This is a genomic window from Pontibacter coccineus (assembly GCF_030546575.1).
GTDB lineage: Bacteria > Bacteroidota > Bacteroidia > Cytophagales > Hymenobacteraceae > Pontibacter > Pontibacter coccineus.
Genome location: NZ_JAUOTN010000009.1, coordinates 1 through 230,686, shown reverse-complemented (window position 1 = coordinate 230,686; position 230,686 = coordinate 1). Strand labels below are relative to the sequence as shown.

Below are 230,686 nucleotides of genomic sequence, written 5' to 3'. Positions count from 1 at the left end.
GAAGAAGATTAAATTTTAATGTCATTTCGACCAGAGGGAGAAATCTGAAGTATTAAAATTCAGAATCCAGATTTCTCACTAGCGTTCGAAATGACATTATTATTTTCTCTTAACTCTCAAACTCCTAAACTCACAAAAGTCCCTCATCAGCAAAGCTATAGTAATCGCTATCAGTGAAGATGATGTGGTCCAAAATCGGCAGGTCCAGGAAAGAACCGGCTTCCTTCATCTTCTTTGTAAGAGTAATGTCGGCGGCGCTGGGCTTGGTGTTGCCGCTCGGGTGGTTGTGCACCAATATGATGGAGCTCGCCAGCTGCTCTATGGCCTTTTTAAAGATCATCTTTGGGTCGGCCACAGTGCCGGCCACTCCCCCGCTGCTGATGCTCTCCTTCTTCATCACCACGTTGGCGCGGTTGAGCAGAATCACCCAGAACTCTTCGTGCGGCAGGTCCAGCAGTTGGGGCTTAATGTAGTTGTAGATGTCGGTGGAGCAGGTAATGCGTGTTTTGGCAGCCGCGGCGGTTTCTTTGCGGCGTCGGCCCAGTTCAAGCGCACTCACAATCGAGATGGCCTTGGCCTCCCCTATACCCGGATGCTTTGTCAGGTCTTTAACAGACAGCCTCGCCAGTTCATTCAAATCGTTTCCTACGGCAGCCAGAATAATTTTGCCCACATCCACAGCAGTTAGCTTCGTCGTACCCGAACCGATCAGGATGGCAATCAGTTCGGCATCGCTCAGGGCGGCTTTGCCTTTGAGTAGGAGCTTTTCGCGCGGACGGTCTTCTTCGGCCCAGGTCTTGATGTTGAGGCTGGTGGTGTCGTATGCCAAAAGTGCAGACGTGGCTTCTTCTTTCACTGCGGTACAGATTTTGTTAGGTATAAGATTGTTAAGTGAATCTGTTTACACTAAAAATAGTTCATGCAACAGGGGCTGTTTGCCTGCCTTTTTTTATAGTAACCTACAATTTTTAAAACCTGAAGCTGCCATCGGCTGTTCTGATGCAGCACCAACCACATACCATGCAACGATACTTTTCGATAGGAATAGTCATTTTCATCCTGTTCCTGGTGGACCTTTATGTCTTCCAGGCCGTTAAAACCGTCACCCAAAGCCTTTCTGCCAGCACCCAGCGCATTATCGATATCTTGTACTGGGCTGTGTTTGCCATCACGGTTGTCACCTTCGCGCTCGCCTCGTTCACGCGCGGCACCCCGCCTGATGCTTACAAAACATACCTGGCCAGCACGCTCTTCATCATTTTCGCCTCCAAACTGGTGGTGGTGCTTTTCCTTTTTGTGGATGACACCCTGCGCCTGGGCAAAATGGTGTTTAACAACGTGAGTAGTGGCGAAACAACCTTTGACCCATCGCGCAACAAGTTCCTGAGCCAGATGGGACTTATGGTGGCGGCAGTGCCATTCTCGGCCTTTATTTACGGCATGGTGAAAGGCGCCTACGACTACCGCGTAAAACGCGTCACACTGCGCTTCCCGAATTTGCCAGCGGCTTTTGAGGGCTTCAAAATGCTGCAGATCTCCGACCTGCACACAGGCAGCTTTACCTCCACAGAGCCCTTGAAAGAGGCTGTCAATCTTATTAACAAGCAGGAAGCCGACCTCGTGTTCTTCACAGGCGATATTGTCAACAACGTGGCCAAAGAACTGATGCCGCATGTGGATACCCTGAAGGAAATCCGGGCGAAGCAGGGCGTGTTTTCGGTGCTCGGCAACCACGATTATGGTGACTACGCGAACTGGGAGAGCCGCGAGGAGAAGACGCAGAACCTACAGACCTTGATAGACACGCAGCGCAGCATGGGCTGGGACGTATTGCTGAACGAGAACCGCCGCATTGAGAAAGACGGTGCGTATATCTCGGTGCTGGGGGTGGAGAACTGGGGCAACCGGGCGGGCTTCCCGAAATACGGTGACCTGAGCAAAGCCTATACCGGAGCAGAAGACAGTCCGTTTAAGGTGCTGCTGTCGCACGACCCTTCGCACTGGGATGGCGAGATCAACCAGAAGTACAACGACATCGACCTCACCCTGTCGGGCCATACCCACGGCATGCAGTTCGGGGTGAACATACCGGGCCTGAAATGGAGTCCGGTGCAGTATGTGTACGAGCAGTGGGCCGGCCTTTACAAACGCGGCAGGCAGCACCTGTACGTCAACACCGGCCTTGGCTTTATCGGCTATCCGGGCCGCGTGGGCTTCCTTCCCGAGATCACCGTGTTCGAGTTAAGAAAAGCTTAAGCGTATTTCCTGATCTTTTAAAAACGAAGAGCCGACCAGATGGTCGGCTCTTCGTTTTTAAGGCCAGCCCTTCATATCTATTTTGTCATATTTAAGGTTCCCCATACCCTAATCTATCGGAATGTATGACACAAAAAGTCAAAAGCCACATCACAACGCACCAGAGGCCTTTCAAGCTCAGTAAAAGCATTGCACACCCACCTGACGGATCACCTCAAGGTATACACCCTATAAACCTATCATACCTTTCGTCGTAAAACATTAGCACAGACTATATTTGTTTTATACTATTTTAAACAGACAGGCTGTGATTTGAATGTTCAATTTAGAGTATTTAAGAGATGAAAAAGGTATTTTATTCAATCGCTATAGTGAGTGCCATGATGTTTACTTCTTGTACCGAAGATAGGGGCAAGACGTACGAAACAGCTGATTCAAATAATGACGAAAATGTAAACCAAAGCAATATCAGAGGTACTGACGCAGCCATGGGCACCACCACGGACATGTCGAACTCTGGTGACATGGCCATGGCCAACTCCGATGCCGCCTGGCGCAGCAACGCAACACGTATTGCCGGCCAGATGGCGACAGACATGCGCCTCGATACCACAACCCAAAACCGCGTGGAGCAGGTGCTGTATGAGCGGGAGCGTCGCCTGAGCGAGCTGGAGTTCAACTACAACGAAACCAACCGAATGGGTGGACAGGTAGCGGAAGACGTGGACAATATGGCTACTACTGAGAAAAAACGCTATGACAGGGATGGCGGATCGATGACCGATACGCGTGGCAACATGAACACAAACACGCAGAACAACACGACTGCCGCATCCAATCTGGATACACAGCGTGAACAGATCATGGAGAAAACTGACAATGAATTACAGTCGATCTTAAGCAAGGAGCAGTACCGTCAGTACCAGGAAAAACGCGCCAACTACTGGGGCATGAGCAATGACGGCACCAACCAGCTCGATAACGCTGGTACCAACCAGAACCAAAATCAGCAGAACAGCAACAATCAAATGAATAACTCCGGGACCAATAAAAACAAGCCCGGCACTACTACAAACTCTGGAAATAACACGAACAAAAACCAGTAATTTTTATCAACGTATAACTAGTTTGAAAGCCTGTAGCGCCCGTAGCTATGGGCTTTCGCTTTTTAAGCCTGTTTTCGCCAATTTTTTGTAATTTAGCATCATGCCGTGCTGCTGTTATTTATTTCGGCGCAGGCATACTTTTAAGCCTTTTCCGGCGTATTGACATTAACCCTTGCCACTGCCGAGGTGGCCTCTGCTGTAACATGCCCTTACACCCGCTGCGACTACTTCTTCTTTCTGCCCTGTTACTGCTGGGCACACTGCCGGCCCTGGCGCAGCGCAATATCCGCGTAAGCGGCACCGTGTTCGAGTCCGACAAAACCACACCCATACCTGGTGCGGGCGTCATACGCTTTGGCACCACCCAGGGGGTCATCTCCGACGAAGAGGGCCAGTTCCTAATCGATATCGACCAGAACGACACGCTCCTGATCCGCGCTGTTGGCTTCAAGCCCATGCTATACCTGCCCCGCAATCTCCCTGTTTCGGAAATTCGCGTGAACATTGTGCTGCAGCCTGATAACGTCATGTTAGGGGAGGTGCAGATCACCAGCCGTCCGTCAGAAGAAATGATACAGCGGGCCTTGCGCAACATGAAAAAAGAGGAGCCGGAGTACGTAAAGCGCAAAGGCTACCGACCTGAGCTGGAGCCCGGCCCTCCGCCGCCGCCTGCTGCCCCTACCCCGCTTAACCCTATTTCGCTGCTGTATGACATGTTTTCCAAGGAGGGCAAGCAGAACCAGAAACTGCAGCAACTGCTCATGATCCAGGATCTGAAGCGCCGCATAGAAGAGAAGAAGAAATACAACAGCCTCTTTAAGGACAATACGGGCTATGAAATAGAGTACTAAAATGTACTTTCTGGCATCCGGTTTTCGGCAAAACAATCTGCTGGTGCGTAGGTTAAGGTATAGCCATACCTCTATACCTTATGAAGATCGGATACCCCTGCATCAACCAGACACTGGACTGTTCCTCCTCCCGCACATTTCGGCTAGCCTCCTACTCCGAGGAGCGCCTGATACAAACTGTAGAGCAAAACCTGAGCTGTTTGCGCCGCATCCTGGAATTTAACGTGGAGAATGGCCTGCACTTTTTCAGGCTTACTTCCGACCTGGTGCCTTTTGCATCGCACCCTGTCAACACCTATAACTGGCAGGAGCATTTTAAGCTGACCCTGCGCCGGCTCGGCGATTACATCAAGCGGCATAACCTACGTATTTCCATGCACCCCGATCAGTTTGTGGTGCTTAACTCCCCCAACCCCCAAACGGTGCAGAACAGCATTGCCGAACTCGTCTACCAGGGCAGTATCCTCGATCTGATGGGCCTTGACTCCACCGCTAAACTGCAGATACACGGTGGCGGAGCCTATGGGGATAAGGAATCAGCGCTTAATCGCTTTGCGGAGGTATACCACACTCAATTATCCGATGCCGTAAAAGCCCGCCTGTGCGTTGAGAACGACGATCGCACCTACAGCCTCACCGACTGCCTGGTGCTGCACGAGCTCACGGGCATGCCCATCATCTTCGACAACCTGCACCACGAGTGCGTGAACAACGGTGAGCCCATGCGCGAGGCGGTGATGCTAGCGGCCCAGACCTGGCAACCCGAACGTGACGGCATCCTGATGGTGGACTACAGCGCCCAATCGCCGGGGGAGCGCAAGGGCAAGCATGTGCAGAGCATCGGAGAACAGGCGTTTCACGATTTCCTGGCAGAGACCGAGGACATCGACATGGATATTATGCTGGAGATAAAAGACAAGGAAGCCAGTGCCCGGAAGGCCGTGGCGGTGGCAAAGGAACTTGGTCGAATATAGCCTGCTTTAGAACCAACCCTGCACCAGTTGATAGCCATAGGTCAGCAACTCCCATAGCGCCCAGATCAGCAGAATGCCTATCACGACGATCCCGATGATGACGCCCACGATGATTTTTTTGCCGCTACCCTGGTACTTGCCTTCTTCGTAATGTGCCCGCAGCATGCGCACGTTGCGCTCGTTAGCTTTAAAGGCAAAGTCGAAGATATTGCCAAGGATGGGAATACTGCCAAACAGGGTGTCCAGTGCTATGTTGAGCAGCATAAGCGTCACCATCTTTCCGCTGGCCCCGTGGCGGGCCATGGTCAGGATCAGCATGGCCGACACACCAAACGAGGCCAGGTCACCTACCACCGGGAAAAGTCCCAGGATAGGGTCCATGCCGAATCGCCAGTTGGTACCCGGCAAACGGAACTGGTTATCCATTAGGTGCGTGACCCGGTCCACCCATTTCAGGTTTTCGGTTCGGGGGGTGCGGGTATAGTGTGTTTTTGCCGTTTCCATAGCTGCCTATACGCAACATGCAAACAAAAGTAGCAGCCCCTCAGCAGGGCGCAGATCTACCAGTCAGCAGTTCTGCGTTTGGCCACTTTGTTGTTCCTGGGGGTATAAGACGATTTTGACTTCCACTTTTTGTTCACCCTATCCGGCTTTCCTTTCACATAGCGCATGCTGCTGTAATCGTCCACCACAATGGCGTGGCTGCTGCGGCTGAAAGAAGAGCATGACGCAAGGGTGCTTACCAGAGCGATGAGGAGGGTAAATCTTAAAAGGGCCATAAGATTCTGAGTGTTTGGTGAGTATCGAGTATTGAATATAATATATATACCTATATACTTCAAATATTGTTCAGTTTATACATCGATTTATACCAAAAACAACAAGGTCATTCTTCGCAGCTTTGGCTTCACGAAGGATGACCTTGTCGTTTACTCAGAATTGGCTATTGAACTGGCTTCAGATTCAGCACTACCTTAATGTAGTGGTTCATCTTCAAGTACCCTTATAATGCTTAAACGGCAGTAAGGTCCAGGGTATGAAGCAATTCGTTCATAGAAGGGTTTTCAGAGTAAGGGCTTCCAAGTTTATAGTTTGTTGTTCATCGCCTGGAAACGGCATACGCAGCTATACCCCACACAGCGCTGTATAGGATATTCCCTAAAAATAGCCCTTTACATTTCATAACACAGGACATTTATACCTAGCAAGGTTTTGTATATACAAATCGGGCTATTATCACGACCAAGCTCCGATCGCGTGCCTGCTGCAACAAAATAGGCGGGTCCTTTCGAGAACCCGCCTATACCTGGTGTTACACTTTCTTGATTAAAGGGGCTACTTACTTCTTGCCGCCCTTTCCGTTACCGTGCTTTCCACTATTCCCCTTGCCCTGGTTGCCTTTTCCTTTGCCTCCGTTGTGGTGATTGCCTTTTCCCGGTTTGCCCTTGGGCGCAGCCTGTTTCACATTCGCATTGTTGTTATTCACAATGATAACGGTGTTGCCACCTTTGCCCTGCTTGTGCTTGGTGTGGCCTGGGTTAGTGGTACGCGGGTGGTGCGGATTGTTTGTGTTCTTGGTCCAGCCCTTTTTGTAGCCTTTGTGCTGCCCGGCTTTGCTGTCTTTAATAATAACTACCTGGCCGGTATTGCTGTTTTTCTTGCGGGAAGTAGTGCATGATGCCATCGTGGCGACAGACAGTACAACCAGGAGTAAGAGTCTAAGGCGTTGCATGTTAAGTTTAATTTATGATTTTGAGAGTTAAAGCCTGTTTGGCAGGCACAAATGTATGTATTCACCTGCATACCTTGTTATGCCGATGCCTGTATTTAGTGCAATTATTTTAAAAACTTAAGTATCCATGGCTTCTGTCCTATAAAAATTATTTAGCGCTTTGGCAGCCTGGCCTCAACTTAGCTGAAGGCGGCTCCGTAATAACTCAAGTGCCAACCTCCTGGCATCATAAACTTGAGAAGCCATGCTGAACAGACTTTATGGGGTGCTGCTGCTGACCCTGCTCATTCTCGCCTTAGTTTCATCCTGCGAAGACAACAAGGCGCAAGCTGTAGCCACACCGGAAGCAACAACGACCGCGGCTGCAGGAACAACAACCTTGCCAGATACTATATAGTAAAGCGCTATACCTGCACTTTGCTTGCGCGCCAGCCTTTCAGAAGGTGGCAACACTACATTCCTATACCTGCTAAAACAGTGACAGGAACCTCCGCAAAGAGGTTCCTGTCACTGTTTTGGTATGGTGCATAATTCTATTTTGTTCTGATCTTATGACCAGCCGTCGCATAGTACAGGATGAACAGGTAGCAAGGCACCATGATCCAGTAAGCTTGCTGCGGGTTGATCGAGTCGGCCAGGGCACCGTAGATAAGTGGAAGGATGGCGCCACCGGCTATACCCATGATAATGAGCGAAGAACCGATCTTGGTAAAACGACCCAGGTCTGCAATCGCCAGCGGGAAAATAGCCGGCCACATGAGCGCATTGGCAAGACCCAGCAACGCAATAAACAGCACCGACACAAAACCGCTCGTCATGATGGCAGCAATAGTAAAGAGGATACCCAATATAGCGGATATCTGCAGGGCTTTGTCCTGACGGATGTATTTCGGGATAGTAGCCACGCCCACAAAGTAGGCCACTACCATCGCTCCCAGCGTGAATGAGGTGAAGAACTTCGCCGTGGTGAAAGGTATACCTTGCGCGGCACCGTAACTCACGATCGTATCACCGGCCATTACTTCTACCCCCACATACACAAACATGGTGAAAGCGCCCAGCAACAGGTGCGGGAACTGCAGGATGCTGGTCTTGTTTACGTTAGCGGCAGCCACCGTTTCACTTTCCTGGTCAGTGTCCACTTCCGGCAGCGATGAAAAATAGATGACAATGGCCAGCGCGATCAATGCACCCATGATAATCAGGTAAGGCATGATCACCTTGGAGGCCATCACATCCAACTCAACGGCTTTCTCGGCCGCACTCATCAACTCCAGCTTGGCCACTACCTCGTCGGCATTCGAAAGCACGATAGCACCCAGGATGATGGAGCCCAGCACGCCGCCGATCTTGTTGCTCACCCCCATGATGCTGATGCGCTTGGCGGCACTCTCCAACGGCCCGAGAATCGTGATGTAAGGGTTAGAAGCCGTTTGCAGTACTGCCAGGCCCGTTCCCTGCACAAAGAGGCCGATCAGGAACAACTCAAGCGTACGGGTAAGAGCGGCAGGCACAAACAAGAGCGCCCCGGCTGCCATCACCAGCAAACCTACCGACATACCTTTCTTAAAGCCCGTCTTTTTGAGCACCCAGGCCGAAGGTATAGCCATCACGAAATAGGAGATGTAGAACGCGAACGCCACCAGGTAAGACTGGAAGTTGTTGAGCTCCAGTGAGATTTTAAAATACGGAATCAGGATGGCGTTGAGCCAGGTGACGAAGCCGAAGATGAAGAACAGGGCACCGATGATGATGATCGGACGCATGTACCCACCAGAAGCATTCTCCTGCCCGGTTTCGCTGTTTGTGGAAGGGGCTACTTTAGTCATGTTAAGTTTAGGTATAGATTAGGTGCAAATCTGTTTCCGGTGGTTTAGCACAGGAATAAGGGTACAATATAAAAATTTATCTCGCTTATAGCAGGTGTTATAACCTTAAAATTTGACAGACACCTTACTCCACGACGATCTCATCCAGCATCAGCCAGGTTTTCTGCCCGGCAGACGGATATTTGTCTGGACTCACGCCTACACTTCGCACCTTCACTTTCACAAAGCGGGCGCGGGTAAGCGGGATCGTGGCAGCCACTTCGTGGGTCGTGATGCCCTCTGCGCCCAATGGGTTCGGGTCGTCGATCGTATCCACGGTCACATAGCGGTTGCCATCCACCGATAGGGCATACTCTACCTGAACCGGCAGGAAAATGCGGTAGCCGATGTTCTGCATAAAATTGGTGCTCAGCCTTTTGATCGGCTGCTCTTTCCCCAGGTCGATGATCGCCTCCACGTCTGTTCCCAGGAAGCCGGTCCAATGGCCATCGTACTGGTCGGTCGAGCCTTTCAGACCGTCTACCAGTTTGGATTTATTGGCAAAGCTCTGGTCAGCCGGAGTTGCAAGCGTAATGCGCTTATTGAAGCCTTTATGCGCCTCAAACGTGCGGGTGCTCACTTTACCAACCAGCTTGCCGTTTACAAAAGAGCCCGCCTTGATCGTGGCTGTTTTGCTAAGCGGAAAAGGTGCCTTGTATACCTGCGAGTTCTTGTTGGGTTCCGATCCGTCCAGGGTATAGTGGATGCTTACATCCGCTGCATCCGTCTCAAAGGTCACGGTGGCACGGTTACTAACTGTATCTATTTGCAGTTGCTGTTTTACGTTGAAAGCGCTCCGGGCATAGTTAACACCCAACGCATCGTAACGCTTATACTGCTCTGTCATCCTGTTCTGGAAGCTCTTCCAGTCTTTCAGTTTGACAGGCGTCCACAACACTTCGCTCAGGGCGGCTATGCGCGGAAACACCATGTACTCCAAGTGCTCTTCAGTAGAAACATACTCGGTCCACATGTTGGCCTGTGCGCCCAGGACGTACTTTTTCTCTTCGGCTGACAATTCGCTTGGCGTTGGATCATAGGCGTATACCTTCGAGAGCGGGTTATACCCATGTATGGTGGTCGGCTCGAGGTCGCGCTCGCCCTGGTAGTAGTCAAAGTACAGGGGTGTGCCCGGAGACATCACCACGTAATGTTTTTCTTTAGCGGCCGTTATACCTCCTTTGGTACCGCGCCACGACATTACGTAAGCGTTCGGTGCCAGGCCGCCCTCCAGAATCTCGTCCCACCCGATGATGATGCGGCCGTTCTTGTTGGCAAACTTCTCCATGCGCTGCACAAAATAACTCTGCAGTTCGTGCTCGTCTTTCAGGCCTTCGTCTTTAATGCGCTTCTGGCATTTGGGGCACACCTTCCAGCGTGTCTTAGGCGCTTCGTCGCCGCCCACGTGAATCACTTTGCTCGGAAACAGCGCCATCACCTCCGTCAGCACGTCTTCCAGAAAGGCAAAGGTCTGCTCGTTGCCGGCACAGAAGATATCCGGGAAAATGCCCCACTTCGACTCCACTTTGTGTGGACCTCCGTTGCACGAAAGCTCCGGATAAGCCGCCAGCGCAGCCAGCGCATGGCCCGGCATTTCGATTTCAGGCACCACATTGATGAAACGGTCCTGTGCATACTTCACCACGTCTTTTATCTGCTCCTGGGTATAGAAGCCACCGTGACGGCGCTTGCGGTAGGTCTGCGGCAGGTCCCAGTAGTGGCCGATCAGGGTGCTGTCGCGCCAGGCGCCTACTTCGGTCAGTTTCGGATATTTCTTGATCTCGATGCGCCAGCCCTGGTCATCGGTCAGATGCCAGTGGAAGCTGTTCATCTTGTGCATGGCCAGGTAGTCGATGTACTGCTTCACGAACTCCACCGAAAAGAAATGGCGGGTCACATCCAGGTGCATGCCGCGCCAGGTATAGCGGGGCTTGTCCACGATCTGAAGCGCAGGTATAAGCGCCGAGCCTGTTGTTTTCTGAGAAGGCAGCAGCTGACGCACGGTCTGTATACCTAGAAAAGCGCCGTGCGCTTCTTTGGCAGCCAGTGTTATGCGGCCTTGTGTTACGCCCAAGGTATAGCCTTCTGCGCCTAGTGTATCATTCTCTGTCTTCAGCGTCAGGTAGATCAGGTTGGTCTCTTTTTTCTTCGGCTTTTTCTGGATCACCTCCGGCCTGTGACCGATTGCCCCTTCGATGTGCTGGGCCAGGAACTCGCCTACGCGCAACAGGTCAGCATTTTTAGGGTCCACGTATACCTTGGTGGAGGGCTGTACCAGGAAGCCTCCTTTCTGGGTAGTCAGCTTCACAGGCTGTGGGATCAGTGACAGCGACTCTGGCTTTACCTGCGCCTGTGCCGGGGAGAATGTAGTTATGCCTGCCGTGCAGACAAGTGAGAGCAAAAGGGTAAGAATATTTTTTCTGAAAGTCATGTCAGAAACGCGTGTTTTAAGGGTGTTGGTTATGCCTAAATGCGTTGCAGTGGCGGCTTGTATTTTTCAGCCTGGAGGATAAAAAAAAACAGCTAAAACAAAGCTAAGCAATTTGCTTCGTTTTAGCTGTCATTGTTTAAACTAGAATTTCCATTTCACGAAGGCTTCCATCGCTTCGTAGTTGGCCAGGCCCAGGTCATCGTAGCTCTTGGCGGTCTCCCGGTTGCGCTCCTCGGCACGTACCCAGAACTCGCGGGCATCGTCGCCCGGGAACACCGGATAGTCTTTCTGCGACTGGTGCTTGAAGATGGCGTTGCGCTTGCGTTCCACTTCCTGAGGAGACAACGGCACGGCCATCTCGATCTCGTGGGTGGCGAACTCGTGCCAGGCGCCGCGGTACATCCACAGCCAGCAATCCTGTGCCCACTCCTCGGTTTCGCGCAGGCGATTGAGGGCGGCCATCACGATGTTGAAGCAAACGATGTGCGTACCGTGCGGATCGGCAAAGTCGCCGGCGGCAAACACCTGATGCGGCTTCACTTTCTGCAGCAACTCGATGGTCAGTTCCACGTCAATGTCAGTCACCGGCTTCTTCACGGTTTTGCCTGTCTCGTAAAACGGCAGCGCCATAAAGTGGATGTGATCATCGTCTAGGCCGGCATAGCGGGCGCCGGCAATGGCCTCGCTCTTGCGGATGAAGCCCTTCACATCGCGAATTTCCTGGGTGTCGAGCTGGTTCGGCTGCTTGTTTTCCAGGAAGCTGCGCATGTCTTCGTAGATGTTCTCCAGGTGATCCGTCTCCTGGCCGATGCTCTGGTTGAAGTCGATGGCAAACTCCATGTAGCGCAGCACGTCATCGTCCCACACGGCCGTGTTGCCGGAGGTCTGGTAAGCCACGTGCACGTCGTGCCCCTGGTCTACCAGTCGGATGAACGTGCCACCCATCGAGATCACGTCGTCATCAGGGTGCGGCGAAAAGATTACTACGCGCTTGCGGGCAGGCTCGGCACGCTCCGGACGACGTCTGTCATCGGCGTTCGGCTTGCCACCCGGCCAGCCGGTGATGGTGCTCTGCAGTTTGTTGAAGATATCAATGTTGATTTCGTAGGCAGTACCTTTCTCCGTGATCAGCTGGGCCATGCCGTGGTTGTTGTAGTCTTCCTCGGTCAGCTTCAGTATCGGCTTCTTCACGGTCTGAGACAGCCAGATAACCGCTTTCTTGATTAGGGTGTCATCCCATACGCAATCCTTCACCTGCCATGGCGTGTTGAAGCGGGTCAGCTCGGAAGCCGCATCCTGGTCCAGCACAAACTCCACGTTATCAGACAGCTGCAGGTAAGTGGCCGGCACGTCACCGGAAATCTCACCTTCCACCGCTTTCTTGATGATGGTTGCTTTTTTGCCACTCCAGGCCATCAATATAATTTCGCGGGCTTTGAAGATGGTACCGATGCCCATCGTGATGGCTTTGCGCGGCACGTTCTCCTTGCCACCAAAGTCACGGGAAGCATCGCGGCGGGTCAGGTCGTCGAGCGTTACCAGACGCGTACCGGAGTTGGGTGCAGAGCCCGGCTCGTTGAAACCGATGTGGCCCGTACGACCGATGCCCAGCAGCTGCAGGTCCAGGCCGCCTACCGACTCAATTTTGCGCTCGTAATCCAGGCAGTAATCGTGTATTCTCTCCAGCGGCAAAGTGCCGTCCGGTATGTGGATATTGTTTTTGTTGATGTCGATGTGATCGAAGAGATTCTCGTTCATGAACGTGACGTAGCTCTGCACGGCCGTCGGCTGCATCGGGTAGTATTCGTCCAGGTTGAACGTGATCACATTGCGGAAGCTCAGCCCTTCTTCGCGGTGCAGGCGTACCAATTCGGAATATACCTTTACGGGTGTGGCACCAGTGGCCAGACCGAGCACAGCCTTTTCGTTACGTCCCTGTTTATACCTTATCAGTTCCGCGATACGCTGCGCCACTTTCACGGAAGCGACATATTCATCGGAGTAAACGGTTACCGGAAGCTTTTCAAAACGGGTTTCTTCCAGAAGATTTAATCGTGCCATTTTATTTGTGCTATAATGTGATGTTGTGTTTCGTTGTTCAGTTATTTCGTTGATTCCATGCGGTGCTCAAAAATGCGCTCCATTACCGTGGCCACCGGCCCCAGTATACCTGCCTGCGCTCCCAGTTTGGACAGGGCAATTTCGGTGCGTTCGCGCAGCTGCGTCATGCAGTACGTGTTGATGGATTGCTGGATCGGGGTAGTGATATACTGCCGGGCCTCGGCCATTTTGCCACCGATAATGATCAGCTCCGGGTTGTACAACTGGATCAGCATGGCGATGCCTTTGCCCAAGTTGCGGCCTGTTTCGGCGAGTATGTTAATGGCGTACTGGTCGCCTTCGTGGGCAGCCTGTATAATGGCCTGCGGCTCAATTTTCTCCGGCTCCTGCCCCGACAGCGCTTTTAGCAGCGTGTCCTGCCCGGCCTGCAGCCCTTCGCGGGCCATACGGGCCAGGGCACTTCCCGAGGCCACTGTCTCCAGACAGCCGCGCTTGCCGCAGTGGCATAGCACGCCGTTTTCTATAAACGGAATGTGGCCAAACTCACCTGCAAACCCGGAGGTGCCCAACCGCAGCTTTCCGTCCATGATGATGCCCAGGCCAATACCCCAGTCCAACGTGAGCACCAGCACATCGCGCTTGCCCTGCGCGGCGCCGAAGCGGTACTCGGCCAGGGTGATGCTTTTGACATCGTTCTGGATATAAACCGGTTTGTTGAACTTAAGCGCCAGCAGATCCTGCAGCCGTGTTTCGTCCTGACCGGTGAGCAGATAGGTATAGCTGTCGCCTTCGCGTGAAGAAACAAGCCCCGGCATGCTCAACCCGATGCCCATCAGTTTATCCGCGTCTATACCTGCCGAAAGCACTAAACTATTGGCATGCTGGTACAGCGCCTCAATAGCGCTAAGATCCCTGGAAAGATGTAAGGGGAAGGTATGGGTACCGGTGATGTTGTTGTTCGTGCCGTCGAAAATGGCCATGCGGGTGCTGAACTTTTCCATTTCGATGCTCAGTACGAAAAGTGAGTTGTTCCGCAGGCCGTACAGCTCTGGCTTACGCCCTCCCACCGATTCGCCTCTACCCTGCTTTTCAACCAATCCATCAGCCATCAGCTCGTTGAGCAACGCCATGGAAGTTGGCGAACTGATGTTAAAGCGGTTGCAAATATCGGCGTTGGAACGTGCGCCCTTGACATACAGGTGCCGCACAATCTTGATTTTCTGAAGATGCTTTTTCCGCTCGACGTGGTTCAACTTCTCCAGATACCCTTCTTCCATCGCCAGGAATGCGCCCATGCTGTCAGTTTTGGTGTGATAATATAAAGTACGAGGATTAACTGTATATAAGCAAGTTACTTTAACTATTTTTTTATGAAAGTGTTTACCAATTATGTAAATTTTAGGTAAATAATGTGGTTTTGATAAAATTCTTAGAGAAACTTGGTTTGTTTTCGGGCAAATCCACTCCCCTATACCTGTAACTAAGGTATACTAATCTGTTAATCGCGCTTCGAGTACGTATCTTTCTACCAACAACCTTATCCAAGGAAGTACAATCTATTACCATCCTGTAGAGAGTTTGCTACATGTATGGTGTCCTCCCACTGCGGCTTCGGGCTAAAAATCGGGAAGCCGGAGACAGCCGGAAACCCCGGCCTCTCCAGTCGAAAGGAATTTGGGTTAACGCGGCATCCACGAAGATTCCGGATTTCCCCCGCTGGCTGAAACGACAATAAAAAAAGGCAGTAGCTTGCGCCACTGCCTTTTCATTTGGCAATGCTATACCTTACTCGTATAAAGGTTTTTCGCGCAAATCCACCAGCGTGGCTTCCGGCGATATGCGCTTGGCACGCAGGAAACGAGCTAGCTCGGAAGCATCATGATTTTCGGCTGATGGGTTCATGCTGTTGATGCGCACGCGGCCGGCGGAGTGAATGAACTCCTGGTTACCACCAATCCACATGCCTACGTGCACCACGCGCTCCGACTTACCGTCTTTGGCAGGTACGCCAAAAAACAACAGGTCGCCCGGACGCATTTCATCCCAGCCTTTATCCGTGTTCACCAACTCGCCGATATGCACCTGCTGCGACGCATCGCGCGGCAGCACCAGGCCGTTCATGAAGAAGATGGTTTTGGTAAAACCGCTGCAGTCCATTCCTTTCACAGAAGTGCCGCCCCACAGGTAGGGCATACCGAGCATCTCCTTGCTGGAGGCTACCAGGTTCTCTTCCGTCGGCTTGCGGGTAGCCACCCATTCCTTGAAATCCATGGCTTCGGCAGCAGGCACAAAGCCCGTGCGGCCGTCGGGGAAGCCAACTTCGTAGTAATCTTTTGCTTTGCTTTTCAGCACCATCACGTCGCCGTACACCATGTCTGACACAGTTGTCGCATTTTTGTCTGCCTTGGCATGCGCGAAGCCATAGGTTTTGGTATAGATCAGCTTTTTGCCCTGCTGCCACTTGTTAAAGGCGGTCTCATCCATCAAGGCGATGCCACCATAATCCACCCAGGCGAGGTATTTGTCCGGGGTCTGCACCAGGTACCAGCCATCATCCTTTTTCCATACCTGCAGCGGCGTGCCCATTGTGGCCTGCGTGGCCAGTTCGGCCGAGTGACGCGGCTGCGAGCGCAGGTTAGCCACCGAGATCGTTACGATGGCGTGGTGTTTCCCGCCAAGCCCGGCTTCCGGCAATACCTGTATGCTGTCTACAAACGACACGTTGGCCGCCTGCAAACGCTTCACCAATTCCGCTTTCGCCTCGGGCATATTGGTTTCGCCACGCAACACATCCCCCTTGGGCTCCACGGTAAACAGCGCTACCCGCTTGTCGGGGGCAAACTGTTGCCGCACAGCATCAATGTGTGTTTTGGCCGGGGAAACGGGCGCTTCGGCATTAGCCGCTGGGGCGGTTTCGGAGGTGGTGCTCTGTGTGCCCGTGCAGGAAGCAAGCACTAGCAGAAGCAGCAGCACAAAAGGATTCTTCTTGATCATAGTATCGGTTTTTAATCGGCTGCCAACGCCAGGGCCTGACAGCGGCATTATTCACTAAACATTAATCTTTCTATAATAATTCGCTACTGGGGCGCCACCATTTGCATAAGCAGGGCCGAGATGTAAGCGCCATAGGTGCCCACCGCATAGCCTAGTATCGCCAGCAGTACCCCCACCGGGGCCAGGGCCGGATGAAAAGCACTGGCCACAATCGGCGCAGAAGCCGCACCGCCCACATTGGCCTGGCTACCCACTGCCAGAAAGAAGAAGGGCGCCTTCACCAACTTGCCCACGATCAGGAGCAACAGCATGTGTATCGAAATCCAGATGATGCCCACCAGGAAAAGCCCCGGCTGGCTGAAGATGGCTGCCACATCCATTTGCATGCCGATGGTAGCCACCATGATGTAGAGGAACAGGCTGCCGATGCGCGACGCACCTATCCCTTCGAGTTTACGGGCCCGTGTCAGCGACAGCAACATGCCGAAGGCGGTGGCCAGCACGACCAGCCAGAAGAATTTGGAGGTCAGGCTGAACTGCTCCAGGTATGGCGCGTTCACTTCAATCCAAGGCGCTATGATATCGGCAAAGAAATGGGCCAACCCCGTCATACCCAGGCCTACACCCACAATCTGGACGATATCGGTCAGCGTGGGAATCTGCATGATGCTCTTGCGGTAGCGCTCCACTTTGTTTTTGAGGTCATTCACCGCTGAGTTATCCGCTTTGAAATAAGCGTCTATCTTTTCTGACCTGCCGGCTCCGAACAGGAGCACCGCCATCCAGATGTTGGCGACAATCACATCCACCGCAATCACAGCGGAGAACAGGTTCGGATTCGGTTTGAACACCTCGTACATGGCCAACTGGTTCGCGCCGCCGCCAATCCAGCTACCCGCAATGGTGGACAGCCCGCGCCAAACAGCGTCAGGTCCCGCCCCTCCTACAATTTCGGGTGCAAAGGTCGACACGATGAGAATGGCCAGTGGGCCGCCAATGATGATGCCGACAGTGCCGGTAATGAACATCAGGCCTGCTTTGTGTCGCAGCTTCCAGATTTCTTTCAGATCCAGGCTGACCGTGAACAGCACCAAACTAGCCGGCAACAGGTAACGGGAGGCCATCTGGTACAGGCCAGACTGCTCACCCGAGATGATGTTGAGGGAGTTGAGCAAACTAGGTATAAGGTAGCATAGCAGAAGCGAAGGCACGACTGTGTAGAATTTCTTGAAGGCAGTGCGCTCGCTGGATGCGGTGGTAAAAATGACGGTCAGGATTAAGACGAGTATACCCAGCACAACGGCATCGTTGGTGATGAGAGGTGCTGTGGCGGTAGTGGTTTCTTCCATGTAATGCAGGCTTCCCTGTTCAAGGGTGTTTGGGTTAGGTTTTAAGCTTTTTAAAATGTAATCTGAATCTTTTGGATGCTGTAATGACGGATAGTCGCGGGCTCTTTTAAAACTGGTCTCCTGTAAACTGATTGATCAACCCCGTTAATCGCTGAATATCCTCTTCCCGGTGCGCACTGCTCAGAATAACCCTTGTTATCGGGTCGTCGGCAGGCGTTGGGTAGCGGAAGCTTGAGATGATCACGCCGTGCTCCTGGAGGTATGCCGCCAACTGGTGTTCGTGCACCCCGAAAACCGGATACCCTTCAAAGTAACTGAATTGCCCGGGTCGCTCCAAATGCCCGAGGAAATAACTGATATTCGCAAACAGCTTCTGCCGGGCTTCCCGGAACACAGGTTCGCATTTCAGAAAGGCATACAAGAAGGCAGGTATAGCCGGCGATGCGCCACCAAAATAATGGCTATGCCGCAGCCTGTCGACCAGGGCTTTATCCCCCAGCACGACGCCGGCAGGTATACCCAGGGCTTTTCCCATCGAGCTGGCTACCACCAGCCGTACGTTCGGCTGCAGACGGGCCTTCAGCTGCGCGAACACACCTGCTCCGTCCTCACCTGTCACCCCGAAACCATGCGAGTCATCCACGATCAGCGTGATTTGCTTGTCAGTGGGCAAAGCGCTGAGCCAGCTGAAACCGTGGTTGCGGGCCTTGAGTGGGTCGAGGGAATTGCAGACCAGGATGAGGTGATCTTCCTCCGCAGCATTTACCTGCTGCAGCATCGGAGCCACCCAGGCGTCGTAATCGCCGGTGACTTCGTCGGCGGTGCTACGCCAGATGGCCGGGTGCGTGTTGGGAGCGTAGATAAATCGTCCGCTCCCTTGCAGGGTCTGCACCAGCGCCTGCCCCGCCAAATAACCTGACGACATGGTAAAAGCCGCCTCGGCGCCCGTATACCTGGCCAGGTACTCCTCGGCTTCCTCAAACACCTGCAGCTGCAGGTTGGAATTGCGGGAGCTGGAGTAGTTGGTGCCGTAGCGGGCCATCCCCTCCAGCACACAGTTCCTGAAAGCCTCGTTAACAGGTATACCCAGGTAGGAGGTCCCGCTAAAGAACAGGAACTCCTCCCCGTCTACCACCAGGGTGCGGCCCGGCAGTTGGTCTGTGTATACCTTGTTGGCCATTATGCGGTCAGGATAACGCCTGTGCCGTTCACGTTTTCGCTGTAGCTCACTTTGCCGTAGTCGATGGTTACGCCCTTGGCGATGTCTTTGCTCAGCAGCAGGGCGCCGTCCATGTCCACGTAGTCGAGCATCGGCAGTAGCTGCGCGATGGCCGAAATACCTACGCTGGACTCAGTCATGCAACCCACCATTACTTTCATGCCCAGGCTCTTGGCTTCGGCGATCATACGACGGGCAGGCGTGAGGCCACCGCATTTGGTTAGCTTAATGTTCACGCCATGGAACAGGCCGTGGCACTTGGCTACGTCAGCTTCGGTGATGCAGCTTTCGTCGGCGATCAGGGGCAGTTCGGAGCGCTTGTATACCTCTTTCATCCCTTCCAGATCGTCGGCTTTCATCGGCTGCTCGATAAACTGCACGCCCAGTTCCTTCAGTTGTTTTGAGTTTTCGATCGTCTCTTCCACACCCCAGGCGCAGTTCGCGTCCACGCGGAAAATGGCATCGGTGTGCTTGCGCAGCTCTTTGATGATGGCCACGTCTTCTTTCGTGCCTAGCTTGATCTTGTAAAGCGGCCAGGGCATTTCCTGCAGCTTGTTTACCATGCTTTCGATGGAGGCGATGCCGATGGTATAGTTGGTGAGCGGCATGTTGTTCGCCTCCAGGCCCCAGATTTTGTAGAGTGGCTGGCCTTTCATTTTTCCGAACAGGTCGTTGGCAGCCAGGTCGAGCGCACAAAGGGCAAAAGGATGATCCGCCAGGTGCGGCTGCATCTGCGCCCAGAACTCCTCCGGCGAAGTCAGCTCTGTCGACTCGATCTTTTCGCGGATGTTCTCCAGCGCTGCGGTCATGCTCTCGATGGTGAAGCCGTAGTACGGATTACTGGTTGCCTCGCCATACCCTTTGTGCTCGCCGTGCTGCAACTCCACAATCATAGTTGGCTGCACATCGCGGGAGTCGTAGGAGATGGTGAAGGTATGCCGCAGCGGCAGGTCAAAAGAGCGTATCGTTAGTTTCAACATGGTGTTGGTTTGTAAGGTATAGGTTAGGTATGATTCTTAATTGTTGATTGTCACTTGTTGTTTAATTGCCCACGCTCGCCTCTGGCGAGTGTGAGCAATTAAGTGGCGTCCCGCTAATAGTATATTGCTCTTCCGGATTTCCGAATCCGGAAGCAGACTGTTGGGGATTTCTTAATCCCCTTGTCTTGTCAAACGCGGATTACATATCCGCAACAGTTGGATCTCGGATTGATAAATCCGAAATAGCCTCCAGCTTAATACTTCTCGTGCACCTCCGTCATGATGCGCTCCATGGCACTTCTTATCTCAGACGAAGATGTTTTAAAGTTGTTATTCATAAAGCTGTACATCAAGAGTTTTCCGCTCTTCGTGATGATATACCCGCTTTGGTTGTGTACGTGCGCCAGCGTTCCCGATTTGCCGAACACGTAGGGCACGTCTGCTTTGTAGATGGTACGGAAAGTGCCCGGTCTGCCGCCCACGGCAAGCATAGGCAGCAGCTTTTCCCTCGGGCGCTCAGCATGCAATTTCTGCAGAAGCGCGATGATGCTGCGCGGCGTGAACATGTTCATCGAAGAGAGGCCCGAGCCGTCGATCCATACCGGCGCGTCCGGCAGGTCAGACAAGTAATTTTGGACAGCGTACTTGATGGCGCGCTCGACTGAAAGCGTATCAGAAAAAGTACCGGAGCTCAGCATCATCAGCTGCTCCGCCATCAGGTTGTCGCTTACCTGCAGCATGCGTTTGAACACGGAATCGGCCGGCAGACCGTACAGAATCTGGCCACCCGCAGGTATAGGACGTTTCACTAGTTTAACGGAGCGTTTCAGGGTGTCGGCCAGGAGCTGCACGGTGAGTTCCGGTGAGGTGATAAAGGGCACTTCCTGCGAGAAGGCGATCGAAGCCCGTTTGGGGTTATAAGCAATGTCGTTCGCGCGCCAGGCTCTGCGGAAGGTATCGCGGTGTGCGTTCTTAGTAGTGTCCGGCTTCACGTGTTTGGTAAAAATGGCCGGTGTCGTAGTATAGGCGGAGGTGCTGTCTTTTTTGAATTTCACGATGTTGCCGTGGATCGGGAAGGCGCTGCGCTCCGGCTGGTAATAATAGTTGTAGTCGTCCCATCCCCAGTTGGTGGCGAAGGGTGTGCTCGTCATGGGGGCCTCGATATAGTAGAGTTTCTCCTTGCGGTTTTTCAGGAAATCGTAGGCGATGTTGTTCTGCAAATCCATGTGCGTGAAGGTCGGGTCGCCGGTGCCCCAGAAAATCAGGGAGTCGCCTTTGGCCACGTACTTGAGCGCAGGTATAGAGTCGCCCAGCATTTTGGAGGCCGCATAGAAGGTAAAGAGCTTCGTGTTGGAAGCCGGCACAAAGTACTTATCGGCATTGTGCTCAACCACCGCCTTACCCAGCTCCGGGTCATACAGCACAAAGCCCACAAAGCTTTTCTGCAAAGCCGCCACTTCCATCACCTGCCGCTGAATCTCCGCCGGTCCGTAAGGTGCAGGCGCCTCCGCCACGGGTTTAGCAGCGCTACAGCCGAGCAGGAAAAGCAGGCTGAGGCAGGGTATAAGTTTTAAGGTATAGCGGGTGAGTAGCGGCTTGGCCATAGTTAAAGAGCTTGAGTTTAGTATCTCAATTTACAAATACTTCTGATACAGGTTATACAGAATCAGCTTTTCATCCTCGGTTAGTGGGCTGTTCACATCGTTCTGGATAAAGTGGATTTTGAAAGCCCGCACGGCAGCCTCCGGATTACGCACATCATACCCAATGATGCGCAGTGCGTCGAGGGGATTGAAGTTATCGGGCAGCGTATATTTTGGCACGGTCTCCATCACCAGCAAAGGCGTTGTGTCATTCTCCCCGCCTACTGAAACTTCGCGCAGCACTTGCTCTTTGTCCAGCACATCCTCGTCGAACCATAGCCCAAAGCCGTTGTCGGCCAGCGTCTTCCACGGGAATAGCGGGCTCGGGTCTACTTTGCGGACCGGCGCGATGTCAGCGTGGCCAATGAAGTTTTCGGCAGGTATACCGTGCTCTTTTTTAAGCTTGCCGAGAACGGCGATCAGGCTGTTCACCATCTCCTCCGGGAAGGGCTCGGAGCCGTTGTTGTCGAGCTCTATACCGATGGAAGAAGAGTTGAGGTCGGTGTTGCTGCCCCACCGGCTGTTGCCGCCGTGCCAGGCGCGCATGTGGTCGTGCAGCATCTGGTATACCTTGCCATCGCGCCCGATCACGTAGTGCGAACTCACACTGGTTTTAGGCATGGTGAAGGTTTTCAGGGTATGCTCGGTGGAGTTCTGCGCCGTGTGGTGGATAACTACAAAATTAGGCTTGCGCAGGTTGAAGTTGGTGGTGCCCACCCAGTAATCGCCTTGCGGATAGGTATGCTCGCCAGTGGGGGCTGCAGGTATAGCCCGCAGTGATTTGGCGTAGGCTTTGGCCTGTTTTTTATACGACTTGTTAGTAGCGGCGTAGGGGTTGGTGGCGCAGCTTGCCAGAAGGCCGCAGCCTAGTAATAGTGTAAGTGCTTGAGTAAAAATTCGTTTCATTCTGTGTTTACTTGTTCAGTAAATATATAAAATCAATTTGGCTATACCTGTTGGTTTATGATGCCGCTGTATATCCCGCAAGTTTAGCGTCAACGCAACTTGTGGTTAGACATGATGGCCAGTTTGCAACTGGCGTAGCGGCGGCCGTTACAGGTATAGCAACCTGTTTTGCTTTGTAGCTTCGCCTGTGCGGCGGGCACTCACTTTTTGTCTTGACACAAAAAGTAAGCAAAAAAGTCAAGGCGCTCCAAACTCGCTGACCGCTCAGACAGTGGAGTGTCGTAAAGTGCACCGGGCACAGCTAACTGTTTTATTGTTCAAGGGGCAAGTTACTCCTGCTATACCTGCCAGTGGTCCTTACAGGGCTTATACCTGTGAATTGCAGTAGCTGAAAGTCCCCCTTCGAAGGGGGTAGGGGGATGTCAATCGTGCACCAAAATCCTCCCAATCTTTTAATACTGTAAACCCTGATTCAGACAAAAAGGGATATACCCAAAAACTCAGTTATCCTTTCAAATCCCAGACCTACCGATTCTGACCGAGAACAGACAGGTATAGGAAGGTATAAACCACATCCTTACATCCCGATTGAACACGCTGTAGGTATACCCGCCATAACATCGTATATTTGGCTACTGATTACTTACTTACTCCACGCCACTAATATTGCTTTTATTTGCAGGAATTGAAAAATTTACCGCAAATAAAAATACTTATACCTGAAAACTGTTAAATTGCAGTGTATCTGATAGTAAATAAACCAATATCACCTTGAAACCATCCTATTGTCTCTCGATGGCCCTTGTTTTGTTGCTGATTTTCGGCACAAACAACCTGCAAGGCCAGTCCAACAAAGCAAAAACAGGTAAGGCTACCGCCAAGAAAGCCACAGCCGCCTCCTACACGCCGGGCCGCGACGCCGATTTCCTGAAGTACACCAACAGCCGTTGGGTCGATTCTGTGATGAAGACCCTAACGCCGGAAGAACGCATCGCTCAACTCATCATGATTCCGGTGTACTCTAACAAGAACCAGGCGCACATCGACTCAGTGAGTAACATCCTGAAAACCTACAAAGTAGGCGGCATGATCTTCTTCCAGGGTGGTCCGGTGCGACAGGCCAAAATGACGAACCGCTACCAGCAGGAAAGCAAGGTGCCTTTGATGATATCCATTGACGGAGAGTGGGGTCTGGCCATGCGCCTCGACAGCACGATCCGCTTCCCTTACCAGATGGCCTTGGGCGGCATCGAGAACGAGCGCCTGATCTACGAGATGGGTGCCGAGATCGCCCGCCAGTGCCAGCGCCTGGGCGTGCACGTAAACTTTGCGCCTACCGTAGACATCAACAACAACGCCAACAACCCGGTGATCGGCTTCCGCTCTTTCGGCGAAGACAAGTATAACGTGGCCAGCAAGTCAATGGCGTACATGAAAGGCATGCAGGACAACCATGTACTGGCCAGCGCCAAGCACTTCCCGGGACACGGCGACACCAATGTGGACTCGCATTACGGGCTGCCGCTGATCAACTTCTCCCGCATCCGCCTCGACTCCACCGAGCTGCACCCTTTCCGCGCCCTCATGGACAAAGGACTGGGCAGCGTGATGGTCGCGCACATGAACATCCCGGTGCTTGACAACACCCCGAACCTGGCCTCTACCCTTTCCAAGCCCATCGTAACGGACCTGCTCAAGAAAGAGCTCAACTACAAAGGACTCGTGTTTACCGATGCCCTTAACATGCAGGGCGTGGCCAAGTTCTACCCTCCGGGCGTAGTGGACGTAAAGGCTTTGGTTGCCGGTAATGATGTGATGTTGAACACAATGGACGTGAAAACAACCATTGAAGAAGTAAAAAAAGCCATCGCCAACAAAGAAATCACACAGGCTGAGATCGATGCCCGCGTTCGCAAAGTGCTGGCCGCCAAACAATGGGTAGGCCTCGACAAGTGGGAGCCGATCGAAACCAAAAACCTGGTGGCAGACCTCAATAACCCGCACGCCCAGTACCTGAACCGTCAGCTGACCGAGGCATCGCTCACCCTGCTGCGCAACAAAAACCACATCCTGCCGATCCAGACGCTTGACACACTGAAAGTAGCGGCACTGGCCATCGGCACTACAAAAGAGACCGCTTTCCAGCGCGATCTGGCCCGCTATACGCAGGTAGACACTTTCTTCCTGCAGCCAACCAACTCCATTGAAGAGCTGTTGGCTATGAAGGAAAAACTGAAGGATTACAACCTGATCATCGCAGGTGTGCACGCGCTACAGCTTAAGGCCGGTAGCAGCAATTTTGGTATCACGGCCGAGATGAACCTGTTCCTAAAGGAGCTTATCCGCAACAAGAAAACCATCGTGAGCGTGTTCGGCAACGTGTACAGTCTCGCCGAGATGGAGAGCCTCGCCAAAGCCGACGCCGTGATCGCCGCCTATCAGGAGAATACCATCACCCAGGACCTGGCCTCTCAAATGATTTTCGGAGGTATAGGTGCTACAGGCAAACTGCCGGTAACGGTGAGCAACGCTTTCAAAATTGGTGACGGCTTGCTGACCCACGGCGGGTTACGTATGGCTTACTCCATGCCGGAGGCCGTAGGCATCAAATCGCAGGATCTGGCAGGTATAGACTCCCTTGTGCAACAGGCCATTCGTGAAGAAGCAGCTCCGGGTGCGCAGGTACTTGTAGCCAAAGACGGCAAAGTGATCTACCACAAAGCCTTCGGCTACCATACCTACGACAAAGAGCAGCCGGTGCATATCGATGACCTGTATGACCTGGCGTCGGTGACCAAGATCAGCACCTCTATGGCTGCACTGATGCGCCTGAAGGGCGAAGGCCGCTTCGACGAGAACAAGACCCTGGGCACTTATCTGCCAATGGCGGCCGGTACGAACAAGGCTGACCTGAGCTACCGCGACATCCTCACGCACCAGGCCCGCCTCAAGTCCTGGATTCCGTTCTGGAAAGAGACGGTGAAGAAGAACGGCAACTTCAAGTGGCGTACCTTCAAGGTAGATTCTTCTGCCCGCTTCCCGATCAAAGTAGCCAACAACCTGTACATCCACCGCAAGTATGCCGACAAGATCTACAAGGAGATCATGGAGTCGCCGCTGAACGAGAAGCCGGGTTACGTATACAGCGACCTGTCGTTCATCCTGGCACCGAAAGTAGTGGAAAACATCACCGGTGTGGGCTTCGAGACATACCTGCAGCACTCCATCTACCAGCCTATCGGCGCGACTACTCTGACGTTCAACCCATACAAACATTATCCGGCTTCCCGCATTGTACCAACTGAGTTTGAGCCGCATTTCCGTAAGCAACTTCTGCACGGTACGGTGCATGACGAAGGTGCTGCGATGTTGGGCGGTGTGAGCGGCCATGCCGGTCTGTTCGGCAACTCCAACGACGTAGCCAAACTGATGCAGCTATACCTGAACGATGGGATGTATGCCAACAAGCGCTACATCGCTGAGAACGTCGTGAAGGAATACAGTAAGTGCCAGTTCTGCGAGCAGGGCAACTACCGTGCCCTCGGCTTCGACCGTCCGGCCAAACCGGGTGCGCCGAACAGCAATGCAGCTCCAAGTGCTCCGGTAGAGAGCTTCGGCCACTCCGGCTTCACAGGCACTTATACCTGGATCGACCCGGTAAATAACCTGGTGTATGTGTTCCTGAGCAACCGCGTGAACCCGACCCGCGAGAACAACAAGCTCAGCAAGCTCAATACCCGCACCGGTGTGTTGCAGGTGGTGTACGACGCCATGGGCAAGAGCAAAGAGAAACAACCGACAGAGGCATCTGCGAAATAAAGATTAAGGTATAGGCGCCTTGCCGCTGGCAGGGCGCCTATACTTTTTACAACTCCCGAATCACGCTACACCTTAACTGCTTTATACCCATGACTAAACTTTCTACAGCTCCTCCCCTGACAGGCGCCGGTTTACTCAGACCTCAAACGTATGAGCGCTACCTTTCACTCGACGTGCTTCGCGGCCTCACCATCGCGCTGATGGTAGTCGTGAACAATCCCGGCAGTTGGGGCAGCATCTACGCTCCTTTCAAGCACGCTGCCTGGCATGGCTTTACGGTGACCGACCTGGTGTTCCCATCCTTCCTGTTCGTGGTAGGCAATGCCATGAGCTTCAGCATGCGCAAGTTCGAAAGGCAGCCTGACAGCGTGTTCCTGCGCAAGGTATTCAAGCGTACGGCCCTTATTTTCCTGATCGGCCTGTTCCTCAACCTCTTCCCGTTTATTACGCGTGATCCGGAAGGGGCCATTGTGCTGAAAGACTTCACGGCGGTTCGGATTATGGGCGTGCTGCAGCGTATCGCGCTGTGCTACCTTATTGCCTCGCTGGCGGTGCATTACCTCAAGTTCAAGGGTGCCGCTATTTTCAGTGTGGTGGTGCTGTTGGGCTACTGGGCCGTGATGTACTTCTTCGGTGACGCTGCTGACCCGTACAGCCTCGCCGGCAACGCCGCCCGCAAGTTCGACGCCCTAATCATACCTGAAACCAACCTCTACAAAGGCTTCGGCATACCGTTCGATCCGGAAGGCTTGCTGAGCACGCTGCCCGCCACGGTGAATGTGATTGCCGGATACTTTGCCGGCCTCTTCATCCAGAAAAGCGGCAACAACCTGAGCACCGTCTTTAAACTTATCCTGGCTGGCGCCGCGCTTGTGGCCATGGCCTTGGTTTGGGATCTCTATTTCCCAATCAACAAGCCGATCTGGACGAGTTCTTACGTGCTGCACTCCGTTGGCCTGAGCGTGATGCTGATCGCCGGACTGATGCTGGTGATCGAGGTGCTGGGATTCGTGAAGTGGTCTTACTTCTTTGAGGCATTCGGCAAGAACCCGCTCTTCATCTTCGCCTTCGCCACACTGGTCATCAAGCTGCTCAACTTTATCCGCATAGACGACATGAGCCTGCAAAAGTGGCTCTATACAAAACTTTACCTGAGTTGGTCCGAAGGAGAAGCTGCCTCCCTCATGTTTGCGCTAAGTTACATGCTGGTGATGTGGGTGATCGGCTTCTGGATGGATAAGAAGAAGATTTATGTGAAGGTGTAGGTAGCCCTTAAACCTGCGTTAAAAGCCTGTCTCTTCACTGGGACAGGCTTTTTTGTTCTCAAGGCTCAAAGATTAGCAGGATTGAGGATCGTAGGGACAGGCTGAGATCTGCCCGAATTGTGTACAGGTATAATTTGTCAGAATCAGGATTAACAGGATTTAAGAGGGCCCCTACCCCCACGGATTTACAGGGTTGATTTTGAAACACCCTCGTTCACGTCTCGTGAGTATGAGCAATCTATCAGGCGGACTCTGGCCGCTCTAATATGTACCTCCGGCACAAGTGGCGGGACGCCACCGAATGGCTCACACTCGCAGGACGCGAGCGAGGGCAGTATTTGAAATTCAACATTAATTTTCCCGCTAGCTTTATTAATCTTGAGAATACTTATGGGCGAGGTCCTCCTGTAGACTCTCCTACAAAATTCAGTGCCTATATCATCCTACATATTTCAGAAAAAAATCTATATTTGGTTTTCGAAGATTAAACACGACCAGAATGCTTAAGGAGGAACGGCAGTCTTTTATCATCAAGCAGATCAATCTGCACAACAAGGTGCTTTCATCGGATCTGAGTTTGAAGCTCAACGTGTCGGAGGATACTGTTAGAAGGGACCTGAACGAGCTGGCTGAAAGCGGTCAGATCCTGAAGGTACACGGTGGCGCGTTGTCAAAGTCCTTCCATTATCCGTTCAGCCAGTCGGAGGTATACGCCAAGGAATCGAAGAAGGAGATTGCCCGCAAGGTAATTGACCTCCTGAAGGATGGCATGAGTGTGCTGGTGGGCGGTGGCACCACAATGATTGAAGTGGCCCGCATGATACCCGACACGCTGCGCTGCACCTTCTTTACCGTAAGTCCGCTGGTGGCGTTGGAACTGGCCGAGCGGCCGAACATCAACGTGATTCTGCTGGGCGGCCAGCTCTCCAAGAACTCCCACATCATGATTGGCGCGCAGGTAGTCAATCAGCTTTCTGAGATCAAGGTAGATTTGTGTATCCTGGGCACCAACTCCCTCTCCGTAGAAGACGGTCTCACCGACTCCGACTGGGAAGTAGTGCAGGTGAAGAAAGCCATGATCCGCTCCGCCAAGAAAACCATCATCATGAGCATTGCCGAAAAACTCGGCTCCGACCAAAACATGAAGATATGCGACCTCAACTCAATTCATTACCTGGTAACGGATCTGAGGCCGGAAGATGCCAGCCTCAGGGAATATGCATCGGTAGTGGAGGCCGTTTAAAAGCTGCACTTGATAAAAAAAGAGAAGCCCGTTACTTGAACGGGCTTCTCTTTTTTTATCAAGTGACACGAGCATGCTACAAGCACTCATCCAGCAGGTAAACAATTGACTCGTAGTTGCGGCCAACAGCCTCCGTCATTGCCATTTCGCAGGTTTTTGCTGAAGAGTAATACCCCTCGTACTCCCGCTGTTTCACTTCAGCAGCCTCCGGCGCCGTGGCGGAAGCTGTCAATTCAGGTACTATGAAGCCCCGGTCGCCGGCCATGCCGCAGCAGCCCGCGTGCATGGGCACCGTCACTTCCTCGGCCAGCTGCCTGGCTATACTTACAAACCGTCCCTCCAGCCCCATTTTCTGCAAAGAGCAAACCGGGTGCAGGACTATATTTGCTTTCTTGCGCAGCACGTTGGCTTTGGGCAGAATGAAGTCGGCGATGTAGTCAATGCTGTCAATGATCTTGATGGCGTCGAACTTTTGCTTGTTCTCGGCGGTAAGCACCGGGCGGCAGTTCTGCAAGGTATGCGTGCAGGAGGTAATGTCGAGCACGAGCGGCAAGCGGCCTTTGTCGGTCCATTGCCATACCTTTTCTATCGTTTCGTTGGCGGTGTAAGCAAAGGCCTGGCTATACCCTTTGGAAGAAAAGATCTGACCGCAGCAGGCTCCTTGCACATTCTCCGGGATCGTGAACTTCAGCCCTACCTTATCCGATACGCTTTTGAAGGTATCGATGATGTTTTTCTTGCCTGACTCCGCGGCGCCCATGGTGCGGGAAATACAGGTCGGGAAGTAGACGACGGTGGCCTCGGTAACAGGTGCCGTCGCATGAGCCATAGACCTGGCTATACCTGGCGCTGGGGCCAGTTGCTTGGTCCAGAGCGGGAAAGACGGAATCATGTCCTTCACTTCTTCTGTCAGTCTGGAGAGGGTATTAGCACCCAATAGCTTGTTAACGCCCGCTCCTGCCTCCAGGCCAAATTTCACAACTGACGAGACAGGTTTGAAATTCTTGGCGACCATCAGGGCCACCTGGTTTGCCAGTTCGCTGTGGTTCTCGCGGCGGAGGCGCTTCACCAGGTCACCGGTGTTGATGTCGACCGGACAGGCGGTGGCACAGAGGCCATCTACGGCGCAGGTGTCCAGCCCGTCGTACTGGTATTGGTTGAGCAACTCTTTGTGCTCTTTCTTCTTTCCTTTGCGCTGCAGGTTGAGCAGCTCACGACGCACCACAATGCGTTGGCGTGGCGTAAGCGTGAGGTTACGGCTCGGGCATTTGTGCTCGCAGAAACCGCACTCCATGCAGCGGTCCACCTCTTCCTCCACCTTCGGCAGGTCCTTCAGGTTCTGGATGTGCGCGTTCTGGTCGTGGTTGATGATGACGCCGGGGTTAAGCAGGTTCTCCGGATCAACGACCTGTTTGAGGGTTTTCATGATGCGGTATACCTCTGGTCCCCATTCTGTTTCCACAAATGGCGCCATGTTGCGACCCGTGCCGTGCTCGGCTTTCAGGGCGCCCTCGTATTTCTTCACCACCAGCTTCACCACTTCCTTCAGGAAGCGGTCGTAGCGGATCACTTCTTCAGGTGTATCAAAGGCCTGGGTCACCACAAAGTGGATGTTGCCGTCCTTGGCGTGCCCGAAGATGATCGCGTTTGGATACCCGTGCTTTCGGAAGAGCTCCTGCAGGTCAAGGATGGCGTCGCCGAGCCGGGCGACCGGTACGGCAATGTCTTCGAGCAACACTGTGCTGCCACTGGCGCGCACTGCGCCCACGGCCGGGAACATCCCTTTGCGCACCTTCCACAGCAAGCCCTGTTCGATCGGGTCAGTGGTGAAGACGGGTTGCTCCAGCAAAGCCAGCTCGGGTGCCAGTGCCATGAATTTCAGGATCTTCTCCTGTACCTCGTCGTGCGTGTTTGCCTGAAACTCGACCAGCAAAGCAGCCGCTGTTTCTGGAAGTGTTTTGATAACCGCCGGGACACCCGCCATGTGTTCGATGGAGCGCAATGAGGCACGGTCCATCAGTTCTACGGCCTCGGCACCCGCCTCTGTCAGTGGCACAATGGCCTGGCAGGCAGCGTAGATGTCGGGGAAATAGAGTAAGGCCGTGGATTTGGCCGGATAATCAGGTACGGTTTGCAGCACGGCCTCGGCGATGAAGCCGAGCGTCCCCTCCGCTCCAATGAGCAGATGCGCCATGATATCGAGCGGGTGCTCGTAATCAATTAAGGCGTTGACGGAGTAGCCAACCGTGTTTTTGGTCTTATACTTGTGCCGGATCAGGTAATGCAGCTCCGGGTTGTTGCGAATCTGCTGCTTGGTGCGCTGCAGCGTCAGGTATAGCTCGGGGCACTCCTCACTGAAGCGCAGGTAATCGATCTGTTTTTCGGTGGTATAGCACTGGCCATTCGGCAGTACAAAGCTGATGTACCGGGTGGTATGGTAAGAGTTCTTGCTCACGCCGCAGCACATACCGCTGGCGTTGTTCGAAAGGATACCGCCCATCATGGCCGAGTTGATACTGGCCGGGTCAGGACCGATCTTGCGCTTATACGGACGCAGGTGCGCGTTCACGATGGCACCGATCACGCCGGGCTGCACCCGTACCTGTGCCCCCTCCTGTTCTACCTGCACCTTGTTCCAGTACTGGCTCAGGTCCACCAGTACACCGTCCGTTATGGACTGCCCCGAAAGGCTGGTGCCGGCGGCGCGGAAGGTAAGCGGCACCTTGTGCTGGTGCGAAAAAGCAAAGAGTTGTTTGATCTCCTCTACTGACACCGGCTGCACCACGGCCAGGGGCCTCAGGTAATAAAAGCCCGCGTCAGAAGCGTAGGACACGACATCGATCAGGCGTGCCCGTATGCGCGCTTTTGGCAAAATGCTCTCCAAAAGCAATGCTATGTCCATAGAAGTAGTATCTTAATAAGTAGTCTGTTTTACTTTGGTGCCTCTTTCGGCCTCTTTCAGGGCATCCATCAACACGCCACCGCCTTGCTTGCTCGTCGCCAGCAACAGGATGAAGGTAATCGCGGCATTCAGAACGATCAGCTCAAAACCCATGGCATAACCGATCCACTCCAGTGAGTTGGAATCCAGCACATAGGTCAGGATTGGCGAAACGATACATATATAAGGCACCAGTTTGTCGGCCACGGCCCGCTTGTTGGCCATACCGAAAGCGAAGAGACCCAACAGCGGACCATAGGTATAGCCGGCCGCCTTGAAGATGGCATTCACCACAGAGTCGTCGTTGATGAGCCTGAACACGAGGATTACCAGCAGCATCACGACTGAGAAAGCGATGTGCACCAGGTGGCGGGTACGGACTAACTTAACATCGTCGTGGTTTTCCTTCTTGGTGAAGTCCAGGAAGTCCACGCAGAAAGAAGTCGTCAGGGCTGTAAGCGCAGAGTCGGTAGTGGCAAAAGTAGCCGCCGTCAGGCCGAGCATAAAGATGACGGCCGGAATCATGGCCATGTGGTTCAGGGCAATTTCCGGGAACAGGTGGTCAGGGGTTGCCAGCGCCGATACGTCAATGCCATTGGCTTCGGCGTACATGTACAGCAGGGCACCCATGCTCAGGAAGAAGATGTTGATGGAGACAAAGATGGCCGTAAAAGAAAGCATGTTCTTCTGGGCCTCCCCGATGTTCTTACAGCTCAGGTTCTTCTGCATCAGGTCCTGGTCCAGGCCCGTCATGGCGATGGTCACGAAAATACCGCCGATGAAGTGCTTCAGGAAGTGACTCTTGGTACCCATGAAATCTTCCCAGAAGAATATCTTGGAGTAAGAGCTGTCTTTTACCGCCTCGAAGGTCTGCACCAGGTTCAGGTCAAGGCTGTTGGCGATGAAGATGATGGAAAAAATAACGGACCCGATGATGAACACGGTCTGTAGCGTATCGGTGATCACAATCGTCTTGAGGCCGCCTTTGTGGGTATAGAGCCAGATGAGCGCAAGACAGATCGCCACCGTCGCCACGAAAGGCACGTTCCAGGCGTCGAAGATGAAGCGCTGCAGCACGATGGCCACCAGGTATAGGCGGAAAGCCGAGCCGATGGTACGCGACACCAGAAAGATCATGGCCCCTGTTTTATAGCTCCAATAGCCGAAACGTTTCTCCAGGTAGGTATAGATGGAGATCAGGTTCATGCGGTAGTAGAGTGGCAGGAGCACAAAAGCGATCAGGACAAAACCGACCGTGTTGCCGAGCACAAACTGGAAATAGCTGAAGCTACTGTTGACGACCGCCCCCGGCACTGAGATGAAGGTCACGCCCGACAAGGCGGTACCGATCATACCAAAGGCCACGAAGTACCACTTCGAGTTGCGGTTGGCGATAAAGAAGCTGGAGTTGTCTGACGCTCCTCTCGAAGTGTAGTAGGATATACCTATCAGCACCGCAAAATAGCCGATCAGGAAAGATAGAAGGATTATTGGCGACATAATACGTTAATTGTTCATTCGCGATAGCGGGTCATCAGCACTCCTGCCTATACCTTACGCTACCGCACATGATTGTAAGTTACTAAGTTTTGCCGAAATGGCGGCAATGTCAGGCCCTACTTCGATACCTGCACACTCGCCACCGCCTTCCGCACACTGCCGTGCTTCTCCAGCAAGGCAGATGCAGTTGCTTCATCAGCACCGGTTTCGGCCATCACCATGCGCACGCCGCGGTGGTAAAGTTTATGATTCGTCAGCTGCATATCCACCATCTTGTTGCCACGCACGCGGCCCAGCTGAATCATGACCGTGGTGCTGAGCATGTTGAGCACCAGCTTCTGGGCGGTACCGGCTTTCATGCGGGTGCTGCCTGTTACGAACTCAGGCCCCACTACCACCTCCACCGGGTACTGCGCTTCTGCTGCCACCGGACCGCCGGAGTTGCAAACGATACAGCCGGTTGCCAGGCCATATTCGTTGGCCATGCGCAGGCCGCCGATCACGTAGGGCGTTGTGCCCGAAGCCGCTATACCTACGATCACGTCGTTTTCGTCAAGAGCGTACTCTTTCAGGTCTTCCCAGGCCTGCTCCATGTCGTCCTCGGCGAATTCCACGGCTTTGCGGATGGCTGTATCGCCGCCGGCGATCAAACCTACCACCATATCGAAAGGCACGCCGAAGGTTGGCGGGCATTCGGACGCATCCACCACGCCCAAGCGGCCACTGGTGCCGGCGCCGATGTAGAACAGGCGGCCTCCTTTTTTCATACGGTCGGCCACGATTTCGGCCAGTTTCTCTATTTGTGGGAGCGCCTTCTCAACGGCCAGGGGTACGCTTTTGTCTTCCCGGTTGATGTTCTCCAGCACTTCCCTCACCGACATCTTCTCCAGGTCGTTATAGTTCGAGTCTTTCTCGGTTGTAATTTCCATTTTTTGTAAGTATAAATCCTTCTAAATCAATCACTATACCTGTGTGTCTATACCTTATTTTGCAGGCACATACTCCAGGCAGGCGATTTTCCCATCCATGGTGCTCACGATCACGCTGTTTTTGCCAAGCGGCATCACCGGGTTCATGAGACTGTTTGAACTTTTGTATTTCCAAAGTACCGCTCCATTCCGACGGTCCAGTGCGCTGACCAATCCTGAGTGCGAGGGCACGAGTACCACATTATTGTGTTCGACGATAGCCGACGGGGCCAGTTCGTAAGGCAGCTGCAACGTCGATTTCCAATCTACCTGCAGGGCGTTGGCCGAAGTGGAGACACCGTATACCTGTCCGTCCATGGTCTTCACATAGACCAGCTTCCCGTCATCCGATATGCCCATTGACTCCCGCACGCGGCCTTCTTTCATTTGCTCGCGCCACACCACTTCGCCGGTATTGGCATCGAGCGCGGTCATAAAACGATCGGGGGCTACAATGAAGATACGGCCATTGGCGGCTACCGGGTAACAGGCGGCCGGCGAGAACATACGGTTGCTGGAGCCGTTGCTCCATTTCCAGGCCAGCTGACCTGTTTTCGCATCAAGCGCATAAAACTCGTTGCCCCAACTGCCAAAGTATACCTTGCCCTGGTACAGCAAAGGTTTGGTCACCACAAAGTTATTTACCTGATCGAAATCCCAACGCAATTTACCGGTTTTCAGATCCAGCGCCCGGAAGTGACCGTCGGAGGCACCGATGTAGACCACGCCTTTTTCTATAAGCGGCGAACCGAGCACCGGTCTGTTGGCGGTAAACTTCCAAACCAGTTTGCCGGTGGTGGCGGAGAGGCCGTAGATGTTGTTATCAGAAGAGCCTACCACCACATAGCCTTTGGCGACGGCTGGCGTGGAGTAGATCTTGCCGCCGGTGCGGTAAGTCCATTGGCGCTTGCCTGTTTTGCTGTCCAGCGCATATACCTGGCCGGTGGTGTTGGTGGCAATCACCAGGTTCTTATATACCGCCGTTCCGGCGCCCACGTCACTGTCATCCTGGTACTCCCAAACCAGTTTCACGTTCGGGTATAGCCCGTTCACGGCAAAAGACGGCCGGTGGTGTTTGGTCGGGTCGTTGGCAAAATCATGCTTCACCAGCGGTACTTCCAACCATTTAGGCAGGGTTTCTATACCTGGCTTTCGGGTCTCAAAACTGGCTTTCCCGTCGGCAAAGGTCACGATGTTGTAGCCGCCGATTGGCTCTTTGGCGCGCAGGTTAGAGCGGCCCATCACGGCAGGAATACCATCGTAACTGAACTTGCGGTTGCCGTGCCCGTGGCCGTGCAGAATGAGTTGGGTGTTGCGGGCGCGCAATTTATCGGTAACGTCGTACCAGTTGTTGAGCGAGGAGTCCTGCGGGTAGTGGTTCAGGAAGATGACCGGCATTTCGGGATCCGGCAGGTGGTTGAGCACCGAGTCCAGCCACACAATGTTCTCGCGCGGAATCTGCCCCGGCCCCATGCGCATGTTCGGCCCGGAACCGGTGCCGGCAAAGAGGTAGCCCTTGTGTGTAAATGCGAAGGTCTCGGCCCCGAAAACGACCCGAAAGCTGTTGCTGCCGCTCTCCGACCAGTTGGTGTCGTGATTGCCGGGCAAAATGTACCAGGGTTTTTTAATTGTATCGAAGATTTGCTTGGCCAGTTTCAGCTCTTCATCAGAACCGAACTCGGTGATGTCACCGGTAATGATGACAAACTCAAGGTTGGGATTGGCGTTGATGTCGGCGATGGTGCGCCCGAGGTCTTCCTGTGCGGTGGGGTTGCCGATATGGGTATCGGATACAAAAGCGAATTGGAAAGATTGTGCCTGGCAAAGGCTGGAAACCAGCAATAGTGCGATGAACGCTACATACCTTTGTATTTTCATTGATTCAAGGCATTGGTAAAATAAAAGGATCCAGTAAGACTAAACTAAAAATGTATCCATCCTGCTCACGCGACTCTTGTTTGGAGAACTAGCGCAGAAAACCGCACAAAAGCGCATGAGCAAAACGAATACTGTCCCTTTATTTAAGTTAAAAATAGTGACCGTATTCGAGTAGTCCAAATATTTAAGCATGTTTTTTTCATAAACCGGCAAAAACACGCAAAAACAACGTTTTTAAATTCTTTCAGTCGCCCGTTATACCTGCACAAACATGCACTGCAGCGACTGCACCTGGTATTTAATTACCATTAATCAGTTGCCTGAAGCGTGGCAGTTCCGAGTACAACCCAGCCCCCGGGCAGGTGGTCTGGGCAAAGTCCTTGTGCGCGCCCAGGCTGTCGGCAGGTATAGCAAAGCGTTTGGCCAGTGCCGGCACCAGTTTTTCGAGCGTCTTCATCTGGGCCTCGGTAATGGCTTCCTTCTCAAAGTTACCCTCTACCACCACCAGCAGGTGACCGGCCGGGTCATAACTCGTGTTCGAGTCGCCGGCGTAGTTCAGGTCCCGCGCCTCCCCTACAACTCCGTTGACATCCACATACAGGTGATAAGGCACATCGGCCCAGGCCGGCTTCATGCGGCCATCCGCCAAAGGGCTATCCTCCTGCGAGAATTTTTGCAGATTGCGCAGCTTGTCAGCCAGGCTGCGGTCAAACAATTGCGGCACACCAGTATGATGGATGGTTAGCCTCGTTAGTTTATGGGCCCGCATGGGCAGCACGGGCGCCTTGGCCCCCCACTCCTCCCGCGACAGAAATGTGATGCCTTCCGGTATAAGTGGCGCATCAGAAGTAGTGGCAGGCTTTTGGCAACTCATCAGCCCGGCAAGGGCGCACACTAGGATCAGTATCTTTTTCATTCGGTTCTAATTTTTCTTAATGCGCAGGTATAACGCCTTGTTTTGTCATTTCTTTTTTTGCTCCAGCAGCTCATCCAGCCTGACAAACCGGTAGCCTTTCTGCTCCAGTAGCGTCATCATCTCATCCAGCCGGTGATAGAACTTGTCTTCCCGCCTGGGGTCGGTGCCGATGTGCAACAGCAGCATAAAGCCATTCAGCCCGTTTCGGTCCTTCGCTTCATAGGTCAGGATGGACTGCAGCACCGTCTCTGAATCGACATACCGGCTGCCCATTTCGGGGTAGGTATAGTCGGCGGCAGAACGGGTGCCCGGCGTAAAGTTCACCAGTTGCAAACCTTCTGCCTCCGTCCAGTTGGCGATGCTGCGGTTGTACCACTCGTATGGCGGCAGAAAGTAGGGCGCGTCCGATTTTTTCACCCCAAAGGCCTCCATGCGCTGGTAATTCTTCCGCAGATCCTCGCTGAACTGCTCCTGCGTTACCAGCAGGCTATCGCGTTTGGCCCAGTCGCAGTACAGCAGGTGCTCGTCGGAGTGTGCGCCCAGGTAATGCCCGTCTTGTTTCAGCCCTCGGATCAAAGGTTTAAAGTCAGGGTTCCGGTAAAAGCGACCCGTGAAAAAGAAGGAGGCGTTGGCCCGGTGCTTCTGTAGCGCCTTGCTGATAACCTCCCCTCCGTCTGCAAACTCATCGCCGGTAAAGATCAGCGCGATTTGCCGGCCAGCCGTATCGCCGCGGATGATCGCACCTTGGCGGTCTATTACTACTTTTTTACCGGCCTCCCCTCCTGTGAGCTAAACTCTTTGGAGGCCAGCAGGTAGATCAGCGAAGCGGTGCCGTCCATCGTCGGCTCATTGGTGCTGTAGTCACCGAAGTCGTCGTGGTATACGGCTAGGTCTGACTGGAATTCTGCGTAGGCGTCCTCGCTGTACAGCTTCAGGTGTTGCAGGTTGTTGAAGATGCTGCCATATACCGGTCCGTCTACCAGCCCCCCGTCAATCGGGTATTTGTTCAGACGGGTGAAGGCGGAGTGCGGGTCAATAGGCGTGTCGCCGTGCGCCGGCAAGCCATACACCATGCTGGTCCCCCACGGATTCACCCCAAACAACCAGTCTATGTTCGCTTGCTCCAGTTCAGCATAAGTCTGGTCGCCCGATAACTGGCGGTAGAGGAAGCTCTGGATGGCAAAAGAGGTGGTCAGGTTGTTTGAGCACCAGATAAACGGCACGCCGCGGTAAAAGGCGTTCTTCTTGGCCTTGGCATTCACCCGCTCTATACCTTCTTTGTAGAAACCGATCAGCTCGGCCTTTGTCTTGTCATCCGATTTCTTGGCCAGCTCAAAATGCCCGAAGTTGTGGAACGGATACCACTGGTAATGGCGGGCCGTATCGGCACCCATCCAAGGCGTTACCTTCTCCTGGAGGCCATAGGTATAGGCCTGCTTGAAGAACTCCTGCTGGCCGGTCAGTTGATAAAGCGCCGCTGCACCCAGCTGCATGTCGTCCACCCAGTTGTCTTCTTCATAGAAATAAGGTGCCCTGTTGGGGGCGGTCTGCGCGACGCCAGGCTTGGCAAGTCCCAGTTTGTAAGCAGACTGTGCTTTCTGACCAAACAGGTTAGATAAGTTTTGATCTTTGGTGCTGTATACCTGTGCTGCCAGTCCGAAGGCACTGGTGAACTTTCCGGCGATGGAGGCAACGCCAGTCGCCCGGTTCTTATACTTGCCCAGGCCCTGCGGTTCCCCGGAAGCGAAGTATACCGGACGCGGACCTCCGCCGCCCATGCCATAGTCAACCGGATCATTGGTGGGCAGGCGCATGCCCTGATGGTCGCGGTCATCGGCCAGCTGGTTAAACAGCCAGTCTTCGCGCGGGTGCAGTTTCAGGAGCCATTCCAGTCCCCATTTCGCTTCGTCGAGCACGTCGGCCACGCCGTTGGTTCCTTCCAGCCCGTTGGCCTGGTGCTTGTCGGTGAACACGCCAGGAAAGTCGCGGTAGGCGGCCAGCAGGTGGTACGTAGCGTTCGCCGAGGTAGTCGCGTACTGCAGGTAGTCAGAGGCATCGTGCCAGCCACCCGACACATCGATGATCGTGCTGTCGGGCATCGGGCCATACATGGTATAGCCGTCGTAGGTATGGCAGGAGTCTTTCAGGTAAGGGTTAAAGCCGCTTCGCTGCTGGCGCATGTAGCGGAGCGCAAAGTCAGCGGTGCCTTTGTACACATCTGCGTCGATGCGAAACTCCGGCGACTTCACCTCTCCAGCCTGCAGAAAGTACGTGCCCGGCTTGTTGAACCCGGTAAAGTTGAGGCGGTAAGATTCCGCAAATGGTCCGTATGCCCCGAAAGCATCACCCGCCTTGCCTTTGTACACCACTTTGCCAGAAGCAGCATCCACCAATTCAAAGCGCTTGAGCTTGCCTTTCGATTTGCTTCCCCATACGGCCACTTTTATACCTTCCGGGGTATAGCCAAGTTGGTTGATGCGGATCCAGGCCGGTCCTTTGGCTGTAGTTGCCTCCTCAAAATCAGGCGTGGCTTTGTTGGAGTATGCGATGGCATTGGCACCTGCCACAAGGGCTGCCAGCACCATAATCAGGATCGATTTGCGTTTCATATCTTACAGTTTTTCCGGATAGTTCACTTATTACAAGACAGGCTATACCTAGCGTACCTTCTTCAGGTATACATTGGAGGGAGCACTCTCATTTTTCAATCGGTCGATGGACGTCACCACATATTTGTAGGTCTTTCCGCGCTCAGCTGTCTCGTCATAGAAGCCCAGCTCGTAGTCGTTGAACTGTATGCGGCGGATGTTACGCGCGTGCTCCAGGTTGATCGGCTCTTTCTCGTCGAAGCGGTATACCACAAAGCCATACACGTCCTCCTCCTGATCCGGATAATCCCACCGGATAGCTGCTTTACGCAGGCGTGGGAAAACGAGCAGGAATTTGTCTTCACGCACATTTTCGGGTTGGGCTGGCTTGGCCATCCCTAGCCAGGGCATAACGGGCTGCAGGGCCGGGTAGCGGTACAGGTCGTGCTGCAGCGTGTCGCGGAAGCCGGCCAGGTTGTTGGTGAGCGAGCGGGAGCTGAAGTACACACTACCCTGTACCCGTGGGTTGTCGCGCAGGTAGCGTACCTGGTTTGGCAACTGCTGCCGGTCGCGCCAGCCTTCGCGGTCTTCCATGGCACGGTAGGCGCCCTGACCTACGTACACATGCTTGCCAAAAGAGTTGGCCGCCCACCAGTCCAGCAGCTTTTCGTAAGGCGCCGGGGTATAGCCAAAGGGAAAGTAGAGCTGCGGGTTGACGTAGTCGATCCAGCCTTCCTGCACCCACTTGCGGGCATCGGCATACAGGGCGCTATACCCTGACAGGCCGTTGCTCTCCGAACCCATCGGGTCCTGGGCCTTGTTGCGCCAGATCCCGAACGGGCTGATGCCGAACTTTACATGCTGCTTTTCTTTCTTTATTTCTACTGACAGGTCCTTGATCAGCTGGTCCACATTGTTGCGGCGCCAGTCTTCTACGTTTGCTATACCTTGCTTGTGCAGCATGTGGGTGATCGAGTCTGGCAGGGCGGTTTTGCCTGGGTATGGGTAAAAATAATCGTCGAAGTGGATGCCGTCGATGTCGTAGTTGCGCACCACGTCCATGATCACGTCCACGAGGTAGTGGCGCACTTCGGGCAGGCCGGGATTGAAGTATTTTTTATCGCCGTAGGTAAAAAACCAGTCCGGCTGAATGCGAGAGATGTGCTCGGTGCTCACCAGCGAGTCGACCAAACTGGTCGAGGCACGGTAAGGGTTGATCCAGGCGTGCAGCTCCATGCCGCGTTTGTGGGCCTCCTGGATGGCAAACTCCAGCGGATCGTAAAAAGGCTCGGGCAGCGTGCCCTGTTTGCCGGTCAAAAACATGCTCCACTGCTCGCGGCCTTTCGCATAAAAGGCGTCGGCCGAAGGGCGCACCTGTAGCATGATGGCGTTTATACCTGTTTTCTGATGGGCGTCGAAAATGTCGATCAGCTCCTGCATCTGCTGCTGGGAGTCTACGCCCTGTTTTGGTTTGGAGGGCCAGTCAATGTTCTGCACGGTGGCAATCCAGACACCCCTGAACTCCCGTTTCGGAGGCTGCTTTGATACCTGGGCAAAAAGGCTGATCGAACTGAGCAGCAGGGTGGCTAAAAGTGTAAAGTTTCTAATCATTGTTCCGGTTGGTAAGAGGGTGGCTAAAAAAAAGCCCTCCGATAGGTTTAGTAAAGGAGGGGCTCTTTCATGGTAATAAAACTATTCGTAAGCTAATCTATCACTATCTATCTATTGCTATACATGCCAGCCTGTAGCCGACCTGCATCTGTTTGAAAGCAAGGCAGAGAGTAACCCGGGGCCAGCGCAGCCCCGGGCTAACCACCTTATCTCTCTCTCCAGTAATCTATTTGAGTAGTTTTTGGCTTTTCAACGTAAGTGCCACGAATCTGGGTAGTGTACACACGGCCCAATGACGCCACTGCAAATGACTGCTGAATGTAAGCAGTGGAAGTAGCAGGATCGTACGCTGTTCCGGAAGCGAATACCTTGTAGGTATAGGTTCCCGGCTTCAGCTCTACGTATGGGCCATGCTGTTTAAAGTTAAGGCCTTTGCCCAGCTCATATACTTCAACTGGCTCAGCCGGCTTTGTCTCAGTTGCTGCTACAGCCGAACGCACTGCGTAGGCATCCACTGCAAAAGGCATGTCGGCCATCGTGTTCATAAAGCGCCACCAGATTTTGGTGTAGTCAGCCGGCGGCAGGTTGTCCTCTACCATGAACACTTCATAACTTGCCGGAGTACCTGCCAGGTAAGCTGAGTAGTGCTTGTTAGCAGCCAGGCTCACAGAAGTGCTTGCCAGTACGTCGGCCGTGCCCTTCCCTGCCACTGTGTCAATCGCACTCATGTTAAAGCTACCAGCTGGCACCATTGCGTAGGCATTGCTTGGGTATACCGAACCATACAGGTTGCCCAACACGATGTTACTTGTAGTAGGTGCTACACCGGTCACTTTCTTGCTGTCCAGGTAGAAGTTAGCGCGTGGTGCTCCTTCCACCTGGAAGAAGAACTTCACATAGGCGCCACCGACCTGCACTGGCTCTGTCACTTCAGGGATGGCGTTCTTTTCGCAGGCTCCTAACATGAGGCCTGCTGCCAAAAACAGGAATGCTCTTTTAAATATCTTCATCATCTCTTTATCTGATTATTCGTGTTTGCTGAACCAAGTTTCATAAGTGTGGTAGTTCTCGTCGTTGCCGCCCAAAGCACGCAGCGCCTCCTGATTCCACATATACTCTGAGTTGTATCTCGGACGTGCTCTGTAAGCAGGCTCTCCTTGGTTAGACACGTTCAGCGGGCTTGGCAATACAAAGCTTGTATACACTTCACCATCCTTGTTGTAGTGGTATCTTCTCATATCTGACCATGTTTCCAGGAAGCCCCAGCCCCAGGTCGCGATATACTTCTGCAGCATGATCTTAGAGAGCGTCAGTCCTTCACTGGTTTTCGGCATGATCTCTTCGCTGGCCAGGTAAGCCGCCTTGCGCTGATCAAACATCGCTGGATCCGGTGCATAGGTGCGTGAGAAGTCGATGTGCGCTGTTACACCTTTTGTATAAGCATCCAGCGCTACGTCTTTCATACCGGCGATCCAGGCAGCCTCCGCTTTGATGAACTGCAGCTGTGAGTAAGTCATCAGCGGGAAAGGAGCCGCGTTACCGAAAATGTAGATCTGGCGCGGCTGTGCCGTAGACGCACCTACAGAACCCCACAGGTTGTTCGGAATCTCGGCGGCAGGTATACCTGTGATGCCTTTTCCAGAACGTAGGCCTCTGTACTGACCGTCCGGCGAAGGAGCCAGCATAGCTGTCAGACGTGGGTCTTTCAAATGCTGTCCGGCAAATACAGGATCTGTTCCTGCCAGTTTCTCGTCGCGCAGCGATGGGTTGGTACCATCCAGCAGGCCTACGATGTAGTCGGTCTGGCGGGTAGTAGCGAGGTTGTTACGGATCGGCCCGAAGAAGTTTGTGTTAGCACTTACTTCTCCCTGGAAACGGATCATAGCGTTGTCAGCATTGCTGGCAAGCGACTGGTTCACATACTCGATCACTTTGTTCGGGTCGTAAGAGCCTTTGTTTGTCAGGCGGTGGGCGTTAATGGCCATCATACCGTATGCAAACTTTTTCCACTTGTCCCTGTTACCTGCGTAGATCAGGTCGCTTTTGCTCAAGCCAGAACTGGCGGCATCCAATCCGTCTGTACGCTCCAGGCTTTTCACACCTTCTACCAGCAAACGCTGAATTTCAGGGTAAACAACCGGCTGATCGTCGTAGCCAAACACGCGTTTGTCAGTATTGAAGGCCTCTGTCATGATGATTGGACCATGATAGTCGGTGAGGGTTTGCCAGCCGTACGCACGCATGATGTGGCCTACGCCTACAAAGTCGTATTTCTTGCTGCGCTCGCCGCTTTCGATCATATCCGAAAGGTTATAGCCCATGCTCCAATACACGGCTCTCCAGAGCTGCGCGTAAGTATCAGAAAGCGGGTTGCCGTGCAGGTCAATGGCGTTGTCAGCGGCTGTAGAAGCCCAGTTCTGCACATACTGACCAGCAAAACGACCGTCCCATTGCACCGCTACTGCCATTTCAGACTGTATTTGCGGGAGGAACAACTCCGGCTGCAGCAAGGCATCCGGACCGTTCGGGTTTGTGTTTACGTCGAGGTAATCTTTACAGCCAGATGCCGAAAACACGCTGGCCGCTATAAGAGAAGCAACTAATATCTTTCTCATTTTCATCTTAATTAAAATCCTGCTCTAATACCAAAGTTAATTCCTCTAGGCAACGGGAAGTTACCGTAATCAAGGCCGGAACCACCGGCACCACCTACTGCAGCAGAGTTACCATTCGCAACCGGATCCAGACCAGAGTAGTTTGTGATCAGGAACAGGTCAGTGCCTGTTACAAACACGTTCAGGTCTTCGATGAACTTAACACGCTCCATAATGCTGGTCGGCATGCGGTAGTTCAGTGTCACGTCACGCAGACGTACCCAGTTCACGTCCTTCTCAATGAAGCTCTGGTGCGGGTAGATAGATGCCCAGTAAGTAGAGTTTCTGTAAAGGTCGATCGGAATGTTGTTCTGTGTTGGGCTGGCAGTGTTTTCCAGACCGTCTTTCAACACACCTGTCACAATGCGTGGCTCTTCTCTGTTCAGCGTGCGCTTGCTCAAACCAGTTGTGGTCAGGAAGTGCTCTGTGGCGTTGTACACGTCACCGCCTTTGCGGATGTCAAGCAGGAAGTTGAGTGACAGGTTTTTGTAAGCGAAGGTGTTCGTCAGGCCGATGTTGAAGTCCGGGTTACGGTCACCTACAATGGCCCACTCGCTGGTGTTCAGGATAGGAAGACCAGTTGAAGGGTTGATCAGCACGTCACCATTATCGTTGCGCTGGTAGTCGTAGCCAGTGAAGGTAGTCAACGGACCGTCTACACGTGAGCCTACACGCACGTTGCCGTACAACCAGGTGTCAGAGTTGTAGAACTCCTGCACATCGCCAGGAAGTTTGGTCAGCTTGCTGTTGTTCTTCGTGTAGTTCAACAACACATCCCATCTGAAATTGCTGTTCTCCACAGGCGTACCGTTCAATTGAAGCTCTATACCTGAGTTCTCCATCTCACCGGCGTTGAAGGTCATCAGTACGAAACCAGTTGCATAGCTCAGACGCAGGTTCTGCACGATCTGGTCAACTGACTTCTTCTTGAAGTAAGTCGCATCGATACCGAAGCGATCGTTGAAGAACTTCAACTCTGTACCGAATTCGTAAGAAGTTGTCATTTCCGGACGCAGGTTCAGGCTTGGACCAGTGAAACCATAGCGGAAACCACCACCCGTTGTCATAGCCGTTTCGTAGAACGGACGGATGCTGTATGGACGGGCATCTTTACCTACCTGGGCAATAGAGCCTCTCAACTTACCATAAGACAGCACATTCTTGATACCCTGGAATGGCTCCAGCTCGGTGAACACAAAGCTCAGACCGGCAGATGGATAGAAGAACGAGTTGTTCTGCACTGGCAGCGTCGAGCTCCAGTCGTTACGGCCTGTCAAGGTCAGGAAGAGGATGTCGTTGTAGCTGGCGTTGAAGCTACCCCATGCACCTACCAAACGACGCTGTGTCAGGTTGTTGTAAGCGCGCTGCGTGGCAAGGGTGGTGTTGTTGATGGAGTACAGGTTAGGGGCCATAAACTGCTCACCTGTAGCGGCTGCACTGAAGGTGTTGTAGTCATATACCGTGCTACCCAGCTTCAGGTCAGTGCGCAGTTTGTCATTGAACAGCGTAGGGGCTGTGAACTGAGCATAGTACTGGAACGTCAGGTTACGGTTCGTGATCACGGCCTGGTCGAAGATACCGCCAAAAGAGCGGCCTGCATTTGACTCTGGGTGACGCACGATCGTGTTTTTCTCTGTGTAGTAGTCAACACCTGCCTGGCCTACGAGTTTCATCCAGTCCGTCACGTCAGCTGTTAAGCTGGCATTCAGTCTGTAGCGGTCGGTCAGGGAGTTGAAGATGTTCTTGTTCACGTTGAAGAACGGGTTCTCAATAGCAGTTGAGTAAGCGCCGAAGTCTCTTCTGTTGCCAGTTGGCGTCAGGTAGTTGCTGGCGTCGTCAGTGGATGGCCAGCGCAGCAGCTGCAGCAAAGGACCACCGGCACCTCTAAAGGCCTGGTCGTTGTCAGAACGGGTATAGTCGAACGTTACGTCTGTTGAAAGGCGCTTGCTCAACTTAGCTGTGATGGCTGAGGAAAGCGTGATACGCTCCAGACCCGTGTTCGGGATGAAACCCTGTGCATCGGTATAAGAACCAGAGATGCGGTATTGCGCGGCTTCGTTGCCACCTGTGAAGGCCAGGTTGTGCTTTTGTGTGAAGGCATCATCAAAGAAGTTCTTCACGTTGTCGTAAAACTGCACTTCAGAAGAGTATGGGGCACCGAAGTAAGAAAGGCTTTCGTCACCTTCGGTGGTATAACCGTTGGCACCTCTGTCGTACTTCTGCTGGATCTCAGGGTAGCGCACGATGCGGTCGATACGGAAGCTGTTGCTGTAGTTAATACGTGGCTTTCCTACCTGACCGCGCTTGGTGGTGATCACGATGGCACCAGAGGCAGCCTCTATACCATAAAGAGCGGCCGCTTCAGGACCTTTCAGTACGGTGATGCTCTCAATGTCCTCCGGGTTGATGTCGGCGGCACGGTTGGTAAAGTCAACGCCTCTGTTCTCGAATGAACGGGAACCGGCACCGATAGAAGAAGCAAACACACCGGTAGAAGTGGTGTTGTTGCTAATCGGAAGACCGTCTACTACGAACAATGGCTGGTTGCTGCCGCTCAGGGAGCTGATACCACGGATCACGATAGAAGAAGACGAACCTGGCAGACCGGAAGAAGCGTTCACTTCCACACCCGCCACACGACCGGCAAGGCCGTTCACGAAGTTCTCGCGCTGTGTCTGGGCGATGGTGGAACCTTTAACCTCTGTTACGGCATAACCCAGGGCTTTCTTTTCCTGCTTGATACCGAGGGCGGTTACTACTACTTCACTCAGGCTCTGCTCGTTTGCCTGCAAGGCCACATTGATTACTGTGTTCGTGCCAACAGGCTTCTCAACAGACTTCATGCCTATGAAACTGAACACCAACACATCGGATGGTGCTACCGAAATAGAAAACTTGCCATCCGTGCTGGTATTCGTACCACGCGGCTGACCTTTAACGGCTACCGTAACTCCAGGCAGCGGGGAATTGTCGGAGGCGGCAGTTACCGTGCCGGTTACAGTCGTGCTCTGAGCATTGGCTGTAAAGTGAAACAGAAGGAAGCATATCCCCCATAGGTAACACTGTAATTTTTTCATCATAACTACGTGGCTATTGGTTAAGATTATTGTGGGTAGATTGGTTATTGGTTATTGGTAAAACATAGAATTAACTCTCCTCAGGACGCTGGCCGGGCGCTCTGGCAAAATAACTTTGTATAATACAATTTAGCCAGCAACATTCGACCTTCTCTATTCGGGTATATATTAAACTCACATTAAAACTAGTAAAAAAGGCTTATAGCGCACAGGTTATTGCAATCATTTTAGCTAAAAAAGAAAAAAGCAGCAATGCTAATCTATACAAAATAACGCAGAATCACGCATATAAAATTAAACTTATTTAATATATTTTTAAATAATTATTTTAATTTAATCCTTTTGCCGACTAACAACCGCTTCTATTGATTTTAAAGCTGCAATTGCCCCAAAATCCAATGTTGTGACAGCAAACAAAACGCGCACAATCCGGCAAAGTCAATCTTTTCAAATATGCAGACACCGGAAGGCATAAACTGTATTGATGCGGCTTTTTCCAGTTACAGCGCGGGACATAACACATTCTGCATGTTCCTGTTTATATTCCTGATCCCCAAAATCAAGTCCTGAAAATCTTCAATCTGACACGCCTCCTTTATCAGGGATAAAGCAGGTAATTCTGGCGCTTCTGCTTGTACTGGCTCAGCCCCGGCTCCCAGCTTTTGCGGATCTCCTCTTCCGAAACACCGGCGATGATCTGCTCCTTAAACTTCTTGGTACCGGCCAGCTTGTCGATGTTACCGATCTGGTTATCGAAGAAGCGTTCCTTATCCGGGTAAGCCTGGTACAGTTCGATCATCCAGCTCAGGTTAATTCGGCCGGTTTTCCGGAAAGTGCTCACATCGTAATTGTGCAGATCCAGCCCGTAACATACCTTGTCCTGGTGCAGCGGCGTTTCGGCCATCCCTTTTATACCTGTAGGCGTGTAGCTGAAGGCGTATTTGGCTTTCATGTCCGGATGACCAAGCACTGTAGACTGAAGAGGTTACCGTGCCGGTGGCCCCTTTAATTCAAGGTCTTTCGTTCTTTTTCTTATTTTTTGCATAAAAGATTCCCCCGGATCCGTTTTTTCTGTCAGATAGTTAGGGTCACTTTCTTTCCACAATTCGTGACCGATGAACAGCTTGTACTCATAATGACCAATCAGGTACTCGATGCCATACCTTTTTGTCAGATACCTGATCAACTCCTCATTTGCCTTTAGTTGTGCTTTCGTCAGAGGAGATTTTGCGCTACCTACATTTTCAACCCCTATGGCACTGTGATTCAAACCAATCACATGGCGGGCAAAGGCGGTATCAGGCAGCTGCTGGAAGATCGTACCATCACGGTCTACCAGAAACTGAGCTGATACATTCAGAGCACTAACAGCCCCCAGGTTGCTGCGGGAGCCGGGCAAGTGCACAGGGTTCATCGCGTCGAAGGACTGCTCTAGAGTAGGTATAGCTGTCCAGTGCAACACGATCATTTTGGGTTTTATATAGGGCGAGTCCTGCACCAAGCCGTGCCTCTTCTCCATATATTCAAGGGATAGCTTCTTTCTTTCGGCATCAAAGACAACAGGTTTGTAATGTGTCCTGAAAGTGGGTGAGGCACAGGCGCTACAAAGTAGCAGACCCAGTACAGCACATCTGAGGGCAATGTTTCTTAGTTGTCCGGAATTAAATCTCATTACTCGTTTATAGTATTTGAAAGGGTGAGGTTTTTATTTGGTTACATGTAGAAGTAGAAGCTGTTATACCTGCGGTCAGTGGGTATTCACTTACCCAACACGACATAAAACTCTTTAGCCCGCCTTCTCTCCTCATTCGCTTCCTTCCGGTTTCCTAATTTTTTGAGTACATGCGCGCGGTTCAGGTGGCATTGTGCAGCAAGGTACGAGTCGGGAAAAGAGCGGACAGAGCGGGTAAGCAGATCGTAGGCCTGTTGCAGCGTTTGCTTATCCTTGCTCTTCATCAGCTCACTACCTTTTACATAATCCTGGTGCCAGAGCAGGGCTGTACCATCTACTCGCTCAGCCTCCTGAAAAACTTTGAACGGAGGAAGGGTCACTATTGAATTTTTAGATGCTATACCTGGGACAGGTTTTGAGAAGAAGATCTCCAGTGCCGCTACGTAAGCCTGCGCTTCCTTCCGGTTATGTGCGTCATCTTTAAGACGGCTTTCCTCAGCAGGGTTTGTAAAAAAGGATGCCTCAGCGATTACACCAGGGATGCCGTAGGTTCCGCGCAGCACTTTCGCTCCAGCAGATGGGAAGATAGCATGGTCAGAAACCAAGGTTGCCGGAGGTGCCTCAGTATACAAATGATTTGAAAGTTCTTTGGCCAGCAGCTTGCCCAGCGCAATACTCCCCTTGTTTTCGGAAGCATTGCCATGATAGTAGATGATGGGGAAATTTACCGCGGTATCAGCCGTGGCATTGTGATGCACAGAGATGAAGACATCGGCTTTGTTCTCAGTAGCTAATTGAATGCGATCATCAAAGGGAACATTCTCGTCAGTCAGACGTGTCATCAGCACAGTAGCTCCACTTTCTTCCAGCATTTTCTGTAACAGCAGCGCCACCCGCAGATTTATCCACTCTTCCCGCTCACCGGTCGGGCCAACCCGATAACTATCAGTGAGCGCGGTACCACCATGACCCGCATCCAGGCAAATGGTCTTACCTGCTAAAGGACTGCTCTTCCGCTGACAAAGCGCATTTGTATGATACAGGCAGAGCAAAACCAGCAGCAGGAAAAGTGGGCGTTTTGATATCGTCATATCATGAAGTGTTTCTTGGAAGTAAAGACATTCATATACAAAAGCATTAACAAAGAGCTCTGATACAGCTATTGATAGAACACTTACTTTATCATTTTCGGGTCTACATAGGTGCCGTACCGGGTAGCATTCCCGACTCGCCAGAAGTATTGGTAGAGTGTTTCTGAGATTTCTTCCATGACCTGTGGCGCTTGTCCATCAATCTTATAGCTTTCCATGATAGCTACCGCATAAGGCCGCTCTGGCAGCAATATAATGGCCCATTCAGTTGATACCCCGTTTAAGGAACCGGGCTTGAAGGCGATGGGAACCTCTGAGGGTATGCCAGGAGCTAATCGGCTGGTCCTGCGATCTGTCTTTTTCAGAATCGAAACAATATCCGCTGAAGTAGCTTTATTCAGGAATTCTCCCTTGTATAACATTTGCATGATACGGGCCGCCTCAGCAGGAGTAGCGATATTCTCTTCCCCACGGCCCGAGGCCGCTGCATTTATCATTTTGCGTTGAAGTCGGGTTTGTTGCAAGCCCAGTGCCTGTAGTGATTTGTTAACCTCAGACATACCGACCAGGTCGATCAGGATATTAGTAGCGGTGTTATCACTTAAGGTAATCATCAGTACCGCCAGGTTCTGTATACTCAGCGAAACAGGCCCCTGTAAATCCTTAATGACGCCTGTACCCCCAACCACAGCGGCTGGGTCTATCGGCTGCATATCTTTTAGGGCAATTTTTTTCTTATATGCCTGACTGTATACCTCCATCAGAATAGGAATCTTGATGGCGCTGGCTTGTGGAAAAATTTCGTTTTGATTGAAAGCGAACGTGTCGCCATTGGAGAGGTCAACTGCGACCATGCCTGTGAGTGCCGGAGAGCTCTCGATAATAGTTCGCAACCGTTCAAATGTCTTTTGTCGTAGCTCTTTTTCAATCGGTGCTTGCGCAACCACATCTTTAGCCATGATAGAAAGAAAAAAGACAAAAGGTAAGAGTAGAAGCTTATGCATATGAAGTAACCCTAATGAAAGAAGATCCCCCTCCTCCACAGGGGGATCTTCAGAAAAAGAAAACTAATTAGGGACGGTTCCACCAAAGCGGTGTGAGCAGGCGATACCGCTCAGAGTTGTCACCTATCTGCTCCCCATTACGGTTCTGCTCATTCGTTTCATATACCATACCCTGAATCCACTGACTCGGATCATTGGCATTGAACACAACGGTATTAATGTTCTCAGGGCGCTTCAGCGAAGGACCGTAGATCTCCTGACTGAAGTCCATGCGGCGCATATCGACCCATGTTTCAGGGTTCAGGCACTGCGTGATATACTTCTGGCGCATGATATGACTCAGGCCCCGCGTCTGGTTAGAGAAATGAGCTGCTACCCCATCTGCCAACAGTGCTGCCCAATAAGCGTTAATCTCGGCAGAAGTTACCCCAAGCTTGCGCATATTAGCTTTAACACCTTCTTCAAAAGCAACTAAGGCACCTGCCGCGTCACCAGACCTTAATTTAGCCTCCGCTTCGATTAGCTTAACTTCAGAGTAGGTAATGAAGGGGAACGGAGAGGTTGCCTTTGTATAATAGCCACTGTTTTTAAACAGTCCGTAGTCTGACACCGAGGTAAATTTACCTGAACCACCCTGACCACCTGCCAGGCCTAATCCGGAGCGAAGACCACGGTACTGACCATCTGAAGGCGCCGGGTTCATGATGCGACTGATGCGTGGATCCTGATAATCTGTCTCCGTTACCGGCAGGTTCTGAAGCAGGTCCACGAAAAACTGAGTCCAGGCGAAGTAGCGATCATTTACCGGATCTACAGATGTAAAACCACCCCAGCTATACCAAGGGTTCTCATCCGTCTGCTGTGCTCCTGCCATGTAAGCAAACTCAGCATCCATACCGTCTGCATTAAATCCATTTTGGGCAGCCTCAATTATTTTCGCTGAGTTATACAAACTACCTTTCTTTGAGAGGTGGTTAGCATACCTTGCCTTAAGCGACCATGCCAGCCTACGCCATTTATCCACATTGCCCTGATACATAATGTCTCCGCCACTAAAGTTCAGCGACACCTTGTTGTTCGGGTTGTTAAACGCTTCAATCGCCTCATCCAACAATTGATCTATCTTCTGATACACCTCTTCCTGTGTATTGAACTTTGGAGTAAGCTTAATTTGCGACGTCCCATCGTAGTAGTCATCCACCACAATAGCTCCATATTGGTCGGTGAGCATGCCGTAGTTAAGGGCTAAGAGCGTTTTGCCGGCTCCTACAAAATGAGGGTTTCCTTCTTTCTCCCCCAGCACGATCAGGTCCACACAGTTAGGCATTGTAAACACATAAGCGTTTTGCCAGAAAAAGTAGCTGGCAGTAAAGCGCCAGGTCTCCGCATTCCTGTTCGAGCCAGTAGTGAGTGCCGTGGAAGCATATTGCGTAATGCCGGCGACTTCGCGCGAACCACGCCACATAGACGCTCCATTGGTAGTAGTAATAGCTCCTACCAAGCGAGTATGTGCCGGTACGATTGTGGGTAAGTTAGGATCTTCGTTGATATCCAGATAGCTCTCGCAGGAGGTGCTGAACAACAGCGTAGCAACAAGAAAGAGCTTTATTTTAGAATATGTAATTTTCATGATGCTGCAAAAAATTAGAGTGTTAATCTTAGTCCGATATCAAAGCCACGAGTGGCAGGGATACCGAGGTTATCGAAGCCGAAAGAGCCAGAGCCTCCTACACCTGCACCACTACCAGAAACTTCAGGGTCAACGCCTGAATAGTTTGTGAACAGTAAAAGGTTACGTCCGGTACCAAAGACCTGCAGGTTGCTGATTGGTGTTTTGCCAAGCATGCGTGTTGGCAAGTTGTAGGTCAATGTAATGTAGCGTAGTCTCAACCAGCTTCCATCTTCTACAAAATCATAACCTTGGAAAGGATAGATTGTCTGGTAATAATTCTGATCCAGAACAACCTCTTTGGTATTTGCCTCGCCGGTAGACTCTATGACACCCTCAAAGACACGGGTCTGGCCGCGGTCAAGCGTTTTGGTGCTCAGACCGGAGCGTACCAGCGTGTTTTCTGTTGCATTGTATATGTCTCCTCCCACGCGAATATCCCACAAGAATGAGAAAGAAAATGTCTTGTAGGTAAGTGTGTTGGTAATACCACCGGTCCAGTCCGGATTACGATCTCCGATATACTGGTTTGTAGAGTTTACTTGCGGATAGCCGTTGTTATCAAGTAGTAACTGGCCTGCATCGTTGCGCTTCCATACGTTTCCATTGATACCAAACAGAGAGCCTCCCAGGAATGCAGCGCCCTGTGCCACTGAACCCGATACTAAGGCATCTGACAGCTCAACGCGATCCAAGGTACCCGGCAATTCTTTCACAGTAGCCTTATTTTTGGCTATGTTAAAGTCTACAGACCAAGTAAAGTTCTCGTTTGTAACCGGCTGCATGTTCAGCATAACCTCCACACCTTCATTGTCAATTCGGCCACCATTCAGGTATGCCAGGAATGAACCGGAAGATGGAGGGGTGCGAGTCCCCAGAATCTGATCGTCTGTGCTCGTCTTATAATAAGTAACATCAAGACCTACTCTGTTTCGGAAGAAGCGGACATCAGCGCCAATCTCAAAGGAATTCGTAAACTCTGGTCTTAGAGCCGGGTTGCCATAGTAATCATTGGCGTTGGAAATAAAACCGCGGGGGGCAATTGTAAATGAGTTTGTAGCAGTTGCCAGTGTTGTTGCCAACACGTGTGGAGGCGCATCTTTACCTACTCTGGCCCACGATGCTCTGATTTTACCGAATGAAAGAATATCACCGCCGGACGTGGCGCCCATCTCTTCCAGCAGATCGGTTACTACAAGAGAGCCGCTCACCGAAGGGTAAAAGAATGAACGATTCTTTACTGGCAAGGTAGATGACCAATCGTTTCTACCGCGGAAATTAACAAACGCGATACCTTTCCAGTCCAGGTTCAAATCAGCAAAAGCTCCGACGATTCTACGCTGAGACACATTCTGTGAAATCGTACGGTCTGTCTGCACAACGTTGTTGATATTGGCAAAGTCAGGGTCAATAAAGTTTCTGCCGTACCAGGAGGTAGTTTGTCTGCGCGAATCTTCCGCGTTGTTACCTAATGTCAGGCTTGTGTTAAAATCATTCGCAAAGGTTTTCTTGGCAGTAACCAACAGGGTAGATGTTGTAATTTGGTTACTGGTAGTAGATTGGGAAAGGGCTCCTTTACCTTCGCCTACTGTAGTTGTCCCCGGCATTCTGACACTCTTGAAATCATCAGTAAAATAGTCCGTACCCAAGCGGTAGGTTACATTCAGAAATTCGAAAGGATCGTAAATCACACTACCGATCGCTATCACACGGTCTACATCACTGGTAATAGGCTTATTCTGTATGCTCCAGTGCGGGTTATCATTAACGGCGATATTTCGCTGTATCCCTTCCGGAGTCAGGTAGTTGCGCATATCATCATTTCTTGGCCAGTATACGGCTCCCATTACGCCACTTGCACTCCCCTGCGGCACATAGCTTCTGCTCGACTTTATGTAATTAGCAGAGCCACCTACTTTAAGTTTGTCAGACACTTTTGTATCAGCAGACAAACGGAATGAATTACGCTCCATGTTTGTGTTGTCTACAATACCACCCTGATCAAATCGTGAGGCAGAGCCATAGAAAGTAGAGCGTTCAGTTCCACCGCTTACAGACACGTCGTGTTTTTGGGTAAAGGCTGTCTTGAAGATACTTTCCAGGTTATCGTAAATGGTTTGCCCAGACTCGAACCGCGGGCCCCAAGAGCCGATTGAAGCAGGGTCAAATGCCCCCTGCTCCCCCTGCATATATTCTGATTGGAGTGTTGGCAGTCTGTTTACTTTGTCAAATGAGAAACTATTAGAGTAGTTTATCTTGGCTTTTCCAGCAGTTCCTTTCTTAGTAGTGATCACAACCACACCTTCAGCTGCACGCAAACCATACAGGGCCGCCGCAGCAGGTCCTTTCAATACAGATATACTTTCAATGTCTTCAGGGTTAATGTCAATTGCCCTGTTAGAAGCAGGTGCTGTTCCGGCAGATAGACCTCCCTGGCTCACAGCTGTCGAGTTGTCTACAGGTATACCGTCCACCACATACAGCGGCTGGTTGTTACCGCTCAGGGAAGTACCACCACGGATCATCATGATGGCTGAGGCACCCGGAGCACCACCAGAGTTTGTAATCTGAACACCAGCAACTTTACCCTGCATGGCATTCACAATATTTGCCTGCTGCGTTTCGGTTATCTCTCTGGACTGTACTTCCTGAACGGAGTAACCAAGTGCTCTTTTTTCTTGTTCAACGCCAAATGCCGTCACCACTACCTCGCTCAGGCTTTTGGTATCATCCTGCAGCATCACATCTATTGTAGTGGCGTTGCCTACTGTTCGCTCAACCCGCTTCATCCCAATAAAGCTGAATACAAGCACATCAGATGGCGCAGCCTCAATCGTGTACTTTCCACTAATATCAGTTACCGTTCCTCTAGTCTTGCCTTTAACAACAACAGAAACTCCAGGTAGCGCCGACTTATCTGCTGCCGAGGTCACTGTCCCACTTACCGCTGTGCCTTGGGCAATACTTTGAAAGTGAAACAGAAGGAAGAACACTCCCCATAATAAACACTGTAATTTTTTCTTCATAAAAGACAAAATAAAGGTTTAGATAAAATAAAAATGATGGTCAAAAATGGCCAGAAACCTGGGTTGCATTTTCTCCCGGTCAATTTTGAAAGCATATTACACAGACAGCTAATGTCTGATTAAAATCAGGGATACAGCAGGTAATTCTGGCGCTTCTGCTTGTACTGGCTCAGCCCCGGCTCCCAGCTTTTGCGGATCTCCTCCTCCGAAACACCGGCGATGATCTGCTCCTTAAACTTTTTGGTGCCGGCCAGCTTGTCGATGTTCCCGATCTGGTTGCTCTGCTTGAAATCGAAGAAGCGTTCCTTATCCGGGTAAGCCTGGTACAGTTCGATCATCCAGCTCAAGTTAATTCTGCCTGTCTTCCGGAAAGTGCTCACATCATAATTGCGCAGGTCCAGGCCGTAACATACCTTGTCCTGGTGCAGCGGCGTTTCGGCCATCCCTTTTATTCCTGTAGGCGTGTAACTGAAAGAATATTTGTCTTTCATGTCCGGATGCCCCATCACAGTGAACGGGAACATGGTGCCGCGACCGTGGTTAAAAATGGTACCTTCAAAAAGGCAGGTAGACGGGTATAGCAGAATCGCTTGTTGCGTGTTCAGGTTAGGGGAAGGCCACACGGGCAGGTCGTAAGGCATGTCGTGGGTATAGTTTTTCACCGGCACGATCTTGAGTTTACACTGTATGCCGTTTGCCAGCCACTTTTCGCCGTTTATCATCTGGGCAAACTCGCCCACTGTCAGGCCATGCGCAATAGGTATAGGATGGATGCCGATCCCTGATTTATTCTCCGGCTCCAGAATAGGGCCGTCTACCATAAAGCCATTGGGGTTGGGTCTGTCCAGTACCATCAGCTCTACTCCATTCTCGGCGCAGGCTTCCATCACGCGGTGCAGTGTGATGGTATAGGTATAGAAACGGGTGCCGACGTCCTGTATGTCAAAGATCATGAGGTCCACATCGGCCAGGTCTTCTTTGGTTGGCTTGTTGCGCTTGCCGTAAAGCGATACCACTTTTATACCTGTTTTAGGGTCTATGCTGTCGTCCACCTTTATACCGGCAGGGGCATCGCCCCGGAAACCGTGCTCCGGACCAAACACTTTCACGATGTTCACCCCGATCGCATGCAGGCTGTCCACGCTCAGCTTATTGCCGATAATAGAGGTCGGATTCACCACCATGCCCACACGCTTGCCCTTCAGGTAAGGCAGGTAGGCCGCGGTTTGGTCAGCGCCCGTGATGATGGGAGCCTGAGCGGTCTCGGGTTTTGCTGCGGTGCTTTGCGCGACCGGCGCCGTCTCTTGCTGCTGCGGTGCTTTGCATGAGGTGGCCGCCAGCAGCAGTGCCAGCGCACCATTCATCAGCATTTTCACTTTGAAGGAAGTATACATAGTAGCTTTATTACTTTGACAGCCTTACCTTACGCAAGGTCGGGCAAGAAGCGAAATACGCAGTTTTATGCAACTCAAATCGGCATTCCTGCTTTTTCCTTCACTAATTAACTCATTTATATTTCTATATACCAAATTTTATGCATATTTTTTTATTAAATCCGCAAAAACATGCAGCCAAACCTGTTCTCTATTATCATTTTGATAAACCCTAAAAGCAGAGGGCAGGTATAGCTTTTGCCCTACCTGTCCTTTAAAAGCGCCACCTCGTTATTGGTTTACCAGAAAGTAACGTCAGATGCCGGTCGGGTACGGGGCAAGGGCAAAACGAGCAACGTGATCGATCATACCGGCGCTGAACAACGGGCGCCTTCGCTGAACCGGATCGGCACCTGAAGTCCGCGAGGTATAGCATACTGCCTTTATTTTACACCGGAGCATGCGGGCGATACCTGAACACTAGCCACAGTGCAATTCTGTGTTGTATTTCTCCCAGCCAGTATTCAGAATAAGGTGGTTTGAAATTTTAGCGGAAAACCTGCTTTGATAAACGCAGAAGTCTTTGCTAACTTAGAGGCTTCTAATAGAGCATGTTCAAACTTTGTGTCTCATATAGCACTCACTTTGCAGCGGAAGCCGCCATTCGCTACCTCAGGACGAACCCTGCTGGCAGGCGACTTTAGTACCATTCCGAAGTACTGCTCCTGTCCGCCCTCAAGGGCTCCTAAAGTTTAAGCATTCTCTAAGCACTGTATTGCACAATTCACCTTATATGAAAAAGAGTCTACTTCTTTTTTCTCTTCTGATACTCCTTATCAACCAAGCAATTGCCCAGGACGCACCCTCCGGCAAATCTTCCAGGCCAGCTGCCATCAAACTGCAATTCCCGACTGAGCCCGGCTGGAACGTGCTGAAAGAAGGGCAGCAACTTGAGTTTGAGGTGCAGGCCAGTGGCGGCACCGGCACGAAGTTCAGGTATAGCATCAAGCAAGGCAAAGTCGATGGCATGGTCTTCGACTCGCTCGGCTATTTCTCCTGGACGCCCAGCTACGACTTTGTAGACCGCCTGAGCGGCGGACGCGTGCTACAGGTGATCTTTGAGGTCCGCAACGAGAAAGACGAAAGTACCAGCCAGGTGGTGGACTTTAAAGTAGAGCACGTGAACCGCCCGCCCGTGGTAGGTGAACTGAAACCGCTCTACGTGCGCTACAACGCCCAGAATACCTATACCATCGAGTCGGCGGCTGTACAGGACGAAGACGAGGATCCGATTGTGTTTGTCGCCATCGCTGATGGCATGCCTGAGGGAGCCAAACTGTCGGCGCAGGGCGAGTTTACCTGGAAGCCTTCGCTCACGCAGTTCAACCGTCTGCGTAACAAACCGATTTTAGTAGAGTTTTATGTAGAGGACCAGCCGGCCAAGGCGCGCACGAAGGGTGCTTTTAAGGTGGAGGTGACGCAGCAGGACCTGCCCCCTACCCTGCAGATGATCCCCTCCCAGAAGCGCTTTGTGTACAAAGAGGACGCCACCGTGAACATCAAGTTCCAGATCTATGACCCGAACGGTGAGCCCGACATCGCCGCGTTCAGTTTTATTTCGACGAACACCACAGTGCCGGCCACCGCCCTGGTTAAAAACACGCCGTCGCAGTACGAATTCATCTGGCGACCTGGCTACGATTTTGTGCGCGACCCACTCGACTCTGTGGCTTTTGAAATGACCTTCTTCGTGCTGGACAAGTCGAATAAGCGCGACGAGCGCACTGTCTCGTTTACCATACTCAACGCCGTGAACGAAGGCGAAAAGGACCAGAAACTCTACAACGAGTACCGCGCCTCGCTGGTGCGCGCCTGGGACCTGATGGAGCAACTCAAGGAAACCGAAAAAGATCTGAAGAAAAAGTATAACCGTGCCCGCAAAGGCAAAAAAGGTCGTTCGCTGGCCAATGCTTCCATGGGTGCGGTGACGGGCATCGCTCCCGTGATCATTGATGAGCCCGCCACCAGCAAAAAGATCACGACCATTGGCGGCACCACCGTTATGACCATCGGCACGCTGGAGGCGACGGAGGTGATTGGCCGCTCCACCAAAGACCTGGTAGAGCGCCTGAATTACATCATCGAGAAGCGAAACGAACTGCAGACCAAAGGCGACGTCTTCGCCCGTAAATATGCGCTCAAGTCGTCGCGCCGCAGACCGGAGTTTATAAAGGATGTGGATGACTTTGTAGCGGTGATGAACCTGAAGGGCCTGGTAGCGCTGGAGCTGGACGCCGGTTGGAAGAACAAGAGTAAGGCAAGCGACGAGAACATCGCCAAGACGTTCAAGGACTTCGGCTACGAGAGCCAGAATTAGGAGAGGGTATAGTAAGTTGCTTTTTGTAAAGTGATTTTTTAAAGGATTTGAAGAGCCCTGTTGGTGTTTTGCCAACAGGGCTTTTTTGTTGCAGGTAAAGCAGAGGGAGGTTTCTGGCGGGAGTGTCCTCACTCGTAACGGGTTTGGTGGGGCCTCTGGCCTGGGTATACCTATCCTATACTTGGCGTAGCTTCAGCCTTTCTATACCTTAAGCTAATTTGTTGTATGGCTTGCCCTGGCCGGGCGGGCCTTACTTTTTTCCTTGATGAAAAAAGTAAGCAAAAAAATCAAGACGCTTTTAAACTCGCTGACCGCTCAGACACAAAATCGTCATTGGTGCACCGGGCTAGAGCTGTCTGTTTCATAGTGCATGGGGCAAGTTAGTCTTGCAATACCTGCCAGCGGCCTGTGACAAGTGCCAGGGAGCTTATACCTGACTAATGGTAGTTACAGATTCCCCACCTTGGACTGCTGAGAACGAGAGTTCGAAAGTAGCGAGCGTAGCTCTGAGGGGTCTGGGGTGGTTGGACCCGGGACAGCAAAACAAAAACAACATCGCCTATGCCTGCAAGTTGGCAGCTACTATATTCCCCTCTCTTGAGAGGGGCAGGAGTTAGCATTATAAATTGCAGAAACTGCAGGGCTTATACCTGACTATTGTAATAGAAGAAAGTCCCCCTTGTGGGTAGGGGCCCTCGACAAAGAAGGGGAAGAAGGATCACAATCGTTCCCACTGCTCTTGAATGAAAAACCAATTCCGAAGTGCTGAGCACCTTTAACTTGAATTGCTCTAACTGATTGCTCGCTCACTGAAAACAAAAAAAGCTGAACGCAGACCATTACGGTGCTTTCAGCTTCTTTGCTTTTAGCCAAACTTATTTTTAGGAAGCCAGTATCTTTTTGGCTAGTTCTATTTCTTCATCCAATATGGTGTGCGGGCGGCCTGGGTATACCTTGCGTGTCACGTTGGCGCCCATGCTTTCGAGTTGCTTCACCGTCTCATCCACCCTGCTGACCGGCACGTGTGGGTCCGGATCGCCGGTCGTGATGAGCACGGGGGTACCTTCGAAGTTGCCTTTGTAGTTGCCTGTGTTCAGTTCCTGCCCGATCAGTCCACCCGTGAAGATCAGCAGACCACCGAAGCGCTGGGCATGCCGGCTCGCATACTCTGCCGTGAGGCAGGCACCCTGCGAGAAGCCAAGCAGGTAGATATCCTTGCTCGCTATACCTTGCGCCAGTATACCTTGCACAGTTTCGTCGATCAGCTCCAGGGCCGAGTCCAGGGCAGGCTGGTTCTGATCTGCCGGCGCCATGAAACTGTAGGGATACCAGGTGTTATTGGTGGCCTGCGGTGCAAAAAGTGTGAAATCTTCGGCTCCCAGTTCCTGCGCCAGGGGCAGTATGCTGGCCGCCGTAGCCCCTCTCCCATGGATCAGGACCAAGGCCTTGCCAGTTTCTGCCAGGGATTTACCCTGCTTGTGTACTTCCTTTTCGTGTGTGTACATGGTATACCTTTCGTTCAGTTTCAAATGATCGCCTTAATCTAGGTTTGGCAGCACAGCTTCTATTTTGGCCCTGTGCTGTTCGTACTGCGGTGGGAGCAAGAGCTTTTTGCCTAAGTCCTCTACCGACTCGTCTATCGCGAAGCCCGGGTTGTCGGTGGCGATCTCGAACAGTACGCCGCCTGGCTCACGGAAGTAGAGGGAGTAGAAGTAATTGCGGTCTATCTTCTCGGTGATGTTGTAGCCTTTGCCCGCTATTTTCTCACGGAATCGCATCAGTACTTCCTCATCCTTCACCCGGAAAGCGATGTGGTGGTTCGTGCCCGCGCCGCCTTCGCCCCGCCCGATGTTCGGATTCTCCACAATATCGATGATGCTGGCGCCTTCCACCGCATCGGTGCTATACCTGTAGCTGCTGCCTGTCTGGTCCTGCAAGGTATAGCCCAGGATATCGGTTAGGATGGCGGCCGTCTTTTCGGCCTTTTGCAAAGTCAGGGTCACGTTGTGAAATCCTTTCGTAGCCACGTTGGCTTTCACTTCGTCTGTTTCCCAAGGAGTGCGGCTGTCAGCATTTTTAGGAATTACCAATTCCAACAGCAGTCCGTCCGGGTCCTGGAAAGGCAGGTATTGCTCCCCGAATTTCTCCGAAGGCCGGCCGTAACTCACTTTGTGCTCTTCGAAGCGCTTCATCCAGAAGTCGAAACTTCCTTCGGGTACAGCGTAGCCGATGTGCGTGGCCATACCTGCACCAGCCTTGCCACGACGCGCGCCCTGGTAGGGGAAGAAAGTCAGGATGGTGCCCGGGCTACCCACCTCGTCGCCATAATAGAGGTGGTAAGTGCCGGGATCATCAAAATTGACTGTCTTTTTGAGCAGCCTCAAGCCCAGCACTTTGGTGTAAAAGTCCAGGTTGCTTTTTGCCGAATCGGCAATGGCTGTGATATGGTGGAGTCCTAAGATTCTGTCTTCCATGGTATTAAATAATTAGCTGGTGTTAAGGTATACGCGGGAGCAGGTGATAGATGTCATCTCGAACGGTAGTAAGGAATCTGAAGGTTATTGTTTATCCGGATTTCCCACTAACCTTCGAGATGACACTTGATGGCCTTAAGACTGCTTCACCAGTTGCACTTCAGCCTGCAGCTTGATCTCGTCGCTTACCACCACGCTACCGGCTTCGGTAACCGCGTTCCAGGTCAGGCCAAACTCTTTGCGGCTGATCTTGCCCGTTACTGTGAAACCTGCTTTATGCTGTCCGTATGGGTCTACTACAGTGCCGCCAAACTCCACATCCACTGTCACGGGCTTGGTTATGTTGCGGATAGTCAGGTCGCCGTGCAGTTTGTAGTCGTTGCCGCCTACGTTCTCGTAGCTTGTGCCCACAAAGCGCACTTCGCCGTGGTTGTCCGCATCAAAGAAGTCAGCTGACTTCAGGTGCGTGTCGCGTTGCTCGTTGTTGGTGCTGATCGAGTTCACATCGGCTGTGAACACAATGTTACGGGCACCGTTGAAATTCTCGTCTTCGCTCTCTGCCTCAGCCGTGAACTTCTGGAAATAACCAGTTACGGTCGTGATCATCAGGTGCTTTACTTTAAACTGTACTTCGCTGTGCGTTGGGTCTACTGACCATTTTACGTTTGCCATAATCTTAATTCTATTGGTTTAGTTTGAATGATTCTCTGTTACAAATCTACAACAAATGTATAGACTTTAAATGTATATACATCAATTATTTTAAAAAGGTTTCTCTTTGGGTGATTTTTCTGGAATACAGATCACTGGTTGCAGTATAAGGTAGTCCCCTCCTGTCGTCAAACACAAAAAAAGGGAGCCTTGTAAGCTCCCTATACCTGTTATGCTTTAGCACCATAGCCACGTTTTATCGCGTGGCGTACTTGGATTTTATCAACTCCACCATTTTCCTGCAGTGCTCCTTGTCACCATTGGTCACGAAAAGTCGCCAGAGCCCTTCCACAAGCAGCATCAGCACTTCTGATTCCATTTCGGGATCTTCATAGCCCAACTCCCTGAATGCCTCCACCAGCTTTTGCATCACCGAATGGGTATAGCGGTTGTGGTGCTTCTGGGCGATCTCCTCATCTACAAGGCGAAACTGCATCCGCCAGAAATTCCGTTCGTCTTCGACCAAACGCTGGGGCATGTCCAGCACACTGTTGATCAGCTTCAACGGGTCATTTTCCATGGCCAGGCCCTTGCTTTTGTCCGTAATGCGCCTGTAACCCGCCTTGATCACCTCCTCCAGTAAGTTTGCCTTGTTGATGTAGTGCTTAAAAATAAGCCCTTCGGACACGTCGGCTTCCCTGGCGATGAGGCTTGTAGGAGTGGCCTCGTACCCCCTATCGGCAAACAGGTCTAAAGCTGTTTCTAAAATATGCTCTTTCTTTGACTTAGACATTCTGGTGAAGGACTAATGGTTTCTAAGGGAATGCAAACAGAAATGCACGGCTGCGCAATCTGAAAGCACCTGAATTGATTTTATGCAAAAATAAGGGCTTACCAGGCAAACTAAAAGCCCGACGCCTGTGAGAAGAATAAATTTAAAGATTATTTAATAATAAAGTACACCAAGACTGTGAGTAAACGTGCCTTATACCTGCTATCCTATACCTGTCCATCCACCTGCCTGTGACTTATACCTTACTTCTTACCCATAAAAATAACCCCACCGGTTTGTCTCCAGCGGGGCTCTTATGGTATTAAAAGTCACTAGCTGCCAGGAGGTTGCACCCTATGGCGGTAGATTTAGCGCATCAAAAACCGGAAGCGTTCAATGTTCCGCGTGGCAATGCCTGTGCCCCTCACCACCGCGCGGAGCGGGTCTTCCACCACATGGGTCGGTAGTTTCGTTCTGGCGGAGATCCTTTTGTCCAGGCCGCGCAGCAAGGCGCCGCCGCCGGTCAGGTAGATGCCTGTCTGGTGTATGTCGGCCGAGAGCTCGGGTGGGGTCATCTCCAGGGTTTTCATCACGGCCTCCTCTATCTTGGCCAGTGAGCGGTCCAGGAAGAAAGCGACATCTGTGTAAGAAACGTGTACCTGTTTCGGCAAGCCGGTCAACAGGTCGCGGCCCTTGATGCCCACGTCCTGCGGCGGATTTTGCAGTTCGGGCAGGGCTGCCCCTACCTCCAGCTTAATCCGGTCGGCGGTGGACTGCCCGATCAGCAGGTTGTGGTGCTTGCGCATGTAGTGCACAATGTCAGCGGTAAAGCTTTCGCCCGCCACCTTCAGGGATTGGTCGCAGACAATGCCGCTCAGGGCAATGACGGCGATCTCGGTGGTGCCGCCGCCAATGTCGACGATCATGTGCCCGTTCGGCTCCTCCACATCCAACCCGATGCCAATGGCAGCGGCGATCGGTTCGTGCACCAGGTATAGCTCCCTTGCCCCGGCAATAACGGCGGAGTCGCGAATGGCGCGTTTCTCTACTTCGGTTATACCGGAGGGCACGCAAATCACCATCCGGAACGAGGACCCAAATTTTCTTTTCCCTCCATTGATCAGCTCGAGCATACCTTTCATCATGTGTTCTGCCGCATGAAAGTCGGCGATCACCCCGTCCTTCATGGGGCGCACAATGCGGATGTCCTCATGCGCTTTCCCCTCCATCTGCATCGCCTTCCGGCCAATCGCCAACACTTTGCCCGATGACCTGCTGTAGGCTACGATGGACGGCTCGTCCACCACTACCTTGTCGCCCTGCATGACCAGAAAGTTGGCCGTACCCAAATCAATGGCAATATCCTCTCTAAAAAAATCTAAAAAACCCATTCTCTATGGTGTAAAAATTCTTCTCCAACAAACCCGGCCGGCAGACTACAGGTTAAGATTGCCTGCGGCTTCAGGTTGATACAACACCTCCATCACCTCGTACTTCATGGTGCCTTTTGGCCCCGGCCGCTCTACCTTATCGCCGACTTTGCAGCCCAGTATGGCCGTGCCTACAGGCGCCAATACCGAAATTTTGAACTTGGAAAGGTCCGCGTCTTTTGGGTATACCACAGTCAGTTCCATCTGGGCTCCGCTCTTCAACTCTGTCAGTTTCACCAGCGAGTTCATGGTCACTACATTTTCCGGAATCTCTTCGGAGGCCACCACCTTGGCGCGCTTCAGTTCCTGGCTGAGCGCCTCTACGGTATGCGCGCCGCTTACCGCACGCTGCGCCTGAACGAGGCTGTGCAGTCGTTGGAAATCCTTTTCGGTTAGATAAATCGGGTTCATATATGTTAAATTTTTAAAGCGTTATAAAATCATGCAGGTATAGCGCCGTGCCTGGCCCCGGAGGCGGACGCTAAGCTTCCGGCGCACGAGGCGCGGAGGCAGATCAAAAACCTAAACACACAAAACGCCCCTGCCTGCGGCCATTGCGCTGCGTAGAGGTGTCTTGTGAAATAACGATTCCTGGAGGTTTGAACAGGTACAGCCTGTAGCAAGGGTTGGTGGCTTGCGCCCGGGGCCGGAGGTTTCCGGCTTAGTTAATGAAGGCCTTAGGGGCTGTATAAAAGAAAAGGCAATAGCCATTCAGCACATCACTTTGAGATACGTGATGCGATGCCGCAACAAAGCCTGTGAGGGGCTTTGAAAAGAGATGAATTGTCCTGAAATATGGCAGCACGGTTCTGATAGTATTCTTTCAAAGTAACGGAAGAAACCCCATAAAAGCAAGAAAACAACCGCTTTACCGCCTATACTGCAGGTATAGCGTGCCGCCCACCCACCAAAACCGGAGCGCCTGCAGCTGCAAACAGAATCTGTTATACTTTTCTTATTCAGCGCCTCCGCCAAAAGCCTCCCTGCCTAGCCCGCAGTTGGTATAGAGATCGTAAGGCTGCTTGACAGAGAAATCGGTTTCAAAAGGTATAAGGCTCCCTCAAAAGCCAGAGCAATTTGATGATGGTATGAGGCAGCCTATCGGCCAGGTACCACCACCATTTTATCGTTTACCTGCACAGTGGTAAAGCGAACATCATACACATGCTCCAGAAAGGCGCCGTTCTGGTAGTCAAAGGTATCGCCGGGCGTCAACACGGTTCTGTCTTTCATGAAGTAGCAATGGTCGGCATACAGGAAGGCCATGTTCGGGTCGTGCATGATGGCGATAACCGTCAGGTTGTTCTCCGTCAGTTTTTTGAGCTTCTCCAGCACATAGGTCTGGTAATAGATGTCGAGGTGGTTGGTGGGCTCGTCGAGGAGAATAATGCGGGGATTCTGCACCAGCACCCGTGCGATCATCACCAGTTGCTGCTCTCCGCCCGAGAGCTCGGTATAGGGTCTTTCCGCCAGGTGGCTGATGCCCAGCTCTTCCAGGGCCTGCCCTACCTTTTCCATGTCGCTCCTTCTGGGGCTGAAGGCGGAGAAAGCGGCTCTTCCGGTCAGCACTACATCCTTTACCTGGAAGGGAAACACCGATTTATGGAACTGCGGCAGAAACCCGAGCACGCGGGCGCAGTCCGAGAAAGACATGTTACTGCGCTCCTTCCCCATCAGTTTCACGGAGCCGTGCCGGTACTTCTGCAGGCCCGCCATGATGTTGAAGAGCGTGGACTTGCCACTCCCGTTACGGCCCAACAGCACCGAAAAGCGATTACTCGGAAAAGCCACCTGCACTTGCTCCAGTATCGGCGTTTTGCCATACCCGAAGCTGAGGTTTTCTACTTCTATCGCTGCCTCTGTCATACCCAGTTGATTTTGTTTTTCTTCATTAAAAAGAGAAAGAAAGGAGCCCCCAGCAGCATCGTGAAAATGCCGATCGGTATTTCGAAGTCCATCAGCGAGCGCGAGAAATTGTCGATGATGACAAGAAAGGACCCGCCGAAGAGAATGTTGGCCGGCATGGCCTTCCGGTTGTCCGGACCCACCATCATGCGGGTGAGGTGCGGTATAAAAAGCCCGTACATGCTGATGACGCCCGCAGCTGCCACCGAGGTGGAGGTGGTGAGGGTGGCCAGAGCGACCAAGGTGGCTTTGTCGGCGGTGGGGTTCACGCCCACCGCCTTTGCCTCCTCTTCTCCCAGGGCCAGCAGGTTAAGGCGCCAGCGCATCAGGTACATGCCCACTATACCTATACCTACCGGCAGCGCGGCCGTGTTGAGCTTGTCCCAGGAGGCGTGGTGCAGGTTGCCCATCGTCCACTGCACAATGGCCTGCAGCTTGTAGGGGTCGCTTATGTACTGCACCACCGTCAGGGAGGCCGTGAAGATTCCCGACACGATCATGCCCGACAGGATGACCGCCACGATAGAGGACTTGTTGTTGCTGAAGGCGAAGGAATAGGTCATGACCACAGAGGCCACCCCCAGCACAAAGGCCATCACGTTGATGTGCAGAAGCGGAAAGGCAATGGCCAGCGCCGCCCCGAATGCCGAACCAGACGAAATGCCCAGCACATAGGGGTCTACGAGCGGGTTCCGGAAAATACCTTGCAAGGCGCCACCCGAAGATGCCAAGCCCGCCCCGATGATGAACGTGAGCAAGACCCTGGGCAGGCGCACATTCCCGATGATGTTGTTGAGCATGTATACCTTGGTCGAGCTCTCGTGGATGTCGCCGTGCAGCGCCGCCCTGCCCCAGTCCCAATAGTCCGCGAACACCAGCCCCTGCGACGGGCCCACCGTCAGGGAATACAGCAGCAGCGGTATGGGCAGGCCGTAAATCAGGAAGCCGGTCAGTACGTTTCTCATTCGAGTAAGACAGTGGCTTTGGCGCCGTACAAGTTTGTCATGATGTCTCTTCGGTTCTCTTCGAGGTCGAAGTTCTTGTTTGTGCCATAAGCGACGTTGTGCAGCTCGATGGCGGCGTACATAATTTTTAAGGTATGCGGGTCGTAGAAAAAGGGCGGCTCGAGCACGTGCACGTTTTTGTTTCTGACCGCCTGGAGCACTGCCAGTTCTTTTTTGTCATACAGCTCCTGCGGGTCGGTGCTCCAAAGCAAAATCAGGTCCGGGTCCCACGAAATCAGCGTTTCCGGGTTGATGTTGGGCTGGTCTATCTCAAAGGTGCAGGCGTTGTTGACCCCCGCCAGCAGAAAGCACTCCGCCATGCGGCTGTTCTGTCCCGAGGTAGAATAGATCCGGCCCCCTGACCAGGCATAGTACACCGATTTTTTCTGCTTGATGTGATCTGTCGCTTCCGCTATCTCGTCGAGCTTGCGGCGGGTATAGGCCAGCAATTCCATTGCCCGCTCCTGCGTACCGGTCAGTTTGCCGATGTTTCCGATCTCTTTGAACAATTGCTCGTTGTTCTGCGGCGACACCGCAAACACCGGAATGCCCAGGCTTTCCAGCAAGCGGATGGCGTCGGTCTGCCCCGAGGCAATGATCACCAGGTCTGGCTTGAGCGACAGCACACTTTCGATGTTGGTGGAGGTTTCCCAGTTACCCGGGGCGGGCATTTCTTTTCTGGCGATGCGGGGGTCCAGTTTGCTGAAATACTTAAAGGTCTCGGGATTGGTGTAGATGTTGTTCTGTATACCTACCACGGTATGCTCCGCGTTCAGCATGTACATGCCATCCAGCGCTCCCTGGTATAGCACGATCACCCGTTTGGCAGGTTCGCCCAGCCGCACCTCTTTGCCCCGTATATCTGTCACGACAATCGCGTCAGCCGCTGTTGCCATACCTTCTCCGTGCTCGCTATTACAGGCGTTCAGCAGCAAACTCGCACACACAGCCACGACAAGTCGAACAGCTATCATTTCATTTAAATACGTCATATACGCTTCACTAAATTGCTGCCCGCTCCCGCCGATTGTTGCCATAGGCCTTGATCATTTGCGAAGGGTGCAGCACCCGCTCTTCTATCTCCATCTTGAAGCCGCCGCTCTGCAACAACTGGTACAGCGGGGCATCGTAGGCTACACATACCTCATTCTCATCCGTGATGAAAATTGGCACGTGCTTGTTGCCGATCTCAAAGCAGATGGTGCCCACTTCCTGCAGACTTCGGGGACGCAGCACCACACAGTCACAGGGCTTTATCTTCAACAGGATAGCCCGGCTTTCGGACAGGTATAGCAAGTCCCCGTCTTCAAAAGCACTTCTGTTCACCTTGTCCACCAGCACTTCTATACCTGCCTGCGTCTTCTTTTTCATGCGGGACTTGGAAGCCTCGTACCACTCTATCTCGAAAAAGTCGATCGTGCGGCCACCCAGTTCCTGATCATTTACAAGCGCCTCCGTTACGACAAGGGGCTCCGCCAGTTTGGAGCGGTCGGTCGCCATGCCGGATTAAGCAGTTGCCAGCCTGGCTTTCTTTTCCGCGACCTTTGAAAGCAGCCAGTCGCACCATTCGTCCATCCCGTCGCCTTTCAGGCTACTGATGGTCATTACCTCAATAGTGGGGTTTACCTCCCGGGCATCCTGCGTAACGGCCTCTACCGAGAAGGGTACGTAAGGGAGCAGGTCCGCCTTGGACACCACCATCAGCTCGCTGGTGAGGAACATGCGCGGGTACTTCTTCGGTTTATCGTCCCCTTCCGTGGCGGCCAGCACCGTAACGCGGATGTCCTCACCCAGATCGAAGGCGGCCGGGCACACCAGGTTGCCTACGTTCTCGATGAAGAGCAGGTCCACGCCCGTTAAATCAATGTGGTCGAGTGCCTGCAGGATCATCTGGGCCTCGATGTGGCACATGCCGCCCGTTACGATCTGAAGCGCGTTGATGCCCACTTCTTTCATGCGCACGGCATCGCGGTCCGTTTCCGGGTCGCCCACCAGCACGGCCAGGTTCAGCTTGTCGCTCAGGCGCTTGCCGGTTTCCTGCATCAGAGTGGTTTTGCCGCTCCCGGGAGAGGAACACACGTTGATCACCAGCACTTCGGGCAGCCGGTCGCGAATGGCCTTGGCTACGAAGTCGTTGGCTTTTAACAAATTCAGGGTAGTGTTGTCGCACTGTACAGCCCCAACGGGCATTCTGTTGCTTTTAGGTGTGGATGGTGTACTCATATCGTTTATAGGTTTGGCCTGGTGGTTACTTTTCTAAAAATTCAATCCGGCTGATCTGCAGTTCTTGCCCCTGCACAATGTTCTTGGTGGGAGTACCGCAGTCGCATACAAACTTGTGCCGCTTCACCTCAAAGTCTCTGTTGCAGGCAGCACAGTGGGCAATAATGGGCAGCAACAGCACCTCCAACTCGATATCTGCCAGTCCCGGCTCTTCCATGATCAGCGCCTCAAAAGCGTTCTGGATCAGGATGGGCTGAATGTTGCTGAGCAGCCCCGCCTCGATCTGCACCTTCGTGATCCGCTCAAACTTGTCGGGGTAGGTTTGCTGCAGTGTTTCAAAGACGTTTCGTACAATCGAGATCTCGTGCATGGCTCCTGCTTACTTCTCAATCACAGCTTCGGCTAGCACTTCTTTCAACCCTTCCTCAGCAGGTGCCTCAGGTATAGCCTTTGCTTTTTTGGCAGCTCCTTTTGCGGTCACTTCTTTTTTCACGCGCTTTGGCCGCTTCTTCTCAACAGGGCTTTCTTCTGCAGCTTGCCGTTTAGGTGTTTGCTCCTCCGGCTCGCTTTCGTCAAGCCACTGCTTGTGCAGCGTAAACTCCCAGCACAGCTGCCCAATGGCATTCAGCCAGTCGTGCATGGCCCCTCCTTCATGCCCCAATGCTCTAATTATGACCGCATTGGGCGCGCACTGCGTAAAGCCGAAGGTGATTTCCTCATACCTGACAGCCAGTATCTCATCCAACTCCACTTTCAACTCAGCGGCAAAAGGCGACACATAGAGCAGGGTGGCCTGGTGGGTATAGTGTTCGTAGAACAGAATGGAGTCGTAAGGCTGGGTGCCGGGCTCCAGCAATTGGTTATCCAGCAGCACGAGCTTTTTGTTGCAGTATACCTTGGTGACGCTGTGCAGGCGCGTAAACTTAAACGACTCCCCCGAGTGCACCCGCCCCGAAGCAATGATGTCCCCCCAGATCAGGGTAGCACTTTCAGCCAGGTGGATCTCGTTGTACAGCTTGAACCTGGAGTTTGCGAAAGGGATAACCGGGAAGGGCGTGTACTTGTAAATGCCATCCTTCTTCACCTGCACGTTCGTTCGCTGGATCGCCCCCTTCTCCATGGGGTGCAGCTTACCAAACGACTGGGTGAAAAATTTCAGATGCGCCCCTTCATGCACATTTACCTCGATGTCAATCGCATCCCCATCCATGATACCCGGAGAGGCACTCATCATGATCAGCTCCAGGTGCTCGTGGAAATGCCGGGAGCCATAATGGAGCACTTTATAGGGGGCATTACAGCTGCTCCCTTTCAGGACCGTTCGCTTCCCTTCCCGCTCCGCGTTTACTTTGATAGTACTATGCATGCGCCTCCGTTTTTTCTAGTAGAGCATACGTCTTGATCCAGTTGATCACCTCATCCAGGCCTTCCAGCTTCATCAGGTTCGTGAAGATGAATGGGCGCTCGCCACGCATCTTCTTCGAGTCACGGTCCATCATGGCCAGGTCAGCGTTCACGTAGGGGGCCAGGTCGGTTTTGTTGATGATCAGCAGATCGGAGCGGGTGATGCCGGGGCCTCCTTTGCGGGGCATCTTGTCGCCTTCAGCCACGTCAATCACGAAAATGGTCACGTCGGCCAGGTCCGGGCTGAAGGTGGCAGACAGGTTATCGCCACCACTCTCCACAAAAACGATTTCGGTGTCAGGGTGGCGCTCCACCAGTTCTTCCACCGCCTCAATGTTCATGGAGGCATCCTCGCGTATAGCGGTATGCGGGCAGCCCCCTGTCTCTACACCCATGATGCGGTCGGCGGGCAGGCAGGAGTTTTTGGTCAAAAACTCAGCGTCCTCGCGGGTGTACACGTCGTTGGTCACGACACAGATGCTGTACTCTCCACTCATCTTCCGGGTCAGCCGCTCGATCAAAGCCGTCTTTCCCGATCCGACGGGACCTGCTACCCCAATTCTTACATGTTTCTTCGACATAAAGTATCTGCTTAGGTGATGGTTTGCTTTATGAAATGTATAGTCTTGAATATTGCTTTTCGTGCTGCATGCAGCGGATCTCCTGCCCGATGCAACAAAGCCCGACCATCTCCTCATCCATGTTTTCCTGCTCATCCACCAATTGCATGATGGTTGGCTGCAGGTCGAAGAGGATCTTCTGCGCATCGCCCTGGCCGATGGGCACCAGTTTGGCGCAATTGGTCACAATGCCGTTGAGCATGTTGTAGTAGAAGGCGAGCAGGGCGTCTTTTAGGGTGATGCCGCTGGCATGCGCATAGAGGGCGAAGGCCACGGCGTAGTGCCCGTGCAGCTCGCCCTCCTGAATTTTGGCCAGGTAGTTACTGCACCTTTTCACCGGGTGCAGTTCCTGTGTCAGCTTCAGAAAACGGATCGCCAGCTTCCTACTGGCATCCCTTATCTCAAAAGGGACCTTGAGCGCCGTGATCAGTTCGTCCAGCTTCTGCAGTTCCCGCACCGACTTTCTGGCCTCCAGCAAGACCCATGTCTTCTGCAAAAAGGCAGCGTCGTTGTAGTATATGCTGTGACGCAGCATGTTTCTGGCATACACGGTAGCCGAAGGCGTGTCTTTCACTATACCTTGGCTCACGTAAGACTCCAGTCCATAGGAATGGGTGAAGCTCCCGATCGGAAACATCGAGTCGTTAATCTGTAAAAGGGTTAACAGTGGTTGCATAGCGGTCCCTTATTTAATGGTTATTTTCCTGGTGTAGTTATTTCCATGCCGGCGCACGATCAGCGCGTGTGTTTTCAGCAGCTTGCGTACCTCCCGCCGTGGCTCGTAACCCGAGCGCTCCAGCAACCTATAGAGCGGATTCTCAAACTCCACCAGTACCTCGGCTTCCTCGTTGATGAAAATGGGAATGTGTTTGTTGCCGATCTCGAAACAAACGGTACCCATGTCTTTGAAGCTGTCGGGTTTAAACACGATGCATTCGCAGGGGATTATGTTGACCACGATTACCTGCTCCGCGTCCATGTACAGGATGTCACCATCTTCCAGCGGGGTCGAGTCTTTTCGTATACCTACTTCATTGCCCGCTCTTGTTCGTTTCCGTAAAATTGTTTTGCCTGTATCAAACCAATCCAGATCCAGCAAATCAATCAAGCGGCCGCCTGTTGCTATACCTGCGAGGTTTCCGATGACCTTTTCTATTAGTAGCATAAGGGGTTATCGAGCTGCCGGCACAGGTATAGCCCGGCGCCGGCAGCACGATTTTAAAAGATCTAGAACAGGAAGTATAGCTGTGCCATTGGCAAAACTTTCATAGGCTCGCAGGTCAGTACCTGGCCATCGGCTGTCACCACAAAGGTTTCCGGGTTCACCTCCAGCTTCGGCGTGGCGCTGTTATGGATCATGTCTTTTTTGGAGATGTTACGGCAGCCTTTCACGGGCAGTGCGCCTTTGGCCAGTCCCAGGCGCTCTATATTGCCATTCTCGAGTGAGATACCTGAAACGAAGTTGAAGCCATTCCTTTGTATCGCCCTGCCATAGTAACCGTACATGGGGCGGTAGATAACAGGTTGCGGCAGGGAGATGGCCCCGTTCGGGTCACCCATACGGGCACCCACCGCCATCCCGTTCTTAAAGATGATCTCCGGCTTCACCCCGAAAAAGCCCGGGTCCCACAGCACCAGGTCCGCGTATTTGCCGACCTCCACCGAGCCAACATACCCACTGATACCGTGCGTTATAGCTGGGTTAATGGTATACTTGGCGATGTAGCGCTTCACCCGGTAGTTGTCATTGTCTTTGCCTTTGTCATCTTGTAGCGGGCCGCGCTGTACTTTCATTTTGTGCGCCGTCTGCCAGGTTCGCAGAATGGTTTCAGAAATGCGGCCCATGGCCTGGCTGTCAGACGACATGATGCTGAGCACGCCCATGTCCTGCAGAATATCTTCTGCCGCAATGGTCTGCGGGCGGATACGGGATTCGGCAAAGGCCACGTCCTCCGGGATGCTCTTGTCCAGGTGGTGTACCGCCATGAGCATGTCCAGGTGCTCATCCACCGTGTTGATCGTATAGGGCTTGGTCGGGTTGGTGGAGGCGGGCAGCACGTTCGGGTACATGGCGATCTTGATGATGTCCGGCGCGTGTCCGCCACCGGCACCCTCGGTATGGTAAGAATGGATGACCCGGCCATTGATGGCTTTTACTGTATTTTCCAGGTAGCCTGCCTCGTTCAGGCTGTCGGCATGAAGTGCCACCTGCACGTCATACTTGTCGGCCACCTGCAAGGCTATATCGATAGCCGAAGGCGTGGCACCCCAGTCTTCGTGAACTTTCAGACCAAGGGCCCCAGCCTCAACGGGCTCGGCAGCCGCTTTGAAGGATGAGGTGTTGCCTTTTCCTGTGAAGCCAAGGTTCATTGGGGTATTCTCAGAGGCCTCCAGCATGCGCTCGATCCACCACTTGCCTGGCGTTACGGTAGTGGCCAGTGTGCCGTCCGAAGGTCCTGTACCCCCACCAATCAGGGTAGTAACGCCACTGTAGAGTGCTACCTCTATCTGCTCGGGCACGATGAAGTGTATGTGCGTGTCGATGGCGCCTGCCGTCACGATTTTACCTGCACAGGCCTGCACCTCTGTGGCGGCCCCAATGATCATCCCCTTGGTTACCCCCTGCTGGGTGTCCGGGTTACCGGCTTTTCCAATCCCCACTATTTTGCCATTCTTAATGCCGATATCGGCCTTCACGATTCCCCAGTGGTCGATGATGATGGCGTTGGTCATCACCAAATCCAGCACTTCGTCCTGTGTGGCCCCGGCCGATTGGCCCATGCCGTCGCGGATGGTTTTGCCACCGCCGAACTTGTTTTCGTCGCCGTATACGTTAAAATCCTTCTCAATCTGGATGAAGAGCTCTGTATCTGCCAGTCGCACCTTATCACCCGTGGTAGGGCCAAAGAGCGCCGCATAGCGGTCTCGTGGTATAAAGAGTTCCCCATCTACGTACATCACCGAAGAGGAGTCACCTCCCAACCCCTCGAAGCCAAGCAGTGAGAGTCCGGCCGTAGAAAGCCCCACTACCTTTATCCATTCGCGTCTGTTCCAGTTTGCCATGGTTTCCTGATTTATTGGTGATGTTATTTTCTATTCCTTTTCTTGGCAGGCGCGGCAGTTCCTCCAGCTCCCTTATACCCTTCTTTCTGGGCCTTCTGAAGTGCAGCGTCCCGTACATTCTTCTTCGACACATCCCCTTCCGTCAGGTTATTGAAGCCCTTGATCACTTTGTTGCCGGCGAACTCCACCAGGATGACCGCTTTCTTCTCTCCTGGCTCAAAGCGCACGGCCGTGCTGGCCGGAATGTTAAGTCGCATGCTGAAGGCAGCCGCCCGGTCAAACTCGAGCGCCTTGTTGGTCTCGAAGAAATGGTAATGTGAGCCTACCTGAATGGGTCGGTCTCCGGTATTAGCTACCGTTATGCGCGCTATCTTTCGCTTATCATTCGCCTTTATCTGCCCCTTTTGCAGGATGTATTCACCTGGTCTCATATAAAAAGTGTTTTAATTGTCCTTTTGGTGTGCTAGCGGATGGGGTTGTCAACGGTGATCAGTTTCATGCCGTCGGGGAATGTCACTTCTATCTGTATAAAGTGTATCATCTCGGACACGCCTTCCATCACCTGGTTCTTTTTCAGGAGCGTAGTGCCATGCTCCATCAGTTGCGCTACGGTTTTCTTCCCATCGCGCGCTTCCTCCATCAGGTTGCCGCAGATATAGGCGATAGACTCAGGGTAGTTTAGCTTTACGCCTCTTTTAAGCCTTTTTGCTGCTAACTCCCCCGCCAGGTGGAGCATCAGCTTTTCGTGTTCTACAGGATTTAAGTGCATATAAATGCTTGTTAATATGAATGATTACAGAAACGTTGGAGACTGAGCGGTGAGCGCCCCCCGCTGCCCATCAATTTTCCAGTACTTGTCGACTGTGGTCTGTGAATTCAGGCTTATCCTGGTATAGGTGAAGAAAGGTTGAAGCAGTGCTTTGTCTATTTTACAGGCGCGGGTCGATAGCTGCGCCTGGTCCAGCATCTGTAGGCGGCGCGGGCTTATGTCAAAAGGGGTGTTTTGTGTATGATCGATGCCCAATGTGCCGGGGGAATTCTTTGTTACGGCTACCCATACCTGGCTCCGGCCCATAGATCGTGGAGAAGTGGCTTCTATGCCATTGGTATTCAGCTTGAGGCAGCAATCGTAGTCGGGTGCTTTCTGTGCATGGAGAGGTATGGCCGAGGGGGGGCTTAGTGCAATTAAAAGAAATATACCTGTTAAACGTATAAACATAAATTTTACTATATTACTATTAACATGCACTTAATTGAGTTTTACTTATCTAATCCATAAAAGGTTCCGGAGCCGAATGACACCTATTCAGGGCATATGCGGGCGTAGCATGACAGGCGGTTTTAAGCAGTAGATCAGAGACCTTGAAGTTGCTCTCTGCCTGCCAGGCCGGAGATGGCACATTGCTTTCCAAACCGATGGGTAGAAGTCAGCGCTTCTTATTTTTGGATCCGCCTGCAGAGATCGAATAAATCATATAACCTGTTTTAGCTATGTAGCCTAAACCACCTTATCTTCGTGTGTTTGAATGCACCTGTATCCTCCAGGAAAGCAGGCAATCCTACCGCACCTAATGGCATAGGCAAGATTATGATAGCGCTCTCGGCACAAGACTTCACAACCATTCTGGACCTTCTGGGGACGTTCGCATTTGCCGTGAGCGGTATCCGCTGGGCCGCTAACAAGCAGTTCGATTGGTTTGGCGCCTATGTGATTGGATTGGTGACAGCCATCGGTGGGGGCACAACCCGGGACCTGCTGCTCAACATTCCGCCTTTCTGGATGCAGAATGCCAGTTACCTGATCGTGACAGGTATAGCGCTGCTCGCCACGGTCGTGTTCCGAAAGCAGCTTTTCCGTTGGGGCAGGGCGCTGTTTCTGTTCGACTCCATCGGGCTGGGGTTGTTTACGGTGGTCGGGGTAGGAAAAAGCCTGGAAGCGGGGCTGCCCTTCTGGGTATGCATCATGATGGGTGCCATCACCGGCTCTGTAGGCGGCGTTATCCGGGATGTTTTGCTCAACGAGGTGCCACTTCTGTTCCGGAAAGACATTTACGCCCTGGCATGCATCATGGGCGGCATCGTTTACATGATCAGCTATCGGTACAACCTGTCCATCTCCATAACTGAACTGCTGGCAGCCCTTACTGTCATCCTGATCCGGGTAGTGGCAGTACGATACCATATCCAGCTTCCTTTTCTAAACCCGGTTGATACGGATCGGAGCGACAGAAATATAAAGTGATCGCTGTTGCTGAGGGTGGCCACAGAAGCTGACCGTTTTTGACTTCCCCAATGGTTATGCTTTGCGGATCTGCCGCCACATACAGGTGCGTATCGCCCTTGGTGATCGCCTGTTAAGGTTTTTCCGAGCTCACGTCGGAGTATTGGAAGGCAGGGACAAACGCAGACTTTGCTCTGGAGTAATTGAGCAAAAAGAGATTTCGCAGGTATGAAGGCGGTAAATTGGGTATAGCCACATTCTTTAAACGCTCCGCACTATACTCCACAACCCCGACCCCTGTTTTTATCAGATAACCAGCCGGACGCCACCCAGTTCCTGCAAGCCGTATGGGAAACGGTCGCTGGGTGAGCCAATGAACATGAAGTTCTTCGGAATCCCCCACTTGAGCGAGAGTTCCTGGATCAGGTCTGGCCCGAAGTGTCCTCTCAGAATAACGAAGTCTACCTCCAGCTCCGGGTAAGCCAGGTCCAGGACTTCCACCTCATGCATCAGTTTTTTAGGCGCCACCTCCCCCTCCTGCAACACGTTTACGATTTTGATCCGGTTGGTATGCTCATTTTCCACAATGTAACGCATCACTTTGTTGATGTTGGCAATGTTGTCGCCCTTGGTGAAAAAGACAAACTGTTGTGCCCGGATGCTATGGATAAGGCGGACGACGTTGCGGGAAGAAATCGGTAGTATTTTCCTCAGCGGCCGCTCTATCTGCCGCAGCAGGTAGCTGACAAAGATGAGCAATTCGATTCGGTAAAGCATGATGAAGACCACGGAAGCCGTCGGGATGAAATACTCCAGGAAAACCCACACATAAGCCGGGTTTAAGACGGCATTGCCAACCAGAGCCGCCACAACCGAAGCAATAGCCACAAACAGGACCAGGGCCGAGGCTCGTACCGGACGAGGGAGTCGGTTCCTGCGGAACTTCAGCAGGATGTTGCCCAGGCCGAACAGGGCCATCACGGACAGGAAAGAGATGGTATACACACCTGCCAAGGCCCCGATATCGCCACGCGTGATGAACAGGATGGAAACGCACAGCAGGAAAAAACTGATGATGATCAGGTAAGCAGAGCCTCTCTTGTTCATTCTCAACAAAAACTGGGGCAGGCAGCGGTCCAGGGTCATGCGTTGCACCAGCCCTGTCACTCCGACATAGGAGGTCAGCACGGCCCCGCTCAGTACCATGGCTGCATTTACGGAGACAACCACGGCGAGCCAGTTGCCGCCGGCAACCTCTCCCAAGTAAGCCAACAAGGCGGTCTGGTTTTCGGCCACGGCCGCCATGGGGATGATGGCGATGGCCAAAAAAGCAGTGAGCGGGTTAAAGATGGTGACCGCCAACCACATGTTGCGCAGGGTCTTGGGAAAAACGCCCGGTGCCTGCTCCTCCACAAAATTGGCCGAACTCTCAAAACCTGAAATCCCCAGCATGGCGGCCGCAAAGCCAAAAAATAGCGCCTTCCAGATACTCCCCTCCAGCGGCTGGCTGTAATTGAGGGCCAGCGTGCCAAACCCATGGCTGAACAGGTAGAAGAGGCCAACCAACACCAAAAGTGTGAGCGTGGAAATGTGCGTGATAAAAATGATGATCGCCACGATAGCCGACTCGCCGATGCCCATGATGGTCAACCCCATGAAGAGGGCTAAAAGGCCGATGGTAGCATATAAAATGGGAAGGGCCGCCCAAAGATGGTGCACGTAATGCATGGCCTCGCTTGCCGAAATAACAGCGGTAGCCATGTAGGAAAGAAGCGTGAGACAAGCCGCCAAAGAGGCCGTGGACTTGCTGGTGGTGTTGAGCAGCGCGTTGTAGGCGCCGCCGTTCAGGGGCAAGGCGCCGACCACTTCCCCGTAAATAGCCCGGAACAGGAACAGCACGCCGCCAACCATCAGCAAAGCGATCCAGGCGTACTGCCCGGCATAAATGATGGCCAGCGCGGATACATACAGACAGGAGGAGGTTATATCGTTCCCGCAGATGGCGGTGGCCGCCAGCTCTTTTAGTTTTGGCGGGTGCGATGGAGCCACGGCGGTGGGGATATCCTGCTGCATAGGACCTTTATAAAAAATACTATAAAGTATACGGCCTTTCAAGCTGAAGATGTTAAAAAATTACAATGTAAATCCCTTCAGGCGCGTATAGCGGCCGGTGGCTTTTACCTCCGTTATATTAAAACTTTTCCTTGTGCGTTTAACCTTCTTATCAGATGACAGGTTGCTCCACCTTCCCACTCACTAAAAGCGGAGCCCAGTGGCGAAAGCGCCCGAACTTATTCTGAAATTCGCCACCGCGGCATCTGGACTTATCACAGTAAGGCTTGTCCTAAAACAAGAAAATAATTCATATGTCTGCAGAAGACGTGCCCCAGACTAGCATGCCTAGGATGAATTTTGTAGTTTTAAACATGCTACAAAGAATCAACCTCACTCCTCTCAGAGACTTTTTAAAATCCGGATCAGCAGGCGGCTTTATCTTAATGGCCTGTGTTGTATTGTCTTTACTTATCGCAAACTCTCCCCTTGGCCCGGGCTTTGAGCAATTTCTTGCTCAGCAAATCGGGTATGAGTCAGAAGCGCTTCAATTGCGATATCCTATCCTGTTATGGATCAATGACGGCCTGATGGCTATATTCTTCCTGCTGGTAGGACTGGAAATAAAACGGGAACTGGTAGAAGGGGAACTGTCTTCTTTTAGGCAGGCCGCACTACCTGTATTTGCCGCCATCGGTGGAATGCTGGTGCCAGCCCTTATTTATGCCCTTTTCAACCAAGGTACAGCTTCTGCGAATGGCTGGGGCATCCCCATGGCAACCGATATTGCCTTCGCTATAGCCGTGATAACGCTTCTGGGCAAGAGAGTACCGCTCTCTTTAAAAGTGTTCTTAACCGCACTGGCCATTGTCGATGACTTAGGCGCCATTGTGGTTATCGCCTTGTTCTACACAACCGAGATGCACCTGAACTACCTTTTGTATGCAGCTGGGGTATTCGCTCTGTTGATCGTCTTTAACCGGATGGGGGTGAAGAATATATGGCTATACCTGCTGCCAGGTGTTGTGATTTGGTACTTTATCCATCATTCAGGTATACACGCCACCATTGCAGGCGTACTGACCGCGCTGACCCTGCCTACCACACCCGACGAAACGGAATCTCCGCTGGAGAAACTGGAGCACGCCTTGGTCAAGCCTGTCAACTTCCTGATCATGCCCATCTTTGCCCTGGCCAACACAAATATCACGTTTGAGTCGAGCATGCTGGATGGCTTAACCAGCACCCTGGGCCTGGGCATTATCTTCGGTCTGTTGGTAGGCAAACCGATTGGCATTGTCTTTTTCTCCTGGCTGTCAGTGAAGTTAGGTATAAGCTCGCTTCCTACAGGCACCAGATGGTTGCAGTTCGTAGGCCTAGGCTTACTGGCAGGTATCGGGTTTACCATGTCCATCTTTATCGCCTTGCTCTCATTCGACGATCCTGCTTTCCAGACTCAGGCTAAATTTGCCATACTTGTAACATCCATTATTGCGGGTGTGTCAGGATATTTGTTCCTGAATAGAATGGGTGCCAAGAACGAACTTACGGAAGTGCCTATAACCCGGGAAGAGGCAGTGTCACAAGAAGGCACGCCTATGGCATAAGCGCTTTCTCAGGATGTCGGTCATCACGACCAGATTACCTAAAACAAAAAAGGCCCTGCAGGTATATACCTGCAGGGCCTTTTTTGTTTTACTAAGTGGAGTAGCAGGGACTCGAACTCTTGTCCCTCCTTAAGTTTCTTTAACTCTCATTGCTTGCTAATCCAGCTTTAACACGCCTTATAGGCCAACAACCGCATATCCAAGAGCAATTAGCAGTAACCAATTACACAAAAGTTGTCCGAGATATGTCCGATATTTTCGGACAACTTTTAGCCTACAATAGTGTAAAAACTGAGTAATAACTACCAGCTAATATGAACATAAGATATTACATAGATAAACCAAACGCTACAAACGAAACCGCCATCTACCTTTTTGTACGCAATGGAAAGAAAAAGCTAAAATTTAATACCGGACGTAAAATTCACCCCAAATACTGGGATATTAGTGAACAGGAGCCAAAAAAGGGATATCCATCACGTACTAAGCTAAATGTATATCTGACTAACCTAAAAACAGATGTTATTAATGCGATAGAAGACCTAGTACAGAAAGGCATCACTACACTTGAAGAGGCCAAAGATAAAATCGCTACTATAGTAGCGGGCAAAGACTTGCAAGAAACGAAAGTAGATTTCCTTCAAGCATATGATCAATTTCTAGATGTATATAAAGCTACACGATCAGAGGCAACAGTCAAGAAGTACAAAACTATTAAAAATCACCTTGAGAGCTTTGCAGCACATAAGCGCACAAAGCTTTCTTTTGAAACAATTGATGCTGCCTTTCAGGAAAACTTTGTCGCATACTTAGTACATCAGGCTAAGCTAACGAACAATACCATTGCAAGAAAATTAAAGTTTCTCAAGACCTTCCTCCATTGGGCTACAGAAAGAGGATACAATGCCAAGTCGGACTATAGAAAATTTAAACAGAAGGAAGAGAAAGTAGATATAGTAACCTTGAGTTATGATGAGTTAATGTCCTTGTACAACCTGGATTTAACCGAAAAACCAAAATTGGAACGAGTAAGAGATGTTTTTTGCTTTGGGTGTTTCACTGGCCAGCGGTTCTCAGATATTGCTGCTTTGCAGCCAGAGCATATCAAAGGTGATAAATGGCACTTACATACTCAAAAGACAAAGGATATTTTGTCTATACCGCTAAATGTATTTGCTCTTGAAATATTAGAGAAGTACACTAGTAAAGGTAAAAAGCTACCAGCTGTTTCCAATCAAAAAACGAATGAGTATCTAAAGGAATTGGGAAAACTTGCTGGCATAAAGGATTTGAAAACTCATGTGAGATACCAAGGAGCGAAGAGAATACAAAAAACAAGACCAAAATACAAATTCCTAGGAACGCACACAGCTAGAAGAACATTTTGCACCATATCTCTTAAAAAGGGAATGTTGCCAGAAATTGTAATGAAAATATCTGGCCACAAGGACTATAGAACCTTCCGAAGGTACATTGATCTAGATAATAATGTTGTTGATATAGCCATGAACTCTGCTTGGAGCAAATAAGCTTTGGTTAGTAAGCAATTACAGCGTAGGTTAAAGGACATGTAAGACTTTTAACCTACGCTCACAAATGAAGATTCTTTTTGTAATCTAACAGATGGGCTTTTAAGTACTAAATCTAGAAGATCATTCTCAATCAACCTCCAATCTTGGTTTAAATTGACTGTAACTGCTCTTATAAGCGGCTTGTCCCATCGTTGAAATTTATAAGCAAGGGAGAGACTCTGTTGCACCTCTGGATAAACTAAAACCCCTTCTATTTCCTTACTATTATCGCGAAGGTTCTGCACATAGGAGAAGATTTGATATAAGTTTGAGGATATCAGCTTCTTTTTATCATATCTAGACTTAAGTGCTTCAGGATAAAATTTAGCATCGAGAATGATATGCCTTTTATTAGAAATAAGGCTTATATCTGTCCCCATACTAGGAATAAAATCAGCATCACTATCCAAATTGAGTGATGACAACAGCCAACATATGCCCTCACGTTTAACCTCCCATTCATTCCTATCCAGATGCTTTTTATAAAAGTTGAGCAGAAAGCTCTCAAAGAGATAAGCCATCTTTCTCTTATCTTGAACGAAGTTCTTAAAGGGCCTCTCTCCCACCTCTTCTATCAACAACAACTCTTCCCAAATTAGCTTACAAATAGAGAGTAACAGCTTATAGTTGCTATTATTTCGATGTAGACGCACCTGCTTAAAGGAAGCTAAGCCTAAACCCTGTGTACTGACAGCAGGGTATCTTGCAAGAATCTGTCTTACCTCATGCTGAAGTTCATTATCCAAGTCAGCAGCATTTCTTATCTTCTCCAGCATCGCTCTTATTAAGCGGTTATGCAGCACATTGTAGCTTAGGTCATCGTAGGCGCAGTACGCAAGAGCCTGTTGAAAGGTATTCTGCTTAATAGAAGGCTGAAACAGTATTTTGCCTCTTAGCCTGTTTGTCAGATCCTCATTTTCCAGATAATCCCTATCAAGGCCACGCTTTAAAAGATGATTAACACCATTTACCAATACCTTGGTTAATAGATTAAAAACGTCATCAAATTTATCTGTGCCAACATTAAGCACTTCTGCCTCTTCCAGTTTATCCCATGCATAAGCTAGCATGTAATAAATATTCTGAATAGGGATACTCATTAGATTAAGTACAACTCATTTATAGCATCAGTCACCTTGCTTTCATTGTCGTACCAATACTCATTAAGTAGTGGTCTTATCTCTTGGTCAACAATTTCCGTGTACCAGTCTGCTGCAGTTGTAACATCCTGAGGGACTTGGCAAAAGTAACTATGGCCTACCATGAACCCCGCACCAAGATCTTTGTCTTGCCTGATTCTGTTATTGAGTTCATGTAGTTTCATTGCTATCTTAACTGCCATATCTGTACTAATAGAAGCATCCTCAAGGTATTTTCTAAACTTCTCCTTGTACTTTGGCTCAACATCGAAGAACGCAAATCGGCGGCGAAGAGCGTAATCTACGATTGCGAGAGACCGATCAGCTGTATTCATTGTTCCAATTATATGCACGTTTTCTGGAACATAAAATTTGCTTTCTCCCTCTCTTCTATAGGTTAGTGGTACTGCATACTCGGGTCCTCGTTTGTCATTTTCAATAAGCATTAACAATTCCCCGAAGATCTTACTAAGATTCCCCCTGTTAATCTCATCAATAACGAAGAAGTATCCATTATCCGGATCTCTTAATGCCTTATTACAGAAGTCAAAGAATATCCCGTTAGCTAAAGTAAACTTGCCTTTGTCATTTGGCCTAAACCCTCTAATAAAATCTTCATAGGCATATGATTGATGGAACTGGACCATCTCAACACGATTATCATCTTTCTTGCCAATTTGTAAAAAGGCTAGACGTTTAGCTAAATATGTTTTACCAACACCTGGCGCGCCTTGTAAAATTATGTTCTTCTTGCGCTTCAGGGATAGCATCATGCGCTCAATTTCCTCCCGCTCCAGGAATAAGTCTTTATCAGCATCATCTATGGTATAGCTTTCAGAATCATCTTCTACAGCTTTACATAGATCATAAATAATGAGATAATCAGCCTCTTCAAGAGAAAATAGACTACCTTGATTATTTTTCAGAACACGGCAGCCCTCAAGGCTATCGGTTTTCTTTAACTGCTCCCATGAAACCTGACTTGGCACAAACTCTTTAATCTTGAAGCTTATTACTTCTCCTTCATCGTCGTCATAGTGCAAGGAATGCGTTATCTCTAATACCGCCTTTACTTTCTTAGTTGGAGTAGCTTCATAAGCAATAACAAGATCACCTGGCTTTACTAGTTTAAAGTTTTCGTAAATATTCCGCTTATTGCCACTTTCATTATGAGAGGTATAAGTTTGCTCATCTCCTACCTGATGATTCTCTATTTTCCAGATACCTGGGTTGCAGTTTAACCACCAGTAGTTCACTTTCTCTTTTGGCTCTTCAGGATCTCTAGATATTTTAGGGCTCTCAAACACTGGGGGATAAGGTTTACCTAGCTTTGAATAGAGCTTTTGAATACTTGTATTAAAGTCTGTCTGATTGATAAAGGACCCACTCCAGTCTTTATATTCGGATTTAATCTTATCGACAGCAGGATCAACAATAGCTCTGACCTCAGCTATAAATTTATCTAGAGTAGATCCAAACTCATTTAATGGCACTTTCTCCTTATAGATGCCTAACCAGAACATCTTGTTGCTTGGTTCGTTTGTATGAACCTCCATGCCACTAGCTTTTGCCTTCTGATAGATAAGTGGCCCGAGCGCAAGTGTTGCTTCATTTTGATTATCAACGGGTTCTCGCTTTGTATTAAACTGGAATCCTAATCGGAAGTGATCTTTCTCAATTCTATTGATAATAAACACAGCTGCATCAATTGAGGCACCCCTATAGTAGCAAGGTAAACTCCATAGGGTAAAAGCAAAATAGTTTGATTTCTCTGTGCCTATGAAATAGTTCTGTTTTGCATTTGCTGTAAAGGCTCTTCTAACAGAAAAAGTAAATGTGTTATCTTCTTGATAACGCTTATATAAGTGTTCAAAAAAGTGACGCTGGAGTTCTAAGTATGTCATATTCAAACTTCCTAAATGCTATTTAAGTTTTCCATAAGTATTCAGTTGCAATGTTATATAAGATATATATAATACTTATAGCACTACTGCTTCTAGATTTAGTTCGCAGATTTTTTCTAGCAAAGTGTCCTCTATTTCAGGAATATTAATAAAGAGATTCTCTTTAGCTCGACTTAATCCCACATAGTACAGCCTGGCATCATCACTGACTCCTGCAATTTTAGTTTTTGCGTTTAGCACATTTTGCTCAAAATCACTTGCCGTTTCAAAGTGTACAAGCACATTATCGAACTCTGTGCCTTTAGCACTATGAATTGTTCTGACCGTATCTTCAGATCTTGTATCTACTTTTATATATGGCAGGAGCTCTTCGACCGTAATACTTTGATAAAAAGTTTTTATACTTCCAGTTGCCAATCTTGCTCCAATTTTAAATCTATACTCCTGATTTAGCAGATCCAATAGATTCATGTAGAAATCATATAAACTTTTCCTCCGCCAATCTTCCAGTTTTAGAATTTCTAATATTCTAATGGCAACCCTGCGCAATAAAAGTGTAGAGCTAATGCTTCCTTCTTTTTTAACAGGCTTAGAAATTTCTTTTAGCCCCTCCTTTGGGTATCCTTTCTTATACAATCTATACCCCATAAGTATTGAGTACAAGGATTTAGCTCTACTCGGATTGGAGTCAGTACTAAAAAGTTCTTTAAGTTTATCACTGCCACCCCCACTATTTTGAGCTTTTATAGATTCGACACTTTCATTTCGGTGGGTTAGAATATAAATTTGGTCAAAACCATTCATGTTCAGCCATTGTAATGCTTCAGTTATAGGCCCAACAAGTACCTTTACAGGGTTACCAACTGAAGCAGCTTCAGACCAACCTTGTTGGATATCTGATCTCAGTTCATTTAGAAATTTTATTATATTTTGTGTAGAACGCCTATTTGTATTTAACTCATAGGTTGTCAAACCATTTAAGGTGAACCTTTCAAAATCAGAACGGTTTGCACCTGCAAACTTATAAATGGATTGAGCTAAGTCTCCAATCACACCAACCTTTGTAACTGGGTTAGCAATTTTTTTAATAATCCACGTCTGAAGCTCTGTAGTATCCTGAAACTCGTCTATAAATATGTAAGGATATTTGTTCCGAATAAAATCGAGCACTCGTGGAGACTTGTTTATTATCTGATATGAAAAGTATAGAACGTCTTCATGATGCATAGTGCCTTTTTGCCAATACTTTTGCTTATAACCCATTAGGCCCGTTGTTGGCAGCCGTATAGCACTTGCATCTCTATTTCTATAGCTATTCTTGAATTTAAGTCCAACGCCATTTGTATCCAATTTCCAATGCAAATCTGATAAGCACTTAATCAAAGTTGCCTTATTAGATGCACGAATAAGGTAACTGTAATCTCTTCCTCTTTCAGCCCCAAGAGTTGATATCCATGAATTTATTTTATCTAGCCTTGGAATGTGCTCTTCATGGCCACTAAGCTCATTAATATCAAATAACTCTGTAGCCTCTCCTTTATTGATTAAGTAAGCAAAAGGCTTAACAATATTGTGGTACAGAAAACCATGAATAGTAGATATTTCAAACCTGCTTTTATCACAATCTAACTTCTTCAGTATTTCTTCAGCAGCTACATTCGTATAAGTAATGCAAGCTATTTTTCGTGTTACTCCAAGTCTTTCTGACTCTGTCAAGACTCTTTTTAGATGTGAGGCAAGCCAAGTTGTTTTACCTGCACCTGGTCCTGCAAACACCTTAAAATGTGATTCTATGTTAGAAAAGGTATCAATATGAGGGATAGTGTCTGGGCTTGGCATATTTACTCAGAAATAAAGGTGATAGAATCCGCAATATAAGTTGGTACTGTAAACTCAACTCTCGCATCACCCTTAGCAAGATTATCTCTTAACTGCCTCTCTAAATAAAACGCGTGCTCACCCTTTGCACTCTCGACTGCACCATGATAAACAGAAGCAATAAACGCTTTCCTTTTAGCAGGTTCATCCCACGCACAAGCAACAACTACCGATTTTAGATACTCATGCTCTGAATCATTTAATAAATTTTCAAGACTTTTTCCTTCAGTAAACTTTTGCATTAACTGTTCAAAAAAAACTTTCTTATTTTTGCCTCTGCCTGGGAAGGCGTCAGTCAGTAATAAGGGATTGCCAGGATTAGATATCGCCAGTTCATACTCCAACGTCTTACCAACTCCACTTACTGGAGTACATATCTTTATATTGTCGTAATCAGAGAAGTTAGCGAATAAGTCTTCGGCATGTGTGGCTAAAGGCTTATATTCATATTCATTACTTTTGAGATGAAGCTCAACTGGATAGCAGCTTTTCCATCGCTTTTTATCATTACCCTCTGGCTCCTTTAGTTTGTGGGATGGATCAGCATCTGTTATACATACTACTTTTCTTTTGATACAGAATGGGCTATTCTCTTCGTGGAAAGCAAATATTTTCAAGAAATGTTTAAATGTGCGACTGTCTACACTCACTATCGCCACATGGCTATCCACTAATACCTGTTCTTTATCTAAATAAGCTGCAAAACATGGTAAGAGTAGTTGTTCCGCCAGCCCTTCTACAAAGACTATTTTATCAGCAAAAAGCATATTAGACTTAGTAGCATCTAAAAACCTTTTAACGTAGGCCTTCGAATCCTGATCCTCTGCAGAATCAGAAAACGTTTTAGCAGGATAAGCCACTCTTTGGTTTTGTTCATGATCCTCATAGAAACAAATAATAGAATCAAGCTCTACAGCTGAGGTTATTTGTGTAGAATGGGAAGTGATAAATACTTGCCTGGCCTGCTTTTTCTCACTTAAGTTCTTATTCAAAAACTTCAGGAATTTGTATTGCATGGAAGGGTGAAGATGCGCTTCAGGTTCCTCTATAGCTAAAATTGGAAATACCTTAGCGTTATCGCCCATAAAGCTAGAGCGTTCCATTTGCATCTTAGCAAGTATCAAGGCAATAAATAAAAGGTTGTTGTAACCAAGACCGTTGTTCTTAATAGGTAACTTAAACCCCTGCTTCTCTACTATAAGTCGTAAGGCAAACAGCAGTTCAAGCTCCGAAACTTTAGCATCAAAATCAGGTCTCCCTCCTTTAGTTGCACCAGTCTCTTCAGAATACTCTAGGATTTGATCTCTTGATATTCTATCTATCAATGTTTGAAGTAGCTCTGTTGATTTTTCGCTGAACTCATTTTCCCTTCTTATAAGTTCTGCCTTATCAGTCTGCTCTAGAGCTTCATATCCTTTACCTTCCGTTATATCATAATCAAGAAAATAGTTTAGCACATCTCTCAACAGCGTGTTATTCCCATAGAACATTTGCCGTTCTGCATCACGGATAGCATCTAAGAATTGAAAGTCAAACTTATCTAGAAGATCAGGATCTGCTTTCTCTTGTCTTGCAGGGTCTCCTCCGTAAATATGTGACACATACTTTTGTAGATACTTCTTTTCTATAAGCTTGAAACATGCAGTTTTGTCAAACCCATCTGCATCATTTTTATGCAGCTCAACCTCTGCAGAATAAGATGCCCAATACTTTGCAGGAAGGGCGAATATATAAGTTAATTGAGCAGAATATGGGCTCCCATCTTGTAATAACCAGTCATAGACAATGTTCTTATCTTCTTCTTCATCATCATGTTCAGTGATAGTGACTGTTATCTCTATTGAAGGCGGGACAGAGAAATCTGTATAAGCTGAGTTAAAGTCCTCGATTGTAGGTTTAGATCTCTGCTTACGTTCAAACACTAGTTGTAAGGCCTTTATTAAGTTTGTTTTCCCAGCGTTATTGTGGCCTATAAGTACATTCAATCCAGGAGTAAATATTACTTTGTTGTCCTGAAAGTTCCTATAGTTTTTTATGGCAACTTCGGATATATACATATATTGAGTTAGATAGTAATCAACGAATATATAAAAAGTATTTTTATAAAGCTTAAAGGTTAAAATTGAATTTTGCTTAATAGAAAGAAGTCTTTTTTTAATGTTAATGGCAAAAAACAAGGTCCTACCTCTATATCCCCGTCATACTTTTGCAGCCTTTTATAAAAGGCCCATACTTAACGATGTTGATAAGAAAGGAGGCGAATTTTATACACCAAGAGGGGTGGTAAAACTAATTGTGCAACACATTAAGCTTGAGCTAAGCAACAAGAGATCCCGCATCCTCAACTTGGGCAAGAGCCATGATGCTGAGGTGGTATACAGTTCCGATCAGCAGTGTGTAAACATTCAGTCTAACCACTTCCAGTTAGGGATTATTATTGACCTTGGTTTGGTCGCACAATCTTCCATTCTGGATGTATTAGAGGCCTTTTACTGAGCTAAATCAAAAGATAAGCAGTTTACCACGTTTAAATAAATTAGAGAAGCTGACAGGGCTTATTTACACTGATATAAAGGTGCCTAAAATGGAGAAGCCCTGGGCCAGTTGTACAGCGAGCAATCAGCTTACCTTCAACTGCGATGTCACCAGCTTATCGATTGCCTGATCGTGCATGAGCTGTGCTATACCAAAGTAAGGGACTACAATAAGGAGTTGTAGGCAGTGCTGGCCAAATACAGACCAAACTGGAAGGAGTTGTATGCACAGGTGGCAGCGGCGAAGCTATAAAGTCCTATTTTAAAACTTTATTAATCAACAAAGGAAAGCCACTTACCATATTGATTACTTGTACTTTATTAAGTATTTTTCATTTTAACATGATTAACAAAACATAAAATAGGTAGCAAACAAAGTGTTTACATTTATTCTATAAGTCAAATTACATCGTCACGCCACATTCAATTAGCCTGTCCTTAAAATATAAAATAACTTAATTTTTTGGAAAATAAACATGAACGCTCTTTTGAGGCGACAATCCTTTTTGTTGTTTGATAAGAATCAGCAGAATATAACTCTTTAGACATAAGGAATCTTATTATTATTCAAATTTGTATAATCATTCAGCAGCAAATCACCAATTTTAAAGTGATTCTGAAAATATCATATACGAAACAGTACAATAAGTAAGAGTATGCAGAAAGCAACGAGAAGGCGTGTAGATAATCAAACATCTAATGCTGAACATACAGAACATCAAATACAGCAAATAGCTGAAAGCACAGTAGGTAAAGCAATAAAGTCATTTCTGAGCTTAATCATTCCGGTTATTAAAGAGGCTGTAAAAGAAGCTATCCCAAATCAGTCGCCATCTCCAATTGAGCCAAATGAACAGTTTCTCAATCTTAAGCAAGCTGCCGTGTTTATGGACTGCAGCAAGTCAACGATTAGAAATAGGATGAAAAGCGGCGAGCTCAAATACTATAGCTCAGGTCGAAAACTATATTTTAAGAAGGATGATTTGATAGCTTCAGCAAAGGCATCCACTGATTTCTAGATCTTGACAAAATGAGTCAGCAACTATCTAAGAAACCTACAGGTTTTTATCCATTAGCTGTGAACATAATACATCTTCAAAAAAACTATAGCGGCTATTTCGATTTGCAAGAAATCGTTGTGTTTGAATGGTTCATGGTCAAGGCAAACTCATTTAAGAAATACAATGAGTTTTACTATTCCATCAGGCGGATTTGTGAAGAAACATTCATCAAGAAGGCAAGGCTAGACACCATTCTTAGTAGGTTTTCCGAACTAGGCATAATCAGTTTCACGACCAAGGGTATGCCCAAACAACACCACTTCCAGGTAAATAAAAACAGGGTACTGGAGCACCTTCCATTGATTTATAAGTTATCCGAAAAAGACAAACTACTTACCTTTTTCAACAAACAACTGCCTGAAAAAAGCAAGCATAAAGAATACTATAAGAATAGTGAAGAAGATATAATAGAAGAAAAGAAGGGACTGCTATCCGAAAAAGAATTTTCGGACAGCGGCCCCTTTTTGGATTTAGATACTGCTGAAAGTAACATAAACTCAGCTGAGGCAAAAGCTATACAGAATGAGAATGACCAGCAGAAATTGAGAAGTATACAAGAGGAAGAAACGCGTCAATTAGAAAAATCAATTGAGCACCAGCAGCTATTAAATGAGCTCTATAGTCAAAGAGTAGCGTTGCATAATCTTAAAGGCAAAAGGGGAAAGCCCTTGACAAAACTTGCATTCACTAATAATGATAAGTTTAGGCTATACAAGTTGTTTGAAAGGTTTGATGAGAGAGAGATTCTAGCCAGCTTTACAGCCTACATCGATGAAGTCATTTCATCAACGACTAAAAGTCCTATCAAAAAAGTAGTTTCTTATTTTCTAGCTGCAGATCACGAAGATGAATTTTCTACATTTTTAACTTATTTGAATAAATATACTGCTACATATGGATATGACCTGCCAAGTAATGATTGGTAGAAAGGAGGTCTTGACCACCCTAGAATCTAATATGTAGCTTAGGAGTAACAATTAGTAGCTGCCACTCAGAAATATCAAATGCTGTCTTAGCTGAGTAATTGACCTATTTAATCCTGTAAATATGATAATGCCTGATGGTTTGTTTATAGGATATTACAGGATATAAGAAAATGATGAAGCTACTGCTAAAAATGCATGCATGGAGAAGTGATTTGATCTGGTACTAGATTAGGTACTGTATCAAAATAAGTCTGCTTTGATAAAGCTGCCTTCATCCATCACCAATCAAATATTTAAAGGGCAGCAACTGTATCAAATAAAGCAGTAGCTTTTTATAACACAATTACTATATTTGCAGCACACTATGTTTCACCCCTACAAAACTAGAAGATGAAAGCTGCCCTTTACACCCGTGTCTCTACCTCTAGGCAGAACACCGACCGACAAGTAACCGAACTTAACGACTACGCCAAGCGTCATAGTTTTGAAGTGGTCTATACTTCTTGTGAGACTGTATCAGGTACCCGTAACAAGTATGAGCGCCCAGGAATGGAGGAGATATTTGAACTGGCCAGAAAGAAGGAGATTTCGGAAGTTATTTGCCTGGAGCTGTCCAGACTAGGCAGGGATAACATGGATGTCCGCCAAATCATTCTGGAACTGGCTGAGCTAGGCGTCTGCACGCATGTAGTAAACCGCAATCTTAAGTCCTTAGATAAACAACGCAGGAAAGATTCTGTGACTATGATGGTACTGGGCATACTGGCAGACCTAGCGCAGATGGAGCGGGAATCGCTGGTGGAGCGCATTATTTCGGGTCAGCAGGAAGCCAAGCGCCAGGGCAAGCATATTGCCAGGCCTAAAGGCACAGTGAAGTCTGCAGCCAAATTACTGGAAGAGAACAGGAAAGTAGCTGAATATCTTAGGGAAGGCCGATGCTCTGTTAGGGAGATCGCCAAGCTGTGTTCTGTGTCACCAAACACCGTGATGAAGGTGAAGCGAATACTAGCAGAGTTGGTCTAAGGGTTGGCTCATAACTCCTTTACTGTAAACATGCCAGAAGGAACATTTCAACAAAGACTTCCGATTCACTTTTCTTTACAATACTGGAAGGTATGAGCCTATAGCATCCGCTAAAAAAAGATTGCGCCTATACAAAACAGACCCACCCAGTCTGACCAAAATCGTTTCCATTTGCCCCTGCTACCCCCACCCTTTATAAACAAGCTCCTGAAACCCAAGTATCTATTTTTAATTTTTTTTCAGGGGACTGCATGAGTGCGTTCATCACCTCGTAGCCTGCTCCTCAAAACAATATGATCCCTTTCCAGAGTAGAAAAACACAGGCTTTACACTCTTGCTCCAATCCCATTAATAAACGTCTCTACAAAGGTCAGCATCTTAGCTGTTATCCGCTCGGCAATGGGCTTACGTTCCAGAAGTTTTGGCTTGGCAGGTAGCATGTCAAGTACCTCTTCGCGGAGCGGTGTGCGCTCAGTGAACAGGTAGTTGCCAAGCACGGCTTGTAACTTAACCGGGTCTAGCTGTTCTTCTTTGCTCATCTTCTCGAAGGCGGCTATCTGCTCGCGCTGCCAGAAGCTTTCGAAGGCTTCAGGCACGTCGTCAGCGTCTTCTATGTGGGGCAGGTTCTCTTCTATGAACTTGCGAATGAGCTCACGTTTGCTGCGAAGTGTGGTCTCGCCAGTCAGGATGTCGATGATCTGCTTTTTCTGCTTCTCCTTGTCTTCCGGTTTAGCGCTGTTGAGCTTGGCCAGCAATTTCAGGATGTAGGAGACGTTAATTTCGTCGCGGTGAATCAGCTCCAGCTCGAAGTCCACGTCATTGAGTATAGATTCTTTCTCTTTGGCGGTGTCTGTCTTTACCTTGTCGTACAGATCGAGGTACTTGCTCTTGTAGTCTTCGAAGCTTTGTTCCGACATGGCCAGGTTAGCAAAGCTGAAGTCGGCGAAGGTGGTGAGCACGTTCTTGATGCGCATCAACTCCCGGAAGGCTTTCACAAACGTCAGCTCTTCTTCCTCGCTGGGCAGGCTGTCTACGCTGCCTACGGTGGGTGCTATCTTCAGCAGTTCGCCAAAAGCAATGTTGAATTTGGTAACATAGTCCTCGTAAGGTTCTACCAGGATAATGTCTTTGGCATCCTTGTTCGAGAAAAGTGCAATGGCATCGTCGGTGGCTTGTTTCAGGTTACGGAAGACCACAATATTGCCCTGCGATTTCTGCTCTGTATAAAGCCTGTTGGTGCGGCTGTAGGCTTGTATCAGGCCGTGGTATTTCAGGTTCTTGTCTACGTAGAGCGTACTGAGTGGCGGCGAGTCAAAGCCGGTCAGGTACATGTTCACGACCAGCAACAGGTCTATTTCCTTATTCTTTACCCGCTTCGAGATGTCGTTGTAGTAGTTGTAGAACGACTGGCTGTCTTTGGTCGAGAACTTGGTATTGAATAGCGTATTATAGTCAACTATAAATGCGTCCAGTTTCTCACGGGTGTGGCTATTGGCAGTATAAGCTATAGTTGGTTCTGCGGCTACGGCAATTTCTTCGTCTTCCAGCATGTAGTCGCCGGTAGCGCCTTTGTCTTCTTCGTTGGCGGTATAGCTGAAGATGGTGGCAATTTTCAGGTTGTGCTTGCCTTCGGCTTTGCGCTTCTGGAACAGTTCGTAATAGCGGATCAGCACATCCACGCTGCTCACGCAGAACATGCCGGTAAACTCTTTGCCGTGCGTTTTGCGCGGGTGGTGCTCAATAATGTAGTCCACGATCTTTTCCAGGCGCTGCGGGGCTTCCAGCAGCTCTTTGGTGTCGATGTCTTCTACTTCTATGTCTATCTCCGTATTGCTGCCTGCCTTCTCCCTGTACCTGCCCACGTACTCTACAGAAAACTTGAGCACGTTTTCGTCTTTGATGGCATCGGTGATCAGGTACTTGTGTAGGCACTCGTCGAACAAATCTCTAGTGGTGCGCTTGCCCAAATCGTTTTTGATCACGTTCTCGGCAAAGATAGGCGTGCCGGTAAAGCCGAATAGTTGGGCTTTGGCAAAGAAGCTCTTGATGCGGTTGTGCGTCTCGCCGAACTGGCTGCGGTGGCACTCGTCAAAAATAAACACCACGCGTTCTTCCCGTAAATGCTCAAGCTTGCCGGAAAAACGGGCGCTGCCGATGGCGTTGTTCAGTTTCTGTATAGTGGTAACGATGAGTTTGGTATCGCCGGAGAGTTGACCAACCAAGGCGCGGGTGTCGTCGGTGCCGTCGATGCTGCCTGCCGAAAAGCTGTTGAACTCTTTGGTGGTCTGGTAATCTAGGTCCTTGCGGTCTACTACAAACACGACTTTGTGCACCTTGGGCAACTGCATGAGCAGTTGGCTAGCCTTAAAGGATGTGAGCGTTTTGCCCGAGCCAGTGGTGTGCCAGATGTAGCCGTTCTTATCCGAGTTCTTTACACGCTCGATGATAGCTTCGGTGGCGTAGTACTGGTAGGGCCTGAGCACCATCAGGATCTTGTGCGTCTCGCTCAGCACAATATACTTGGTTACCATTTTGGCCAGGTGGCAGGGCTCCAGGAACGCTTTGGTAAAGGCTTCGAGCTGGGTGATGAGCTTGTTGTTGGTATCGGCCCAGTAGAAGGTTTGTTTAAAATTCTGCTTTTTATTGTTGGCGTAGTACTTGGTGTTGACGCCGTTGCTGATCACAAACAGCTGCACGTACTGGAACAAGCCATGCGATGCCCCGAAGGAATGGCGGTGGTAGCGGTTCACCTGGTTAAAGGCTTCTTTCAGCTCCAGGCCGCGGCGCTTCAACTCGATCTGCACCAACGGCAGGCCGTTTACCAGCAGCGTTACGTCGTAGCGGTTTTTGTAGGTGCCATCTATCGTTACCTGCTGGGTTACCTGGAACAGGTTCTTGCACCAGTGTTCCTGCTGCAGAAACTCCAGGTACACGCTCGTGCCGTCGTCCTTGGTGAGCTGCATTTTATCGCGGAGCACTTTGGCGCGGTCGAACACATTGCCTTTGTTCAGGTGGTTCAGTATGCGTTCAAATTCCTTTTCGGTCAGGGATACCTGGTTGTGCTTTTCCAGCTGGGTTTTCAGGTTGGCTAGCAGGGCCTGCTCGTCTTTTATAGTTACGTAACTATAGCCCAGCCCCTGCAGCTGCTTTACCAGGTTGTCTTCGAGTACCTGCTCCGGTTGTGTTCCCATTAGCTCAGCTTGTTTAGGTAAAACCGCACCTTATCAGTTTCTTTTGCTAAATATGCTTCTATTTCACTTACAATGTGATCTACAAGATTATTTTTGAAATTACTATTAGAATTGATTTTTTGTAGTAAATCTGAATTGCTAAGCTTCAGCTCATACTGCTCAAAATCGTTTAACTTATGTGCGTTATACCATCTGTGAATATGGTGATCATTATTTCTCATAAACTCACTTTCGTCTTTACTCACATCAACAGTACCAACAAATAAGGCACCACCAAAATGCCCTTTTGGTAATCCACTAAAAGTCTCTACAATAAAGAATATTGGTTTATCCTCCATGCCTTTTAGCTTTATCCAAATAAGTGTATAAGGATTATTAAAAGCATTCTGAGCGGTTATAGTATAATTAACTCCAACGTGTTCCTGTAGCTTTTTAATCACACTTTGCCTTATTTCTTCCCTTAATTCTATAGTAACCCTATTAAAGTTTGCAGCGATATATTCTGCCTCTTTATAATGCGAGAGCATCAGGTTGATTAGTTGCTGTGTTTGTTTTTCAGCCATAGTTGCTGTAAGCTTTTGAATAAGGATCTTGTATTGCTTGATGGTTTCGCGAAGGATTGGTGAATCAGCCGCTTCTTTTAAACACATATCCAGCCACACAAGGATGTGTTTGCGGTATGATATGTTATGAAAATCTGCACCAGACTCTAAAGTTCCTTTACTACCTATAGATGGCTCCGAACCGTGTAAGGTCAGGTATAACACTGTATTTTTACCCTTATTATGGTTGCAATAGCGTTCAATCTGTGCTTCCTGGTCTCCGGCATCTATCTTGTTCTCAATGGAGATGCAATTATTAAAATCATCAGAGATATAAATATCAATCCTACCACCTGACTTTGCATCTATATCACGGCCACCTATATGGTGTTCTGGCTTTGCTTTAGCAGTAACTAAGTCGAGCGTTAGCGTAACCTCGTCGAGTGTTTCCAGGAAAAGCTTTAAAAAGATGTTGCCCTTCAGGTGCGTTCCGTCTGGATTTAAAAGCTCTGTTATGAAAGCGGAATGGGTACTGTTCTCCAGGCGCTCCATCTTCAGGATAGAAAAAACATTGAATGTTTCGCCACGCAACCCCGCCACCTCCTTTTGGTGAGCAATTATCCTTTTGGTGTCAGCCAATAGATAGCCTAGTTTTTCTGCACTTACCATCATTACACAAACAGCTGCTGTAGCATGCCTTTCTTGAATTGCTGCGCCTGCTTCAGTTGTTTAGAAGTGTAGTTTAGTTTGTTATCGATGGATGATAGAAAGTTGACAATTTTGGTTTGTTCCTCAATACTCGGCATCTTTAATAGAAACCCCTTAACAGTTTGTGCATTTAAGTTACCTTGTGTACCAGTTGTGATAAACTTCGCTATACTTTCCTGAATTTTAACTAGTGAATAATATACAAATTCAGTATTGTATTCTTTGTTGATGATAAGATTTAGAACAGCTTGAGACGTAGCTAGCGGTATTTTGCTGATAGAAACAAAACCTACAGATGCATACATTGAATAAATAATTGTATTGACAGGAATTATCCAAGCTGATGAGTTTTTCAAACCCAATTGAGAAATTTGATTAGATGTATATTCAAGATATTTACCTTGAGCAGTCATATCACTTATTGACAAAAATGGTATGTCTCCATCATAATATTCCTTTTTCGTTGATGTAGGAGTACCACCGCTTTTTGCTACATCGCAAAGCTCTACCAACTTCTTCTCTTCCCACTCCGGAAATTCATTGCCGTTATCGTCCTTGAAGCGGATCTGCTGTGAGAAAATTTGTTGCATCACCCCTTTTTTATACTTCTCCAACAATTCCTTCTTCTTTCTCAACTGCTGTACTTTATAGTCAACTATAGTTAAGAAAGAAGCTATCTTTTTCTGTTCGGAAAGAGTAGGTATAGCAAACTTTAGATTTTCAAACTCTTTCTGACCTAATGTTTTGTTTCTTCCTGCTCCACCCGGAGAAGCAAGCTCTAATAAGAATTTTCCCTTTTTTGTAAGGAAGAAGTATAGAAGATAGTTTATATCTGACTGATTATTTACTGGCATATACATAGGGAATCTATGTGAAGCAATCATCCCTATTTCACCTGAAGTTGTTTTAGCTACAGCTTGCTCCCATGCAAAAACTATATTTACAATAAGGGCATCTTCCTTTACCCAAAAGACACGCTTATTTCCTAAAGTTTTACCATCTACAAACTCCTTATGAAACAAACCTTTTCCATGTGACCTGATACCTATCTGTTGATATAATGTATCTGGTTTAACCTTTACAGGTTCAGATACACGCTTTACTATAGTACCAAATCTCTTTAAAGCCCACCTTCCTTCAAACTCCGGAAAGCGAATCGCAGGCACGTTTTTCACGGTTGCTGTTATTTCTACTGTTGCTTCCATAGTTAAAACGGTTTAGCTATACCCAGCTCATCGCAAAACGCAGCTATAGTTTGATCGGTGCTTTGCATCTCGTCTTCCAGCTTACCAAGGGCAACGGCTACTTCATTCAGGTCTATGGCTTCTTCCTCTTCAAAGGTGTCCACGTAGCGTGGTATATTCAGGTTGTAGTCGTTGTCGCGTATTTCCTGCAGGCGGGCCACATGGCTATACTTAGGTTCTGGTTTACGCTCACGGTAGGTAGTGATGATCTTCTCAATATCGGAGTCGCGCAGGAAATATTGGTTTGTTCCCTTCTCGTAATACTGACTGGCATCTATAAACAGGATATTGTCGTTCTGCTCGCGGCATTTCTTAAACACCAGAATACAGGTAGGAATGCTGGTGCCATAGAAGATGTTAGCCGGTAAACCGATCACGGCATCCAGGTAGTTGCGGTCCTCGATCAGGTACTGGCGGATGTGCCCTTCGGCTGCTCCCCTGAACAGCACGCCATGTGGCAACACCACTGCCATCGTTCCGTTATCGGCCAGGTGGTGCACCATGTGCTGCACAAAGGCAAAATCGGCTTTAGAGCTCGGAGCCAGCTTGCCGTACTGGCTGAAGCGGTCGTCGGACAAATGCAGCGGGCTAGCGCTCCAGTTAGCCGAAAACGGCGGGTTGGCCACGATAGCTTCGAAGCGCTGCTCCAGATGCTGCGGGTGCTCTAGCGTGTCTTCCTGCCGTATGTCGAACTTCTGAAAGTGCACATCGTGCAGGATCATGTTCATGCGGGCCAGGTTGTAGGTGGTGCGGTTGAGCTCCTGCCCGTAAAAGTTAGATACTTCGTCTACTTCCTTAGCCACGCGTAACAGCAAAGAGCCCGAGCCGCAGGTTGGGTCGTACACCGATTTCAGCTTGGTCTTACCAGTAGTCACCAGCTTGGCCAGCACTTTAGATACCTCCTGCGGAGTGTAGAACTCACCGGCCTTCTTGCCTGCGCCACTCGCAAACTGCCCGATCAGGTATTCGTAGGCATCACCCAGCACATCGGCTTCGGTGTCTTCCAGCTTAAAGTCGATCTTATCCAGGTGGCCCAGCACTTTGGCTATCAAATCGTTCTTGGCGGCTTCGGTGCGGCCCAGCTTGGTGGAAGTCAGGTCCAGGTCCTCGAAGAGCTTGTTGAAGTCATCTTCGCTCTCGGTGCCCATGGTGCTCTGCTCAATGTGCTTGAGCACCAGCGTCAGCTCATCCAGTATAAAGTTGCTCGCGCCTTCCTCCCTGCTGTTGGAGTTGCCTTTGCGGGCAATCTCGCTAAACAGCTCGGTCGGCTTCAGGAAGTAACCCAGGCTGGAAAGGGCATCCTCCTTTATCGCTTCAAGCATCTCCTGCCCTACTTCGGTGCTTTCGTTTATGTCGTGGTACTTAATGCCGTCTTCTGCCAGAATCTTGTTGGCGTACAGCTCCATCTTCTCCGACAGGTATTTGTAAAAGATAAAGCCCAATATATAGTCCCGGAACTCGTCAGCATCCATCTTGCCGCGCAAGGTGTTGGCAATGTTCCAGAGTTGTTGTTTCAGTTGCTGTTTATGGTCTTCAGACATGGGTAAGCGGGTAGGTATAAAAGGTACTTAGGTATAGGTATAGAAATGCTAAATCTTACAAGATATAACAAGATAGTGAAATTTATATACTGGGTGCAAGTTTAAACTTTTATGGGCCTATAGTTATGAAGTTAAGTTGCTGAGAGCCTGCAAAATCGAAGTAGCTATAATCTGCTCACAACCTTAAATTGATAGCACAGATCATAACCATTACTAACTATGTGTGGAAGATACACTGTCTTACCTAAAACGAAAGGCAGCCCAAAAGCAGCCAAGCTGCTGGAAAAGCACCTGCCTGATATAAAAGCTATGTCTTCTAAAAGTTTCTTAAACAAATACTTCCACTACATCAGAAAGACGGGTGGTGTAGTAGGGCGATAGTTTTTCACGCTTCAGCTTCCATTCTTTACCTGTTCCTTGAGAGCCGCAGAATAGTACATCGCGGCCCAGTTTCTGGTTCAGTTTATCTAGCGCCTGCATCAGATGCTGGTGCTTTTCCCGATCCACCGGATCAAGCAGATCCCCCTGCACTTGATTGGCAGGACAGATCCCACTAACAATGACTCCGCTTTTCTTGTAACGATAGCCTTCACGGTAAATACTTCTTAACGCCAGGCTGGCATATTGCACCATTTCAAGGGTACTATTGGTCGCAACAGGCAGCTGGATGGTTTTGCTGTTGTAGTACTGTTCTCCAGTAGCAAAGGGATTGGTCATCACAAATACCGTTAAAGCTCCTGCGCAGCAGTGCTGTTTGCGCAGCTTTTCAGCGCAGCGGGATGCATATAGTGTAGTGGCTTCCTGTATCTCAGAAAACGTTGTCACAGGATGGCCAAAGGAGCGCGATGTGCAGATGTTCTGCTTGGCAGGTATCGTTTGTTCCAGATCCGCACAAGGCTCCCCACGCAGCTCCTTAACCACACGCAGGCCAACAACGGTCATATGCTTTTTAACAAAGGCATCAGAGGCATGGCGCAAATCCCAGGCAGAATGAATACCATAGTAAGCTAGCTTTTTAGCATACTTGCGACCCACGCCCCATACATCCCCTACTTCGGTTCGCTTCAGTGCTTCTTCCAAATGTTTGGAATCTGTTAGTACCAGTACCCCGTTTGCTTTAGCCGATTTCTTAGCCAGTCGATTGGCTAACTTTGCCAGCGTCTTTGTAGGCGCTACGCCCACCGAAACAGGAATGCCCGTCCAGCGCCATACTGTGTTTCGCATCTGGCGGCAATAGGCAGTCAGATCCACTTGGTAAAAATCCCCTAAATCAAGGAATGCTTCGTCAATGGAGTAAACTTCAATGCTGGGCGTGAATGTGGCCAGTGCATTCATCACGCGCTTGGACATATCCCCGTAGAGCGTGTAGTTGCTGCTGAATACCTGCACGTCGTGTTGCTCGATCATATCACGCATTTTAAAGGCAGGCTCGCCCATCGCTATCCCTAAAGCCTTGGCTTCATTGGAGCGGGCAATCACGCATCCATCGTTGTTGCTAAGCACCACAATGGGCCTGCCATTCAGGGAAGGATCAAACACCCGCTCACACGACGCATAAAAGTTATTGCAGTCAACTAAGGCAAATAGCGAAGTCATCGTTTGGAAGCCTGGTGGATTATATAGGTTACAATTCCAAACACGCGCATCTCCATTTCTTCTGCAACTTCAATGTCAGGATAAGCCGCATTGGCAGCTTCCAGGTACAGCTTTCCTTCGCGCAGGCGAATGGTCTTCACCGTAAAAGCACCGTCCAGGTAACAGGCGGCAATGAGTCCATCTGCAGGCTTCACGGAACGGTCCACCACCAGCACTGCGCCGTCTCGAATGTTAGCGTCGATCATGGAGTTTCCCCGCACCCGCATCACAAAGGTGGCAGAAGGGTTGCGCACAAGGTAATCACTCAGGTTGATACTATCATCTAGGTAATCGTCAGCTGGAGAAGGAAAGCCCGCTGAGATGTAAGAAACATAAAATGGTACGTCTAGGAGATCCAGCCCTTGGATCCTGTATAGCTCCAGTAAGGGGGGGTGGTTTATATATTCCAGTGTTGCTAATCTCATAGTTTTAAAGCTAATAATATTAGCAATACTAAACAAAACTAAAATGGTTAGCAAATAAATATCTTGTTAAGCGAATATTATAGCAAAGCCACTGCTAAAGCTTGGTTGCAAAAGCTGTAAAGAAATGATAAAAAGATAAATGCATTACTATAAAATTTAGTACTAGAAGAGGTTAGCTATAGGTGCATTATCTGGCAGCAATAGTTGCTATTATTTAGCTGGTGGTACGATTTCAGGAAAGAAAACAAGTAGCTGGCTTGGATGGAGTTCCAGCGCCTTAGCTAGAGAAATAAGCGTCATGATCGTGAAGTTATGATTGCCATACTCTATGCGCTGCACCTGCGATTCTGATAAACCTGCTTCAAAAGCAAGGTTCGCCTGGGTAAGACCTCGCTCCTGGCGCAGGCGCTTTAGGTGGTGCCCGAATGCTTTCAGAAATGATGTTTCGCTAGAACTTTCCATTAAGCAAAAACACTATAAAATTTTTTAACGTAGACAGCATGCGTGCTGTGTTTAAGTTTCTACATTTGCTCGGCTGCTCTCTTACAGAGAGCAAATAACATAAGCATGTGAACAGTAGAATCATCACCTAAACCCAATATTCCTATGAAATTTACCGTACCAGATGAGTACAAGAACGCCAGCGGCGTGTACAAGATTTCCAGTTCAATCGATAGCCGTGTATATATCGGTTCAACAGTAGACTTATTTGTGCGCTACACCTACCATAAGAATCACATTTTAAGATGGGATCACATTAACCTGCTATTGAAAGAGTATGCGCAGGAGCATATGGATTTACATTTGGAGTTCAGTGTGCTGGAATACTGTGATAAGTCTCTGCTGACAGAACGTGAAATACACTACATCAGAGAATATAAAGCCGTGTATGCTGGCTTTGGATTTAATGTAAAAACAAACGGCTTAGGCATAGATAGACATACATGTGAAGGCACCTTGAACACCATCATATTGCCACGCATCAAGGAAAAGCTGGATAACCCAAAGTTCGATATTGAAGCGCAGTTCTGCCCTGACTGCCAGGTGTGGCTCAATAGTTTCAGACGCCAGATAAGGGATTTAGAAGAGTTTCGGGATTATTATGAAACCCAAATGAAAGAGGCAAAGAAAAGAGTTGCTGAGTTGGAAGCATTAACTAGTGGCAAGCTATAGCTGTATCCAACAGTTGCTTACAGTGCTTCACTCAAAAGTAATCATAAGAGCAAGCCCTGGCTAGAAAAGCTATTGATTAATAAAGCAAAAGAACTTGCAAGCAAAAGCTATTCATCAATGTTAAACAGACTCTTCAGGCAGTTCAAAATCCAAAAGCTCAGGTAAAGAGACTCTCAATCCCTTTGCAAGTGATACAAGTACATCCAGCGTCACAGAATATTTAGCATTTTCCGTACGCTGGATGGTCAATTTGGACACATCTGCAGCGTAGGCCAGTTCTTGCTGACTCATTCCATGTGCTTCTCTTAACCTGCGTAAATGGATGCCAAATGCTTGTATGCCTGAAGGATTCTTCACCCTTCAAAAATCACATACTATTTTTACGCATCTGGTATCATATGTGTATCCAATGTTATTATATTTGCTGAACCCTAGGTAAGGTGGCAGCTAACTTTCTTCTTCTACCTATTATTACACAAGCAATCTATTTACATGAACAATAACCTACTATGCAGCATTCTCCTTGCGGCTGCCATATGCCTTCCTGTGCTATGTAATGCACAGGATGATAGGATTATTACCTGGAGCAAGAGCCGAAAACTTACTTGGCAGGATTTTAAAGGCAAAGTTGAAAAGGAAACAACTTACACCGTGATAAACTTAAAAAAGCAAGGTGAGGCAGATGCGGCACGTAGCAGGATAGCCATTAGTTTAAGCTACGGCTGCGAAAATGGGAAAGCAGATCATGAAGTCTATACTGAGTTTGAACAATCAAACTCATGGACTATACCAGAGTTACAAAGTCCCGAGGTACTGGCCCACGAGCAACTTCATTTTGATATAGCTGAGTTGCATGCCCGAAAGTTAAGAACTGAGTTAGCCAAACTTCCAAATGCCTGTGATCGCAACAGTGTAGCAACCCTTTACTATAGTCTAGATGCAGCTTTTGTAGAAATGACGAAACAATATGACGTAGAAACTTCCCATGGGACGAACAAACAGCAACAGGCAGAGTGGCACAGGAAGGTACAAATCTTACTTCAAAAGCCTTAAGATCAGATAGCCAATGAATCACAGAATGATTTTTAAAAAGGCCTGGGAATGGCTAATAGCTATAGTAGCAATATACTTTATCATGTTTTGGCTTGGATCTGTCTTAATGACGGTAGGGTTTTTCCTTTATGAGATGTATAAGGGAAATAAGAATGCCTGGATTGTCTTTTCTATGGTAATATTTATCATAATATCAGGTATTGTCTATACATTTATAAAAATATATCGTGAGTATAAAGAGGACGCTAAGGATCCTTTTGCCGATATCTTTTCATGGCCAGATGAAAAAGTTAAGCAAAATGCTAATACAACCCAACATTCGCTTAATGCTGATCACAAGGAGCCCCCTGTACAACTAACAAAAGATGGATTGGCAGATAAGGTAGTGAAACAATTTGAAGCAAAAGGACACGATCCAAAGGAAATACGCGAAATGATTAAAGCCTATGGTTTTTAAAATTGTCCGATATATGTCCGAAGAAAACAAAAAAGCGCTGCAAACAATTAGTTTACAGCGCTTTAATTTAGAAAAATGTGGAGTAGCAGGGATTCGAACCCTGGTCCAGACAAGGAAATCGACGGGCTTTCTACATGCTTAGACTTATTCGGATTGTCGGGAGCTTGCAAGTATAAGTCAAACTTATGCGCACTCCTTAGATGCGTTATTTCGCCTGTGCACCGCACCCTTACACAGACTAGTCAATCGAGTCGAAGCCTCTGATGTGCAAGCAGATTCACGAAACCTGCACGAGACTATGGCTAGTGCTTAATACCTAGATTAAGCAGCCATGGCGTAGTTAGATTCGCCATTTATTGTTTGAACGGATTTTTAACAGGTGGTACGTTCATCACCCGACATGCTTACACGCAATCTGCACAAGCTGTCAATTCCAGTCTACCCCATAAGTTAAAGAACGTTGTATTCTTACGCGTTATACTTCAAGAAGTATGCCACAAAACTACACTTTTTCGGGCATATTCCTATCAGTTAGCTGTCTATAAAACATCTTACCTCCACTGTTTAGTTTCCCTTCTGCGAATCGGAGTTAAGGACCAGCCACTCGTGCGGAACACCTTTTTCATTAACCACTGGCTGTCAAGGCACTATACAACCCCAATTGCTATACCTGCAAGAAAAACCTATGTGAATGGCAGTCGTTAAAATGAAAACATAGAGCTTCCTCTATCTTTTTAGACGCCCACACGACCATGGCAAAAAACAGTCTGGAGCAGCAAGTGTCTGACATGTTGGCAACAGCTGGCATCAATGTCAATGGCACTAACCCCTGGGACCTGCAGGTGCATGACACTCGCTTCTATAAACGGGTGCTCAGCCAGGGCTCACTTGGGCTGGGCGAGTCGTACATGGACGGCTGGTGGGACTGCGACCGGATAGACGAGTTTGTGAATAAAGCCATACGGGCAGACTTGTACAGAAATGCCCGGTTCGGGTGGCGCACTGTGCTGGAGGTGCTGCTGGCCAAAGTAATCAACCTACAACCCAAAGGCAAGGCGGCCCGCAATGCCCAGCGCCACTACGACATCGGCAATGGCCTCTACCAGCGCATGCTCGACGGGCGCCTGGCCTACAGCTGCGCCTACTGGAAAAACGCCGACAACCTGGACCAGGCCCAGGAACACAAGCTCGACCTCGTCTGCCGCAAGCTTCGGCTGCAGCCCGGGCAACGGGTGCTCGACATTGGCTGTGGCTGGGGAAGCTTTGCCAGGTATGCGGCTGAAAGGTATGGCGTGGAGATCGTAGGTATAACCGTTTCCAGGGAGCAGGCAGCGCTGGCCCGTGCGCTTTGCAAAGGACTGCCCATCGAGATCAGATTGCAGGACTACCGCGATGTGCGCGAGCAGTTTGACCACGTCGTGTCGATCGGGATGGCCGAGCATGTGGGCTACCGCAACCACCGCACCTACATGCAAACGGCTGCCCGCTGCCTCAAAGACGAGGGGTTGTTCCTGCTGCATACCATCGGCGTCAACTTTTCTAAAACCTCACCCGACCCCTTCATTGATAAGTACATTTTCCCGAACTGCCTGATTCCCTCGCTGCGACAGCTCACCGCCGCCATGGAGCATGTCTTTGTGGTGGAGGATCTCCACAACTTCGGGCCTGACTACGACCGCACATTGCTAGCCTGGCACCAGAATTTCAACCAGCACTGGCCCGAGCTGCAGGGAGAATACGGGGAGCGTTTCTACCGCATGTGGAATTACTACCTGCTTTCCAGCGCAGGATCTTTCCGGGCCCGCAACAACCAGTTGTGGCAGTTTGTGCTCTCCAAAAAAGGTATACCGGGCGGCTACGAAGCGGTACGCTAGGAGTGAATAATGAAGAATTATTAATGAGTAATGATGAATGGTTGTGCTGGTGCTACAGCGAGGTGGTAGAAGATTAGAAACAGTGCTTGGGTACTGGCCTACATACCCGGCAATAGGTATAGGTATAGGAGCAGAAGCAGGTATAGACATCGGCTATACCTTCACCATAGAGTCTTGCAAAAAGCAAAGGCCGGTGGAGTGAATCACCGGCCTTGCCCTGTTAGGTAAGTTAAGCACGCATTATTTTTGCATCACAATTCGGATAAAGGACACGCCTTCGTCCGTTACCAGTCTGGCAATGTAAAGGCCATTTGCCAGTTTGCCTTTCTCGAACTGATACGTTTTATGCTCTCCCGCTCTGCCTGTGTCTTGTGCCAGCACAGTCACCACAGACCCACGCATGTCCAGTACCTCAAGTGTGTAAGTGCCGTCCTTCGTCAGTGTAAAGCCGATGTCCGTTTTGGCACCGAATGGGTTTGGTACGGCACGAAGCGCCATTCTCTCAGCGCTGATCTCCGCTTTGGCAGTTGCAGTGGTTGTAGCAGCCAGTCCGCAGCTACCCAGCGTTCCCTTGGCAGCTGTCAGCAGGTATGGCACTGCATTCGGAGCCACACACTCTGCCACCCCGTCTACACATACCAGTATTTTGTCTTGTTTCTTGCCATCGCCGCAGCGTACGTCCACTACCGTAATCGTGATCGACTGATGCTTGATGCAGCCATCGCCGTTAACGGCACGCACCGTGAAGGTATAAGTACCGGCCGCCTTTGGTGTGAAGGTTACGCTGGCACCTGTCGTCGCACTCAGGCCTGCTGCCCCGCTCCAGGTATATTCGTTGTCAGCATCGCCGCCTGCCTGCAGACGTGCATTCTGCGGACCGTAACCCAGGTATAGGTTTGATGCAATGCCTCCTGTGTATACATTGGAAGTAGCAACGGCCTCCAGGGTAAGTGGCGTAGTACAAGCATAAGTTTCGGGCAGATCATAGGCCTCTACCTGGTCAAAGCGATTGGTGCTCAGTCCTTGTTTTGCACTGTAGCCGAGGCCCCTTCTGGCAAACACTTTCCAGATCAATTCCTGGTTGGCGCCCTCGTAGTTCTGACGGTCCGCCAGCAGGATGGCATCACGACCGTCCACAAAACCAGGGCGGCAGGCCTGCAGTTTCAAGCCATCGATCACCAGTTGCATGGCCATGTTGTTGCCACCTTTGCCATTGTAGAGGTCCGCATCGAAACCATACTTGTCGATCATGGCCCAGGTCATATCCCACAGCATCGTAGACCATACAAAACCGACACCGTGCGGCTGACTGATAGCTGGGTTGTTGGTAGAGGAATAGGTGTGTGAATTCACTGCGAAGTCTGTAGAATATGGCGCAGGACGAATGCCCATGCCGTCAGTTGGCTGGCCTTTGGCATACGTACCGATGCCTCTTACCTTGGCACCTGTGTCACCCGGCTTCATGGTCATCATCAGGCCGAACCAGTCGCTCCAGCCCTCGCCCATCTGCTCAGCGTTGTTCAGGCAATTCACAATCGTGCGGCCACCTGTCAGGCGGTTGGAGATGCCGTGTCCATACTCGTGGACGATGATGCCATTGTCGAAATCACCGTCAATTTCCGGTCTGCCATCGTCCTTCAGGCGAACGATTACGTCTTCACCTGCATCCAGTCGGGCTCTGAGGAGCGCACCCGCCTCCTGGCTGATCATCACAGCAGGTATAGTAATTGGCATGGTGGGTGTCCCTCCCATTGCAATCGGATCGCCTGGGGCATTGTTGATCACGACTACAGCAATAGCGCCTGCCAGTTGAGCAGCTTCCACTTTCTCTGTAAACGGACAGTTCCCTCTATACGCCACGGCGATGTTACCGGCAATCGCTGCCGTGTTAGACAGCACGCCACAACCTTCCTGCGGTACAGCGGACGTGCCTTGCCCTACTACCAGTTTGCCCACTACAGGGTCAGAGGTGAGTTTTCGGGCCCATGCCGCTTCTGTTGCCGGATAGCTGCCGGCCACTGAGGACGGTGAAGTAACGGATACCATGTCAGGGTCAGGCGGGCTGCTCCACAGGTACATCTGCATGCGGGGCGCGAAGCCGTCGGCTGGCGTGGAGAAGTTAGCGTTATTGCGGGAAGTGCCGTTGCGGTTGTCCTGTGCTTCTGCCAGCACCGGGTCACCCTGCGATCCGCCTTTGCCATAGTTGTTGAGCTGGAAGTTACCGCTGGCCTCGTCGAAACCGTACTGGTACCATACGTCGTGCACCACATTGTTCCAGTAAAAAAGGTTGGTGATGGCCGCGTCGCGATTCGTTACCGGCTGTTTGGTGAAGTCGATCGGGAAGTCGAAGCTAAACTCCGGCCCACCGTCGGGGCTGTAGTTGGTGCTCCAGCTGTTATTATTGTTTGGGTCTTCGTAGGAGTACACGTTGTTGCCACGTGTTCTGGTTTCGGTGTGCCAGCCCTGTGGCGAAGCCAGCTGGTTGGCGGCAGAGGTGCTCACGATGGAACGCGGGCCATGGCCGGGGCTCTCTACCGGCATGGCAAATACGTTGTAGGCGTTGGAAACCCGCACGATGCTTGCCTGTGGTGCCGCTACATAAGGCGATGCCGTGCTGTGGTTGTGTTCTTCGTGCAGGAACCTGCCACCCGGTCCATCATTCTCAAACTGGCAGTGCACCACCATGTTGTCTTTGTCGAGCACAGCGCCTGTCGTGGCATCGAGCCGGATGTTCCACCAGTTCTGGGCGTCCAGTTCATAGATAGACACTTCCCAGGCCAGGCGCAGGCTGCCGTCTTCCATGGGCTGGTAGACCAGCCTGGCAGGTATAGGCTCCAATGAAATGCCTGCTTTGGAGAAGGTAACGGCTCTGTTACGGCCATTGCCGCGCTCCTGCACCGTTAGCGGCTCTTTCATGGCTATACCTAAGTGCTGGGCGGCAGCGGCCACGGCGCCGGCTGCATCCAGTCCCGGCTGGTCTGACTTCGCCCGCTTGCCCACCTGCTTCTGCATGCGGTTGCCCATGGTGAGCACGCGGCCCTCCTTGCTCATGCTGATGTTGGTTATGGCGCCATGCACTTCAATCCCTCTGTAGAGTTGCTTGATGTATAGGTGCTTCATGCCGCTTTTAGGGCTTTCAGATTCACTGGCCAGCTCGAGGTCAGCTACGTCCTCGTCTTCTAATTCGAGCTGCTTCTTGTTTTTCTGAATGTGGTTGAGAGCCGCCTGTGGAATGGCTCTTTGGTCGGACCTCCCCTGCCCGTAGGCGGTAAAAGTGCCGGACAGGAATACGACCAGCAGCAGGAGCTGCCAATGCAGTTGTACACGTGTTTTCATGCGCTATGTTTTTAATAGTTAGACAATCGCGGTTGGAAGGCACGGATTGTTGGAGCGGAGCAAATAACTTCTTAAAAGTAAGCACCTTACAGCACGAAAAACAGGAATAATAATCGGCAAAAGTAACTATAAAATTACCTATAACGCATTAAACTAAACCAATACAACATTGCTTATTTTGTCCACTGCCCAGAAGCCTGCAGGAATCTTCATCTCGCATAGTTTATTTTATATATAGACACTGCTAGATGCAATTAAGCAAATTATTGCTACCTTATCCTCCGCCCATTCTCCTGGCACTGTGGATAAACAATGGGAAAACTACTGTATAAAAAGCTCTCCCATCTGAGCATCAGATTGATTATCTTTGTAGGTAATGGAAAATTTTGTAGTATCAGCGCGTAAATACCGTCCGGCCACGTTCGACAGCGTGGTGGGGCAGCACCATATCACCAACACCCTCAAAAACGCCATCAGCAGCCATCATTTGGCCCAGGCGTTCCTTTTTTGCGGGCCGCGTGGTGTGGGCAAGACAACCTGTGCCCGTATCCTGGCAAAGACCATTAACTGCCAGAACATCACCCCGGAAACAGAGGCCTGCAACGAGTGTGAATCGTGCCGCAGCTTCAACTCCAACAGCTCCTTCAACATCCACGAGCTCGATGCCGCTTCCAACAACTCCGTGGAGGACATCCGCAACCTGGTGGAGCAGGTGCGCTACGCGCCGCAGACCGGCAAGTATAAGATCTACATCATTGACGAGGTGCACATGCTCTCGAACCAGGCCTTCAACGCGTTCCTGAAGACGCTGGAGGAGCCGCCTGCCTATGCTATCTTTATCCTGGCGACCACCGAGCGCCACAAGATTATCCCGACCATCTTGTCGCGCTGCCAGATCTTCGATTTCAACAGAATCCGGATCGAAGACATGGTACGCCACCTGGGCAACATCGCCCAGAAGGAAAACATACAGGCCGAGCCCGACGCGCTGCACCTGATCTCGCAGAAAGCAGATGGTGCCTTGCGCGATGCTTTATCGATTTTCGATCAGATGGTGACTTTCTCGGGCCACAACGTGACTTACAGGGCCACGGTCGAGAACCTGCACATCCTGGATTACGACTACTACTTCCGCCTCACGGACCACCTGCTGGAGCAGAACCTGTCTGGCTCGCTCCTGCTGTTCGATGAGATCCTGAAGAACGGTTTTGATGCGCACAACTTCCTGATAGGTATAGGCGAGCACTTCCGCAGCCTGCTGGTATGCAAAGATGCGCAGACGGTGCAGCTGCTCGAGGTATCGGACAACATCAAGACCCGGTATGCCGAGCAGTCGCAGAAGTCCTCTGTGTCGTTTTTGCTTTCGGGCCTGAACCTGGTGAGCACCTGTGATACCAACTACAAGAGCAGCAAAAACCAACGCCTGCATGTGGAGCTGTGCCTGATGAAGATGGCGCACCTGAACGCGGCCTTTAGTTTTGCGCAGGAGGGAGCAGAGTTAAAAAAAGCTAAGGTAGCAGCCCCGGCACCAGCCGCTACCAAATCAGTTGGTGCCCCCCTTATACCTTCGGCGGCCATGCAGCAGCAGGGCACGACCATCCCTTCGGAGAGCCTGCAGCAGCCACACCAGGCCGGCCATGTACCGTCGCAGGAACTGCAGCAGCTCCCGAAGCAGCAACAGGTAACACCAGATGCGCACCTGACGCCCCCGGTTGCGCAGGCCGCCCCGGCACCTGCCATGCAACGGCCGTCTATACCTGTGCCGCCTCAAAAGAAGCTCGGTAAGCTACCCAGTCTCAAGGACCTGCAGAACCCTCCTGCAGCTGTGGCCGAGGTGGCCGTAGCCGAGGAAGAGGACGAATCCGCTTATGGCGTCGCCGCCCCACTGGACCAAGCCCGTCTGAATACAGTATGGCACGCTATCGTGCGCCGCAAAAAAGGCGAGAACATGATGGAGTATACCTTGCTCAACCGCCAGTTTCACATCGGGGAAGGCAACGAGATTGTGCTGCACCTGGAGAACCACGTGATGATGGACCAGTTCACGAGCATGCGTCCGGAGATTCTGCGGGAACTGAAAAAGGAAACCGGCAACCGCAGCATCAAGCTTCGGGCTGAGGTAATAGAGGTGCAGGAAGGAAACAAATTATATACCTCGCAGGACAAATTCAACTACCTGGCCGAGAAATACCCGGTGCTCGTCGATTTAAAGCAGCGTTTCGGCCTCGACACTGATTTCTAATTCAGAAATAATTTTATATTTGTAAAGTTATAATTAAAACACAAGGTGAGTCATGAAGCTTTCTTTCCGGAAGCTTCGTGTCTCGGCCTTTTTGTTGTGCTATACCTTATCCTATACCTAACGTCACACCCATGAAAAAAGGATTATCGTTGTTACTGGTTGCGTCGGCGCTCACGCTCACACAATGCAAGAACGAAACGTATCAATCGCAGTCTGCCACCCCTGAGACCACGGCAGCGCAGAAGGAGTATAAGTATGAGGCCGCTCCAAACGACCCGCTTAACGCCCGCGTCTATACCTTGGACAATGGCCTGAAGGTATACCTGACGGACTATGAAGACGCGCCACGTGTGCAGACTTTCATTGCGGTACGTGCCGGCAGCAAAAACGACCCGGCGAATGCCACGGGTTTGGCCCACTACCTGGAGCACATGGTGTTCAAAGGCACCAGCCAGCTCGGCACGCAGGATTGGCAGAAAGAAAAGGCCGAGCTTGACAAGATCGAGGCGTTGTACGAGCAGCACCGCAACACCACTGACCCGGCACAGCGCAAGAAAATTTACCACCAGATCGACTCTATCTCGGGTGTAGCCGCGACTTATGCCGTGGCCAATGAGTATGACAAGATTCTGGGCGCGATTGGCGCAAAAGGCACAAATGCCTATACCTCGGTGGAGCAGACGGTTTATACCAATGACGTCCCAAGCAATCAATTGGAGCGCTGGGTGGCTTTGGAGGCGCACCGCTTCGGTGAACTGGTGCCTCGCCTTTTCCACACAGAACTGGAGGCGGTATACGAAGAAAAGAACCGTACCCTTGACAACGACGGTTGGAAAGTAATGGAGACGATGAACGCGGCCATGTTCCCGACGCACCAGTACGGTACGCAAACTACCATCGGTACCATCGAGCACTTGAAGAACCCTTCGATCACAGAGATCAAGAAGTATTTTGATGCTTATTATGTGCCGAACAACATGGCCATCGCGCTGAGCGGTGACATTGACTTTGATGAAACGATCCGCATGATCGACGAACACTTCGGCAAACTGAAGCCTGGCACGGCTCCTACCTTCACGGTAGCACAGGAAAAGCCGATCGCACAGCCCATCGTGAAAGAAGTCTCTGGACCGAGCGCTGAGAACATCTCAATTGCTTACCGCTTCCCGGGTATGAGCGCACGCGATGCGCAGGTGCTGAGCATGATCAGCAACATCCTTTACAACGGACAGGCTGGCCTCATCGACCTGAACCTGAACCAGCAGCAGAAAGTGTTGCAGGCGTATGGCTACGACAACCAAATGAAAGACTACTCGGTGTTCCTTTTGGGTGGTTCGCCACGTCAGGGCCAAAGCCTGGATGAAGTGAAGAACATGCTGCTGGCACAAGTAGAGCTGGTGAAGCAAGGCAAGTTCGACGACGACCTGATCCCGGCCATCGTCAACGACAACAAGATCAGCCTGATGCGTTCCTACGAGCGCAACTCAGACCGTGCCGACGCTTTCGTGACCGCTTTCATCTATGACATTCCGTGGGCGGATTATGTAAAGCGTCCGGAGGACTTTGCCAAGATCAAGAAGCAGGATGTGATGGCCGTTGCCAATAAATACCTCAACAACAACTATGTACAGGTATACAAGCGCAATGATAAGAATGCCGCCAGCCAGAAAGTTGAGAAACCGACGATCACGCCAGTGCCTGTAAACCGTGAGGCGCAGTCAGCCTACTACAGTGCGTTCATGGCCAAAGAGGCTTCTGAGCTTTCGCCTGTGTTTGTTGACTACAAGACAGACATCAAAGAGGCCAAACTGAAGAATAACATCCCGCTGCTGTACACGAAGAACAGCGAAAACGGCCTGTTCCAGATGTATTACATCCTGGACATGGGCAGTGACAATGACCCGAAACTGGGTATGGCCGTGAACTACCTCAAGTTCCTGGGCAATGATAAGTATACGGCGGAAGAGTTGAAGAAGGAGTTTTACAAGCTGGGCACCTCTTTCAACGTGTCTGCCTCTGGCGATCAGGTATACGTTTCACTGTCTGGCCTTGATGAGAACTTTGAAAAGGCGCTGACTTTGTTTGAGAGCGTGCTGCAGAACCCGAAGGCGGATCAGAAGGCGCTGGACGACATGGTACAAGGTATACTGAAGGCCCGCAACGATGCGAAGCTGAACAAAAGCGTGATCCTGAACCAGGCGCTGGTGAACTACGCCAAGTACGGCCCGAAGAACCCGTTTACCTCTGTGCTGTCGGAGAAAGAGCTGAAGGCCGTAAAGCCACAGGAGTTGGTGAACATCATCAAGAGCATCCCTACTTACGAGCACCGTGTACTGTACTATGGCCCACGTGAAACAAATGCTTTGGTAACAACGCTTAACGCAGGTCACATTGTGCCAGCCAAACTGAAGCCGGTTCCGGCTGAGAAGGTATACGCTGAACTCGACATCAAGCAACCGACCGTATACTGGGTAGACTACAACATGGTGCAGGCTGAACTGATGTTCCTGACAAAAGCTGATGCCTTTAACAAAGCCATGGTGCCGACTATCCGTCTGTACAACCAGTACTTCGGCGCGGGTATGAGCTCGATCGTGTTCCAGGAGCTGCGTGAGTCGAAGGCGCTTGCCTACTCGGCTTACTCCAGCTACAGCACAGCGGCCAAGAAGGACCGCTCGAACTACATCATGTCCTACATCGGCACGCAGTCAGACAAGCTGCCGGAGGCAATGGCAGGTATGCAGGAACTCCTGACGAACATGCCGCTAGCCGATGAGAACTTCAACCTGGCGAAGGCTTCGCTGCGAAACAGCATCTCTTCGGAGCGTATCACCAAATCTTCTATCCTGTTCGACTACGAGCGTGCCAAGCGCCTCGGCCTGGACTACGACATCCGCAAGGACGTGTATGAAAGCGCCAACAGCCTGACCTTCGACCAGCTGCAGCAATTCCAGAAGCAGTTTGTGAGCGGCCAGCCACAGGCGATCCTGGTGATCGGCTCGAAAGACCGATTGAACTTCAAAGAGCTGGAGAAATACGGCAAAGTGAAGCAATTGTCATTAGAGGAGGTATTTGGGTACTAAGCCCAGGTGCTATACCTTATAATTAAAAGCGGCAGCCTGTATGGGCTGCCGCTTTTGGTTTACAGTACTTCCTGGTGATGTAAAATTGCTGCTTCAAATGCCGTGCGATGGAGCTTATTGCTTTGTCGCCAGCACCTCCGCCACACTGGTCCATTTGATCTCAGGGTAGCGGTCATTATCCAAGGGCTCCAGTTTGGGCAATCCGCTGAACATATCGCGCATGTACTGCATGCCTTGCCATGCCGGAAAGACTTCATTACTTGAAGGCGTAAGCGCTTTGGTGACTTTGATTATACCATTAAGCAAGCCTAAGCCGCCCACCCGAAACAAGCTGAACTGTTCTCCGGTAGCCTCACTGGCAGCATCTTTCAAACCACGTGCACTCAATACATCACCTGCGATGCGCAGGTAGCGTGGTGTGGAGGGGTCAAGTGCGGCGGCGGCAGTATAGTCGGCTGTATTTTGTATTGTAGTAAAGTCCATGAGTTGGTACGGATTACCATAGTACATCACGCGCTTCAGTGGAAAGAGCACAATGGGCGCCTGCCCGGTGAGCAGGTCGGTAAACATGCCGTTTAGGATAGAAGTGGCCGCTATGGGGGCTTTGTCCAGATGCTCTTTGAATTCTTTCCTAAGGTCCAGGTTGCGGTTGTTGCCGGAAGGCAGCTTTGTGAAATCAATCGCAAAGTCGGAAGGTATAAAGCGGGGCACACCCGCCGCCACGGCTGCTCTCAATAGCAAGGTCTGTATACCTACCATCACATAATGCAAGCCCGACAAGGCAGACACTACGCATGCTGCACCCTCGCAGGCTTTTATTAGAGCTGCAGCATTGTGGTAATCGACTTCACACATAATAGCGCCAGCCTGTCGCAAAGCATCTACTTTAGCGGCCTCACTATCTCGCCGGACGAGTACTCTCACTTGAGCTCCCTTCTCCAGGAGCGATTTGGCGATGCGTCCGCCAAGATCTCCGGTTCCACCTGCCAATACTATAAGTGGAGCATCTGAAGTATTGTTATATGCCATAGTTGCTCGTTTACCTTTGGTGTGTAACAAGCTTTTGCAGGAAAGGTTACATGCTGATGGAGCAGGTATAGCACAGCGGCGGGTGGGTTATACCTAAGGAGGATTCTCTGGCGGTTGGCTCAGTTTCGATTAGCTGCTGCCATTGCTGCTTAAGTTGAGCCAATCATCTTTGGTGAGTGATCGGAGAAAGCTGTTATCGGCCGTTACCAGATCGGTAGCGAGTTTGGATTTGTTCTGCTGCAGGACCTGGATCTTCTCCTCCACCGTGTTGGGACAGATGAGCCGCACGGCAATTACTTTTTTGTCCTGCCCGATTCTGTAGCTTCGGTCAATGGCCTGGTTCTCCACCGCTGGGTTCCACCACGGGTCCACGATAAACACGTAATCGGCTGCAGTCAGATTCAGTCCTGTTCCGCCCGCTTTCAGGCTCACCAGGAATACCCGTATCGCCTCCTCAGTTTGGAACCGGTCCACTACTTCGCCCCTGTTGCGGGTGCTGCCCGTCAGGTATGCGTGCCGGATGTTTTCTTTCACCAACTCCTTCCTGATCAACTCCAGCATACCTACAAACTGCGAGAACACCAGCACCTTGTGATGAGGCACTACATTCCGGATCTGCTGCAGCAGCACCTGTATCTTAGCAGATGTATCCGTAAACAGCTTGGCATCGCCTGTGAGCAGGGGGGAGTTGCAGATCTGGCGCAGCTTGGTGATGCCCCGCAACACGTGCATCGGGTGCTTGGTCAGTTCCTCTTCCCCGTTGGCATTGATGTAGTCTCTGAATTCCTGCTCGCAGGTATCGTATACCTTGCGCTGTTCCTCCCCCATTTCACAGTAAAGAACCATCTCCGTTTTGTCGGGGAGCTCCTTGGCTACTTCGGCCTTTGTTCTTCTGAGCACAAACGGGCCGATCTTCTCCTGCAGGGCCTGCGCACTTCGTCTGTCCTTGAACTTGTCGATGGGCATGGAATAGGTGTTCCGGAAGTAGGTTCTGGTACCTAGTAAGCCAGGATTAACAAAGGAAAGCTGCGCGTAAATATCGAAGGTATTGTTCTCGAAAGGTGTTCCTGTAAGCACTACTCTGTTGCGCGACTGCAGCAGACAGGCAGCCTTGTAACGCTGTGAGTTTGGGTTCTTGATGTTCTGTGACTCGTCCAGGAAAACATACCCAAATCTGTACTTCTTCAGAAAAACGATGTCGGAGAGCAAAGTATTGTAGGTGGTGATCACCACATCGTACTCCTGAAAAGTATCCGTACCCTTTTCTCTACCCGGGCCGTGGTGGATGCATGCTTGCAGTGATGGGGCAAACCGTTGCAGTTCCGCCTGCCAGTTCGGTATAAGCGAGGTAGGCACGACCAGCAGATGCGTCTGTCGCTCCCGCTTCTCCCGTAACAACAACATAAACGCGATGATCTGGACTGTTTTACCCAGGCCCATGTCATCGGCGAGGCAGCCGCCAAACTGCAGGTCGTCTAATAAGTTGAGCCAGCTCAGGCCCTGCCGTTGGTAAGGACGAAGTGTGGTCTGCAGCCCTTCCGGCACAGGTGTGGGGGCCATGTTCTCTACGTTGCTCAGCTGCGCCTGGTACCACCACAATTCCTTGTGCACCTGCTCATCCAGCATGTAGTCCTCGAACAGCTCCGTGAGTACCGCATAGTTGGTTTTAGCAATCTGCAGCTCCTCTTCCACTACCACTCCTGTTTCAAAGTAGCCTTGAAGTCGTTGGAGCCACTCTTCAGGTATAATGCCCATGGTGCCATCGTCGAGGAGCACGTACTTGCTCTTGTTCACGACCGCCTTTTTCAGCTGCTTGATCGAAGCCATTTTGCGGCCAAATTTTACCTGAACCGTTACATTGAACCAGTTCAGGCCGCTGTCTACGTGTATGGCAACGGTGGCTTTGTGCTGGTTGAGCTTGTTCCCCTGCAGGTCGTTGAAGCCCAGAATGGTAACACCATGCGCAGCCAGGTTGTCGAAGGCATCCAGGAACCACGCCTCGTCCAGGAACCTGGTCTTGTGCAGGTAAAAGTAATCGAGCATGTTTTCCAGCTGTTCCCAGAAGTGCGGGTGCTGCTGTATCAGCAGCTTTGTATAGGCTGTCTCTGCCTCGTCATTGCGCGTCACATAGAAAGGCCGTCCCTTATCATCCTGATCATAGATCAGCTTATTCGATAGCAGGGGAATCTCGATTTCGCCGTAGCGCATGAAAGGATGCAATAGCACGTAGTTCTCTGACTCAATCAGGTATAGCACCTTTTCCGGCGGCTCGTTAAAGCCTTTGCTCCTTAATTGAGCCTTGCTCGCAGGTTTCAGGTAGGTATGCTCCACCGGCACATGCGACTCCATTTTGGACAGCACCTGCTGTTGAAACTGCAAAAAGGTATCGTGCGGCAACTGAAGCTCGGTGTCCTGCCTTTTAAAATAGCCCACCACCGAAGGAAGCTGTGGATTGGAACACAGGTACCAGGCATCATCTGCCACCAGAAAATGGCCATACCGAACGTTGATGCGATTCAGGGAAAAGTAGGTACCGTTTATGAACAGATCACTTGTTACGCTGAACACGTCGCTACTCAGGCCAATGCGAACTTTAAAGTCTATTTTCGGCTGGGTAACCTGAACAGGTGTGGTGGAACGTGTCGTTATTTTCTCAGAGACCTCGCTGTCATGGAGGTAGAAGGTATACCGCAGTGGGTTGCGCACAAGTGCCTTTAAACTGGCTGTATCAGCAGCTGACTTTTCGTAGAAACTTTGAAAGCGGGCAATGGCACTGTAAAATTTCAATTCATCCGGCTGTTCGGTTCGCCACACCAGTTCGAGTGGGTTCAGTACCGTGAAGGGTGCTTTTAACTCACCTGTGCTGCTCAGGCTGCAGGAGACGAGTTGGGCACTGAATAAATTATAATAACGGTGCCTTCCGATCACGATGATCGTTCTTGAATCGGAAGTAGCTCCGGCCAGCTGTGGTTGAGAAGCAAGGTGTGCAGCAAAGAGCGACTCTGGGTCATCTGTGCTGTCGAAAGGTTCGAACGGGGGGTATTGCTCTTCCATTATTGCTTCTCAGGTGGCCGCTTTACTTTATGTAGCTGGCTATACCTTCCCTTCAAAGGTAAGCAAATGAGACGTTAGATTTTAGTTGTTTGATTACCCTCCTCCTATACCTTAAAACGCATACCTATACCTGCCAAAAACGAATAATCGGTCTATAAACGCAAAAAAGGCTGCCCAATTTCTCAGGCAGCCTTTCTTATTTTATACTTTCTACTTCTTAGAAGTTAGCCAAAGCCGCATTCAGCGTCTCGCTTGGGCGCATGGCTTTGCTGGTTTTCTCTTCGTTCGGGTGGTAGTAACCGCCAATCTCAACCGGCTTGCCTTGGGCTGCGATCTGCTCGTCTACGATCTTCTGCTCGTTGTCGGTCAGTTCCTGCGCTAGCTTCGTGAAGCGGTCTTTCAGTTCCTGGTTCTTCGTCTGTTCGGCCAGTGCCTGTGCCCAGTACATGGCCAGGTAGAAGTGGCTGCCACGGTTGTCGATACCACCAACTTTACGGGCCGGAGACTTATCTTTCTCCAGGAACTCAGCGTTGGCTTTGTTCAGGGCTTCTGCCAGTACTTCTGCTTTCTCGTTTTTGGTCTTGTAAGCAAGGTCTTCTAAAGATACCGCCAGTGCCAGGAACTCGCCCAGCGAATCCCAACGCAGGTAGTTCTCTTCTACGAACTGCTCCACGTGCTTCGGTGCAGAACCGCCCGCACCGGTTTCGAACAAACCGCCGCCGTCCAGCAACGGAACGATCGAAAGCATTTTGGCGCTTGTGCCCAGCTCGATGATCGGGAACAGGTCCGTTAGGTAGTCACGCAGTACGTTACCGGTTACCGAGATGGTGTCTTTACCCGCTTTGGCACGCTCGCAGGTATAGCGCATGGCTTCTACCGGCGACATGATCTTGATCTCCAATCCGTTGGTGTCGTGGTCCTGCAGGTATTTCTCTACTTTCTGGATCAGGTTGGCGTCGTGCGCGCGCTGCGGGTCCAGCCAAAAAATGGCCGGTGTGTTCGTGATGCGGGCTCTTGTAACCGCCAACTTCACCCAGTCCTGAATCGGAAGGTCTTTTGTCTGGCAGGCTCTGAAAATATCGCCCTGCTCCACTTTCTGCTCCATCAGCGTGTTACCATTTGCGTCAACTATCCGCACGGTACCAGCTTCCGCCATTTCGAACGTCTTGTCGTGCGAGCCGTATTCTTCGGCTTTCTGCGCCATCAGACCAATGTTCGGCACCGTGCCCATGGTCGTCGGGTCGAAAGCGCCGTTCTCTTTGCAGAACTGAATCACTTCCTGATAGATCTGCGCGTAAGAGCGGTCCGGAATGATCGCTTTCGTGTCGTGCAGTTTGCCATCCGGACCCCACATCTGGCCGGAAGAACGGATAGCCGCTGGCATAGAGGCGTCGATGATCACGTCGCTTGGCACGTGCAGGTTGGTGATGCCTTTGTCGGAGTTTACCATCGCCAGTTCAGGACGCTGCGCCATCTCGGCTTTCAGGTCAGCTTCGATCTCGGCACGCTTCTCAGCTGGCAGGTTCTGGATTTTTGCATATACGTCACCCAGTCCGTTGTTTGGATCAACGCCAATTTCCTTGAAGGTAGCGACGTGCTTGGCGAACGTGTCTTTGAAGAACACCGTTACCGCGTGGCCGAACATAATAGGGTCAGACACCTTCATCATGGTGGCTTTCAGGTGCAGCGACAGCAGGATGCTTTGCGCTTTCGCCTCTGCAATTTCCTTCTCCAGGAACGAGCGCAGCGCGTTGCGGCTCATCACCGAAGAGTCCATCACTTCGCCGGCCTTCAGGGCCACTTTGTCTTTTAATACTTTGGTCTCGCCGTTGGCGCCAACAAACTCGATGCGCACATCCGTCGCTTTGTCTACTACCACAGATTGCTCGCTGCCGTAGAAGTCGCCGCCCGTCATGTGGGCTACGTGCGTTTTAGAGTCAGAGGACCACTTGCCCATCGAGTGTGGGTGCTTCTTGGCGTACTGCTTCACGGCGTCTGCCACACGGCGATCTGAGTTTCCTTCGCGCAGCACCGGGTTTACGGCGCTACCCAAAATCTTGGCATAGCGTGCCTTGGCATCTTTCTCAGCATCATTTTTCGGGTCGGCCGGATAATCCGGGATGTTGTAACCCTGCGACTGCAATTCTTTGATCGCCTCTGCCAGCTGCGGAATGGAGGCACTGATATTTGGCAACTTGATGATGTTCGCCTCCGGCGTTTTGGCCAGGTCGCCCAGGTAGGCCAGGTCGTCCGACTGCTTCTGCTCCTCAGAAAGATTCTCCGGGAACGCGGCGATGATACGGCCGGCCAGGGAAATGTCTCTGGTCTCTACTTCGATGTCGGCAGCCTTGGTGAAGGCCTGTACAATCGGCAGGAAAGAGCGCGTTGCCAAAGCTGGCGCTTCATCTGTAATGGTATAGATGATTTTCGATGATTTTGTCGTCATGTAGGTCAGTATTTAAATAGTTAGTTTCAGGGATCTGATTTTACCGCCTTTTCTAAGCCGATAAAATCAATTTCCCCACGCTAGTTGAAGAAGCAAATATAAGAGTCTTTTTGATAAGGCTAAACCTTCCTCCGGTGTTTCGTTTGTACCGTTCGGTACGTGCTCCGTATTCATAAAATTGGACAATAATGAGGAGGCGTACACTAACTAAATGCAACCGAATTTCATTCTTCTCGTTTTTAGCCACTGTGCCTACCTTATTAAGCATTTGCATTACACGTTATGTTTTCGACACCTAAGATCAACTTTAGATACTTATTATTTCTTTCGTTTACCCTATTCTTTACAGCCTGTTCCGACGACGAAACCAAGGAAGAGATAGAGCCGCAGCAGGAAGCGGTATCGCTCAGGATTATGCCTTTAGGTAATTCGATTACGCAGGGCGGGGAGGTTAACCCCAGTTACCGGTACGAACTCTGGAAGATGCTGGTAGATGCCGGGGTTAAATTTGAGTTTGTAGGCTCCATGGACACCAACTGGTACCGCAATGCCCCCAATACGGAGCATGGTGCTGACGTGGCCTCTCCGGTGATGGGACAAACCTACAAAGGGCAGACTTTCACGAACAAACATGAGGGGCATTGGGGCTGGAATACCAGCGATATGCTCAACGGCTACGAAAAACCGACCCAGTACAAGCGCGACAAGGGCAAGCTAAGCGATTGGCTGAAGGGCTATACCCCGGATGCTGTTTTGATGCACCTCGGCACCAACGACATGATCCACAGCAAGCCGACAGACGGCACGATCAAGCGAATTGAGCAGATCATCGGGCAGCTGCGCGCCGACAACGAGAACGTTGCGATCCTGCTGGCCAAGATCACCCCTATACCTGCGCAGTACGCCAACGTTGACTCTACCCAGCACTTTATATCCCTGTTACCAGCGCTGGCAACACGACTTTCAACTCAAAAATCTCCGGTTATCGTAGTTGACGTGAACGCAGGCTTTAACACGGGTGCCTATACCTATGACGCGCTGCACCCGAATACAGAAGGGGAGAAATTCATTGCCAAGCGCTGGTATGATGCCATCCGGGCAAATGAAGAGACATTGTACAATTTAGCGGCACAGCGCCAACGCAGAGAGTCAGGCCAGTAGCATCTGAAGCCTGGAACCAAGCGTAACTCAACAGCGTTGCGCACGTTCTATAAGCTACTTAGTACCAATCACCTAGCTTACAGCTCTATGCGCGCCCTCCTCATCCGATTCCGAAGACAGGCTTATCTCCTTATCCCGTTCCTATTCTTTGGCATGGAGGCCTATTCCCAGGCGCAGCCCATCAAGATCATGCCGTTGGGCAACTCGATTACGCAGGGAAGTCATCTGTTTCCAAGTTACCGCTATGAACTTTGGAAGAAGTTAATAGATGCTGATGTCAATTTTGAGTTTGTAGGCTCCCAATCGCTTAATTATAATTTTGACAGGCAGTCCGAAGCACCTTCACCTAATGTGAACGATACTTATGGAGGTAAGACATTCACGAACAAACATGAAGGGCATTGGGGATGGCGGGCTGATGAAATACTGAATGGCAGAAATGGAAACAGCATTGCAAGTTGGGCTGAAGCGCATAAACCAGATCTTGTGCTGCTGCACTTAGGCACAAACGACCTGTTTCAGAAACAATCGATTGAAACTACCCTTACCGATCTGAGGCAAATCGTTGGGGTGCTGCGAGAGAAGAATCCGGCTGTCTTAATTATTTTGGCTCAGCTCATTCCGGCCGATCCAAAAGACCAGTACCTGAAAGAAGTTAGTGAGCAAATTCCGCTCTTCAATGCGCAGTTACCCGATCTTGTCACATCCCTAAACAATGATAGCCGATATCCAGATTCGCAAGTAGTACTGGTAGACCAGAACACCGGATTTAACCCTGCCAAAAATCCTAACTCGGTAGTAGGGCAGGGCGACACGTACGATGGACTTCACCCTAATAAGCTTGGAGAAGCTAAAATGGCCCAGGTTTGGCTTGAAGCCATCATGAACGAAATTGTTATTCCGCTACCAGTCGAGCTGCACAGCTTTAAAGGTATGGCCACACAGAGCGGGGTGCAACTGGACTGGGAAACGGCTTCGGAGCTGGACAACGCATTTTTTGAAGTGCAACGGGGTCAATCCGCTACAGAATTTGATGCTATCGGTCGTATGGAAGGGGCCGGCACCACCTCGCTTCCCCAAAGCTATACCTACCAGGACAAGGAAGCCGGCAACGGCGTGAACTATTATCGCCTCCGGCAGGTGGACTTTGACGGCACACAGAGCTACTCTCCGGTGGTGGCGGTGAGCCTGGTGCAGGCCACAACAGAAGAAATGCGGGTATACCCGACCCATACCAAAAGCAGCCATCCGGTTACGGTACAAATGCTGGCCTTGCAGCCTCTGGAGAAGTTCAGCATCTCGATCTATACCCTTGAGGGAAAACTGGTAAAGGAATATGAAGCGGAAGCTGACAACCGGGGTAACTTTATTCAGCTGCTCAACACAGCTGGGCTAAGTGATGGCAGCATGTACATGGTGCGGGCTTCGCTGCCAGGCAGGGCCTTTATCCGCCACCTCATGATCGACCGCTAAGTGCCACCTATACCTACTCCTGACTTTCCTGCTGCCTGAGCAGGCGGATTACCTCTTCATCACTCACCTGTTCAAACTCCTGGTAAAACTGCCCAACCGCCTGAAACATAGGAGGCACCAACAGGCATACCACTTCATCTACTATAGCCTCAAACTGCTTAATGGCGGCTCGTGGCGCGACAGGCACTGCTATAATAATCTTGCGGGGTTGCTTGTGCCTGGCCATATGCACAGTAGATAGCAGCGTCTTGCCTGTCGCGATGCCATCATCCACGATGATCACGATGCGATCGCGCAGGTCAACTGGCTGACGGTTGCCCATAAAGAGCTTGTACTTCTGGCGCAGACTTGTCTTTATCCGCTCTACTTCGGCGTGGATGTACTCCGCTGGTACGTCAGTCCGCTTATCCACCTCCACATCTTCCAGACTTACCGCGCCTATCGCAAACTCCGGATTAGCAGGATGCCCGATCTTCTTGGAAACGATCACATCCAAGGGCATACCGAGTCGCCGGGCAATAGGCGCTGCCACCGGCACACCTCCCCGAGGTATAGCCAGCACCACCCCCTGCTGCCCTTTGTAGTGCTCCAACCTATCGGCCAGTAGCTCTGCAGCGATTTGTCTGCTAGGTATCATCTTTTTCAGTTTTTGGTTGAGTTGTCAGATTGTTGATGGTTAAATGGTTAAATGGTTAAATGGTTAAATGGTTAAATGGTTAAATGGTTAAATGGTTTATTAAAAGAATCAATCTCACTAAATCACTCAACCACCAACTCACTCCATCACTCATTCAAAACTCAATCACTAACTCACCAATTCACTCATTCACTAACTCCTAAGCGGATGCTGTTTGCCGGGCTCCAGGTATTTCCGGAACCAGTCTGTTGCCAGCTGGGCTGCCATTTCAAGTGCTCCGGGCTCTTCAAACAGATGCGTGGCATCAGGCACGATCTCGAGGTCTTTTAAGCATTGCAGCCGGTCTTGCGCCCACCTGTTCAGATCGAGCACCTCTTCATCCAGACCGCCTACAATCAACAGCGTCGGGCTTTGCACATCAGGCAGCACCTCACCGGCCAGGTCTGGGCGTCCGCCCCGGCTCACCACTGCGCCGATGATGTCCCCGCCAAGTGCGGCGGCGGCACTCAGCGCCGAGGCAGCTCCCGTACTCGCTCCGAACAGCCCGATGCGTAAGTCTTTCGTGTAGTCGTTCTGCTGTACCCATGTCACGGCATCAATCAGGCGTGTGGTGAGCAGCGCTATATCAAATCGGTTTTCTTGTCGCTGGTCCTCCGCTTCGGTGAGCAGGTCGAACAGCAGGGTCGCAAAACGGGAACGCTGCAGGTGCTCCGCCACATAACGGTTGCGCGAGCTCAGGCGACTGCTGCCACTACCATGCGAGAAGATGACCAGTCCCTTTGCATCCTCCGGCACTACCAGGTCTGCCGTCAGCAGTATATTTCCAGCCTCTAGCTGAAGGCTGTCGTTGAATATGAAATTTGCCATCAAGTTTGTTTTCGTTAGTAAAGCCCCTATTACTTTAATTTACGTCTCGGTATGGCAATAGTTAAAAAGCTGTGCCTGTGATTCCCCTTCAGGTATAAGCCCCGTCAGGTAAAACACCGTATAGGAGCTATACCTGAAATTGAGACCTATGCGCAGCATTATTTTAACTTCACTGACCTGCCTGTTACTACTGGCAGGTATAACCTCCTGCGGATCCGGAGACCCGGAGCAAAACCTGGCGGAGCAGCGTGCTGATGAGCACCAGCGTCTGGAAGAGGTACAGGAAGAGCACATTCGACGAGAAGGCAATCCAAATCAGGATTCAATTTCCTTTGGGCAGGCCTTCTCCCTTTTCATGACTGCCCTGCAGGCTGCTGATACCACCACACTGAACCAGTTCATTCACCCAGACCAGGGACTTTGGATCATAGAGCAGCCCGGCGCCATGCCTAAGATGACACGCGTTACGGACATCCGGGATTTCAAGCGCGAGTTTCAGGGGAGGTCTTTCTTCACTATCCGGGATGAGGTAAAAACCTGTGACCTGCGTGAAGAAGCCTGGCCATCCTTCGATTGCGGGGACCTGAACTACGACGAAGGACAATCGGGTTACAGCAAAGACGGGTGCTTTGTGTCAGATGCTGCCAAGTTCCAGAAGAGTGGGTACTGGGACTACGCCAGCCTGACAGATGCAGAAATCAAGCAGATCAAGGCCACCTTGCCCCTTTTACAAAGATCAGTGCTGCACACAGCTACTTCCTTTGAGTTTCACTTCGGCCCTGTTGACGGCCAGTGGCGATTGCTGTTCGCCAAACTGATCTATCCTTGTAGCGCTTGAGTGAGTTCTGATTGATTGAATGAGTGAACAGTCTTAAAAATTACTGAGCTTGATTAAAATGTGGCTTGGTGAGAAGCGGTAAAAGATCCACCAAGACTTAAACGTCCTGCTATACCTAACGTATTCTCAATCAAACGAGGAAACACTCTCTAACTAACCCATTCACTAAATCATGGCCTACTACCGACGCTTCGATCAGCCTGCTCCAGATCCTGCCTTGCTTGCCCGCCTGACCGAACAGCAGCGCGACATGCAGCAGCGGGTTATCCTCCAAAAGCCAGACTTTGACCTGAAGCTGATTGCCGGCTGCGACTCTTCTTTTGTGGGGGAAGACCATATTCTGTCGGTGTTTGTACTGCTCTCATACCCCGAACTGGAGGTGCTGGAGAAGGTATGGCACTATGGGGAAGTGGAGCTGCCTTATGTTCCGGGATTCCTTTCTTTCAGAGAAGCGCCCAACCTGCTCAAAGCCTACGAAAAATTGCAGCAAAAGCCCGACCTGATCATGGTGGACGGCCACGGCATCTCCCACCCCCGCCGCTTAGGTATAGCTACCCACCTGGGTCTGCAACTGAACAAGCCTACCATGGGCGTCGCCAAAAAAGTGCTGGTGGGCAGGTATAAGGAGCCGGATGTTTTGAAGGGCTCCATCTCGCCGCTGGAACACAAAGGCGAACTGGTGGGAAATGTGCTGCGCACCAAGGATAACGTGAAGCCGGTGTTCATTTCTGCCGGCCATCTCATGGATCTGGCATCCGCTACGGAGATCGCCATGGCCTGTGCAGTGAAACATAAACTACCGGAGCCGACAAGGCTGGCAGACCATTATGCGGCGGTATTTAAGAGTGAAGTAAAGTAACTCAATACACAGCCCCCTTTCTTGCATTTTCCTAACTTAAAGAATCCCCGGCAACACTTTGCCGGGTAGCCTGGAGACGCTCAATCGTTTACAGCAGGAAAAGTAACGCAAACCTCAGCGTTCAAAAAAGCTGTATACCTGTTCCAACAAACAGGCCATTCTTTTTCTTACTCCCAAGCCCTCATTTCATGTGCAGGTACAGCGGCAAACCTTTGCTGACTACCGCCGTGGTGCCCAAAATGTAAAGAATCGGGCTATAAAACGGCTTTTATCCCTTTTTACCCTCATTCGTCATTTTAAAAGCTAACCAAGGTCATCTATTGAAGTGTCCGATGTCATACTTTGGGGAGCCAGGCTGCTATAGTTTTGCATCATAGAAATAACACAAATAGTAACAACTTAACCGCCTGTATCATGAAAATCTTGAACCCCATAAAATTGCTAAGTTTGTTTAGCATCCTTTTAGGATTAAGCCTAGGCAATACACTGCTCGCCCAGGACCAGTACAAACTGGCCGGCAAGCCCGAACTTAAGGTAAAGGGCACTTCAACCATCCACGACTGGGAAATGACATCTGCGCAGGCCCAGGGTACGGCTGACATGATACTGGAAGGCACCACACTTAAAAACGTGAAGTCGGCTTCTGTCACCCTGAAAACCGCATCGGTTAAAAGCGGCACGGCCAAAATGGATGAGATCGCACACGAGTCGCTCAAAGCTAACAAGCACACCGACATTGTGTTTACCCTGACCTCTTTCCGCGCCCTGGACAATAACCGCGCCCAGGCTACCGGCAACCTAACCATCGCGGGCACCACGAAGCCAGTAACTTTCAACGTGGAGACAAGCACAAAATCCGGTTCAGTGCAGCTGGCTGGTGAGGCGAACATCAAATTCACCGACTTCGGCATCAAACCGCCCACAGCGCTTTTGGGCACTGTAAAAACCGGCAACGAGCTTAAACTCAGTTTCAAGGCAAATTTCCAGCCTGTTACCTCTTATTCAAAAAACTAAAGAACTCTTAAATACCGAACATCATGAAAAAGATAACACTTTCATTGGGCCTGTTGCTTGGCTTAAGCATGAGCGCCTTTGGGCAGATCACCCTATCAGACCTGCCATACGCCCGACCATACGACAAAAGGGGCCTCAATACCTTCGAAACACCTAAGCAGGACACCATCGGCTTCGACGGCATTAAAGTGCGACTGGGCGGAGGTTTTGCACAGCAGTTCCAGGGCCTGAAGCACAAGAACTCGGCTACAGCCCTCATGCAGCAGCAAGGCAACAACGAGGTAAACCTCAACCAGCTGATGCCGATCGAGAATGGCTTTAACCTGGCCTCTGCCAACCTGAACCTGGATGTGGCGCTTGCAGATGGTGTCCGACTGAACCTGATCACCTACCTGTCATCAAGACACCACTCTGAAGCCTGGGTAAAAGGTGGCTACATACAAGTGGATAAGGCTGAATTCCTGAACAGTCCGCTGGTGAATAAGCTCATGGAGAACATTACCGTAAAGGTGGGTCACATGGAGATCAACTACGGCGACGCGCACTACCGCAGAACGGATAACGCCCATGCCCTCCAGAACCCGTTTGTTGGCAACTACATCATGGATGCCTTCACAACAGAGATCGGTGCAGAAGTGATCTACCAATACAAAGGCTTCCTGGCAGTAGGTTCTGTTACAGGTGGCGAAGTACAAGGTGGTATCCAGACTCCGGACCAGCGCAAGCCTTCCTTCATTGGTAAATTAGGCTACGACAGCCAGGTAAAAGACGACCTGAGAGTAAGATTAACAGGCTCTGTGTATACAACCGCCGGCTCTGTGCGAAACACGCTCTATGGTGGCGACCGTGCCGGTTCACGTTACTTCCTGGTGATGGACCCTGCTAAAGTGGCAAGCGGCGCAGCAGTAACACCTGCTACACACTTCACGTCAGGACACATTAATCCGGGCCTTACCAACAGCATCACGGCCTTTGTGGTCAACCCCTTTGTGAAGTTCCGCGGCCTGGAGTTCTTCGGCAACTTTGAGCAGGCGAAAGGCAAAGGCAGACTGGGCGCAAACGATGAACCAGCAGACCGCACCTGGAGACAACTGGGCACCGACCTGGTATACCGCTTCGGAGGCAACGAGAACCTGTATGTGGCAGGCCGCTACAACGTAGTGGAAGGACGCCTGGCACCATCTGCTGCCACCCCGAATGTACAGAACAACAGCGTGAACCTGAACAGAATCCAAGTAGGCGGCGGCTGGTTTGTAACCAAAAACATCCTTGCCAAAGCAGAATATGTGAAGCAACAGTACAAAGGTTTCGCTCCAACGGACATCCGCCACGGTGGTGAGTTCAATGGCTTCATGATCGAAGGCGCCATATCTTTCTAACACCCGAATACCATGTTACCTCTAAGTATCTTTCTGGTTGCTGTCTCAATGCTAAGCGCTATGGTGCTGCCTGAGAAAAGAGAGTATGTTGTGATCACGGGCAACAAAGTGTCCGTAGCAGCAGGCACCTCCCTGGGCAACATCAACTGCGCCTACACCAGCAGCCAGAAAGATACACTGGAGTTGAACAGGCAGATTCCCCAGCGGGACAGGCTCAGGCTGGATATACCTGTGAAGGAGTTCAACTGCGGCAACGTCTTCCTGAACAAGGATTTCGCAAAAGCGCTGAATGCCAGCCAGCACCCCTACGCCAAAATTGAGGTGGTTTGCCTGAAAAAGGAGGGCAGAGACTACAAAGGCAACCTGAATCTGATCGTAGCGGGAAAAATCATTCCGCTTCAAAATGTGAGCTTTCACTCCTACCCGGGCAAAGGCGTCACTAACCTGAAGAGCAACATCTGCCTGAATTTCTCTGAAATAGGTCTGGCCACACCCAAAAAAATGGGCGGTCTGTTTAAAGTAGAAGATAAACTACAGGTTATGGTGGAACTGCAGGTAGCAGGGTGAGGCAGGTAACAATTATTCTTTAAAGCAAAAGGCAGCCGGAAGTGCTGCCTTTTGCTGTTTTTCAGACCTTGAAAACCCTTTTCTATGCCATTCTGTCTTTAAAACACATTTTCACCGAATCGCAACCTGTCATTATTTCAGCAAAATCATCTTAAAGTCCCACTGGTGTACCCTTTGCTAGCTAGCTCGTAGAACAAAGACTAGGGAAAAGACGAGTAAAGGATATGAATTTTAATAACTATACCATCAAAGCCCAGGAGGCCATCCAAAAGGCCACCGAGATAGCAGGCGGCTTTCAGCAGCAGGCCATCGAAACCGGGCACATTTTAAAAGCAATACTGGAGACGGACGAGAACGTCACCAGCTTTTTGCTCAAGAAACTCAACATCAACGGCAACATCCTGCACAGCAAGCTGGACGAGACTGTAGCGGCTTACCCGAAAGTGAGCGGCGGCAGCCCATACCTGGCAAACGATGCTGCAGCAGCCCTGCAAAAGGCCACGGCATACCTGAAAGAATTCGGCGACGAGTATGTGGCCATCGAACACATGCTGCTGGGCCTGTTGGCGGGCCGCGATAAGGTAGCCGGCCTGATGAAGGATGTAGGCTTCAATGAAAAAGACCTCAAAAAAGCGATAAAAGAATTGCGCGGCGGCACCAAAGTAACCGACCAGAACGCCGAGGCGAAGTACAACTCGCTCAAGCGCTATGCTCGCGACCTCAACGAAATGGCCCGCAATGGCAAGATCGACCCGGTGATCGGCCGCGACGAAGAGATTCGCCGCGTACTGCAGATCCTGAGCCGCCGTACCAAAAACAACCCGGTGCTGCTGGGTGAGCCCGGTGTGGGTAAAACCGCCATTGTGGAAGGTCTGGCGCAAAGAATTGTGGCCGGTGACGTGCCCGAGAACCTGAAGAACAAAACGCTGATGAGCCTCGACATGGGTCTGCTCGTAGCAGGTGCCAAGTATAAGGGTGAGTTTGAGGAGCGTCTGAAAGCGGTGATCAAGGAAGTGGTGGATGCTGAGGGCGAGATCGTGCTCTTCATCGACGAGATCCATACCTTGATCGGGGCAGGTGCAGGAGGTGAGAGCGCTATGGACGCCGCCAACCTGCTCAAGCCGGCGCTGGCCCGTGGCGAGCTGCATGCCATCGGTGCGACCACACTCAAAGAATACCAGAAGTACATCGAGAAGGACAAGGCACTGGAGCGACGCTTCCAGGCCGTGATGGTGGACGAGCCAAGTGTGCAGGATGCAATCTCGATCCTGCGCGGTATCAAAGATAAGTATGAAGTACACCACGGGGTGCGCATCAAAGACGATGCGATCATCGCAGCCGTGGAGCTTTCAAACCGTTACATCACCGACCGCTTCCTCCCCGACAAGGCCATCGACCTGATGGACGAGGCGGCCGCGAAGCTGCGCATCGAGATCGACTCGCTGCCGGTAGAGCTCGACGAGATCCAGCGCCGCATCATGCAGTTGGAGATTGAGCGGGAAGCGATTCGCCGTGAGAATGACAAGGACAAAGAAACAGTGCTTTCCCGGGAAATCGCGGACCTGAGCGGCAGGCGCGATGACATGAAAGCCAAGTGGCAGAACGAAAAGCAGATCATCGAGGGCATCCAGAAAGAAAAAGAAAACATTGAGAATTATAAGCTCGAAGCCGAGCAGGCCGAGCGCTCCGGCGACTATGGCCGTGTGGCGGAGCTCCGTTACGGCAAGATTCAGGAGGCAGAGGCGAAACTGAAGGAACTGCAGGAGCAGGTACACCAGATGCAGGGCGAAAACCCGATGCTGAAAGAAGAGGTGAACTCGGAGGACATTGCCGAGATCGTGGCCAAATGGACCGGTATACCGGTGAGTAAGATGCTGCAGAGCGACCGTGAGAAATTGCTGCACCTGGAGCAGGAACTGGGCAAACGCGTCGCTGGTCAGGAAGAGGCCATTGAAGCGATCTCGGATGCGGTGCGTAGAAGCCGCGCCGGCATGCAGGACCCGAAACGCCCGATCGGCTCGTTCATCTTCCTGGGTACGACTGGTGTGGGTAAGACTGAGCTGGCCAAGGCGCTGGCCGACTACCTGTTCAACGACGAGAACGCGATGGTGCGCATTGACATGAGTGAGTACCAGGAGCGCCACGCCGTGAGCCGTATGATTGGTGCGCCTCCGGGCTACGTAGGCTACGACGAAGGCGGTCAGCTGACCGAGGCCGTGCGCCGCAAGCCCTACTCCGTGGTGCTGCTCGACGAGATCGAGAAAGCGCACCCGGACGTATTCAACATCCTGCTACAGGTATTGGACGATGGTCGCCTGACCGATAGCAAAGGCCGTGTGGTGAACTTTAAGAACACGATCATCATCATGACCTCCAACATCGGTTCGCACATCATCCAGAGCAACTTTGAGCTGATGGATGAGATTAACCACGACGAAGTGATCGAGCGCACCAAGGACGAAGTGTTCGAGCTACTGAAGAAGTCAGTAAGACCGGAGTTCCTCAACCGCATCGACGAGCTGGTGATGTTCCGTCCGTTGAGCCGACGCGACATCCGCAAGATCGTGACCATTCAGTTTGCGCATATCCAGGATCGTCTGGACGAAGCAGGTATACGCCTGATCGCCACCGACGAGGTACTCGATTACCTGGGCGAGCAGGGTTACGATCCGCAGTTCGGTGCCCGTCCGTTGAAGCGGGTGCTGCAGCGCCAGGTGCTCAACGAGCTGTCAAAAGAGATATTGGGCGGCACGATAAATAAAGATTCTGTGGTGGAGGCTGTACTAAGCGATGGACAGATTCGTTTCAACAATGTAGACATCGAGTTACCGACCGAAAAGTAAATTGATTGTGTATTAAAAGTAAAGTTTAGTTGAGCAAAAGGCCTTCCCGTCTGGGGAGGCCTTTTTGTTTTTGAACCACAGGTATAGCCTGGCCGTACCCAAAGCACAGACTTTTTTCACACCTCATATAAAACCTATACCTATGGACGAGTTCATGCAACTGGCGATTGACGAAGCAAAGAAAGGCCGCAGTGAAGGCGGTATACCCATCGGCTCGGTGCTGGTGAAAGACGGCAAGGTGGTGGCCAGTGGGCACAACAAGCGGGTGCAGGAAAACAACCCCATCCTACATGGCGAGATGGACTGCCTCAACAATGCCGGCCGCATCGGCTCCTACCGCAACACTGTGATCTACTCTACCCTGATGCCCTGCTACATGTGCGCCGGCACCATCGTGCAGTTCAAAATCCCAAAGGTGATCGTGGGCGAATCCAAGACCTTTGACGGCGCCCGTGCGTTCATGGAGTCGCACGGCGTGGAGGTAGTAGACCTGAACCTGCCCGAGTGCATTGAGATGATGGAGGACTTAATAAAAGAGAAGCCGGAGCTCTGGAATGAGGATATTATGGAGTTGGAGTAAGCAAATCAATCTGCCCTCTAGTACCAATCGCTTCTTCTATTAAAACAGCCGGTACATAACGATCTTCTAGCTTCTTCATTTCTGTTGTAGAAGCATCACTAGCTTACCTAATTAGAAGCCCCAGAGTAAAATACTAATACCTCTCGAGAAAGCTTAATATAGTTTTTAACCACGTTCCTGTGCAATCAAATAAGAAGAAACCCTAAAATATAAATAAAATATTATTCGTTTATATTTTTTTAAACAATATATTATAATTGGCGTAAGACCTTTAAAGATATGCCAATCCATTAATATAAGAATAATACCAATGCTTCAACTCTTGAAAAAAGGGGTGCGTTCCACCCTTTATGCTATCAAAGGTGAACCCGTACATGAAATTGGAGAATTCGCCCAACGTATAAAACATAGACACAGCACTTTCTGGAAATCAGCTGATGCAGAACTCGTACGAAACACCTCTATGAGCAGAGGTGATTCTTTAGAGCAATGGTGCGATGCAGCTCACTGGCAACGTAAATTAAGTAATAAGTATAATGCGCGACTTTTTGCAGAAATGCTTAACTGCCGGGTACCTGATCTCTATTGGAAAGGTCGAAACCTAAACGACCTTGATTTCACAGAGCTTCCGAAGCAATATGTAATCAGACCTACTATAGGGCACTCTTGTAATATGGTTTTTTTGATGAACAACACTTTTAATCTGATGGATAAAAGCTTTTACTCTGAAGTAGAACTTAAAGAGCTGCTTAATCAAGCATTGTTAAAGAATCCTCATCAAGAGTTTCTTTTTGAAGAATTTGTTAGAAGTGAAAGCGGGGAGTACAAAATTCAAAACGACTATAAAATTTCTATTTTTAATGGAGAATTAGCAGTTATTGATGTGATTAACCGAACGAGCCCTAAGACAGGACTTTCCAGCTGTTATGATGAAAACTGGAACAGGGTAGATACGATGTCAGCATACTATGAGGAAGCACCTACTCAGGAACCACCTGAGTGTCTTTCAGAAATGATTGGATTTGCAAAAAAGCTAAGCAAAGCCTATCAAATTTTTGTTAGGATCGACTTTTATGCAACTGACAAAGGAGCGGTATTTGGAGAGTTCACCCCTACCCCAGGCAAGGGAGAGGGCTTTACTCCAGACGCTGATAAGAAGCTCTTGCAGTATTGGGATAAATTTTGCCCAGGCACGATTTAGCTGCAGTTCGTAAACTAAAAAAAACTACTACTCCCCCTCCAGCACATATTTCATTGCTTGCTCCTTGTCGGCCAGGTCATAATAGCGGACGCCGTGCTTTTTTACGGTGCTGGCTAGTTTTGCCGCCCACTCCTGCCACTTCTTCTCTCCCACCATGGCCACACGTCCGTAGTCAAGCCCGTGGATGATGTCGAACAGGCCGTTCTCTATCGCTGCCACAGGCTGAATCCAGTCCACATTCACCATTTCGTAATAGATGTGCGTTTCCTCATGCCGGAGCATCAGGTCTCGGACCAAGTTGCGGTATTGGTCGAAGTCAGGTATAGTCAGCTTTTCGCGCACGCGCACGGCCAGTATGTTATCACGGGTTTCAGGTAGTATTTCCAGCATAGTTCTACTTCTTTACGCACTTTCTACTGAAGCTTTACAACCGCTATACCTGGCGAGCGGGAAATTATCGTCTATTTTTGAGCTTTTTGCTACTGAATGCCTATTTTGCAGATTCAAGCTACCTGTTCAAAATGATGAAACCCTTACGCTGTACCCTCACCCTGCTCCTCTGCCTATACCTGTTCACGGCCCAGGCTAAAGTCGACACACTGGTTATCCAGAGCCCTTCGATGCAAAAGACGCTAAAGGCCGGTGTGGTGACGCCGGATGGTTATCAGAAGAAAAAGAGCGGTCCCTACCCGGTGCTATACCTGTTGCACGGCTACAGCGGCAACTTCAGCAACTGGCTCAAAGTGCCGCCTCAGAAAGACCTGCTCCAGACCATGGCCGACAAGTACCAACTTATCATTGTGACACCCGACGGCGGTTTCAGCAGCTGGTATTACGACAGCCCGGTGGACAAACAGAGTCAGTACGAAACGTTCATCACGCAGGAGCTGAGGCAGGAGATCGAGCGCAGGTATAAGGCTATACCTGAACGCAGCGCCCGTTTCATCTCCGGCCTGAGCATGGGCGGACACGGGGCGCTATACCTGTCGGCACGGAACCCGGAGCTATACCTGGCCGCCGGCAGTATGAGTGGTGCCCTGAACGTATCAAGGAGCGAATCGGAGAAATTGCTCAAAAGCATAGAGGCCGTGTTGGGTCCGAAGCCGGAGAACATGGAGCGTTTCCGCCAAAACTCTGTCGTGCACATGGTGCCGGAGCTCAAGCAAAGCGGCGTGCACCTGATCGTTGACTGCGGTGTTGCGGATATGCTTTTAGAGGACAACCGCGAGCTGCACCGCCGACTGGTGTATGAGAAAGTGCCCCACGAGTACATAGAGCGCCCCGGCGCACATACCTGGGCCTACTGGGGCAATGCCCTGGAGTACCACCTGCTGTTTTTCCAGAAGGTGCGGGAAGGTGTTGCTAAATAGAAGTTCAGTTGCCCTCGCTCGCGTCCCGCGAGTGTGCGCTATGTAGTGGCGTCCCGCCACTTGTAATGAGAGGTATATCGCTCTTTTGGATTTCTCAATCCGAAAGTCTTATCGAGGGGCCCTAACACCACTGTCGAGGATTTCCTAATCCCAGTGTCCCGCTTAATGCGGGTCACAAATCCGCAACAGTTAGATTTCGGATTGAGAAATCCGAAATAGCGCACGGTGCCGAAGGCACAAAGACAAGCGGCCAGAGTCCGCCCTATACCTCACACACGCCAGAGGTAAGCGAGGGCGTAAGAGGGTATAGAAACACAAAAGGCATAGAATCCGTTGGTTCTATGCCTTTTGTGTTTCTATATTTATTGGCTTCTCTAGGTATGCCACTCAGAGCCTTTTCATCCTAAACAGCCACAAGCCCGGAAACTTGCAACAGTTCGCGTTCGTGGACCAATTGGTACAACCCAAGAACCAACAAGTTAACCATCATCAATTTAACAATTCAACCACCAGCATCACTCCGTGTTGTACTTGTTAACGAATTGCTGCCTTACCGTGTCCCCTTTCCTGACAAACGGACGAATGATGAGTCGCGTGCCGTTTTCGTAGGTGAAGAACCGGTAGATCCAGTTGCTCAACACCACCAGTTTGTTCCGGAAGCCCACCAGCGCCATCACGTGCACAAACAGCCACGTCATCCAGGCCAGGAAGCCTCCGAGGTGGATGTTGCCAGGCAGATCGGCCACCGCCTGGTTGCGGCCAATGATCGCCAGCGAGCCTTTGTCAACGTACTCAAACTCCTCCATCTTCTCCCCTTTGACCAGGCGCTTCAGGTTCTTGGACAGGAGCTTGCCCTGCTGTATGGCAGGCTGCGCTACGCCAGGGTGCCCTTTCGGCCATTTATCAGTTTTCATAAAGGCAATGTCTCCGATCGCGAATATGTCATCATAACCGAGCACCTGGTTGTAGCGGTTCACCAGGATACGGCCACGCTCCACAGCTTCGGCCGGCAACCCGTCGATCAGGGCGCCCTGCACACCGGCAGCCCACACCAGTGTCTGGGTCTGTATCTGTTCCCCTCCTTTTATGGTGGCCACATAGCCATCATAGGACTCTACCAGCGTATTCAGCTTGACAACAACGCCCATGTCCTGTAGGTACTTCAGCGTCTTCTCGCTCGCTTTCGGCGACATAGGCGGCAGCACGCGGTCCATGCCTTCTACCAGGTAGATGTTCATTCTGCTGAAGTCCACACCCGGGTAGTCGGTGGGCAGGATGTGTTTGCGCATCTCGGCCAGGGCTCCGGCTGTTTCCACACCTGTTGGCCCGCCACCCACGATCACGAAGTTGAGTAGGCTCTGCTGCAGTTCAGGGTCGGCGGTCATGCTGGCCTGTTCAAAGCACTGGAACAGGTGGCTGCGCAGGTTCAGCGCCTGCGGGATCTGCTTCAGCGGAAAGGCATTTTTCTTTACCTCCTCGTTGCCGAAGTAGTTGGTTTTGGTACCGGTGGCGATCACCAGGTAGTCGTAAGGCAGGTCGCCCACCAGCGTATGAACCGTTTTGGAGATGGGGTTCACGCTGTTGACTTTCACCAACCGGAAGTGGAAGTCCTGGAACTCATCGCTCCCGAACATTTTGCGGAGCGGCTCAGCGATGGAGTCAGGTTCCAGGCCGGCCGTGGCGACCTGGTAAAGGAGCGGCCAGAAACCGTGGTAGTTCTGGCGGTCGAGCATCACAACCTGAAAGTCTTTGCATTTCAGTCGTTGGGCCACGTTTATTCCCCCAAATCCGCCGCCAATGATCACGACACGGGGCTTGGTGGTATCAGGTATATTGAGTGATAGTTTATCTACATCCAGCATAAAGAGATCTGATTTAACTGTGAAAAGTCAGTACATGCAACATGCACCCGCAGGTCAGTCCAGTATACGTTTTTTTCTATATGGAGGAATAACGCAACCTGCTGATGTTGGTTGTTTCTGATGCAATTTAACCAAACTGCCAGCCTAAAAAAAGCCCGGCTCAGGTATAGCGATACCTGAGCCGGGCTCCTGTAAAATCCTTAGGCGGTTACTTCTTGCTGTTGAACTCTCCGTTGCGGAGCATGTCGAGCAATTTGATGATTGCAAAGGGACTGACCGTCGGGAACATATTCCGCTGCTCCTGCCGCTGCACGTTCTGCATGTTCCAGGTCCGGAAGTTGGCGGCTCCGTCCATCGGGGTCGTGCTGAAGAGCTCTTCGAGCCGCTTGGGGTCGAGGTTGCGCATGGCAATGGCCATTCCGTCGTCCGGCAGCTTCACAGCCAGCACGGCCTCTTTGAAATCGCGCTCCGTAGGCCATGGGAACACTTGCACCTCAGGCAATTGTGTGGGATCTTCCTGCATCTGCATGATGATGGAGTAGCTCTGGCTCTGGTAGTTCTTCGGTATTTTCAGGTACTGTTTCTTGTAACCGATGGCGCTGAACACCACGCTATCGCCGGTGAGCACGGGCACCGAGAAGAAACCATAGGCGTTGGTCTGCGTGCCGCGGCTGGTCTTGGGCACAAACACGTTCACACCGGCCACGCCGTACAGGCTGTCACCGATGGTCACGAAACCGGTCAGCTGCACCACCCGTTTGTGTCCCTGCGCCGCCGCTTCGTTGGGCGCTCCCAGCATCAGGAAAGCAAACAGGGCCAGGGGCAACAGGAGGCCGAAGGCGCGTTTATTTGTAAGTAGTAGTTTTTGTAATTCGGGCATCATGTAGTACAATAATACTTCATATAATTTTATTATAGCATCTTTTGGCTAATTTTGTTCTGACACGCTTTCAAAAATGAGGCTCAAACACTTCAGTCTTTCCTTCGGCGAACAGATTTTAAAGGCACTGGCAGACGACTCGCGGCTGCGCATGCTGCACCTGATCCTGCGCAACAAGGAGATGTGCACTTCTGACCTGGAGCATGTGCTGGACTTCACCCAGACCAAAACCTCGCGCCACCTGGCCTACCTCCGCAACGCCGGCCTGGTAACGCCTCGCAAGCTCGACCAGTGGGTGTACTACTCTTTAAAGGAAGAAGCCTCTGATTTCGTTCAACAGATTTTCACCTACCTGGAGCGCGACGCCTTTCTGCAAAAGGATCAGGAAACTTACCGCATCCTGTACTCTAACCGCGAACTGGCCGTTAACCGCATGCAGACCCGCCGCTGGACGGAGAGTTAACTCCTATTAAGACAGGTTTTTAGTTCATTGGTTTAAACAGTGATATAGAACTTTTAGTATACTTCAGCCTGTCGCTTTTGCACATATTTTTTAAACATACCGCCCGTCAGGTCGTTTCTATAAAGCTGACACCCGATTATGAAACCTTACAAACATATATTATTTGACCTCGACCACACCCTGTGGGACTTTGAGAAAAACTCCGAGGAGACACTCTATACCTTATACCACGAGTTTGGCTTGGCTAAGTACGAAAAGCTCTTCGACCGCGACTCCTTTTACAAAAAGTACAAGTTCGTGAACCACCTCCTCTGGGACCTCTATAACAAAGGCAAGATCGATCAGAAAGAGCTGCGCGAGGCCCGCTTCGTCAAAACCCTGACCGGGCTCGGGCTGGAGCCGCACCAGGTGCCGGCAGGTATATCCGAAGCCTACACCGACCTTTGCCCCCAGAAGACCGCCGTGTTTCCCTATACCTTCGAGGTGCTCGACTACCTAAAACCCAAGTATGGACTCCACATCATCACCAATGGGTTTAAGGATGTGCAGTACATCAAAATGAACGGCTCCAAACTGACCGATTATTTCGGGGAGATCGTGACCTCGGAGTGCTGCGGGTATAAGAAGCCCGACAAGCGCATTTTTGAGCATGCGCTGGACCGCATTCAGGTGCGCTCCGAAGACTGCCTGATGATCGGAGATAACCTGGAGTGCGACATCGACGGTGCCCGCCTGGCAGGTATAGACCAGGTTTTCTTCAACCCGGAGAAGACCAAAAGCAAGCTTTCGCCTAAACCCACCTACCACATCCACTGCCTGAGCGAACTGCAGGCTATGTTATAGCAAAGCTATACCTCCCACAGGCCGGAAAATAAAATAATTCACCTTATCTTTGTATAGAAGACTGCCCCGGGTGGTCTGTCGAATGTCTTATTCTGAATCTGTAAAATATCAAAGAGAGATGGCAACAGGATTTTTTAGAGTACCAACACCAGTAAACGAACCTGTAAAATCGTACGCACCGGGCTCTCCGGAACGCGAGGAACTGCAGCGCACTTATAAAGAACTTAAGTCGAAAGAGCTCGATGTGCCGATGTACATCGGTGGCGACAAGGTATACACGGACAAAAAGAAGCCGATGCTTCAGCCGCACGACCACCAGCATATTCTGGGTCACTTCAGCGAAGGCGATGCGTCACACGTGGAACAGGCCATCAACGCAGCGCTTGCCGCACGCGAAGAGTGGGCTGCCATGGGCTGGGAGCACCGTCTGAGCATTTTCCTGAAAGCCGCTGAGCTGCTGGCCGGACCATGGAGAGCGCGCTTGAACGCGGCTACCATGCTGGGTCAGTCGAAGAACGCTTACCAGGCTGAGATCGATGCTGCCTGCGAACTGATCGACTTCCTGCGTTTCAATGCGCAGTATGCCACGGAGATCTACCATATGCAGCCGGAGTCATCGCCGGGCGTATGGAACCGCATGGAGCATCGTCCGCTGGAGGGCTTCGTGTTCGCTCTGACGCCATTCAACTTTACGGCCATTGCCGGTAACCTGCCTGCCTCTGTTGCCATGATGGGCAACGTGGTGGTATGGAAGCCTGCCAACACGCAGGTATATGCCGCCCAGATGATCATAGAGCTATTCCGCGAGGCTGGCCTTCCGGATGGCGTGATCAACCTGGTGTATGTTGATGGCCCGACGGCTGGCGAGGTGATCTTCAACCACGCAGATTTTGCGGGTATCCACTTTACAGGCAGCACCGGCGTATTCCAGAACATCTGGAAAACCATTGGACAGAACATCCACAAATACAAAACATATCCACGCATTGTAGGCGAAACAGGTGGTAAGGACTTTATCGTGGCGCACAGCTCGGCCGATGCCAGGCAGGTAGCGACCGGTATCGTGCGCGGTGCTTTCGAGTACCAGGGTCAGAAATGCTCTGCCGCTTCGCGTGCCTACATCCCGAGCAACCTGTGGGAAGATGTGAAGAACTACGTAGTGGAAGACCTGAAGACCTTCAAAATGGGTCCTCCGGAGGATTTCTCTAACTTCATCAACGCCGTGATCGACGAGAAGTCGTTCGACAAGATTGCCAAGTACATCGACAATGCCAAAGAGAGCAACGAGGTGGAAATCATTGCAGGTGGTAACTACGACAAGTCAAAAGGCTTCTTTGTTGAGCCAACCGTGCTGCTGTCGCACAACCCGCAATACATTACCATGTGCGAAGAGATCTTCGGCCCGGTTATCTCGATCTACGTGTACGATGAGAACAACTTTGCTGAGACGCTGGAGTTGGTGAACTCTACTTCTCCTTACGCCCTGACAGGCGCTATCTTCAGCCGCGACCGCTATGCAGCTGAATTTGCTACGAAGAAGCTGGTGAATGCGGCCGGTAACTTCTACATCAACGACAAGCCAACCGGCGCTGTGGTAGGACAGCAGCCTTTCGGTGGCGCGCGCGCTTCCGGCACCAACGACAAGGCCGGTTCTATGCTGAACCTGCTGCGCTGGGTGTCTGCCCGCTCTATCAAAGAGACGTTCGTAACGCCAGTAGACTATCGTTACCCGTTCCTGGGCGAGAATAAATAAGGTATAGCTATACCTGAAACAGGAAGCACCACGCTCGAGAGGGCGTGGTGCTTTTGTTTTTATACCTCTGGCTAAGGCGCCCATCTATACCTGAAATAGTTACGAAGCATGCCCTCGCTCGTGTCCCGCGAGTGTGAGGTATTTGGTGGCGTCCCGCCACTTGTGCACGAATTATATCCCTGTGCCGCTTCAATGGGGGACCTTCATGCATAATTGGACAGGTATGCTGGTGCGGGATTTAGATAGGTATAGAGGGGCAGGATTCGGGCAGGTATACGGATGCAGGCTTGCTATTAAATGAATCAGACAGGTATACCGGTGCACGACTCGGACAGGTCGCGACCTGTCCCTACAAGCGAATATTCTTCCTGTAAGGCTCTTAAAGGCTCTTCGGGATTTATCAATCCCGAAGCAAACGGTAGGGGATTTCCTAATCCCCGTGTGTAGGTTATAGCGTTCTTTCGGACATCCCTGTCCGAAAGAAGTTCTGACGGGGACATCCTTGTCCCCTATACCTGAAAACGAGAGCAGCATACGGGGATGTGGACATCCCCAACAGTGGGGGTTGGGGCCCTCGATAAAGCTTTCGGACAGGAATGTCCGAAAGAGCATTTGGGAGAGCTTCCGAAAAAACGGCCAGAGTCCGCGCAATAACTTACACTCGCTGGACGCGAGCGAGGGCATCAATCTATACCTGCCAAGACCAAACAGCTTATACCTTGGCAATAGCAACGACAGGCTCCCCGCTTGTGGTTAAAGGTCCTCAAAAAAAACGAGGCGTGGTTAAGGCGGTCAAAGTCTACACCAGCGGTTGTCATTCCCTTAACCTTTCCAGAAGAGATTTCCCTTCCTGATAAAACTATCAGAACCCAATCACCAAACCTTCAAACACGGCCTTTTCTCAGTCTAATCTTTCCCAACTATGTTTAAACACCCATTCCGCCATACTTGAAGCCCTCTCACCGAACGATTCAATTTTGAGCAACACAAGCTGTACCTGGTCAAAAAAACGCAGGAATTGCATTCACACCGGCCGATAATACTTTAGAACAATTTCAAACGCTATTTACATTGGATATAGTCTTTTGATTGTTGGCTATTTATACCTAATTTTGCTCCCAAATTTCAATGAAGCATAACAGCAATATGGAAACTACTGGTACTCAGTATCTACCGTCGGACTACCTCCCTATTTTGATACAATTTGCGGCAGCGCTCGGCTTTGTCGTTTTTGCATTAGTAGTGACCCATTTACTGGGTCCTAAGCGAAAGAGTGAGGTAAAGGACAATCCCTGGGAAAGCGGCGTGGAGTCGGTGGGCGATGCGCGTACGCCGATCTCTTACAAGTACTTCCTCACGGCCATCCTGTTCGTGCTGTTCGATATTGAAATTATCTTCATGTACCCTTGGGCAGTGAACTTCCGCGAATTCGGTCTGGAGGGCTTCCTGCCGATGATGCTGTTCCTGGGCGTTATCCTGACTGGCTTCTTCTACGAAATCAAAAAAGGGATTCTCAAGTAGTTCGGCGCCATTAAACTTTAATAGGGCAAACGGTGTTTTTGCAAGGGTAAACGCAGATTAAAACCTAGAATTTAGAAGACATGAGCGATTTAAATAAAGATATAAACATGGCAGAGGCACCAGAAGGCCACAGCGGTGCTGGTTTCTTTGCTACTTCCTTTGAGAAAGTGATTGGTCTGGCCCGTGCGAACTCGCTTTGGCCATTGCCTTTTGCCACTTCCTGCTGCGGTATTGAGTTCATGGCGACCATGGGTGCCACCTACGATATCTCCCGCTTCGGTTCGGAGCGTCCTAGCTTCTCGCCACGCCAGGCAGACATTCTGCTGGTAATGGGTACCATCGCCAAGAAAATGGGGCCTGTTGTAAAGCAGGTATACGAGCAGATGGCAGAGCCACGCTGGGTGGTGGCCGTTGGTGCATGCGCTACCTCAGGCGGTATTTTCGACTCCTACTCGGTGTTGCAAGGTATAGACCGTGTGGTACCGGTTGACGTGTACGTGCCGGGCTGCCCGCCAAGACCGGAGCAGATTCTGGACGGTTTGATGCGTGTGCAGGATCTGGCAAAGAACGAATCGCTACGTCGCCGCAACTCACCAGAATATCAGGCACTTTTGGCCTCTTACAATATTAAATAAGCAGCATGGAGCTTACGAACGAAAACGTACTCGGTAAACTGATAGCCCAGTTCGGGGAAGAAAACATCTTCGATGCCTACGATCCGGACGGAATCATGACGCTCACCACTACGCGTGAGAACATCATTGCGCTTATCCAGTACCTGTATGACGACAAAGACCTGCAGGTGCAGTTCCTGACCACCATGGCAGGTATACACTTCCCTGACCACAAAGGCAGGGAGTTGTGCATGATGTACCAGTTGCATAGCCTGCGTCACAATTACCGCCTGCGCATCAAGGTGTTTGTGCCGGCAGAAGACCCGGTATTGCCGACGCTGACCAACATCTATGCGGCTGCCAACTGGATGGAGCGTGAGGCCTACGACTTTTACGGTTTCATCTTTACCGGTCACCCGAACCTGATCCGCATCCTCAACATCGAGGAGATGGAGTACCATCCGATGCTCAAGCAGTATCCGCTGGAAGACCAGACACGGGAAGACAAAATCGATACTTATTTCGGACGCTAAGCCAGATAAACCACTATGGCTACTGATAATAAAACAGCTGATACTGATCAGTTGCAGGAATTCCGCGACAACCGCGACCTGAAACTGCAGGACAAGAAGAACGAGAACCTGACGACCCTGAACCTGGGTCCGACGCACCCGGCCACCCACGGTATCTTCCAGAACATCCTGCAAATGGATGGGGAAGTGATCATGGATGCCGTGCCGACTATCGGCTACATCCACCGTGCTTTCGAGAAGATTGCCGAGCGCAGGCCGTTCTACCAGATCACACCGCTCACCGACCGCATGAACTATTGTTCGTCCCCTATCAATAACATGGGGTACCACATGACAGTAGAGAAGCTTCTGGGTATAGAAATTCCGAAGCGTGCGCAGTACATCCGCGTGATCATGATGGAGCTGGCCCGTATTTCCGACCACCTGATCTGTAATTCGATTCTAGGTGTGGACTCCGGCGCCTTCACCGGCTTCCTGTACGTGATGCAGGAGCGTGAGCACATTTACGATATTTACGAAGAGGTGTGCGGTGCCCGCCTGACGACCAACATGGGTCGTATCGGTGGCATGGAGCGCGACCTGTCGCCAAAAGCATTGCACCTGATCGGTGAATTCCTGAAGCGCTTCCCGAAGGTATGGGCCGAGTTCGAGAAAATGCTGACCCGTAACCGTATCTTCATCGACCGTACGGTAGGCGTAGGTGCTATCACAGCAGAGCGCGCCCTGAGCTACAGCTTCACAGGACCTAACCTGCGTGCCACCGGTGTGGACTACGACGTGCGTGTGATGAACCCTTACTCTTCTTACGGCGATTTCGAGTTCGAAATTCCGGTTGGTGCCAAAGGCGATACCTATGACCGCTACCTGGTGCGCAACGAAGAGGTATGGCAAAGCTTGAAGATCATCGAGCAGGCTTACAAAAACCTGCCGGAAGGATCTTATCACGCCGACGCCCCGCATTATTACCTGCCTCCAAAGCAGGAGGTATACACCAGCATGGAAGCGCTGATCTATCACTTCAAAATTGTGATGGGAGAGATTGACGCTCCGAAAGGCGAGGTATACCACAGCGTGGAAGGCGGCAACGGCGAGCTTGGTTTCTACCTGGTAAGCGACGGCGGCCGCACACCGTACCGTCTGCACTTCAGAAGACCTTGCTTTATTTACTACCAGGCTTACACCGAAATGATTGTGGGCGGTCAGCTGGCCGACGCGATCCTGACGCTGAGTAGCCTGAACGTGATAGCAGGCGAACTAGACGCATAACACAGTATTTTATATATCATCTAACACCGGTCATTGGCCGGTGACATTTACAAAGATGGCAGAGACTATAAACGCATTTAAGTTTTCTGATAAGGGCCTTGCTGAGATTCAGCGCTACATCAGTCATTACCCGGAAGGACGCCAGAAGTCTGCCTTGTTGCCAGCCCTGCACGTAGCGCAGACGGAAAACAACGGTTGGGTGAGCCCTGAAGCGATGGACGCGATTGCCGAAATCCTGAACATACAGCCGATAGAGGTATACGAGGTAGCCACTTTCTATACCATGTTCAACCTGAAGCCGGTAGGCAAGCACGTGCTGGAAGTATGCCGTACGGGCCCTTGCTGCCTGCGCGGTGCCGACCAGATGATTGAGACACTCAAGCAGAAGCTCAACATTGAGGAAGGCGAAACAACGGCGGACGGTATGTTCACCCTGAAGCCGGTGGAATGCCTTGCTTCATGCGGTACAGGCCCTATGCTGCAGGTGCGCGAAACTTACTACGAGAACATCGACAGCGAAGAAGCAGTGGATCAGTTCCTGGAGATGATGCGCAACAAGGAGGTGGAAACACCGGAGTGGGCCAAGTAATTCATTGATAAACCGGGCAGCTTGCCGTAACACCGCAACTGCCGAGCTATATATCCTACTACAATGGGAATCAAGATATTAACCGAACATATTAACGTACCGGGCATCGAAACCCTGGAGGTGTATCGCAAACATGGCGGCTACCGCTCGGTAGAGAAAGCCCTGAAGACGATGACTCCGGACGAGGTGGTGGAAGAAGTGAAGACATCGGGCCTGCGCGGTCGTGGTGGCGCTGGCTTCCCGGCCGGTATGAAGTGGAGCTTCCTGGCTAAGCCGGAAGGTATTCCGCGCTACCTGGTGTGCAACGCCGACGAATCGGAGCCGGGCACTTTCAAAGACCGTGTGTTCATGGAGAAAAACCCACATGCCCTGGTTGAAGGTATGATAACCTCGAGCTACGCGCTGGGTGCGAACACATCCTATATCTACATTCGTGGGGAAATGATGTTCATTCTCCGCATCCTGGAGAAGGCGATCGCTGAGGCATATGCGGCCGGCTTGCTTGGCAAGAACATTCTGGGTTCTGGCTATGACCTGGACCTGCATGTGGCGCCAGGTGGTGGTGCTTACATCTGCGGTGAGGAAACAGCTCTGCTGGAGTCACTGGAAGGCAAGCGAGGCAATCCGCGCAACAAGCCGCCATTCCCGGCGGTGAAAGGTCTGTTCCAGTCGCCAACGGTGGTGAACAACGTCGAGACCATCGCTTCTGTGCCGTGGATCGTGAACAACACCGGTGCGGAGTACGCCAAAATAGGTGTGGGCCGTAGCACGGGTACTAAACTGATATCAGCGAGTGGTAACATCAACCGTCCGGGCGTTTACGAAATCGACCTGGGTGTGCCGGTTGAAGAATTCATTTACTCAGACGAATACTGCGGTGGTATCTGGAAGGGCAAAGAACTGAAGGCCGTTGTGCCGGGTGGTTCCTCTGTGCCTATTCTGCCAAAAGAACTGATCCTGAAAACAGCTGCCGGCGAAGACCGCCTGATGACGTACGAATCCCTGTCTGACGGTGGTTTTGTGAGCGGCTCTATGCTGGGCTCGGGTGCCTTTATCGTGTTCGACGAAGACCAGTGCATCGTGCGTAACACGTGGAACTACGCCCGTTTCTATCACCACGAGTCATGCGGACAGTGCAGCCCTTGCCGTGAAGGTACAGGCTGGATGGAGCGCGTACTGCACCGTATCGAGCATGGCCACGGCCATCAGCAGGACATTGACCTGCTGGTAAGCGTAGCCAAGCAGATCGAAGGTAACACCATTTGCCCATTGGGTGACGCCGCGGCGTGGCCGGTAGCCAGCGCGATCCGTCACTTCCGCGAGGAGTTCGAGTGGCACATCAAGCACCCACAAGAGGCTATTGCTCCGGGCGCGGTGTACAGAGGCCAATTAGCGGCAGCGACTGTATAATTTAAAATAAATTAACTGCCCGCTATACCTTGGTAAGCGGGCTTTGGATAAAGAATAAGATGGCTAAAATAACATTTGACGGCATCGAGGTAGAGGTTGAAGATGGAACCACCATCCTGCAGGCCGCCCGTAAAATCGGCGGTGATGTAGTGCCTCCTGCCATGTGTTTTTATACCCCGCTCAAAGGCAGTGGCGGTAAGTGCCGTGTGTGCCTGGTGAAGGTAACACAGGGCTCTGCCCGCGACCCACGCCCTATGCCCAAACTGGTTGCCTCGTGCATCACACCAGTGCAGGACGGCATGGTGGTAGAAAACACAACCAACGAAGACGTACTGAACGCCCGCAAGGGAATCGTGGAGATGCTGCTGATCAACCACCCGCTGGATTGCCCTGTATGCGACCAGGCTGGTGAGTGCGACCTGCAGAACCTGTCTTACGAGCACGGCGTGAGCGCCACCCGATACGAAGAGCCACGTCGTACTTTCGACAAAGTAGATTTGGGTCCTTACATCCAGCTGCACATGACGCGCTGCATCCTGTGCTACCGTTGTGTGTATACCGCTGACCAGATCACCGAAAAGCGCGTGCATGGCGTACTGGGTCGCGGCGACGCAGCCGAGATTGGTACGTACATCGAGAACGTGATCGACAACGACTTCTCAGGAAACGTGATCGATGTGTGCCCGGTGGGTGCTCTGACCGACAAGACATGGCGCTTTAAGAACCGTGTGTGGTTCACGAAGCCGTTGAATGCGCACCGCGACTGCCCTACCTGTAGCGGCAAAGTAACGCTGTGGTCACGTGGCGATGCGGTGCTGCGCGTAACTGCCCGCAAGGACGAGTACGCCGAGGTGGAAGAGTTTATCTGCAACACCTGCCGTTTCGACAAGAAAGAGGTGAGCGACTGGACCATTGAAGGCCCGCGCAACATCGACAGGGGTTCTGTTATTTCGGCCAACCACTACGAACTGCCTGTAGTGAACGTGCCGATTGTGCCGAACCTGCCTAAATCTACTGTTAAAAAAATGCCAACGGAATAAAGCATGGATTCTGTACTTCTGATATACAAAGGCATCTACATCCTGGCCATTTTCGGTATTTCACTACTGATCGCGACCTACTCAACTTACTTTGAGCGTAAGATTGCCGCTTTCATTCAGGACCGTGTAGGCCCGAACAGGGCGGGTCCGATGGGTTTGCTGCAGCCGCTGGCTGACGCGGGCAAGCTGTTCTTCAAAGAAGAATTTATACCTGCCAAAGCGAATAAAATGCTTTTCATTCTCGGCCCAGGTATAGCCATGCTGGTGGCAGCCATGTCGAGTGCGGTAATCCCATTTGGCGACACGCTGATCATAGGCGAGACATCCTTTGACCTGATCGCCATTGACGTGAACATCGGCATCCTCTACATTTTTGGTGTGGTGTCGCTGGGCGTATATGGTCTGATGATCGGTGGCTGGGCTTCGAACAACAAGTTCTCGTTGCTGGGCGCTATCCGTGCCGCTTCGCAGAACATTTCGTACGAATTGGCCATGGGCCTGTCGCTGATTGCGGTGCTGATGCTGAGCGGCTCATTGTCGCTGAAGGTGATTGCAGAGCAACAGACGGGCTTTAACTGGAACATCTGGTACCAGCCACTCGGCTTCCTGATTTTCCTGATCTGTGCCTTTGCTGAGACGAACAGAACACCCTTTGACTTACCGGAGTCGGAAGCCGAACTGATTGGTGGTTACCACACCGAGTATAGCTCCATGAAACTGGGTATGTACCTGTTTGCGGAGTATATCAACATCTTTGTAGTGTCGGCTGTGATGTCCACGCTCTACTTCGGTGCTTACAACTTCCCGTTCATGGAGAACCTGCGCAATGCGTTTGACGATCCTGTTTTGGGTAACAACGTGGTGACAATCATAGGTGTCGCGGTGATGTTTGCCAAGATCTTTGCTTTCATCTTCTTCTTCATGTGGGTGCGTTGGACACTGCCGCGTTTCCGCTACGACCAGTTGATGAAGCTGGGCTGGAACATTTTGATTCCGCTGGCGATTTTGAATATCCTGCTCACGGGCGGTGGCATTCTACTCTACGAATATTTTACAAACGGATAACGACATTTGAATGCTGCCCTGCCTGACACTGTTACAGGTATAGGGTATAGGCAGCAGTCATAATCGAGATACAATGGAACCATTATCAAATAGAAGTAAGAACGTAGCACAAAAGGAGATGACGCTCTCTGAGCGCATGTACCTGCCTGCTATCGCGCAAGGTCTGGGCATTACGATAAAGCACTTCTTCAAGAAGAAAGCGACGATCAACTACCCGGAGGAAACACGTCAGCGCAGCGACATCTGGCGCGGTCTGCACGTGCTAAAGCGCGACGAGAACGGTGCCGAGCGTTGTACGGCCTGTGGTCTGTGCGCGGTGGCCTGCCCTGCCGAAGCCATCACGATGACGGCCGGCGAGCGCAAAAAGGGCGAAGAGCACCTGTACCGCGAAGAAAAATACGCCGTGACTTACGAGGTAAACATGCTGCGTTGCATTTTCTGCGGACTGTGCGAAGAGGCTTGCCCGAAAGCAGCCATTTTCCTGCAGGACGACAAACTTGCGCCAGCACGCTACGAGCGCGACGAATTCATTTACGGCAAAGACCGCCTGGTAGAACCGTTAAAAACCACTGAAACCAAATAATCCGATGACAGAAAGCCTGTTTTTCTTCTTCGCATCGCTCACACTGCTTTGCGCCATCATGGTTGTTATTTCCAAGAACCCCGTGTTCAGTGTTATCTTCCTGATCCTGACATTTTTCACCATATCAGCGCACTACATTCTGCTGAACGCCCAGTTCCTGGCGGCAGTGAACATCATTGTGTATGCAGGGGCCATCATGGTACTTTTCCTATTTGTACTGATGTTCATCAACACCGGCAAGAACGTGGAAGGCACCCTTAAACGAAATGTGCTGGTCAAAATAGCGGGTACTGTAGCAGGTGGTTTGCTCTTTACGGTAGTCGTAGCCGCTCTGAAAGATGTGACGCTCGGAAACCCGGACCCTGCCACGTACGATTCGCAGGTAGGTATGGTAGAGAACTTGGGCAAAGTGCTTTTCACAAAATACATGCTGCCGTTCCAGTTAGTTGCCGTGTTATTCCTGGTATCGATGGTAGGCGCCGTGATGATTGGCAAGCGCGAAACAGGCGAACAGAACTTCTAATCGAGGTATAGCTTAAGAGATAGCGAAAGCCAGTGCTGCAAAGCACTGGCTTTTTTGTTTATCAGAATCAGGTTTTACAGGATTATAGGGGGCCCCTATGGATTAGCAGGATTTTCGTGAGCGAATGTTATCCCCTGCCCTCTTCTTTGTCGAGGGCCCCTACCCCCAAGGGGGACTGTTCTGTCGCAGCTGATTTGCAGGTAGAGACTTTTGGTTACTGCAGTTTTGGTTGTTCCCTCGCTTAACCTGCCCCTCCCGAGAGGGGAATTTCTGCTACTGCCATTTTAAAAGTAAAGGTGTTGTAGCTTCAGCAGTTTCTCTGGAGTACTGGGTCCAACCACTCCCGCCACTTCTGATCCTTTAAGAGTGCCCCTACCCCAAGCGGGGAGCCTGCCTTTACCAATTTACAGGTATAGGGCCTGGAGTGGAGTAATGCCTTTTGACTACCGTCATCCCCCTGCCCCCTTCAAAGGGGGACTTTCCGGCTAATACAATTTACAAGTATAAGTGTTGTAGCAAAGACCACTGACAGGTATAGCAAGACTAACTTGCCCCGGAAACGATGAAACAAACAGCTGTGCACGGTGTACCCATGACGATTTTGTGTTTGAGCGGTCAGCGAGTTTAAAAGCGTCTTGATTTTTTTGCTTACTTTTTTCATCAAGGAAAAAAGTGAGTGCCCGCCGCACAGGCGAAGCTATAAAACAGCTCAGGTTGCTATACCTGAAAAGCCGCTGCAATAAGATAACTTAACTCTGATTTGTCAAAGTAAGCAATTACTCCACACTCAACAGCACCTCCAACAACTCCGACCCACCTTTGTCATCATCCGACACCACTACCAGCTTATACTTCCCCTTGCCTTCCCGTTTCTGCACAACAAGCGATTCCGCTTTGCCGGTATAGGGATTCCCATCCGCTTGCAAGATCTGCGTAGTGGGAATTTGCAGCGTATCTTGCTTGCCGACCCATGAAAAGGGAATATAACCAATGTAGCTGCCGAGCACTTCACCGTCCGCGTAGGCGTCGCTGGTATCTTCCAGGGAAGCGGTGAAGAACAGCTTATCGTCGTGCACATAGGCGCCTGAAAAACCGGCTTGCAGGTTTTTCAGGCCAGGCAGACGGAAATAAGCGAGCTCTGGCTGCGGCAGTTGCGCGCTGGTTTCTCCCAAAAGAAAAGGAATGAACTCCGACAGGCGATAAGATATCAGCACATTCTGGCCTGTACCGATGGCCCGCTGCAACAGGTATAGCTTGCCGTGCCCTGCCGCTACGCCTTCGATGTTGAGCAAACTTCCGCCCAGGGTGTCGGCCTCCTGTTCAAGCTGCTGGTAGAGTTTGTCCAGATCGACAGTCTTGGCACCGTGCACCCCGGCTCCCTCCCGGCAGATGTCATCCCCGCAAATGTTGTAGAGGTAAGCTTTGCGGCGGGCGGGCGCTGAGCCGGAGCCCATCATCAGAAGGTAGGGCTTGCCCTGGTGTTGCAGGAGCGTTATACCTTCCAGGTCCACTTTTTCATCTTTGGGAATACGACCATTGCCGAAACCCGTCGTGTCAAAAATTGCCTCCTGCGATTCCATCCGAAAGTTTTTATCCAGGCGGTACAGGTAGGGCGAGTCATCTCCGACAGCATAATAGTGGTCGCCCAGCATCTCGAGGCCCGAAGCGGAGGGTAGGTTATCATAGTGCAGCGTTTGTGTAATGACGGCTTTCATAGTGAGTTCAGGTATAGCGGCGTCGTTTGTCATCAGCACGCCAGATTGCTGACAGGAAGTTGACGACATCGAGAAGAATGCAAGGTATAGGAAACCAAAAAATCGATTCATAGAAATTGAACGCAAAATAAGGTACAGTGACGGCTGGCATCAGGAGAGCGCACCCAACTAGTGTGACCATTCTTAACCATACAAGTTGACAAAAACCAATTTAGCCAGGGAATTTATACCTACGCAAAAGCAGTCGCAAAGTATAAAACAAGCCATAACACCGCGTGTCCGCTGGTTATAAAAATATAAATCTTTCTAGAAGGCCGGATTTGGGGAAATCCACCCAAGAAGATTAGAAATATGTTATGGATTTTACAAAAATGGGGATAACTTTGCGACTTGATTCCAGAATTGTAATTTACCAGTAATACGTTCAGCCACTCAGACGATGAACCAAATGCCTGATGTAATCAGAACCATTCCGCTAGAATTTTACCTCTACTTCAGCACGGCCCTTTTTGCCATTGGCGTGATAGGGGTTCTCACCAGACGAAACGCCATTGTAATTTTCATGTGCGTGGAGCTGATGCTCAATGCCGTGAACCTGCTAATGGTCGCGCTGTCCTCTTACCGCTCTGACCCGAACGGACAGATCTTCGTGTTCTTCATCATGGCAGTGGCAGCAGCGGAAGTCACGGTTGGTCTGGCCATCATCGTGATGATTTACCGCAATATCCGCTCCACGGATGTGCAGCTGATGAACTACCTGAAGTGGTAGCCGCACACCTAATTAATCTGAATAGCTTAACTAAATCATACGCTAAATGCAAGAAGTAGTAATGCCCTTCAACAACCAGGAAATGGGGCTGCTGTGTTTGCTTGTTCCGCTCCTGCCGTTCATCGGCTTTCTGATTAACGGACTTGGCAACCGCAAATTGCCCAAGGCTCTTGTAGGTCTGCTAGGCTCTGGCACGGTGCTGGCCTCGTTCCTGATCTCGGTATACCTGTTCATCGACTTCACCTCCAACGGCAGCCGCCCTTACATCGTGGACCTTTACAACTGGTTTACGGTAGGCAGCCTCGAGATCGGTTTCTCGTTCATGATCGACCAGCTCACGTTGTTGATGCTCCTGATGGTAACGGGCATCGGTTTCCTGATCCACGTGTACTCAGCCGGCTATATGAGCCATGACGAAGGTTACGGCAAGTTCTTCGCCTACCTCAACCTGTTCATGTTCTCGATGCTGGTGCTCGTGATGGGCTCTAACTACGTGATGATGTTCGTAGGCTGGGAAGGCGTGGGCCTCTGCTCATACCTGCTGATCGGCTTCTGGAACAAGAACCACAACTACAACAACGCCGCTAAGAAAGCCTTCATCATGAACCGTATCGGTGACCTGGGCTTCTTGCTGGCTATCTTCCTGATCTTCATTACTTTCGGCAGCGTCAGCTTCCCGGAAGTGTTCCTGTCTGCCTCGCAGATGACCGGTATGACCGACAGCGGCGTGATGATTGCCATTACCATGCTCCTGTTTGTGGGTGCGATGGGTAAGAGTGCGCAGATTCCGCTTTTCACCTGGCTACCTGACGCGATGGCGGGTCCTACGCCGGTTTCAGCCCTGATCCACGCTGCCACCATGGTAACAGCAGGTATCTACATGGTGATTCGCTCGAACGTGCTCTATGTGCTGGCCCCGACCACGATGGAGTTTATCGCCATCATCGGTTTGATCACTGCCCTGGTGGCCGCTACCATTGGCCTGGCGCAAAACGACATTAAGAAAGTACTGGCCTACTCCACTGTTTCGCAGTTGGGCTTTATGTTCCTGGCGCTCGGTGTGATGGCTTTCTCTTCTTCTATCTTCCACGTACTCACGCACGCTTTCTTCAAGGCGCTGCTGTTCCTGGGTGCTGGCTCTGTGATTCACGCCGTGAGCAACGAACAGGATATCCGTAACATGGGTGGTCTGCGCAAGTGGCTGCCGGTTACGTTCATCACCTTCCTGATTGGTACACTCGCTATTTCAGGTATACCGCCATTCGCTGGTTTCTTCTCGAAAGACGAGTTGCTGGCGCACGTGTTTGAGCACAACAAGCTGATGTGGGCGCTTGGCCTGCTGGCTTCGTTCATGACGGCTTTCTACATGTTCCGTCTCCTGTTCCTAACCTTCTTTGGGAAGTTCCGTGGCACAGAGGCGCAGCGTTCGCACCTGCACGAGTCGCCTTCTTCCATGACCATTCCGCTGATCGTACTGGCTATTCTGTCCACCATAGGTGGTTTCATCGGTCTGCCAGCCGTTTTCAGCGACACGCATACTTTGGGTAACTTCCTATCTCCTATTTATGATCTGGCCCGCCGTGCAAACGGTGCCGCCATGGAAGCCCCGCACATCGACCACGCGACAGAATACATCCTGATGGCGGTTTCGGTAGCGGTAGCGGTTATTGCGATCATCATTGCCTATGTGATGTATGTGAAGAAAGAAACAGTGCCTGCTCCGGAAGGAACGCGCCTGTCTCCTGTTCACAACCTTATCTACAACAAATACTACATCGACGAGATCTACAATGCCATTATTGTGAAGCCTGTGATGGCACTCTCTACTGCCCTCCACCGCTTTGTGGATGTGGTCGTGGTGGACGGCATCGTAAACGGCTTTGGCAAACTGGTGATGGCTTTCGGCAGTGTGCTGCGCCAGACACAGAGTGGCGTAACTGGCTTCTATGTGTTTGTGATGGTGGCCAGCATCGTTCTGATTCTATTTTTAAACTTCTTTATCGGTTAAGGTTCTAAGAAGATGATTACAGCTCTATTACTTTTCTGGCCTGCCCTAGCCGCCCTGCTGGTGCTGCTGATAAAAGGCGAAGGTGCCAAGAAAGTGGCTTTTATAGCAACGTTAGTTGAGTTTGCCATTGCCTTGTTTGCAACCGTAAACTTTGTTCCGGACGCCACCACGCAGTTCGCCCTCGACATGCCGTGGGTGGAGCGCGCAGGTATAGGCTTCAGCATCGGCATGGACGGCATCAGCCTCCTGATGGTGCTCCTGACCACCTTCCTGGTGCCATTGATCGTCCTTTCTTCCTTCAAGCACGACTACAAGAACCCACACGTGTTCTACGCGCTGGTGCTGTTCATGCAGACAGGTCTGATTGGTGTGTTTGTGGCGATGGACGCGTTCCTGTTCTACTTCTTCTGGGAAGTGGCCCTGATTCCGATCTACTTCATCGCAGCCATCTGGGGCGGTGCGCACAGAATCCCGGTTACCTTCAAGTTCTTTGTGTATACGATCTTCGGTTCGCTCTTCATGCTGGCCGCTTTCATATACCTGTACTTCCAGACGGCTGGCACGGAGCTGGCAGCGCACTCGTCTAACGTAAACGCCTTCTACCAGCTGACGATGGACAGCGCGACGCAGAGCTGGATATTCTGGTTCCTGTTCCTGGCCTTCGCCATCAAAATGCCGGTATTCCCGTTCCATACCTGGCAGCCGGACACCTATACTGAGTCTCCTACACAGGCAACGATGCTGCTGGCCGGCATCATGCTGAAAATGGGTATCTACGGTGTTATTCGCTGGTTGCTGCCGGTGGTGCCGCTTGGGGTGAGCCAGTGGGCCAACACAGTATTGGTGCTGTCTATCATCGGCATCATCTACGGTTCAATCATCGCTATTCGACAGCACGATCTGAAGCGCCTGATCGCTTACTCTTCCATAGCACACGTTGGTCTGATCTCAGCGGGTATCTTCACCCTAAATGAGCAAGGCCTGCAAGGTGGTATGATCCAGATGCTGAGCCACGGTATCAACGTGGTAGGTCTGTTCTTCATCATCGACATCATCTTCCGCAGAACGAACACAAGAGAGATCTCCAATCTGGGCGGTATCACCCAGACGACGCCAGCGCTCTCGATCATGTTCCTGATCCTGCTGATGGGTTCGGTGGCGCTTCCGCTGACAAACGGTTTCATCGGGGAGTTCCTGCTGCTGTCTGGTGTGTTCCAGTACAACTACTACTTCGGCGCTGTGGCTGGCCTGACCATTATTCTGGCAGCGGTCTACATGCTGCGTATGTTCCAAGGCGTGATGTTCGGTACAAAGTCAGAAGCTACCGAGGGCTTCGCTGACCTGACCTTCCACGAGAAAGCGGTATTGATTCCGCTGGTGATCATGGTCTTCTGGATCGGTCTGTTCCCGAACACTTTCCTGGACATTTCAGAGCCTGCGGTTGGCCAATTGCTGAGCATTATCAACCGATAGTCCGCACACGATAAACGAAACGATATTACAACGACATGATTTCGATTATACTGTTATCTGGATTTGGGATCATCAACCTCTTCGTAGGTTTCCTGAAATCTAAAAGAATCCTGTTGCCGCTGTCGCTGCTGTTTTTAGCGATCGTGTTCGGCATCAACCTACTTGACTGGAACGATACACAGAGCTATATCAATAACATGATCACCATCGACAATTTTGCGGTGGCGTTCACAGGTATCATGGTTCTTTCGACGCTCCTGATTCTTCCTTTCACGCAGCACTACATTACCCGCAACGACGAGAACATCGGCGAGCTATACGCCCTGATTCTGTTCTCGCTGGTAGGCGCCATCATGATGGTGAGCTACAACAACATGCTGATGCTGTTCATAGGGATTGAGATTCTCTCGATAGCCATGTACGTACTGGCGGGTAGCGATAAGAGAAGCATGCGTTCCGCCGAAGCTGCCCTGAAGTATTTCCTGATGGGTTCCTTCTTCACGGGTGTGATGCTGTTCGGTATCGTGATGGTATACGGCGCAACGGGTACTTTCAACATTTCGGAGATTGCCAGTTCAGCTGAAGCCATGGGTACGGGCGGCGTGAACAACGTGATGTTCATGCTGGGTGTGCTGATCATCATCATCGGTATCTCTTTCAAAATCTCCGCTGCTCCTTTCCACTTCTGGACGCCTGACGTGTACGAAGGCACCCCAACGGTATGGACGGCTTACATGTCAACGGTTGTGAAAACGGCTGGCGTTGCTGCCTTCTACAAGCTGATGGATGCCGCTTTTGCCGCTTCCTACCCAGGCTGGATGCCAACGCTGGTAGCCATTATCGTGCTCTCGCTCCTGATCGGTAACGTTGGCGCGGTAGTGCAGCAAAGCATGAAGCGTATGCTGGCTTACTCCAGTATCTCGCATGCGGGCTACCTGCTGATGACGCTTTTAGCCTTCAACGAGTTCTCAACTTCTGCTATTCTGTTCTACTCGTTCGCCTACTCCCTTGCTTCTATTACCGCTTTCGGTGTGCTGCAACTGGTAGCGCGTCAGCGTGGCAGCGAAAACTACGAAGCTTTTAACGGCCTCGGCAAAACGAACCCACTGCTGGCTTTCTCGGTAACAGTAGCGATGATGTCATTGGGAGGTATACCGCTCACGGCTGGTTTCTTCGGTAAGTTCTTCGTGTTCTCTGCCTTAATTGAGAACCCTGATATGATGTGGCTGATTGTAGTAGCGGTGATCCTGGCTGCTGTGGGTATCTACTACTACTTCCGTGTAGTAATTGCCATGTACCTGCACCCTGTTGCAGAAGGTCACACAGCCATCAAAACCACCAGTTTCATAAACGCAATGCTGATCATCATCACTGCCCTGACGATTCTGCTAGGTATAGCGCCTGCGCTTTTGAGCGGGGTGTTGTAAGGTATAACAGCTTATAGATAGGGAAAGCGGCTGCTCTGAGAAGGGCAGTCGCTTTTTTATACCTATACCTTGCCATCGTAATGGCTTTTCAGGCATAGCAACCTTTATTGTTCTATAGCTTGCCCTGGCCGGGCGGGCCTCACTTTTTTCCATGATGAAAAAAGTGAGCAAAAAAATCAAGACGCTTTTAAACTCGCTGAACGCTCTTTATCGAGGGCCCCTTCCCCCAACACAAAATCGTCGTTGGTGCACTTGGCTAATGCTGTTTGTGTCATAGCTTCCGGTATAAGTCACACTTTCTATACCTGCCAGTGTACGTTCTACACAGCTTATAGCTTCGAACTGGTAGTGGCAGAAGCGACCCTTCTTGGACAAGGAGGGGCGGGGGCAATGCCGTCAACTAAAGGATTTTGTCATTCCGACCGGGGGTAGGGGCCCTCTTTTTGGGAGAAATCTGAATTAGTGCTTAAGCTTTGAAAAAATTCAGATCTCTCCTATAGTCGAGATGACAGCCGGCGTTAATCATGGCTTAACTTGATGGCATTGGGGGTGAGGGGTGGTTAGATCCGGTACTGCAAAGGAGCCAGTACTACCACAAAGCCTATACCTGTGAATTTGCAGCTGCATCCCCCCCTCCTGGGAGGCGCCGGGGTGGGTTAAAGCAACTGCCTGACCTCCCTCAACCAAGATCCTTTCAGGATGACAGAATGATACTGGTATAGCTAAGTCCCCTTGGGGTAGGGGGATGACAATCGTTCATGAGCATCCTGTCAATCCTTAAATCCTGTAAATCCTGATTCAGACAAAAAAAGGCTGTCCTGAACGGACAGCCTTTTCCATACTTCTGTATACCTATACCTTACGAAGGCAGGTTCTTCATCTTGATATGCAGTTCGTCCAGCTGCGCATGTGCGATTGGTGATGGAGCGTCGATCATCACGTCGCGGCCCGAGTTGTTTTTCGGAAAGGCGATGTAGTCGCGGATGGAGTCGGAGCCACCAAAGAGTGAGCATAGGCGGTCGAAGCCGAAGGCGATGCCACCGTGTGGCGGTGCGCCGTACTCGAAGGCATCCATTAGGAAGCCGAACTGTGCTTTGGCCTCGTCGTTGGAGAAGCCCAGCAAGCGAAACATCTGCTCCTGCAGACGACGGTCGTGGATACGGATAGAGCCACCCCCTACTTCAACACCGTTGATCACCATGTCATAAGCATTGGCACGGATGTCGCCAGGGCGGTCATCGATCAACTCCAAGTCTTCCGGCTTAGGCGATGTGAATGGGTGGTGCATCGCGTGGTAACGGTTGCTGTCCTCGTCCCACTCCAGCAGCGGGAAGTCCACTACCCACAGCGGTGAGAATATGTTCTTATCACGCAATCCCATACGCTCGCCCATCTCCAAACGAAGCTCGTTCAGGGCTTTGCGCGTTTTGTCTCTACCACCAGCCAGCACCATAATCAGGTCACCCGGCTCAGCGTTGAAGGCTGTTGCCCAATCCTGCAGGTCTTCCGGGGTATAGAACTTGTCAACCGATGACTTCACAGTACCATCTTCCTGCACACGAGCATATACCAAACCGGTCGCGCCGATCTGCGGACGCTTCACGAAATCGGTCAGCTCGTCGAGTTGCTTGCGGGTATAGCTGGCGGCGCCTTTGGCGTTTATGCCTACCACCAATTCAGCGTCATCAAATACTTTAAAGCCTTTGTTCTTCACAATCGGATTGAGCTCTACGAAACGCATGTCGAAACGGGTATCCGGCTTGTCGGAGCCGTAGAACTTCATGGCGTCGGCATACGTCATGCGCGGTAGTTTCGCAATATGCACGCCCTTCACTTTCAGGAACAGGTGACGGATCAGGCCTTCGAATGTGTTGAGGATGTCTTCCTGGGTCACAAAAGAAAGCTCGCAGTCGATCTGGGTGAATTCAGGCTGACGGTCGGCACGCAGGTCTTCGTCGCGGAAACATTTTACAATCTGGTAGTACTTGTCGAAACCAGACACCATCAGCAATTGCTTGAATGTCTGCGGCGACTGCGGCAGGGCGTAGAACTCGCCCGGGTTCATGCGGCTTGGCACCACAAAGTCGCGGGCTCCTTCCGGCGTCGATTTGATCAGTACCGGGGTCTCTACCTCAATAAAATAATGCTCGTCCAGGTAGGCCCGCACGGCACGCATCATCTGGTGGCGCAGCTCGAGGTTGCGACGCACCGGGGTACGGCGCAGGTCCAGGTAGCGGTACTTCATGCGCAGGTCGTCGCCACCGTCGGTCTCATCCTCGATCATAAACGGAGGCAACTTGGCGGCGTTGAGCACCTCTATTTTAGTGGCATGAATCTCAATATCGCCGGTCGGGATCTTGTCGTTTTTGGAGTAGCGCTCGATCACTTTGCCTACTACCCTGATCACGTACTCACGGCCGAGCCCGCGGGCTGCCTCAAAAAGGTGCGCCGACGTTACACCGTCTTCGAAGGTGAGCTGTGTGATGCCGTAGCGGTCGCGCAGGTCGATCCAGAGCATGCCGCCCTTGTCGCGCAGGCGCTGTACCCAGCCTGTCAGTATAACCTCTTCGCCTACATTGTCTATTCTTAGTTCGCCGCAAGTATGTGTCCGGAGCATAAATGTCGTTTTGTTATGATATAGTGCAAAAGTAATAATTGTTTCGCTGCCATACCTCGAAAAACAAGGGCAGAGGAGGTATAATCTTGCAAGGCTAATCTCAGGTATACCTTATTACGTTATTATACCTGTAACTGAAATTGCCTGTAACAGGAATCTTATCATGAAGCGCAATTTGTTCACCTTCCGAAACATCGCCCTGGCATTTATCCTGCTTGCGTTGCTGATGATGTTGGTAGGCTAAATTTAGCCCTATTCGCTGCCCAAAAGCGAGCGCATGCGCCTCACGTTGTTCACCTGTATGGCGTCGGGCTCCATCTCCAGCATTTTGGCAATGCTCCCTTTCGATTTACCCCCAAACAGCACCACCTGCAAACCCTGTGCTCTTGCCCGCAGCAGCTGCTCCCGGCTCACGTGCTTGCCATTGGCAGTCACGCCATGCAGTTGATTGTCCAGCGCCTGCTGTGCCGAAAGGTCAAAGTCCTCGCCGGCGTCCAGCATCAGCATCGCCTCCGGTTCCAGTTCGCGCACCGTATGCAGTATGGCCGGATCATTGAAAATAAAGGCTAGTTTATCAACAGGGTAGTTGTATTTACGGAGCAAATCCAGAACTGATTTAGCGTAGAAAGCATTCCGGTTTGGGTCCTGGTTTCGGATATCGATGTGCAGGTAGGGCGGGTCCGGATAGGTCTGGAAACGCTGCAGAATGGCTTCCATCGTGATGATCTTTTCGTCGTGGAATAAGTCGTATAGCGGGCCGCCCTTATACCTGAGCCCCACTACCTCCGCTGCCGGCAGCTCTGCGATGATGCCTGCCCCTTCGCTCATCGTCTCCAGCGTGTTATCATGGTAAAGAATCGGTACGCCGTCCTGGCTCACATGCACATCCACCTCTACCCCATCGGCTCCGTCCTCCTCCATGGCTTTCACAATGGAAGCCATGCTGTTGGCGGGTAGCGGATTATACGGGTTAATGGGGGAGAAGAAGCCGGAGCCGGCATGGCCTATCACCAGAATATGGCGGGAGTAAATGCCTGATTCGGGTTGTAGCAGGTTGTACACACTCAACGAGAGTGCTGCTATACCTAACACCAACAGGCCTAAGGTGGTACTTTTGCGAGTCAGAAAGGAGGCTTTATGCTTCGGCTCAGTCAAATTCATACACAAACTTAAGTGTATATCCTGTAACTTTGGAACGGATTTTCTTAAATAATCATAGGTCAATCCCTATTCAATAATACTGCCTTATGTCTTTCTCTTCTCAAACCGCTCCCGAAAAGCTCACTACGGCCGATCAGGTCGGCGTCCATAACCGGCTCATGGTACCGCTGTCGCTCATCATGCTGATCGCTTTTATCATCCGCATGGTGGCTGCTTTCTTTTCGAAGGGCTTTGCTTTTCACGACGATCACTTTGACGTGATCACAATTGCGCAGCACTGGCTTTATGGCTTGCCTTCGTGGCTGCACGAGCCCATGCCACCGCGCCACAGCATGTTTTACGCAGGTATACACTACGGCCTGATTTACCTGATGGAGAGTGTGGGCATCACGAACCCGGACACCAAAATGACCATTGTGCGGGTGCTGCACGGGCTGTACTCGCTGCTGATTGTGTACTATGGCTATAAGATCACAGAGCGCCTTTCGAACCAGGCCAATGCCCGCATTGTGGGGCTGATGCTGGCGCTGATGTGGTTTATGCCATTTATGAGTGTGCGCAACCTGGTCGAGATGGTGTGCATTCCGCCATACCTGGCCGCTTTTTATTTTATGCTCAAGCAGGATGACCGGAAAAAGAACCTGCACTTCCTCTGGGCGGGGGCGCTCTTTGCGCTGGCTTTTGTGCTGCGTTACCATACGGCGCTTTTTGCCGTGGGCGCAGGTATGGTGCTGCTTTACCGCCGTCAGTGGAAAGAGGCCGCCTGGCTGGTGCTGGGTTTCCTGCTGATGGCTACCCTGATCCAGGGCACGATCGACCTGATCTTCTTTGACTACCCTTTTCACTCGGTGGTTACTTATTTCTTCTACAACACCGACAATGCCTACAACTACAGCACCGGGCCGGTATACCGTTTCCTGCTGACCATCCTGGGCTTTATGGTGCCGCCCATTAGCGTATACCTGCTGCTGGGCTATAGCCGCACGGCCAAACTGGCGCCCATGCTCTTCTGGGCCGGATTGCTGTTTTTTGTGGTGCACTCCCTTTTCCCGAACAAACAGGAGCGCTTCATTCTGCCGCTCTTCCCACTCATCATGGTGCTGGGCGTGATTGGCTGGCAGGACTTTGTGCGCACTTCTAAATTCTGGCAGGGCCGCAAAAAGCTACTGGCTGCCAGCTGGGCCTTCTTCTGGATCATCAACATTGTGGTGGCCGTGGCCATGTCGTTCACTTACACTAAAAAGAGCCGCATTGCGCCGCTCGTATACCTGTCGGAGAAGCAGGACCTGGATGCCGTGCTGCTCGAGTTTGGCAATTCGTCCATGAAGCAGCCGCCGCTCTATTACCTGAACCGCCTGGCCGCCGAGTTTCACGAGTACCACTTCAACCAAAAGCGCGACTGGGACGCGTACAAAGCCGGTAAGCCGCTCCCGCAAGATTTTGCGATGACCTACAGCCTGAACGGCGAGAAGTCGCTGGACAGCCTGCAAACGGAGCTCAGCCTATACCCTTACCAGCCGGACTATGTGGTGGTGGTAGGCCAGAAGGACATGGAGGAGCGCATGCAGCGCATCAACAGCCTATACCCTGCGCTGGAGCTGGAAACGACCATCACGCCTTCGCTCTACGACCGGGTGCTGCACTTCCTCAACCCACGCGTTCACAAAGACGAGCACGTGCGCATCTACCGCATCAAGGGTGAGTAACTAGCGGGTGAAGGTATAGAGGTAGTTGAGCAGGAAGTTCCAGATAAACACCAGCACGATGGCGATGAATTTGGAAAAGTAGAAGTTGAGCTTCCCTTTTTCGGTGAGCAGGTAAATGATCAGGTTGTTGATGATCAGGCCGGCCACGGCCACCAGCAGGAACTTAGAGAACTGCCAGCCTATTTCGGGGTCGCGGCTGTGGAAGGTCCAGAGGCGGTTGAGGATGTAGTTGTTGATGCTGGCCAGTGCAAAGCCCAGGCTGTTGGCCACGTACTTGTTCCAGCGCAGCCTTTCCTTGGCCAGAAAAGTAACACCAAAATCAATGATGAGCCCTGTAAAGCCTACCAGACCAAACTTCAGGAATTTTAGAAAGAGCGCGCTTATACCTTCGGACATGCCGGCAGTTGGAATATACAACTGATTTAACTTACCTACTAGCAGGTAAAATTAAGCACTTTAGCACATAGTGACAAATCTATTCTGTTGAGACAACTGCTGGGTTGGTCGATCAAAAGCGGCGATTTGTATAGTATATTTTGATATATCCGTCCAAATACCTTATTTAGTAGGGCATGGGTAAATCTCTGCATCACCTCGGTCGGGAAAACCGACCTCCTGATAACGGATCGGGTCTCAAATCGAATTTAATGCTATCTTTGCGCCACAATCAGGATGGCAGACAACTGCTACCTGTCCGGTAGCCGGCTAAAGGCACTACCGCTTTTCTTTAAGCCACTGTAAACTTTTTAGCGATTGGTTTGGTTAAGAAGTCATCCGAACGCGCTATAACTCAGAATATTAATTTAAAGACATTGCCAGGAGCTCCCCGCTCCGGCAATTACAGGCATACTTGTTTAAGGTGAGATGTAAGTAAGTTGCCAACTTGCAACCAAAAAGCACAACAACACAACCAAAGAGAAGCCATACCTGCTAGGTATGGCTTCTCTTATTTACAGGCCACGGGGCAGCTTATTTAAAAAGGCCGCCGAGTTTGTCCCCCAGCCCTTTCGGCAGCTTGTCCGTCAGGCCGCCGCCCAGCATACCCATTAAGTCTGACTGGCTGTTGACGTTGCCGCCGATTTTGTTCATCAGAAACGACACTACAAAGGGCGCTACCTGCTGCGCCACCGACTGCGGTATACCCACTTTTGAGGTCAGGTCGCCCAGATATTTCTGGATCAAACCGTTCATGGCCGGGCTGTCCTGTGGCGACTTCTGACCTTTGAGCATGTTCATGATGCTGCCGGCATCTCCACCCGAGGCCTCTTTTTTGAGGCCTTCCTCCACATGGTTCTGGGCCAGGTCTACCGACTGGTTGGCCTGCTGCGGGTCTAGTTTGAACTTGTCTTGCAGCTCGCCGGTCAGCTGCCCTTTTACACTGTTGATGATGTTTCCTAACATAGCTTTTACGTTTAAGTGTTGTTTAATTTCAGGCGGCTGGAATTATACGGTTGCGTCCAGCTGTTACTTTTCTAACGTCATCCACCAACAGAAGATATAAACCCGACAGGTATACATCAGGCACTGCTTTGGCTTTGGCAAAATAATTGCTCCGCTCCCTCACAGTCCTTAATATTTGATACCTTTGCACCAACAACCCTATGAACATGCGTTACTTAGCCTTCTTAGCTATTATCCTGATTGCCGGCGCCACTCTTGCCGACACTAAACTAAAGAAGACCCAGATCACCAAAGAGGTCAGCATCATGCTGCCCCGCGATTTCACCCCGCTCCATGACGAAGGCATTGCCAGCAAGTACCCGGCTGCCAACCGCCCGGTTGCGGTCTACTCAAGCCCCAATGGCCAGGTGGACTTCAGCATGACCCAGAAGCGCTCCCAGTTTCGCGCACGGGATCTGAAGATGCTCCGCGAAGTGTACAAGGCCAACCTGCTGGAGCGGTTCACGAAAGTGGACTTCATTAGAGACGAGGTCGCCAACATCAATGGCCGCGACTACATATTGTTTGAGTTTGTGTCAGTAATGGCCGACGAGCGCAGCGGCAGCCACCTGGCTCCTGTGCAGAAGTACAGCATCATGCTCTACACGGTGCAAGGCAATCAGCTGATGGTGTTCTCGCTGCACATGCCCTTCATGATGAAGAACGACTGGCAGGACACAGCCCGCGAGGTAATGGGCTCCCTGAAAATAAAGATAAAGTAGACTACTCCGTATACCTGATCATTATGGCCTCTCCTTTGCCGGAGGGGCTTTTTTTTTGTATCTTGTGAAAAAGCGAACTATAATACCTATACCTGTGGACTTACTATCGATACACAGCGACGACCATTTTATGCAGGAGGCCTACCGGCAGGCAACGTACGCCTTTGAGGAGGGGGAAATACCGATCGGGGCTGTGATTGTGAGCAACAACCGCATCATTGCCAAAGCCTATAACCAGACCGAAAAGCTGAACGACGTAACCGCCCATGCCGAAATGCTGGCGCTCACGGCAGCGGCCGAGCACCTGGGCAACAAGTACCTGAACGACTGCACGCTGTTTGTAACAGTGGAACCCTGCGTGATGTGCGCGGGCGCCAGCTACTGGGCCCAGCTTAAACGGGTGGTCTACGGAACATCTGAGCCCAAGCGTGGGTATAGAAGAGTAGGCAACCTGCTACACCCCAAAACCGAAATGGTGAGCGGCGTGATGGCGCAGGAGTGCGCCGAACTGATGGCTGCTTTTTTTGCAGCTAAAAGAAAATAACTAAATTGAAACTCGCATTTCAAACGCATACGTACATCCTTAAACCTGTACGCATGCTATTATTCACATATATAACCACATAAAACTATGGCTTTCGAATTACCGAAACTACCTTACGCCTACGACGCGCTGGAACCACACATTGACGCGCGCACCATGGAAATCCACCATACGAAACACCACCAGGCCTACACCGACAACCTGAACAAGGCGATCGCGGGCACTGAGATGGAGAACATGAGCATCGAGGAGATCATGCAGAATGTGAAGGAGGACAACAAAGCGGTTCGCAACAACGGCGGTGGCTACTACAACCACAACCTGTTCTGGACAGTTCTTTCTCCAAACGGTGGCGGACAGCCATCTGGTGAACTTGCTGATGCGATCAACTCCGCTTTTGGTTCTTTCGACCAGATGAAAGAGAAGTTCAATGCAGCAGCGGCTACCCGTTTCGGCTCTGGCTGGGCCTGGCTGTGCGTTAAAGGCAACACGCTGGAAATTTGCTCCACACCAAACCAGGACAACACACTGATGCCATTTGCGGAAGGTTGCGGCGGACAGCCAATCCTGGGTCTTGACGTATGGGAGCACGCTTACTATCTCAACTACCAGAACCGTCGTCCGGACTACGTGAATGCCTTCTGGAACGTGGTGAACTGGGAAGAAGTAACACGTCGCTACAACGAGGCGAAGTAAGGTATAACACTTACAACCAGAAAAGGCCCTCCTATTGCAGGAGGGCCTTTTTTCGTTTAACCCTGCACAAAATGATTTTAGAATGAAGCGAAAAATATTTAATATAGGGAATAATTAATTTTTGCTTTGGTATGGAAATAGCCCTGCTGCTTCTACTTTTTGCACTGGTTTTCTGGGTTTCGAAGCAGCTTTCAGGCAAGCTGGATGAGAATTGGCATGAGATCAATCACCTGAGGTCAGAAGTACTACATCTGCGAGACAAACTAGAGAAACAAGCCACCAGACCTGCTACAGGTATAGCGGCGGCACCTGAACAGGCACAGGAGTCCAGGCCAAAACCTGTTGCACCGCCGGTGGTTTCCACGCCGCCGCCTGCCGCGCCAACCCCACCTCCGGCTATACCTATTCCACGCCCGGAACCTGTTCGCCAGCCTCAGCCAGAGTTAGAAAGCCGTCCCGTGCCGGGCGCCATACCACTCAGACAGCCTATACCCACTGCTGCCTTCAGTGAGGTGCCTGCGGAGGCAACGGAGCCCTCCATCTTTGATAAATTCCGCGAGAACCTTGACTGGGAGAAGTTCATTGGCGAGAACCTGATCAACAAGCTGGGTATAGCGATACTGGTGCTGGGCATCGGCTTCTTCGTGAAGTACGCCATCGACCAGGACTGGATCAATGAAGTAGGTCGTGTGGCCATTGGCATATTGGCTGGCGGTGCTTTGCTGGCTGTAGCGCATCGTCTTCAAAAGACCTACCAGGCCTTTAGCTCAGTGCTGGTAGGTGGCGGTATGGCCGTCTTATACTTCACCATTGCCATCGCCTTTCACGAGTACCAGATCTTTAGCCAGACCGTAGCCTTCCTGCTAATGGTAGTCATCACCGGCTTTACTATCTTCCTCTCCATTGCCTACAACCGCATGGAACTGGCCGTGCTGGCCCTGATAGGAGGTTTTGCCAGCCCCTTTATGGCGAGTTCAGGCGAGGGTAACTACATTGCGCTCTTCGTCTTCATCCTTGTCCTGAACCTGGGTATACTGGTGCTGGCCTACTTTAAGAAATGGAGTCTGCTCAATACCATCGCCTACGTCTTCACGATCGTCCTGTACGGCGGCTGGCTCACCACCCGGGTTATCGACACGCCTGATGCGCCCTATGCAGGAGCGTTGGTATTTGCCACGCTGTTTTACCTGGTGTTCTTTGCCATGAACATCATCAACAACATCAAAGAGAGAAGGCATTTCACGGCGCCAGAGATCATGATCCTGCTAAGCAACACCTTCCTCTATTATTCTGCCGGCATGTATGTGCTGCAATTTATAGCAGGTGGCAACTACCAGGGCCTCTTTACCATGGTCATTGCTATTTTCAACTTCATTTTCGCCTACCTGCTCTACCAAAACCAGAAAGCGGACCGCAACCTGGTCTACCTCCTTATCGGGCTGGTGCTCACCTTCCTGAGCCTGACCGCACCGGTACAGCTAAAAGGCAACTACATCACCTTGTTCTGGGCGCTTGAGTCGGTGCTCCTCCTGTGGCTTTCGCAGAAGTCAGGTATAAAGCTGATCAAAGTGGCTTCGGTGGTGGTGCTGGGTCTAATGTTCCTCAGCCTGCTGATGGACTGGAACCTATACTACAATCAGCTCCCGTCCCCGCTGAACATCGTCCTGAACAGAGTCTCCGTTACCGGCTTCGTAGCGGTGGCAGCACTGGCTGCTAACCTGTGGCTGCTCCGAAAGGAACATGGATCTATATTGTTTGAGTTACTGGACGCCAACACCTACCGCACCCTCATCAGGTTTGCGCTGGTCTTCAGCTTGTACTTTGTATTACTGTTTGAGCTTATCCACACGCTTGACAGTCTGGCCGTGAGCTATGCGACCAAGTACTTTATACTGGGCTTCTACAACTACCTATACCTCTTCATGCTCCTGTTGCTGAGCAGCCGTCAGCCGAATCAGCAGGTACAGCAAGGTATGGGAGCGCTGGCTGTTCTGGGCATCCTACTATACCTGGTTCTGCAGCACCCGCTCACTATTGATACCCGCAACGCATACCTGCTGGACGGTGGCGAGACGTTGGGCGCCTTTATGCTGCACTACCTGCCGCTTGTGCTGGTGCTGCTGATAGTTGTACAATTGCTGCGCATGGTGGCGCTGGAGTTTGGCTTCAACGCACTGCCGGGCAAGGTAGCCTTGTGGGGCGCATGCTTTGTGGTTGTCTTCCTGGCAAGTGCCGAATTGGAGCACCTAGTTGTGCTGCAGCTTTATGAGCCGGGCACCAATCTGGAAGCGCTGCTGCCACAGGTTCGCAAAGTGGGCTTCCCGATTCTGTGGGGCATCAGTTCTTTTGTTTTGATGACGGTTGGCATGCGGCGCAAAATGAAGACGCTCCGCATTATATCGCTATCGCTTTTTTTCCTTACCCTGCTCAAGCTCTTCCTCTTCGACATAAGAGGCGTATCGGAAGGAGGAAAGATCGCCGCGTTCATTTGCCTGGGTGTGCTACTGCTGGTCATCTCTTTTATGTACCAGAAGCTAAAAGTGTTGATTTTGGATGATGAAGCTACTCCACCGCATGTTGCCGACAACCAGTAAACTCCGCGCCCTGCTGGGGCTCCTGCTGTTGACATGCGCCCAGGTGGCAAGCGCCCAGCAGTATGACTGGCAGGCTCCGGTGGCAACCCCGACACAGGCCGGCTATCAGCGCATACAGCTTAGCCCTGAAATAACAGGCCGTTTGCAACCCGATCTCTCTGACCTGCGCCTTTATAACAGCAATGGTCAGGAGATTCCTTACCTGCTTCAAACGGAGCAGCCAGTGCAATACAAGCGCCTGTTCAGGACTTACGACATCATCAGCTATACCCATCGGCAAGGCTGCTGTTCGGAACTGCTCATCTCCAACCAGGAGAAGCGCAGGCTCAACAACATCAGCCTGCTGATCGGCAACGCGGACGTGCGCAAAGAGGTGAAGCTAAGTGGCAGCGACAACCGACAGGACTGGTACGTACTAAAGGAGCGGGACCTGCTGTATGCCATTAACAACCGGGAGAGCACGGCCGAGGTGAAGCTGCTGGATTTCCCCCTGAGTGACTACCGTTATTTCCGGCTGCAGCTGAACGACTCCACCAGCGCACCGCTCAATATCCTGCAGGCAGGCTATTACGACACTTATACCGAGGCCGGCAAGTACACCGCTATACCTGTGCAGCAAGTTTCCCGCACGGATAGTGTCTCCGCTAAAAGCACCTACATCCGGTTGCAATTCGCACAGCCCGTTTACCCTGAGCAGTTAGAGTTCACGGTTTCGTCACCGCAGTTGTATTACCGGCAGGGCCATGTACAGCTGAAAACAACGGAACCAAGACAGCGGCGCAGAAGCAAACGCCGAAAGCGGCGGGAGCAGCAACAGCGGCTGATTCCGTTTGTACTGAGCTCCAATGCGCCTGCCATAGTGGTGTTGCCAAGAGAGAAAGTAAAGGAGCTTACCATCGTTATTCAGAATGGGGATAACCAGCCTCTGGAAATCGGCGCAATAAAGCCGCTGCAGCTTAACCGCTACCTGGTGGCGGACCTAAATCCCGGGGAGACCTATACCTTGCGGTTCAGCAATCCAAAGGTCGGGGCACCTTCCTACGACCTTAGGCACTTCCAGGATAGCATTCCGGCGAGTTTGCAGGTGCTGCAGACAAGGAAACCTGAAATGCTGCAGGAAAAAGAGCCCCAGCAAAGCAGTGGCTCTACAGTCGCCATCTGGGCCGCTATTGCACTTGTGACGGCCGGACTGGCCTATATGACGGTGCGCATGCTGAACGAAATGGACAAAAAGAAACAGGTATAGCATCCTGCTTTACAGGTAAACAGGATAATGCTTATGGCATAAAAAAGCCCTGAAGCTGAACGCATCAGGGCTTTGACTTTTTTAAGTAGGCTTTATTTACTTCTTGGCAACTTGCTTATTGTTCTTATACGCCTCCACGCCGGCATCCAGGAACTTCACAAAGTTCTCCACACTTAGGTCGTAGGCGATCGGTTTTACCAGTACGTTCTCGTTCTCGTCCATCAGCACATAGTAGGGCTGGGCGTTCACGTTGAATTTTGTGATCTGGTAGTCGGCGTACTTCTTACCGAGGGTCTTTTTCTCTTTGCCGTCGTACTCGCTGGTATACCATTCGCTTTCCGGCAGCTCGCTCTTATCATCCACGTAAAGGGCGGCAATCACGTAATTTTCCTGCAGGCGGCGTAGCACTTCGGGGTGCGACCACACGTTGGCCTCCATCTCGCGGCAGTTCACGCAGCCGTGACCCGTAAAGTCGATGAAGATCGGTTTGCCCTGCTCAGCGGCGCAGCGCTTGGCCTGCTCCAAATCGAAGTAACCCTGCAGACCGTGCGGCAGGTGCAGGAAGTCGGCATACTTAGGCGGCTCACACAGCTGGTTAGCGGAGGTATACTGCGCGGAACTTCCTCCCCCGCTCTGGCGCACCAACGCGTTGATATCGAAGTCGTGAGTGGACTGCGGTGGCAGGTAGCCAGACAAAGCCTTGAGCGGAGCACCGAACATACCCGGTATCAGGTATACCACGAAGGCAAAAGTGGCGATGGCCATGAATACACGGGGAACACTGACGTAAGGCAGATCCGAGTCGTGCGCAAATTTGAGCTTGCCCAGCAAATAGAAGCCCATCAAGGTAAAGATCACAATCCACAGCGCCAGGTATACCTCGCGGTCGAGGATGCCCCAGTGATATACCTGGTCGGCGATGCTTAGGAATTTAAGCGCCAGGGCAAGCTCCAGGAAGCCCAGCACCACTTTCACGGAGTTAAGCCAGCCACCGGACTTTGGCAGGCTGCTCAGCCACGACGGGAAGATGGCAAACAAGGTGAACGGCAAGGCAAAAGCAAGTGAGAAACCGAACATGCCCATAACCGGTCGCAGCGTTTCGCCGCCGGCAGAAGCCACCAGGATACTGCCCACGATCGGTCCCGTGCAGGAAAAGGAAACCAACACGAGCGTGAAGGCCATAAAGAACACACCCAGTATACCGCCCTTATCCGCCTGCGCATCGGCTTTGTTCAGCCACGAGCTTGGCAGCGTAATTTCGAACAAACCCAGGAAGGACATACCGAAGATCACGAACACAGCGAAGAAGAGCACATTGGGCAGCCAATGCGTACTCAGGAAGTTAGCGCCGTCGGCCCCAAATAGCTTGGCAACCACAGTACCGGCTACGGTATAAATGGCAATGATGGAGATGCCGTACAGCAGCGCCTTGCCAATGGCCTGCGCCCGGCTCTGGCTGCTGCCCGTAAAAAAGCTCACCGTCATAGGCACCATCGGGAACACGCAGGGCGTGAGCAGGGCTACCAGACCCGAACCGAAAGCGATCAGCATAAAGGTCCAGATGCTTCCGCCAGACGCATCTTCGTTTGAAAAATCGATCAGAGCAGGCGTTATGGTTTCGGCAGTTCCTTCATCCTCCAGGGCTTCCTCTGCAGCCAGCACCGAGTCCTGAGGCAGATTAGGCGGCACGGCGGTGTCAACGCCATCGGGCGCCGTAGCCTGGGTAGTAGCTAGTTCAGGTGCCTGTTCTATGGCTTTGGCAGGCGATTGCCCGAGCGTAGCGGCTGGTGTTGCCGCACCGCTGGCGGCTGTTACTTTGATCTGTGCGTTGGTGAAGGCAAAGTCATCGTCAAACGGGATACACTTGCCGTCGATGTCGGTGCATACCTGGTACTCGTAGGAGCCTTTCACAACCAGATCAGGCTGCAGCACCTTGACTTTCTGCCTGAACTGGGCGGTGCCTACAAAATAGGTATACTCTCCCTCCCACAGTTCGTCGTATTTCTTTTTGGGATTCACGGGCTTGATCTTGCCCACCAACTGGTAAGACGGGTGTTTCTCGAACTTAAACTCCGTCACCATCGGCCCTAGGTCCGGGTCAAAATCAGAGGAGTAGAGGTACCAGTCCTTGTCTATTTTAACGTTGAAAATCAGCTCGACTTCCTCACCTACTTTGACTTCCTTTTTGGAAACATCGTAGCTCCAGGAGGCAGGCTTCAGCACCTGTGCCTGCGCCATTTGCGCTGCAAAGGTCATCAGGACCACTAACAGCCAGGGCAGGCGAAGCGCTAGCCTCAAATTATTTCTCATAAGGGTATACCTGGTTAATTCTTTAGATCACAGGCGCCTGAGAGCGCCACTACAAAAGTACAAATTTTGGTCGAAAGCCCCATCTGTCCGGCAGCATCGTTCCCTCCTTAAGGACAGATGACCAGCTATTGCCTGCCAATGCCGCTCCCAGTGCCATGAATAACAGAGCGCTACGGCAGGATGTTTCCGGTCGGATCAACAGACTGGCTCTTCGCTGCATACCTATCTCCCAAACCCGTAGCCCGCACACCAAGCTACTGATAATCAACCAACTGCCATTCACCCTGTATTATTTACCATTCACGGATATCAGAGATATGGCAGTCATTTCTACGGAATCTTACCCTTCATCTGAACGTCTATTCTATAGCAGTTTATTTGCAAACCCAACATCTAAAACTATGAATACAAACTTTCAGCCACAGGAATCCACCTCTATCAAAACTGTTTGCGGCCGGGAGCTTGGTTCTACCTTTAGGGCGATCAAGCTGGCGCGCGATGAGAGGCATAATTTTCATATTGTATACCGCACTTTCTCAGATGAATTCATTTACTCCTTCTGCAATCCCTTCCTCGATACTTCTTCAGAGCATGTTTACAGAATAATTTCCGAAGAGGAGGCTAAGGCTATTTTCATGCCGCTGCTTTCTCCGGAAAATGCCCGCGAGTTGTTCAGCACCGCCCAGGCACCCGCCATGCAGGTTCATTACTAGCCAACTGAAGATGTATCAACAAGAAAAGGTGCCCTGCGGCACCTTTTCTTGTTTTGGCCTTTTTAGCAAGCTCACACCGGCCGCGGCTTCGGATTCTTGCTAATAGCATGTACATATATAGTGAAAACACGTATTTTAGATTAATTTTACGCAGCCGGAAGCAAACCGCGCCGTAACACACTATGGTTCTAAACATCTTACTCACTATTTTTCTGGTATTGCTGAACGGCTTTTTTGTGGCGGCGGAGTTTGCAATCGTGAAGGTGCGCGCCTCACAAATCGAGCTGCGGGCGCAGGCGGGCAGCTCAATGGCCAGGCTGGCCCAGCACATGCTCACCCACCTCGATGCCTACCTCTCGGCCACGCAGCTCGGTATTACGCTGGCCTCGCTCGGACTGGGTTGGATAGGCGAAAGTGTGGTGTCCCAGATCGTGATCAACGTCATGAATTTCTTTGGCTATGAGGGAAGCGTAGAACTGGCCCACAGAATAGCGCTGCCGATCTCCTTTGCCATTATTACGGTGCTGCACATTGTGTTTGGCGAACTGGCCCCTAAGTCGCTTGCTATCCAGCGCTCCGAGGCCACTACGCTGGCTATTACGCTGCCGCTCCGCTTTTTCTATTACCTGTTCAGGCCTTTTATCTGGATCCTCAACGGCTTTGCCAACTTGGTGCTGCGTTCGATGGGCATACGCCCCGTGCATGGCTCCGAGGTACACTCGCCAGAGGAACTGCGCCTGCTTTTTGAACAAAGCGCCGAAGGAGGCCTGTTGGTCGACTCACAGCATGAGCTCCTCGAGAACGTGTTTGAGTTTAATGAGCGCATGGTGAAACAGATCATGGTGCCCCGCACCCGCATGGTGGCCATCGATGTGAACATTCCGGAGCCGGAGCTGATGGAGATCATATTTGAGGAAGGCTATTCCAGGCTTCCGGTTTACGACGGCTCGATCGATAATATTGTCGGCGTGCTCTACGTAAAAGACATCCTGAGCATGATGCGGCTGAATGAGCCGATCATTATTGAGAAGCTGATGCGCCCGGCCTATTTCGTGCCGGAGACCAAAAAGATCCCGCGCCTGCTGCAGCAGTTCCAGCGCCGCCACATGCACATGGCCATCGTAACCGATGAGTTCGGCGGCGTGTCAGGCATTGTCACCATAGAGGACATCATCGAAGAGCTGGTAGGCGAGATTCAGGATGAATACGATGAGGAGGTGCCGATTGTGGAGCGTCTGGGCGATTTTGAGTACCGTGTAAACGGTGGCGCCCCGGTTTCGGATGTAAACGACTACCTGCCCTTCCCGATACCCGAAGGCGATGACTATGAAACGATAGGGGGCTTTGTGACCATGATCTACGGCCACATACCAGACGACCTGAACGAGGCAGCCGACTTTAACGAGTACAAGATACGGGTGCTGGATAAATCAGACCGCCGCGTGGAATGGGTGCTCTTTACAGTGAAGGAAGACTATCATTCCCAGATAGAACCGCAAACAGAAGAGCCAAATCATTAAAACAAAGGCTATACCTATCCGGTATAGCCTTTGTTTTTCAGGTATAGGTATAGCTATTCCTCCGGATTTGTAAACCAGCCGCTGTACATCACATAGTTGTTGGCCACCTTGTCCAACCCCTCAATTTGCTCCTGGCTCAGTTGTTTTACCTTTTTGGCAGGTATACCGGCATAAATAAAGCCTGACTCACACACGGTGTTTTCGAGCACGATGGCACCCGCCGCCACGATGCAGTTCTTCTGCACCAGCGCATTGTCCATCACGATAGCTCCCATCCCGATCAGCACGTTGTCTTCCACGGTGCAGCCGTGCACAATGGCATTGTGGCCAACGGAAACATTGCTGCCGATGGTGGTAGCGGCTTTCTGATAGGTACAGTGGATCACGGCGCCGTCCTGAATGTTGGTTTTGTCACCGATCCGGATCGCGTTCACATCGCCCCGGATCACGGCATTGAACCACACCGAGCACGAACGGCCTATCACCACATCGCCTACAATCGTAGCGTTTTCGGCCACAAAGCAATCCTCGCCCAGTTGCGGGCTTATTCCTTTTACAGGTAGTATAACGGGCATAGTTTAAGTTAGAAAGTTTAGAAGTTAAAAAGGTAGAAAGTTTAGAAGTAGGGAAGTTGAAAAGTCAGGAATTTTGTAGAGACAGGTCGCGACCTGTCCGAATCGTGCAGGCAATTTGTATCCGAAACGTGCACGAACAACAATTTAACCATCAACAATTTAACAATTTAACAATCAAATCAACCGCTTCCACGTCCCTTTGCTCAGGTTATACTTCAGCGTGCTGGGCAGGGCTTTCCAGAAGTATTTGTTTATTTCAACGGCGAAGCTGGGTTGCATGTAGCAGTTGATGGTGCAGCCTTCGCAGGCCGGTAACCGTCCCTCCAGTTGCTTCAGTTCCTCCACCTCCTCACTCAGGTATAGCGCGTCCAATTTGCCTTCTATCGGGAAGCTCTTGGTGCCCAGGTGGTAGCAGGGCAGCACCAACTCGTTTTCCGGGGAGATGACCAGTGTGGTGCTGGCGGCTTTGCAAACCGGGTCCGCCACCTTGTTGCCCCCGTCGCGGCGCAGCTGCACAAAGCCCTCGTTCAGGTATACGCCTTTGCGCTTTCCGAAGGCCGTCAGGTAGTTCAGTTCCTCTTCCGTAAGCTGCTCCCCTACCGCGACCTCGTTGTATTCAAAGGCCGGGTTGATAATCAGCATCAGCTTGTTGGGCTGGGTGATGGTGCGGTATACCTCCTCCAGTTGGTCTAGATTGTGACGGAACGCCGTGAACAGGATATCCGGTCGTTCGCCCAGCTGCTTTGCCACCTGTATCGACTCCATCACGAAATCATAGCAGGCCACGCCCCGGCCGGTATCGTGCTCTTCTTTGTGGGCTGAGTCCAGCGAAAAATGCAGCATATCCACTTTACCCTTCAGCCGTTCGGCCAGTTTGGGGTAGAGCATTCCGTTGGTAGTGAGGGTGGTGATGAAACCCATGTCGTGCGCCATGCCCAACATCTGGTCGATCTGGCGGTGTAAGAGGGGCTCCCCTCCCGTGAAATCGATCACCTGCACGCCCAGCTTTTTCAGGTCGCGCAGGTTCTGGGCCACATCCTCCAGGGTAATGTAAGGCGAAGGCTTCTCCCAGATGTCGCAAAACGAGCACTTTGCGTTACAACGGTAGGTAACGTAGTAGTTGCAAAGCACAGGTTTCGATCTTAAGCGCATCCGGGGGTGATTGTTTACTCAAAATTAAGGATTCTGCCCGAGTATCAGGTATAGAAGTAGGCCGGGATTCGAAATACCTGATCCTGCTAATGAGAATCTGTATATTTATTGATTAAATTGTTAAATGGTTGAATTGTTAAATGGTTGGGGGCACGATTAAACCACCACTGGGAAAAGGGGATTTTCCTGCAAGATCCAAACAAGTCGCTATTTTGCCATTCTACCGCGATGTTACACTGTGACGTCATTACATCACAACTTTCTAACTTTTTACTCTTCTAACTTTCTAACTTGTCTAACTCTAAAAACTCCTCCAATTATGAAAAGACAGAACATTTCCTCCGGCGCTGTATGGGAAAGCACCATTGGGTATAGCCGTGCGGTGCGCGTGGGCAATGTGGTAGAAGTGGCGGGCACGACAGCCATGGATGGGGATCAGGTGATAGGTATAGGCAATGCGTACGAGCAGACCCGGTTTATTCTGCATAAGATAGAGAAAGCCCTGCAGGAGGCCGGTGCCACGCTGCAGCAGGTGGTGAGAACGCGCATCTTTGTAACCGATATCAGCCAGTGGGAAGCGGTAGGTCGCGCCCACGGGGAGTCCTTCAGCGAGATAAAACCCGCTGCTACCATGGTGCAGGTCAGTGCCCTCATCAGGCCGGAGCAACTCGTGGAGATAGAGGCTACTGCTATAATCGAAGCAGATGATAGCCTGATCAACTCCGAAGCTATACCTGATGTTGAGGTATAGCTTCGCCACTGCCATGGCAAAAGGTTAGATTCCGGGCACAGCAGTGCTGCCTATTTCTTTGCACCTGTCAACCAGTCGGGAATCATTTTGAGGCAGAGGTATAGCTGATAGATCTACCCTTCTTAAGCCCATGGAGTTGGAACCATTCAGCCAGTTAAATATATAAATAATACCAGAATACAATACCATACACCCTATATTCACACGGTTACGTACTAAAAGGCTATTGACTATTCGTTATACCTGTGCCGCTTTGGCCAAGGTTAACCATGTAGAATTTAATCATATAGCTATGAAAAACTTAGTGCTAACTATATTCGCGCTGTTCGCTCTCAGTACGGCAGCGCAGGCGCAGTTCCTGACGGGTGGACTTAAAGCAGGTGTAGGCTCTTCGAGCGTGAGCGTACGTGATGTGACCAGCAACCCGGCTGAGTATGCCAAAAAGGAATCTGTGACCAGCTATCATGCCGGCGCATTTGCCCGCATCAATATTTTGGGCCTGTTTGTTCAACCCGAAGCGATCTTTACGCAGACAGGCGGCCGCCTGGAATCCAACCCCAATGCCACGCTCGCTAGCCGTGTAGCCGATATTAAGTTTAACCGCCTCGACGTGCCCATTATGGCAGGTATAAGCCTTGGCAATGTGGTGCGTTTGCAGGCAGGACCGGTGGCCTCCACGCTGCTGAGCGCGCGCCAGGATGGGCAGAACATCAAGAGCTTTATGGAGAACTCTGACTGGGGTTACCAGGCAGGTGTAGGCCTCGACATCCAGCGCCTGACCCTGGACGTGCGCTACGAGCACATCAGCCGCAACTACGATGACCCCGCCAATCAGAGCAACTACGATCTAGCCAATAAGCAGATCTTAGTGAGTGTGGGCCTGAAATTGTTCTAGGTATAGGTTGTAGCCTTGAGCTTATAAAAAAAGAGCCGCTGCAGGTATAAAACTGCATCGGCTCTTTTTATGTGGATAGTATACCTATTATGGTTGTGGCATATACAACTCAGAGCCCGGCCCTACCGGCAGGCCCAGCAATATCCAGATGATGAACAGGATGGTCCAGCCGATCAGGAACACAATGGAGTATGGCAACATGGTCGAGATAACGGTGCCTATACCTGCTTTTTTGTCGTAGCGCTGGATAAAGGCCACGATCAGGGCAAAGTACGACATCATCGGCGAGATAATGTTGGTCACGCTGTCGCCAATGCGGTAGGCGGTTTGCGTAAACTCCGGCGTATAGCCCAGCAACATGAACATCGGGATGAACACCGGCGCCATGATCGCCCATTTGGCTGAGGCAGAGCCCATAATCATGTTGATGGAGGCCGACACCAGGATGAACATGATCATCAATGGAATACCGCTCAGGCCCAGGGTCTTCAGCACGTCCGCCCCATTGATGGCCAGAATCAGGCCCAAGTTCGTCCAGTTGAAGTAGGCCACGAACTGTGCTGCAAAGAACACGAGCACGATGTACGAGCCCAGCGTTTCCATGGATTTGGACATGCCACGCATCACGTCGCTATCGTTTTTGATGCTCTTGGCGCCGATGCCGTACGCTATACCTGCAATGGCAGAAAGCAGGAAAATGAAGGCCACGATGCCTGACATGAAAGGCGAGTTGAGCACCTCGCCGGTTTCCGGGTTGCGCAGGTAGCCGTCTTCTGGCAGCAGGCCGCCCAACACAAAAGCGGTGGACAGGAGAATAGCGATGGTCGCGTATAGCAGGCCGCGCTTCTCCTGACTGTTTAGGCGATCGATGCTTTGCGGCTTTTCATCGCCGTTATACTCTCCCAGCCTCGGAATCACGATTTTTTCCGTCACCCAGGTACCCAGGCCTGCCACTATGAAAGTAGACACGAACATGAAATAGTAGTTAGCCGCCGGATTCACGGTATAGTTCGGGTCAATGATGCGGGCAGCCTCTGTTGACAGACCGGCCAGCAGCGGGTCGATGGTACCCAGCAGCAGGTTGGCGCTGTAACCACCCGACACACCGGCAAATGCCGCAGCCAGACCAGCCAGCGGATGACGACCGGCCGCCAAAAAGATTACCGCCGCCAGCGGCACCAGCAGCACATAGCCCACTTCAGAAGCCGTGTTGGACATCACACCGGCAAACACGATCACGAAGGTAAGCAGGCGCTTCGGCGAGGACAGCACCACCAAACGCAGCACCGCACCGATCAGGCCGGTGCCTTCGGCTATACCTATACCTAGCAAAGAAACGAGCACCGTGCCCAGTGGGGCGAAGTCGGTGAAGTTAGTGACCATGCGCGTTAGGATCATGTGCAGGCCTTCGGTGGACAGCAGGTTGACCGGTGTTATGGTCTGCCCTGTGCCCGGGTGCACCACGGCCATGTCGAAGAGGCTGGCCACCCACGATAGGATGATCACGAGTAGAGCGAAGCCGGCAAATAGCGTGGCGGGGTGCGGCAGGGCATTACCAATACGTTCCACCACCGACAGGAATTTGTCAATCCCTGACTTTTTTGTCTTAAGTTGGGTCATAAAAAGTTTTTTAGTTTCCCGCCCGCACACCGCTTAGTTAGGTATAGGTGCCGGACGTGCAGCCGAAGTCAGCTAAAACGGGCTTCCGAAATTGCTCAAAATTTTGCAGCCTCGCAAATTTTAGCAAAAAGCCATACCTTCGTTTATCATCAAAAAAGCTTTCCCCATGATCACACCCCTGCAGCCCGGCGACAAAATCGCCATCATCGCCACCGCCCGCCTTATCAGTTACGAAGACATTGCCGCCGCCATTGACATACTGCAGGGCTGGGGACTGGAAGTGGAAGTTGGCCCGACGGTGGGGGCGCAGTACGGTGTGTTTGCCGGCGACGATGCGCTGCGCCTACAGGACCTGCAGCAGGCCCTCGACCGCCCCGACATCAAAGCCATCATCTGCGCTCGCGGCGGCTACGGCACCACCCGCATCCTCGACCAGGTGGACTTCAGCCATTTTCAAAAGCATCCGAAATGGGTAGTGGGCTTCAGCGATATCACCTCCCTCCTTTGCCACATCCACAGTTTAGGTATAGAGAGCGTGCACGGCATCATGCCTTTGCTTTTCCCGAAAGGCACGGAAGAAGCGCTGGACAGTCTGCGCCGCGTGCTCTTCGGGGAGGAGCTCAGCTACAGCGCCGCGCCGCACGCCTTTAACCGCACAGGTATAGCCGAAGGCCAGCTGATCGGCGGAAACCTGGCGCTTCTGCACAACGTCTCCGGCACTAGCTCCGACTTCAGCACAAAAGGCAAGATCCTGTTTCTGGAAGACGTGGATGAGTACCTCTACAGCATCGACCGCATGATGGTGCACCTCGACCGCGCTGGCAAGTTACAAGACCTGGCAGGCCTAATCGTCGGCCACTTCAGCGACATGAAAGACAACGCCATCCCATTCGGCAAAGACGCCTACGAGATCATCGCCGAGCACAGCGGCAAGTATCACTACCCCGTTTGCTACGGCTTCCCGACCGGCCACGAGCCGGACAACCTGGCGCTGGTATGCGGCCGGAAGGCGAGGCTGGAGGTTAAGGAGAACGAGGTGCGGCTGGAATATGCACAAATCAGTTGATCAAGACTTTCAGAAGCGGATGGGCAGGTACCAGGGTATGGCAGAACGTATAGCTTACTGAGTAAAAAGCTTATACCTGTTGTAAGAAAAGAGCATAACATCAAAGCACATGAACTACACCGCCTACCTGGAGCGCATCGGATACACCGGGAAACTGCAGCCGATCCTTGCCGTGCTACAGCAACTGCAGAAGCGCCATTTGTTAGCTGTTCCTTTCGAAAATCTGGACATCCACCACGGTATTGCGATCGAACTGGATGCTGAAAAGATCTTTGACAAGGTGGTGCTGCAGAAGCGAGGCGGTTTCTGCTACGAACTGAACGGTTTGTACTTTGAATTACTCAGGGCTCTCGGTTTTGAGGTCAGGCGGATTTCTGCAAAAGTCTATTCCAGCAGCGATGGCACCTACTCCCCGGAGTATGATCATCTGGCCTTGCTGGTAACCATAGCGGGAGAAGAGTATCTGACCGATGTCGGGTTCGGGGAATTTAGTTTTGCGCCACTGAAGATGGAGTTGAACAAGGTACAAGCTGATGCGCGGGGCAATTACGTCTTCGACATGTATGATGAAAGCTATTACCGGGTAAGTCGCGTTGAGAAGGGCGAGATCCTGCCCGAATACATCTTCCAAAAAACTGAAAGGGCGTTTGATGAATTTGCCGGCATGTGTCACTTTCACCAGACCGATCCCGGTTCCCACTTCAGGCAGCGCAGCATGATCACGCGCCCCACCGAACAAGGCCGCATCACACTCACAGAGAACAAACTCAAGCTAAAAGAAGGTGACCTTACCAGGGAAATTACGTTGAAAGACGCAACTGAATACGAGGTATACCTGTGGAAATACTTTGGGGTAAAACCAGCTTCCCGCAATAGCTAGCCTGACACTGAGATGCGATTGGAAGGCTTAACTGTATGTAAAAGACCAGGTTGCAACAGGAGTATGAGAAGGGCAAGGTCCCTTCTGGGGAATAGACTCAACCAGGCAGACAGGATTGACGGCTACTTCTGTAGAGCAGGTATAGGCAGCCTAAAAAGACAAGAAGAACAACCAGTAATTTGTAAGCATAACCCAACTTGAGATGACTTTTCTAAAATCAATTCCGATTTTTATACTGGCAGGGCTCTGCGAGATAGGCGGTGGCTACCTGATCTGGCTCTGGCTGAAAGAAGGAAAGCCGGCCTGGTATGGCCTGGCAGGCGGAATAATTCTGGCGCTCTACGGAGTGGTAGCAACCTTTCAAACCCAGAACTTCGCCAGAGTTTATGCTACCTATGGAGGGGTCTTCATTGTCATGTCCTTGCTGTGGTCAATGAAATTCGACGACTATTCGCCTGACAAGTACGACATCATCGGAGCCTTGATAGCCCTGTTAGGCGTCTGCATTATTTACTATGCCCCGAGAAGCTGAGGAGAATGCGGCTTACCTGTAGGGATAAATTTTACAGTACCGCCCCGTTCGCTATACCTACAGCTATTTACTTCTCTTAGCATTACGTCTTTGCATCTTCCAGCTTTCCATGGAGCAAAAAAGAATTGATGAATTGTGAAATAAAAAGAGTCACGCAAGACGACCTTGACCAACTGCAACAAATCAGCAGACAGACCTTTTCTGAAACGTTCTCAGCTAAGAATTCGGCAGAGGATATGAAAAAGTATCTGGAAGAAGAATTAGCAGTTGAAAAACTGACGGCTGAACTCAGTGACCAAAACTCAGAGTTCTATTTCGCGACAGTTGACAATAGAGTAGTCGGTTACTTAAAAGTGAACTCCGGCCTTGCGCAGACGGAACTGAAAGACGATAACGGTCTTGAAATAGAGCGGATCTATGTGCTGAAGGAATATCACGGGAAACGTGTGGGGCAACTGCTTTATGATCATGCCATCCATATGGCACGGCAAATGAAGGCCGGGTATGTTTGGCTGGGCGTTTGGGAAGAAAACCCAAGAGCGATCCATTTTTATAAGAAGAATGGCTTTGTTGAGTTTGACAAGCATGTTTTCAAACTAGGTGATGACGAGCAAACCGATATCATGATGAAACTTCACTTGTAGCGGTATGAGATCTCTCAAAAGGCGTGCTGAATGCTATACCTGGCTGTTGAAAAACTTTGGCTTGAAACCAGCTGATAGTTAGTTTAGCGCTGTTCTTTAAACCAGTAAAACATGCCCCCTGTTCGGGCAGGGCCTTTTCATTCTACTTTTTTTGTCATCCTGGAAGGATCTTGGTAGCAAATAGTATGGGCTTAACCTCCCGGGGGAAGGGGCCCTCTATTTTAACCAAGTTTCTTAACAGAATGACAGTAAATTTGAGCGTGTTTTCTTAGAATGAAACGACCTTACCTGTTCGGGAGAGCATCTGTTACAAATTCTGAACAAATCTCAGGCATCATATGACCAAACGTTTACTTCTTTTAGCTTTGATGCTCTGCATCTATCAATCTTCTATGGCTCAAAAAAGAACTGATGATTTTCTGAGGGAGCTTTTGACAAAAGCAGCCAACGACAGTGTAAACGTGCTGCTCCGCGACCCGGAAAAATACCGCGTGCAGATCATCTATACCGAGATCAACCGCGATAAGCACAACAAGCCTTCTTTCAAAAACCACTATTTCAACCACGACCCCAATCTTTACTTCAACCCGGCCTCTACGGTTAAGCTGCCACTGGCTTTCATGGCGCTGGAGAAGCTCAACACGCTCCGAAAGAAAGGTATAGACAAGCACACGCCTGTTGTGTTTGACAGCAGCCAGGTGGGGCAGACATCGCTTTACACAGACGCTTCTTCGGCCACTGGCCTGCCCTCCATCGCGCATTTTATCAAACGGGCCCTGCTGATCAGCGAAAACGACCCTTACAACCGTTTGTACCAGTTTGTAGGCCAGCAGGAAGTTAACCGGAACCTCCACCGGAAAGGCTACAAAGACTCCCGCATTGTACGCCAGTTCATGGGCTTCACGACAGAGCAAAACCGCCACTCAAACCCCGTTCGCTTTTTAAATGAAGATGGCAGCACCCGGTATTCTCAGCCGGCGCTCTACAACACTGATTCCATTGACTTCAGCGAGGTTATCAAACTCGGCAAAGCGCATTACGACAGCCGCGACACCCTGGTACATGCACCGTTTGACTTTACATTGCACAACAAGCTCCCGCTGGAGGATCTGCAGCAACTCCTGCAGTCGGTGATGTTTCCGGCCTCCGTACCCAAAAAGCAACGCTTCAACCTCACTGAAGACGATTACGATTTCCTGTACCGCTACCTGTCGCAGTACCCTTCCGAAACGCCTTACCCCAAGTACGATACCACCCTATTTTATGACAGCTATGTGAAGTTCTTCTTCCGGGATAACACACACCGCATGCCCGAGCATGTGCGGGTGTTCAACAAAGTGGGTTGGTCTTATGGTTTCCTGACAGATGTCTCGTATGTGGCGGATTTTGAAAACCAGGTGGAGTACATGCTCACGGCCACGGTATATGTGAACAGCGACGACGTGCTGAACGATGGCAAATATGATTACGACACGCTCGGCTACCCTTTCCTCTACCACTTGGGGCAGATCATTTACCAACACGAGTTGAAGAGAGAACGCAAGTTCAAACCCAACCTGTCAGCGTTTCAGGTACAGTATGAAAAACGCGACAAACAGGATACCCGGCCTGTGCTGAGCGAGGTAGATAACTGAAGCGTCTGATCAGGTATAGGTATAGCCGCTATACCTATACCTATACCTATACCTATACCTATACCTATACCTATACCTATACCTATACCTATACCTATACCTGTCTTCCGGTTAAAGGCTGCTACAAGGTACAGTCTTCCTCAGGCAGCCTTGTCAATTCCCTTCGCCCGTACCTGGTTGTAGTAATTGCAAATTCCGTTCAGCACACACTTCTCGCACCTGGGGTAGGACCAGGTGCAGATCTGCTGTCCGTGCTTGAGCAGGTGCTTGTGGAAGTTGAAGAGCACCACCGCATCTTTGGGCAGCATGTCGAGCAGGATGTCGTGGGCTTTGTTGGCCGTGACCTTGGCTCCGATCAGCCCCACCCGCTGGCTCACCCGGAACACGTGTGTATCCACAGGCAGCACCGGCTTTTTGAAGTTAAAGAGCAGCACGAGCGTTGCCGTCTTCAGCCCCACGCCCGGCAGGCGCGTCAGCCCGGCAATGGCTTCCTCCACCGGCATCTGCTCCAGAAAATCGATGCTGAACTCGCCCCGCTCCTCTTTGATGATGCGCAGCGTCTCCTGTATTTGCGGCACCTTCTGCCCCGGGTAGCGCGTCGTGCTGATGGCATCGGCCAGATCATCAAAAGGGGCGTTCATTACGCCTTCCCAGTCCCCGAATCGCTCCATCATGGTATAAAAAGCTTGCTCTTCGTCTTTGTGGTTGGTACGATGCGAGAGCATGGTCGAAATCAGCTCGTGCATGTGGCTGCGGCGCGGATCAAGCCTGAGGGGCTTGTACTCCTGATTCAGCAACTCGTGGGTAATCATTATTTTCTCCTCAGCAGGTAGTTCGTATCCTTCCATAGCGCATGTGGGTTAACCAGTTCTTAATTAACGGCTTTATGCAAATGGCGTTTCCGTCAAAATTGGCTGAGAAAGGCTAAGGTTGCATGTTCAAACATTTGCCCAGAAAAATTGTATTATACTACAACAATTTATTTCAATTCCCGCTATACCCTTAGTCCCAGCCCAAAACGGCATTAGCTTTCACTCTATGCAAATTAAATTCTTAGGAACAGGAGGTGCCTTTGACATCGATTATCTGAACTCTGCCGCCCTGGTAACTGTACGGGGAAAGTGTGTCCTGCTCGATTGCGGTTTCACGGTATACCAGACGCTGGTGCACAAAAACCTGGTGCATCGGGTAGATCATATCCTGCTCACACACTTGCACAACGACCATTGCGGGAGCCTGGCCAACCTGCTGTTGCACAAACATGTGGTAGATAAGGCACCGAAACCAATCATCCTGTACCCAACCGATCAGTTTAAGGCGCAGGTATACGAGTTCCTCAAAATACAGGTGAAGAACCCGGATAAGTATGCTGAGTTTGTGCCACTTGAGCATTTTGAAGGTATAAAGGCGGTCGATACCTACGGCATGCACTCAGAAGGGCTGCAGTCGTTTGCCTACATTTTCGAAGAAGAAAACAGCCGCATCGTATACTCCGGCGACCTGGGCAAGCCCGACGTGCTGTTCGACAGACTGAGCCGCATGCCTTCGCTGCCGACCTGCGTGTACCACGACATCACCTTCAACCCCGAAAACACGGGCCATACCTATTACAAAAAGCTGCTCCCTTACATGAATGGCGTCGAGATGTTCGGCTACCACTGTGACCCGACCCAGAACCCGGAGGACAACCCGATCAGACTCGTGTTCTATCAGAAAGACCTGCTGGCCTGAAGCTTTTCGAAAAGCCTGTATCCAATTAGGCAAAACATGTGTATCAAATTAAGGTTAATGCTGTAGTCCCGCATAAACCCGTTGGCACATGACGTTTACAATGACTTTCCGCACCGAGAACAAACTGCCTTTTCTGCGCAGGCCGTTGCACATAGCCTATACCTCCATATTCGTGATTTTCCTGGCCTACACCGGCCTCACAACGCCTGATCTGCTCAACTGGCTCATTGAAAACTCGCTCTCCCTCTCCGTGCTGATCCTGCTGGCGGCTTTTTACAACATCTTCCGCTTCACCGACACCAGCTATACCCTGATCTTTCTGTTTATGATGCTGCACGTGTACGGCAGCCACTACCAGTATGCCGACAACCCCTTTGGCGAGTGGATGAAAGAGCCCTTCAATTTCCAGCGCAACCACTACGATCGCTTGGTGCACTTCGGTTTTGGGCTCATGCTCACCTACCCGCTCTATGAAGTGGCGAGGCGGGGCTTCAGTTTGAGCGTATTTATAAGCTGCGTGCTCACGCTGTCGCTTGTTCTGGCACTCAGCGCGGTCTACGAAATCGTGGAATGGCTGGTGGCCGACCTGGTGTATAAGGGGGATGAACAGGGCATGGCCTACCTGGGGATGCAGGGCGATATCTGGGACGCGCAAAAAGACATGATGCTCGCCTTCCTGGGAGCCATCATAGCCATCGGGTCAGCCTTGGTCCTCCGCAAACGCCGGCAACCTGCTGGCACTAAAAGCTAACAAAAAAAGCCAGCTATACCTGAATCGGCATAGCTGGCTTTTTTTTAGGCGATCGAATGCTTACAATTCCCCGCGCTCAGCGGCTTTCTTCATTTTCTCGTTTGCAAAGATGGCGATCTCTACACGACGGTTAGCCTGACGGCCGGCTGCTGTAGAGTTGTCTCCTACCGGATGGTCGAAAGCCCAGCCCTGCGTTGTGATGCGGTTACGCGAAACACCCTGCTGGGTAGTATAGCTCGCCACCGACTCGGCACGACGCTCCGACAGACGCTGGTTCAGCTCACGGCTACCGGTGTTGTCGGTGTGGCCTTCGATGATGATGTTCGTGTCTTCGTACTTTTTCAGCGTAGTGGCCAGTTGCTGGATGTCCGTCTGTGCGTTCGCACGCAGCTGAGCAGAGTTCACATCGAAGAGGATGCCGGAGTCGAAAGTAATTTTGATACCCTCCCCTACACGCTCTACTTTAGCGTTCTCTAGGTCACGCTGCAGCTCTGCCGCCTGCTTGTCCATGTGGCGACCGATCAGGGCACCGGCTGTACCACCCACTGCTGCACCTATAATGGCACCTGCCGCCGTGTTACCAGCCACTTTACCGATCACACCACCCACTACGGCACCACTACCGGCACCGATGGCGCCGCCTTTGGCCGTGCGGCTGGCATTACAGGAAGTAAATAACAAACCGAAAACGGCAAGTACCGCCAAATAAATTCTGATATGTTTCATTGTCTTTGTTTTTTAATTTTCAATTATAGTTGTCAGATTAAGCACTTAATACTCCAAACGTGTTAAAATGTTGTATTTACATATAGCAGTTATACCAATCATAATACATAACATACTGTAAAGCAACACAATACAACAACCCTACCAATAGTCTACATTAGGCAAAGTATATACGTAAACTACCTGGGGAATATTCAAAAGCAGTTACCAAGACGGCTTTTGCAGCCCGCCAGAGGGGTTCCCTGCTAAAATCTGGTGCACAAAAAAGCGCCTGTCAGGTATACCCAACAGGCGCTTCCGTTCAGATGTTATACCTGATACCTTATTTTATCTCACCGTTTTCAGCAGCCTTCTTCAGCTCGTCGCTTGCGATGATGATGATCTCCACGCGGCGGTTCTGTGAACGGCCTGCAGCTGTTGTGTTGTCGGCAATTGGCTGGTCAAACGCGTAGCCTTTCGCCTGCATGCGCGATGCATCTACACCTTTGGTGCGGGCATAGTTGGCAACAGCCTGTGCACGGCGCTCTGACAGCCCCTGGTTCAGCTCACGGCTACCGGTGTTGTCGGTGTGGCCTTCGATGATGATGTTGGTGCCTTCGTATTTCTGCAGTGTTGTTACCAGGCCGTCAATGTCTTTCTTGGCATTGGCGCTCAGTTCAGCAGAGTTCACGGCAAACAGGATACCTGAGTCGAAGTTGATGCGGATGGCCTCACCTACACGCTCGATCTTGGCATTTTCCATGCTCTTCTCCAGCTCTTCAGCCTGCTTGTCCATACGGCGTCCGATAACGGCACCTGTGGCACCACCCACGGCGGCACCTATAATGGCTCCCGCAGCGGTATTGCCCATGCGGTTACCGATGATACCACCTACTACAGCGCCGGAGCCAGCTCCGATGATACCGCCTTTGGTGGTTTTGTTCATACCTGTTTTTTCCTGGCCGGTGGTGTTTGTGCCGGTAGTGCTGGTGTCAGTTCTGTTGCCTGTTGTGGTGGACGTGTCGCCGGTACCGGAAGTGGTAGGAGCCGTAGTCTGGCACGAAGTGAACAGCATGGTTACAGCCAGCATCGATGTCAACGATAGTTTTACTAATTTCATAGTCTTGAAATAAATTTAAATAAATGGTTTTTGGTTGATGGTAGTATTGGTTAATACAAGTTTCGTGTTGCCTTGCTTTTGTGCTTTCGCAATACTAATGCCAAAATTAGGCACAATATTGTGCTTTACCCAAACTATTACTTTCACAAGCTTAAAAGGTTCGAATGTACCTGTTCCGCTTATATTCTTTCATGTTTGAGTACTAGCAGAAAGAGCCTGTCAGCGACACTGACAGGCTCTTTCTGGCCAAATTTTATGCAATCTGCCTACGATGACTTGGCTGCCTTCTGAGTTTTGGCGGTGCCGTTACTTTCTTCTGCGGCCGGCATGATCATACCCAGCAGGTCAACGAGGCGCTGCTTCAGTTCTTTGCGGTCCACTATAAAGTCCAGGAAGCCGTGCTCCAGCACGAACTCTGCACTCTGGAAGCCCTTTGGCAGGTCTTTCCCGATCGTTTCCTTAATAACACGTGGTCCGGCAAAACCGATCAGGGAACCCGGCTCGGCAATGTTGAAGTCGCCCAGCATGGCGTATGATGCGGTTACACCACCTGTAGTCGGGTCTGTGAGCAAAGAAATATAAGGTAGTTTCTCTTCTGAGAGGAGCGCCAGTTTGGCAGAGGTTTTGGCCATCTGCATCAGTGAGAAGCCAGCCTCCATCATTCGGGCACCACCGGATTTTGAGATCATCATAAAAGGAGTGCGCGTTTTGCGGGCATGGTCAATGGCGCGGGCAATCTTTTCGCCCACCACAGATCCCATTGAGCCGCCGATGTAGGCGAAGTCCATACAGGCGATGGTGATGTCCCTGCCTCCGGACTTGCCATAGGCAGTCCGCACGGCGTCCTTCAGCCCGGTCTTTCGTTGGGTCTCAACAGTACGCTGCGGGTATGGCTTAGAGTCTGTAAAATTCAGAGGGTCACCCGAGCTCATATCCTCATCCATCTCTGTGAACTTGTTATCATCGAACAGGATGGCGAAATACTCCTTCGAACCAATCCGGTCGTGGTAGTTGCACTTCACGCAGGTCTTCAGGTTTTTGCGGTGCTCGGTCATGCTCGTCACCGTTTTGCATTCCGGGCACTTATACCACAAACCATCCGGAGTTTCCTTTTTCTCCTCTGTCGGCGTGCTAATTCCTTTTTCTACTCGTTTAAACCAAGGCATCATAATCGTATCGGTCGTGCATGCTGCACATTAAATGGTTGTTCCGCCACACTCCTCTTCTCCAACTTCGGGCAGATTCGGGCACAAATATAGCCTGCTCCGGAATACTCACAAAAGAGCTTTTCCAAAGCAGGCTGTAAAATTAGTTAATAATCAGCAGTTCTGCTATAGTAGATTACGCAAGTGTAATGTCGTTGGCCAGGTATACGTCCTGAATCGCGTTCAGGAGCTCCACGCCAACTTTCATGTCTTTCTGGAACGCCTTGCGGCCTGAGATCAAGCCCATACCGCCTGCACGCTTGTTAATAACGGCTGTACGCACCGCATCCGCCAGATCCGACTCGCCCTTCGACTCACCACCGGAGTTGATCAGGCCGGCACGGCCCATGTAGCAGTTAGCCACCTGGTAGCGGGTCAGATCGATCGGGTTATCGGTTGTCAGATCAGTGTACATCTTTTCGTTGGTCTTGCCAAAACCGATTGCCTTGAAGCCGCCGTAGTTCTCCGGCAGCTTCTGCTTGATGATGTCGGCCTGGATGGTGACACCCAGGTGGTTGGCCTGCGCCGTTAGGTCAGCGGCTGCGTGGTAGTCCACACCGTCTTTCTTAAAGGCGTTGTTGCGGGTATAGCACCACAGGATCGTGGCCATACCGAGCTGGTGCGCTCTCTCAAACGCCTCAGCCACCTCAATGATCTGGCGGGAAGATTCCTCAGAACCGAAGTAGATGGTAGCACCCACGGCCGTAGCACCCAGGTTCCAGGCTTCGTCCACGGAGCCGAACATGATCTGGTCGTACTTGTTGGGGTAGGTCATCAGCTCGTTGTGGTTGATCTTCACCACAAACGGGATCTTGTGCGCATACTTTCTCGACATCATGGCCAGGTTACCGAAGGTAGTCGCCACGGCGTTGCAGCCACCTTCCATTGCCAGTCTGATGATGTTCTCCGGGTCGAAATAAATCGGGTTCGGGGCAAAAGAGGCACCCGCTGTGTGCTCAATGCCCTGGTCTACCGGTAGGATGGACAGGTAACCAGTACCTCCCAGACGGCCGTGATTGAACAGTTGCTGCAGGCTGCGCAATACCTGCGGACTACGGTTCGACTGCACAAAGATTCTGTCCACAAAATCCGGGCCCGGTGCGTGGAGCAGGTCCTTGGAAATTGTTTTGCTTTCATACTGAAGCAGGCTCTCCGCTTCAGAGCCCAGTAAGGAAACGATGTTATCGTACGACATTTTTTAAAGTTTTATAAAGGGATGTATTGAATTGTAGGACAAATATATAATGCTTTTTGAATACTCCAGAAATTATCACGCCTTCTGTTGCCAGCACGGGTATACTGCCCCAACATACCGCATACTTCGCTAAAATGTTACCCTATGCCTGACACTAAATAACACGCTATCCACATCTGCCTGTGCAGGGCCAGGCTATAACTGGTTCTCTCTTAAATCTAAATCAATCTCACACTCGTTATACAAAGCATTAATTACAAGCACGTTAGCGATATGGACATGAAACACAAACTTCCTTCAAATGCCTGGCTGCCTCTGCTACTCCTGTTGGTAGGTATAGCCGCCTGCTCTTCTTCCACACAGATTCTGGGCTCCTGGAAAAGCCCGGAGATCGAAGCCCAGAATTACCGGCATGTTGTTGTGGCAGCCCTCACCGATAATGTGCTGGCCCGGCAGGAAGTAGAGAATGACCTGGTGAATCAGTTGCAAATGCGCGGCATTCAGGCTACCCGCAGCATGGAACTGTTCCCGCCCACCGCTGCCGCTAAAGCCCAGCCCGATGTCAACCTGCTCATGGAGCGCATTAAAGAAAACGGCCATGACGCCATCCTCACCGCCGCCCTGGTAGACGAGCAAACCGAAACCCGTTACGTGCCTGGCAGCATGGGGTATCGCCCTATGACACGTTTTATGTGGTATGGCAGTTTCAGAGGATACTATACCTTTTGGTATCCCACCCTCTACGACCCCGGCTACTACACCGAAGACAAGGTATACTACCTCGAAACCAACCTCTACGATGTCAGTTCTGACCGGCTGGTTTGGTCAGCCCAATCCAAGTCACACAGCCCTGGCAGCCTCCGCAAGGCAGCTAGCAAGTTTGCTGAACTCACGGTGCAGAAAATGACGGAAGACAACGTGCTGCCCTCCGTCGTGAAAAAATAAAAAAGGCGCTCCAAGGAGCGCCTTTTTTTGTTGGTCAGGTATAGCCTTACTCGTTGTAGAGCACGTGCAGCACGGTCTGGCCCACTGCCTTCAGAGTGTTTTTGCTGATGATGTCCATCGTGTCGGTATGGCGGTGATGGTAGTGGCCGAAGTAGTCGTCCTGGTTCGCCATGTTATACTCAATGATGTCGATCATGCGGATGCCGCCCACTGTGTTCACGTAGTAATGGTCGTCGGTAATGGCCGGGGCGTTCACATACTTAAAATAGTCGGAGTAGCCAATGCGGTTGCCGGCACGCCATACCTTGTCTACGATGTTGCGGGCATACTGCATGGAGGTGCCTTCGCGGGCAAACTTGGCATTCTCGGCGCCCACCATGTCGAGCAGGATGCCGTAGTTCGCTTTGTAATTCGGGGTATGCTTGTTCTTGCTCCAGTGCTGCGACCCCAGGCACCAGTCGTCCTGCATGTAGGGGTGATCGCTGTTGTCCGGCCGTCCGTAATCTTCTCCATCAAAGAAGATGATGTCGATGCCTATACCTGGTTTCTGCTCTGCGGCCTGTATGGTCCGGGCAATCTCAAGCAGCACGCCTACGCCACTGCCGCCGTCGTTGGCACCGTCAATGGGTTTGTTCTGGTCTTTCGTGTCTTTGTCGGCAAAGGGGCGTGTGTCCCAGTGCGCGGCCAGCAGTACCCGCTTCGTCGCGTTCGGGTTAATGGTACCGATGATGTTGCGCAGGTTGAGCATGGTGCCGTCAAAAGCACGCGCCTGGAAGGCCTGTACCTGTACTTCAGCCCCGTAGCTGCGCAGCGTCTCGATCAGCCATTCTCCTGCTTTGTAGTGCTCCGCTGTGTTCGGCACACGCGGCCCGAAAGCCACCTGCCGGTCCACGAAGTGGTAAGCAGAATCGGCGTTAAACTCAGGCGCCTGCACCACAGCTTCCTCTACTTCGGTGGTCGCCACACGTTCGGTATTGCCTCCGTTTCCAGAAGAGTCGCAGCCGTTAAGGCCCATCGCACCAAACAGCAGCATGGCCAGTAGCTTCATATTATTCTTCATAAGCCCAGTCAATTCCGGTTTTCAAGTCTTTGATCACAATTCCCTGCTTCTTCAGTTCGGCACGGATAGCATCTACCTTGTCATACGCCTTGTTCTCTTTTGCTTCTTTGTAAAAGCCAAGCACCAGTTCCAGCATCTGCTCCATATCGGCAGTCGGTTCATCTTTCAGACCCAGCACATCGGTTACCAGTTCGGTATAGGTCGTGCGGATGGTATCGAAAGTGCCGCGCGTCAGTGCCCCGATCGGCAGCTGCCCCAGGTATAGGCTGTTGATCTTTTTGAGCAGGTTGAAAAGCGAAGCGATCGCGCGTGCCGTGTTCAGGTCGTCGTTCAGGCCACGGAAGCACTCCTCTGTCAGTTTCAGCAGCTCTTCGTTCAGCTTCTCATCCGGGGTACCTATACCTTCTTCCGGGTAGTTCAACTTCTCGAGTACGCGCATACCGTTCATCAGCTTTCTGTACCCTTTCTGGGCGGCCTGCAGCGCCTCGTTGCTAAAGTCGAGGGTGCTGCGGTAGTGCGCCTGCAGAATAAAGAAGCGGATGGTCATCGGGCTGTAAGCCTGCTCCAGCATCTGGTGATTGCCGCTAAAGAGTTCGCTCAGGTTGATGAAGTTGCCCAGCGACTTGCCCATCTTTTGGCCGTTCACCGTGATCATGTTGTTATGCACCCAGTAGCGGGCGGCATCGGAGTGACTGTTGCTCGCCTGGCTCTGCGCGATCTCGCATTCGTGGTGCGGGAACATCAGGTCGAGTCCGCCGCCGTGTATGTCGAAGGTCTCGCCCAGGTACTTACGGCTCATGGCCGAGCACTCGAGATGCCAGCCCGGAAAGCCGTCGCTCCAGGGCGAAGGCCAGCGCATGATGTGCTGCGGCGATGCTTTTTTCCAGAGAGCAAAGTCCACCGGCGAACGCTTCTCGCCCTGGCCCTCGGTATCACGGGTGTTGCTCAGCAAATCCTCGATGATGCGACCGGAAAGCTTGCCGTAGTTGTGGTCCTTATTGTAGGCGGGCACGTCGAAGTATACCGAACCGTTCACTTCATAGGCCATCCCGTTCGCGAGTATCTCCTCTATCATCTGGATCTGCTCGATGATGTGACCGGAGGCACGCGGCTCTATGTCAGGCGACTTGGCATTCAGCGTGGCCATGTCTTTTTGGTACACATTGGTATAGTGCTGCACGACCTCCATTGGCTCGAGGTGCTCCAGCTTGGCTCTTTTCTGTATTTTGTCTTCGCCCTCATCGGCGTCATTCTCCAAGTGACCGACGTCGGTGATGTTGCGCACGTAGCGCACTTTGTAGCCCAAGTATTTGAGGTAACGGTACAGCACGTCGAAGGTAACGGCACTGCGGGCATGGCCCAGGTGCGGCTCGCCGTATACCGTCGGCCCGCAGACATACATCCCCACAAAGGGTGCGTGCAGCGGTTCGAACAGTTCTTTTTTGCGCGTGAGCGTGTTGTACAGGTTGAGTTTGTGTTGCATGGTATCGGTATGAAGCGCATGCGCAAAGAGCATGCCTTCTGTTTATACTTGATTTCCCCGGTTAACCTTAAGGCTAACCAAAGTTCAAAATTAAGAAATTATACCGTCAGTGCCTTACTCCTCCTTCGGTTTGATGACGTAGGTCGCCGAGATCGGGAAGTGGTCGGAAAGCGGCATTTCGTAATGCGTTTTAAAATCGTACGCCTCCAGGCCTTCGCTATAGAATTGGTTATCAATACGTAGAAATGGCAAAGGACCGTTATAAGTGGCCCCCACTCCATTGCCGGCCTTCTCAAACGAGTTGTTCAGCTCGCTCACCAACTGACTGTAGGTATAGCTAAACGGAATATCGTTGAAGTCGCCCGCCACGATAACCGGATAGGGTGAGGTTTTCACGTGGTCGAGTAATTCTTGTACCTGCATGGCCCTTGCCCGGAAACCCATGCGCAAACGACGGGCCAGGTTGCGGCTCTCTTTTTTAAAGCTCGCCTCATCGCCTATCGCGGAGTAGGTGTTCTCGATATCTTCTGCCCTGATACTCATCGACTGCAGGTGCACCGCGTATACCCGCACAGTATCTCCTTTCACATTGATGTCTACCCAGGCGGCCCGGTTGGCGCTGCGCTTCGATGTGTTTTCAAAGTGGATCGTATTGCCTCTTATGATCGGGTACTTTGAAAAAATCACGACGCCCACATCGGCTTTCACGCGGTCGCCCTGGTAAGTAGAGGCAAACATATACCGGTTATATCGCTTCCCGATCCGGTTGAAATTGTTGAACTCAGTCGAATTGACCCTACTGTAAAACTCCTGCAGACAGAACACATCGGCAGGGTGTGTGGCCACCCAGTCCACCATTTCCTCCGACACACGCGGCACGCCTTCCACTATTTTGTCGTAGGCGTTGAAAATATGCACGTTGAAGCTGAGCACTTCCAGCGTTTTAGCGTCAGCAGGCAGTTCCTCGTCCCATGAAATGGACACCAAACGACCATACTGGTTCCAGCCAAGACCGATAACGGCGAGCGGCAAGAAAACGTACCAGGAGCGCTTCAGCAGCCAGTAAAGGAAGAACAGGAAGTTGAGGACCAGGGCACCGGGCAGCGAGAAAGCCATGAAGCCGGCAGGCCAGAATTCGTAGGGAGGCACGCGCATGCTCAACACCCCCAGCAGGAGCCAGAGCACCACCAGAATATTGAGGATCAGCCAGATTTTCCGGCGTATTTGTTTGAATGTACCTGACACGGTGGCAAACTTACAAATTATGCCTGTAGGAATATCAAGCCTCGCTTCAGAATATATTCAGATGCGGCGGCGGCACTGTTTTGTAAGAGCAGAACTTTTCGCCCACCGGTTCATGTTAGGGAACAGAAGCCCTTCCGGCAACCTGCCATAGTTGCTCAAATACCGCCCGAAATCTCCAGAAACCAGATAATTTACAGCGCACTTCAACACATATTGTTGTTTATATAATGTTTTTATAGTAAATTTGTGACATTATTTCCAAGGAGATGAGGGGACGCGAGGTCCCCTTCTTTATTTTCTTTAATTTAATATGGCAATAACGGCACAAAGTATTCGCGCTATGGTGGAAGCCAGTCTACCGGATAATGACCTGTTCATCGTAGATGTGGCAGTGTCTGATTCGGCGGTGCGCCCCAAGATAACCGTGCTGGCTGACGGCGAGCAGGGCATCACGATCGACCAGTGCGCCAGCATCAGCCGCCGCGTCAATGCGAAGATCGCGGAGCAGTATGGCGAGGAGGTGTCTTATGTGCTGGAGGTGAGCTCACCGGGCGTGGATTTTCCGCTCACGCAGCCGCAGCAGTACAAGCGAAACATCGGCCGCAACCTGAAACTGAAAATGCAGGATGGCACCGAAAAAACCGGCAAGCTGGAGGAAGTAACAGAAACAGGCTTAAACCTGACACAAGAAATCAAACAAAAAGGCAAAAAGGCAACGTATGAGCCTGTGCAAATACCTTTCGGGGACATTGTAAAAGCAAATGTTGTAATCTCATTTAAATGATAAGATAATGAACAGTTCAGTCCTGATCGAGTCGTTCGCTGAATTCGCGAAATTCAAGAACATAGACCGCCCGACGATGATGCGCATCCTGGAGGATGTATTCCGTACCATGATCCGCAAGAAGTGGGGCACCGACGAGAACTTTGACATCATCCTGAACGTGGAGAAGGGTGACCTGGAGATCTGGCGTAACCGCGAAATCGTGGACGACAACTCGGAGGACATCTGGGATCATGATAAGATCGCCTTATCGGAGGCGCAGAAAATAGAGCCTGACTTTGAAGTGGGTGAAGAGGTATCGGAAGAGATACAGCTGGAGGACTTCGGTCGCCGCGCTGTGCTCACTGCCCGCCAGACCCTGATCCAGCGCATCAAGGACATGGAGAAAGAGCTCCTGTTCCAGAAATACAAGGACCTTGTGGGCGAGATTATCTCCGGCGAGGTGTACCAGGTATGGAACCGCGAAGTACTGCTGCTTGACCAGGAAGAGAACGAACTGCTGATCCCGAAAGGCGAGCAGATCCCGAAGGACCGTTACCGTAAAGGTGATGTGGTGCGTGCTGTGGTACAGCGTGTTGAGATCGTGAACGGTAATCCCAAGATCATTCTTTCCCGTACATCCCCAGCATTCCTGGAGCGTTTGTTCGAGAACGAAGTACCGGAGATTTACGACGGACTGATCGCCATCAAAAAAATTGTGCGTGAGCCCGGCGAGCGTGCCAAAGTAGCCGTAGAATCGTTTGACGACCGTATTGACCCGGTAGGTGCCTGTGTCGGCATGAAGGGTTCCCGTATCCACAGCATCGTGCGCGAGCTGGAGAACGAGAACATCGACGTGATCAACTACACCGACAACGTGGAGCTATACATACAGCGTGCCCTTAGCCCGGCTAAGATCACCAGCATGAAGATCGACAACGAGAACGGCCGCGTATCGGTGTTTTTGAAGCCAGACCAGGTATCGCTTGCGATCGGTAAAGGCGGTCAGAACATTAAGCTGGCCAGCAAACTGGTAGACATGGAGATCGACGTGTTCCGTGAGTCTGAAGTGTATGAAGAAGACATCAGCCTGGAGGAATTCACGGACGAGATCGAGGACTGGGTGATTGCAGAATTGCGTCGCATCGGTCTGGACACCGCCAAGAGCGTACTGGCCATTTCGAAAGAAGACCTGCTTCGCAGAACAGAACTGGAAGAAGAGACGATCGACAGCGTGCTCTCCATCCTGCGCGAAGAGTTGGAAGAAGAAGACAATCAATAGTTGTGAGTTGCGCTCCGTTACTGTAATTTTGAAAAATATCAGAACGGGGCGCGGTTCTATACCTTGCAAGGCAACTATAGTATATTAACAGAATAATAAAGACAGCATATCAGAACATGGCAGAAGACAAAATCAGGAGGCTCAAACAGGTTGCAACTACTTTAAACATTGGTACAGCTACCATTGTGGATTACCTCTCTGCTAAAGGCTTTGACGTGGAAAACAAACCCACCACCAAAATCACGGCAGAGCAGTTCGGTATGCTGGCTAAAGAGTTCGCCTCTTCCATGCAAGACAAGATTGAAGCGGAAGAACTGAACATCGGCAAGAAACCACAAAGCAACCAGATAGTGGAATCGGAGCCTCATCACGAGCCAAAGAAAACATCGGAGCCTGAGCAGGAGATCCTGATCAAGAACGCGCACCAGCCGAAAAGCGAAGCCGCAGAGGCGAAGCCAAAAGCGGAGCCGGCACCGGCGCCTGTTGAAGCAAAGCTTCCGGGTATAAAGGTACTCGGCAAAATAGAGCTTGACGCCAAAGGACGTCCGGTACCGAAGGCTGCCCCTAAGCCTGAAGAGCCAGAGGCACCTGCAGTGGAACAGCCAAAAGCACCGGAAGCGAAAGCACCAGAGCAGCCAGCCCCTGCCCCTCAGGTAGAGAAGCCTGTGGAGAAGCCGGCAGCGCCAGTGCAGGAAACACCTGCCGCTCCTGTTGCGGAAGCGCCTAAAGCTGAAGCACCAAAGGTGGAAGCCCCGAAAGTTGAAACGCCTCAGCAGCCGGCAACGCCTCCTGCCCCTGCTGCGGAACAGAAACCAGCTGAAAAACCAGTAGAAAAAGAACAGGCTCCTGCGCAAGCAGCGGCACCACAGTCACCGGAAAAGCCGGCACCTGCTACTCCTGAAGAAAAAGGACCAGAACAAATAGAAACAATTACAGCAAAAGCCGACCAGCTGAAAGGCCTTACGGTGCTAGGCAAGATTGAACTGCCAGACAGCTCCCGTAGAAAAGGTACCAAGCCGGTAGCGTCTTCTGATGACAAGAAGGCCGGTAAGAAGAAAAAGCGCAAGCGCATTATTGTGGCTGGCCCGGAACAGGGTGGCAGCCAGAACCAGGGACAAAGTGTTTCCAATCCACAGGCTCGCCCGATCCAGCATACGGGTGGCAGCGGCGGAGGCTATCAGGGCAATCGTCCGGGACAGCGTCCTGGTGGCGGACCTGGAGGCCCAGGCGGCCGTGGACCACGCAATGCCCCAGGACCACGTGTAGAAAAAGCGGAAGTAACGGATAAGGAAATCCAGGAGCAGATCAAAGCTACGCTCGCTAAGCTAAGCGGCGGCAAAGGAGGCGGTGGCAACCGCGCCAAATACCGTCGTGAGAAGCGCTCTGCTATTGCAGATGCAACGGAAGAGCGTCGCCTGATGGAGCAGGCAGAGTCGAAGACCCTGCGTGTAACAGAGTTCGTGTCAGCTAATGACCTGGCCGCGCTGATGAACGTGAGCGTGAACGATGTCATCAAGGTATGTATGCAGTTGGGTATGTTCGTATCCATCAACCAGCGCCTTGATGCCGAAGCCATCACCATCATTGCAGACGAATTTGGCTATGCAGTGGAGTTCATCACATCAGAAGATGAGCAGGCGCTGGAAGAAGCCTTGGAAGAAAACGAAGAGGATCTGTTGGATCGTGCCCCAATTGTAACAATCATGGGCCACGTTGACCACGGTAAGACTTCCCTCCTTGACTATATCCGAAATGCCAACGTAACAGCTGGCGAGGCCGGCGGTATCACGCAGCACATCGGCGCCTACAAGGTGCAGACAGAGAGCGGCCGTACCGTTACCTTCCTGGATACGCCGGGTCACGAAGCCTTTACGGCCATGCGTGCCCGTGGTGCCAAGATAACGGACGTTGTTATCATTGTGGTGGCGGCCGATGACTCGGTGATGCCACAGACAAAGGAGGCCATCAACCATGCTCAGGCAGCCGGATCTCCGATCATCATTGCACTGAACAAGATAGATAAACCAGCCGCTAACCCCGATAAGGTTCGTGAAGAGCTCGCTCAGATGAACATCCTGGTAGAGGAATGGGGCGGTAAATACCAGTCGCAGGAAATATCGGCAAAAACGGGCCAGGGCATTCCTGACCTGCTGGAGAAAGTATTGCTGGAGGCCGAGCTCCTGGAGCTTAAGGCGAACCCGGACCGAAATGCAGTAGGTACGGTTATCGAAGCATCGCTGGACAAAGGCCGTGGTTACGTAGCGACTGTACTGGTGCAGACCGGTACGCTGAAGGTAGGTGATGTGGTACTGGCAGGCTCCCACTACGGTAGGGTGAAAGCCATGACCGACCACCGTGGCCGCAAGATGAAAGAGGCAGCCCCATCCACTCCGGTACAGCTACTAGGTCTGGACGGCGCACCACAGGCCGGCGACAAGTTCCAGGTAATGGAATCGGAGCGCGAGGCACGTGAAATCGCCACGAACCGGGCACAGGTACAGCGTGAGCAAAGCCTGCGCACCCGCAAGCACATTACCCTGGATGAAATCGGTCGCCGTCTGGCCATCGGTACATTCAAGGAGCTTAACGTGATTGTGAAAGGTGACGTGGACGGTTCCGTAGAGGCACTTGCCGACTCCCTGTTGAAACTGTCAACTGCCGAGGTGCAGGTGAACATCATCAACAAAGGCGTAGGCGCAATCTCGGAATCTGACGTGTTGCTGGCTTCGGCTTCTGATGCGATCATAATCGGTTTCCAGGTACGTCCTTCCCAGAACGCACGCAGACTGGCAGAGCAGGAGCAGATCGACGTTCGTCTGTACTCTATCATCTACGATGCGATCAACGAAGTGAAAGATGCGATGGAAGGCATGCTTGCTCCTACCATGAAAGAGGAGATCACCGGTAACGCCGAAGTTCGCGATGTGTTCCGTATCACGAAGGTGGGTACGATTGCAGGTTGTATGATCACCGACGGCTCTATTCAGCGTAACTCCAGAGTACGACTGGTACGTGACGGCATTGTGGTTCATGACGGCGAGATTCTGGCACTCAAGCGTTTCAAGGACGATGTGTCTGAAGTACGCCAGGGTTACGAATGCGGTATCAGCCTGAGAGGATACAACGAGATCGAGATCGGAGACGTGATCGAGGCTTACGTAGAGAAAGAAGTGAAGCGTACGCTGTAGTACAGCTAATTTCATGAATCATAAAGAAGGCTCCTGCGAAAGCGGGAGCCTTTTGTTTTTAACCAGGTCGCAAAGGCATCCTGAAACAGCGGGTACTCGCTATACCTAAAAATGATTAGCTATACCTGAGCATTTGCTTTACTTGAGAGGGGTTATACCTGAATTAAGCAGAGCTAGCCCTGCTTAATTAAAAGCGCGTTTGGGGTAATGAAACCATCCTATCTGTCAATTTGAGGAGATACTCTTCGGGATGTGCACATCCTCATGGATTACGCGGATCTGGAGACCTGCTACAGTTGGGATTCGGATTGATAAATCCGAATCAGCTATTCTCCGCTCTAGGAAAATAAAACGCACCGGCCAATCGCAAGCTATACCTGCTGAGATAGTGTAGCTATACTTTGAAAGAGCTTTGACCACCTGCCAGCTAATGCCTATACCTTTGCAGTAGGCTCTACTCGCGCCCAATCAGGTTTCGACTTCAGAAAGCGCTATACCTGTTAGGGAATGCAATCACCTATACCTAAGCACAAAAAAAGCCCCGCCTGAAAAATCAGGCGGGGCTTTTTAATGCTTTCGGGTTAAGTTATTACAAGGAATGTCGGGCCAAACGACGCTTGTCGCGCTTGTGCTTGCGGTGCATTTCCTTCTCTTTCTTCAGAATGGCTTCCATTCGCTTGCTCCCTTTGATGCGGTCTTTGGTAAAGCGGGTACGGTTCGAGTTTTCATAGGCGTTCCAACGTGCATCCATACCGGCAGCGCGAGCGCCAACGGCATCAGTGGTAGTACCCTTTTCCTGCACCCTGGCAGTACCCCAGTATTCATCTTTCCCTGAGTTCAGCGAAGTGCTCGAAGAACTGGAAGTTTGTGCCATCGCATCGGACACAAACAGGAGGAAAGCTAGAGAGAATAGTAACGATATGATTTTTTTCATAAATCCACTTTTGATAATGTATCTATACAACGTACATTATACGCTAAAGTATACATTTTTAGTGAATAACAAGAAGTACTCAACAAAAGTTTACTATTCGAATTTATAGGATAATCCTATTCCCATGGTTTCTTTCAGCTGCAAACGAGGCCCTTTCCCATCCATTGTACCATCACCGCCGCGGTCTATATCGATCAAAATATCATCATCGTAGATCATATGCACAAACAGACTGGCTGACAAAAACTTATTCACTTTGAAGTTTACCAGGTTCTCCCAACTCACATCGATGTTCTTGGCATTATGCAGGTAGTTGGAGAACAGGTCGGCTTTGGATTGCAGGATCACATTCTTAAAGATTTCGTTGCGAAAGCGCACATTCACAAAGCCCCCGAACTCTTCGCGAAAGCGCTCCCCGGTACCAGGTATAAGATTCCCCTCCAGGTCGCGCTGAGCGGCCTCCACCCCAAAAGCCCCGTAGTCGGCCATGCGCTGGTTAAGCACAGCGGTGAACTTGCCGGTAAACGGAGAAATGAAAACCGAAAGCTTGGGGTTCGGTTTGTAGTCCATCCCGATGGAGGCCAGTATAAAGGCGGGCGCCATAAAGTTGGAAATCACTGAGTCACGCTCAGGGGTATAGGTCGGGCTGAGCTGCGTGCGGGTGTTGAGCTGGGCCGTATAAAACCATTTGCTCGAAGCCTGTCGCCCATACTTCAAATTCAGCTCCAGCCGATCGTCGCTTTTGCGGAGACGCTGCTCCTGCAGTTTCACAGTGCCGTAGGTCAGGTCCAGGGTATTGTTCCAGGTGTTTTTGCCTTTCTTATAGTTGCTGTAGATGTTCAGTATCCCCAGCGCTGAGAGCGAACTCTGCCCCCCGGCGGCCCAATTGCTCAGGCTCACCTGACTGAAGTTAACGGTGCCGGTACCGCCAAAGTCCCAGCTATTCGGTACCGCCGCCGTATCGGCCGGAATAATCTGAACGGGAGCCGGGATATCTTGAGCAGAGGCAGTGGACAAGCTAAGGTGCGAGAGGAAAAGAATTAGAAAGGGAAAGCGCAATAAAGCCTTAAGCATGAAAATAAGGTATAAAGTGAGCGTAATGCATTTTAAAATTGCACAAAGATAGCAAATCATGACCAGAGGCACGAAACCAGCGTGAAAATTAGGGAAGGGCCATTAGAACTGAGCCATTGCAAGATTGCACTTTAGGGATTTACCTAAATCACTACTATATTTGCTACCGTTATCTAAATACTCATACAGTATTAAACTATGTCTTTATACGAAAACCTGCTGCTCAACCTCGAGAACGGCATTCTGGTCATCACTATCAACCGTGCAGATAAGCTCAATGCCCTCAACATCGACACCATCAGGGAGATCAAGGCGGCCATACAGCAAGTCTACGACGACCCTGCTGTGAAAGGCGCTATCTTTACCGGTGCCGGCGAGAAGGCCTTTGTGGCGGGTGCCGACATTTCGGAGATTTCAGAGCTGAGCGATGTGAACGCCCGTAGTTTTGCGGAGCGTGGCCAGGAGGTTTTCAGCATGATCGAGCGTTGCACCAAGCCCGTGATTGCGGCCGTGAATGGCTTTGCACTCGGAGGAGGTTGCGAACTGGCTATGGCCTGCCACATGCGCATTGCCAGCGAGGGCGCCCGTTTTGGCCAGCCGGAAGTAAATCTGGGCCTGATACCAGGCTACGGCGGCACGCAACGCCTGACGCAGCTGATCGGCAAAGGCAAAGCGATGGAACTGATGATGACCGCCGACATGGTTGGTGCGAACGAAGCCAAGGAGCTTGGTTTGGTGAACCATGTGGTGCCTGCCATAGAGCTGCTGCCAAAGTGTATGGAGATCCTTACCAAGATTGTGTCGAAGGCGCCATTGGCCATCGGCCTGGTGATCGACTGCGTGAACGCCGTGTACGACAAAGACGAGGACGGCTACCAGACAGAGGCCAACTCGTTTGCCCGCTGCTGCTCTTCCGAAGATTTTGTGGAAGGCACCAACGCATTCCTGGAGAAACGCAAGCCTGTCTTCAAAGGCGCTTAATCCTATACCTGCAGAACGCGCTATACCTATCATAAAAGACAGGTATAGCGCGTTCTTTCTTTTTCAGCTGATACCTATACCTACCTGCCCTAAAACAAACGCATGAGCATCGCCAAAAAACTGGTCGGGCAAACGGCTGCCTACGGACTGAGCAGCATTGTGGGCCGCGCCCTCAACTACCTGCTCGTACCGGTCTATACCCGGGTGTTCCTACCCGAGGAATATGGGGTGGTCTCCTATCTGTATGCTTTCGTGGCTTTCTTCAACGTGGTGTATACCTACGGCATGGAGACGGCTTTTTTCCGCTTCGCCAACAAACCAGAGCAGGATCCAAAAACGGTCTATAACCGGGTGCTGAGCGCCATTCTGGTCAGCAGCACGATCTTCACAGGTATACTGCTGCTCTTTTCGCAGCAAATTGCTGATTACATCGGCTACCCCGAACACCGGGAGTACATCGTTTGGCTGGCGCTGGTGCTGGCAATCGATGCGCTGGTGGCTATACCTTTCGCCTGGCTCCGCCACCAGAACAAAGCCATCAAGTTTGCCTCCATTAAGCTAGCGAACATCCTGCTGACAGTGGGCGCCAATCTATTTTTCCTGGTCCTGCTGCGACACATTTACGAAGGACAGTACCTCACGAGTCTTCAGCCGCTGGCTACTGCGCTCTACAACCCTGATTTTGGAGTAGGCTATATATTTTTGATCAACCTGGTGGCCAATGCGCTGCTCCTGCCCATGCTTTGGAAAGAGCTGCGCATTTTCCGCTTCAGGCTGGATGTGGAGCAACTCAAGCCGATGTTGCAATACGCCTGGCCGCTCCTGTTCATGGGCCTGGCCGGCATGGTCAACGAAGTGATCGACCGTATTCTGCTGGAGCGCTACCTGCCCGAAGGTTTCTACCCGGGCACCAGCAACATGGCGGCCGTGGGTATATACAGCGCCTGCTACAAGCTCGCCATTTTCATGACGCTCACCATCCAGGCTTTCCGTTATGCCGCCGAGCCGTTCTTTTTCTCGCAAGCCAAAGAGAAGGAATCGCCGCAAGCCTTCGCCTTGGTCATGAAGTGGTTTGTGATCGCCTGCGCCTTCATCTACCTGTTTATCTCGACTAACCTCGAAGACTTCGCCTTGCTGATCGGCCCCGAATACCATGACGGTTTGATGGTGGTGCCGGTGCTGTTGCTGGCTAACCTGTTCCTGGGCATCTACTACAACCTCACCGTGTGGTTCAAGCTGACAGACAAAACGCATTTCGGCACCTACATCAGCTTTGGCGGTGCGGCCATTACCATTGTCTTCAACCTGCTGCTTATACCTGTGCTGGGTTATATGGGCTCGGCCATTGCCACGCTTATTTGCTATGTAGGTATGGCACTGGCGACTTACGTACTGGGCAATGTGCACTACCCGATCCCTTACCCAGTTAAAACTATTTTGGGCTACATTGCACTGGCTACGGGACTAGTGGCGGCAGCTTATTTTATACCTGTCGAGAACTTCTGGCTGCGCCACGCATACCACCTGTCGCTTTCGGGCGTTTTCCTGGCGGTGGTTTGGCTGCGAGAGCGGTCCTACTTTCTAACTAAAAAATAATCTTTATCTTTATATAGATGAACACAACGAACATACCGGTTAAAGTCATTAACCAATCCAAGCATGCGCTTCCGGCTTACCAGACGGAGCACTCGGCAGGTATGGACCTGCGCGCAAACTTAGAAGCACCCGTTACACTTAAGCCGCTGCAGCGCGCCCTTATACCTACCGGCCTTTTCATTGAGCTGCCGGAAGGGCACGAGGCGCAGATCAGACCCCGCTCAGGCCTGGCCTACAAGCACGGCATCTCCATCGTGAACAGCCCCGGCACGATCGACGCCGACTACCGTGGCGAAATCAAGGTATTGCTGGTGAATTTGTCGGACCAGGAGTTTGTAGTAGAGGACGGCGAGCGTGTGGCCCAGATGGTGGTGGCGCGCTACGAGCGTGTAGCATGGGCGGAAGCCGAAGTGCTGACAGACACCGAGCGCGGCGCTGGCGGCTACGGCAGCACAGGCACCAAGTAGTTCAGTGGCGTCGCCATCAACACAAGGTATAGCCAGCCCTTTTCCTGCTTTTTAGTGAGGGCTAAAACCAAACATTCAAAATACAGTATTAATCAAAACCAATAGTGGCCGGGCAGCACGTCCGGCTACATTTTTCCATCCATAAACTAATCGCTATGAGGATTATTGTACCTATGGCAGGTATGGGCAAGCGTATGCGCCCGCACACTCTTACAGTTCCTAAACCACTTATACCTATTGCAGGCAAGCCGATCGTGCAGCGCCTGGTAGAAGACATTGCAAAAGTATGCCACGAGCCCATAGAGGAAGTGGCTTTCATCATCGGTCACTTCGGTGAGGCCGTGGAGCGCGACCTGAAAGCAATCGCGGAATCAGTAGGTGCCAAAGGCAGCATTTTTTACCAGGAAGAAGCCCTGGGCACGGCACACGCCATCATGTGCGCCCAGGATTCGCTGGAAGGCAAGGTAGTAGTAGCCTTTGCCGACACGCTGTTCAAAGCCGACTTTCAACTCGACACCAACGCCGACGGCACCATCTGGGTGCAGCGCGTAGAGGACCCGCGTCCGTTTGGCGTGGTGAAGCTGAACGACAATGGCGAGATCACCGACTTCGTGGAGAAGCCGCAGGAGTTCGTGTCGGACATGGCCATCATCGGTATCTACTACTTCAAAGACGGCGCCTACCTGCGCAGCGAACTGCAGTATTTGCTTGACAACGACATCAAAGACAAGGGCGAGTACCAGCTGACCAACGCGCTGGAAAACATGAAGAACAAAGGCACGAAATTTATTCCTGCCGTTATCTCCGAATGGCTCGATTGTGGCAATAAAAACGCAACCGTTTTCACCAATCAACGCTATTTAGAGTATATCAAGGATGAGAAGAACCTGGTAGCCGCGTCGGCTGATATCCAGAACTCGGTCATCATCCCGCCCGTGTATATCGGAGAGAATGCCGTGATCCACAATTCCGTGGTAGGCCCGCACGTTTCTATTGGAGACAACACCAGCGTACTGGCGTCTATTCTGAGCAATTCCATCGTTCAGAAGGAGTCGACCATCAAAAACGGGAACATAGCAAACTCAATGGTAGGTAATTTTGTTTCCTTTGAAGGACGCCAGTCAGATCTGAGCCTTGGCGACTACAACACGCTCAAAGATTAGCATACCCATTTTATGACCCGATTCAGAAACATTGTGCTCGCCACTTGCTGCCTTGCACTGGTCGCGACCGGCGAAAGCCAGGCCCAGTCTAAGAAGAAAAAGAGAAAGGGCAAGGAGAAGGCCGAAACCGAGCAGGTAGCTATACCTGTGCCGCAGCCCGAACCTAGCGAGCAGGAAAAGCTGCTGAGCGAGGCATTGTTTCTGGAGGGCATGAAATACTTTATGCTGGAGGACTACAAGCAGGCGCTTAGCCAGTTCCAGAAAGCATACGCCGTTACCCCAACCAATGCGGCGCTCAACTACAAGCTGGCCGAGACCTACATGCTGATGGAAAACCCGAAAGCGGGTGTAACATTTGCGCAGGCCGCCGTCGCCAATGACTCAAAAAACCCCTACTATTACCTGCTGCTTGCGCAGCTGCACGCCGAACAGAAGCAGTATACCGAGGCGGCTCAGGCTTACAACGACCTGCTGCGCAACGTGCCTGAACAGGAGCAGTACCTGTTCAACCTGGCGGAGCTATACCTGGCGCAGTCCAAGTACGATGATGCGCTGAAGACCTACGACCGCATTGAGAAAAAATACGGTGCGCTGGAGCAGCTCTCCATGAACCGCCAGCAGATCTACCTGCGTCAGAAGAACATAGGGAAAGCCCTTGCCGAAGGCGAAAAGCTGATCGCCTCCAACCCTACTGAGATTCGCTACCTGCTGGCCCAGGCCGAGCTGTATAATGCCAGCCAAAAGCCGGACATTGCCATCGAAACGATCAACCGCGCCCTGCGCATTGAGCCGAATAACCCCTTTGCTCACTTGATGCTCTCAGACCTGTACCGCCAGAAAGGCAACCTGAAGGAGTCTGAAAACCAGGTGAAGATCGCGTTCGCCAGCACGGACCTCGACATCGACACCAAAGTGCGCATCCTGGTCGATTTCATCCGCCAGCTGCCAAACCCTGCCATAGAAGGTATAGCCCTTGAACTGGCCGACCTCACGATCACGTCTCACCCCGAGGAGGCGAAAGCCTACGCGGTAGCCGGCGACCTGCAAACCATCACCGGCAAAAAAGAGGCGGCACGGGGCAACTACATCAAGGCGGTCAAGCTGGACGACTCCCACTTTAAGATCTGGCAGCAGATCGTGCTGCTCGACGCTGAACTGGGCGAGTCGGGCGATTTGGTGAAGCACTCGGAGCAGGCGCTGGAGTTGTTCCCGAACCAGGCTGTGTTTTGGTTCTACAACGGCACCGGCCATCTCATTGAGAAGAACTTTGACCGGGCGGCCAAGTCGCTGGAGCATGGCAAGCGCCTTTCGGCAAGCGAGCCCGAGCTGGTGACACAGTTCAACGCCCAATTAGGAGATGCCTATAACTCTATAAAAGAGTATAAAAAATCAGACGAGGCGTATGATGCCGTGCTTTCGCAGGACCCCAACAACGAGCACGTACTCAACAATTACAGTTACTTCTTATCGCTGCGAGGTGAGCAACTGCCCAAAGCCAAGGCCATGGCCGGCCGTCTGGTAGAGCAACACCCAGCCAACCCCACTTACCTGGATACCTATGCCTGGGTGCTGTACAAAATGGAAGATTACGAGGGTGCGCTGAAATACCTGGAGCAGGCCATTGCTGTTTCGGAGGATGCCACCATTGTGGAGCATTACGGCGACGTGCTGTTCAAGCTGGGCAAAAAAGACGAGGCGGTGAGGCAGTGGGAAAAGGCCAAACTCAAAGGGGAGGCCTCTGCTTTCCTTAACAGAAAGATAAAAGAAAAGAAACTCTATGAATAAACAGCTCCTGCTATACCTGCTGGGTATACTCCTGTTTTCCGCCTGCAAAAAAGAAACGATCCCTTCTGCCGCTACCGCCGCCACCGAAACTGTTGGCAACGTTACTGTCCAAAATCTGGAATTCACCTACCTGAATGCCCGCGGTCAGCTTAAGTTTGATGACAAAGGCCAGAGCACTTCGTCGGGCTACGCCCTGCGCATGCAAAAGGACAGTGTGATCTGGATCTCGGTACTGCCGGGTTTAGGTATAGAGGCCGCCCGCATTAAGCTCACGCCCGATTCGGTGTACATGATGAACCGCATCCAACGGGAGTACTCCGCCACAGACTACGCTTTTCTGAGCAAGCGCTTTAACGTAGCACTCGACTTTCAGGTGGTGCAGGCCATTCTGCTGGGCAACTACCAGGCCAACGGCTCTGAAAAGGCGACTAACCAAGGGCAGATGCAACATGTGCAGCAGTTGCGCGAAAACCTGCTTTTCGACTATTTCATCAGCTCTGAAAACCTGAAACTGCAGCAGCTCAACGTCAAAGACCAGCAATCGGGCAATAGCATTGTGGTGCAGTACGAGAGTTTCCAACCTTTGGGCGAGGTGCCCTTTGCCTACAACATGCTGGCCCAAATCCTACAGGCGGGCCAGGTTTCCGACTTTAACTTAAGCCACACCAAAGTCACCGTTTCCGAGGACGTACTAGAGTTTCCTTTCAGTGTTCCTTCTGGTTACAAGCGCCTTTAGTCTAATAAAATAGGCGGGCTTCTGGCACGGGCAATATAGTTTTGCCATATTTGTAGGCTAAGTGTAGTATACCCCTATTTCTGATGAAGGCCCTTTACAAATCAGCCTTTTTCCTGATTATCCTGCTGTTGCCGTTGGTTACCCAAGCCCAGAAACAAAAATCGAAGGCGCAGCTCGAGAAAGAGAAAAAGGAGAACCTAAACCGTATTAAAGAAGCGAACCGCATTCTGCAGCAGACCAAGGTGCAGAAGGAGGCTTCTATTGGCCAGCTCAACGCCATTCAGGAAAAGATTGCGGTACAGAAAGGCGTTATCAGCACCATCTCACGCGAAATAAAATTGCTGGAAACAGGCTTGAAGGAAACAGAAGGTATAGTGGGTGAACTGCAGTCCGACCTGGAAAGCCTGAAAGCCGAGTATGCCACCATGGTATACGCTGCCTCCAAAACCGCCAACAGCTACAACAAGCTCATGTTCGTATTCGCTGCTGATTCTTTTAACCAGATGGTACGCCGCCTGCGCTACCTGCAGCAGTATTCCGAAGCCCGCAAGAAACAAGTAGAACAAATTAATAAAGTACAGCTGGCCCTCACGGGCCAGCTGCGCACGCTGGAGTCACAGCGGGAAGAGAAACGCGGGCTGCTCAATAAGCAGGTCGTAGAGAACAAGAACCTGTTGTCGCTGCGCACCCAGCAGGATGGCATGATCCAAAAGCTCAGCAAGCAGGAAGAACAGCTCAAAAAAGAAGTGGCGCAACGCCAGCAGGCAGTCAGAAAGCTGGATAACCTCATTGCCGATATTGTGAAAGAGGAGATAGCCCGCGCCGCCCGTGCCGCCCGCGAAGAAGGACGCGCCACCAGCGGAAGCTCCAGCAAGATCACCCTCACACCGGAAGCGGCACTTATCTCCTCCTCATTTGCAGGTAACCGCGGACGCCTGGCCTGGCCCGTGGACCGTGGCTTCATCTCGCAGAAGTTTGGCCGCCACAACCACCCGGTACTGAAAGGTGTGGTGGTAGAAAACAGAGGAATCGACATTCAAACCGGTCAGGGAGAGCCTGCGCGCGCCATATTCGAAGGCAAAGTGCTCACCGTGGCTAGTGTGCCTGGCATGAACAACATTGTGATGGTGCAGCACGGTGAATACTTCGCTGTGTACGCGAAGCTACGCACTGTTAACGTGAAGGAGGGGCAAGACGTGAAACATAAAGATGTGATCGGGACTGTGTACACCGACGCTAACGGCACGACCGAACTGCAGTTTCAGCTCTGGAAAAACAACACCAACCTCAACCCGGAAAGCTGGATCAGGCCAAAGTAGACCTCCTGTTATACCTGGTTTTAAAAAAGCACGGCCGGGCATCTTGCAAGATGCCCGGCCGTGCTTTTTTGTGCCCATTCCATCGGGAGTTTGGTTTCTATACCCCTATAAAAGAAAAAACACCCTACAAAGCAGGGTGCCTTTCCAAGCTATGAAAACAAACTTAAAATTATATTTAGACACTTTCTCCCGTTCAGGAGGGCTGTGTTAAATTTCTATGGATTAAATTACAACCTTTAGATTACACTTGCAAACAGAAGATTAAAAAAACCTAATATTTATTTTTCTTCTTAGCCTGACCGCTCTGCCGGGCCATTAAGCGTAAATCTGTTGTACACGGCATATTACAAGTAGCTTGCCAAAAACGCCAACAGCACCAACTAACTGATTATCAGCATTAAGGTTTATACCTGGGGTATAAGTTTTTCCCTCTAGCGGAAACATTTTTTCCATTTTGGGAAAAGACAGGCGCGCATCTGCTCCAGGATACCCCGCAAGTAGCAAGATATTAAATTTATTTGCCCCTCTATACGCCTTCTGGCACACCAGGTTGCAACTCACTTGCATCACGGCTCAAAAAGCCGTTCCCGCACCCTGCCTTACTCTTCACCATGGGGTGATTCATCAAGATAATGACGTGGGTCTAAACTAATGTTTCCAAATGTGGGTTAAATTAAAATATAAGCTTTATTTTTGCAGCAATTCATTCTTAAAACTTTAAGACCATGGTAATTACCAACATTTTTGCATTTATCGGAGGTTTAGGAGGCACAGAGGTAGTCCTGATCTTGTTCGCTATTCTGTTACTTTTCGGCGCCAAGCGTATACCTGAACTTGCGAAAGGACTGGGACGCGGCATCCGTGAGTTCAAAGACGCCACCAAAGAAATCAAGTCTGATATCGAAAGCTCTGTTAAAGACGACAGCAACACAACGAAGTAATCTTTTCAGAATAATATTTTATGATTCTTAGTACAATCCTCCTCTTCCTGGGAGACATAGGGGGAGGAGAATTACTTGTTGTACTAACCGCAGTACTTCTCCTGTTTGGCACAGACAAGCTCCCAAGCCTGGCACGCTCTGCCGGCCGTGGTCTGCGTAGCTTTAACGATGCCAAAAAAGAAATCCAGGACGAGCTCGAACGCTCCATCAAGGACATAAAAAAGCTTGACTAGTTTGAAATCATACCATTCACTTCGTGACATTCGCAGCGATATTGCCAACGGGCAACTGTCGTGCAGACAACTGGTAGAGCACTACCTTCACAATATTAAGCAGAAGCCTGAGCTAAACGCTTTCCTGGAGCTATTCGAGGAAGAAGCATTTGCCCAGGCTGATGCCGTAGATAAGAAACTCGCTGCAGGCCATGCCGGCAAACTGGCGGGTATGGTGATCGGCCTCAAGGACGTGCTGGCTTATGAAGGCCACTCGCTGCAGGCATCGAGTCAGATCCTGAACGGTTTTAAATCGCTCTACACCGCTACGGCTGTGCAGCGCCTGCTTGCTGAAGATGCTATTATCATCGGCCGCCAGAACTGTGACGAATTTGCGATGGGGGCTTCCAACGAAAACTCTTCCTTCGGTCCTGTGCTAAACGCCGATGACACCACCCGCGTACCGGGTGGTTCGTCCGGAGGTTCAGCCGTGGCCGTGCAGGCCGACCTGTGCCTGGCCTCGATCGGTTCCGATACAGGAGGCTCTGTTCGCCAGCCCGCTTCTTTCTGTGGCGTGGTGGGCCTGAAGCCAACTTATTCACGTATCTCCCGCTATGGCCTGATCGCCTACGCCTCTTCTTTCGACCAGATCGGTATCATTTCGAAAAGCGTGGAAGACGCGGCCCTGCTGTTGGAAGTAATGGCAGGCAGCGACGAGTATGACAGCACAGTAAGCCACCGCCCGGTGCCCGCTTACAGCCAACTGCTGCAGACAGACAAAAAGTACAAGATCGGCTATATCCGCGATTGCTTCGAGAGCGAGGGGCTGGATGCTGAGGTGAAGGAAACCCTTCTCGGTGTGAAAGACATGCTGCAGGAAGCAGGTCATCAGCTGGAGGCTGTGGAGTTCCCATACCTGGACTTCATGGTGCCCACCTACTATATCCTCACCACAGCAGAGGCCAGCTCTAACCTGGGTCGTTTTGACGGGGTGAAGTACGGCTACCGCAGCGAGAATGCCACCGACCTGACCTCCCTTTACAAGAAAACGCGTGCCGAGGGCTTCGGTCCGGAGGTGCAGCGCCGCATCATGCTGGGCACTTTTGTGCTGAGCGCCGACTACTACGACGCCTACTATACCAAGGCGCAGCGCGTGCGCCGTCTCATAAAAGATAAGACGGACGAGTTGCTGCAACATTATGATTTTCTTATATTGCCTACCGCTCCGACTACGGCCTTCAAGCTAGAGGAGAATACGGCGAATCCGTTGGCCATGTACCTGGCTGACATCTTTACGGTTCAGGCCTCGCTTGCTGGTGTTCCTGCCATTTCTATTCCGGCAGGACGCGATGCGAACGGCCTTTCCATCGGGTTGCAACTAATGACCCGCTCATTTGAGGAGCCGCAACTGCTCGCTTTCTCAAATTACATACTGGACAAGCTAACCGTTGAAGCATAAATTATAAATGATGCAGTTTAGACTCTTTACAGTACTTGCAGCACTGGCTGGAAGTATATGGGCTTTCCATGCCCAGGCTTCTGGCTATACGATCAGGTTCGAAAGACTCGCAGAAGAGGATTCCTTAAAAAAGCCCCATGCAGATACTACTTTCCTCTCACAAGAGGACCTGGCACTGCTCGTGGAGTACATCCCCTATGAGCCCGACGAGGTGATTCAGGACAGGCTGAGCTGTATTGAGGCGGACATTCCCCTGGTATTCAACAAATTCGTGCGCAACCACATCGATTACTTCACTGTCCGTAACAGAAAGTACACGCGCACGATGATCTCCCGCGAAAATATGTATTTTCCGATCTATGAGAAGTACCTGAAGAAGTACAACATGCCGCAGGACATCAAATACCTTTCCATCGTCGAGTCTGGCCTGAACCCGAAGGCGGCCTCGTGGGCAGGCGCGGTTGGTCCCTGGCAGTTCATCAAATCGACCGGCAAAGAGTATGGTCTGAACCAGGACCAGTACATCGACGAGCGCATGGACATCGAGAAATCTACGGATGCTGCCATGCGTTTCCTGAGCAGGCTATACCGCACGTATGGCGACTGGGAACTGGCCATGGCTGCCTACAACTGCGGTCAGGGAAATGTGAACAAAGCGATCAGAAGAGCAGGCGGTGGCAAAAAGACGTTCTGGGAGATCTTCCCATACCTGCCAAAGGAAACACGCAGCTACGTGCCTTCCATGACGGCGGTGATCTACGCGATGAAGTATGCGCCGGAGCACAACATCTTCTCTGACTCTATCCTGTACGCACCCGACTATACCCACCTGACGGTAAACCAGGCACTGGATCTGGAGAAGCTGGCAACCGAGTTACACGTCGACACGCTGGCGCTACTGGCCCTGAACCCGGAGATTAAAAAACCGAAGCTTCCCGCGACCACCCGCAATTACAAATTGCGCATCCCGGCACAGGCTGCCAAGCTGCTGGCTGCTGAGCAGAGCTGCATCCTGCTCGCCGCTGTCCCCACACCTCCGCCGGCCAAACACACTGCACCAGCCGAAGCGCCCGTTATGCTGGCCTCTGCCACCACTAAGGAAGCACCTAACGACAGCCTGGTGCAAAAAACCTACATTGTGCAGCGCGGCGACAACCTGTTTGCCATTGCCCGCAAATTCGGGGTGAGCATTGACGAAATAAAGGAATGGAATAAGCTGGACGGTTCTTCCATCAGAGTGCAGGACAAACTACTGGTATGGCAGCCCGCCCCGGAAGCGGCTCCGGTTTTGCTGGCATCTGCAGGAAACAGCACTCACAAGGCAGCTAGCGCGCCGGCCAAAGCTAAGCCAACACCAGGCAAAGCCCCGCAAGAGCGCGTCTACCATGTACAGCCAGGCGACACGCTCTGGACTATCTCCCAGCGTCACGAAGGGGTGACAGTAGAGAAAATAAAAAAGCTGAACAAACTCAAAAACAGCGCCATCAAACCCGGACAACAGCTCATTCTCAGCTAAGCTTACAGGTATAGATCAAACGAAACACTCTTCTTACGGAAGGGTGTTTCGTCGTTTACGCCCCTCCTGTTTTATCAGCTTATTGCCATGCGGGTCATTAACGAATCGCAGAATATCAGCAGCCTGATAAAAAACATCCTATTCTGCTAGATGGAGATTGTTCAGGGCGTATCTTTGTTGATTACGGCTTTGATAAACCATAAAATCTTATCAACTTGGCTTTAAGCTTCTGCCCGGCGCAGGAGCCGCACAACGCAAGGGAACAACTAACACGAGACAACACCAATAACGCATACCATGATCAAAGTAAACAAAGAGGACGCACTCAACTACCACATGCAGGGACAACCCGGCAAAATAGAAGTAGTGCCGACTAAAATGCTGAGTACACAGCATGACCTGGCCCTAGCATACTCTCCTGGAGTAGCCGAGCCCTGCAAAGAAATAGCCGCTGACAAAGAAAACGTTTATAAATATACCGCCAAGGGAAACCTGGTAGGCGTCATCTCCAACGGAACTGCCGTACTCGGACTTGGCAACATTGGCCCGGATGCATCAAAACCAGTAATGGAGGGCAAAGGCGTCCTTTTCAAGAAGTTCGCAGGTATAGACGTGTTCGATATTGAGATCGACTGCACCGACCCGGAAGAGTTCATTCGCATCGTGAAGTCGCTGGAGCCAACTTTCGGCGGCATTAACCTGGAGGACATCAAAGCCCCTGAGAGCTTCAAGATAGAGAACGCCCTGAAGGAGCAGATGAACATCCCGCTCATGCACGACGACCAGCACGGTACGGCCATCATCTCGTCGGCGGCCCTGCTCAACGCACTGGAACTGGCGGGCAAAAAAATCGAGGAGATCCAGATTGTGATAAACGGCGCGGGCGCTGCTGCCATCGCCTGCACCAAGCTGTACGTGGCCCTGGGTGCCCAGCTGGACAACATTGTGATGTTCGACAAGGATGGCATCATCCGTCCGGAGCGCAACGACCTGGACATTTACAGAGCGCAGTTCGTGACCCTCCGCAAGATCAACACGCTGCGCGAGGCCATGGAAGGTGCTGACGTGTTCATCGGACTCTCGGCTGGCAACGTGCTGGCGCCGGAGCTGGTGAAACTGATGGCAAAAGACCCGATCATTTTCGCACTGGCTAACCCGGACCCGGAGATTGATTATGATTTAGCCATGGATACCCGGGATGACCTGATCATGGCGACCGGCCGCTCTGACCATCCGAACCAGGTAAACAACGTACTCGGTTTCCCTTACATATTTAGAGGCGCTTTGGATGTGCGCGCCACGGAGATCAACGAGGCCATGAAACTGGCCGCGGTGCGCGCCCTGGCTGACCTCGCCAAAGAGCCTGTTCCGGAACTGGTGCACAAAGCCTACGGAGACAACACTATCTCGTTTGGCCGTACCTATCTGATCCCGAAGCCGCTCGATCCGCGCCTGATCACCACGGTATCGCCAGCAGTGGCAAGAGCTGCTATGGAGAGCGGTGTGGCCAAGCACCCGATCACCAATTGGGAGGCATATGAGGTTGAACTGCAGGAGCGCATCGGCATCGACCAGAAGCTGATGACCCGTATCACCAACCAGGCGAAGAAAGATCCGAAGACAGTGGTGTTTGCAGAAGCGGACCACTACAAGATCCTGAAAGCGGCGCAGATCGTAAAAGAGCAGCTGATCGCGAATCCGATTCTGTTGGGCAACAGAGCCCGGATTGCCGCGATCATAGAGGAAACCAACCTCGACCTGCACGACTGCGTGATCATCGACCCCTACGAGGAAGACGCGAAACGCGAGGAGTTTGCGCAGTTGCTGTACAAAAAACGACAGCGCAAAGGCCTCACGCTGTTCGACAGCCGCCGCCAGATGCGTGATCGCAACTACTTCGGCGCCATGATGCTCGAGACAGGCGAAGCAGATGCGCTTATCTCAGGCCTTACACGCGACTATTCCAAAACCATTTTACCGTCTTTGCAGATCATTGGGGTGGAAGATGGCATCAACAAAGTGGCAGGTATGTACATCATCCTCAACAAAAAGGAGCCGTACTTCTTTGCTGATACCACTGTGAACGTCAACCCGACCGCCGACGAACTGGTGGACATCATTGGCCTGACTGCCCGTGCTGTTCGTTTCTTCGACACGGAACCGCGTATGGCTGTGCTGTCGTATTCTAACTTTGGCTCCGTGCAAGGCGATATACCTAACAAGGGCGCTGAGGCGGTGCGCAAGGCGAAGCAGCGCTATCCGGACCTGCTGATAGATGGCGAGTTGCAGGCGAATACCGCCATGAACAAGAACCTGCTGCGTGAGCACTATCCTTTCAGCCAGCTGGCCGAAAAAGGAGCGAACACACTTATTTTCCCGACCCTTACATCGGGTAACATCGCCTACAAATTGTTGCAGGAAATAGGTGGTGCTGAGGCAATTGGACCGGTACTGATGGGTATGCGCAAACCGGTGCACATTCTGCAATTGGGCAGTTCTATCCGTGAGATTGTTAACATGGTGTCCATTGCTGTCGTAGATGCTCAAAACTATAATAATAAACATATATAGATGATCGCATACATTGACGGTAAGCTAGCTCTGAAAGATCCAACCTATGTCATTGTCGATGTCAATGGCATAGGTTATCAGATCAAAATTTCCCTGAACACGTACTCGTCACTGCCTGAGGGGGAGCGCTGCAAGCTGCATACCTACCTGCACATCAAAGAGGATGCCCATACCTTGTATGGGTTTACAACAGCCGCTGAGAAGGAGACTTTCCTGCTCCTGATCTCGATCTCAGGCGTGGGACCGAATACAGGGCTGATGATTTTGTCATCGCTTTCGGTGGATGAAGTGCAGCAGGCCATTGTGCGGGAAGACGTGCGTACCATACAGCATGTGAAGGGAATCGGGGCTAAAACCGCGCAGCGTATTATATTGGAATTAAAAGATAAAATAAAGAAAGAAACCATGCTGGCTGGTAGCACAGCAGTTCCCGTTTCTGCACACAATACGTCACGTGCAGAAGCGTTATCAGCATTAGTTACACTAGGCTTTGCTAAGAACGTGGCAGAGAAAACGCTTGATGCCATCATCAAGCGGGAAGACAGAAGCCTGAGCGTAGAGGAACTAATAAAATTTGCCTTGAAGTCTTCTTAATCGGTAGAGCCCAACTTGATCTGGAAAAGTAAAAAAAACAGCCTGCTGTTTGCAACGGTTGCTGCTATCACTATGCTGGCATGGTGGTCGCAGGCTGCGGCATTGCGCTCTCACAACAGGTATAGCACCCTTATTTTTTCAGATTTTTTCGTCCAGGATACCATTCCGAAGGACTCCGCCCGCCTGCAACCCTACATCCCGAGCCGCCGCCCGACCTTTACGCCGAGCGACCGCCTCGGAAGCCCGCTCGGCACCCGCCCTACCTCTTCTCCCCTGCTGCTTGGTCAGCCGTCTAACATCGAGCTTGAGATACAGCTGGACGACAGCCTGCGGCAGTACAATATCAATGAACGCATGGGTGAGCTGGACTACCGCCTGCCCTCTACCATGTCGTGGGAGGAATACTCCCGCTACCAGCGCCAACAGGCCATCCGCGACTACTGGCGCACCAAGTCAGCTGGTTTGGACGGTGAGAGCGTGGTGAGCGGCCGTCGCCTGGTCCCGAAAATCTACATCAGCCCGGTGTTTGACCGTGTGTTCGGTGGCAATTTTGTGGACATTCAGCCGAATGGTAACGTCAACCTGAAGTTCGGAGCCCGTTTCAACCGGAACGAGAACCCCTCCATCCCGCTCCGCCAGCAGCGCACCGGCGACTTTGATTTCGACCAGAACATTTCGCTCAACCTGGTGGGTAAGATCGGCGAGAAAATGCGCCTTAACTTTAACTGGGACAACAACGCCAACTTCGAGTTTGAGAACAACATGAAGCTGGACTATACCGGTTTCGAGGAAGAGATTATCCGCAAGGTAGAGGCCGGTAATGTGAGCCTGCCGCTTAACAACTCGTTGATCACGGGTGCGCAAAACCTGTTTGGTTTGAAAACGCAGTTGCAGTTTGGCCGCCTGGGCGTGACTACGATTGCCGCGAACGTGCGTGGCCGTAACGATGAAGTCGTGATTCAGAACGGGGCGCAGAATAAGCCTTTTGAGATCCGGGCCGACAGCTATGACCGAGACCGCCACTTCTTCCTCTCGCAGTTCTTCCGGGGCCGTTATGACAAAACGCTACAGAACCTGCCGCTGGTAAACTCCGGCATCGTGATCCGCCGACTGGAGCTGTACGTGACCAACAACAACCGCAGCACCGAAAACCTGCGCAACATGGTCGCCTACATGGACTTGGGCGAAGCCGATCCTTTTCGTAACCAGTTCGAGCGCAACCCGCTTGCCCCGGCCGCTAACAACGCCAACGCACTGTATGGCCTGATCGCCAACAACCCATCTGCCCGCAACAACGACCAGGTGGACTCATACCTGAACAGCCAGGGCCTTCAGAAAGCCATTGACTTTGAACACGTGCGCGCCCGCAGGCTGGACCCGCGTGAGTACAAGTTCAACCCACAACTGGGTTATATTTCCCTCACCACTGCCCTGCTGCCCGATCAAGTGCTGGGTGTGGCCTTCGAGTATACCTACAACGGCCAGACCTACAAGGTGGGTGAGCTGATGGAGGACTACCAGAACCTGCGCGACGATCAGGTGATCCACATGAAGTTGCTGAAGGCAACCAACCCGGCACTGGAATACCCGACCTGGGACCTGATGATGAAGAACGTCTACAGCCTGGACGCGACGCAGGTGAACCGCCAGAACTTCCAGTTGCAGATCGTTTACAAAGACGATGAAACCGGCGTAGACATTACCAGCTTGAAAGAGCCGAGCCCGATCCAGAACATCCCGCTGATCGAGGTACTCAACCTCGACAATGTAAACACCAACAACGACAAACCGCGCGACGGCAACTTCGACTTCCTGGAAGGTATAACCATTGATCCTGAGACAGGTCGCATCTTCTTCCCGGTGGTAGAGCCGTTCGGCTCATACCTGGCCAGCCAGTTTGAAGGAAGGCAGGACCTGGTTGAGCGCTACGTGTTCCAGGAACTCTACGAACAAACCCAGACGGACGCGCAACAGAACACACTCAAGGCAAAGTTCTACCTGAAGGGCCGTTTCCAGGCTAGCTCCACGGACGAGATCATGCTGCCGGGCTTCCGCATTGCCGAGGGTTCGGTGGCGGTATACTCCGGTGGCACACGCCTCGAGGAGGGCACCGACTACCAGGTATTCTATGACCTGGGCCGCATCAAGATCCTCAACCCGAGCTACATCGCTTCGGCCAGCGACCTGCGCGTGACCTACGAAAAGGCCGAGCTGCTCAACATACAGCCCCGCTCCCTGTTGGGCGCCCGCTTCGACTACCGTGTGAACAACGACCTGAACCTGGGTGGTACGGTATTGCACCTCAACGAGCGGCCTTACATTAACCGCGTGAGCATCGGCGACGAGCCAACCAACAATACCATTTACGGCCTGGACGTGAACTTCAACCGGGAGTCGCGCTTCCTGACGAAGATGACGGACATGATTCCGTTTATCCAGACCAAAGTGCCGTCGAGCGTGACGTTCAGCGGTGAGTTTGCGCACTTGGTGCCTTCTGCAACGGAGTCGCCGGTGAACGAAGATGGCACTTCATACCTGGATGACTTTGAAGGCGCCGAAACGCCATTCAGCCTGGGTGGTTTTAACAACACCACCTGGCGATTGGCGGCCACTCCGGCCCCGCTGGCGCAGGGACAAGGTCTGCAGTATGCCTACAACCGTGCCCGTGTGGCCTGGTATACCATCGACCAGATCTTCTACCGCGACAGCGAGGGCCTGCGACCGAGCAACATCAACGACGAGGAGCTCAGTAACCACTATGTGCGTCCTGTGCCAAGGTATGAGGTATTCCCGGGTCGTGATCGTGAGATTGCCAACGCTTACGAATATACCTTCGATGTAGCCTACTACCCGCAGGAGCGAGGGCAGTACAACTACAACCCAAGCCTGGACGGGCAGGGCAGGCTGCAGAACGACCCACGTAAGAACTGGGGTGGTATCAGCCGAGAGATCACCTTCGACACAGACTTTGACAATGCCAACGTAGAGTATGTGGAGTTCTGGCTGATGGATCCATTCCTGACCGGGCCAAAGGGACGCAAAGACGCGAACGGCAATCCGATCACGAGCAACGATGGTGGTGAGCTGGTGATCAACCTGGGCAACGTGTCGGAGGATATCCTGAAAGACAACCGCTACTCCTTTGAGAACGGCCTGCCAACTTCTGCTACCGATAACCAGAACCTGCAAACCACCGAGTGGGGACGCGTGACCACGCAGCAGTTCCTGACCGATGCCTTCTCGGCGGTTCCTGGCGCCCGCGGCTTCCAGGACATTGGTTTGGATGGCCTGGGTGACAATGCGGAGCGTGAGTTCTTCCAGAATAATTTCCTGGGCCGCATACCTGGCGGTGCACCGCAGACGGTCCTCTCGGACCCTTCCGCTGACAACTTCCTGCACCACCTCGATGCCGCTTACGACCAGCAGAACGCCGGTATCCTGGAGCGTTACAAACGCTTCAACGGCATGGAAGGCAACTCACCAGAGCAGAGCCGCTTCTCTAACTACGCTTTCCCGGACAAAGAAGACCTGAACCGCGACAACGTAATCAGTGACCTGGAACAGTACTACGAATACAAGATCAAACTGCAGCCAGGTGGCATGAGCGTGGGCGAGAACTACATCGTGGACAAGATCGTGGACACCAAGACCGGTGACAACGTGACCTGGTACCAGTTCCGGGTGCCGGTGCGCCAGCCTACGGGCAATGTGGGCGGCATAAGCGGCTTCAAGTCGATCCGTTTCATGCGCATGTACGTGACCGAGTTTGCCGATCCGGTGGTGCTCCGTTTCGTGCAGTTCCAGTTTGTGGCCAACCAGTGGCGCACCTTCCTGCAGCCGATCACCGACGGCAACCCTTGCCTTAACTGTACCGACGATGCCCGCTCGTTTACCGTGTCCACCGTGAACATCGAAGAGAACGGCGAAAAAGTACAGGACGAAACGATCATCCCTTATGTAATGCCGCCAGGTATAGAGCGTCTGCGCGACTATGCCGCCACCAACAACCGTCGCCAGAACGAGCAGGCGATGCAGCTGTGCGTGGAGGATCTGAAAGACTCTTTCTCTAAGGCGGTTTACAAAAACCTGTCCATCGACATGCTGATCTACAAGCGTCTGAAGCTGTTCCTGCACGCCCAGACCCGCGACCCGAACACCCGCGATGATGATGTGCAGGCCTTTGTGCGCATCGGCACGGACTATACCCAGAACTACTACGAGTACGTAGTGCCACTCAAACTGACGCCTGCCAGCACGACCAGCCGCGAAGGCATCTGGCTGGCCGAGAATGAAGTGGACGTTGCCCTAGAGGATTTTGTGAACGCCAAAGTGGAGCGAAACCGAACCGCAGGAGGCTGGGACAACCGTCGTCCGTTCGAGGTAATGCTCGAGGGTGGCAAGATGATTCGGGTGGTCGGTAACCCGGATTTCAGCGAGGTGCAAAGCGTGATGATCGGTTTGCGCAACCCGACTGTGCCCGGCGAGGATGCCCGTCCGCAATCGGTCTGCGTGTGGGTGAACGAACTGCGCGTAACAGACTTTAGAAACAACTCGGGATGGGCCGCCAATGCCCGCCTCAACACCAAACTGGCCGACTTTGCCAACATCACAGCCACAGGCAGCTATACCACCATCGGTTTCGGTGCCCTGCAACAGAAAATCGCCCAGCGTGCCCGCGAAAACACGGCTGTGTTTGATGTGAGCGCCAACATTGTGGCTGATAAGTTTCTGCCCGAAAAGCTAGGTATAAAAGTGCCGGTGTCGGTGCAGTACGGCACCATGAACAGCGCCCCGCAGTTTGACCCACTCGACAAGGACGTACCGCTCGATCAATCGCTGACCAGGTATGAGACGAACGAGGCCCAACGAGAGTACAGGCAAGAGGTGAGTACACGGGAGACCCGGAAGAGCGTGAGTTTGCTAAACGTGCGGAAAGAACGAACGAATCCGGAGGCCAAGGTGCGTCCGTACGACGTAGAGAACCTGTCCTTCTCGTATTCCTACGCCGAGCGCCTGTTCACCAACATCGAGACGGACCGCGACTTTACCCGCACCTATACCGGGGCGGTGGCCTATACCTATACCACCACGCCGCGCAACTACGAGTTCTTCGCCAAAAGCGAGCGCCTCAAGTCACCGTACATGCGCCTGATCAAGGACCTGAACTTCACGCCGCTGCCGAGCCGTTTTGCCTTCAGAGCCGACCTCGACCGCAGGTATAACGAAACCTTCCTGCAGCGCCGCGATCCGGGTTCGGGCCTGATCACCTCCAGAGGTATAGAGCCAACGTTCCAGAAGTACTTCTTCTTCAACCGCATCTACGACCTGAAGTGGGACATCAGTAAGAGCCTGTCGCTGGACTATACCGCCACCAACCGTGCCGTGGTAGACGAACCGGACTACCGCATCAACCGCGACGTGGACTCGCTCCGATACAAGAATAAAGTGATCTGGAACAACCTGCGTAACCTGGGTCGCAACACACACTTCAACCAGCTGGTGGCCGCCAACTACAAGGTGCCGTTTGATAAATTCCCGCTTACCGACTGGCTGGGTGCTGAGACCCGCTATGCTGTTACCTACATCTGGACGGCAGGTTCCACTGCCCTGAACCAGGATGCGGCTTTCCAGCTGGGTAACACCGCCGAAAACACCACCGAGTTCAGCGTGAATGGCCGTTTTGACATGGTGAAGCTGTACAACAAAGTGAAGTTCCTGAAAGAGGTGAACAGCCCGACGCAGCCGCAGGGCGGACCGCCGGTACCTGCACCGGGCGACAGCGTGGTACAGAAGCGCTCTGAGATGAAACTGGCCAAGGGGCTGGCCCGCTTCCTGATGATGACCCGCTCGGTGAACTTCACCTACCTGCAAAACCGGGGCACCATGATGCCGGGCTACCTGCCGCGCACCCACATGTTTGGCTTCGACGATGGTTTCGACGCACCGGGACTTCCGTTCATCCTCGGCCGCCAGTACGATCTGGACGAGCTCTATAACCGTGCCTTTACCAACGGTTGGTATACCGACAGCAGCCAGTACCTGAACACGCCGTTCAGTGGCATCAATACCGAGACGTTCACGGCCAGGGCCAACATGGAACCGTTCCGAAACTTTAACCTGCAGCTCGATGCCCGCCGCAATATGTCCGAGATCGAGGAGGTATTCTACCGCAAGCAGTTTGATGACTTCGGCAACATCGGCACCATAAACGAGCGCCAGAACCCGATCAACACCGGTTCGTTCAGCACATCCTTCTTTGCACTGGGCACCATTTTCGAGCCTACAGCAAATGGAACTTCGGCCGCGTTCGACAACTTTATCCGCAACCGCTACGAGATACGCGAGCGCCTCACAAACGCCAATGCGGCGGCCGGCGACTCAGGCTATACCCTGAACTCGCAGGATGTGCTCCTGCAGTCGTTCCTGTACGCTTACCAGGGGCGCGATGCGAGTGGCTTCAAGGCCAAAGGCGGCAACCCGGTTAAGCGGGCGCCTATCCCTAACTGGCGCATCGACTACAATGGCCTGTCGCAGCTCGCATTCTTCAAGCGCTGGTTCAGCCAGGTAAACCTGACGCACTCCTACAATTCGACCTATAACGTAACGAGCTTCACGACCTCGCTGGCTTACGAGAACGACCCGGGCGACTACCCGACCCGCACCAACGAGTTCGGGCAGCTGATTCCGTACTACATCCTGAACCAGCTCACGGTGCAGGAGCGGCTGGAACTGCTGGGTGTGAACTTCCGCACCAACACCAACCTGACCGGCCGCCTCGGGTATAGGATAGAGCGCAACCTGTCGCTCAACCTCACCAATGCCCAGGTAACCGAAACCAACGTGAAGGATTATACCTTCGGCTTTGGGTATGCCACCACCAACTTCCGTATACCTTTCCGGATAGGCGGGGAGCAGCGCACACTGGAGAACGAGCTGACCGTGCGCATGGACATGTCGGTGCGCGATAACCAGACAGTGCAGCGGGCCATTACGCAGGACGAGCAGGGCAACGAGATAAGCCAGAACCAGATCACCAACGGTACCCGCCAGCTGCAGCTGCGCCCCACCGTGGACTACGTGCTGAGCCAGCGTGTGAACATACAGTTCTACCTGCTGCGCACCGTGTCCGACCCTAAAATATCTACATCCTTCCGCAACAGTGTGTCGGAAGGTGGGGTACAGCTACGTGTTAGTCTGCAATAATTTTTAGCATTGCGAAAAAGAGCGTATTTTTGGACATCATTTAACCCAAAGCAATAGATATGAATTTACCTGACAACCTAAAGTATACCAAAGACCACGAGTGGGTACGCGTAGAAGGCGACGTAGCCTACATTGGCATCACCGACTTCGCGCAAAGCGAGCTGGGTGACATCGTTTATGTTGACATCGACACGGTAGACAAAGAAATCAGCCAGAACGACGTATTTGGTACAGTGGAGGCGGTGAAAACTGTGTCTGACCTGTTCAGCCCACTGAGCGGCACCGTGCAGGAGTTCAACGAGAAGCTGGACGGCAGCCCTGAGCTGGTAAACTCTGATCCTTACGGAGACGGCTGGATCATCAAAATGTCTATCGGAGACGCAAGCGAAATCGAGGGCCTGTTGACGGCTGAAGGTTACCGCGAAGTTATCGGTCAGTAATTTTGCAAGTATAGAAGCAGGCTTGATACTACGGTATAATTTCTTTACCATCATTTGGGCAGCAGTGATCATGGTTTTGACGCTGCTGCCCTCCTCTTCTATGCCCTCCCTTTCTATCTGGGAGATCTTCTCTTTTGATTCGTTTGCGCACGCCTTCATGTTTGCCGTGCTCACTTACCTGATGGTAGTAGGCCTGAAAAAGCAGTATACCTACATGCGTGTGCAACTTTTTGCCATACGCACGTCTTTTTTCGTGAGCTCTTTGTTCGGCATCGCCATCGAATTCCTGCAGCACTACTTTATAGCTGGCCGCCAGGGCGATATAGTCGACGTGCTGAGCAACACCATTGGCTGTATACTTGGCATCCTGCTCTTTAAGTGGATCTACCACATGTAGTCCCCGCAACAACCCCCTCCAACAAAGCTTTTTGTTCAAACACAGGTATAGGCTTGATTTTCAGCAGATCAGGCTTTATCAACTATTGCCTATATGGTGGCGATTGATTAGCTTTAGTGCTATTCTATGAAATAGAAACTGAGCTTTACATTGACGTCTGCTCTATGCCCCCACGCCACCAACTGAAACAAACACTTTGGGTACCTGTACTCTGTCTATTAGCGCTGCTCCCGCTCCAAAGTGAGGCGCAACAAGTCCCACTTCCCAAACAGGTAGCCCATAAGATGGCGCCTCATCTGCAGCAACTGCACCAAGCCGCTCCGACTGCCTCGTACCGAATACAGGTATCCAGCAAAAAGGCTTTCTATACCTGGCTGCAACAGCAACAACTGGGTGCCACTGTGAAGCAGTCCGGCACACAAGGCAATACTTTGTTGATAACCGGCCTCAAACCAGCCCAACTGCTCCAGCTGGCCGCTTCGCCGGAAGTGCTGTACGTGGACAAGCCCAATCGCCAAGCCATGGAGGAACTGGAGCTGAAAGACACTGATTTCGTCGTAAACAATATCTATGCTGCACATGCGGCCTTCCGGGCTATGGCCGGGCAGGGTATGGCGGTATCCATAAAAGAGGCCGCCTTTGACCCCGATGACATTGACCTGCAGGGCCGTGTTATTGACCCGCAGTCGATGGCAGGTAACCAAAGCCCGCACGCCACCACCATGGCCACGCTGATAGCAGGCGCCGGCAACACGGGCCCGAATGGCAAAGGCGTGACGCAGCATGCGCTTATCGCCCACTCAAGCTTCGAGGAGCTGTTCCCTGACGATAGCGAAGCTCTGTTGGGCCTAGGTATAAGCGTGCAGAACCACTCCTATGGCGTAGGCGTGGAGAACTATTATGGGCTGGAGGCACAGGCTTACGACCAGCAGAGTTACCGATATCCTGAACTGCTTCACGTATTCTCGTCTGGCAACAGCGGCGACCAATCTGAAACAAGCGGCACGTATGCCAACCTGCCAGGTATAGCCAACCTGACCGGGCAGTTCAAGACCTCCAAGAACACGCTGAGTGTAGGGGCACTGGATCCGGATGGGCAGGTAGGGATACGCAGCTCCAGGGGGCCCGCCTATGACGGTCGCATTAAGCCGGAACTGGTGGCGCATGGCGCTGCGGGCACTTCAGAATCGGCGGCGGTGGTTTCAGGTATAGCCTTGCTGGTGCAACAGCTTTACAAAGCACTACACGGCAGTTTGCCCCCGGCTTCGCTGGTAAAAGCAGCGCTGATCAACAGTGCAGTTGATGCAGGCAACCCCGGTCCTGATTTCGCATCAGGTTTTGGCAACGCCGATGCCCTCGGAGCACTTCGAACCATACAAGCACAGCAGTTTAAGCTGGATGCAGTAGCCACAGGCCAATCGCGCACATTCCAATTGAACGTGCCCAAAGGAGTATATCGCGTGAAAGCGACCCTGGTATGGCACGACACGGAAGCGGAACCCAACGCCGAACAAGCGCTAGTCAATGACCTGGACCTGGTGCTGCACCACAAAAATTCAGGTAAAAGCTGGAAGCCCTGGGTACTGAGCACTTTCCCGCACCCCGACTCCCTGCAACAGCCCGCCCGCCGCAGTCAGGACCGCTTAAACAACGTGGAGCAGATCACCATTGAAGCGCCTGCAGCCGGTACCTATACCTTGCAGGTAGCAGGTTACCGTGTGTCGGAGGGGGCGCAGGAGTTTAGTCTGGTGTATGAACTGGAGCAAGGTATGGAATGGCTATACCCTGTTGCGACGTCTACACTGGCAGCTGGCCAGCCCCACCGCCTTGCCTGGCAGGCTGGCACAGCTGCTGGCGCTGCTGACCTGCAGTACCGCCTGCACGGCTCCGAGACCTGGCATCCCATAGCTGAAGGTATCGACCTTAGCCTGGGTAGCTATACCTGGCAAACACCCGATACGGCAGCCCGGGCGCAACTGCGGCTGCTTCGTAAAGGGATAGCCTTGCAAACAGAAGAGTTTATCCTGGCTCGTCCAGCAGCTTTACGGATCGGCTTTAATTGCGAAGAGCAGGTGATGGTGCATTGGAGCAAACAACCCAACGCGCAGGAGTACCAATTATTTCAGCTGGGCGCAACGCACCTGGAGCCCCTCCTCCAGACGGCTGATACACTTGCCGTTTTAGACCGAAGTATGCTGCAGGGTGGTTACCTGGCAGTAGCGCCCCTGATTCAGGGTACCCAGGCAGCCTACAGTCGAAGTGTTGCCGCCGATTCAGCATCATCGCCCTGCTACATCAGTAGCTTCCAGGCACGTCAGCTCGTCACCCCCGATATTGCCCACTTCACTTTGAGCCTCAGCACCACGTACCAGTTGGCCGACATACGCCTGGAGCGCCTGGAGAAAGGGAACTTTAAGGTATTGCATACCAGCGACCCAATAGCCAGCCTGCAACACCTGCTCGTCGACCAATCCCCTATACCTGGGCGAAACGTGTACCGAGCGAGTGCGACTACGACCGATGGCAAAACGATCTACAGTCAGGAAGAAACCGTAATCCATACCCCGAAGAACTTTGTGCAGGTATACCCTAATCCGGTAACGGCAGGCGAGACGGTATTTATAGCTGTGGAAAACGAAACAGTACAGGTGCAGGTAATAGATCGCCTGGGCAGGCCCGTGTGGGAATCGCGGGAAACGGGCATGCTGAAGGAACTGCCGACCAAAGGCCTTTTGCCCGGGCTCTACATCCTCCGGCTAACCACTGAGGGGGGAGCCGTCCTCTCTAGCAAAATAGTGGTGCAGTAAAGTCACAGCTACTCTTCCTCTATCAGGTATAGGACCGCCGGTCTCTCCTTTCCAAGCCGCATACCTATACCTATACCTATACCTATACCTATACCTATACCTATACCTATACCTATACCTATACCTATACCTATACC

183 protein-coding genes, 1 other RNA gene and 1 pseudogene (1 of these 185 cut by a window edge) are annotated in these 230,686 nt (G+C 51.3%); 91 read left to right on the top strand and 94 right to left on the bottom strand.

What is annotated here, in order from left to right:
- On the top strand, positions 1–12 hold the 3' portion of the coding sequence (locus Q4E40_RS18645; protein WP_303414327.1) for a YwbE family protein. Its footprint begins 189 nt before the window's first position; the window shows 12 of its 201 coding nt (coding positions 190–201); its start codon lies off the left edge, out of view; it ends in the stop codon at positions 10–12.
- A 118-nt stretch (positions 13–130) separates the two neighbouring features.
- Here the strand turns inward: Q4E40_RS18645 and radC are convergent, their stop codons facing one another.
- Complete coding sequence (gene radC / locus Q4E40_RS18640; protein ID WP_425475182.1) at positions 131–856, bottom strand: RadC family protein; 726 nt, start codon at positions 854–856, stop codon at positions 131–133.
- A 164-nt stretch (positions 857–1,020) separates the two neighbouring features.
- On the opposite strand from radC, the gene Q4E40_RS18635 reads away from it, so the two are divergent.
- The 4 genes from Q4E40_RS18635 (at position 1,021) to uvsE (ending at position 5,187) form a co-directional block, all read left to right on the top strand.
- On the top strand, positions 1,021–2,256 hold the full coding sequence (locus Q4E40_RS18635; protein WP_303414325.1) for a metallophosphoesterase: 1,236 nt from the start codon (positions 1,021–1,023) through the stop codon (positions 2,254–2,256).
- Positions 2,257–2,597: 341 nt separating this feature from the next.
- Positions 2,598–3,362: a hypothetical protein gene (locus Q4E40_RS18630; protein WP_303414323.1), complete on the top strand. Its 765-nt coding sequence runs from the start codon at positions 2,598–2,600 to the stop codon at positions 3,360–3,362.
- A gap of 203 nt (positions 3,363–3,565) precedes the next feature.
- Positions 3,566–4,213, top strand: coding sequence for a carboxypeptidase-like regulatory domain-containing protein (locus Q4E40_RS18625; protein WP_303414321.1), 648 nt, complete (start codon positions 3,566–3,568; stop codon positions 4,211–4,213).
- 80 nt (positions 4,214–4,293) lie between these two features.
- Positions 4,294–5,187, top strand: a complete 894-nt coding sequence (gene uvsE / locus Q4E40_RS18620; protein ID WP_303414320.1) for a UV DNA damage repair endonuclease UvsE — start codon at positions 4,294–4,296, stop codon at positions 5,185–5,187.
- Positions 5,188–5,193: 6 nt separating this feature from the next.
- Here uvsE and Q4E40_RS18615 read toward each other — a convergent pair whose 3' ends face one another.
- From Q4E40_RS18615 to Q4E40_RS18605, 3 genes are all read right to left on the bottom strand, one after another.
- Positions 5,194–5,691, bottom strand: a complete 498-nt coding sequence (locus tag Q4E40_RS18615) for a DUF4112 domain-containing protein (protein WP_303414318.1) — start codon at positions 5,689–5,691, stop codon at positions 5,194–5,196.
- 56 nt (positions 5,692–5,747) lie between these two features.
- Positions 5,748–5,966 carry a hypothetical protein gene (locus tag Q4E40_RS18610; protein WP_303414317.1) on the bottom strand — a complete coding sequence of 73 codons (219 nt, stop codon included), beginning with the start codon at positions 5,964–5,966 and terminating at the stop codon, positions 5,748–5,750.
- Between the two features lie 560 nt (positions 5,967–6,526).
- Complete coding sequence (locus Q4E40_RS18605) at positions 6,527–6,919, bottom strand: hypothetical protein (RefSeq protein WP_303414316.1); 393 nt, start codon at positions 6,917–6,919, stop codon at positions 6,527–6,529.
- A gap of 244 nt (positions 6,920–7,163) precedes the next feature.
- On the opposite strand from Q4E40_RS18605, the gene Q4E40_RS18600 reads away from it, so the two are divergent.
- Positions 7,164–7,316, top strand: coding sequence for a hypothetical protein (locus Q4E40_RS18600; protein ID WP_303414313.1), 153 nt, complete (start codon positions 7,164–7,166; stop codon positions 7,314–7,316).
- Between the two features lie 136 nt (positions 7,317–7,452).
- Here Q4E40_RS18600 and Q4E40_RS18595 read toward each other — a convergent pair whose 3' ends face one another.
- The 10 genes from Q4E40_RS18595 to Q4E40_RS18550 all read right to left on the bottom strand — a co-directional run bounded on the left by Q4E40_RS18595 (position 7,453) and on the right by Q4E40_RS18550 (position 22,370).
- Positions 7,453–8,748 carry a sugar MFS transporter gene (locus Q4E40_RS18595; RefSeq protein ID WP_303414311.1) on the bottom strand — a complete coding sequence of 432 codons (1,296 nt, stop codon included), beginning with the start codon at positions 8,746–8,748 and terminating at the stop codon, positions 7,453–7,455.
- 124 nt (positions 8,749–8,872) lie between these two features.
- Entirely contained in the window at positions 8,873–11,218 is a 2,346-nt protein-coding gene (locus Q4E40_RS18590; protein WP_303414309.1) for a glycoside hydrolase family 20 protein, read from the bottom strand.
- 141 nt (positions 11,219–11,359) lie between these two features.
- Positions 11,360–13,333, bottom strand: coding sequence for a glucosamine-6-phosphate deaminase (gene nagB / locus Q4E40_RS18585; protein ID WP_425475184.1), 1,974 nt, complete (start codon positions 13,331–13,333; stop codon positions 11,360–11,362).
- Positions 13,321–14,574 carry an ROK family transcriptional regulator gene (locus Q4E40_RS18580; RefSeq protein ID WP_303414306.1) on the bottom strand — a complete coding sequence of 418 codons (1,254 nt, stop codon included), beginning with the start codon at positions 14,572–14,574 and terminating at the stop codon, positions 13,321–13,323. The genes nagB and Q4E40_RS18580 overlap by 13 nt, the downstream gene beginning before the upstream one ends.
- A 490-nt stretch (positions 14,575–15,064) precedes the next feature.
- Positions 15,065–16,273: a C40 family peptidase gene (locus Q4E40_RS18575; protein WP_303414305.1), complete on the bottom strand. Its 1,209-nt coding sequence runs from the start codon at positions 16,271–16,273 to the stop codon at positions 15,065–15,067.
- Between the two features lie 83 nt (positions 16,274–16,356).
- Positions 16,357–17,622, bottom strand: coding sequence for a DUF819 family protein (locus Q4E40_RS18570; RefSeq protein WP_303414303.1), 1,266 nt, complete (start codon positions 17,620–17,622; stop codon positions 16,357–16,359).
- Between the two features lie 106 nt (positions 17,623–17,728).
- Positions 17,729–18,802 carry an aminotransferase class I/II-fold pyridoxal phosphate-dependent enzyme gene (locus Q4E40_RS18565; RefSeq protein ID WP_303414300.1) on the bottom strand — a complete coding sequence of 358 codons (1,074 nt, stop codon included), beginning with the start codon at positions 18,800–18,802 and terminating at the stop codon, positions 17,729–17,731.
- Positions 18,802–19,821, bottom strand: coding sequence for a dipeptide epimerase (locus Q4E40_RS18560; protein ID WP_303414298.1), 1,020 nt, complete (start codon positions 19,819–19,821; stop codon positions 18,802–18,804). Before Q4E40_RS18560 ends, Q4E40_RS18565 begins: the two co-directional genes overlap by 1 nt.
- A 254-nt stretch (positions 19,822–20,075) precedes the next feature.
- Positions 20,076–21,425, bottom strand: a complete 1,350-nt coding sequence (locus Q4E40_RS18555) for a D-alanyl-D-alanine carboxypeptidase/D-alanyl-D-alanine-endopeptidase (protein WP_303414296.1) — start codon at positions 21,423–21,425, stop codon at positions 20,076–20,078.
- 30 nt (positions 21,426–21,455) lie between these two features.
- Positions 21,456–22,370, bottom strand: a complete 915-nt coding sequence (locus Q4E40_RS18550; RefSeq protein WP_303414293.1) for an N-acetylmuramoyl-L-alanine amidase — start codon at positions 22,368–22,370, stop codon at positions 21,456–21,458.
- Between the two features lie 771 nt (positions 22,371–23,141).
- Between Q4E40_RS18550 and Q4E40_RS18545 the strand changes: the two genes are divergently transcribed.
- The 3 genes from Q4E40_RS18545 to Q4E40_RS18535 all read left to right on the top strand — a co-directional run bounded on the left by Q4E40_RS18545 (position 23,142) and on the right by Q4E40_RS18535 (position 28,697).
- Entirely contained in the window at positions 23,142–26,189 is a 3,048-nt protein-coding gene (locus tag Q4E40_RS18545; protein WP_303414292.1) for a serine hydrolase domain-containing protein, read from the top strand.
- Between the two features lie 89 nt (positions 26,190–26,278).
- A complete protein-coding gene (locus Q4E40_RS18540; RefSeq protein ID WP_303414290.1) occupies positions 26,279–27,454 on the top strand; it encodes an acyltransferase family protein in 1,176 nt (391 codons plus the stop codon).
- Positions 27,455–27,953: 499 nt separating this feature from the next.
- The gene (locus Q4E40_RS18535; RefSeq protein WP_303414288.1) at positions 27,954–28,697 is read left to right on the top strand and encodes a DeoR/GlpR family DNA-binding transcription regulator; all 744 of its coding nucleotides are present in this window, start codon (positions 27,954–27,956) and stop codon (positions 28,695–28,697) included.
- Positions 28,698–28,773: 76 nt separating this feature from the next.
- On the opposite strand, the gene Q4E40_RS18530 is transcribed toward Q4E40_RS18535, so the two are convergent.
- From Q4E40_RS18530 to Q4E40_RS18445, 18 genes and pseudogenes are all read right to left on the bottom strand, one after another.
- Positions 28,774–31,599 carry an FAD-binding and (Fe-S)-binding domain-containing protein gene (locus Q4E40_RS18530; protein WP_303414286.1) on the bottom strand — a complete coding sequence of 942 codons (2,826 nt, stop codon included), beginning with the start codon at positions 31,597–31,599 and terminating at the stop codon, positions 28,774–28,776.
- Positions 31,600–31,611: 12 nt separating this feature from the next.
- Positions 31,612–33,138, bottom strand: coding sequence for a sodium:solute symporter (locus tag Q4E40_RS18525; protein ID WP_303414283.1), 1,527 nt, complete (start codon positions 33,136–33,138; stop codon positions 31,612–31,614).
- Positions 33,139–33,254: 116 nt separating this feature from the next.
- A complete protein-coding gene (murQ, locus tag Q4E40_RS18520) occupies positions 33,255–34,067 on the bottom strand; it encodes an N-acetylmuramic acid 6-phosphate etherase (protein WP_303414280.1) in 813 nt (270 codons plus the stop codon).
- Positions 34,068–34,121: 54 nt separating this feature from the next.
- On the bottom strand, positions 34,122–35,984 hold the full coding sequence (locus Q4E40_RS18515) for an outer membrane protein assembly factor BamB family protein (protein WP_303414279.1): 1,863 nt from the start codon (positions 35,982–35,984) through the stop codon (positions 34,122–34,124).
- Between the two features lie 298 nt (positions 35,985–36,282).
- Complete coding sequence (locus Q4E40_RS18510) at positions 36,283–36,900, bottom strand: peptidoglycan recognition protein family protein (RefSeq protein WP_303414278.1); 618 nt, start codon at positions 36,898–36,900, stop codon at positions 36,283–36,285.
- A 45-nt stretch (positions 36,901–36,945) separates the two neighbouring features.
- Complete coding sequence (locus Q4E40_RS18505) at positions 36,946–37,560, bottom strand: polysaccharide deacetylase family protein (RefSeq protein WP_303414336.1); 615 nt, start codon at positions 37,558–37,560, stop codon at positions 36,946–36,948.
- A gap of 98 nt (positions 37,561–37,658) precedes the next feature.
- Positions 37,659–39,509 carry a glycoside hydrolase family 9 protein gene (locus tag Q4E40_RS18500; protein WP_303414277.1) on the bottom strand — a complete coding sequence of 617 codons (1,851 nt, stop codon included), beginning with the start codon at positions 39,507–39,509 and terminating at the stop codon, positions 37,659–37,661.
- Between the two features lie 48 nt (positions 39,510–39,557).
- Positions 39,558–41,099, bottom strand: coding sequence for a glycoside hydrolase family 10-like protein (locus tag Q4E40_RS18495; protein WP_303414275.1), 1,542 nt, complete (start codon positions 41,097–41,099; stop codon positions 39,558–39,560).
- A gap of 206 nt (positions 41,100–41,305) precedes the next feature.
- Positions 41,306–42,112: a DUF4397 domain-containing protein gene (locus Q4E40_RS18490; RefSeq protein ID WP_303414273.1), complete on the bottom strand. Its 807-nt coding sequence runs from the start codon at positions 42,110–42,112 to the stop codon at positions 41,306–41,308.
- A 12-nt stretch (positions 42,113–42,124) separates the two neighbouring features.
- Positions 42,125–43,714, bottom strand: coding sequence for a SusD/RagB family nutrient-binding outer membrane lipoprotein (locus Q4E40_RS18485; protein ID WP_303414271.1), 1,590 nt, complete (start codon positions 43,712–43,714; stop codon positions 42,125–42,127).
- A gap of 11 nt (positions 43,715–43,725) precedes the next feature.
- Complete coding sequence (locus Q4E40_RS18480; protein WP_303414270.1) at positions 43,726–46,833, bottom strand: SusC/RagA family TonB-linked outer membrane protein; 3,108 nt, start codon at positions 46,831–46,833, stop codon at positions 43,726–43,728.
- 595 nt (positions 46,834–47,428) lie between these two features.
- Positions 47,429–47,803 (bottom strand): annotated as a pseudogene (locus tag Q4E40_RS18475) (DUF1343 domain-containing protein); the annotation flags it as partial.
- 12 nt (positions 47,804–47,815) lie between these two features.
- Positions 47,816–48,349 (bottom strand): N-acetylmuramoyl-L-alanine amidase, encoded by a 534-nt coding sequence (locus Q4E40_RS18470; RefSeq protein WP_368411180.1) that lies wholly within the window; start codon positions 48,347–48,349, stop codon positions 47,816–47,818.
- Between the two features lie 239 nt (positions 48,350–48,588).
- Complete coding sequence (locus Q4E40_RS18465; RefSeq protein ID WP_303414267.1) at positions 48,589–49,593, bottom strand: N-acetylmuramoyl-L-alanine amidase family protein; 1,005 nt, start codon at positions 49,591–49,593, stop codon at positions 48,589–48,591.
- Between the two features lie 83 nt (positions 49,594–49,676).
- A complete protein-coding gene (locus Q4E40_RS18460; protein ID WP_303414266.1) occupies positions 49,677–50,597 on the bottom strand; it encodes a serine hydrolase in 921 nt (306 codons plus the stop codon).
- Between the two features lie 67 nt (positions 50,598–50,664).
- Positions 50,665–52,227, bottom strand: a complete 1,563-nt coding sequence (locus Q4E40_RS18455) for a SusD/RagB family nutrient-binding outer membrane lipoprotein (RefSeq protein WP_303414264.1) — start codon at positions 52,225–52,227, stop codon at positions 50,665–50,667.
- Between the two features lie 14 nt (positions 52,228–52,241).
- Positions 52,242–55,292, bottom strand: coding sequence for a SusC/RagA family TonB-linked outer membrane protein (locus Q4E40_RS18450; protein ID WP_303414263.1), 3,051 nt, complete (start codon positions 55,290–55,292; stop codon positions 52,242–52,244).
- Between the two features lie 125 nt (positions 55,293–55,417).
- Complete coding sequence (locus Q4E40_RS18445; RefSeq protein WP_303414261.1) at positions 55,418–56,686, bottom strand: exo-beta-N-acetylmuramidase NamZ family protein; 1,269 nt, start codon at positions 56,684–56,686, stop codon at positions 55,418–55,420.
- A 237-nt stretch (positions 56,687–56,923) separates the two neighbouring features.
- Here Q4E40_RS18445 and Q4E40_RS18440 point away from each other — a divergent pair, with 237 nt between their 5' ends.
- Complete coding sequence (locus tag Q4E40_RS18440) at positions 56,924–57,082, top strand: hypothetical protein (RefSeq protein WP_303414259.1); 159 nt, start codon at positions 56,924–56,926, stop codon at positions 57,080–57,082.
- Between the two features lie 376 nt (positions 57,083–57,458).
- Complete coding sequence (locus tag Q4E40_RS18435) at positions 57,459–59,042, top strand: hypothetical protein (protein ID WP_303414257.1); 1,584 nt, start codon at positions 57,459–57,461, stop codon at positions 59,040–59,042.
- An 881-nt stretch (positions 59,043–59,923) separates the two neighbouring features.
- On the opposite strand, the gene Q4E40_RS18430 is transcribed toward Q4E40_RS18435, so the two are convergent.
- From Q4E40_RS18430 to Q4E40_RS18335, 20 genes are all read right to left on the bottom strand, one after another.
- Positions 59,924–60,571 (bottom strand): alpha/beta hydrolase, encoded by a 648-nt coding sequence (locus Q4E40_RS18430; protein WP_303414256.1) that lies wholly within the window; start codon positions 60,569–60,571, stop codon positions 59,924–59,926.
- A gap of 9 nt (positions 60,572–60,580) precedes the next feature.
- Positions 60,581–61,516, bottom strand: coding sequence for a ring-cleaving dioxygenase (locus tag Q4E40_RS18425; protein ID WP_303414255.1), 936 nt, complete (start codon positions 61,514–61,516; stop codon positions 60,581–60,583).
- Between the two features lie 135 nt (positions 61,517–61,651).
- The gene (locus Q4E40_RS18420) at positions 61,652–62,188 is read right to left on the bottom strand and encodes a YceI family protein (RefSeq protein ID WP_303414253.1); all 537 of its coding nucleotides are present in this window, start codon (positions 62,186–62,188) and stop codon (positions 61,652–61,654) included.
- A gap of 235 nt (positions 62,189–62,423) precedes the next feature.
- Entirely contained in the window at positions 62,424–62,960 is a 537-nt protein-coding gene (locus Q4E40_RS18415; RefSeq protein ID WP_303414251.1) for a TetR/AcrR family transcriptional regulator, read from the bottom strand.
- Positions 62,961–63,307: 347 nt separating this feature from the next.
- Positions 63,308–64,330 (bottom strand): rod shape-determining protein, encoded by a 1,023-nt coding sequence (locus Q4E40_RS18410; protein WP_303414250.1) that lies wholly within the window; start codon positions 64,328–64,330, stop codon positions 63,308–63,310.
- A gap of 45 nt (positions 64,331–64,375) precedes the next feature.
- A complete protein-coding gene (gene rnk, locus Q4E40_RS18405; protein ID WP_303414249.1) occupies positions 64,376–64,780 on the bottom strand; it encodes a nucleoside diphosphate kinase regulator in 405 nt (134 codons plus the stop codon).
- A 687-nt stretch (positions 64,781–65,467) separates the two neighbouring features.
- A complete protein-coding gene (locus tag Q4E40_RS18400) occupies positions 65,468–66,235 on the bottom strand; it encodes an ABC transporter ATP-binding protein (protein ID WP_303414248.1) in 768 nt (255 codons plus the stop codon).
- The gene (locus Q4E40_RS18395; protein WP_303414244.1) at positions 66,232–67,239 is read right to left on the bottom strand and encodes a FecCD family ABC transporter permease; all 1,008 of its coding nucleotides are present in this window, start codon (positions 67,237–67,239) and stop codon (positions 66,232–66,234) included. The genes Q4E40_RS18400 and Q4E40_RS18395 overlap by 4 nt, the downstream gene beginning before the upstream one ends.
- The gene (locus Q4E40_RS18390) at positions 67,236–68,252 is read right to left on the bottom strand and encodes an ABC transporter substrate-binding protein (RefSeq protein ID WP_303414243.1); all 1,017 of its coding nucleotides are present in this window, start codon (positions 68,250–68,252) and stop codon (positions 67,236–67,238) included. Before Q4E40_RS18390 ends, Q4E40_RS18395 begins: the two co-directional genes overlap by 4 nt.
- A 28-nt stretch (positions 68,253–68,280) precedes the next feature.
- Positions 68,281–68,778 carry an urease accessory protein UreE gene (locus tag Q4E40_RS18385; protein WP_303414241.1) on the bottom strand — a complete coding sequence of 166 codons (498 nt, stop codon included), beginning with the start codon at positions 68,776–68,778 and terminating at the stop codon, positions 68,281–68,283.
- A gap of 6 nt (positions 68,779–68,784) precedes the next feature.
- Positions 68,785–69,501 carry a hydrogenase nickel incorporation protein HypB gene (gene hypB / locus Q4E40_RS18380; protein WP_303414240.1) on the bottom strand — a complete coding sequence of 239 codons (717 nt, stop codon included), beginning with the start codon at positions 69,499–69,501 and terminating at the stop codon, positions 68,785–68,787.
- Between the two features lie 25 nt (positions 69,502–69,526).
- Positions 69,527–69,871, bottom strand: a complete 345-nt coding sequence (locus Q4E40_RS18375; RefSeq protein WP_303414239.1) for a hydrogenase maturation nickel metallochaperone HypA/HybF — start codon at positions 69,869–69,871, stop codon at positions 69,527–69,529.
- A gap of 9 nt (positions 69,872–69,880) precedes the next feature.
- Complete coding sequence (locus Q4E40_RS18370; protein ID WP_303414238.1) at positions 69,881–70,867, bottom strand: urease accessory protein UreD; 987 nt, start codon at positions 70,865–70,867, stop codon at positions 69,881–69,883.
- Entirely contained in the window at positions 70,860–71,486 is a 627-nt protein-coding gene (gene ureG, locus Q4E40_RS18365) for an urease accessory protein UreG (RefSeq protein WP_303414236.1), read from the bottom strand. Before ureG ends, Q4E40_RS18370 begins: the two co-directional genes overlap by 8 nt.
- A 28-nt stretch (positions 71,487–71,514) precedes the next feature.
- Complete coding sequence (locus Q4E40_RS18360; RefSeq protein ID WP_303414234.1) at positions 71,515–72,201, bottom strand: urease accessory protein UreF; 687 nt, start codon at positions 72,199–72,201, stop codon at positions 71,515–71,517.
- A gap of 9 nt (positions 72,202–72,210) precedes the next feature.
- Positions 72,211–72,690 (bottom strand): urease accessory protein UreE, encoded by a 480-nt coding sequence (locus Q4E40_RS18355; RefSeq protein ID WP_303414233.1) that lies wholly within the window; start codon positions 72,688–72,690, stop codon positions 72,211–72,213.
- Between the two features lie 62 nt (positions 72,691–72,752).
- Positions 72,753–74,588, bottom strand: coding sequence for an urease subunit alpha (gene ureC / locus Q4E40_RS18350; protein ID WP_303414231.1), 1,836 nt, complete (start codon positions 74,586–74,588; stop codon positions 72,753–72,755).
- Positions 74,589–74,611: 23 nt separating this feature from the next.
- Complete coding sequence (ureB, locus tag Q4E40_RS18345; protein WP_303414230.1) at positions 74,612–75,019, bottom strand: urease subunit beta; 408 nt, start codon at positions 75,017–75,019, stop codon at positions 74,612–74,614.
- A gap of 32 nt (positions 75,020–75,051) precedes the next feature.
- Positions 75,052–75,357, bottom strand: coding sequence for an urease subunit gamma (gene ureA, locus Q4E40_RS18340; RefSeq protein ID WP_303414228.1), 306 nt, complete (start codon positions 75,355–75,357; stop codon positions 75,052–75,054).
- 24 nt (positions 75,358–75,381) lie between these two features.
- On the bottom strand, positions 75,382–75,807 hold the full coding sequence (locus Q4E40_RS18335) for a hypothetical protein (RefSeq protein ID WP_303414227.1): 426 nt from the start codon (positions 75,805–75,807) through the stop codon (positions 75,382–75,384).
- Positions 75,808–76,176: 369 nt separating this feature from the next.
- Between Q4E40_RS18335 and Q4E40_RS18330 the strand changes: the two genes are divergently transcribed.
- Positions 76,177–76,830: a trimeric intracellular cation channel family protein gene (locus Q4E40_RS18330; protein WP_303414226.1), complete on the top strand. Its 654-nt coding sequence runs from the start codon at positions 76,177–76,179 to the stop codon at positions 76,828–76,830.
- Between the two features lie 285 nt (positions 76,831–77,115).
- On the opposite strand, the gene Q4E40_RS18325 is transcribed toward Q4E40_RS18330, so the two are convergent.
- Entirely contained in the window at positions 77,116–78,882 is a 1,767-nt protein-coding gene (locus tag Q4E40_RS18325) for an APC family permease (protein ID WP_303414225.1), read from the bottom strand.
- A gap of 293 nt (positions 78,883–79,175) precedes the next feature.
- Between Q4E40_RS18325 and nhaA the strand changes: the two genes are divergently transcribed.
- Together nhaA and Q4E40_RS18315 are read left to right on the top strand one after the other, a co-directional pair.
- A complete protein-coding gene (nhaA, locus tag Q4E40_RS18320; RefSeq protein WP_368411179.1) occupies positions 79,176–80,468 on the top strand; it encodes a Na+/H+ antiporter NhaA in 1,293 nt (430 codons plus the stop codon).
- Between the two features lie 314 nt (positions 80,469–80,782).
- Positions 80,783–81,997, top strand: a complete 1,215-nt coding sequence (locus Q4E40_RS18315; RefSeq protein ID WP_303414221.1) for a site-specific integrase — start codon at positions 80,783–80,785, stop codon at positions 81,995–81,997.
- A gap of 50 nt (positions 81,998–82,047) precedes the next feature.
- On the opposite strand, the gene Q4E40_RS18310 is transcribed toward Q4E40_RS18315, so the two are convergent.
- The 4 genes from Q4E40_RS18310 to Q4E40_RS18295 form a co-directional block, all read right to left on the bottom strand.
- Entirely contained in the window at positions 82,048–83,139 is a 1,092-nt protein-coding gene (locus Q4E40_RS18310; RefSeq protein ID WP_303414219.1) for a 5-methylcytosine restriction system specificity protein McrC, read from the bottom strand.
- The gene (locus tag Q4E40_RS18305; RefSeq protein ID WP_303414218.1) at positions 83,139–85,082 is read right to left on the bottom strand and encodes an AAA family ATPase; all 1,944 of its coding nucleotides are present in this window, start codon (positions 85,080–85,082) and stop codon (positions 83,139–83,141) included. The genes Q4E40_RS18310 and Q4E40_RS18305 overlap by 1 nt, the downstream gene beginning before the upstream one ends.
- Positions 85,083–85,157: 75 nt before the next feature.
- Entirely contained in the window at positions 85,158–86,921 is a 1,764-nt protein-coding gene (locus tag Q4E40_RS18300) for a UvrD-helicase domain-containing protein (protein ID WP_303414217.1), read from the bottom strand.
- Between the two features lie 2 nt (positions 86,922–86,923).
- Positions 86,924–89,137 (bottom strand): ATP-dependent nuclease, encoded by a 2,214-nt coding sequence (locus Q4E40_RS18295; RefSeq protein ID WP_303414215.1) that lies wholly within the window; start codon positions 89,135–89,137, stop codon positions 86,924–86,926.
- Between the two features lie 118 nt (positions 89,138–89,255).
- Here Q4E40_RS18295 and Q4E40_RS18290 point away from each other — a divergent pair, with 118 nt between their 5' ends.
- The 5 genes from Q4E40_RS18290 to Q4E40_RS18275 all read left to right on the top strand — a co-directional run bounded on the left by Q4E40_RS18290 (position 89,256) and on the right by Q4E40_RS18275 (position 92,504).
- A complete protein-coding gene (locus tag Q4E40_RS18290) occupies positions 89,256–89,456 on the top strand; it encodes a hypothetical protein (RefSeq protein ID WP_303414213.1) in 201 nt (66 codons plus the stop codon).
- Between the two features lie 13 nt (positions 89,457–89,469).
- Positions 89,470–89,625 (top strand): YgjP-like metallopeptidase domain-containing protein, encoded by a 156-nt coding sequence (locus tag Q4E40_RS20435; protein ID WP_368411181.1) that lies wholly within the window; start codon positions 89,470–89,472, stop codon positions 89,623–89,625.
- 525 nt (positions 89,626–90,150) lie between these two features.
- Positions 90,151–90,513 carry a helix-turn-helix domain-containing protein gene (locus tag Q4E40_RS18285; RefSeq protein WP_303414211.1) on the top strand — a complete coding sequence of 121 codons (363 nt, stop codon included), beginning with the start codon at positions 90,151–90,153 and terminating at the stop codon, positions 90,511–90,513.
- Between the two features lie 11 nt (positions 90,514–90,524).
- A complete protein-coding gene (locus tag Q4E40_RS18280) occupies positions 90,525–91,481 on the top strand; it encodes a hypothetical protein (protein ID WP_303414209.1) in 957 nt (318 codons plus the stop codon).
- Between the two features lie 390 nt (positions 91,482–91,871).
- Positions 91,872–92,504: a recombinase family protein gene (locus tag Q4E40_RS18275; RefSeq protein WP_303414207.1), complete on the top strand. Its 633-nt coding sequence runs from the start codon at positions 91,872–91,874 to the stop codon at positions 92,502–92,504.
- A gap of 326 nt (positions 92,505–92,830) precedes the next feature.
- Here Q4E40_RS18275 and Q4E40_RS18270 read toward each other — a convergent pair whose 3' ends face one another.
- The 7 genes from Q4E40_RS18270 to Q4E40_RS18240 form a co-directional block, all read right to left on the bottom strand.
- Positions 92,831–95,695, bottom strand: a complete 2,865-nt coding sequence (locus tag Q4E40_RS18270) for a type I restriction endonuclease subunit R (protein ID WP_303414205.1) — start codon at positions 95,693–95,695, stop codon at positions 92,831–92,833.
- The gene (locus Q4E40_RS18265) at positions 95,695–96,909 is read right to left on the bottom strand and encodes a PDDEXK-like family protein (protein ID WP_303414203.1); all 1,215 of its coding nucleotides are present in this window, start codon (positions 96,907–96,909) and stop codon (positions 95,695–95,697) included. The genes Q4E40_RS18270 and Q4E40_RS18265 overlap by 1 nt, the downstream gene beginning before the upstream one ends.
- Entirely contained in the window at positions 96,909–98,150 is a 1,242-nt protein-coding gene (locus tag Q4E40_RS18260; RefSeq protein ID WP_303414201.1) for a restriction endonuclease subunit S, read from the bottom strand. Before Q4E40_RS18260 ends, Q4E40_RS18265 begins: the two co-directional genes overlap by 1 nt.
- A gap of 2 nt (positions 98,151–98,152) precedes the next feature.
- The gene (locus Q4E40_RS18255; protein ID WP_303414200.1) at positions 98,153–99,730 is read right to left on the bottom strand and encodes a type I restriction-modification system subunit M; all 1,578 of its coding nucleotides are present in this window, start codon (positions 99,728–99,730) and stop codon (positions 98,153–98,155) included.
- A gap of 327 nt (positions 99,731–100,057) precedes the next feature.
- Entirely contained in the window at positions 100,058–101,326 is a 1,269-nt protein-coding gene (locus Q4E40_RS18250) for a Y-family DNA polymerase (protein WP_303414198.1), read from the bottom strand.
- Positions 101,323–101,790, bottom strand: coding sequence for a LexA family protein (locus tag Q4E40_RS18245; protein ID WP_303414196.1), 468 nt, complete (start codon positions 101,788–101,790; stop codon positions 101,323–101,325). Before Q4E40_RS18245 ends, Q4E40_RS18250 begins: the two co-directional genes overlap by 4 nt.
- A gap of 210 nt (positions 101,791–102,000) precedes the next feature.
- A complete protein-coding gene (locus Q4E40_RS18240) occupies positions 102,001–102,252 on the bottom strand; it encodes a helix-turn-helix domain-containing protein (RefSeq protein ID WP_303414194.1) in 252 nt (83 codons plus the stop codon).
- Positions 102,253–102,396: 144 nt separating this feature from the next.
- Between Q4E40_RS18240 and Q4E40_RS18235 the strand changes: the two genes are divergently transcribed.
- Positions 102,397–102,963, top strand: coding sequence for a GIY-YIG nuclease family protein (locus tag Q4E40_RS18235; protein WP_303414192.1), 567 nt, complete (start codon positions 102,397–102,399; stop codon positions 102,961–102,963).
- Positions 102,964–103,083: 120 nt separating this feature from the next.
- On the opposite strand, the gene Q4E40_RS18230 is transcribed toward Q4E40_RS18235, so the two are convergent.
- Entirely contained in the window at positions 103,084–103,320 is a 237-nt protein-coding gene (locus tag Q4E40_RS18230; protein ID WP_303414190.1) for a helix-turn-helix domain-containing protein, read from the bottom strand.
- 135 nt (positions 103,321–103,455) lie between these two features.
- On the opposite strand from Q4E40_RS18230, the gene Q4E40_RS18225 reads away from it, so the two are divergent.
- On the top strand, positions 103,456–104,016 hold the full coding sequence (locus tag Q4E40_RS18225) for a DUF922 domain-containing protein (RefSeq protein ID WP_303414188.1): 561 nt from the start codon (positions 103,456–103,458) through the stop codon (positions 104,014–104,016).
- A gap of 13 nt (positions 104,017–104,029) precedes the next feature.
- The gene (locus tag Q4E40_RS18220; RefSeq protein ID WP_303414186.1) at positions 104,030–104,473 is read left to right on the top strand and encodes a hypothetical protein; all 444 of its coding nucleotides are present in this window, start codon (positions 104,030–104,032) and stop codon (positions 104,471–104,473) included.
- A gap of 75 nt (positions 104,474–104,548) precedes the next feature.
- Here Q4E40_RS18220 and ssrA read toward each other — a convergent pair.
- Positions 104,549–104,918: a transfer-messenger RNA gene (gene ssrA, locus Q4E40_RS18215) on the bottom strand.
- A gap of 307 nt (positions 104,919–105,225) precedes the next feature.
- On the opposite strand from ssrA, the gene cfa reads away from it, so the two are divergent.
- Positions 105,226–106,347: a cyclopropane fatty acyl phospholipid synthase gene (cfa, locus tag Q4E40_RS18210; RefSeq protein ID WP_303414184.1), complete on the top strand. Its 1,122-nt coding sequence runs from the start codon at positions 105,226–105,228 to the stop codon at positions 106,345–106,347.
- A 240-nt stretch (positions 106,348–106,587) separates the two neighbouring features.
- On the opposite strand, the gene Q4E40_RS18205 is transcribed toward cfa, so the two are convergent.
- Positions 106,588–109,683: a T9SS-dependent M36 family metallopeptidase gene (locus tag Q4E40_RS18205; RefSeq protein ID WP_303414182.1), complete on the bottom strand. Its 3,096-nt coding sequence runs from the start codon at positions 109,681–109,683 to the stop codon at positions 106,588–106,590.
- A 376-nt stretch (positions 109,684–110,059) separates the two neighbouring features.
- Between Q4E40_RS18205 and Q4E40_RS18200 the strand changes: the two genes are divergently transcribed.
- A complete protein-coding gene (locus tag Q4E40_RS18200) occupies positions 110,060–111,925 on the top strand; it encodes a DNA polymerase III subunit gamma/tau (protein ID WP_303414179.1) in 1,866 nt (621 codons plus the stop codon).
- A gap of 131 nt (positions 111,926–112,056) precedes the next feature.
- A complete protein-coding gene (locus Q4E40_RS18195; protein ID WP_303414177.1) occupies positions 112,057–115,008 on the top strand; it encodes a M16 family metallopeptidase in 2,952 nt (983 codons plus the stop codon).
- Between the two features lie 114 nt (positions 115,009–115,122).
- On the opposite strand, the gene Q4E40_RS18190 is transcribed toward Q4E40_RS18195, so the two are convergent.
- The 3 genes from Q4E40_RS18190 to Q4E40_RS18180 form a co-directional block, all read right to left on the bottom strand.
- Positions 115,123–116,037, bottom strand: a complete 915-nt coding sequence (locus Q4E40_RS18190) for an NmrA family NAD(P)-binding protein (RefSeq protein ID WP_303414175.1) — start codon at positions 116,035–116,037, stop codon at positions 115,123–115,125.
- A 129-nt stretch (positions 116,038–116,166) separates the two neighbouring features.
- Positions 116,167–119,091: a DEAD/DEAH box helicase gene (locus Q4E40_RS18185; RefSeq protein ID WP_303414173.1), complete on the bottom strand. Its 2,925-nt coding sequence runs from the start codon at positions 119,089–119,091 to the stop codon at positions 116,167–116,169.
- Positions 119,092–119,308: 217 nt separating this feature from the next.
- Positions 119,309–121,537, bottom strand: coding sequence for an NADP-dependent isocitrate dehydrogenase (locus Q4E40_RS18180; RefSeq protein WP_303414171.1), 2,229 nt, complete (start codon positions 121,535–121,537; stop codon positions 119,309–119,311).
- A gap of 414 nt (positions 121,538–121,951) precedes the next feature.
- On the opposite strand from Q4E40_RS18180, the gene Q4E40_RS18175 reads away from it, so the two are divergent.
- Together Q4E40_RS18175 and Q4E40_RS18170 are read left to right on the top strand one after the other, a co-directional pair.
- Complete coding sequence (locus Q4E40_RS18175) at positions 121,952–122,698, top strand: SGNH/GDSL hydrolase family protein (protein WP_303414169.1); 747 nt, start codon at positions 121,952–121,954, stop codon at positions 122,696–122,698.
- Between the two features lie 87 nt (positions 122,699–122,785).
- The gene (locus tag Q4E40_RS18170; protein WP_303414167.1) at positions 122,786–124,171 is read left to right on the top strand and encodes an SGNH/GDSL hydrolase family protein; all 1,386 of its coding nucleotides are present in this window, start codon (positions 122,786–122,788) and stop codon (positions 124,169–124,171) included.
- 13 nt (positions 124,172–124,184) lie between these two features.
- Here Q4E40_RS18170 and Q4E40_RS18165 read toward each other — a convergent pair whose 3' ends face one another.
- Together Q4E40_RS18165 and Q4E40_RS18160 are read right to left on the bottom strand one after the other, a co-directional pair.
- On the bottom strand, positions 124,185–124,808 hold the full coding sequence (locus Q4E40_RS18165) for a phosphoribosyltransferase (RefSeq protein ID WP_303414165.1): 624 nt from the start codon (positions 124,806–124,808) through the stop codon (positions 124,185–124,187).
- A 192-nt stretch (positions 124,809–125,000) separates the two neighbouring features.
- A complete protein-coding gene (locus tag Q4E40_RS18160; RefSeq protein WP_303414162.1) occupies positions 125,001–125,675 on the bottom strand; it encodes a dienelactone hydrolase family protein in 675 nt (224 codons plus the stop codon).
- A gap of 148 nt (positions 125,676–125,823) precedes the next feature.
- On the opposite strand from Q4E40_RS18160, the gene Q4E40_RS18155 reads away from it, so the two are divergent.
- The 8 genes from Q4E40_RS18155 to Q4E40_RS18120 all read left to right on the top strand — a co-directional run bounded on the left by Q4E40_RS18155 (position 125,824) and on the right by Q4E40_RS18120 (position 134,956).
- The gene (locus Q4E40_RS18155; RefSeq protein ID WP_303414161.1) at positions 125,824–126,513 is read left to right on the top strand and encodes a hypothetical protein; all 690 of its coding nucleotides are present in this window, start codon (positions 125,824–125,826) and stop codon (positions 126,511–126,513) included.
- 172 nt (positions 126,514–126,685) lie between these two features.
- Positions 126,686–127,372 (top strand): deoxyribonuclease V, encoded by a 687-nt coding sequence (gene nfi / locus Q4E40_RS18150; protein ID WP_303414160.1) that lies wholly within the window; start codon positions 126,686–126,688, stop codon positions 127,370–127,372.
- A gap of 414 nt (positions 127,373–127,786) precedes the next feature.
- Entirely contained in the window at positions 127,787–128,386 is a 600-nt protein-coding gene (locus Q4E40_RS18145) for a YceI family protein (RefSeq protein ID WP_303414158.1), read from the top strand.
- Between the two features lie 23 nt (positions 128,387–128,409).
- Complete coding sequence (locus tag Q4E40_RS18140) at positions 128,410–129,765, top strand: hypothetical protein (RefSeq protein ID WP_303414156.1); 1,356 nt, start codon at positions 128,410–128,412, stop codon at positions 129,763–129,765.
- Positions 129,766–129,777: 12 nt separating this feature from the next.
- Positions 129,778–130,332, top strand: a complete 555-nt coding sequence (locus Q4E40_RS18135; RefSeq protein ID WP_303414155.1) for a hypothetical protein — start codon at positions 129,778–129,780, stop codon at positions 130,330–130,332.
- A 224-nt stretch (positions 130,333–130,556) separates the two neighbouring features.
- Positions 130,557–133,175 (top strand): ATP-dependent chaperone ClpB, encoded by a 2,619-nt coding sequence (gene clpB / locus Q4E40_RS18130; RefSeq protein WP_303414153.1) that lies wholly within the window; start codon positions 130,557–130,559, stop codon positions 133,173–133,175.
- A gap of 142 nt (positions 133,176–133,317) precedes the next feature.
- On the top strand, positions 133,318–133,755 hold the full coding sequence (locus Q4E40_RS18125; protein WP_303414151.1) for a nucleoside deaminase: 438 nt from the start codon (positions 133,318–133,320) through the stop codon (positions 133,753–133,755).
- A gap of 310 nt (positions 133,756–134,065) precedes the next feature.
- Entirely contained in the window at positions 134,066–134,956 is an 891-nt protein-coding gene (locus Q4E40_RS18120; protein ID WP_303414150.1) for an ATP-grasp fold amidoligase family protein, read from the top strand.
- A 27-nt stretch (positions 134,957–134,983) separates the two neighbouring features.
- On the opposite strand, the gene Q4E40_RS18115 is transcribed toward Q4E40_RS18120, so the two are convergent.
- Positions 134,984–135,346 (bottom strand): SpoIIAA family protein, encoded by a 363-nt coding sequence (locus tag Q4E40_RS18115; protein ID WP_303414148.1) that lies wholly within the window; start codon positions 135,344–135,346, stop codon positions 134,984–134,986.
- Positions 135,347–135,477: 131 nt separating this feature from the next.
- Between Q4E40_RS18115 and Q4E40_RS18110 the strand changes: the two genes are divergently transcribed.
- Positions 135,478–136,326, top strand: a complete 849-nt coding sequence (locus Q4E40_RS18110; RefSeq protein ID WP_303414146.1) for an alpha/beta hydrolase — start codon at positions 135,478–135,480, stop codon at positions 136,324–136,326.
- Positions 136,327–136,841: 515 nt separating this feature from the next.
- Here the strand turns inward: Q4E40_RS18110 and Q4E40_RS18105 are convergent.
- On the bottom strand, positions 136,842–138,188 hold the full coding sequence (locus Q4E40_RS18105; RefSeq protein ID WP_303414144.1) for an NAD(P)/FAD-dependent oxidoreductase: 1,347 nt from the start codon (positions 138,186–138,188) through the stop codon (positions 136,842–136,844).
- Positions 138,189–138,396: 208 nt separating this feature from the next.
- Positions 138,397–139,071 carry a carboxypeptidase-like regulatory domain-containing protein gene (locus Q4E40_RS18100; protein ID WP_303414142.1) on the bottom strand — a complete coding sequence of 225 codons (675 nt, stop codon included), beginning with the start codon at positions 139,069–139,071 and terminating at the stop codon, positions 138,397–138,399.
- 73 nt (positions 139,072–139,144) lie between these two features.
- Between Q4E40_RS18100 and Q4E40_RS18095 the strand changes: the two genes are divergently transcribed.
- The 13 genes from Q4E40_RS18095 to Q4E40_RS18035 all read left to right on the top strand — a co-directional run bounded on the left by Q4E40_RS18095 (position 139,145) and on the right by Q4E40_RS18035 (position 151,271).
- Positions 139,145–139,531 (top strand): ArsR/SmtB family transcription factor, encoded by a 387-nt coding sequence (locus tag Q4E40_RS18095; protein WP_303414140.1) that lies wholly within the window; start codon positions 139,145–139,147, stop codon positions 139,529–139,531.
- Positions 139,532–139,669: 138 nt separating this feature from the next.
- Complete coding sequence (locus tag Q4E40_RS18090; RefSeq protein ID WP_303414138.1) at positions 139,670–140,374, top strand: YjjG family noncanonical pyrimidine nucleotidase; 705 nt, start codon at positions 139,670–139,672, stop codon at positions 140,372–140,374.
- Between the two features lie 118 nt (positions 140,375–140,492).
- Complete coding sequence (gene pruA, locus Q4E40_RS18085) at positions 140,493–142,127, top strand: L-glutamate gamma-semialdehyde dehydrogenase (protein ID WP_303414136.1); 1,635 nt, start codon at positions 140,493–140,495, stop codon at positions 142,125–142,127.
- Positions 142,128–143,273: 1,146 nt separating this feature from the next.
- Positions 143,274–143,648: an NADH-quinone oxidoreductase subunit A gene (locus Q4E40_RS18080; RefSeq protein ID WP_303414134.1), complete on the top strand. Its 375-nt coding sequence runs from the start codon at positions 143,274–143,276 to the stop codon at positions 143,646–143,648.
- 80 nt (positions 143,649–143,728) lie between these two features.
- Positions 143,729–144,283, top strand: coding sequence for an NADH-quinone oxidoreductase subunit B (locus Q4E40_RS18075; RefSeq protein ID WP_116545117.1), 555 nt, complete (start codon positions 143,729–143,731; stop codon positions 144,281–144,283).
- A 5-nt stretch (positions 144,284–144,288) separates the two neighbouring features.
- Entirely contained in the window at positions 144,289–144,795 is a 507-nt protein-coding gene (locus tag Q4E40_RS18070; RefSeq protein ID WP_253402115.1) for an NADH-quinone oxidoreductase subunit C, read from the top strand.
- 15 nt (positions 144,796–144,810) lie between these two features.
- Entirely contained in the window at positions 144,811–146,061 is a 1,251-nt protein-coding gene (gene nuoD, locus Q4E40_RS18065) for an NADH dehydrogenase (quinone) subunit D (protein WP_303414131.1), read from the top strand.
- A 55-nt stretch (positions 146,062–146,116) separates the two neighbouring features.
- Entirely contained in the window at positions 146,117–146,650 is a 534-nt protein-coding gene (nuoE, locus tag Q4E40_RS18060) for an NADH-quinone oxidoreductase subunit NuoE (RefSeq protein ID WP_303414130.1), read from the top strand.
- Between the two features lie 63 nt (positions 146,651–146,713).
- On the top strand, positions 146,714–148,060 hold the full coding sequence (gene nuoF / locus Q4E40_RS18055; protein ID WP_303414129.1) for an NADH-quinone oxidoreductase subunit NuoF: 1,347 nt from the start codon (positions 146,714–146,716) through the stop codon (positions 148,058–148,060).
- 59 nt (positions 148,061–148,119) lie between these two features.
- Entirely contained in the window at positions 148,120–149,100 is a 981-nt protein-coding gene (locus tag Q4E40_RS18050) for an NADH-quinone oxidoreductase subunit G (RefSeq protein ID WP_303414127.1), read from the top strand.
- A gap of 3 nt (positions 149,101–149,103) precedes the next feature.
- Positions 149,104–150,165, top strand: a complete 1,062-nt coding sequence (gene nuoH, locus Q4E40_RS18045) for an NADH-quinone oxidoreductase subunit NuoH (RefSeq protein ID WP_303414125.1) — start codon at positions 149,104–149,106, stop codon at positions 150,163–150,165.
- A 73-nt stretch (positions 150,166–150,238) separates the two neighbouring features.
- Positions 150,239–150,748, top strand: a complete 510-nt coding sequence (locus tag Q4E40_RS18040) for a NuoI/complex I 23 kDa subunit family protein (RefSeq protein WP_303414124.1) — start codon at positions 150,239–150,241, stop codon at positions 150,746–150,748.
- Between the two features lie 4 nt (positions 150,749–150,752).
- The gene (locus Q4E40_RS18035; protein ID WP_303414122.1) at positions 150,753–151,271 is read left to right on the top strand and encodes an NADH-quinone oxidoreductase subunit J family protein; all 519 of its coding nucleotides are present in this window, start codon (positions 150,753–150,755) and stop codon (positions 151,269–151,271) included.
- Between the two features lie 776 nt (positions 151,272–152,047).
- Here Q4E40_RS18035 and Q4E40_RS18030 read toward each other — a convergent pair.
- The gene (locus tag Q4E40_RS18030) at positions 152,048–153,097 is read right to left on the bottom strand and encodes a DUF6929 family protein (protein ID WP_303414120.1); all 1,050 of its coding nucleotides are present in this window, start codon (positions 153,095–153,097) and stop codon (positions 152,048–152,050) included.
- 328 nt (positions 153,098–153,425) lie between these two features.
- Here Q4E40_RS18030 and nuoK point away from each other — a divergent pair, with 328 nt between their 5' ends.
- The 4 genes from nuoK to Q4E40_RS18010 are packed head-to-tail and all read left to right on the top strand — an operon-like array spanning position 153,426 to position 158,663.
- The gene (gene nuoK, locus Q4E40_RS18025; RefSeq protein ID WP_188502252.1) at positions 153,426–153,755 is read left to right on the top strand and encodes an NADH-quinone oxidoreductase subunit NuoK; all 330 of its coding nucleotides are present in this window, start codon (positions 153,426–153,428) and stop codon (positions 153,753–153,755) included.
- 46 nt (positions 153,756–153,801) lie between these two features.
- Positions 153,802–155,763, top strand: a complete 1,962-nt coding sequence (gene nuoL / locus Q4E40_RS18020) for an NADH-quinone oxidoreductase subunit L (RefSeq protein ID WP_303414106.1) — start codon at positions 153,802–153,804, stop codon at positions 155,761–155,763.
- 12 nt (positions 155,764–155,775) lie between these two features.
- On the top strand, positions 155,776–157,236 hold the full coding sequence (locus Q4E40_RS18015) for a complex I subunit 4 family protein (RefSeq protein WP_303414105.1): 1,461 nt from the start codon (positions 155,776–155,778) through the stop codon (positions 157,234–157,236).
- Between the two features lie 35 nt (positions 157,237–157,271).
- Positions 157,272–158,663, top strand: coding sequence for an NADH-quinone oxidoreductase subunit N (locus tag Q4E40_RS18010; protein WP_303414104.1), 1,392 nt, complete (start codon positions 157,272–157,274; stop codon positions 158,661–158,663).
- 859 nt (positions 158,664–159,522) lie between these two features.
- On the opposite strand, the gene aspS is transcribed toward Q4E40_RS18010, so the two are convergent.
- The gene (aspS, locus tag Q4E40_RS18005; RefSeq protein WP_303414103.1) at positions 159,523–161,280 is read right to left on the bottom strand and encodes an aspartate--tRNA ligase; all 1,758 of its coding nucleotides are present in this window, start codon (positions 161,278–161,280) and stop codon (positions 159,523–159,525) included.
- 252 nt (positions 161,281–161,532) lie between these two features.
- Positions 161,533–162,441, bottom strand: a complete 909-nt coding sequence (locus Q4E40_RS18000) for a glycerophosphodiester phosphodiesterase (RefSeq protein ID WP_303414102.1) — start codon at positions 162,439–162,441, stop codon at positions 161,533–161,535.
- 86 nt (positions 162,442–162,527) lie between these two features.
- On the opposite strand from Q4E40_RS18000, the gene Q4E40_RS17995 reads away from it, so the two are divergent.
- Positions 162,528–164,147 (top strand): glycosyltransferase family 39 protein, encoded by a 1,620-nt coding sequence (locus tag Q4E40_RS17995; protein WP_303414101.1) that lies wholly within the window; start codon positions 162,528–162,530, stop codon positions 164,145–164,147.
- Here the strand turns inward: Q4E40_RS17995 and Q4E40_RS17990 are convergent, their stop codons facing one another.
- Positions 164,148–164,564, bottom strand: a complete 417-nt coding sequence (locus Q4E40_RS17990; RefSeq protein ID WP_303414100.1) for a GtrA family protein — start codon at positions 164,562–164,564, stop codon at positions 164,148–164,150.
- Positions 164,565–165,116: 552 nt separating this feature from the next.
- Positions 165,117–165,548: a hypothetical protein gene (locus Q4E40_RS17985; RefSeq protein WP_303414099.1), complete on the bottom strand. Its 432-nt coding sequence runs from the start codon at positions 165,546–165,548 to the stop codon at positions 165,117–165,119.
- 206 nt (positions 165,549–165,754) lie between these two features.
- On the opposite strand from Q4E40_RS17985, the gene Q4E40_RS17980 reads away from it, so the two are divergent.
- From Q4E40_RS17980 to Q4E40_RS17960, 5 genes are all read left to right on the top strand, one after another.
- Positions 165,755–166,309, top strand: coding sequence for a hypothetical protein (locus Q4E40_RS17980; RefSeq protein WP_303414098.1), 555 nt, complete (start codon positions 165,755–165,757; stop codon positions 166,307–166,309).
- 94 nt (positions 166,310–166,403) lie between these two features.
- Positions 166,404–166,853, top strand: coding sequence for a nucleoside deaminase (locus Q4E40_RS17975; RefSeq protein WP_303414097.1), 450 nt, complete (start codon positions 166,404–166,406; stop codon positions 166,851–166,853).
- A gap of 87 nt (positions 166,854–166,940) precedes the next feature.
- Positions 166,941–167,549 carry a superoxide dismutase gene (locus Q4E40_RS17970; protein ID WP_303414096.1) on the top strand — a complete coding sequence of 203 codons (609 nt, stop codon included), beginning with the start codon at positions 166,941–166,943 and terminating at the stop codon, positions 167,547–167,549.
- Between the two features lie 131 nt (positions 167,550–167,680).
- Entirely contained in the window at positions 167,681–170,143 is a 2,463-nt protein-coding gene (locus Q4E40_RS17965) for a DUF2339 domain-containing protein (protein ID WP_303414095.1), read from the top strand.
- Positions 170,103–171,389, top strand: a complete 1,287-nt coding sequence (locus Q4E40_RS17960; protein WP_303414094.1) for a hypothetical protein — start codon at positions 170,103–170,105, stop codon at positions 171,387–171,389. The genes Q4E40_RS17965 and Q4E40_RS17960 overlap by 41 nt, the downstream gene beginning before the upstream one ends.
- 96 nt (positions 171,390–171,485) lie before the next feature.
- Here Q4E40_RS17960 and Q4E40_RS17955 read toward each other — a convergent pair whose 3' ends face one another.
- The gene (locus Q4E40_RS17955) at positions 171,486–173,699 is read right to left on the bottom strand and encodes a protein-disulfide reductase DsbD family protein (RefSeq protein ID WP_303414093.1); all 2,214 of its coding nucleotides are present in this window, start codon (positions 173,697–173,699) and stop codon (positions 171,486–171,488) included.
- A 401-nt stretch (positions 173,700–174,100) separates the two neighbouring features.
- On the opposite strand from Q4E40_RS17955, the gene Q4E40_RS17950 reads away from it, so the two are divergent.
- Both Q4E40_RS17950 and Q4E40_RS17945 read left to right on the top strand, forming a co-directional pair.
- Complete coding sequence (locus Q4E40_RS17950) at positions 174,101–174,412, top strand: hypothetical protein (protein ID WP_303414092.1); 312 nt, start codon at positions 174,101–174,103, stop codon at positions 174,410–174,412.
- Positions 174,413–174,594: 182 nt separating this feature from the next.
- Complete coding sequence (locus tag Q4E40_RS17945; protein WP_303414091.1) at positions 174,595–175,932, top strand: hemolysin family protein; 1,338 nt, start codon at positions 174,595–174,597, stop codon at positions 175,930–175,932.
- 53 nt (positions 175,933–175,985) lie between these two features.
- Here Q4E40_RS17945 and Q4E40_RS17940 read toward each other — a convergent pair whose 3' ends face one another.
- Both Q4E40_RS17940 and Q4E40_RS17935 read right to left on the bottom strand, forming a co-directional pair.
- Entirely contained in the window at positions 175,986–176,507 is a 522-nt protein-coding gene (locus tag Q4E40_RS17940; RefSeq protein WP_303414090.1) for a gamma carbonic anhydrase family protein, read from the bottom strand.
- A 174-nt stretch (positions 176,508–176,681) separates the two neighbouring features.
- Positions 176,682–177,659: a radical SAM protein gene (locus Q4E40_RS17935; protein WP_303414089.1), complete on the bottom strand. Its 978-nt coding sequence runs from the start codon at positions 177,657–177,659 to the stop codon at positions 176,682–176,684.
- A 319-nt stretch (positions 177,660–177,978) separates the two neighbouring features.
- Between Q4E40_RS17935 and Q4E40_RS17930 the strand changes: the two genes are divergently transcribed.
- A complete protein-coding gene (locus tag Q4E40_RS17930) occupies positions 177,979–178,410 on the top strand; it encodes a RidA family protein (protein WP_303414088.1) in 432 nt (143 codons plus the stop codon).
- Between the two features lie 292 nt (positions 178,411–178,702).
- Positions 178,703–179,305, top strand: a complete 603-nt coding sequence (locus tag Q4E40_RS17925; RefSeq protein WP_303414087.1) for a porin family protein — start codon at positions 178,703–178,705, stop codon at positions 179,303–179,305.
- 87 nt (positions 179,306–179,392) lie between these two features.
- Here the strand turns inward: Q4E40_RS17925 and Q4E40_RS17920 are convergent, their stop codons facing one another.
- Positions 179,393–180,925, bottom strand: a complete 1,533-nt coding sequence (locus Q4E40_RS17920; protein WP_303414086.1) for an AbgT family transporter — start codon at positions 180,923–180,925, stop codon at positions 179,393–179,395.
- A 166-nt stretch (positions 180,926–181,091) separates the two neighbouring features.
- Between Q4E40_RS17920 and Q4E40_RS17915 the strand changes: the two genes are divergently transcribed.
- The 5 genes from Q4E40_RS17915 to Q4E40_RS17895 all read left to right on the top strand — a co-directional run bounded on the left by Q4E40_RS17915 (position 181,092) and on the right by Q4E40_RS17895 (position 185,681).
- Positions 181,092–181,991 carry a S66 peptidase family protein gene (locus tag Q4E40_RS17915; RefSeq protein ID WP_303414085.1) on the top strand — a complete coding sequence of 300 codons (900 nt, stop codon included), beginning with the start codon at positions 181,092–181,094 and terminating at the stop codon, positions 181,989–181,991.
- A gap of 109 nt (positions 181,992–182,100) precedes the next feature.
- Entirely contained in the window at positions 182,101–182,871 is a 771-nt protein-coding gene (locus tag Q4E40_RS17910; protein ID WP_303414084.1) for an arylamine N-acetyltransferase family protein, read from the top strand.
- A 202-nt stretch (positions 182,872–183,073) separates the two neighbouring features.
- On the top strand, positions 183,074–183,403 hold the full coding sequence (locus Q4E40_RS17905; RefSeq protein ID WP_303414083.1) for a YnfA family protein: 330 nt from the start codon (positions 183,074–183,076) through the stop codon (positions 183,401–183,403).
- 128 nt (positions 183,404–183,531) lie between these two features.
- Entirely contained in the window at positions 183,532–184,047 is a 516-nt protein-coding gene (locus tag Q4E40_RS17900; RefSeq protein WP_303414081.1) for a GNAT family N-acetyltransferase, read from the top strand.
- A gap of 392 nt (positions 184,048–184,439) precedes the next feature.
- The gene (locus Q4E40_RS17895; RefSeq protein ID WP_303414080.1) at positions 184,440–185,681 is read left to right on the top strand and encodes a serine hydrolase; all 1,242 of its coding nucleotides are present in this window, start codon (positions 184,440–184,442) and stop codon (positions 185,679–185,681) included.
- Between the two features lie 140 nt (positions 185,682–185,821).
- Here Q4E40_RS17895 and Q4E40_RS17890 read toward each other — a convergent pair whose 3' ends face one another.
- Positions 185,822–186,529 (bottom strand): endonuclease III domain-containing protein, encoded by a 708-nt coding sequence (locus tag Q4E40_RS17890; protein WP_303414079.1) that lies wholly within the window; start codon positions 186,527–186,529, stop codon positions 185,822–185,824.
- A 190-nt stretch (positions 186,530–186,719) separates the two neighbouring features.
- On the opposite strand from Q4E40_RS17890, the gene Q4E40_RS17885 reads away from it, so the two are divergent.
- Positions 186,720–187,412, top strand: coding sequence for an MBL fold metallo-hydrolase (locus tag Q4E40_RS17885; protein ID WP_303414078.1), 693 nt, complete (start codon positions 186,720–186,722; stop codon positions 187,410–187,412).
- A gap of 88 nt (positions 187,413–187,500) precedes the next feature.
- Positions 187,501–188,163 (top strand): DUF2238 domain-containing protein, encoded by a 663-nt coding sequence (locus Q4E40_RS17880; protein ID WP_303414077.1) that lies wholly within the window; start codon positions 187,501–187,503, stop codon positions 188,161–188,163.
- Between the two features lie 60 nt (positions 188,164–188,223).
- Here Q4E40_RS17880 and Q4E40_RS17875 read toward each other — a convergent pair whose 3' ends face one another.
- The 4 genes from Q4E40_RS17875 to Q4E40_RS17860 form a co-directional block, all read right to left on the bottom strand.
- Complete coding sequence (locus Q4E40_RS17875) at positions 188,224–188,889, bottom strand: YiaD family glycine zipper/OmpA-like lipoprotein (protein ID WP_303414076.1); 666 nt, start codon at positions 188,887–188,889, stop codon at positions 188,224–188,226.
- A 322-nt stretch (positions 188,890–189,211) separates the two neighbouring features.
- Positions 189,212–189,958, bottom strand: coding sequence for a YiaD family glycine zipper/OmpA-like lipoprotein (locus Q4E40_RS17870; RefSeq protein WP_484573336.1), 747 nt, complete (start codon positions 189,956–189,958; stop codon positions 189,212–189,214).
- 296 nt (positions 189,959–190,254) lie between these two features.
- Complete coding sequence (gene accD, locus Q4E40_RS17865; protein WP_303414332.1) at positions 190,255–191,154, bottom strand: acetyl-CoA carboxylase, carboxyltransferase subunit beta; 900 nt, start codon at positions 191,152–191,154, stop codon at positions 190,255–190,257.
- Between the two features lie 175 nt (positions 191,155–191,329).
- Positions 191,330–192,388, bottom strand: coding sequence for a class I fructose-bisphosphate aldolase (locus Q4E40_RS17860; RefSeq protein ID WP_303414074.1), 1,059 nt, complete (start codon positions 192,386–192,388; stop codon positions 191,330–191,332).
- 279 nt (positions 192,389–192,667) lie between these two features.
- On the opposite strand from Q4E40_RS17860, the gene Q4E40_RS17855 reads away from it, so the two are divergent.
- Entirely contained in the window at positions 192,668–193,333 is a 666-nt protein-coding gene (locus Q4E40_RS17855; protein ID WP_303414073.1) for a DUF4136 domain-containing protein, read from the top strand.
- A gap of 46 nt (positions 193,334–193,379) precedes the next feature.
- On the opposite strand, the gene Q4E40_RS17850 is transcribed toward Q4E40_RS17855, so the two are convergent.
- The 3 genes from Q4E40_RS17850 to Q4E40_RS17840 all read right to left on the bottom strand — a co-directional run bounded on the left by Q4E40_RS17850 (position 193,380) and on the right by Q4E40_RS17840 (position 197,121).
- Complete coding sequence (locus tag Q4E40_RS17850) at positions 193,380–194,393, bottom strand: M28 family peptidase (protein ID WP_303414072.1); 1,014 nt, start codon at positions 194,391–194,393, stop codon at positions 193,380–193,382.
- Complete coding sequence (gene cysS, locus Q4E40_RS17845; protein ID WP_303414070.1) at positions 194,383–195,876, bottom strand: cysteine--tRNA ligase; 1,494 nt, start codon at positions 195,874–195,876, stop codon at positions 194,383–194,385. Before cysS ends, Q4E40_RS17850 begins: the two co-directional genes overlap by 11 nt.
- A gap of 114 nt (positions 195,877–195,990) precedes the next feature.
- Positions 195,991–197,121, bottom strand: a complete 1,131-nt coding sequence (locus Q4E40_RS17840; RefSeq protein WP_303414069.1) for an endonuclease/exonuclease/phosphatase family protein — start codon at positions 197,119–197,121, stop codon at positions 195,991–195,993.
- A gap of 310 nt (positions 197,122–197,431) precedes the next feature.
- Between Q4E40_RS17840 and Q4E40_RS17835 the strand changes: the two genes are divergently transcribed.
- From Q4E40_RS17835 to infB, 3 genes are all read left to right on the top strand, one after another.
- On the top strand, positions 197,432–197,905 hold the full coding sequence (locus Q4E40_RS17835; RefSeq protein WP_303414068.1) for a ribosome maturation factor RimP: 474 nt from the start codon (positions 197,432–197,434) through the stop codon (positions 197,903–197,905).
- 7 nt (positions 197,906–197,912) lie between these two features.
- Positions 197,913–199,166, top strand: coding sequence for a transcription termination factor NusA (gene nusA, locus Q4E40_RS17830; RefSeq protein ID WP_303414066.1), 1,254 nt, complete (start codon positions 197,913–197,915; stop codon positions 199,164–199,166).
- A 116-nt stretch (positions 199,167–199,282) separates the two neighbouring features.
- Positions 199,283–202,354, top strand: a complete 3,072-nt coding sequence (infB, locus tag Q4E40_RS17825) for a translation initiation factor IF-2 (RefSeq protein ID WP_303414065.1) — start codon at positions 199,283–199,285, stop codon at positions 202,352–202,354.
- A 589-nt stretch (positions 202,355–202,943) separates the two neighbouring features.
- Here infB and Q4E40_RS17820 read toward each other — a convergent pair.
- Both Q4E40_RS17820 and Q4E40_RS17815 read right to left on the bottom strand, forming a co-directional pair.
- Positions 202,944–203,288 carry a hypothetical protein gene (locus Q4E40_RS17820; RefSeq protein ID WP_303414064.1) on the bottom strand — a complete coding sequence of 115 codons (345 nt, stop codon included), beginning with the start codon at positions 203,286–203,288 and terminating at the stop codon, positions 202,944–202,946.
- A 93-nt stretch (positions 203,289–203,381) separates the two neighbouring features.
- Positions 203,382–204,362, bottom strand: coding sequence for a DUF3078 domain-containing protein (locus tag Q4E40_RS17815; protein WP_303414063.1), 981 nt, complete (start codon positions 204,360–204,362; stop codon positions 203,382–203,384).
- A gap of 198 nt (positions 204,363–204,560) precedes the next feature.
- Between Q4E40_RS17815 and Q4E40_RS17810 the strand changes: the two genes are divergently transcribed.
- The 17 genes from Q4E40_RS17810 (at position 204,561) to Q4E40_RS17730 (ending at position 230,549) form a co-directional block, all read left to right on the top strand.
- The gene (locus Q4E40_RS17810) at positions 204,561–205,343 is read left to right on the top strand and encodes an enoyl-CoA hydratase/isomerase family protein (RefSeq protein ID WP_303414062.1); all 783 of its coding nucleotides are present in this window, start codon (positions 204,561–204,563) and stop codon (positions 205,341–205,343) included.
- 102 nt (positions 205,344–205,445) lie between these two features.
- Positions 205,446–206,939, top strand: a complete 1,494-nt coding sequence (locus Q4E40_RS17805; protein ID WP_303414061.1) for a lipopolysaccharide biosynthesis protein — start codon at positions 205,446–205,448, stop codon at positions 206,937–206,939.
- 17 nt (positions 206,940–206,956) lie between these two features.
- A complete protein-coding gene (gene dut, locus Q4E40_RS17800) occupies positions 206,957–207,406 on the top strand; it encodes a dUTP diphosphatase (protein WP_303414060.1) in 450 nt (149 codons plus the stop codon).
- 155 nt (positions 207,407–207,561) lie between these two features.
- Complete coding sequence (locus Q4E40_RS17795) at positions 207,562–208,569, top strand: sugar phosphate nucleotidyltransferase (RefSeq protein WP_303414059.1); 1,008 nt, start codon at positions 207,562–207,564, stop codon at positions 208,567–208,569.
- 12 nt (positions 208,570–208,581) lie between these two features.
- Positions 208,582–210,354, top strand: a complete 1,773-nt coding sequence (locus tag Q4E40_RS17790) for a tetratricopeptide repeat protein (RefSeq protein WP_303414058.1) — start codon at positions 208,582–208,584, stop codon at positions 210,352–210,354.
- Positions 210,347–211,090 (top strand): lipoprotein insertase outer membrane protein LolB1, encoded by a 744-nt coding sequence (gene lolB1 / locus Q4E40_RS17785; RefSeq protein WP_303414057.1) that lies wholly within the window; start codon positions 210,347–210,349, stop codon positions 211,088–211,090. Before Q4E40_RS17790 ends, lolB1 begins: the two co-directional genes overlap by 8 nt.
- A gap of 83 nt (positions 211,091–211,173) precedes the next feature.
- A complete protein-coding gene (locus Q4E40_RS17780; protein WP_303414056.1) occupies positions 211,174–212,409 on the top strand; it encodes a murein hydrolase activator EnvC family protein in 1,236 nt (411 codons plus the stop codon).
- A gap of 725 nt (positions 212,410–213,134) precedes the next feature.
- Positions 213,135–213,350, top strand: a complete 216-nt coding sequence (gene tatA, locus Q4E40_RS17775; protein WP_303414055.1) for a twin-arginine translocase TatA/TatE family subunit — start codon at positions 213,135–213,137, stop codon at positions 213,348–213,350.
- Positions 213,351–213,370: 20 nt separating this feature from the next.
- Complete coding sequence (gene tatA, locus Q4E40_RS17770; RefSeq protein ID WP_303414054.1) at positions 213,371–213,583, top strand: twin-arginine translocase TatA/TatE family subunit; 213 nt, start codon at positions 213,371–213,373, stop codon at positions 213,581–213,583.
- 1 nt (position 213,584) lies between these two features.
- Positions 213,585–215,021, top strand: coding sequence for an Asp-tRNA(Asn)/Glu-tRNA(Gln) amidotransferase subunit GatA (gene gatA / locus Q4E40_RS17765; RefSeq protein ID WP_303414053.1), 1,437 nt, complete (start codon positions 213,585–213,587; stop codon positions 215,019–215,021).
- Positions 215,022–215,028: 7 nt separating this feature from the next.
- Positions 215,029–216,537 (top strand): lytic transglycosylase domain-containing protein, encoded by a 1,509-nt coding sequence (locus Q4E40_RS17760; protein WP_303414052.1) that lies wholly within the window; start codon positions 215,029–215,031, stop codon positions 216,535–216,537.
- A 297-nt stretch (positions 216,538–216,834) separates the two neighbouring features.
- Positions 216,835–219,108 (top strand): NADP-dependent malic enzyme, encoded by a 2,274-nt coding sequence (locus Q4E40_RS17755; protein WP_303414051.1) that lies wholly within the window; start codon positions 216,835–216,837, stop codon positions 219,106–219,108.
- The gene (ruvA, locus tag Q4E40_RS17750) at positions 219,109–219,702 is read left to right on the top strand and encodes a Holliday junction branch migration protein RuvA (protein ID WP_220626625.1); all 594 of its coding nucleotides are present in this window, start codon (positions 219,109–219,111) and stop codon (positions 219,700–219,702) included.
- A gap of 72 nt (positions 219,703–219,774) precedes the next feature.
- Positions 219,775–226,905, top strand: a complete 7,131-nt coding sequence (gene sov / locus Q4E40_RS17745) for a T9SS outer membrane translocon Sov/SprA (RefSeq protein ID WP_303414050.1) — start codon at positions 219,775–219,777, stop codon at positions 226,903–226,905.
- 59 nt (positions 226,906–226,964) lie between these two features.
- Entirely contained in the window at positions 226,965–227,345 is a 381-nt protein-coding gene (gene gcvH / locus Q4E40_RS17740) for a glycine cleavage system protein GcvH (RefSeq protein ID WP_303414049.1), read from the top strand.
- 70 nt (positions 227,346–227,415) lie between these two features.
- Complete coding sequence (locus Q4E40_RS17735; protein ID WP_368411178.1) at positions 227,416–227,742, top strand: VanZ family protein; 327 nt, start codon at positions 227,416–227,418, stop codon at positions 227,740–227,742.
- A gap of 284 nt (positions 227,743–228,026) precedes the next feature.
- A complete protein-coding gene (locus Q4E40_RS17730; RefSeq protein ID WP_303414047.1) occupies positions 228,027–230,549 on the top strand; it encodes a S8 family serine peptidase in 2,523 nt (840 codons plus the stop codon).
- Positions 230,550–230,686 lie beyond the last annotated feature (137 nt).

Excerpts from the sequence above, each read along its gene's own strand:
- Q4E40_RS18635 (WP_303414325.1), top strand. The coding sequence starts at position 1,021 with ATGCAACGATACTTTTCGATAGGAATAGTCATTTTCATCCTGTTCCTG.
- Q4E40_RS18630 (WP_303414323.1), top strand. The coding sequence starts at position 2,598 with ATGAAAAAGGTATTTTATTCAATCGCTATAGTGAGTGCCATGATGTTT.
- Q4E40_RS18625 (WP_303414321.1), top strand. The coding sequence starts at position 3,566 with ATGCCCTTACACCCGCTGCGACTACTTCTTCTTTCTGCCCTGTTACTG.
- uvsE (WP_303414320.1), top strand. The coding sequence starts at position 4,294 with ATGAAGATCGGATACCCCTGCATCAACCAGACACTGGACTGTTCCTCC.
- Q4E40_RS18615 (WP_303414318.1), bottom strand. The coding sequence starts at position 5,691 with ATGGAAACGGCAAAAACACACTATACCCGCACCCCCCGAACCGAAAAC.
- Q4E40_RS18610 (WP_303414317.1), bottom strand. The coding sequence starts at position 5,966 with ATGGCCCTTTTAAGATTTACCCTCCTCATCGCTCTGGTAAGCACCCTT.
- Q4E40_RS18605 (WP_303414316.1), bottom strand. The coding sequence starts at position 6,919 with ATGCAACGCCTTAGACTCTTACTCCTGGTTGTACTGTCTGTCGCCACG.
- Q4E40_RS18600 (WP_303414313.1), top strand. The coding sequence starts at position 7,164 with ATGCTGAACAGACTTTATGGGGTGCTGCTGCTGACCCTGCTCATTCTC.
- Q4E40_RS18595 (WP_303414311.1), bottom strand. The coding sequence starts at position 8,748 with ATGACTAAAGTAGCCCCTTCCACAAACAGCGAAACCGGGCAGGAGAAT.
- Q4E40_RS18590 (WP_303414309.1), bottom strand. The coding sequence starts at position 11,218 with ATGACTTTCAGAAAAAATATTCTTACCCTTTTGCTCTCACTTGTCTGC.
- Q4E40_RS18580 (WP_303414306.1), bottom strand. The coding sequence starts at position 14,574 with ATGGGCGCATTCCTGGCGATGGAAGAAGGGTATCTGGAGAAGTTGAAC.
- Q4E40_RS18575 (WP_303414305.1), bottom strand. The coding sequence starts at position 16,273 with ATGATCAAGAAGAATCCTTTTGTGCTGCTGCTTCTGCTAGTGCTTGCT.
- Q4E40_RS18570 (WP_303414303.1), bottom strand. The coding sequence starts at position 17,622 with ATGGAAGAAACCACTACCGCCACAGCACCTCTCATCACCAACGATGCC.
- Q4E40_RS18565 (WP_303414300.1), bottom strand. The coding sequence starts at position 18,802 with ATGGCCAACAAGGTATACACAGACCAACTGCCGGGCCGCACCCTGGTG.
- Q4E40_RS18560 (WP_303414298.1), bottom strand. The coding sequence starts at position 19,821 with ATGTTGAAACTAACGATACGCTCTTTTGACCTGCCGCTGCGGCATACC.
- Q4E40_RS18555 (WP_303414296.1), bottom strand. The coding sequence starts at position 21,425 with ATGGCCAAGCCGCTACTCACCCGCTATACCTTAAAACTTATACCCTGC.
- Q4E40_RS18550 (WP_303414293.1), bottom strand. The coding sequence starts at position 22,370 with ATGAAACGAATTTTTACTCAAGCACTTACACTATTACTAGGCTGCGGC.
- Q4E40_RS18540 (WP_303414290.1), top strand. The coding sequence starts at position 26,279 with ATGACTAAACTTTCTACAGCTCCTCCCCTGACAGGCGCCGGTTTACTC.
- Q4E40_RS18535 (WP_303414288.1), top strand. The coding sequence starts at position 27,954 with ATGCTTAAGGAGGAACGGCAGTCTTTTATCATCAAGCAGATCAATCTG.
- Q4E40_RS18530 (WP_303414286.1), bottom strand. The coding sequence starts at position 31,599 with ATGGACATAGCATTGCTTTTGGAGAGCATTTTGCCAAAAGCGCGCATA.
- Q4E40_RS18525 (WP_303414283.1), bottom strand. The coding sequence starts at position 33,138 with ATGTCGCCAATAATCCTTCTATCTTTCCTGATCGGCTATTTTGCGGTG.
- murQ (WP_303414280.1), bottom strand. The coding sequence starts at position 34,067 with ATGGAAATTACAACCGAGAAAGACTCGAACTATAACGACCTGGAGAAG.
- Q4E40_RS18515 (WP_303414279.1), bottom strand. The coding sequence starts at position 35,984 with ATGAAAATACAAAGGTATGTAGCGTTCATCGCACTATTGCTGGTTTCC.
- Q4E40_RS18510 (WP_303414278.1), bottom strand. The coding sequence starts at position 36,900 with ATGAAAAAGATACTGATCCTAGTGTGCGCCCTTGCCGGGCTGATGAGT.
- Q4E40_RS18500 (WP_303414277.1), bottom strand. The coding sequence starts at position 39,509 with ATGAAACGCAAATCGATCCTGATTATGGTGCTGGCAGCCCTTGTGGCA.
- Q4E40_RS18495 (WP_303414275.1), bottom strand. The coding sequence starts at position 41,099 with ATGATTAGAAACTTTACACTTTTAGCCACCCTGCTGCTCAGTTCGATC.
- Q4E40_RS18490 (WP_303414273.1), bottom strand. The coding sequence starts at position 42,112 with ATGATGAAGATATTTAAAAGAGCATTCCTGTTTTTGGCAGCAGGCCTC.
- Q4E40_RS18485 (WP_303414271.1), bottom strand. The coding sequence starts at position 43,714 with ATGAGAAAGATATTAGTTGCTTCTCTTATAGCGGCCAGCGTGTTTTCG.
- Q4E40_RS18480 (WP_303414270.1), bottom strand. The coding sequence starts at position 46,833 with ATGATGAAAAAATTACAGTGTTACCTATGGGGGATATGCTTCCTTCTG.
- Q4E40_RS18470 (WP_368411180.1), bottom strand. The coding sequence starts at position 48,349 with ATGGAGAAGAGGCACGGCTTGGTGCAGGACTCGCCCTATATAAAACCC.
- Q4E40_RS18465 (WP_303414267.1), bottom strand. The coding sequence starts at position 49,593 with ATGACGATATCAAAACGCCCACTTTTCCTGCTGCTGGTTTTGCTCTGC.
- Q4E40_RS18460 (WP_303414266.1), bottom strand. The coding sequence starts at position 50,597 with ATGCATAAGCTTCTACTCTTACCTTTTGTCTTTTTTCTTTCTATCATG.
- Q4E40_RS18455 (WP_303414264.1), bottom strand. The coding sequence starts at position 52,227 with ATGAAAATTACATATTCTAAAATAAAGCTCTTTCTTGTTGCTACGCTG.
- Q4E40_RS18450 (WP_303414263.1), bottom strand. The coding sequence starts at position 55,292 with ATGAAGAAAAAATTACAGTGTTTATTATGGGGAGTGTTCTTCCTTCTG.
- Q4E40_RS18445 (WP_303414261.1), bottom strand. The coding sequence starts at position 56,686 with ATGTATACTTCCTTCAAAGTGAAAATGCTGATGAATGGTGCGCTGGCA.
- Q4E40_RS18435 (WP_303414257.1), top strand. The coding sequence starts at position 57,459 with ATGAAAAAGAGTCTACTTCTTTTTTCTCTTCTGATACTCCTTATCAAC.
- Q4E40_RS18425 (WP_303414255.1), bottom strand. The coding sequence starts at position 61,516 with ATGGAAGACAGAATCTTAGGACTCCACCATATCACAGCCATTGCCGAT.
- Q4E40_RS18420 (WP_303414253.1), bottom strand. The coding sequence starts at position 62,188 with ATGGCAAACGTAAAATGGTCAGTAGACCCAACGCACAGCGAAGTACAG.
- Q4E40_RS18415 (WP_303414251.1), bottom strand. The coding sequence starts at position 62,960 with ATGTCTAAGTCAAAGAAAGAGCATATTTTAGAAACAGCTTTAGACCTG.
- Q4E40_RS18410 (WP_303414250.1), bottom strand. The coding sequence starts at position 64,330 with ATGGGTTTTTTAGATTTTTTTAGAGAGGATATTGCCATTGATTTGGGT.
- rnk (WP_303414249.1), bottom strand. The coding sequence starts at position 64,780 with ATGAACCCGATTTATCTAACCGAAAAGGATTTCCAACGACTGCACAGC.
- Q4E40_RS18400 (WP_303414248.1), bottom strand. The coding sequence starts at position 66,235 with ATGACAGAGGCAGCGATAGAAGTAGAAAACCTCAGCTTCGGGTATGGC.
- Q4E40_RS18395 (WP_303414244.1), bottom strand. The coding sequence starts at position 67,239 with ATGAGAAACGTACTGACCGGCTTCCTGATTTACGGCCTGCCCATACCG.
- Q4E40_RS18390 (WP_303414243.1), bottom strand. The coding sequence starts at position 68,252 with ATGATAGCTGTTCGACTTGTCGTGGCTGTGTGTGCGAGTTTGCTGCTG.
- Q4E40_RS18385 (WP_303414241.1), bottom strand. The coding sequence starts at position 68,778 with ATGGCGACCGACCGCTCCAAACTGGCGGAGCCCCTTGTCGTAACGGAG.
- hypB (WP_303414240.1), bottom strand. The coding sequence starts at position 69,501 with ATGAGTACACCATCCACACCTAAAAGCAACAGAATGCCCGTTGGGGCT.
- Q4E40_RS18375 (WP_303414239.1), bottom strand. The coding sequence starts at position 69,871 with ATGCACGAGATCTCGATTGTACGAAACGTCTTTGAAACACTGCAGCAA.
- Q4E40_RS18370 (WP_303414238.1), bottom strand. The coding sequence starts at position 70,867 with ATGCATAGTACTATCAAAGTAAACGCGGAGCGGGAAGGGAAGCGAACG.
- ureG (WP_303414236.1), bottom strand. The coding sequence starts at position 71,486 with ATGTCGAAGAAACATGTAAGAATTGGGGTAGCAGGTCCCGTCGGATCG.
- Q4E40_RS18360 (WP_303414234.1), bottom strand. The coding sequence starts at position 72,201 with ATGCAACCACTGTTAACCCTTTTACAGATTAACGACTCGATGTTTCCG.
- Q4E40_RS18355 (WP_303414233.1), bottom strand. The coding sequence starts at position 72,690 with ATGCTACTAATAGAAAAGGTCATCGGAAACCTCGCAGGTATAGCAACA.
- ureC (WP_303414231.1), bottom strand. The coding sequence starts at position 74,588 with ATGGCAAACTGGAACAGACGCGAATGGATAAAGGTAGTGGGGCTTTCT.
- ureB (WP_303414230.1), bottom strand. The coding sequence starts at position 75,019 with ATGAGACCAGGTGAATACATCCTGCAAAAGGGGCAGATAAAGGCGAAT.
- ureA (WP_303414228.1), bottom strand. The coding sequence starts at position 75,357 with ATGCACTTAAATCCTGTAGAACACGAAAAGCTGATGCTCCACCTGGCG.
- Q4E40_RS18335 (WP_303414227.1), bottom strand. The coding sequence starts at position 75,807 with ATGTTTATACGTTTAACAGGTATATTTCTTTTAATTGCACTAAGCCCC.
- Q4E40_RS18330 (WP_303414226.1), top strand. The coding sequence starts at position 76,177 with ATGATAGCGCTCTCGGCACAAGACTTCACAACCATTCTGGACCTTCTG.
- Q4E40_RS18325 (WP_303414225.1), bottom strand. The coding sequence starts at position 78,882 with ATGCAGCAGGATATCCCCACCGCCGTGGCTCCATCGCACCCGCCAAAA.
- nhaA (WP_368411179.1), top strand. The coding sequence starts at position 79,176 with ATGTCTGCAGAAGACGTGCCCCAGACTAGCATGCCTAGGATGAATTTT.
- Q4E40_RS18315 (WP_303414221.1), top strand. The coding sequence starts at position 80,783 with ATGAACATAAGATATTACATAGATAAACCAAACGCTACAAACGAAACC.
- Q4E40_RS18310 (WP_303414219.1), bottom strand. The coding sequence starts at position 83,139 with ATGAGTATCCCTATTCAGAATATTTATTACATGCTAGCTTATGCATGG.
- Q4E40_RS18305 (WP_303414218.1), bottom strand. The coding sequence starts at position 85,082 with ATGACATACTTAGAACTCCAGCGTCACTTTTTTGAACACTTATATAAG.
- Q4E40_RS18300 (WP_303414217.1), bottom strand. The coding sequence starts at position 86,921 with ATGCCAAGCCCAGACACTATCCCTCATATTGATACCTTTTCTAACATA.
- Q4E40_RS18285 (WP_303414211.1), top strand. The coding sequence starts at position 90,151 with ATGCAGAAAGCAACGAGAAGGCGTGTAGATAATCAAACATCTAATGCT.
- Q4E40_RS18280 (WP_303414209.1), top strand. The coding sequence starts at position 90,525 with ATGAGTCAGCAACTATCTAAGAAACCTACAGGTTTTTATCCATTAGCT.
- Q4E40_RS18275 (WP_303414207.1), top strand. The coding sequence starts at position 91,872 with ATGAAAGCTGCCCTTTACACCCGTGTCTCTACCTCTAGGCAGAACACC.
- Q4E40_RS18270 (WP_303414205.1), bottom strand. The coding sequence starts at position 95,695 with ATGGGAACACAACCGGAGCAGGTACTCGAAGACAACCTGGTAAAGCAG.
- Q4E40_RS18265 (WP_303414203.1), bottom strand. The coding sequence starts at position 96,909 with ATGATGGTAAGTGCAGAAAAACTAGGCTATCTATTGGCTGACACCAAA.
- Q4E40_RS18260 (WP_303414201.1), bottom strand. The coding sequence starts at position 98,150 with ATGGAAGCAACAGTAGAAATAACAGCAACCGTGAAAAACGTGCCTGCG.
- Q4E40_RS18255 (WP_303414200.1), bottom strand. The coding sequence starts at position 99,730 with ATGTCTGAAGACCATAAACAGCAACTGAAACAACAACTCTGGAACATT.
- Q4E40_RS18250 (WP_303414198.1), bottom strand. The coding sequence starts at position 101,326 with ATGACTTCGCTATTTGCCTTAGTTGACTGCAATAACTTTTATGCGTCG.
- Q4E40_RS18245 (WP_303414196.1), bottom strand. The coding sequence starts at position 101,790 with ATGAGATTAGCAACACTGGAATATATAAACCACCCCCCCTTACTGGAG.
- Q4E40_RS18240 (WP_303414194.1), bottom strand. The coding sequence starts at position 102,252 with ATGGAAAGTTCTAGCGAAACATCATTTCTGAAAGCATTCGGGCACCAC.
- Q4E40_RS18235 (WP_303414192.1), top strand. The coding sequence starts at position 102,397 with ATGAAATTTACCGTACCAGATGAGTACAAGAACGCCAGCGGCGTGTAC.
- Q4E40_RS18225 (WP_303414188.1), top strand. The coding sequence starts at position 103,456 with ATGAACAATAACCTACTATGCAGCATTCTCCTTGCGGCTGCCATATGC.
- Q4E40_RS18220 (WP_303414186.1), top strand. The coding sequence starts at position 104,030 with ATGAATCACAGAATGATTTTTAAAAAGGCCTGGGAATGGCTAATAGCT.
- cfa (WP_303414184.1), top strand. The coding sequence starts at position 105,226 with ATGGCAAAAAACAGTCTGGAGCAGCAAGTGTCTGACATGTTGGCAACA.
- Q4E40_RS18205 (WP_303414182.1), bottom strand. The coding sequence starts at position 109,683 with ATGAAAACACGTGTACAACTGCATTGGCAGCTCCTGCTGCTGGTCGTA.
- Q4E40_RS18200 (WP_303414179.1), top strand. The coding sequence starts at position 110,060 with ATGGAAAATTTTGTAGTATCAGCGCGTAAATACCGTCCGGCCACGTTC.
- Q4E40_RS18195 (WP_303414177.1), top strand. The coding sequence starts at position 112,057 with ATGAAAAAAGGATTATCGTTGTTACTGGTTGCGTCGGCGCTCACGCTC.
- Q4E40_RS18190 (WP_303414175.1), bottom strand. The coding sequence starts at position 116,037 with ATGGCATATAACAATACTTCAGATGCTCCACTTATAGTATTGGCAGGT.
- Q4E40_RS18185 (WP_303414173.1), bottom strand. The coding sequence starts at position 119,091 with ATGGAAGAGCAATACCCCCCGTTCGAACCTTTCGACAGCACAGATGAC.
- Q4E40_RS18180 (WP_303414171.1), bottom strand. The coding sequence starts at position 121,537 with ATGACGACAAAATCATCGAAAATCATCTATACCATTACAGATGAAGCG.
- Q4E40_RS18175 (WP_303414169.1), top strand. The coding sequence starts at position 121,952 with ATGCCTTTAGGTAATTCGATTACGCAGGGCGGGGAGGTTAACCCCAGT.
- Q4E40_RS18170 (WP_303414167.1), top strand. The coding sequence starts at position 122,786 with ATGCGCGCCCTCCTCATCCGATTCCGAAGACAGGCTTATCTCCTTATC.
- Q4E40_RS18165 (WP_303414165.1), bottom strand. The coding sequence starts at position 124,808 with ATGATACCTAGCAGACAAATCGCTGCAGAGCTACTGGCCGATAGGTTG.
- Q4E40_RS18160 (WP_303414162.1), bottom strand. The coding sequence starts at position 125,675 with ATGGCAAATTTCATATTCAACGACAGCCTTCAGCTAGAGGCTGGAAAT.
- Q4E40_RS18155 (WP_303414161.1), top strand. The coding sequence starts at position 125,824 with ATGCGCAGCATTATTTTAACTTCACTGACCTGCCTGTTACTACTGGCA.
- nfi (WP_303414160.1), top strand. The coding sequence starts at position 126,686 with ATGGCCTACTACCGACGCTTCGATCAGCCTGCTCCAGATCCTGCCTTG.
- Q4E40_RS18145 (WP_303414158.1), top strand. The coding sequence starts at position 127,787 with ATGAAAATCTTGAACCCCATAAAATTGCTAAGTTTGTTTAGCATCCTT.
- Q4E40_RS18140 (WP_303414156.1), top strand. The coding sequence starts at position 128,410 with ATGAAAAAGATAACACTTTCATTGGGCCTGTTGCTTGGCTTAAGCATG.
- Q4E40_RS18135 (WP_303414155.1), top strand. The coding sequence starts at position 129,778 with ATGTTACCTCTAAGTATCTTTCTGGTTGCTGTCTCAATGCTAAGCGCT.
- clpB (WP_303414153.1), top strand. The coding sequence starts at position 130,557 with ATGAATTTTAATAACTATACCATCAAAGCCCAGGAGGCCATCCAAAAG.
- Q4E40_RS18125 (WP_303414151.1), top strand. The coding sequence starts at position 133,318 with ATGGACGAGTTCATGCAACTGGCGATTGACGAAGCAAAGAAAGGCCGC.
- Q4E40_RS18120 (WP_303414150.1), top strand. The coding sequence starts at position 134,066 with ATGCTTCAACTCTTGAAAAAAGGGGTGCGTTCCACCCTTTATGCTATC.
- Q4E40_RS18115 (WP_303414148.1), bottom strand. The coding sequence starts at position 135,346 with ATGCTGGAAATACTACCTGAAACCCGTGATAACATACTGGCCGTGCGC.
- Q4E40_RS18110 (WP_303414146.1), top strand. The coding sequence starts at position 135,478 with ATGATGAAACCCTTACGCTGTACCCTCACCCTGCTCCTCTGCCTATAC.
- Q4E40_RS18105 (WP_303414144.1), bottom strand. The coding sequence starts at position 138,188 with ATGCTGGATGTAGATAAACTATCACTCAATATACCTGATACCACCAAG.
- Q4E40_RS18100 (WP_303414142.1), bottom strand. The coding sequence starts at position 139,071 with ATGATGCCCGAATTACAAAAACTACTACTTACAAATAAACGCGCCTTC.
- Q4E40_RS18095 (WP_303414140.1), top strand. The coding sequence starts at position 139,145 with ATGAGGCTCAAACACTTCAGTCTTTCCTTCGGCGAACAGATTTTAAAG.
- Q4E40_RS18090 (WP_303414138.1), top strand. The coding sequence starts at position 139,670 with ATGAAACCTTACAAACATATATTATTTGACCTCGACCACACCCTGTGG.
- pruA (WP_303414136.1), top strand. The coding sequence starts at position 140,493 with ATGGCAACAGGATTTTTTAGAGTACCAACACCAGTAAACGAACCTGTA.
- Q4E40_RS18080 (WP_303414134.1), top strand. The coding sequence starts at position 143,274 with ATGGAAACTACTGGTACTCAGTATCTACCGTCGGACTACCTCCCTATT.
- Q4E40_RS18075 (WP_116545117.1), top strand. The coding sequence starts at position 143,729 with ATGAGCGATTTAAATAAAGATATAAACATGGCAGAGGCACCAGAAGGC.
- Q4E40_RS18070 (WP_253402115.1), top strand. The coding sequence starts at position 144,289 with ATGGAGCTTACGAACGAAAACGTACTCGGTAAACTGATAGCCCAGTTC.
- nuoD (WP_303414131.1), top strand. The coding sequence starts at position 144,811 with ATGGCTACTGATAATAAAACAGCTGATACTGATCAGTTGCAGGAATTC.
- nuoE (WP_303414130.1), top strand. The coding sequence starts at position 146,117 with ATGGCAGAGACTATAAACGCATTTAAGTTTTCTGATAAGGGCCTTGCT.
- nuoF (WP_303414129.1), top strand. The coding sequence starts at position 146,714 with ATGGGAATCAAGATATTAACCGAACATATTAACGTACCGGGCATCGAA.
- Q4E40_RS18050 (WP_303414127.1), top strand. The coding sequence starts at position 148,120 with ATGGCTAAAATAACATTTGACGGCATCGAGGTAGAGGTTGAAGATGGA.
- nuoH (WP_303414125.1), top strand. The coding sequence starts at position 149,104 with ATGGATTCTGTACTTCTGATATACAAAGGCATCTACATCCTGGCCATT.
- Q4E40_RS18040 (WP_303414124.1), top strand. The coding sequence starts at position 150,239 with ATGGAACCATTATCAAATAGAAGTAAGAACGTAGCACAAAAGGAGATG.
- Q4E40_RS18035 (WP_303414122.1), top strand. The coding sequence starts at position 150,753 with ATGACAGAAAGCCTGTTTTTCTTCTTCGCATCGCTCACACTGCTTTGC.
- Q4E40_RS18030 (WP_303414120.1), bottom strand. The coding sequence starts at position 153,097 with ATGAATCGATTTTTTGGTTTCCTATACCTTGCATTCTTCTCGATGTCG.
- nuoK (WP_188502252.1), top strand. The coding sequence starts at position 153,426 with ATGAACCAAATGCCTGATGTAATCAGAACCATTCCGCTAGAATTTTAC.
- nuoL (WP_303414106.1), top strand. The coding sequence starts at position 153,802 with ATGCAAGAAGTAGTAATGCCCTTCAACAACCAGGAAATGGGGCTGCTG.
- Q4E40_RS18015 (WP_303414105.1), top strand. The coding sequence starts at position 155,776 with ATGATTACAGCTCTATTACTTTTCTGGCCTGCCCTAGCCGCCCTGCTG.
- Q4E40_RS18010 (WP_303414104.1), top strand. The coding sequence starts at position 157,272 with ATGATTTCGATTATACTGTTATCTGGATTTGGGATCATCAACCTCTTC.
- aspS (WP_303414103.1), bottom strand. The coding sequence starts at position 161,280 with ATGCTCCGGACACATACTTGCGGCGAACTAAGAATAGACAATGTAGGC.
- Q4E40_RS18000 (WP_303414102.1), bottom strand. The coding sequence starts at position 162,441 with ATGAATTTGACTGAGCCGAAGCATAAAGCCTCCTTTCTGACTCGCAAA.
- Q4E40_RS17995 (WP_303414101.1), top strand. The coding sequence starts at position 162,528 with ATGTCTTTCTCTTCTCAAACCGCTCCCGAAAAGCTCACTACGGCCGAT.
- Q4E40_RS17985 (WP_303414099.1), bottom strand. The coding sequence starts at position 165,548 with ATGTTAGGAAACATCATCAACAGTGTAAAAGGGCAGCTGACCGGCGAG.
- Q4E40_RS17980 (WP_303414098.1), top strand. The coding sequence starts at position 165,755 with ATGCGTTACTTAGCCTTCTTAGCTATTATCCTGATTGCCGGCGCCACT.
- Q4E40_RS17970 (WP_303414096.1), top strand. The coding sequence starts at position 166,941 with ATGGCTTTCGAATTACCGAAACTACCTTACGCCTACGACGCGCTGGAA.
- Q4E40_RS17965 (WP_303414095.1), top strand. The coding sequence starts at position 167,681 with ATGGAAATAGCCCTGCTGCTTCTACTTTTTGCACTGGTTTTCTGGGTT.
- Q4E40_RS17960 (WP_303414094.1), top strand. The coding sequence starts at position 170,103 with ATGATGAAGCTACTCCACCGCATGTTGCCGACAACCAGTAAACTCCGC.
- Q4E40_RS17955 (WP_303414093.1), bottom strand. The coding sequence starts at position 173,699 with ATGAGAAATAATTTGAGGCTAGCGCTTCGCCTGCCCTGGCTGTTAGTG.
- Q4E40_RS17950 (WP_303414092.1), top strand. The coding sequence starts at position 174,101 with ATGAATACAAACTTTCAGCCACAGGAATCCACCTCTATCAAAACTGTT.
- Q4E40_RS17945 (WP_303414091.1), top strand. The coding sequence starts at position 174,595 with ATGGTTCTAAACATCTTACTCACTATTTTTCTGGTATTGCTGAACGGC.
- Q4E40_RS17940 (WP_303414090.1), bottom strand. The coding sequence starts at position 176,507 with ATGCCCGTTATACTACCTGTAAAAGGAATAAGCCCGCAACTGGGCGAG.
- Q4E40_RS17935 (WP_303414089.1), bottom strand. The coding sequence starts at position 177,659 with ATGCGCTTAAGATCGAAACCTGTGCTTTGCAACTACTACGTTACCTAC.
- Q4E40_RS17930 (WP_303414088.1), top strand. The coding sequence starts at position 177,979 with ATGAAAAGACAGAACATTTCCTCCGGCGCTGTATGGGAAAGCACCATT.
- Q4E40_RS17925 (WP_303414087.1), top strand. The coding sequence starts at position 178,703 with ATGAAAAACTTAGTGCTAACTATATTCGCGCTGTTCGCTCTCAGTACG.
- Q4E40_RS17920 (WP_303414086.1), bottom strand. The coding sequence starts at position 180,925 with ATGACCCAACTTAAGACAAAAAAGTCAGGGATTGACAAATTCCTGTCG.
- Q4E40_RS17915 (WP_303414085.1), top strand. The coding sequence starts at position 181,092 with ATGATCACACCCCTGCAGCCCGGCGACAAAATCGCCATCATCGCCACC.
- Q4E40_RS17910 (WP_303414084.1), top strand. The coding sequence starts at position 182,101 with ATGAACTACACCGCCTACCTGGAGCGCATCGGATACACCGGGAAACTG.
- Q4E40_RS17905 (WP_303414083.1), top strand. The coding sequence starts at position 183,074 with ATGACTTTTCTAAAATCAATTCCGATTTTTATACTGGCAGGGCTCTGC.
- Q4E40_RS17900 (WP_303414081.1), top strand. The coding sequence starts at position 183,532 with ATGAATTGTGAAATAAAAAGAGTCACGCAAGACGACCTTGACCAACTG.
- Q4E40_RS17895 (WP_303414080.1), top strand. The coding sequence starts at position 184,440 with ATGGCTCAAAAAAGAACTGATGATTTTCTGAGGGAGCTTTTGACAAAA.
- Q4E40_RS17890 (WP_303414079.1), bottom strand. The coding sequence starts at position 186,529 with ATGGAAGGATACGAACTACCTGCTGAGGAGAAAATAATGATTACCCAC.
- Q4E40_RS17885 (WP_303414078.1), top strand. The coding sequence starts at position 186,720 with ATGCAAATTAAATTCTTAGGAACAGGAGGTGCCTTTGACATCGATTAT.
- Q4E40_RS17880 (WP_303414077.1), top strand. The coding sequence starts at position 187,501 with ATGACGTTTACAATGACTTTCCGCACCGAGAACAAACTGCCTTTTCTG.
- Q4E40_RS17875 (WP_303414076.1), bottom strand. The coding sequence starts at position 188,889 with ATGAAACATATCAGAATTTATTTGGCGGTACTTGCCGTTTTCGGTTTG.
- Q4E40_RS17870 (WP_484573336.1), bottom strand. The coding sequence starts at position 189,958 with ATGCTGGCTGTAACCATGCTGTTCACTTCGTGCCAGACTACGGCTCCT.
- accD (WP_303414332.1), bottom strand. The coding sequence starts at position 191,154 with ATGCCTTGGTTTAAACGAGTAGAAAAAGGAATTAGCACGCCGACAGAG.
- Q4E40_RS17860 (WP_303414074.1), bottom strand. The coding sequence starts at position 192,388 with ATGTCGTACGATAACATCGTTTCCTTACTGGGCTCTGAAGCGGAGAGC.
- Q4E40_RS17855 (WP_303414073.1), top strand. The coding sequence starts at position 192,668 with ATGAAACACAAACTTCCTTCAAATGCCTGGCTGCCTCTGCTACTCCTG.
- Q4E40_RS17850 (WP_303414072.1), bottom strand. The coding sequence starts at position 194,393 with ATGAAGAATAATATGAAGCTACTGGCCATGCTGCTGTTTGGTGCGATG.
- cysS (WP_303414070.1), bottom strand. The coding sequence starts at position 195,876 with ATGCAACACAAACTCAACCTGTACAACACGCTCACGCGCAAAAAAGAA.
- Q4E40_RS17835 (WP_303414068.1), top strand. The coding sequence starts at position 197,432 with ATGGCAATAACGGCACAAAGTATTCGCGCTATGGTGGAAGCCAGTCTA.
- nusA (WP_303414066.1), top strand. The coding sequence starts at position 197,913 with ATGAACAGTTCAGTCCTGATCGAGTCGTTCGCTGAATTCGCGAAATTC.
- infB (WP_303414065.1), top strand. The coding sequence starts at position 199,283 with ATGGCAGAAGACAAAATCAGGAGGCTCAAACAGGTTGCAACTACTTTA.
- Q4E40_RS17820 (WP_303414064.1), bottom strand. The coding sequence starts at position 203,288 with ATGAAAAAAATCATATCGTTACTATTCTCTCTAGCTTTCCTCCTGTTT.
- Q4E40_RS17815 (WP_303414063.1), bottom strand. The coding sequence starts at position 204,362 with ATGCTTAAGGCTTTATTGCGCTTTCCCTTTCTAATTCTTTTCCTCTCG.
- Q4E40_RS17810 (WP_303414062.1), top strand. The coding sequence starts at position 204,561 with ATGTCTTTATACGAAAACCTGCTGCTCAACCTCGAGAACGGCATTCTG.
- Q4E40_RS17805 (WP_303414061.1), top strand. The coding sequence starts at position 205,446 with ATGAGCATCGCCAAAAAACTGGTCGGGCAAACGGCTGCCTACGGACTG.
- dut (WP_303414060.1), top strand. The coding sequence starts at position 206,957 with ATGAACACAACGAACATACCGGTTAAAGTCATTAACCAATCCAAGCAT.
- Q4E40_RS17795 (WP_303414059.1), top strand. The coding sequence starts at position 207,562 with ATGAGGATTATTGTACCTATGGCAGGTATGGGCAAGCGTATGCGCCCG.
- Q4E40_RS17790 (WP_303414058.1), top strand. The coding sequence starts at position 208,582 with ATGACCCGATTCAGAAACATTGTGCTCGCCACTTGCTGCCTTGCACTG.
- lolB1 (WP_303414057.1), top strand. The coding sequence starts at position 210,347 with ATGAATAAACAGCTCCTGCTATACCTGCTGGGTATACTCCTGTTTTCC.
- Q4E40_RS17780 (WP_303414056.1), top strand. The coding sequence starts at position 211,174 with ATGAAGGCCCTTTACAAATCAGCCTTTTTCCTGATTATCCTGCTGTTG.
- tatA (WP_303414055.1), top strand. The coding sequence starts at position 213,135 with ATGGTAATTACCAACATTTTTGCATTTATCGGAGGTTTAGGAGGCACA.
- tatA (WP_303414054.1), top strand. The coding sequence starts at position 213,371 with ATGATTCTTAGTACAATCCTCCTCTTCCTGGGAGACATAGGGGGAGGA.
- Q4E40_RS17760 (WP_303414052.1), top strand. The coding sequence starts at position 215,029 with ATGATGCAGTTTAGACTCTTTACAGTACTTGCAGCACTGGCTGGAAGT.
- Q4E40_RS17755 (WP_303414051.1), top strand. The coding sequence starts at position 216,835 with ATGATCAAAGTAAACAAAGAGGACGCACTCAACTACCACATGCAGGGA.
- ruvA (WP_220626625.1), top strand. The coding sequence starts at position 219,109 with ATGATCGCATACATTGACGGTAAGCTAGCTCTGAAAGATCCAACCTAT.
- sov (WP_303414050.1), top strand. The coding sequence starts at position 219,775 with ATGCTGGCATGGTGGTCGCAGGCTGCGGCATTGCGCTCTCACAACAGG.
- gcvH (WP_303414049.1), top strand. The coding sequence starts at position 226,965 with ATGAATTTACCTGACAACCTAAAGTATACCAAAGACCACGAGTGGGTA.
- Q4E40_RS17735 (WP_368411178.1), top strand. The coding sequence starts at position 227,416 with ATGGTTTTGACGCTGCTGCCCTCCTCTTCTATGCCCTCCCTTTCTATC.
- Q4E40_RS17730 (WP_303414047.1), top strand. The coding sequence starts at position 228,027 with ATGGCGCCTCATCTGCAGCAACTGCACCAAGCCGCTCCGACTGCCTCG.